Raw genomic sequence first — 227,743 nt, forward strand, 5'->3', positions numbered from 1 at the left:
GACTCGTTACGTTGCTGTTCGTCGTGCTCAGACCCGTCGACAGGCTACTGATGCCTGTCGAGGTGGACGTGGACAGCGAGTTCACACCCGTCGACAGCGAGCTGATGCCCGTGGATGCGGAGCTCGACAGGCTCGTCACATTGCTGTTCGTCGTGCTCAGACCCGTCGACANNCAGGCTGTTAATGCCAGTCGAAGTCGAAGTGGACAGCGACGAGATGCCGGTCGATGCGGACGTCGACAACGAATTCACACCGGTTGACAGCGAGCTGATGCCGGTGGACGTCGAGCTCGACAGGCTCGTCACATTGCTGTTAGTCGTGCTCAACCCCGTCGACAGGCTGTTAATGCCAGTCGAAGTCGAAGTGGACAGCGACGAGATGCCGGTCGATGTGGACGTCGACAACGAATTCACACCAGTTGACAGCGAGCTGATGCCGGTGGACGTCGAGCTCGACAGGCTCGTTACATTGCTGTTCGTCGTGCTCAAACCGGTCGACAGCGAAGTGATCCCCGTCGAAGCTGAAGTCGACAAACTCGTCACATTNNCCGTGCTATTGGTCGTACTGAGACCCGTCGACAGCGAGCTGATGCCGCTCGACGTCGAACTCGACAGACTCGTTACATTGCTGTTCGTCGTGCTCAGCCCAGTCGACAGCGAAGTGATCCCCGTCGAAGCTGAAGTCGACAAACTCGTCACATTGCTATTGGTCGTACTGAGACCCGTCGACAGCGAGCTGATGCCGCTCGACGTCGAGCTCGACAGACTCGTTACATTGCTGTTCGTCGTGCTCAAACCGGTCGACAGCGATGTAATGCCCGTCGAAGCCGAAGTCGACAAGCTCGAAATGCTGCTCGTCGTCGTGCTCATGCCGGTGCTCAGCTGCGACACGGTCACCGCATCCTGCGGCGCGGAGCCATCGGCCACATTGGTAATCCGGCGCAACGCCGTCGAGTTACCCACCGACACTTCCGACTGCGGCGCTGCCTGTCCGGTCAGATAGCCCGTACCCGTCGGCGCAGTCGCACTCGTGGTACTGCCCGCACCCAGCGCCACGCTGCCCGCGCTGCTGGCCACCGCGCCGTTGCCGATCGCGACGCCATTGGACGCCGATGCGCTCGCATTCGGGCCCAACGCCATCGCGTTCACCCCGGTCGCACCGTTGTTGTTGTAGTTGCCCTGCTGTACGCCGTTGTCGTTGACGCTGTAGTAGTGCGAGCGCGTGGCCGACACAACGGTGGACAAGCTCGACACGCTGCTGCCCGTCGTGCTCAGGCCCGTCGACAGCGACGTGATGCCCGTCGAAGTCGACGTGGACAACGTGTTCAGACCGGTCGACAACGAGCCGATACCGCTCGAAGTCGAGCTCGAGAGACTGACGATACCGCTGCTCGTCGTGCTCAGGCCGGTCGACAGACTGCTGACGTTGCTATTGGTCGTGCTCAAGCCAGTCGACAGGCTGGTGATACCGGTCGAAGCCGACGTGGAAAGCGAGCCGATACCCGTCGACGTGGAGCTCGACAGACTCGTCACATTGCTGTTGGTCGTACTCAAACCAGTCGACAGACTGGTGATACCGGTCGAAGCCGACGTCGACAGCGAGCCGATGCCCGTGGATGTCGAGCTCGACAGGCTCGTTACATTGCTGTTAGTCGTGCTCAGCCCGGTCGACAGGCTGTTGATACCCGTCGAAGTCGAGGTAGACAACGACGCGATGCCGGTCGAAGCGGACGTCGACAGCGAACCGATACCCGTGGACGTGGAGCTCGACAGGCTCGTTACATTGCTGTTGGTCGTGCTCAGCCCGGTCGACAGGCTGGTGATGCCCGTCGACGTCGAGGTGGACNCAACGACGCGATGCCGGTCGAAGCGGACGTCGACAGCGAGCCAATGCCCGTGGACGTGGAGCTCGACAGGCTCGTCACATTGCTGTTGGTCGTGCTCAGCCCGGTCGACAGGCTGGTGATGCCCGTCGAGGTCGAGGTAGACAACGACGCGATGCCGGTCGAAGCGGACGTCGACAGCGAGCCAATGCCCGTGGACGCGGAGCTCGACAGGCTCGTTACATTGCTGTTCGTCGTGCTCAGGCCAGTCGACAGGCTGGTGATGCCCGTCGAAGTCGACGTGGACAAGGAACTGATACCCGTCGACAGACTCGCCACGCTGGCGCCGGCCGTGCTCAGACCGGTAGACAGCGAGCTAATGCCCGTGGACGCCGAGCTCGACAGGCTCGTCACATTGCTGTTGGTGGTGCTCAGACCGGTAGACAGACTCGCGTCGCGACTCACCGCGGTGCTCAGCCCCGTCGACGTCGAGCTCGACAGGCTCGTCACGTTACTGTTGGTCGTGCTCAGGCCAGTCGACAACGAAGTGATGCCACTCGACGTCGAACTCGACAGGCTCGTGAGATTGCTGTTCGTCGTGCTGAGACCGGTCGACAGCGAATTCACGCCGGTCGACAACGAAGTGATCCCCGTCGAAGCCGAAGTCGACAAGCTCGAAAGGCTGCTCGTCGTCGTGCTCATGCCGGTGCTCAACTGCGACACGGTCACGGCATCCTGCGGCGCGGAGCCGTCGGCCACATTGGTAATCCGGCGCAACGCCGTCGAGCTGCCCACCGACACTTCCGACAGCGGCGCCGTCTGTCCGGTCAGGTAACCGGTGCCTGTCGGCGGAGCCGCGCCGGTGACGCTGTTGGCCCCAAGCGCCACGCTGTTCGTGTACGCCGCAGTGGACGAGGTACCCAACGCCAGCGAATTCGTCCCAGCAGCATTCGCGTTAACGCCGACCGCCATAGCCTGGAAGTTGGACGCTGTCGCACCAACACCGATCGCGGCCGCGCTGCTGCCGCTCGCGGTCGAGAAAGTGCCTACGGCAATCCCTGCGTTCCCCGACGCTATCGCAATCGGCCCCATGGCAACCGAACTGGCACCGCTCGCAGTAGCGCTCGAACCAAACGCGGTCGCAGCACTCGCCGAGGCCGTCGCAAGAGTACCGAACGCCGAAGCCTGCTGAGCGGTACCGCTGGCGTTGCCCGCTACACTCCCTTGTCCTACCGCAGTGGCCGTCAACGTCGACGCCGTAGAATTGCTGCCAATGGCTATCGCTTGCTGCGCCGAGCTAGTGGCGCTTGGCCCTATCGCAATAGAACCGACTCCCGATGACGACGCCGATGTGCCAAACCCAAGTGAGTTCGTCCCGCTAGCCGTCGACGTACCAAGCGCGACTGCCGAGGCCCCGCTCGCCGTGGACGACACGCCCAGCGCAACCGCGTTCGACGCACTCGACGTCGCGCCTACGCCAACGGCAAGCCCGTTCGTCGCCGCCAGCACCACGCTCGAGGAGCGGCCGATCGCGATGCCCTGGGCAGCAAGCGCCGCCGCACCGCCGGTGCCCGTGCTATTGCCGCCGCCAATCGCAATCGCGCTCGAACCCGACGCCGTCGTATCGTTACCGATCGCCGTTGCGCCAGTGCCGGTCGCCTTCGAGCCCGAACCCATCCCGATGGCGCTGGCTGCGTTTGCCGTGCTGTTCTGACCGAAAGCCTGCGAGTAATTGCCGCTCGCCGTTGCGTTGGCACCGATGGCAATCGAGGTGGTGCCGGACGCCGTCGTCGCGCTCGATGCAAATGTGCCGCTAACACCGCCGATCGAAATCGCCTGCGAGCCCGACGCCGTACCGCCGCCCGCCGAGTACTGCGCAAAGGCGACGTTGCTGTGAACCCCCGCGCCCGCGACAACCAGTGCTGCAATCGCCTTCGCTACCGCCGATTTACTCGGTTTGCCACGCGCAGACGCAAGCTCCGAAGCCGCAACCCAGGCACCCAGAGCTTCATTCCAGATAGATCTATATGTTTTATTCATTTCGAATCCCCTCTCCGGTAGCGCCTGTGCGCGGCAGCAGAATTTTCAAACGCTTGATGGAAATCAATCTGTCGACAAATGCAAAGGGCTGCGCGCTCAGATTTAAGTGAGCGGATTGTATCTTCGTGTATTTTTTTCAATTGTCAAATAATGAAAGATCGTCATGTACGAAACGTAAAGAAATGTCAAATCTACATATTGCACATCCTACGAAGCCCCTTTTTACCTGGCAGAGCGGGCGGCCACACAGTTTTGCATTTGTCTAGACAATAAACTAACTTCAAGCGCTGAGGATTTTAAATTAAATATTCATCAGTAAAATTATTGACATTATTCACGCAGAATAAAATATCTCTTTCATGAGAAATTCTCCGCAATCGACCGTCGAAAATGTTCTGTTTAGTTCACGTAACCCTGGTGGAAACCCAGGCTAACCGCTGGCGTTTGTCGGCTACCGGACGGTCGGTAATCCGACGCGCCGGCTAATATCGCTGCGTTTGACCTTTCTTAACGGTTGGATCCGTCAAACGGCGTTATCTTGTTATTTGGCCGGACGGACCGGGCACCACGCGCCCGCGTGCGCGCGGCGACAACCGCTTCAAACATACATTCGACCGATCGCCGTCGGCCGTGCCCGCCTCGACAGGCTGCAGCCTTGCAAACGGCAGCGCCTTTTCCGTTCACTTGTGGAACGCAAAGATGTCCGACCGCAGCGGGACTCCCAGAGGAATGCAACGTGAAGAACATCGGTAGTGGATTGAGCGCACCACCCAGCCGTGCGATGGATGCCGGCGAAACGTCCCGGCGAAGCGACGGTGCGCTCGCCGCGCGCGTGCGCAGAGGTCTGCACGACGGCGAGTTCCGCGTCGCGTTCCAACCGATCATCCATGCGCAGACGTCCCGGCTGTCCAGTATCGAATGTCTGCTGCGCTGGCAGCATCCCGATTACGGTCTGCTGCTGCCAGGCAGTTTCGTCGAGGCGTTCGAGGATGCACGCGCCGCGCGCGAAGCGAGCTACTTCGTTCTCGAATCGGCCTGCGAGCAACTGCGTACGATGCAGCGCGAAGGTCATCCGTTGCCGCGCGTATCGATCAACATCCAGCCGTCGCAACTCGCCGACGATGAACTGATCACGACCATTCAGGCAACGACGAAGCGCTACGGCATCGATCCGTCGCACCTGGAACTCGAGCTCGTCGAAACCGCCGACGCCTCGAAGCTGCTGGCCATCAGCGAGATCACCGACTCGCTGCGGCAACTCGGCGTACGCATCGCGATCGACGGTTTCGGATCTGGCTACGCGTCGCTCGCCATCCTGAGCTCCACGCAGATCGATACGATCAAACTTGCACGCGAATTCATGGCCAGAGTGCCGACCTCGCACCGGGCCTGCACCGTAATGTCGTGCGTACTCGACATGCTCGATAAGCTCGCGGTCACGGTGGTGATCGAAGGTGTGGAAACCGAGGCGCAGCTGCGCTGGCTGAGCCGGCGTGCCGAAGTGTATGCGCAGGGCTACCACATCGCACGGCCACAGACGAAGTTCGCCGCCGCAATCGCGATCGGCTAATCGCGATGTACGGGGTCAACGCCCCGAAGCGTCATTAAAATGCATAAAAGCCGTGGATGGCACCCCAAAATGCCATAGACTCTCCGGAGCTTCAGCCGTGGAACGAGGGCACCATGAGAATTGCAATACTTGACGACGATGCGGACCAGGCAGCACTGACGAACGACACGTTAACAACCGCCGGCCACACCTGCCATACGTTCGAGCAAGGTCAACTGCTTCTGCGTCAATTGCGGCGCGAGAGCTTCGACTTGCTGGTGCTCGACTGGAACGTCCCTGATCTGTCGGGCGCGGAGATCCTCGAATGGGTCAGACAGAATCTGTCCGAGCGCTTGCCGGTGCTGTTCGTCAGCAGCCGCGCGCGCGAGTCCGACATCGTGACGATGCTCAATGCCGGCGCCGACGACTACGTTGTCAAACCCGTCTCGCCCGGTGTGCTTACTGCGCGCGTTGCGTCGCTGTTGCGCCGTTCGTATCCGATGAACCCGGCCTCCACGAAAGAAACCTTCGGCAACCTCGAATTCGATCTGAAGGTTCGGCAGGTATCGGTCGACGGCAATCCGGTCAGCGTCACGCAAAAGGAATTCGATCTTGCGTTGCTGCTGTTCCAGCATCTGAGCCGGCCGCTGTCGCGCGCGCACATTCTCGACGCCGTGTGGAAACAGACCACCGATATTCCGTCGCGTACGCTGGATACTCACATCGCGATGGTTCGCACGAAGCTCGGCCTGCGTCCTGAAAACGGCTTTCGGCTTACGCCGATCTATGGCTATGGATATCGTCTCGAAGCGGTCGGTCAGGACGATGCGAACGCAGCGACGGACGCGACGGCGAATCCGTAACGTCTCGGGCTGCCTCGACAGGGTCGCGCTCCAACTGTTCCAGGTCGCTGTTCAGGGTTGACTCATCGGACAATCCGCTCATCTATGCCACAACCCCGCGAACAGCGATCGATAGACGATGATGCCGTCGCATCCATCAGGGAGTGCTACGCTCAAGGACAATACGAAACCGCTATCCAGAAAGCGCGCGTGCTGCTCGAGCAAGCTTGCGATCACGCTGAGTTGCTAAATATTGTGGGCGTGTGTCATCTGAAGTTGGGCAACTTCGACGCCTCTGAAGCGTGTTTAGAGCAAGCGGCGCAGGCTGCGCCGCAATCGGCTGACGTAGACAACAATCTCGGCGTGTTGCATCAAATGACCGGACGGCGGGACAACGCTGAGCGATCGTTTCGACGCGCCATTTCAAAGACATCCAGTCACGGCGAGGCGCTGCTGAATCTGAGCATGCTGCTCCGCTCACAGCATCGCCTGAAAGAGGCGGATCAGGTCATTCGCAGTGCCATCGCGCATGCGCCTCGCAACCATGAGGCGCTGAACGCACTCGGGCTCGTGCTGAAAGACCTGTGCCGCTACGACGAAGCAGATGCGGCTTATCGGCATGCGCTTGCGCTTCGGCCACAGAGTGCTGCCTACAGACTCAATCTAGGGATTCTTTTACTGCACCAGGGCAACTGGATCGAAGGTTTGCCGCTCTTCGAGGCACGCTATGAAGCCGATCTGAAGAACGTCTTCTCCAGTCCTCCACCCGTTTCCTGGCCACAGTGGCGCGGCGAAACGCTCGAAGGTGCATCGTTGCTTGTCTGGCCAGAACAGGGGCACGGCGATCAGATACAGCTCGTTCGTTATGTGCGCAAAATCAAGGATCTCGGCGCCAAGCGGGTTACGCTCGTCTGCTCCGCAGCGACCCGTTCGTTGTTTGCAACGCTACCCGAAGCGGATGCGGTGATTGCCCGCGAGGCGTTCGATGCATCGACCTATCCACCTCATGATTTCTGGACGTACTTCTGGAGTATCCCTTTCAACCTGAGAGAAACGCCCGCTTCGATCCCGGCGAATTTGCCCTATCTGCATGCGCCTCGCAACGCAGCGTCGAAATGGGAACGTCTCATGCCCAAAGGTCGCATGCGAGTCGGCCTGGTGTGGAAGGGGAATGCAAACAATGCCAACGACTTTGCACGGTCTTTACCAGGCCTGAAGACACTCGAACCGTTGTGGCAAATCAAAGGAATCACCTTTGTTAGCCTTCAGAAGGAAGCGAGCGGCGCAGACCTGCAACGCGAGATGGGTGATCGCTTCATCGTGAATCTGGGAAATCGGATCTCTGATTTCTCCGATGTCGCCGCCATCGTGTCGCGGCTCGATCTCGTCATCGGCGTAGACACTGCGGCGATGCACCTGAGCGCAGCGCTTGGCAAGCCCACATGGATCCTGCTTTCAAACGTGGCAACCGACTGGCGTTGGACCTGCGCGGGCTCGACGTCCGCGTGGTACCCCGGTGTCGTGACGCTCTTCAGGCAGGACGCGGAAGAAACGGATTGGTCGGGTGTGGTCGCACGCGTTGTTGATGCGCTGTCCGTAATTCGGGGAAGGTAATCCAATTTTCCCCAAAGTCGAAAAGAATGGTGCCAACCCGATCTTGTAAACGCAAGTCCTCGGATAAACTTAATTACAGGAGGCAGAGTTTCAAGACCCGGGGCTGCATGACAATAGGACGGTAGCTGAAGCAAGAGTCGTCGGAACAGAGTCCGTATTAATAGCATTAACGGTCACTGAGCTAATTGTTTGGTTAGTATTAGGTATACCGGCCCAGCACTGGTAAGAAACTTGTGTACCGCTAGTTATTTGCATATTCACATTTTGCCCAACCCATGCGACCTTCTGGAGATTGCCAAGAGGCGTTCCCGTTACCTGACAGGTACCACCTGTTCCAGTTGAGTCCGACTGGCATGATAGAGAAATTGACTGTACACCACCAATAGCCATCAGCGGTACGAAACAGGACACTATAAACAGTGACGCCTTTTGATATGTCGATCTCATGAAATTTCTCCAATGATTATATCAATTTATCGCCAATAGCGTTGCCTAGAGATTAGGATGGCGACAGTTGCAAAGAGTAGACAGACTCCAAGTCATCGTCAAGAATTTTTCGGAGATTTTAAAAATAACTTCTATCATGAAATATGAAAATGATAAGAATTGTGAAAACAACTTTCATCTCAAAATGCAAATATGGTTCATCACGTCGTCGGGTCAAGTTCATTCCATCAACATCGCAACCACGCAGGTCATGCCGGTCTTTCTACCCGCGATCGCCGTGCGACCCTACCCCCACACAAGTCCTCCCTTATAATGTGATCAAGTTATAACAACTTGTGCACACGCACCCACCCGTCTCTTCCGCACCCTCAAGCATGTCGACCACGCCCTCCGCGATGCCCACGCTCCCCCGTTCCCGCGGTACTGCGCTGCATCGGCAGATCTTCGTCGTGTTGCGCGAACGGATCGTCACGGGCCGCTATGCGGCCGGCGCCGTCCTGCCACGCGAAGAGGATCTGTGCGAGCACTTCGGCGTCTCGCGCATCACCGCGCGGCGCGCCCTCGCCGATCTCGAGGCACAGGGCTTCGTGCAGCGCCGCCAGGGCATCGGCACGTTCGTGCGCGAAGACCTGCCGGTCGCGCGCGCGGCCGCAACGCTCAGTTTTGTCGACGCCCTGCACAAGAGCGCCACCGACACGAAAGTCGAAGTGCTCGGCGTCCATATCGAGAACGTGCCGGCCTCGATTGCCGCACAACTACAACTGGCGCCGGACGAACCTGCTGTCCACGCGCTGCGTTTGCGCAAGACCGGCAATGTCACGCTCATGGTGTCGGACGCGTGGGTTCCAGCGCGCTTCAGCAAACAGGTAACCGCCAGCCGGCTCAAGAAAGAAGCGTTGTACGAAATCCTGATGAACCAGGGTGTCGAATTCGGTCGTGTCATTCAGGAAGTCACCGCGGTGGCCGCCGATCCGACGTTCGCACACTGGCTCGGTACCGACGTCGGTATGCCGTTGCTGAGAGTCACGCGGATCGTCTACGACGTCTCGCTCGAACCGGTACAGCATCTGACGTTGACTGTTTCGCCGGAACATAGCCGGATCGTCACCGACCTGCCGGTCGACAAGATCAATACGCTCGGCACCGGTCAGATCGTTCACGACGTGCAGCCGGAAGAACCGAAACGGAGCAAGCGTCGCGGCGTTTAGCCGCAAGCGCAGTAACAACCACCGCTAGCCAGTCAGCGACTCCAGCGAGCGCCCATTGGTGCGCGGTCCGAGCGTTGCAATCGACAGCGCGACGATGCCCATGCTCGCAGCGATCAGCAGGAGCGCCCCTGAGACTCCCGCCCGGCTCAATGCCCAGGACACGAGAAAGCCGCTGAACACGCCCGACAAACGGCTCCACGCATAGACGAATCCGACCGCGCGGGCACGGATGCGCGTCGGATAAAGCTCTGCTTGATAGGCGTGAAAGTTGTACGACAGAGTGGTCGCACCCAGTGTGACGAGCCCGCCGGTCAGCACGATCCACACTGGTTGACGCACCTGGGCAAACGCGAGACCTGCCGCTGCGACCAGCAGCGCCGACGCGACGATCTGCCACTTCCGCTCGAAGCGATCCGCGTACAGCATCGCAACCAGCGGCCCACAAGGCATCACGAGCGTAATGCCGAGCGTGTAGCCGAGACTCGCGGTCACGTCGATGCCCTGTCGGACGAGAAACGTCGGCACCCAGTTCGAGAAGCCGTACAGGCCGATGGTCTGGAACACGTGAAACGTACACAGCATCACGGTGCGCGACAGATACCGGCGGCTGAACACCTCGCGCAGCTGCCCGGTTTCGGCGCTGTCGGCAACGCGTGGCTCGGGCGATTGAAGCAGTTCGAGCGGCGGTAGCGCCCTGCCGGTATCTCTTTCGACACGCGCCTCGAGCGCAGCAACAACCGCTTCGGCGCGTGCCTGCTCACCGTGCGAAGCCAACCAGCGCGGACTCTCCGGAATCCGCGTGCGAATCACCCAGATCAACACCGCCGCCACCGATCCCACCAGGACGACCCAGCGCCATCCGTCGAAACCAAGCGGTGCGAGCGGCACCAATTGCCACGCGAGCAGCGCGATGGTCGGCACTGACAGATACGTAATCACCTGATTGAGCGCGAACGCGCGACCTCGAACGTGGCGCGGCACCAGTTCGCTCAGGTAGGTGTCGATCGTGACGAGCTCAACGCCGAGACCGACACCCACCATGAAGCGCCAGAAGTTCAGTCCGCCCGCGTCTGTCTGGAACGCCATCACCGCAGCCGACACGGTGTACCACAGCAACGCGAACGTAAACACCGAACGGCGGCCCAGCCGGTCTGCGACGACGCCGAACATCAGCGTACCGACCAGCAACCCCGCGAATGCCGCCGCGATGAAACTCGCGAGACCCGTCATGCCGAAAAACGTCTTCGTCGTCTCGGTGAGAATGCCCGAACGGATGATGCCCGGCGCAAGATACGCGGTCGAGAACAGCTCGTAAAACTCGAAGAAGCCGCCGAGCGAAATCAGGAGCACAAGCATCCACACCGTACGGCTCGCGGGTAACCGGTCGAGCCGCGCACCGATGGTGCCGGTCACGGCATAAGTGCTAACAGCCTCGGTCGTACGCACTTCAGCAGCACCGATAACCTTGCCTGGCGATGACATAACGCTCCCCACGAAAGTCGTTCACGCTACGTGTCAGGCAAACGGATTGGCGACAACCGGCGCCAGCGCCTCGATCAACTCCCCGACGTCGTCGAGCCGTTCGATGTGCAGCACCAGTTCTTCGATGCGCCGCTGCCGGGCCGTATCGATCACGTCACCTGTCAGCGAACGGAACTTTGCAACGATCTCGTCATTCGTCATCTGCACGAGCGGCCTTCCCCGCGGATGGCGCAACAGCATGTCTTCGCAACGGCCATCGGTGAAGAACATCCGCAGGCGCGTCGCGCCGCGCGCGAGCGGGCCGTCCTCGTCGTACGAGGTTTCGTGACGCACGGTGATGCGTTGCATCAGTGTCCACACGTCGTCCGCATCGATGCGTGCGGGGCTGAACTGCTTCATGCGCGCTTCGCCGTCTATCGCGGTGACCGCCACTGCATAGGCGAGATTCATCTGTGCGCCGATCGGCGTGAGCGGCCGCGCAGCCTGCCAGCCGCCGTGATGAAACGCAGCGCTTGCGAGATCGAGTTCGATGCGTTCTATGTCGTCCACATTGAACGGTCGCTGCGCGCGTATCTCGAGCACCGCCTCGATCGGTGCAAGCAGCGCCCCCATCGCCGGGTACGGCTTGATGATGTTCTTCTCGACCTCCCACACGCTACCGAGATTCGCCGCGATCTGTGTGGCGTCGGGCGCGTGTCCTTCGCCGAAGGTCGATAGAAAGCCGCCGTATTCGCGTTCGAACACGCGCTTGATGCCCGTGTAGCCACCCGCCGCAAGCACCGCGGCGTAGAGACCGCTGCGCGACGCGAAGCCGTGATGCATGCGCTTCGACATCGCTTCGAATTGCGCCGCCATCAAGCCGCCCGATTGCGTACCCGCGAGTCCCAGCGCGTCTTCGAATTGCGCGGCATCGAGCCCGTGCAGCTTGCCCGCGGCTGCCGCACTCGCATGCGTGCCGAATACCGCGCCCGAGTGCCAGCCGCGCGACAGCATCTGCGAGCCGTGTAGCGCCAGCCCGACGCGCGGGCCAACTTCGTAGCCGCACATCGCGGCGAGCAGGAAACGTTCGCCGTTCACGCGGCCTAGCAGTTCAGCGCTCGCCAGCAGCGAAGGCAGCACCACCGATGCGCTGTGCAGCGGCGCAAGCGGATGAAAATCGTCGAGTTCGAAGCTCTGGATGAATGTGCTGTTCAGCAACGCCGCTGCCGGCACGCTGGTTTTTCTACCCGAACCGATCAAGGTCGCGCGTTCTCCGCTTTCTAGCGCGCAGACCAGTTCGGTGGCCTTGCTCGACCACGGCAAGCGTGCGCCGACCAGTGCACAGCCGAGACCGTCGAGCGTCAGATACTTGCCGCGCTCCAAAGCACGCTCCGCGATATCGCCGATCTGCAATTCGGCGAGCCAGCTCGCGAGCCGGCCGGTTGGGCCGTCGGGATCGGTGGGCACCGCACCCGATGCCCCGCGTCGGTCCGTCGTAGGTACCGCAGTGATGCTGCTCATGGATGCTCCCTCATGAAAATCCGCGCACGCCGGCGGCGCACGCGATCGATCGCAATGGCTAACTACCGCTCTGGGCGGGTTGCCGTTCGAGCGGAACCCAGATCCACGGACGTCGTTCGCGATCGGCGGTCTGCCACTCGGCGATCTGCGCGCGGTACGCGAAGGTCTGCGTGATCTCGTCGAGACCTGCCATCAACGCATCGCGCCGAAGCGCATCGATCTCGAACGAGAAACGCACGCTCCCGGCGCTAATCGTGCAGTCGACCAGACTCACCGTCACCGGCTCGCCAGCTTCCGACAAAGCAGCAAGCTCCGCGATCCGGTGCGCGTCGAGACGCACGGGCAACATGCCGTTCTGGAAACAGTTGCCATAGAAAATCTCGCCGAAGCTCTCCGCAATCACGCAGCGGATGCCCGCTTCGAACAGCGCCCACACAGCTCCTTCACGCGACGAGCCACAGCCGAAGTTCGCACCGGTCAACAGGATCGGCGCGGCACGATACGCTTGCCGGTTCAACACGAAGTCGGGGTCTTCGCTGCCGTCCGCGCGACGCCGCAACGCTTCGAACGCGTACTGGCCCAGCGCGTGGCGCGGCTGCTGCGTCAAACGCTCGATGCGAATCACCGTATCGGTATCGAGATTCGCGCGCAGTAGCGGCGCAGCGGCACCCGTGACAATGTCGACTTTATTCATGTGCAAGCCTCCGGCTGTCGGCGATGACTCCGGTGACCGCGGCCGCCACCGCGCTTTGCGGACTCGCCAGATGTGTGCGCGCGCCCGGCCCCTGGCGGCCGACGAAGTTGCGGTTCGACGTCGACACGGCCCGGGCGCCGCTCGGTACGGTCTCGCCGTTCGCCGCCACGCACATGCTGCAACCCGGCTCGCGCCATTCGAAACCTGCTTCGAGAAAGATGCGGTCGAGCCCTTCGGCCTGCGCATCGCGCCGCACCTGCTCCGAACCCGGCACGACCCACGCCTGCACACCGGGTGCAACGTGCCGTCCGCGTGCGAGGCGCGCCGCTTCGCGCAGATCCGAGAGCCGCGAGTTCGTGCACGAGCCGATAAACACCCATTCGACCGGCGTCCCTTCGAGCGCGTCGCCGGGCTTCAGGCCCATGTAGTCGAGTGCGTTGCGCCACGCGTCGCGGTGCGCGGCATCGGGCGCGGTGTCGGGATCGGGAATGCGTCCGTCGACGGCGATGACCTGTTCGGGGCTCGTGCCCCAGGTCATCATCGGCGGTACGGTGCCTGCGTCGAACGATACTTCGCGGTCGAAGCGCGCAAGCTCGTCGGATGGCAACGTGCGCCAGTAGTCGACGGCACGTGCGAACAGTTCGCCGCGCGGCGCGTATGCGCGGCCTTCGAGGTACGCATACGTCGTGTCGTCGGGAGCGACCATGCCGATCTTCGCGCCGAATTCGATCGACAGATTGCATAACGTCAGGCGCGCTTCGACGTCGAGCGCGCGGATCGCTTCGCCCGCGTATTCGACCGCATGACCCGTCGCGGCGTGCGCGCCGAGACGGCCGATCAGATACAGCACCAGGTCCTTCGCGAACACACCGTCCTGCAACCGGCCGTCGAAACGGATGCGCAGCGTCTTCGGCTTGCGTTGCCACAGTGTCTGCGTTGCGAGCACGTGCGTGACTTCGGACGAACCGATGCCAAACGCAAGCGCACCGACCCCGCCGTTCGTACAGGTGTGGCTATCGCCGCAGACGAGCGTCGCACCCGGTTGCACGAGGCCGAGTTCGGGTGCCATCACGTGAACAATCCCCTGGCCCGGTTCGCCGAGATCGAAGAAGCGGACCCTGCCTTGCGACGACAGCGCCCTGAGCCCGGCCCACAAGCGCGCGCCGCCTGCGAACGTCGTGCCGGTACGGCCCGGCATCGTGGACACCGCGTGATCCGGCGTCGCGAACGCGAGATCGGGGCTGTGTATGGCCAGTCCCCGTTCGTGGAGTGCGTGCAGCGCGGCCGTGCCCGACAGGTCGTGCAGCAACAACCGGTCGATGTGCAGCAGCGCGATGTCGTCGCCAGCCTGCGCGACGACATGGCTGTCCCATACCTTGTCGAACATGACGGACGGTTTCATCGCGCGTTCCCTTGCATCGCCGGTTCGCCATCTACTTCGGGCTCAGGATCACGAAAGCGCGTGCGGATCGCATCCCATTCGTCGGAACCAAGGCGCCTGAAACGCTCGCCCACCGTTGCATGTCCCGCCGACGCGGGCGGCACGCGCGTTTCGCGCAATGCGCTCAACGTGCGGTCGCAACTCTCGATCACCGCCCCAAGTAGCAGGCTCGGCAGGATTGCGATCCGGTAACCCATTTCGGCAACGTCACGCAAGCCGATGTCCGGCGTTTTGCCACCACGCACGATATTGAGCAGACACGGCCCGTGTACGGCGCGCGGCACCGCCGCTACTTCGTCCAGCCCTTGCGCCGCCTCGACGAATGCGATGTCGGCGCCGGCATCGAGCGCCGCGTTCGCGCGCCATATGGCTTCGTCGAACCCGAGCACGGCACGGGCATCGGTCCGCGCAATCAGCACGAAGTCCGGGTTCGTGCGCGCTGCCACTGCGGCGCGGATCTTCGCGATGAATTCCGCGCGTGACACCAGTTCCTTGCCGTCCAGATGACCACATTTTTTCGGCGCGAGCTGATCTTCGATATGAATGCCCGCGACGCCGCGTAGTTCGTATTCGCGCACCGTACGCGTCACGTTCAGTTCGTTACCGAAACCGGTATCCGCGTCGGCAATCACCGGCACACTCGCGCTGCGTGCAATCACGCCGGCGTTCTCGACCATCTCGGTCATCGTCAGCAAACCGTAGTCGGGGTAGCCGCGCGCCGCCGCCGTACCTGCGCCAGTCATGTACAGCGTGCCGAAACCGGCCTGCTCGGCGATGCGTGCGGTCAGCCCGTCGTATACACCGGGTGCGACCAGCAGTTCGCCAGTGGCAAGCTGCTCGCGCAATTTCATTGCTTGTTTCATGGGGTTTTCTCCTTCAATGCGTCGGTGATTCGAAAGCGTTGAACAGGTCGCGTGTGCGCAGCGACCGCAGGTCGAGCGCGAGACTAAAAAGTCGTTGTGGATCGATGTGGCTGCCCGCCCAGTCGAGACAATCGGCAAGCTTGGCCGTCAGTTCGTCATCGGTTAATGGGTCCTGCGTCGAGCCGTGCAAGGTCTCGATAGAGCGTCGTTCGCAGGTTCCGTCGCGCAGTGCGAGCGTGATGTCCGCGCGGCGTGGCAGCATGGGGGTGTCACCGTCGGATGCATCGACGCACTCGAAAAACTGCTGGATATGCAGGCGGTTGACGGCTTCATCAGTGAACGTGGCGAGACGGATGTGTCCATCGGCCAGTGCCGCGGCCACCGCATATTCGAGGCTGAACTTGCCTTCGAGCCCGGTTTTCGGTCGGTGGTGCGTGAGCGGTATCAGCGCAGCGCGACTCGTGCGGATCGACACGCGTTCGACGTCGGCGAGCGTGACGCCACGCTCGCGTCGAAACGCGAGCAGCCCGTCGAGCACACGATGAGTCGCGTAGCACATCGGATACTGTTTGACGTCGAGACCGCTGCGCTCCAGTTCCCGCGCATCGGGGCCGAGCGCATGCAACGCGGCGCCGATGTCTTCGCCGTGCGCATACAGATTCGCGTAGCCGTGTGGGCCATCCAGCGCATCGGCCGAAGCACAAAAGCCTGCCTGCGCGAGGAGCGCCGCGCGCACTGCCGCTGCGCTCGCCTGGCCGGCCTGAAACGACTTCGCATCGGAACCGACGTTCGCGCGCACACCCGACGACTGCGCAACGGCGAGTCCGATCGCGTGCACGATCTGCGCCTCGTCCAGACGCAGCAGATGCCCGCACGCCACCGTGGTTGCAACGGCGCCCAGCGTCGCGGTGCAATGCCAACCCTTCTCGTACTGTGCGGCGGCAATAACACGCGCCAGCTTGCACAGTGTCTCGAAGCCGACCGCGTAGGCGGACGCGAGGCGTTCGCCCGACAGATCCTCTGCTTCGGCAAGTGCCATCAGTGCGGGCCAGAGCACGACGCTCGGGTGTCCACGCAGTGGCACGGTCACATCGTCGTAGTCGAGCACGTGGCCAGCGACGCCGTTGTAGAACGCCGCCGCTTCCGCGCTCGCGGTTGCTGGCTGTCCCCATAGGTGCGCACGACTGCCTTGCATCGATGCCACCTCGAGATCGACAAGCCCGGCGTGCTCCAGATAGCGCAACGCGGCACGTGAGGCAGGTTCGTTGCGTCCGGCCACGGCGCACGCGAAGGTGTCGGCAAACGAGCGCGCACAGAGCCGATAGTGGTCGCCGTCGATACGTGCCGGGTCGAACCCGTTGGCGAACGTAGCGATCTTCATGCTTGCGGTTCGGCGGAATGGGCTCATAGGTGAGCCTCTACGGGAGCCGCTGTAACAGCACTCGCAATGGCGGCGCGAGGCACATACACGACGCCCTCCATCAGACGACGCGCGGTGCGACTGAAACCAAGCCGTGTGTACACGATGTCGTTCACGGAACCGGTGCTGCGCGCTTCGACGGCGACCGTCATCACGCCAAGCGGATGACCGATACGCAACGTGCCTCCCGTTGCGTCAGGCACGGCCTGATGCACGATCGACCCCGGTACGCGCGACATCGCGGCGGTGCACATCGAACCGGTACCCGCCATGCTCTCGTGGCAGCGGTTGTAGAAGATCAGACGCGCGCGCAGATCCATCGTCGCTGCGTCAACCGTTTCACCTTTCGCATCGGCATAGGTGGCCGGGGGCGCAATCAGCACCACCAGCGGCAATGCCGGCGAATCGCGTTCGGCCTGCGTCCAGTGCTCGCACAGGCCAATCCGCTGGGCGGCCTTGCCGCGCGCTTCGCGCAGCGTGTCGAGCAACGCGCGCATGGAGTCGATCTGATCGGGAAGCTCGCTGCCGCTCGCACCGACGTCGCTCGCGCGCAGGAACACGCAGGGATTCGCGACATCGCCGATCGTGACCTCGAGTGTGCGGCCGTCTTCTAGTGCGATCGTGTCGACCGCGCGACCCGTCGGCAGTGCGTGGCCGGTTTTCGCGCCGATCGTTTGCGTGTAGTCCATGAAGATTTCCGCGCCCGTGCCCGGTACTCCGGGAATCGCAAAGTCGCCGGTCACGCCTGCTACGCCATCGCTGACCGGAACGTGCGCCACCAGGATCTTCTTCGTGTTGGTGTTGAAAATGCGCACCGTGGCGATCGGCCCCGTTGCATCGACGAGGCCCGCATCGATTGCAAACGGTCCGACACCCGACGAGATGTTGCCGCAGTTGCTCGTGTAGACGACGATGCCGCGCGCCGGCGGCACGATCGCATAGGTGTAGTCGACGTCGGCGTCGGGTCGCGTCGACGGCTTGACGATGGCGATCTTCGATGTGACGAGACGCGAACCACCAAGCCCATCGATCTGCAGCAGATCGCTGCTACCCAGCGCAGCCATCAGGACAGCGTCGCGCTGCGCGCCTGGCTCGGGAAGATCGCGATCGTGAAAGAACAGACCCTTGCTCGTACCCGCGCGCATGATCGTGCACGGCACGGCAAGCAGTTCGGGATGTTTCGTGACCAGCATGACGTACTCCTTCAAATAGCGGTTGGCGTCGCCGCTTATGAACCGCTCGCGTTGGCGGTGCTACGTGGACCACCCGCCGCGCCGAGCGCAATCGAATCGGCCTGGCTATCGAGCGGCCGGTTACGCGTCTCGATACCGAACAACCCGACCACCACGCCTTGCACAACCAGCAGCGCGGCAAGAATCGCGGTCACACCGTTGATCCCACTGCCGCTCTGGAAAATCGCCACGACAACCTGCGGTGCGAGCATGGAAGCGGCCCGCCCCGCCACGTTCGACATCGCCGTGCCGCGCAGACGCAACTCAGTGGGAAACAGTTCGGGTACGTAGGTCGAAAAGGCCAGCGTGCCGCAGAAGTACAGCGCGGCGAACAGCAGCAATCCGAGCACGGTCGCCACGACCAGCGAATGCGCATGCGGATAAAGCAGGCCCAGCGCAGCCGCGACGAACGACATGCCGGCGATGCCTCGCTTCCTGCCCCACCGATCCGAGAGCAACGCCGCCAGCCCCGCGCCGAGCAGCGCACCGGTCGCCATCAGCGATGCATAACCAAGCGACGACGACAGCGTCAGCCCTTTGTCGACGAGAAACGTCGGCATCCAGATGATGAAACCGAACAGCGCGCTAAAACCCACGATGTTGACCGTCATGCCGAGCAACGTTGCACGCACCAGCCGGCGGCTGAACAGATCGGACACGCGAAAATCGCGCCGCGGAGTTTCGATAGCTACGGCCGGTTCCGGAAGCACCGCCCCGCGCGCCACTTCGACTTCGATCTGCGCCACGATCGCATCGGCCTCGTCGTATCGACCAACCGACTCGAGCCAGCGCGGCGATTCCGGCAGCTTCTTGCGCGCGAACCACGTAGCGAGCGCGCCGACACCGACAATCACGAACATCCAGCGCCAGCCGAACGCGGGAATGATCAGATAACCGGCGACCGTCGCCACGAGCAGGGACGAGTTCGCGGCAAGCGTGAGTATCGCGGCCCACTTGCCACGCCACGCGGGCGGAATGAATTCGCCGAGCATGCCGTAGCCGACGATCACTTCGGCGCCAAGTCCAAGACCCATCAGAAAGCGCAGGCCGATCAGCCAGTGAATGTCGGGCGCGGCCGCCGCCGCCAGCGACGCGAGACCGAACAGCAGCAGGTTGAACTGGAAACTAAAGCGCCGCCCGAACCGGTCGCCCGTCACGCCGGCCACGATCGCGCCGATCAGCATGCCGAGAAAGCCCGCCGAGACGAAGTGCGCGTTCTGCGCCATCGTCGACCAGCCGCTGCGCACCATCGCGACCATCACACCGCCGGCCAGATAGAGATCGAAGGTGTCGAAGAAGATGCCTGCGGCGATCATCGCCGCGAGCCGGCGGTGAAACGCGCATTCAGGCAGTCTGTCGAGCCGCTGGGCAGCGGTGTAGCGCATGGCATGTCTCCGGGCCTGGGCGTACGCAAGCGTCGCACACCCAATCTCATCTGTGATGATATTGTTATATTACTAGTACATCTTAGACGAAAGCACGCTATGGTTTACGTGGACGCGCACAGTTTTGGAGGGGCAGTACAGCGCTCCCGAAAAGACTCACCTTATGGTTGTAAATTTCCGTCAGGCTTATGCAAGCCACGATTGCCGTGACGTTTTATTAAACCCGCCGCATGCATCGAGAAGACAGGTAAACTCCGCCGTTGAATAACAAACACCTGCGCGTGCATTCGCCGGTTCCTGCCTGGACGCACGCCTTTTCGGGGTCCCCGCCGCCGATGCTCCATTCACTCGATCGTCGTTCTGGCCAGACACGGCGACCGGCCCGCGCCGCGATGCTCGCGGGCGCTGTGTCGGCGCTGACGGTGGGGGTGCTGGTAGCCGCGCTGGTATCGAGCGCGTACGCGGATGCCGATACCGGCACCGACACATCGGCGGGCAGCACGCCGCTCGTGCCGACCGATGCCGCCCGCGCACTGCTCGCGAAGCCAGATGGATCGCCCGTCGCCGCGCTCGCGGTGTTGTCGCTCGATTGTCCGATAGGTAACGGGCCGGTGCGCCCCGCATGCACGGACAGCTATCTGTTGAGCCTGCAGGCAAACTCCCGCATCAACGGTTATCGCGATGCAGACCAGTTGCCGCCGGAGTGGTATCACGATGCCGCGCCTGCCCGCGTCGCAATGCGCAACGCGCAGTGGCTGACATGGCTCGGCCCGCTCGCCGCAACCGCGCCATTCGATCCCTACCGGATCGCGGCGCAATTCTATTTCGAACAGACCGGCAATCTCGTTGCCGCACAGGACATGCTCGCGCCGCTTCAGCAGCGGCACGACAGCCTGACGCCAGCCGAGCAGGCCCGCTTGCGCTATCTGAACGTGCGTCTGTGGCTCGCGATGAACCGCGACCGCGATGCATCGAATGGTCTGCGCACGATCGAGCAGGCGGACGGCACACTCGACCCGACTGTGCTCGATTACGCGTGTCGTTTGTGGTTTGTTCGCGCGCCCGCTGAAATCGAACCGTGGCGCACGCAGTTGCCGCAGCCCTGGCCGGCGCTGCTCGACCGCCGCGCGGCGCCGGCCGCACCTGGCTCGACAGACAGCGAGTTGAGTGGCCTGCTGTCCACTCACCCAGCGTCGCCTTATGTCACCGATGAAGAATTCCGCAATGCCGACCTGAAGCTCAGGCTCTTTGTCGGCGAACGGATGTCGGACTGGCCGTTTGCAACGGACGCCGCCTCGCAGTTGCTGGCGGCGTTGCCGCAAGCGGGTATCGGCGTCGAGCAGTGGTGGGATGTGCAGAATCGTGCGTGGCACGCAACGCACACTGCGCTGCCCACGCTACCCGACGATCCGGCCGCGCTCGCCGGCATCGCCGGCGATACGCAGGCGCTCGACGCTTTACTGCTGCCGAAGCCCGTCGATAATCGCGCCTTTACATCCAGTGCGCTGGACGGCGCATCGGGAGAAGCCGCCCTGCAACGCCAGATCGAACTGCAACTCGCACAACGCGCACCCACCGGTGCCGCACGCGCTCAGGCATTGCTCGCCGCGGAACGCAGCGCCGGCAATCCGACGCGGATCTATCGACTCGTCGAGCACGACCCCGCGATGCTCGACGGCGTACTAACCACCGACTGGCCATCGCCGTTACTGCTCGTCGCCGTGCAGTCATACGAGACCAGCAACGACGATACGCAGCGCGCGCACCACCGGATGCTCGGGCGCAAATACTCCGATGCGATACCCGATCTCTCGATCGACGACCCATCGCAGTCGAGTGTTCCGCATACGCAGATCGATACGCAGGAGAACCGGATTCACGCGCTGCTACAACTCGACGAACCGCGCGAAGCGGGTCGCGTCGCGTTGCATGATCTGCAGCAGGTTCACGGGCGTCCCGATCTGAACAATGGCTTGATGGAGAACGCGCTCGCGCAGGTCGTGGAGGTAATCCGGTATCAGGACCGCTATGGCCGCACCGACAATGCGCGGGCGCTCGCCTGCGCGGCGCGGCCGGTCGCGGGTACGCTCGTGACCGACAAGACCGCATCGGGACGCGCGGTGCTGGACCACACGCACGGGTGTGCTGCGCAGTAGCAGGAATGTCCGCCGCTCAGAACGCGCGGCACACCACGTTAGAAAGGCGCGTCGCGCAGCGGCGCCGGCACCTAACGCACTTCGGCTACACCGTTGCGCACGCGCTTGATCGTCGTGATCGCAGCCAGCACGACGAGCGCCCACCAGATCCATCCCGCGACCGGTGCGAGCGGCAACCCGAGGCCGATCCACAGACCGAACGCACCAACTGCCACGGCCCGGTCGCTCTTGCCGAGCGGCCCGTCGTAGCGTCGGCTCGCCCCGGCGAGCGGCCCGACCAGCCCTGCGCATTCGACGACCGCAGCCGCGAGCGCAAACGCCCAGATCTGGGCAGGAAGGAAAACGGGAACGGCCAGAAAAGGCAGTGCGAGCGCGATGTCCGACACCACGTCGCCCAGTTCGTTGAAGTACGCGCCGAGCGCGCTTTTCTGGCCGAATTCGCGGGCCAGCATGCCGTCGATCGCGTTGAGCGCCATCCGCAAGAACAGCCACACGGGGATCAGCAGAAACCAGGCGCGATGTGTGCCCAGCCCCGCAATCAGGCCGACCAGAATCGAGCCCGCCGCCGCGAAAACCGTGACCTGATTAGCAGTTACCCCGGACTTCGCCAGCACGCGCACCAGCGGGCGCAACAGGTTCTGAAATTTCGGCTTCAGTGCGTATACGCTCATGGTCTATTTTTCACCCGGTTTGACGCGATCGCCGCGTTATCGGCCGGTTATACGCTTTACGCGGATGGCGCGTCGGAATCATATATAGCCGGCACGGAAACGGATTTTATCGATTATTCAAAGTGGCGTTATCGTCATTTAATCCTGGGAAAAGGTCAAGGACCGTATCGGTTAACCCTTTTTACAGAACCGGCAGTATCGGATTGTGCATCTGCGTCACAATTTATCGATCGCCGGCCGATGTATGGTGCGCGCCAGCGAAAATCGTCATAATCCGTCGAGCGAAACACGCGATCCCGACGGACGCGGTTTAACGGGTTCGCCTCGATATATTCAGGCAGCGCTTCTGGCGTCGCGATAAACGGGAATATGAAGAAAAAATGTTAACCCTCCCCGATATGAACAACGCTGCGACCGGCGGCGTCGAGAGGCGAATCCGATGAGTATCTGGCACGAATGGCAACGCGATGGCTTGCTGGGAATCGTCCATCTCGTGGCGGGCGCCTATCCGGTGTGGCACAAGGGCGCTCCGAGCGCGGCGCAGCGCATCTATTTTTCGAATCACACGAGTCACGTCGACACGCTCGCCATTCTCACCGCGCTGCCGCGCGAGCTGCGCTCGCAGATCCGGCCGGTGGCCGCGCGCGATTACTGGCAGACCAGCAAGACCAAGATTCACATCGCGCGCAATCTGCTGAACGTGGTGCTGATCGATCGCAAGCACGAAAGCGACAGCGATCCGCTCGACCCGGTGCGCGAAGCGCTGCGCCTCGGCCACTCGATCATCATCTTTCCCGAAGGCACGCGCAGTGCCGAGACGCTGCCGCAAGCGTTCAAGAGCGGCCTGTACCGGCTCGCCACTGAATTCCCCGATATCGAGCTGTGCCCCGTCTACCTCGAGAACCTGCAGCGCATCATGCCGAAGGGCGCGATCTGGCCCGTGCCGCTGATCTGCAAGGTGCACTTCGGCGCGCCGCTGTCGCTCGCCGCCGATGAAGCGAAGGCAGATTTCCTGCAGCGTGCCCGCGACGCCGTCGTCGAACTCGCGCCGGCCCACTGACGGACCGGCACCCCGCTTCCCTTAAACCACCAAGAACCACCAAGACAAATCATGCGAACCGTGTTCTGGGAACTCGTAGCCGGCGTAACCGGCTTTCTGGCGATCGCGTCGGTCATCGGTGCGATTCTCGCGTGGCGCGACGGCGGCAAGAGCACGACGATCGCCAACCTGAATCAGCGCATCCGTGCATGGTGGGGAATGATCGCGATCATGGCGATCGCGATCGGCCTCGGCTCGGGCGCGACCTATATCGTGTTCGCGATCGCCTCGTACCTGACGTTGCGCGAGTTCATCACGTTGACGCCGACGTCGCCGAGCGATCACACCACGTTGTTCATCGCGTTCTTCATCGCGATTCCCGTGCAGTACATCCTGCTATGGGTGAACTGGTACGGGATGTTCTCGATCTTCGTGCCGGTGCATCTGTTCATCACACTCTCGCTGGTATCCGCGCTGACGCAGGACACGAAGGAGTTTTTAAACCGCAGTGCGAAGATCCACTGGGCGCTGATGGTTTGCGTCTACGGGCTTAGCTACGCACCCGCACTGCTGATTCTCGACATCGAACACTACCAGGGCGAAAACGCACTGCTGCTGTTCTTCTTCCTGCTCGTCGTGCAGATCAGCGATGTGTTCCAGTATGTCGTCGGCAAGCTGTTCGGCAAGCGCAAGATCGCGCCGCAGTTGAGTCCGTCGAAAACGGTTGAAGGTTTTATCGGCGGTGGGCTGCTCGCGACGCTATGCGGTGCGTTGCTCTATCGCGTGACGCCGTTCAGTTTTGGTGCGGCGTTTTTTATGTCACTGGCGATCGTGTTGTCGGGTTTTGTCGGCGGTCTCGTGCTGTCGGCTGTCAAGCGCTCGCTCGGTGCGAAGGATTGGGGGTCGATGATCTCGGGTCACGGTGGCGCGCTTGATCGGGTCGACTCGATCTGTTTTGCGGCGCCGGTGTTCTTTCATCTTGTGCGTTATCTGTACGTAAAGTGAGTCCGCGTGGCGTTGGCAGTCATCGGACTGGCCTGCCGAAGCAGGCCAGTCCCAGCAGGAGGCAGTTTCTATAGCTTCGAACCGTGCGGAGCCGACCAGATCTGATTAACCTGCGGCGATGCATCCGCCGCACATTGATAGATGTCGACCGGCGTTCCCGCAGTCGAAACAGTGCCTTCGAAAACATCGAGACACCCCTGGCTGTTCTTCAGATTGCCCGTGAGCGTGTAGGAGAAAACCTGCTTCGTGTCGCGTGCGTTGCACGAATTCAGCGTGGCCCACAGCCCGGAAGCAGGATTGATCGAACCGGGCGCCGCCGTTGCGTTGGCGGAGAGACACAGCGATGTACCAGCCAGCGCGATCGTGCCGTTAGCCTCGCGCTGCCATTGTTGAACCGCCGAGTTCGAGCAGGTATCGACGACAACGTTCGAACCGCTCTTCGCCGCTCCACCAGAAACCGACAGGCAGAGTGCAGGCGTCGCGAACCCCGGTTGAGTCGTTTGAATCTGACCGGTCGGAACGAGCTTGCCACCGCCCTCAATCCGCAACATCAGGTTGTCGTGCGAACCGATCGTCTGGGTTACGGACGTCACCGACGGTTGCGTCGTACCGTTCCACAAGTCGCGTACCGAATAGCGACCGTTTGCCGCCGGGGAAAGACCCAATGACGCAAGCCGCAGCGTGTAGGCTTGCTCGCTGCTGCCCTTGTTCAGGACCAGTGCGGCCAGACTCCCATCCTTGAGCGGTTTGACGATCACATCGAACCCCGCGTTCGCAGCCGGGTTGTCGCGCATCACACGATAGCCGCCTGCGCCGAGCGGATCCTGATCGATGGCGACCACGTTCTTGTTGCTCAGGATCTCCAGCGAATTCCGCAGATGCGTCGTCGTGGGATTGACCAGTTTGCGGACGTCGGTACTGAGGATCAGCGGTGCGCCCATGATCGACCAGAGGCCAAGCTGGCTTCTTTCTTCCGCTGTCGACAGGCCATTGTCGCCAATCACGAGCTGATCGGCATCGTTCCAGCTACCCGGCGCCATGTAACGCGACAACGCAATCGTGTCGTCATAGGACTGATAAACCCCTTCTTCGTATGCATTGGCGTTGTAGAAATCCCAGGGGTCGACGAGATTCGACGGATTCGTCGTCATGATGTCCGCCGACACCCGCCACATTTGCCCAAGCTGTTTCGCCAGCGCCAAAGCCGGGTATTTTTCGGGCTGGTCAGGCGAGTATCCGGCCGGCAGCGACGGATCGAAGAGGATCGGGCGTTGCTCGGTTTTCAGGGCTGCCTGCATCTGCTTGTCGAGCGTCCCTACGTCGACGTTGCCTGTCGCGCCGCAGTTATCGAGCTTGAGAAAATCGACACCCCAGTACGCGTAGGAATTCGCATCGACCTGCTGATGCCCTTGCGCACCCGCTTGCGCGCCCTGACACGTCGTCGCGCCCGCCGTGTTGTACACGCCGCCCAGTAGCCCGAGGTTGTGCAACGTGCTCATGTACGAAGTCAGTTCGTAATCGAAACCAGGTTGCGACGACCCGGCCCATTTGGGATCGCCGTGCAGGTAGCCCGCCGCATTGCGCACCATCCAGCAGTCGTCCACCACGACGGTCCGGTAGCCGACCGCACTCAAGCCGGAGTCATACAGCGCCTGCCCCTGGTCTTCCATAAACTGCTGGAAGGAATACGTGGCCTGATTCCCGCCATTGAGCGGTGCCTGCGGTGTGCATTGAAAACGGGCCCAATCGTTGAATCCCATGGGCGGTACCTGAGCGAGCGGCACAGGTTGCTGCTGCGCATGCGCATCCAGACAAAGCAGTCGGAGCACCATCGCTAACACCAGACCGAATCTAACCAGAGCTATTCTCGACATCGCGACACCTCTGAATGGTTCAATATTTGAGAAGTCCGCTATATCAAGGACGGCGGACCGCTTTTTTTGTTCGGGTTACATACCGATACGAGCAGGTGGGAGACGGAAATCAGACAGATCAGGCGTGGCTTCCGGCGGGTTCGTCGCTTGCCGGTTGCCGGTCGGTATGTGTAAATACATTACATCGTTAAATTTTGACTGTCATCCGTGCCAAGCCTTGTTGGTGGCAAATTATGCGTAAACAGCGCCAATTCCAGGGTTTGTACTGTATGACCTGCATGTGATCTTTGAGTTTGAATTGATCATTGACGTATATTATTTACATCGACAACACCGATCATTCGACCATGGCAAAACAGGAACCGGACTCCGATCTCTTTGCGCTTATCCGCGCACGCCTTCCCGAGCTCGCCGATGCACAGCGCAGTGTCGCCCAGGTGTTTCTCGACGATCCCGAATGGGCCATGCAGGCCCACGTTTCCGATATCGCGGCGCGCGCCGGCGTAAGCGATCCGACAGTCGGACGCTTCTGCCGCGCTGTCGGATACGAGGGTTTGCGGGAGTTCAAATTGCAGGTCGCGCAGCAGATCGCGCGCGGTAGCGCCGCGCTGCATCGCACGGTGACGGCTAAAGATTCGGTAGGCAAGATCGTTTCGAAGGTGTTGCGCAGCTCGGCCGACAGTCTGCTCGATGTAGAACGGCAGCTGCCGCTCGAACGCATCGAACGTGCCGTTGCCGCGCTTGTGAATACGGCGCGAGTCGACTGCTATGGTGTAGGCACCACCTCCGGCTTCATCGCGACGGATGCGCAATCGCGGCTATTCCGTATGGGTCTGCATGCGCAGGCTTATACGGACGCCAACATGCAGCTCTTTTCGGCGGCTACGCTCGGTCCCGGCGACGTCGTTATCGCGATCTCGCACTTTGGCCGCATGCCGTTTCTTCTGGAAGCCGTCGCGGTGGCCAAAGAGCGCGGTGCGATCGTGATCGGTATCTGCGAGCCCGGCACGCCGCTCGCGGACGCGTCCGACATCGCGCTGACCTTTTCACTGCCGCCGTCGGTGAACGTCTATGTCGGCAGCGACGCGTGTCTCGCGCATCTTGCGATCATCGACATCCTGATCGTCGGCGTGACATTACGGCGCGGTGCGACGAGCCTCGGTCAACTGCGTCGTTTGCAGGACATTCTGTCGCCGCATGGGCTTGAGTTCTTTCCCACAACTAAGGCAAAGAAACGGAAGAACTAGAAGCACAGGTATGAGACAACCTGGCCGGTTCCAGCAAGAAACATCAGTTTTCACCCCATACAGTTCGACCCACAATGAGCCACCCATCGCCAAGAAGACCGATGGTTCCGCACACAGCGATGTGGTGGCCTCACTAGCGTTTCCCAGCTGTCACATCGACTCCCGCTCTGCCTGGCCGTCGGAGATACGATGAAAGATCAAAGCAAGAGAACACTGAATGCGGTGGCTTCTGGCCACGCGCAGGTGACGCGTCGCAGTTTTATCAAAGGATCGGCGACGCTGTTTGGACTGTCGCTTGTGGGCACCCTGTCTGCCTGCGGCGGAGGCGATTCTCCCGGTAATTCCGCAGTGGCTCGCGCAACCCCGCGTCCACTTGCGAATCAATCGTCGTATCTGCTTCCGGGCGAAGATGCACCACACGCAGCGACCTATATGGCCTTTGCCTCGGGCGCTGAAGGTATCTGGACACCCGTTACCCCACAGAGCACCGATGCCGGTATCGACCGAATCCGTGCCGATCTGATCGATGTCGCTAAGGCCATTGGCACCTATGAACCGGTCACCATGCTGGTTCTACCTGTCGATCTAAACGTCGCTCAGAGCTTGCTGAGCGCGCCAAGCGGTGCGAATCCGGATATTCATGCCGGCTACGTCGCCCGGCCCACCGGTGTGGGCGGTGTCACGTTGACGGCTGTAGTCGACGGGTTCGACGATATCTGGACCCGCGATATGGGTTGCCTGTTCGTGAAGGACACGGCGAATGGCAATGCGCAGTGCGCCGTGAATTTCAACTTCAACGGCTGGGGCAATGCCAATACGGATGGTCTCAATCTCAACGCGGGGATGACCGTGCCGCCATCGGTGGCGGCAAGCAGCAACAAGTCGAAGGCCGGCAGATTCTTCCAGCCGTTCTCGCACGATCACACGGTAGCCGGCTGGATGGCGAATGCGAATCACGCAAGCGTCGTTCAGAGCTCGCTGACACTTGAAGGCGGAGCTATCGAATTCGACGGAGTGAGCACGGCCATCCTGACTGAATCGTCCGTGCTGCACGTCAACCGCAACCCGCAGTTGTTCAACATTCCCGGCGGCGCAATTGCAAACGCAACGTTGCTGCCTGGCGCGAAAAGCACCGTACTCGCGGAATTGCAGCGCACGCTTGGCGTGCAAAAGATCATCTGGATTCCCGGGACCGCTATCTACCCCGCAAACAGCGGATCGGGTGGAGGCCACGGTGCTGCCAGGCCAGCGGACGAAACCGACATCACGAATGGACACGTCGATTTTTATGCGAGATTCCTGGCGCCTGGCGTCGTGGCCTACGCATACGACGCATCGAATTCGACCGGTGAGCGAGCGTTGACCGAAGCGAACTGGCAGCACCTGCACAATCAAACGGATGCAACCGGAAGAACGCTGCAACTGGTCGAACTGACGACACCCGAATACTACGGAACCTCCAACGGCACGACATTGAACAACAGTCAGTTAAGTAATTTTGCAGCCGGCTACGTCAACTTCTACACCTGCAACAACGCCATCATCGTGCCGAAATTCAACGACTCAGTGGCGGACGCTGCTGCAATCGCGGCGATTCAACCTTACGCCGGCTCGCGTGCGATTGTTCAGGTCGATATTCTGGGTATTGCAGCAGGCGGTGGCGGGATACATTGCGTCACCCGGGAAGTCCCCGCTTAAGCAGTGAATCAGCCGGGTTGCTGCTGGGTCGTACAGTGGATTCCTCCACCGCCGGCAGCAACACCGTCGATATTCAACTGAATGACATCGCGTCCAGGGAACAGGTCCACGAGCACATCGCGCGTATTGCGATCCGTCTTCCTGTCGCCGAACTGCGGCGCGATGACCGCGCGATTGCATACGTAGAAGTTGATGTACCCGGCCGCAAAGTCATCGCTCTCATACTCCTTGCGTACCGTCGACGGTCCCTCCAGCACCACGACTTTCAGCTTGCGACCTTTGGCGTCGGTGGCCTTGCGCAAGATGTCCAGATGACGTCTCGTCACCGCATAGTCATAAGACAAGGGATCCTGATCCAGCCCGGCAACGACGACACCGGGGCTCGCGAAGCGCGCGTAAAAATCGGTGTGTCCGTCGGTGATGTCCTTGCCCTTGATGCCTGGCAACCAGATGATTTTCTGTACCCCGAGCAGGCGGCGCAATTCCGCTTCGCACTGCGCTTTGCCAACGCCAGGATTGCGATTCGCGTTTAGTACACAGCTCTCGGTGATGATCGCCGTGCCTTCGCCGTCTACTTCGATACCACCGCCCTCAAGCACCAGATGCGTTTCGATAAATTGCGCACCGGCTTTACGCGCGATAAACCCTGCGACCTCCGCGTCCTGTGCGTGCTCCTGCTTGTTGCCCCAACCGTTGAAATTGAAGCCCACCGCCCCGAGCTGGCCCGACTGCCCTTTAACGAAGACAGCTCCGGTATCGCGCATCCACAGATCGTCGATCGGTTGAACCACGAGGTTGACCGACGGGCCGCACAGTCGCGCCGCAACATCATGATCCTCTTCGCGCACCAGCATGTTGAGCGGCTCGTGGGCCGCAATTGCCTTGGCGATGCTGGCCAGATTCTCTCTGACCACCGGCACCATGTCGTCGCCCCAGATGTCTTCGCTCACGCCGAATGCCATCCAGGTCGCGGTGTGAGCCGCGCCTTCGTCCGGCATATGCCATGCGTCGCCATCCGCCCGAGCCACATTGCTAAAACCACTGCCCAGTACGCCCATCATCAAGGTTCCTCCCGAGGCCGCCAGCCCTCGCTTCAGAAAATTACGTCGTGTTGTCATGCCAATACCTCATATGTCTTGACGGGCGCGTGCCCACTAACCGATCAGGGCTTGCCTACCTTGAAGCTTAGCCACGTCCTGCCTTCCAGACGACTGGTCGCCGGCGATTCGACTACCGGGGTAAACAACGTCTGCCTCTTCTGCTCCCCGGGATAGATGCCCGGATTGTTCACCAGCGTCGGGTCCATCAGCTTCAATGCCGCCTGATTCGCATTCGCGTAGCGCGTTGCATTGGAGATCTTTGCGATCACGTCCGGTCTGAGGATGTAGTTGATAAACGCATGAGCATTGTCTGGATGCTTTGCGGTCTTGGGAATCACCATACCGTCGAACCACATTAGCGTGCCTACACTAGGTATGTCATAGGCGATGTCGCGTTTCTTGTCCAATTCTCTGGCTTTCTGCGACGCCAGGTTGATCGCTCCCGAGTACCCGACCATCACGCATAGTTCGCCGTCCATCAATTCGTTCGCGTTGGACGAATTGACGAACACGCTGATATACGGCCTGATCTTCATCAACATGACTTGAGTGGCGGCGTAGTCGTCGGCAGTGGGATGCACCGGGTCGCGGCCGATATAGCGCAGCGCGAGCGGCAACACCGTACTCGCGGAATCCTGCAATCCCAGCCCGCAGTGCGCCGCCGCGAGGCGCGAAGCAATCGCCGGGTTGAACAGCAGTTCCATGCTGTTCGTGGGCATATCCTTGCCGAGGATCGCGCCGACCTTCGTTCGATCGTAGCCGACGCCCACGGTGCCCCACATATACGGCACACCATACTCGTTACCCGGATCGGACTTCGCCACGAGCTTCAGCAACGCCGGATCGAGATACTTGAGGTTGGGCAGTTTGCTCTTGTCGAGCTTGCGAAATGCGCCAGCCTGGATCTGCTTTGCCATGAAGTCGTTGGTAGGCCAGACCAGGTCGTAGCCGCTGTCTCCCGTCATCAGCTTCGACTGCAATGTCTCGTCGCTGTCGTAGGAATCGTAGCGAACCTTGATGCCGGTTTCCTTTTGAAACTCCGACAGCGTGTCGGGCGCGAAGTATTCGCTCCAGTTGTATAGATTGAGTACCTTCTCTTCGTCCGCCCATGTGCGGGCTGCACACAGACACAAGCTGAGTCCTAACCCGGTAGCAACGGCGAGCCAATGCTTTTTCATCGTGATCTCCCTAGCGATAGCACGACGAAGCACCATCGCTCGTCAGCAAGGTGCGATACATCTCCGGACGACGATCGCGGAAGAAACCCCACGACTGCCGGTCCGCCTGGATCGCATTCAGGTCGAACGTATGCAGCAGGATGGTTTCGTCGGTGCGATTGGCTTCCGCCAGTTTCGCGCCCGTGTGATCGGCGATGAAACTCGATCCATAGAACACACCGGTTAGCGCGCTCTGTTGCGGATTGCCGTTGCCGAATCCCACTTCACGACCGATACGATTCGCCGCAACGACCGGCACCATGTTGGCCGCAGCGTGACCCTGCATCGTGCGTTGCCAATGGCCCGCGGAATCGAAGTCGGCGCTAAACGGCTCGGAACCGATGATGGTGGGAAAGCACAGAATCTCCGCGCCCATCAACGCGAGGCTGCGTGCAGTCTCCGGGTACCACTGGTCCCAGCAGATGCCGATACCGATCTTGCCGAAGCGCGTATTCCATACCTTGAAGCCGGTATCCCCGGGCGTGAAATAGAACTTCTCCGTATAACCCGGGCCATCTGGAATGTGAGTCTTGCGATAGATGCCAAGCACCTTGCCGTCGGCATCGGCGACGGCAACCGAGTTGTACGCGGCGTTGCCCGCGCGTTCGAAAAAACCGATTGGCAGCACGATGCCGAGTTCGCCAGCCAGCCTGGCAAAATGTGCTATGCGCGGATTGCCTTCGAACGGCTCGGCCAGCTCCAGGTGACGCACGTTCTGGTCCAGACAGAAGTACGGCATCATGAAAAGCTCCGGGCACAGCACGAGATTGGCTCCTTGCGCCGCAGCGTCGCGGATCAACCGCTCGGCAGTCGCCATGTTCTCTTCGAAAGACCAACTGCCCGATGCCATCTGCACGGATGCGACGGTGATGTTTCGCGACGACATATGAAGTTTCCTTTGACCGGGTTAGAACCGGCTTAAACAGAAGGAGCGGTAACGGCAGGCTGCTGTTGCGTCGAGCAATGGATACTGCCGCCACCGATCGACAGCGTCGGGATCGGCAGCAATTCGACACGGCGCCCCGGAAAAGCCTGGGCGAATACGTCCGATGCGGCTCGATCCTGTTCAACGCCAAACGCAGTCGAGATCACCGCGCCGTTGACCAGGATGTAGTTCGCGTAGCAATCGCAGTAGCGCTCGGAGCCATAGCGTTCGGTCACGATTGGAGACGGTAGATCCAGCAGATCGAAGCGACGGCCCGTGACATCGGTGGCCAGTTCCAGCGCGCGGCGGTTCTCGCGCATCACATGGAAGTACTCGCCCTGGTCCGGGCTAGCCGTCTGACACAGCATCTTGCCTGGCGCGATGAACGAGGCAATACCGTCGACGTGTCCGTTGGTTTCCACTTCGTCCGGATTGCCCGGTAGCCAGATGATCTTCTCCACCCCCAGCATGCGCCTGAGTTCAGCTTCGATTTCCGCCCGGTTCATATGCGGATTGCGGTTTGGATGCAGCAGGCAACTCTCGGTCGTGACGAGCGTGCCCTGTCCATCGACATAGAAGGCGCCGCCTTCCAGCACCATGTGCGAATTGAAGATCTGCGCGCCTGCCGCGCGAGCGATGTCCTGACCGAGCTGCTGGCAGCCGTCGTAGGGCTGGTACTTCTCGCCCCAGCTGTTAAAGCGGAATACCGCCGCACCGAGCTGACCTTGATCGCCCTGCAGGAAGATCGGCCCGCAATCGCGCACCCAGTTGTCTTCCGCCGCGACGGCGAGGACTTCGACCGTATCCCCGACGAGCGCGCGCGCCGTATCCGCCTGGCGGTGGTGAGCCGTCACGATGCAACGCTGGTAGCGGGCAATCGTCCGGGCAACCAGAGCGAATTCCTCGCAAACCCGTTGATAGTGTTCGCCCCACAGCATCTCGCGGTCCTTCAGGACCGGCCAGCCGAGCCACGTGGCCGCCATGGTTTCCCATTCCGCGGGCATGCGGTAGCGCTGTTTGCGGGCGTCAAAGCGACTCATCTCTCGATCTCCTCGTGGATAGGGTTGCCGCAGTAGGCACAACACGTAGAGCATTCTGACGCGGGTTATACTTGATGAAAAATGATGTTTATTAGTCTAATTGATCAATTTTCCTCATATCTTCATGCCACGCATCCCTTCCTTGAAGCTGTTGATGGGTTTTGAAGCCGCCGCCCGACTCGGCAATTTCTCGCGCGCAGCCAGCGAGCTGAACCTCTCGCAGTCGGCAATCAGTCATCAGATCCAGCAACTGGAAGAGCAACTCGGGCAGCCGCTGTTCCGCAGAATCGGGCGCGGTGTCGAGCTGACCGTGGCAGGCAAGGTTCTGCAGCGCAGCGTGCTGCGTTCAATGGAAACGTTGCGCAGCGGGCTCGGGCGCATCGCGACTTATCTGGACCCGGGGCTCGTGGTGCTGGTCTGCCCGGCGTCGTTGCTGCACGGCTGGTTGCAACCGCGTCTCGAGCAGCTGCAACAGGCGCTTCCCGATCTCTGTCCGTTGCTGTCCACCGACGAAAGCGCGCGCTACGTCGATGAAATCGACGTCGACATGACCATCGGCGCGCGACCGCTGCAGCAGCCCGGGCTATTCGAGGTGCCGTTCCTGCAGGATGAGTGGGTAACTGTCTGCAGCCCGGCGCTGGCTGCGCAACTGGACGGTGTGCCGCAGGCGAAGCGGCATCTGCACACCGGCGTGATCTACCTCGAAGAGAATCTGACCAGCGAGAGCAACGCACCGATATTCCGCGAGCAACTGTCGTCGTATCGCACGAACGCGATTTACGACGATCAACGGTTGGTGCTCGATGCGGCGTTACGCGGGCGCGGTATTGCCTGTCTCTCCAGTCTGGTCGCGCAAGGCAGCATCGATCAAGGGGCGCTGGTCACGTTAGCCGACTATCCTCGCTTGCCAGGCACGACATGGTGGTTGTCACGCGTTGCCGGTCCGTCGCGTTCGCCGATCGTGACGCAGATGTTCGAATGGCTGCTTTCGCAGGGGAATCATTCCGCGGCGGGGTGAAGGCGGGTCATTCGCCGAAGTTCGCGTTCGCGCATCCCGTACTCGTACATTCGCGCTCGCGTTGCTGCAAGTACGTGAGTCGCTGCTGCGTCATGTCGGCCGCACATTGCAAGTTCACGAAGTAGCCGCTCTGCTTTTCATCGCTGCAGGTCGTATCGCGCTGCCTGATCCACGCAAGCTGCCCGTGCCGGAGCGCATCCTGCTGGGCAGGCGGCAGCGCGTTTCTGAGCCGCGTGTATTCGGCGTTCAGGTCGCGATCCGTTTGCACGAACTGGGTGCTCATGCAGTAAACCTGATCGAACGCGTTACGCGGCTTCGCACAGCCGGCCGCATGCGCACCGAACGGCAACGACACGGCGACGAGCGCCAAAGCGAGTTTCTTCATGACAAGGTCTCCCTGGTGATAAGGCTCTGCGCACCGCTACCCATACGGTACCTGTGCATTCAATGCGCCTGACACGCATCGACACCGTCGGCAATCGCGTGCGCGAGGTGTGCAATGGTATCGGGTTGCGCAAGACGCGCTTCTTCATCGGGATTGACGATCACACCGGCTTCGACCAGCACGGCCGGCATCGGCGCGGTCTTCAGCACGACGAGATCGTCGAAGCGATGAATACCGAGCCGCTCGTCGATCAACGGCCGGTTCTCGCCATGAATCGGCGTCGCGTGATACAGCGACGGTTTTTCGCCGGCGGCCAGCATCCGCTCGCCGATCGCTTTTGCACAACGCAAGCTCTGCTCGTAGTGCGGATTGCGTTGTGAAACGAAAATCGAATACCCGCGGAATTCACGCTGACGTCCCGCGTCGATCCATGCCTGCTGGATCGAATCGTGATGAATCGAGATGAAGAAGTTCGCATCGGGCGCGGCCGTGGAGCGGTCCTGCAGCGCGATCTCCCTGCCGTCCGCGGATGTGCGCAGCACGCGGTCGCCGTGATCTTGCAGATCCTTCGTTAGCGCAGCGCTCAGATCGAGGTTGTAGCGATACTCGACGCGGCCGCTCGCACCGGTTGCGCCCGGATGCTGCGGCGTGTGACCGGTGTCGACGATGATGTAGGCGGCGCTGCACGGCAATGCGATGCACAGCGCGAGCGCAGCGCACAGGCGGTGGGGAAAACGTGTGCGCGGTGTGTTCAAGGCTGGGCTCCTGCGAAGGCTGTCAATCGACGGACGATGCACGACCTGCAGTTTAATACGCGCAGGCAGGACGACCAGCCGGCTACTAGCGTGCGCGCTTCATCGTCAGCCGTGCTTCGAGCCCGCCTTCGGGACGGTTCTGCAACGTGAGCGTCGCATCCAGCGCAAGAGCGAGCTGCCGGGCGATCGCAAGCCCAAGTCCGGTCCCACCGGTGTGACGGTTGCGCGATGTCTCGACACGATAGAACGGCTCGAACACCGATTCGAGCGATTCGGGCGGAATACCCGGGCCGTTATCGAGTACCGCGATCGTCACCGCCCCTTCCTGCTGCGTCGTAACGCGAAGCGCGGCTGACCCGCCGAACTTCAGCGCGTTGTCGACGAGGTTGCCGACAATACGTCGCAACGCCTGTGGCCGCGTAACCAGCGCCGCGTCGATGCGCCCTTCCAGCGACACATCCTTGCCCGCGTCGACGTAGTCGAACACCATGCTGTCGAGCAGCGCGTCGAGATCGGTACGGCACGGTACTTCCGCCGAACCGTGCAGCGTGCGCGCATACGTGACGCCCTCCTTCACGAGGTTTTCCATTTCCTGCAGATCCTGCCGCAGTTTTGCGTGCTGCTCGCGATCGTCCATTACGTCGATGCGCAAACGCATGCGTGTGATCGGGGTCTGTAGATCGTGCGAGATCGACGCGAGAATCTGGATGCGCTCGGTCATGTAAGTTGCAATACGGTCCTGCATGGCGTTGAACGCTCGCGCGGCGCGCGCCACTTCGGATGGTCCGTTCTCCGCGAGACGGGCCGCTTTCAGGTCGGGGCCGAGCGCGTCGGCGGCTTCCGCCAGATCGTGCAGCGGTCGCGTCGCGAGCCGCACGGCCAGCCAGCAGCAGGCCGCCAGCACGATCAGCTCAAGGATCAGCACGAGGGGCAGCCAGTGCGACAGCGGGACACCGGACATCGGATGCATGTCGATGGTAAGCGGCGTGCCGTCGCTCAAGCGCAGATGCACCTGCAAATGCTCACTGTCGCCGGGTACGGCGTTAGCACTCACCTGATAGTGCTTGCCGATGCCGTCCTCAATCGACGCCGCCACGCGGGCCGACAGACGTGCGTCCGGCGGTGCTCCGGTGGCACCGGGTTCAAGCATGAACTGGTAGCTGCGTCGCGCGAGACGCGGCAGCCATGCAGCGCGTTCGGATGGCGGCAGATGATCGAGCAGCGCCACCGAGCTCGTCACCTCGCGCTCGATGTATCCCATCATCATGTTGGTGGTCGCCTGATCGCGCTCGGTCATCGTGAGCCAGAACGACAAGGTCTGCGCCAGCGCGAGTCCGACGCAGAGAATCAGCGCCAGCCTTGCAAACAACGTACGCGGTCCACGCCAGACCGCCCGCAGCGACTGCCAGTTCATTGCGGACCTTCAGTCGTCGTCACCGCTGCGCAGAAGACGTAGCCTTCGCTGCGCAGCGTCTTGATGTAACGCGGCTCGCGCGCAACATCGCGCAGGCGCTGACGCAGCCGGCTCACCATCAGATCGATCGAACGGTCGAACGGATCGGACTGGCGGCCCTGGGTCAGATTGAGCAACTGGTCGCGCGTCAACACGCGCTGCGCATTGTCGAGAAACACGCGCAGCAGGCGGTATTCCGCACCGCTCAGTGCAACCATCGTGTCTTCTGCATCGAGCAGATGGCGGGCCGTGGTGTCGAGCCGCCACTCGCCGAAGCTCAGCATCTGCACGGTCTCGCTGACCTCCATGCCGGGCGGCAGCATGCGCGCGCGGCGCAGCACCGAGCGAATCCGCGCGAACAGCTCACGTACCGCGAATGGCTTGGCCAGGTAGTCGTCGGCGCCCATCTCGAGGCCAACGATACGATCGGTTTCTTCGCCGCGAGCCGTCAGCATCAGCACCGGCACCGAGCGAAACTTGCCTGCGCGCAGTTCCCTGCACAGCACCAGGCCGTCGTCGCCCGGCAGCATCAGGTCGAGCACGATCAGGTCGGGGGCGCCGTACTCGAGCGCGGCGCGCATTTCGCGGCCGTTTGCAGCCAGCGACACGCGCATGCCATTTTTCTCGAGGTAGCCAGCGAGTAGTTCGCGGATACCGCGATCGTCATCGACGATCAGGACGTGGTCGGTCTTTTCCATCGGTCAATCATACCCTTCGCCGTTTGACCTGCACCCGCGCAGCGTCGATCAGCGTGCAGTTGAGCGGGTACACCGCCTCGGTCGCTAAACCGCCCGCGATCAGGGCCAGCATGGCAAGCAGGCGTTTCATGCGTCCTCCACGACGGACAGGCTCGCACCGTCGGCGACAGTCGCTTCGAGCGCGTAGGGATCGACGCCTTCAAGACAACCGAGGTTGATCCGCCACTGATGTGGCGACTTGCGGGTCTGGTGGAACGGATAGATGCCGCAGTGGCGGCAGAAGTAGTGTCTCGCTACGTGTGTATTGAACTGATAGAGCGTGAGTGCTTCGCTGCCGCTCAGTACGCTCAGGTGATCCGCGTCGACGAGCGGTGACATCATGGCGCCCTTGCGGCGGCACAGGCTGCAATTGCAGCGCGTCGCTGGCGTGACGGCCGTGCGCACCTCGAATTTGACCGCGCCGCAGTGGCACGATCCCAGCAGTAGTCCAGCACTCATTTCATCCTCCGCATCGGGCAATGGCTGCTTTATAGCGCAAGCCATGCGGGGTTTTGTGTCGTAATGTATCCGGTCGTACGGGGGATACAAAACATTGCACCGGGTGCTGTTTATATCCGGTGGGCCGCCGGTTGTGGCTAGCGTTGTTCGTTCGACAGATGCCCGTTATTTGCTTCAGCGGACGACCAGTTCTGTGACTTGAAGTACTTGCCCAGTTCGTTGCCGATGTGCTCGATGCTATCGTTCGCTTCCGCGGCGAGACCTTGTCGCAGGCCTGCGGGAATACTTAGCGCAGCGCCGCCGGCGGCCACGGCGTTACTCGACGCGAGGCCAAAACCCGCGCCTGGGAGCTTGCCTGTGGTGCTCTCCGTTTCGAAGATGACCAGGGGCTGCGCGGTGACAGCCGAACCGAACAGCGTGACGCGCGTTCGCAGCGCCGCACGACCCGCGCCGTAGCCGATCAGGATGCGCAGCCACTCTGTACCGCCTCGAACCTCGAGTACGTTGCAGTGAAGCGTGAGATCGGGATGTGCGGCAGGCGAGACAATCGTCAGGTTTCGCGACTTGAGGAACGCTATCAAGCCCTCGTTCAGGCGGTTGATTACCTGGTTTGCGTCATTGAGCTGCTGCTTTTGAGCGGAGGCGTCCTGCAGCGGCGGCGCGACGTTTTCCACGATCACGGCAACGGTTCGCGGCGCGGGGATTTGCGTGGCTAGAGGCGTGGTCTGCACACTTTTTACGTGTGTACCGGCGCAACCGGCAAGGACAAAGAGCGCTGCAAGGACGAGCAGTCGCGCGGCGTGCGATTCGATCCGGTTCATGGTGACGTGATGCGGTAATGCGAGATGTCTGGCGTTGTTCAGCGCCCGATTATGCAGAACCAACATTGTCGGAACATTGCCGCCAGCAGAAAAACGCAATCGAGGTGCCGGGCGAACTCGCCCGGCACCGGCTCTCGACACCGTCACGCAAAGACTACGTCCCGCTCTTCCGCTGCTGACGGTTTGCCACCGATGCCGGACATCCGCTGCCGGCTGGCGCCGACGGTGTGCCTAGCACACCATCCAGATTCACGCCGACGACGCGATAGCACGGCGCAGCCGTTGCGCTTGTATCGACCCAGCCGCCCGTCGCATCGGTTGTGCAGTTCGTACATGGCGTGGACCAGCTGCCGTTGGGTTGCTGCATCTGGACAGAGTAGGTGGGAGAACCCGCCGCGCCCTGAAATACGACGTGCCCACCGGCGGTCGAAGTAATCACCGGTGCGCCAACGAGTTCGTGCGCAGGTGCCGCAGACAATCCATCCACGGTATAGCTGGAATTGCGCAGCATCTGGGCTCGTTGAGCCATGTCCGCGGCGGTGTTGGAAAGCGTGGTGATACCCGTGTAGTAGAGCGCCCACCAGTTGCCGTCTTCGGTCGTTTCGCAATTCGGCTGGCATCCTTCGTTCGCTGGAATCGGCAGCCATCCCTGCCCACTCGCATGACCGACGAGTGCCCAGAAATTGTTTCCCGCTATGTTTTGATCGGAGACAACGCCGCCCAGGAATGTCTGGAGCGCCGTCGTGGTTTGATAATCGGTATTGTCCCAACCGTATTCGATCAGCGCATAGACCTTGCCTGCGGCTACAACCTGTGCCGCGATGGAATGAATTTCTGGCGAATTGCCCGTAGTCTTTTCGTTGAATGCCGGCACCGAAAACCAGTGGGGATACCATTCCTGACCATACATATCGACACCAGGCACAGTGAGTATCGACGACGCCGGAAGATTGAACAGGTCCGCGCTGTTGTCGATGAACAGCTGCTTGCTATCGATCGACTTGAAATAGCCCGACACGTTGCCCAGCCATGCCGTAAATTGCTGATCGGATACCGCTGGCGTAAGTGCCAGACCGGTGCTGGACGCCGTAGCCCCACCGACATTGATCACATTGCCATCCACCCATCCGAGGAAGGTCGGGTCGTCCTTATAGGCGAGACCCGTCAGCGGATTGACGTGGTTCAGTATCGCCTGCATGTGCCGCTCGAAATCGCCGATTACGTCCGCGTTGGTAAAGAACGCGGCTGCGCAACTGGCGGCGGAGATGTTGCGCCAGGTGCACCACCAGTTATGACTCTGATTGCCCGATCCGCTTCCGTTTGCATCGCCATCGAACTCGCCAATCATCTTGATGCCGTATTTTCGCGCTTCGGCAACCACCATATCCATTTGTGCGAATGCAGCGTTGTTGAACACGCCTAGTGCCGGCTCGATGCACAGCGGACATCCAACCGTATCGCCAAGCGTCTGCGCACGGACCACAGTGGCGCCCATTTCATGGATGGTGGCGAGCGCATCGTCCACCTCGTATTGCGTCGGATAGCTATAGCTACCGACGGGTATCGACGTCGATGGTAAGGGGCCGTAGTTCTTCAATCCGAGGTACTCGATGTTTCCGCCCGAGAATCGAAAAGGATGTCCGGCGACCATCAACTGCGAGCCTTGCCGCGTGACGAAGGCGTTTGCATACTGCGCAGCACTGAGGCCGGCAACATTCGACCGTTGAGCGGCGGTACCGGCGATATCGGGCGGGGATGAATCTACGGAAGAGCCGCTACACGCAGCAAGAAAAACGAAAACCACTCCGGACATCACGTACTTGATTGCCTGCATCACACTGTTCTTCACAGAACCACGCACAATCGTTGTCATAGTGTGTCTCCGTCAGAATTTCTTTCGAATATTTGATAGATTTTCTAGAGCATTTTCTGATATCTGATTCTGCACGCAGCAGCCGGCCAGACAGATCTGGCTGCCACTCGTGGTCGGTGCTTGTCTGCTTGCCCGCAGAAGTTTTTACTAACTGGATTTGAGAATAAACGGCAATACAAGAGTGTATTAATGAAGGTGTATTTTCAATGCGTAGTTTCGCGCATTTTTTGTTTGTTTACCTAAACATACGAAACTCTGATGTCGTGTCGGTTCGACAAAAGGAAAACCTCAACCTGGCCGGCAAGACCAGGTTGAGGTTCCGAATTGTCCGCGGCGATTGACCGACGCAAAACCTAAAACTTGTAGCTCGCAATCGTCGCCAGATTCGCCGACACACGGCCCTGCACAATCGGACTATCCGCGGAATCGCCGACGAAACGCGTCAGTACGCCCGATGTCGAGACCGACCAATGTTTGTTGAACATGTGCGTCCAGGTCAGGCCGACATCGACCGCATTGAAACCGCCGCCAACGCTATATTTCCGGATGCCGGAGGCCGCGCTTTGCGACCCGGTTACGCCAAACATCGTCTGGTTGTAATCCGACGAGCCGATATGCGCGACCGCCTTCGTCGTCAGCACATCCGACGCCGTCACCATCAACGGTACCTCGACAGCGACGCGATACGAATCGCCGATGCTGCGATTGCTGAGCGGTATGTCAGCGCCAACGCTTACCGAGCCCACATTCGCGAAACGGTAACCCGCCGTCAGGGACGTAATCAGCGCATTCGGTACATCGCCCATGCCGCGCAGCGTGTCCGAACCGCTTCCGAACGACTCGTTGCTGTCCTTGCGGCCGATGGCATAGTTCAACGAAGCGTCGATATAGAAGTTGTGCGGCAGGTTCAGCGTGTACCCGACGCCGCGCGTCGTGTCGATGTAGATGCCTACCGGCGTCACCACATTGAGGTACGGGATCGGCGTGAAGTGATACTCGTTGCTGCCGAGATACCGCGGAGCGAGGTCGACGCCGGCGCCTACCGTGACGTCGTAACCGTCGGCGAAAGCAGCCGACGAAACAGCAAAACCGGCCAACGCCAGGACAAGGTAAAAAGCAGAACGTAACTTCATCAGAGGTATCCGGAGACAGTAGAACTACCCGGCACGCATGAACGCACGGGCGTGTAACGACGAGGCGCACAGCCATAACGGCCGGCGTCCGAGAGTGATGGTGCGACGACGCTGCGGATTCTACCGACCCAACATTGTGGGAACATTACCTGTCCTCGCGCCTTGCGGAAGGTGCGAATGCGCGGTTGCCAGCGGCTCGCCGACGACTCACAATGCAACCGACATTTCGCTGTAACCCACCCATCACCCATGCGTATCCTGCTCATCGAAGACGAACTCGAACTGGCCTCCGCGATCGAGAATGCGCTGGACAAGCGCAACATCGCCGTCGATTGCGTGTCGACGCTGAGCCAGGCACGCTATGCGATTCGTGAGTGTCAGTACAAGGTGGTACTCCTCGACCGGGGTCTGCCCGATGGCGATGGGCTGACCGTCATTCCCGATCTGCGCGCAGCGGTTCCGGGCATTCCAGTCATCGTTTTAACGGCGGCAAGCGAAATCACTGCACGCGTCGAAGGGCTCGATGCGGGCGCCGACGACTATCTGGCCAAACCCTTTTCGATGGACGAACTGACCGCGCGCCTGCGTGCACTTGCGCGACGTTCACCGGTCATGCAGACGCATAAGATCACCGTGGGCGAGCTTGAAATCGACCTTGTTTCACTCGTCGCTACCATTCATGGCGAGCCACTCGATCTACCGAGGCGCGAATTGCTCGCACTACAGGCACTCGTCGAAAGCGCAGGCAAAACGGTACGGCGCGATCAGCTCGTCGCACGTGTCTATGGCCTGAACGAAGACATTCATTCGAACGCGCTGGACACGCACATCTCCCGTCTGCGCAGCAAACTTGCGCAGCGCGGCGCCGGTGTCGAGATCCGGCCGGTTCGCGGCATCGGTTATCTACTGTCCACGACAGAATGAAATATCTGCGGAACCTGTCCATCACCCAGCGCATTTCGGTGACGCTGATCGGAACGTTGCTGACTGTCGCGATCGCATCGGGACTGCTGACGCTGACGAATTTTCTGCAGTGGGATCTTTCCGGCTATGTGATGGATGGGCGTATCGACAGCACCATCCTCGCGGCAGTGTCGCGCACATCCGGTGGTCGTCTCGTTCTGAAGTCCACCGCGGAGCTCGAAGCGCTCAAGCGTGAAGCGCCTGGACTGTGGTTCATCGTGCGTGACCAGAGCGGCGATCAGGTCAGCATGGGGCAGGTTTCTGCTCCATGCGCATCCATAGTCGCCACGTTGCCTCGTCTTTTCAGCGGAGACGTCACGGATATCAGCGAGCACGACAACCTCTCGTGCAAATTCAAAACGATGCGTACGCATCTTGGCGAGGCACAGATCGTCTACGGCGGCGGTCCGCTGATGCCGATCTGGAAAGGCGCCGGCATCGCCGTGCTGCAGTATCTGGAAGCGCCGTTTTTTCTGCCCCTACTGCTCGTCAATATCGTGGCCATTCCGGTTGTGGTTGCATTGGCGCTGCGCAGGCTGAAGGACGTCGTGCAACTTGCACGTTACGTCGACATCAATCGTCAGGGTCTGCGTCTACCCGAAGAGGGTCTACCGCGTGAGATTGCGCCGCTGGTGCGCGCATTCAATGCCGCGCTCGAGCGCCTCGACGCCGGACGCGCACAGCAGGATCGCTTCATTGCAAACGCCGCCCACGAATTGCGCACACCGGTCGCCATCATCCGCGCGCGTCTCGACGCACTGGAGAGCGGACCGCTGAAGGTGAAGCTCGAGCAGGATGTCGAGCGTCTCGGCGAGTTGACCGACGCGCTGCTCGATCTCCAGGCGCTCAAAAGCACCATACCGCGCATGGAACCGCTGAACCTCGTCGCGCTGGTCAGCGAAACACTGGCCGATCTCGCGCCCGTTGTCCTGGCCGCGGGTCACGACGTCGAATTTGTCTGCGACACCGAGCGACTCGATGTGTCCGGCGATGCCGCTTCGCTAAGACGGGTCATCGTCAATCTCGTGCAAAACACGATCAAACATGGCGGCGATGCGATTACGCTCACGGTGACGGTCAGGGCAGAAGCCACTCAGGTTCTGATGGAATTCGTCGACACCGGCCCAGGCATTCCGCCTGCATGGCGGGACCAGATGTTCGAGTCTTTCTCACGCTATACGCGCCATGGCTCGGGGGCCGGCCTCGGCCTCAGTATCGTGCGGGAGATCGCCGTAATGCACGGTGGCCGCGCCACTTATTTCGAACCGCCCACGCATGGCACGGGGATTCGCGTGAGTCTGCCGCGTATCGAAGCCGGCAAGGACTTCTCAATCCTGAACGTTAACGTTTGACTTATCGTTTCGTTCAAGAAGTTTGACTGTCGTAACGCCACGCACCTCACTAGTATTTCCTCAAGGATGCCGCTCGATACAGCCGCATCCGAACCGACGATTCCGCCTTCGAGATCTGGGTACCACACCCTCAGTTCCGGCCATCGTCATCCAGACACTGCCGCGCTAACAAGCTCTTGATCAGTTCAATCAGGACGATGTCGATTGCCATCGCCTGGCGACACGACTCGTGCGCAGTTTCTTTTTAAAACTTGAATCCCGAGAGGTAACAAATCATGACGGACCTGTCACGACGCAAAATACTCGTGGGCGCGGCCGCTTCCGCTGCGGCGCTCGGCGTGGCCGCTTCGGCCAAAGCTGCTTCGTTCGGCAATCCGGACCGGCCGCCCGAAGGGCAGATCAACGCAAAGAGCCCGACGAGCCTGAACGATCCTGGCCCGCAAAATCCGGCACTAGCCGGTCAGTTTCCTTCGTTTCAGAATCCGCCTGCGACGGACATCAATGGCATGCCGCTGTTCTGGGCCTCGTTCAACAATGCGCACACGCGCTTTCAGAATGGCGGCTGGGCGCGCGAAGTGACGCAAGACGACTTCGCGATTTCCGAAGACATCTCCGGCGTGAACATGCGCCTCGCCGCTAACGGCATCCGCGAGATGCACTGGCACCAGCAAGCCGAGTGGGCGATCATGCTCGACGGCAAGTGCCGCATCACGATCCTCGACGAACAAGGCCGCCCGCAGGTAGCCGACGTGAAGACCGGCGACCTGTGGTACTTCCCGCCGGGCCTGCCGCATTCGCTGCAGGGCCTGGGGCCTACAGGTGCGGAATTTCTGCTCGCGTTCGATAACGGCCACGCCTCCGAATTCAACACGCTGCTGCTGACAGACTGGATCGCGCATACGCCACCCGATGTGCTCGCCGCCAACTTCAACGTCACCGCGGACGCGTTCAAAAACATCCCCGTCGACAATCTATGGATCTTCCAGGGCGATGACCCCGGACCGTTGAATGCTGCCCAACGCGCGGTGCAGACACCGCTCGGCCAGCCGGCCCATCCGTTCATCTTCTCGCTCAGCGATCTGCCGCCGACAAAACGCACCAAAGGCGGCATGGTGCAGATCGCCGACAGCCGGAATTTCACGGCGTCCGCCAACGTCGCCGCCGCACTGGTCACGATCCACCCGGGTGGCATGCGCGAGCTGCACTGGCATCCGAACGCCGACGAATGGCAGTACTACATCAAGGGCGAAGCACGCATGACGGTGTTCGACACAGGTCCGAAAGCGGCGACCGCCGACTTCCGCGCCGGCGACATCGGCTATGTGAAGAAGAGTCTTGGTCACTACGTGCAAAACACGGGCAACACCGACCTCGTCTTCCTCGAGATATTCAAGGCCGACCACTTCGCCGAAGTGTCGTTGTCGGACTGGTTGACCCATACGCCGCCGAAGATGGTCATGGAGCACCTGAACATCACGGCCGAAACACTCGCGAAGTTCCCTGACAGTCGGCCCGACGTCCTGCCGGTTTGACGGGTTCGAGCCGCGTTTTATTGCGTCGCCGCCCGGGGCACTGCCTGCTCCGGGTTCCCTTTCGATGAGTCCAGGGTCACACGATGTTTCCACTCAAACTATTTCAAGCGAGCGCCGCGTCAATATCGGCCGCGACACAACAGACCGAACTCGCTGTGCGCGACGTGCTGACGGGACGCCGCAAAGGTCTACTCGCCTTTCTGCCGTTCGTCGGCCCTGCGGTGATTGCCTCGGTCGGTTATATGGACCCGGGCAACTTTGCGACGAACATTCAGGCGGGTTCGTCTTGCGGGTATGAACTGCTGTGGGTCGTCGTCATTGCGAACGTCGTCGCCATGCTGTTTCAGGCCATGTCCGCGAAGCTCGGCATCGTCACGGGCCGCAACCTGGCGGAGCTGTGTCGCGAGCAATTCCCGAAGCCCATCGTGCTGGCAATGTGGTGCGGCTCGGAGATCGCCGCAATGGCGACCGATATCGCGGAGTTTCTGGGCGGCGCCTTAGGCATATCGCTGCTGTTTCACGTGTCCCTGCTCTGCGGTCTGATAGTCACCGGTGTCGTAACGATGATCATCCTGCTACTCGACCGTGGGGGTTTTCGTCCGCTCGAGCTCGTCATCGCGGCGCTCGTCGCGGTGATCGGATTGAGCTACGTGTGCGAACTCTTCATTGCGCCGCCCGACTGGCACGCCACGCTGATCGGTAGCATCGTGCCGCGTTTGCACGGAAGCAATGCGATTACGCTCGCCGTCGGCATCATCGGCGCCACGATCATGCCGCACACGCTGTTCCTTCATTCGGGGCTCACGCAAAACCGTACCCCTGCGCGCAATGACGCGGAACGTACGCGGCTCCTGTGGTTTTCGAACCGCGAAGTCCTGATCGCGCTCGGCATGGCCGGCTTCGTGAATCTCGCGATGGTGATGATGTCGGCGGCTGTATTTCCACGCTCCGCGGACGGCATTTCGGATATCAGCGTGGCGTATCACTCGCTGATTCCGCTGCTTGGCGTGGGCGCCGCTACCGTTTTCCTGATCTCGCTCATGGCATCGGGCATGTCGAGCTCGGTGGTCGGCACGATGGCTGGTCAGGTCATCATGCAAGGCTTCGTCGACTTCAGGATTCCGGTCTGGGCGCGCCGCATCATGACCATGGCACCGGCTTTCGTGATCGGCCTGCATTTCAATGTGGTCAATGCGATGGTGATCAGCCAGGTCGCGCTCAGCTTCTTTCTACCGATCCCGCTGGTCGCCCTCGTCGTGCTCTCGTCACGTCGCGGTGTCATGGGCACATTCGCGGCCGGCAAAACGACGATCGTGATTGCGACGCTCGCCACGATCCTGATCGTCGCGCTGAACCTGGACCTGCTCAAGCAGGTGCTGTCCTGAGTGGAATCCCAGCCGATGGGTGACCGGCGGTACTTCATCAACTGGCATACGTCGCACCTTCTGCGAGCAAAAACGCCTTGAAGGCCTGAGCGACGGGTGCCAGTTGCTTGTCCGCCCGGTGGACGACATGCCACTTTCGCAGCACCGGAAAACCCGCGACATCGAGCACGGCAAGCACACCGGCCTGCAATTCCAGCGCGACCGTGTGTGCAGACAGGAAACTGATGCCCATTCCGGCGATCACGGCTTGCTTGATGGCCTCGGTATTGCTGATTTCGAGTGGATCATTCAATGCGAGCCGACCGTTGAAGCACTGCTGCATCGCATACCACGTGTCCGAACCTTCCTCTCGCACGATGAATCGTTCGTTCCTGAGTTCCGAGAGATCGATGTGTTGCTTGCCAACCTGCGGATGCTGCGGCGACGCAACGATAAAGAATGCATGCGGCGCGAATGGCGTGCTGATGAATTTCGATTCCGCTGGCGCGTCCACCATGATCGCGAGATCGATCCGGTTCTCTTCCAGGCGGTACAGCAGACCGTCGTGGTTTTCCACGGTCAGGTTCAGTTCGACGGCTTCGTTCCGGTTTGAAAACCCGGCCAGCAGATGCGGCAAATGGTAGCCCCCTGTGCTGATCACACCGACGCTCAGGCTACCTCCAGCGAGGCTCCTTATCTTCGCCAGAGTCTCTTCGGCTTCGCGGAAGCAGTGAATGATCGCGCGACTGTGGTGGAGCATCTCCTGCCCTGCGGGTGTGAGGTAGATTTTCTTTCCGAGCTGCTCGAAGAGCGCAACGCCGGCATGCTCTTCCAGATGCTTGATCTGCGTCGACACTGCTGGCGGCGATAGATGCAACTCGTTTGCCGCGCGGGCAAAACTCAGGCGACGTGCAACGGTTTCGAAAGTCTTGAGTTGACGCAAAGTAGCGTTCTTCACAGTGGTCTGCGCGAGGTTGGGGGCTAACCGGAGTTCCGGCCGAAGCGATTGAAACGGCCCTAGAATAAACCGCTCATGACATCGACAGGCGTGTCATGAACATTGCAAGTTTTTCATCTTCAGTGCGATGACCTGGCAATGCAATGTCGACACCGTTTCGCTAAACGAAAGTATCGCCGTATATCGACTAATCCCCATGCGACGCAGATCGATCCGGTTGATTGGCAACCAGCGGCGCGTAATTTTCGTAAATTTCTGGATCTGGAAATTGATATTTGCGGCTTCGCAAATAATGGAATCATGTGACTGGCATCGGTCGCGTGATTCATGCCTTTATGGTGCGTTCCGGTGCGTCACCGTCTTCAGTTGCCCGATACAGTGCTCCCGAAAAATCTCACCTTCAGTCACGGGCTGACGCTAACGCTTCGCGCAATGCGTCAAGCGCAGGTGTTTCATAGCCATTGCGCCAGATCATCCACGTATCGGCGTTGCCGATTGGCTTCTGGCGTAGCCGGGTTGTTTCGGGCGCCAGTTCGATCACGCTGCGTGGGATAAAACTGATGCACGAGCCCGAAGCGACACAAGCCAGCATGGCGTGATACGAACCGACCTCCTGGACATCGATAACGGCATCGCTCTGTTGCGAACGCAACCAGTCTTCCGCGATCGATCGATAGGTGCAGCCCTGTTTGAACGCCGCGAGAGAATGGATTCTCAAGTCGGACGCCTCTCGTACCGTCGGGTGGTCCGGCGGCAACACCAGCACCAGTTGCTCGGTGTAGACCCGAACTCCCGTCAGCCCCAGTTCGGCCAGGTCCTGCGGCGTCTCACCTGTCGAGAGCGGAAGCGCCGCGAATGCGCAGTCGAGCGTGCGATCTTTCAACGCATCGACGAGTTGCCGGGAAGGCGCGGTGCTCAACCGAAGCTGCACGCCGGGCCACGCCCGGTGATATCGAGCGAGCGGCTCGGGCAGACGGCTCGCGACCGTGCTTTCCATGGCACCTACGCGCAGCAGCCCTTCGGGGCGTCCGGGTTGAAGAATCTGACGCGCTTCCTCTGCCAGCGCCAGCATCCCTTTTGCGTAGCCGAGAAATTTTTCACCCTGCGGGGACAACTGCATTCTCTTGTTTTCCCGCACGAACAGCGTCACCCCGAGTTCTTCTTCGAGCTGTTGAACGCGCGTCGTGACGTTGGACTGCACCCGGCCGAGCCGCTGGGCGGCCCGAGTGATGCTGAGCTCCTCCGCAACGACGCAAAAGATTTCCAGAGTCGAGTGATCCATGTATTTCTCAAATTAAGAACAAGTTAACTTTGTTATTCTCTAATCGAGATGCTAAGCTCAGTACGTCGATTCTGCAAGTGCTGGTTGCGTATCGGACGCGATCGAAGATCAAACAAAGGATATGGATCATGACGATGACAGAAAAACCGGAAGCATTCCGCGAACTGATGGCGATCCGCGCGGGCAAGGACATTTCACAAAACGAAGTCGCGATCACGGGTGCGGACCCGATGTTTGCCTCGCCTTTCCGGATCGGCGAGACATTGGCGAGTGCCCTCGCCGCACGAGCGGTTGCGGCAAATGACCTGTGGGAATTGCGAACCGGGCGTCGACAGTCTATCGGTGTCGACATCATGGCAGCGGCGGCAACGTCCCTGGGTGGGGAAGATATGACGCTCGTCAGAGGAACTGACGGGGAATATCGGCCGGCGCCGATCGCGGACTCGCTTGAACAGATGGTGGCGCTTACCCAGCCCTGGCAGACCGCCGACGGACGCTGGTTCCTGCCACATTTCAACCTGCCGCATCTCGAGCGTCGCGTCCTCGACGTCCTGCAATGCGAGAAAACGCCGGAGTCGGTGGCTGCAGCGGTGCGCCGCTGGCGAGCCGACGATCTGGAAGAAGCGATCGCTGCGGCCAATGCCTGCGGCGGAATCGTACGCACACCCGAGGAATGGCTCGAGCATCCACACGGCGCCTATCTCGCGTCCCGTCCTGTCGTCGAAATTACCAGGGTGGCCGACAGCGAGCCGTTGCCGCTACCGGCTGGCGGTACGCAGCCGGCTTCCGGTATTCGTGTACTCGACTTGACCCGCATCCTCGCGGGGCCGACGACCGGCATCGGTCTGGCGGAGCACGGTGCCGATGTCCTGATGGTGACGGCGCCGCAACTGCCTCAGGTGCCGCCCTTCGTACGCGATACGAGCCACGGGAAGCGAAGCTGCTTCCTGGACATCAATGTTCCGACCGATGCTGCCCGGTTAAGAAAGCTTGTCGGCGACGCCGATGTGTTCATCGACGGTTACCGGCCGCATCGTCTCGCCTCACACGGTCTGGGTATCGATGATCTGGTGAAGCTACGTCCGGGTCTCGTCCACGTCAGCGTGAACTGTTACGGCTCTGGCGGCCCGCTCGCGGACCGGGCCGGCTGGGATCAGGTGGCTCAGGCCGTGACGGGCGTGTGCGAAATTCAGGGTACGGCGACGAAAGCGGGGCGGCCGAAGCTGACGCCCGTGTATCTGTGCGATTTTCTCACCGGCTTCCTGGCGGCTTTTGGCACGATGCTGGCGCTTGCCCGTCGGGCACGGGAAGGCGGCAGTTATCACGTGCAGGTGTCGCTATGCCAGTCCGCCATGCTGTTGCAACGGCAGGGATTGATCGACCGTTTTGAAAACGCGCCTGGACGTTTATCGCCGGAGGCGTTCAACCAGTACGCCGTGGACGACTACGGCACGCCGTTCGGCGATCTGCGCAGCCTGGGGCCGGTCATCCGTATGTCTGAAACGCCGCCTCGCTGGGACAAAACGATTCCGGTGCTCGGAGGCAATCGCGCGGAGTGGCTGCCTCGCGAGTCGTCAGGCACGCATGCAGGCTAGAACCGCACCTTCACCTGAAAGCCGATCGTGAACGGAAGATCGTCGGAAGGAATCGGCGGAATGACGATGAAGTTTGCCCCCACGCGCTTGTATTCCACCATCACGATCGGCGCTGCAACAGGGCCGATCGTGTGATTTCGACCGAGGCCCCAGTTGCCGTAGTTGTAGCCGGAGATGATGCCGCCCATCGCGGCGAGCCGGACGTAGCCCCAATGCAGAAACTCCGGTGCCCAGACACCGCCGCCGTACCACGACGGACGACGCAGCGAATTGCGAAAGCCGCCGCCTGTTACCGCCCATTCGTTACCGAGCCAGCATTCGACGCCGAGACCAGGATTGAACTGCTCGAAATGCTTACCGGGATCGGGGTCGATGTGATACGAGCCGAGCATCGCGTCGACCCAGACGCCGCCGCTGCACCAGTCGGCTGCATGAGCGAGGGAGGTCGTCGCCAGACCGGCGACGAATGCGGCAAGCGCAACCACGCGCCTTGTTCTGTTTCTCGTATGCCAAAAGCGCATGTCTTCTCCGTCACCGGTCGAGCGCCGGTGTCACGATGGTGATGTCGATTGAGTCGGGCTGTGCCCGTCGCACTGTACCTCACAACGCGCTGCGGCACGGTGGAGGGCTTACTCTGGACGACGGGTACGGGACCTGCGACGGCAAGCGCATCGCCGTCAGCAATCAGGAGGAAGAACGATAGCGGAGCCTGATGGCAGGCCGGTGAATGCCGCTCGGGCATTCACGGCAAGATGGGTCCGCGTCTGACGGCACAGCGTGTTTCAGAGACCGAGGTCCGACAATCCCGGATGATCGTCGGGACGGCGCCCGAGCGGCCAGCGGTACAGGCGATCGGCTTCGCGGATCGGCAGATCGTTGATGCTCGCATGGCGACGCGCCATCAAGCCATGCTCGTCGAACTCCCAGTTCTCGTTGCCGTACGAGCGAAACCAGCTGCCGGAATCGTCGTGCCATTCGTAGGCGAAGCGCACCGCGATGCGATTGTCGGTGAACGCCCACAGCTCCTTGATCAACCGGTAGTCCAGCTCCTTCGCCCACTTACGGCGCAACAGCCCGACGATTTCCGCGCGCCCGGTGACGAATTCCGCGCGATTGCGCCACACGCTCTGCGGCGTATAGGCAAGCGATACGCGCTCGGGGTCGCGGGTGTTCCAGCCGTCTTCGGCAGCTCGCACTTTCTGGATCGCGGTTTCGCGTGTGAACGGCGGAACGGGGGGACGGGTTTCGATCGGTTCGCTCATGGTGGGTCCTTGGGTTGTTGCTAAGGTGGGTACAGATCAGGTTGATTCGCGTCGCGTGTGCGAGCGCGTTGCCACCGATGCAGACGCGGCATCGAGCAGTTGTTCGGCCGCGGCGCGGGCATCGAGCGCCGCATCGGGGTCGCCGCTGACGAGTGCTACCCCGATCGCCCCGTCGATCAGGATCAACCACTGACGCGACAGGCGCGCGGCACCTCTAACGCTTATGCCGCCCGACGCCGCGTATTCGTCGCACACCGTGCGCACGAAATCGAGCAGGCGCTCCTTGTGCTCGCGCGCGACGATACGGATCGGGTCGTCTGCCTCGGCGATTTCACCGGATGCGTTCAGGAAGGCGCAGCCATGAAAGTTGTCGGAGGCGAACCACTCGCGCAACACGTCGAACATGCCGAGCAGACGGGTGCGCGGAGTACGCCCACGTTGCTCGGTACCGGCGATGAACCAGTTCATCCAGCGTTCGTCGCGCCGTTCCAGCGCGGCGGCAACGAGCGCGTCCTTCGATTCGAAGTGCGTATAGAAGCTTTTACGCGCGGTGCCGGACAACCGGACGATCGCATCCACACCAGTGGCATGGATGCCGTCTGCGTAGATCAGCGCTTCGGCTGCGTCGAGCAGTCGTTCGCGTGCACCGGCGGTAGTTTGCGGGTCAGTGGAGGTCGTCATGTGCGAACGGTAGAACGATCATTCCACCGTGTCAAGCGATCCATGTTCGATGTAGTGTCTTGCTGCCGTGTGCAGCCGCAAATGAGCGATGGCGTCACGATTACGCCAGATCGGTTATCGTGGTATCGCTCCCTTCACCGGATACCCCGTTCATGAACCAGCTTTCAGTCCGCGCTGTTTTCACACGTACATTTTCAGCGGTCGCGATGGCAGCTGTAGCCGCTGTGGCTGTGCTCACAGCGTGCACGCCGCTCCAGGTCGTGACGCATTCGGTCAGCCAGACGGAAGCCCGCGTGCCTGCCGGGCAATACACGCTCGATCCGCACCACTGGAGCGTGATTTTCGACGTCGATCATTTGAAATATTCGCGCTTCACGATGCGCTTCGATCGTGTGGATGCGCAACTCGACTGGAATCAGGGCGGACTGGACAAGAGCCAGGTGACGGTTACGATCGACGCGAATAGCGTCGACACGAATGTGCCGATTCTCGACCGGCTCGTCAAAGGCGCGGATATGTTCGATGCCGCGAATCATCCGCAAATCCGCTTTGTCAGCACGCGGTTCGAGCGCACCGGCGACGCGCGCGGCACACTCACCGGCAATCTGACGATTCGCGATGTGACGCAGCCCATCACGCTCGATGTCACGTTCAACGGTTTCTCACCCGATCCGTTGACGAAGCAGGACACGGTGGGCTTTTCGGCGGAAGGCCGTTTTAGCCGCTCAAAGTTCGGATTGGGGACCTGGTACCCCGCGGTCGGCGACGATGTGCACGTGCGGATTCAGGCGGAGTTCGTGCGACCGCCGGCTGGCAACTAAACCAGCCCGCGGCCAAACGACTATTACGCTGCAGTCCAGTCGAGAATCACCTTGCCGCTTTCGCCCGAAAGCATCGTGGCGAACGCTTGCTGATAGTCATCGACGGGGAAGCGGTGCGTGAGGATCGGCGAGAGGTCAAGCCCGCTTTGCAGCATCGCGACCATCTTGTACCAGGTCTCGAACATCTCCCGGCCATAGACGCCCTTGATTTCGAGGCCCTTGAAGATCACCTGGGTCCAGTCGATCGCGGTCTGCGAGGGCAGAATACCAAGCAGCGCGATCTTGCCGCCGTGATTCATCGCTTCGAGCATGCTCGTGAACGCGCTCGGCACACCGGACATTTCGAGGCCCACATCGAAGCCCTCGGTCATGTGCAGATCGTCCATCACATCGCGCAGCGATTCGCGCAGTACGTTCACCACGCGGGTCGCACCCATCTTGCGCGCGAGTTCGAGTCGATAGTCGTTGACGTCGGTGATCACGACGTTGCGTGCACCGACATGCTTCGCGATCGCCACGGCCATGATGCCGATCGGTCCAGCACCGGTAATCAACACATCTTCGCCGACCAGATTGAACGACAGCGCCGTGTGCGTCGCGTTACCGAACGGATCGAAAATCGCGGCGAGATCGTCGGAGATATCGGCGGGAATCTTGAACGCGTTGAACGCGGGGATCACCAGAAATTCGGCGAATGCGCCTTCACGATTCACACCGACGCCGACCGTATTGCGGCACAGATGGCGTCGACCCGCGCGACAGTTGCGGCAGAAGCCGCACGTGATGTGTCCTTCGCCGGACACCCGGTCGCCGATCGAAAAACCGCGTACTTCCTGGCCCATCTCGACGATTTCGCCGACGTATTCGTGGCCGACGTGCATCGGCACAGGAATCGTTTTCTGTGCCCAGTCGTCCCACTTCCAGATATGAATATCGGTGCCGCAGATCGCCGTGCGCGTGATGCGGATCATCACGTCGTTGTGGCCGACTTCGGGTTTTTTTACGCGCGTAAGCGTCAGACCTGGCCCGCGTTCGAGTTTTGCAAGTGCTTTCATATGCGCCTCTGATTCTTCAAATGATGCCGAGCGAGCGGCCGACACGGGCGAATGCATCGACAGCCTGGTCGATCTGTGCGGGCGTATGCGCCGCGCTCATCTGCGTGCGGATGCGCGCGCGGCCTTTCGGCACGACCGGGTACGAGAAGCCGATCACGTAGACGCCTTCCTGCAGCAGCGCATCGGCCATGCGCGACGCGAGTTGCGCGTCGCCGAGCATCACGGGAATGATCGGGTGTTCGCCGGGTACGAGCGTGAAACCGAGTGCGCTCATCGCCGCGCGAAAGCGTGCGCCGTTCGCCCGTACGCGCTCGCGCAGTTGCGCGCCTTCGTCGCTGGCAAGCAGTTCGAGCACTTTCAGCGACGCAGCCGCAATGCTCGGCGTGAGCGTATTGGAGAACAGATAAGGACGCGAGCGCTGGCGCAACAGGTCGATGACTTCGCTGCGTGCAGCGACGTAGCCACCCGACGCTCCGCCGAGCGCCTTGCCGAGCGTACCGGTGATGATGTCGACGCGCGACAGCACGCCGCAATATTCGGGTGTGCCGCGACCGTGTTCGCCGATAAAGCCGACTGCATGCGAATCGTCGACCATCACAAGCGCACCGTAACGATCGGCGAGATCGCAGATGCCAGCGAGGTCCGCGATGATGCCGTCCATCGAAAATACGCCGTCGGTGGCGATCAGCTTGAAGCGTGCGCCCGCCGCATCGGCTTCGCGCAGCTTCGCTTCGAGATCGGCGAGATCGTTGTTCTTGTAGCGAAAGCGCTTCGCTTTCGACAGACGCACGCCGTCGATGATGCTCGCGTGATTCAGTTCGTCGCTGATGATCGCGTCGGATTCATCGAGCAGCGTTTCGAACAGGCCGCCGTTCGCATCGAAGCAGCTCGAATACAGAATGCAGTCGTCGGTGTGGAGAAAATCTGCGAGTGCGCGTTCCAGTTGCTTGTGCACGGTCTGCGTGCCGCAGATAAACCGCACCGACGCCATGCCGAAACCGTCGTTGTCGAGACCGGCTTTGGCGGCTTCGATCAGGCGTGCGTCGTTGGCAAGACCCAGGTAGTTGTTCGCGCAGAAATTCAGTACGCCGTTGCCGGCGGTCAGGCGGATCTCCGCCGACTGCGGGCTGTCGATCACGCGCTCGGTCTTGTGAAAGCCGTCTGCGCGGATCTGTTCGAGTGTCCCGCGCAAATGGGAAAGATAGGCGTCACGCATGAATCGGGCTCCTGAAAGAGTGGGCCGGCGGCACGACAGATTGATTCTGCGATCGCGCGAGCGCGGGTAAACGTACTCGCCCGCGTCGTGTCCTGCTATAGTCGGCTGTCAGTTTTATCGAAAATTTTCGCTTTTCCGAACTAGAATTCGGTATATCGAACAACTCTAAACGATAGGTCAGTAAATGGCAAGTTCGACAAGCCGGCGTCCCGCACCACTCGCCGCTCCCGCTTCGTCGCCGCTCGCGGCGCCGCCGCGCGTCGGCGAGCAGATCCAGCGCCTGCGCAGCGAGCGACGCATGACGCTCGACGATCTGTCGCGCGCGGCGGGCGTGTCGAAATCGATGCTGTCGGAAATCGAGCGCGACAAGGCCAATCCGACCATTGCCGTCGCCTGGCGCCTGACCCATGCGCTCGGCGTCAGCCTCGATTCGCTGTTCGCCGTGCAGAAGGCGCCCGAAGCGATTGCCGTGTCCGGCCCGCACGAAATCCCGACCTTGAGCGGTCACGATGCCGGCTACCAGTTGCGCGTGTGGGGGCCGATCGAACTGGCAGGGAAGTTCGAATGGTACGAGTTGACGCTGCAGGCCGGGGGCGCTCTGGTGTCGAACGCACACGAACCTGGCACCCGCGAGCATCTCACGGTCCTGCACGGCACGATCGAGGTGGAAGCGGCCGGCGCGACGAAGCGCCTGAAAACCGCGGACACCGCCCGTTATGTCGCGGACGAACCGCACGCGATCCGCAATGCCGGCAAGGGGGAAGCCAGGGCGTTGCTGATCGTGATCCATGGGTAAACATCTCCAGTGAGCAGAGCCGGTCACGCATCATGCGTTAGCCAATAAGCCGAGGTTGCAGCAATCACTGTATGTTTGTACAGTAGATGCCCGACGACCGGAGCCGAACATGAACGACCCCACCGATCACGACCTGGCCGCCCGGCGCTTCCAGACCGCGGCGCGCGACCTCGAACATATCGTCCGAAACATCTCCGCACGCTACATTGTGCGCGGCGTGCCGCTCACGTGGCGGCTGCTGCACGCAATCGAAGCCGAAGCGCTGGCCGATCTCGGCCTGGCAAGCCGGCATGACGAAATCATGTTGAGCCTGTTTCAGCGGCCAAGCGGCCTGTCTTACCCCGAAACGGACGATCCGGTCAGCTTCGGCGCGTCGAATGCGCTGCCCGCGGTGTTTGCATTTGCGGTCACAGCCTATGAAGAGGCGGAGCGCCGCGCGGCAACGCAACTCGCGTCGTCACAAACGCGCCGTCGTGCACAACCGAGGCGCGGGCGACCCTGGGGCGGCTAGCGTACGGCGGGCTCGGCCGACTCCGGGCACTGCGTGTGGGCGATCTCCTGGAAAGTCTCACCGGTCAGGTTCTTTCGATGGCGATGTCCCCTGAGTGCCCTGGTTGACGACCTGTAGATCTCCTACTATTACGCAACTAACTGAAATAGAGATCATGTCCTCGCCGACCACCCCGAACACCGGGCATCCTCGTCCGCACGCCACCGATCTCTTCGATCAGGAACGTGAGGCATGGCGTCGCGATCCACACACCGCATTCGATACATGGCTCGCGAGCCAGCGTCTGCGCCGTTCGTCCGCCGATGTGTATCGTGCTCAATGGGGCTTCTTCCTCGACTGGCTCGACCTTCGGCACAAGCACCTGATCACGGTCGATATGCCGACCATCGCGGAATTCGTCGCGCAACTGCCAGTACGAAAACCACAGCGTGTCCGCTATTTACGACTGATCGAACGGGTTCTCGATCACGTGCGTTCGATCGAACTGGCATCGACCAATCCCGCGCGCTTCATCGCGCAGGACGGCGAGGCCGCGTGGCGCGACGCACGCGATAATGAACCCACCGGTTTTCTGAATGCCGCTGAACGGGCAACGCTGATCGCCCAGTTGTTCTCACCGGTCGTGACCTTGTCGAGCTCTCAACGCTGGCGAGAGCGTCGCGACCGCGCGCTCACCGCGCTCTTTCTCGGTGGTGGACTCAAGACGGGTGAGGCGGCAATGCTCTCGGTTAGTTGCGTGAGTGCCGGCTCCCCGTGGGTTACGGTCGACGCGCCCGATCCATCGTTGACGCGGCGTACCCGGCTGTCGCCGTTTGCTGTAGCCATCCTCGATGCGTGGCTGGCAGAGCGTCGACTTTCCGGGCAGACGGGAGATCTGGTCTTTCCGGCGTCGCCCGCCGGTCGGCCGATGCACAAGGCGACCGTGCTTCGCGCAGTGGACGCGCAAGTCGAAGCGTCTGGAATCGCGGAGGCACGAGCCGCGCGGGCAAGCCCGCATACGCTGCGCAACACTTTCGCGGCCGATCTGTTCGAAAGCGGGGTTGCGCCGGAACTGGTCGGGCAGTGGCTGGGGTTCGCGCAGGCGGTTTCCGCGAACCGGCTACATCGGGCGTGGAAAGCGTGGGCGGAAAAGCAGGAATCGGTGGCGGGCGGCGGTAGCGAACCAGACCCAGGCGCTCCCGCCGATGCCCCGTCAGTCAAACCACCCGCCTGATTCGCGTCCCGAACTGCCTCACCTTCTAGGTCCCGAATTCCCTCACCTTTAGAGGTTTCGGCCATTCGAGCCCGGCAAAAGTCACGCCGCGGAGGTGTCGATAGCAGCGGAAATGAAGCGGGTAACCGCCTCCAGCCGGGAATCGCCCGGCCCGGAGGTGTGGTCGCACTCCGGGCAGAAGAGTTCGTACCGGTGATCGACCTGCGAGAGCTCCGGCTCACCCTCCGAACACTTTGGGCAATGCTGTGGAAGCGCAACGTGTCCATCGGCCGCGGTGCCAATCCGGGTAAGCTCCCCGGCGCTCAAGCGTCCCGTCGACGCAAGCGACCACAACAGTCCGCCGACATTCGCGTCGATCCCTTGCTGGGCATGCAACTGTGCGGTCTCCTGGGTCAGGCGGTCGATTTCATCCGACTGCTCGCGCAACTGGGCGTCGAGCCGATCGCCGCGCGCCTTCGCCGCCGCGAGCTGCTGGATGAAATCGAATTCTTTCCGGCTGTTGTCCCTGACGCCCGCCTGATAGGTCGCGGCCATGCTGCGCAACGAATCCAGCTCGACCAGCATCGGTTTGACGCGGCGCTCTGCTTCGGCAATCGCGTCCTTGATCTGTTGCGCATAATGCTCGGTACTTTGGCGCATTTCGACGTGCAAAGCGTCGATTCGGTCGCGTAAAGCAGCATTTGTCGATTGCTCGGTATCCACACGCTTTTGCAGCGTTTCGTTTTCGGCTTCCAGCCGGCGCACCGCGGTCTGCAGCCCTTCGTGATGGACTGCGCCGTGCGTATTGGCGGTAGCGATATCGGCCTCGAGCATCCGGATTCGTTCGCCGGCGGCCTGTGCCCGGTCTTCGCTGCGCTGCACCGCTTCATCCGACGCTTCGCGGCGAATCTCCGCCTCGCGTACAGCCTGTTTCGCGGCGGAAAGCTCGGCGTGCATTTCGCTGCGCTCGGCATCGAGCGTCGAACGGGCCTGATTGAGCGCTTCGTCGAACAGTGCGCCGAGCAGTTCGCCGGCACGCGTCTCGAGCGCTTCGGGAATCGCGCCGGCTCCGACGCGGGTCTGTGAGGTCGAACGAATGCGTTCCCAGAAGCTGTCGATGTCTTTGGGAATATCGCTGGCACTGCCTGTTTGGGTGAGATCTCTTACCGCCGCCATGGACGGGCGGATGCCCAGATCGAAGAAGAGGCGCTTGCACGCGTGCAGGGAAAGATCCTGTCGCCGGGCACCGCTTTCGCGTAGTAATTTGAGCTCTTCGCGGATTGCCTGACGTTCCTGATCTAGATTCATATGCCGTTCCAGTGTTTGGCTACGACGAATCATAACAAATTACGTAGTGAATGCTACTTTTTGCTGTAACAGAGCTATCTACGCGAGATACATGTCATGCAATGGGCCTGCTCTTCACGTTATACCTCTGTGATCTAAGGTTTTCCGTGAAACAAAGCGAAGTATGGCAGTTAAGTCATTGTTTTGTTTTGATTTTTACAACTTCCCAATGATTTGGCACTGTTCCACGCCGGAGGGGAGATGTTTTTTTACTGAAGCACGGGTTCCGACTGCTTGAGAGTAATAAAAGTAAACACCCTTGAACCTAGTTAAAAACGTTAACGCCATGGCAAATCCTTACCTGGTAAGGGTCCCAGCGGTATGAGGTGAGGCTTTGCGGGACAGATGGTGAGTCCATCCGGGACGCGCGGGTGATGGGGTTCAGGAGCGTGGGTGAGTCACTGCGGGACACCAAGTGAGTGGGTTCAGGGGCGGTCCGGATAATCCAGATCTCCAAAGGTGAGGTTTTGCGGGACCTGGTTCCCGCTCTCCCTTGATGTGTCCGATCCTTGCTTCGATGCCGGGAATCCTGACGGTGAGGTTTTTCGGGAGGTGTTTCTGATTCGGTTTTGGGCGTGAATGGGAGGGTCCGGATAGCCAAGGTGAGCCTTACCGGGACAAAACGGGGCACGGACGTGAGGCTATTCGGGAGTCGAAGGGCTGAAAGCCCCGAAAAACAAGGGTTTCCGGGGTTCAGGTGAGGTTTTTCGGGAGTGTAGGCCCGTGGACGGACTCTGATTCGACCAGGGGTAGTTCATCGATGGTCATGCTGAAATGCCAAAGGTGAGGGATTTCGGGAGCGTCGTTGAGGCAATCCGGTTGCATCAAAATAACGGCTCATGGGTGATGGGTGAGGCTTTTCGGGAGGCATTTTTGTTCTCTGGAGGCTCAAGGGTGAGCGAATACGGGAACAAGTTTGCGGTCACTTACGGCGAAAGCACACCGGAGACTGAATGGTGAAGGCCAGCTACGAACACATGAATCCGCTGAGGTGAGGCTTTGCGGGGGCAGCGAAACGATGGTTTCTGCGCGCCTGAATGTTCTTAAGGTGAGGCTTTTCGGGATCAGTGGGCTCATGTTGGATGTTGCGTTTCCTTCATAAGTCCCGGAAATGACTGGATATTTTCCCAGGGATCTCGAATGGTGAGTGTTTCCGGGAGCGCTGGTTCCGGGTAGCGGTTCTCCGGCAGGATCGTTCGATCACGCGTTAGGTGAGGGTTTTCGGGACCCCTGGATGGTCTATCCGTTGTGAACACGGGGTCGTCCTTTTGCTTCGTGTGACACGCCCGGATAGCTAAGGTGAGGGTTTGCGGGAGCGATGCCTTGTTCCTGCGATTGGCTGGGGTTCGGTGATCGAGGTTTCTTGCTGCGGACACCGGGGAGGCGCGACCTCTGAAGCGTCTCGACTGCTATGGGCACGGGTGGCGGCGAGCGCCCTGAATTTCCGGGAGACGGTCGGACAGTGATGACAGCCGCTCTCCGTGGCTGCTGCGCCTATCCTGAGTGAGCCTTTGCCAGAGGCGGTCGAGCCGTTATCGGGTCGCACGTCCCGGCGGCCTCGAGATAGCGCCCGGTTTTGTTTTCCATGGTTGCCGTCAGGGACGCCGCCAGGAAAACGCCTCAAGTTTCGTGCGCATTTTCCGTCGCAGAATTACGACAAATTGATTGGTGAGCCGATACGGGATGGGCGCGAAGCGGTCGGATGCATCGGTAATCGATGCGGAATTTGTGGAATGTCCGGGGCACAACGGTGTCGGCGGATCGCCCAAAATCCTGAAGGTGAGGATCTTCGGGAGGCGGTCGAGGTGAGTGACGATCCGTAAACCCGCTTCACCCGAAATGGTGAGATCGGCCCTATAGACGCACATCACCCCAGCCGGTATTCTCTGCAAAAATCTCTCCTCGACCCGACGGTATGGCTACGAAGCGCGCGAAGAAAACCGATGTGGTGAGTCCGAGTTCGGCGGAACTGCGTAAAGCCGTCGAGGCGATCGCGATCCAGCCGAAAAGCGGCAAGATCACACTGCTGACCCGAAAGCTGTTCAATGTGCTGCTGGCCGTTGCCCAGCAGGCCGACGAGTCCGGCGATACCTACCGGGCGCTGCTGTCGGACATCGTGGCCAATTCGGCGTTCGATTCGAACGACACGGCGCTCGTCAAGGAACACCTGCGGCGCATGGTGTCGGTGCAGGTCGAATGGAGCACGGGGACGTCGAGCCAGAAACCGGGCCGCAAGTGGGGCATCTCCACGCTGATCGCCGACGCGGAAATTCTGGAAGATCCCGCTACGCGCCGGGTCTGGGTCGAATTCTCGTTTGCGCCGAAGATCAAGAAGAAGCTGCTCGACCCGGTTCAGTACGCGCGTCTGAGCCTGCAGTTCCAGAGCCAGTTGCGCAGCAGCGCGGGTCTCGCACTCTATGAGATCTGTGTTCGCTACCTGACCAATCCCAGCCATCTGACGATGCGCGAGTCGTGGGAATGGTGGCGCCCCATCCTGTCCGGTACGCCCGATACGGAAGCCGGCGACGAAGCCAAGCGCGAGTACAAATACTTCAAGCGTGACTACCTGAGGCCGGCCATCGCGGAAGTGAACGCGGTGACCAACATCTTCGTCGAGCTGATCGAGCACCGCGAAGGCCGACGGGTGGCCGAGATCCAGTTCCGCGTTACCGAGCGCAAACAGCCGATGCTCGCGCTCGACGAGCACCCCAATGTCTTCGACAGCACGCTCGTCGACCGGATGGTCAAGATCGGTATTCCGTTGAAGGAAGCGCAGACCCTGTACGCCGACAGCGAGGAAAACCGGATTCGGGCTGCCCTGCAGATGACCGAGCAGCGCATGCGCAGTACCGCGCTGCCGCCGGTCCGCAGCGCCCCGGCGCTCTTCAAGGACGCGCTGAAGAAGGGCTATGCGCCGCCGGTCGAGGAACTGCAGGTGGTGAGCAGCGGCGGTGGTGCCAAGGCGCTGCCGGGTGCGCCTGCCGACGATCTGAAGGCGCGTCTGCTCGGCGAATACTCGGCCTATCGCCGCAAGGAAGCGCGAGCGCTGTACGACGAACAGGGTGAGACGGAGCGGGACGTGGCCCGGCAGTCGTTCGAAGAGGACGAACTGCCGACACTAGGCGGCCACATGCGCGACGACTGGCGCCGACGCGGTCTGGATTCTAAGCTCGGCGAGACTGCGTTCTTCGACTGGCTGGCGCGCCGCACGTGGGGTGAGCCGACCGACGGCGATCTGCTCGCGTTCACCCTGAGCCAATCCCGGGCGGCCTGATTCCGCAGTTGAGCGCGAGACCGAGGTTGCCGCTGACGGCTGCGGCAACCGCGTCTATTTGAGCAGCAGAATCTGTTCGATCTGCTTCAGGATGTCATCCCGCTTCTCTCTCGACAGACCCCGCAGCCGGAGTTCGAGGCGGTCGTCGCCATACGACTTCAGATCCCCGACCGACACCCCTTCCAGCTTGATTTCGAGTCGCTGAGCGTAGCGCTGGCGGCCGGCCGGTTTGGTGCTTTCCTGCGGACTCGCCCTGCCCTTCACGATATCGGCGACTTGGCGGGTGCTCAGATCGTCCGAGAGGATCTTGTTGATCAGACGAAGCGTCGAGTCGGCGCCGCGTGCCGAGTGGTAGCGGCCGACCTGATAGGCCATGTTCGAGCCGAACCGGTCCGTTCGCACAACCATTTCGTGCATGACGACTTCGGGTAACTTGGCGATCGACAGTGCGACCGCGACCGTCGATTCATCGAGACCCAGATGTTCGGCCAGCTCTTTCTGGCTTTGAAAATGGCCGTCATCGAGAAAGCGTTTCCAGACTACGGCGTTATCGAAAACCGTTTGCGAGTCGCGCTGGACGTTGAGGTCGTAGCCGAGTTTGTAGCTTTCGATGCCGATGGGCAGATCTACGACGATCGCCTTCACCGTCTCCTTGTTGGCTTCCTTGAGCGCGCGTACCCGGCGCCCGCCGTCGCTGACGAAATAGCTTCCGGGATTGTCGTAGTCGGGGATGACATGGATGGCCTGTTGCTGTCCCTGTTTGGCGAGATTGACCGCCAGTTCCGCGATAGACGATTTCAAATAAAAATGCCGCGGATTAAACGGACTCGGTTTGATTGCCTTTAGTGCAAGCTCGATAACCTGTCCCGGACGATAGCCGTGTTCGAGGCGCCATGCCCGATAAGCGGGGGACTCATTGACGTGTTCTGCGGACTCGGCTGCTTCGCTGGATATAGCGACAACAGCCGGGACGCTGGCGGGCTGGCTCGAGCGACCTGCGATTTCATTGTTTTTTGTCGAACCTGGCTGCACGAGACCGTCGATTGCATTCAGACGATCGAGTGCGGTCCGTTTCTCGCTGCTGGTCGTGTCCGGACGCGCTTGAAAGCCTTTGGCGAACTGGGAGGGTTTCATTCAGGGTCCTTTATGCGCATAAATTCAGGGGAGCAAGGCGGCGATCTCGTCGGCGCATGCCCGGATTTCAAGGCTCGCGAGTTTTGCGCCACGGTCGTTCATTTGCAGAACGGTCTGGCCGAGCGCCATCGCCTGTTTGTAGGCTTCACGGGTGGGGATCTGTGTTTTGAGTAGAGGGAAGCCCAATTCTTCGAGCGCGCGCTTCAGTTCGCGCGTCAACATCCGCTTTTCTTCGGTCTTGTTCAGCAGGAAAACGGCCTTCAGATCTTCGTTCATCACCTGAGCCTGCTGGATCAGTTTGACGAGACCTACGCTCGACCAGTAATCCGCGGGAGATGAAGAGGTGGGAATAACTGCGATGGTGGCGGCGAGGAGAACGACGCCAGAGACCTTTTCCGTGATGGACGGAGGACAGTCGACGACGATCAGATCGTAATCGCCGACAAACTTCTTGATCTCGCGATGAATCTGGCCGCCGGCTTCAGAGAGGTTGACGACCGGGAATGGGATGCCGGATTCGCCGTCAGACGACGCGCTAGCCCAATGGATGAGGGTATTTTGCCCGTCGGCATCTACTACAAGGACTCGCTTACCTTTTTCATGGAAAGCAGCGCCAAGGTGCATCGCGATTGTGCTTTTCCCGACCCCGCCCTTCTGCTGAGTTACCGCGATGATTTCTGCAGCCAACGTTCACCTCCGTTTTTAGAAGCTGATGGATTTTACCGTGATGAATTTCAATATCAATCTTTTTGTCGTTAGGACACGACGAACTGGCCGTTCGGGGGAGGTTTTATGCGCATAAAGTGCCCCGGCTCAGAGGCTACGCAGTCTCTATGAAGGCAATTTGGTTGTGCAGTGAGGTGTGTGTCTCACGCCGGTAGCGACAGGTGCTCGTCCGAGGACCGGGTTTTATGCGCATAAAGTCACATCCGCCTCTGGCTAACGGAGGGTGCTAGCGGGAAAGTGGGAAAATAGCTGCCGGGCTGGAGCAATACCTGATTCGAAGTGAGCGGACGATGGGAAGCGCAATCAATTGGCGCAACGATCGCGCGTGCCTGATCAAAAGGGCCTACTCATCGGCCGGCCGGCCACTCCGACTCCACTGAGCGAAGGTCCCGCGCGGCCCAACTACCCACTAACTCACGCTTTCGCACGAACGGCAGCGCCCACCGCCAAAAACCCGACAAAAGAACCACCGATGATCACGATCTATCACAACCCCCGCTGCTCGAAATCCAGGGAAGCCTGCCAGCTGGTCGAGCAGACGTATAACGCGACGAACGAACCGGTCGAAATCGTCGAGTACCTGAAGCATCCATTGACGGCCGCCCAGTTGAAGAAGCTCGTCGGGATGTTGAACTGCTCGCCACGTGATCTACTAAGGCAGACCGAGGCCGAATACAAGACACTGAACCTTGGAGATCCGGATATCACAGACGACCAGCTATATCAGGCGATCGAAGCCCATCCGATCCTGCTGCAACGTCCAATCGTCGTGAGAGACGGCCGCGCCGTGATCGGCCGATCACCGGAAAACATAAAAACCTTATTCGACTAGGAAATCGAAAAGATCTCCGAAATCTTCAAATCCGAAGGCCCAATCGCCGTTCAGTCGCCTCGCCAACTGCCCGAGACTTCCCGTGAAGCGCCGCGCCAACAGACCCTCGTTCGCCCCCGCTTTTCCCGCAGCCAACGCGCCGCCAAAGCGAGTACGACGCCACACGGAGCATCCTTAACCGCCGCCGGGTTCGCCGCCGCAACGACACGGCGTGCCGCTACAATCTGCGCCAGCCACGCACCTGCATGAACCACCGTGGACCGCCGCATACCGCAATTCGCAACACAATCGAATTCACAACAAGATCGACCCGAAAACCAGAAAGGGACGCTGTGCATCTGACGACAACACTCACTCCGTGGTCCCCCCACGACACCCGGCTGATCCTTTCGTGCGCACTCGGGCTCGTGCTGATCATCGTTTTCATCAGCGCGTTGAAGCTGGCGCCGTTCCTGTCGATCCTCGTCGGCACGTTCGCCGCCGGCTTCAGCGCGGGACTACCGCTTGAAGCCATTGCCAGCGCGTTCAGCAAAGGGGCGGGCGCCTTGCTCGGCGACGTCGGCCTCATCATCGCGCTGGGTGCGATGCTGGGCGCACTGATGGCCGAATCGGGCGCGGCGGACCGACTCGTATCGACGATCCTCGATCACTCCACGCCGCGTCGTTTGCCGTGGATGATGGCGCTCGTCGCAATCATCATCGGTTTGCCGCTTTTCTTCGAAGTCGGTCTCGTGATGATGGTGCCGATCATCTTCGTGATGGCGCGCCGTTCGCAACAGCCTGTCCTGCGTATCGCGATTCCCGCGCTGGCCGGCCTGACGACGTTGCATGCGCTGCTACCGCCGCATCCAGGTCCGCTGATCGCGATCAGCGCCTTGCACGCCGATCTTGGCGTCACGCTCGGCCTCGGTCTGATCGTCGCGGTGCCGGCCGTCATTCTGGCCGGTCCGCTGTACGGTATGTGGCTGTCGAAGCGGATGCATGTCGTCGAGCCGGAGGAGATGGGCAAGCTGTTCGCGGCGAAAGCGCCAGACGGCGAATTGCCCGGCTTCCCGATCTCGTTGATCACGATCCTGCTGCCCGTCGTGCTGATGCTCGGCCGCACGGTGGCGAAGCTATGGCTCGCACCCGATACCTTCCTCTCCAATGCGCTCGATTTTCTCGGCGAACCGCTCGTTGCACTCGGCTTGACCGTGCTCTTCGCCATTGTCGCGCTGGGCTGGTCGCGCGGCATGCCGCGTGAGCGCGTCGGCGGCATCCTGCGCAAGAGCCTGCCGCCGATAGCCGCGCTGCTGCTGACGATCGGCGCCGGCGGCGGCCTGAAGCAGGCACTCGTCATCGCCGGCATCAGCACGACGATCGGCAAGATCGCGATCGGCGCACATCTACCGCTGATCCTGCTCGCCTGGCTGATCGCCGTCGCACTGCGCCAGGCCACCGGGTCGGCAACGGTCGCGACCACGACGACGGCGGGCATCGTGGCGCCCGTCGTCGCCGGTCTCAGCGTCACGCACAACTCCCTGATGGCGCTCGCGATCGGTGCCGGCTCGGTGTTCTTCTGTCACGTGAACGATGCGGGCTTCTGGATGGTGCGCGAGTACTTCGGTCTGCAACTGAAGCAGACCGTGTTCGTCTGGTCGATCCTGCAAACCATCGTCTCGGTGGTCGGACTCGTGTTGACGCTCGCGCTGTGGGGGCTATTGACCTGACGCAGCCAGGGGCGCGGCAACTGGCAGCAATTGATGGTGCGATGGCGCAGCGGTCACACGTGGACCGCGTAAGCTAGGCAGGCGCGTCACATTGCCATCGATAAAACAAACCCACACGGAGCCCACGATGCTCGAACTGAGACCGTCCTGTGAAGGATGCGGCAAATCGCTATCGGCGGATGCGCCCGACGCGATGATCTGCAGCTACGAGTGCACGTTTTGCGAGGTCTGTGCGTTGAGCACGTTACGCAACGTGTGTCCGAATTGTGGGGGCAATTTCCAGCATCGGCCGATCCGCCCACGCGCAATGCTCGCGAAGCACCCTGCGGCTACGCAGCGGCATCCGGCGTCGATCAATCAGGAAAGCCACGCAGCGTTCTTCGAGCGCTATCGCGCGACACCGCCCGGCGAACGCTGACATCGTGAGGCTTGCCCCCGGCGGGCGACAACTCAACGCAACGCAGCACACCGCGCATCATTCGTCGGCCTGCACACCACCAGCACCGCCAAGGCCCCCCGCTTCCCGCGCCGCCGCACGCAGCAACGCGATGTGTTTGCGGTAATTGCGGCAGCCGCTGCAGGTCGGCAGATGAACCTTGATCGCGAGCCATTCGCCGACCCCCAACGGTCGATCCAGCGCATCGGACAGCAGCCGCGTGATGTTCTTACACTTCCCCATTCGCATCCTCGCTGGAAAGACCTTTCTCGGTGAGACAGGTGCGCAATCGTAGACGCGCACGGTAAATCAGCACGCTGCAGTGGTTGGCCGACATCTGCAGTTCCTTGCAGATATCGGCGGTCTCGAGATCGAGGAACTCGCGCATCATGAACACGCGCCCGATCTGTTCCGGCAGATGATCGAGACACATCTCGAACAGCGTCCAGAACTGCTGCTGCCGCAACGCGTGCTCGGGCGTCGGCCACGGACGGGGCTTCGCTTCGCGCGACCAGTGGCCGTTGTCCTTGAAGAGCTCACGATCCAGCAACGACTCGCCATCGAGTTCCGCTTCCAGCGACGACAGGTTGACCGTCCGTTGACGGGCCCGCAGCGTGTCGACCAGCTTGTGACGCAGGATGCCGAATACCCATGTCTTGTGCTCCGATTGCGCGGCGAACCGGTCGGCCTGCGTCCACGCGGCGGCCAGCGCTTCCTGGACCGCATCCTCGGCCGCGGCCGCGTCGCGTAGCTGCAAGCGTGCAAAACGCAGCAGATCGCGCCGCAACTGCGCCAGATAGACGGGGTCGTCGAACGCCGGACCCGCAGCGGCGGTCATGCCGACTCCAGCGAAAAGAGTCGGCGTGACGACGACGCACCGGTGTCGCGGTCTCCAGACAGATGCTGCGGGTGATCAATCGTGTTCATGGCGAAGTGGGTGAGGTACCTGTTTCCGGTTCGTCACCCATTTTCCCGCACGTTGCCGCTTTCGACCATCCGCGTTCAGGCTGTTTTCCCGAAAGCTTCTGCGATTGGTCGCGCTTCGGGCGCCGAGATGACAGCGCCGGCCGTTTTTCTTTCAATTTCCCTTAGCCGGCCCCATGCGCGCCCGGTTTTCACGGGATTGTCACGCCATCGCCACGAATCAATCCCCGTGCTGCAAACCCGTGAGGGCCGGAGCCTGGCTTGATGGACAAGGTCGGGCGCTAACTTATCCACAAGGTTATTCAGCGAAATTGTGGATATCTTCAGTGGCATCCAGGTTATCCACTGAAGCTGCCCAAACCGCATCGTCGGCAGTCCGGTTCGGGTTGTCTTTGCCTATGATTACACTTGGCCTTCCCGCGCTTCGAGCGCTCCACCCTCAAGGAAAAGAAGATGGCTCACCACATCGCGATCATTGTCGGCAGCCTGCGCCGCGACTCGACCAACCGGCAGCTCGCGCACGCGCTGACTTCGCTGGCCCCCGCCGATCTGTCGTTCGAATTCCTCGACATCGGTTCGCTGCCGCTCTACAGCCAGGACTACGACGCCGAGTTTCCCGAAGTGGCGCAACACTTCAAGCGGCGCATCGAAGCCGCCGACGGCCTGCTGTTCGTTACCCCCGAATACAACCGCTCGATCCCGGGCGTGCTGAAGAACGCGCTCGACTGGGGTTCGCGCCCGTGGGGCAAGAGCGTGTGGGCGGGCAAGCCCGGCGCGGTCATCGGTACGTCGCCGGGGGCGATCGGCACGGCGCTGGCGCAGCAGCATCTGCGCAATGTGCTTGCCTATCTCGACGTGCCCATGCTCGGGCAACCGGAAATGTTCATCAAGCACGATGTCTCGCGAATCGACGAGAGCGGCGCCATCCTCAACGACGATACGCGGGCGTACCTGCAGTCGTTCGTGGATCGCTATGTCGCGTGGGTCGTGCATCATCACGCAGGCTGAAGCCGGCTTTCAAAGCGCTACGGAGGCAAAGCGAGCGGGCGGCATCCGCCCGCTCCCGCGCGTCCGCCGTCACACGTGGTGATGACCCGTCACGCGCTCCCAGCCGTGGCGTACGGCCGCCTTGACGCGTTCCCATGTCTCGCCGGGTTCGTCGGTTGCGCTGGGCGTGCCGTTCGTTTCCCAATCGTGCTGGGCCTCAAGTTCCAGCTCGTCCCATGAGCGGTCGTGAAAACGCGCATCGCGCGCAAGCGTTGCGCCGTACCGGTACGCGGGTACGTAGTCTTCGTAGCGCGCATTCTCGCTGGCGTACTGCTCGTCGTAGTGACTGCGAAAGTCCTCTTCGTACTCCATGAACTCGTCGGGCGTATCGGCTATCGGCGCGGTCGACGGTATGGGACTGCGTGCCGCCGATGGCCGGGCAGCGGCCACCGGTTCGCTGTCACGCGGGTCGGGCCGCAGCACGGCGCCTGAACCCGGCGCGGCCCCGGCGGCGATGACACCGAAGGCGGTATCGTCGGTGGGAAGCGGGCGCGTAACTGGCCCAACGGCGGGCGCGACGGCGGCCGCGCCACCGATCCCCAGTTCGTCGAGTATCGAATGCTCGCGACCCGCATCCGGATCGGCCAGTGCCGCTTCCCAACCCGGTGCGCGTTCGCCGACATCGGTGGCGCCGAGCTTCGTCAGTAGCCGGCTGGCGAGTTCCGCATGGGCTTCGCTGGCGGCGTTCACGCAGACGAGCACTGCTCCGCGCTGCACGGCATCCCTGTAGCGCTCCGCTTCCACCGTGCGTGGCTCCGAGGCGAACAGGTTGGCCAGAAAGCGTTCGATGTTCGCGAGCACGCCCGCGCCGCTACCGGACGTAGCGGTTGCGTCGGGCGTGGATTCGGGGTTCGCCTGCAACTCGATGTCGGCTTGCGCGAAGCCGGTCCGCACGAGGGTATCGCGTGCGCCTTCGGCGTCGGCATACCTGTCGAACAGGCCGATCACGACATGTTTCATGGCTGCCTCCCGGCAATGGAACGAAGCGCGAGGCGCGCTTCTTCGGGTAGCAGGCTGCAATCATCGTGCCGGTTCTGCGGCGCTTCGGCCGCCGGCCCGGCAAGCCTTGCGCAGCAAGGCCGCGCGACGCCGCCGCGAAAGAGCATAGGGTGCGGTAGACGTATTTTCTACAATCGACAGCCCGTGTTGCACGGGGCCGTCACACCCAGACACAAGCTCAGGTTTCAGGCTGCGCGTGCGCCAGATCCCGCTGGATCGCCTGCAGGATCTGCTCGAGCAGCGCGATATCGAACGGCTTCGACAACACCTTCACATCCACGTGACGAGCCCGGTCGAGCTCCTCCGCGTAGCCCGTGACGAGAATCACCGGCAGCTTCGTTTCGAACGCCTGAACCGCTTCGGCGAGATCGATGCCGTTCATGGCGCCGGGCATATGGATGTCGGAAATCACCAGATCGAACGGCAGCGGCTCGCCGGTGCGTGCCTGCTTCGCGTGTGCATCGTCGAACAGGCGCAGTGCGGTGTCGGCGTTGAACACCCACGTCACCTGGTGACCCATCATCTGTAGCAGCGCTTCGGTGCCAGCGGCGACCTCGTCGTTGTCCTCGACCAGCAGGATCCGCAAACCGTGCGGCGTGCCGGTGTGTTCGAGCGGGGCTTCGCGCGGCCGCTCGAATTCCGGCGCGGCGGCTGCCCGCGGCAGGTACAGTCGCACCGACGTGCCTGCGCCAATCGCGCTGTCGATTGCCGCGAGGCCGCCCGAGCGTTCGCAGAACGCGAACACCTGCGGCAGCCCGAGGCCGGTGCCCATGCCCTTCGGCTTGGTCGTGAAGAGCGGTTCGAAGGCACGCGCGAGCACATCCGGCGGCATGCCCACACCGGTATCCTCAAGCGAGAACTGAACGAACTCGCCGATCAGTGGGAAGCCGTCTTCATGGCGGAAACTGATGTTGGCCGCGCGCACCGTGAAGCGGCCGCCGTTCGGCATCGCATCGCGTGCATTGACGGCGATATTGATCAGCGCGAGCTCGAGTTCGGCGACGTCGACGCGCATCGGCCATACGTCGATACCGATGTCCATCACCAGCGAAACCTTCGCGCCCAGCGACGCCCGCAGCAACTCGCGGCACGACGGCAGCCAGCGTTCGACGGCGAGCGTCTCGTTGTGTAGCGGCTGCTTGCGCGCGACGCCGAGCAACTGCCGCGTGAGCGACTGGCCGCTCTTGAGCGCTCGCTCGACCGCCGACAGCTCGCGCTCGAGCCCCGGCACGCCGCGCCGCCGGACGATCTGCACGTTCGCCGAGACGATCATCAGCAGGTTGTTGAAGTCGTGCGCGACGCTGCCGACCAGGTTGCCGAGCGCCTCCATCTTGCGCGACTGACGGTACGCGGATTCGATCGAGCGGCGCATCGACGCTTCGGCCTGCCAGCGCTCCCACGCTTCCTCTTCGGCGCCGAGGCGCTTGAGCGACAGCCAGATCACGCACCACAGCACGATGGACGGCGTGAACATCGACAGGATCAGCACACTCAGATGCCGGTACCACTCGGCCCAGATCGCGGAGGTGCGATAACCGCACGATACGTACACGGGGTAGGCACCGACGCGCCGGAACGCGAGAATCAGGTTGTCGCCGTCGGTGCTCGAGCGGGTCCGTACCACGCCGTCGCGACGACCTTCCGCGAGCGCCGCGGCGAACGGCGACCGCGGGTCGACCGTGGCGGATCCCGATACCCGTGCCGGGTAGTGCGCGAGAATTGCGCCGTCGCTACGCAGCAGGGACATGGTCATCGGTGCGTCGCGGCCGCCCAGCAGCTCGCGATAGAACGCACTGAAGTAGCCGGGCCGCAGCGCCACCGATACGACGCCTTCAAAGGTGCCGTTGTCGTCGCGTCGCGCCACTCCGGTGTTGAACACCTGTTCGCCGGCGACCTGGCCGATCATCACGCGCGAGACATGGTCGAGGACCCGGCCGTCACGAATCCCGGTGAAATCCTCGCGATTGAGGATCGATGCCGGCGGCGCCGGGAAATAGCGGCTGCTCGCGAGCAACGCGCCGTCGCTGCCGAAGATCGAGACCGCCGAAACCTGCGGATAGCCGCCGCCCATCACGCGCAGTTTTTCGTGAATGACCCCTTCGGCTTCGCGAATGCCGTGGTCGTCGAGGTCCTGTACGAGATCGACGACACGCGCATCGAGTGCCTCGTTCATGTCGAACACCTTCAGCGCGTGCTCTTCGGCGACGCGCACGGTACGCAGCGTGACGTCGGTGGCATCGGCTTCGCGTGCCCGCAGATCGTTGAAGGCCATGATCGAGACGTAGATGCATGGCAACACGATCGCGGCGACGAGCAGCGCGATCAGCGTGGCGCGCCGGACGGCGAAGTTGTGTTCGGGCACCGTCGGAAACGGCGCGTCCTCCTGCCTGGCAGAAGCAAGACGGCTCGCGGGCGACGGTTCGGGCCGGTCAGGTGTCATCGTGAGTAGCGCTTAAATGCACAGGAAGTATGGCCGGTTTTCATCTTACGACAAGGATCGGGACGAATCCGGAAGCGCAAACGTACACAAAAGTATAAACGGCGTATTTAGCGGGCAGATTAATTTGAAAATTCCATGAAGAGACTGGATAAAGGGCAATTCTATTCGTAGAAGGTGAGCAGCGAGTCCGCGAGAGCACTCTTGCTGGCTAAAGAAATGCTATTGCGCCGCCGTTAACGTGCACGACCCGGTGCGCGCCCCGGCGCATGCCTCGCCCAGACCCCGCCGCACGCCCCGGCGCGCCAACCCATCTGGTATTCCGATCCGCCGCCATGCCTTTGCCCATCGTGATCGCCGACGATTCGCTGCTTGCCCGCAGGGTGCTCACGAGAGCACTGCCGCCGGAGTGGGACGTCGACATCAACTACGCGACCAATGGTCGCGAGGCGCTGGCGTTATACCGCGCTGGCAAGGCGTCGGTGATGTTTCTCGATCTGACGATGCCGGATATGACCGGTTATCAGGTGCTCGAAGCGTTGCAGCACGAAGATCTGAATACGTTCGTGATCGTCGTCTCCGCCGATGTCCAGCCGATGGCCCAGGCACGCGTGCGCGCGCTCGGCGCAGCGGCGTTCATCGCGAAGCCGGTGAGCCCCGAGGCGGTACTGCCCGTCCTCAAGGAGTACGGGTTGTATGTCTGAGCCAGTCCTCACCGAAGATCAGCGCGACGCGCTGCAGGAGGTCGCCAATCTGGCGATGGGGCAGGCCGCGACGCGTCTCGCGCGGCTGCTCGATGCGTTCATCGAGCTGTCGGTGCCGCGCGTGCGGGTCGTGGCCGTGAGCGACGCGGCCGACACGCTGCGCGAGATGACCGGTATCGACGAGCCGGTCACGGCCGTGCGCCAGGGCTTTCGTTCGGATATCAAGGGCGAGGCACTGGTGCTGTGCCGCAGCGGCAGCATCGCGCAGCTTTGCGCGCTCGTGAACGATCCCTATCCGCGTTCGGCCTACGAGGCGACGAACGAGGAAGAACTGACGTTCGACGTCGCGAACGCGCTGACCGGCGCGTGCGTGTCGTGCATCCTCGACCAGCTCGGCCGGACCCCGGTGTTCTCGCCGCCAGGCATGCTGGGTGCGTCGCTGTCGCTCGACGAGGTGTTTCAGCCCGGCGTGCTCGCGTGGGAAGTTGCGCTGCTGATCGAAGTGAACTTCGCGCTCGAGGACCACAGTTTTCGCGCGCACTTCGTGATGCTGATGGCCGAAGATTCGATCCGCCATATGAACCTCGCGCTCGACGCGCTGCTGTCCAGCTTATGAATGCGCCGGCCCTTTCCCTCAGCGATCTGGTTGTCGAACGGGTCGGTTTCGGCATCTTCGTACTCGACCGCGACATGAACGTGCTGATGTGGAATCGCTTCATGCAGGATCACAGTGGCCTCGCCGCAGAGAAAGTAGTCGGGCGCCCGATCTTCGACAATTTTCCTGAGCTGCCGCGCGCGTGGTTGAGCCGCAAGCTCGAGAGCGTGTTCCAGCTGGGCAGCTTCGCGTTCAGTTCGTGGGAGCAGCGCCCTTATCTGTTCAGGTTCGACCACGACCGGCCGATTACCGGCGGCGTCGACTTCATGCAGCAGGACTGCACCTTCATGCCGCTCACGCGCGAGCGCGAAGTGGTGGCGGTGTGCGTCACGGTATCCGACGTGACGCACGTGAGCATCGTGCAGCGCGAACGCGAAGAGGCGGTAGCGAAGCTGCAGGAATACGCGGACCGCGACGGCCTGACCGGCATCGCGAACCGGCGTTTCTTCGAATCGAAGCTCAGCGACGAATACACGCGCTGGCAGCGGTACGGCGGCGATCTGTCGGTGCTGCTGTTCGATCTCGACCACTTCAAGACGATCAACGACCAGTTCGGCCACGTTGTCGGCGATGGCGTATTGCGCGAGATGGCGCAGCGGGTCGCGGACGTGGTGCGCGTGGAAGATACGTTCGGCCGTTTCGGCGGCGAGGAATTCGCGCTGCTGCTGCCGTGCACGCCGCTCGGCGTGGCGATGCAGGTCGCCGAGAAGATCCGCCACACGATCGGCGATGCGCCGGTCGACGTGCAGGGCGTGAGCGTGCCGGTCACGGCCAGCGTCGGAGGGGCGGCGGCGCGCGCGGGCGTGCCGACCTACGAGGTGCTGATCAACGAAGCCGACGCCGCGCTGTACAGCGCGAAACGGCAGGGACGTAACCGCTCGATCGCATTTGCCTGAACGCGGGTCGACCGCGCGAAAACCGTCGATAGCCCCCCAAACTGCGGGTCAGGGCAAAGATTGGTATACTTTTCGCCGCTTCCGGTGTCCCAGCCGGTTTCGCGCGTGTCCGCGCGCGCGGGCGGCTTGCCCTGCGGGTAGGCATGACTTCTTCACCGCCTTTGGGCGCTTCAGCGGAGATTGTCTTGGCCGTTTCCAATCTCGTCGTGGACGATACTCAAACAACCGATGCCGCTGCCGTTACGTCAGGCAGCTCGTTTTATCTGGCCATGCGCATCTTGCCGGCCGCGCAGCGCGACGCGATGTATCAGGTGTACGCGTTCTGCCGCGCCGTCGACGACATCGCCGATGGCGACCTGCCGCGCGCCGAACGCGCTGCTGCGCTCGAGCGCTGGCGGGCCGACATCGACGCCTGCTATGCCGGTGCGCCGCCCGCGCCGCTGGCCGCGCTGACGCGGCACATCCACACGTTCCAGCTCCAGCGCGAAGACTTTCACGCGATGATCGACGGCATGGCGATGGACGCCGCCGAAGACATCTGCGCACCCGACGAAGCCACCCTCGATCTCTACTGCGACCGCGTCGCGAGTTCGGCGGGACGGCTATCGGTGAGGATATTCGGGATGCAGGAGCAACCGGGGCGCGACCTCGCGCATCACCTGGGACGCGCACTGCAGCTCACGAACATCCTGCGCGATATCGACGAAGACGCCGGCATCAATCGTTGCTACCTGCCGCGCGAACTGCTGGCGAGCGAAGGCATCGCGGCCGCGAGCCCGACTTCGATTGCCGACGATCCCGCGATCCCGCGTGTCTGCGCGCCGCTCGTCGAACGCGCGAAGCAGCATTTCGCAGCCGCCGACGCGATCATGGACGCCGCCTCGCGCAACCACGTGCGCGCGCCGCGCATCATGTCCGGTGTGTATCGCTGTCTGCTCGAGCGCACGGTCGACCGTGGCTTCGACATTCCGCGTACGAAGGTCAGCAAGCCGCGCATGCGGCTACTGTGGATCGTCGCCCGCTACGCGTTCTTCTGATGGTGAAACTCGTTCACGTGATCGGCGCAGGTCTTGCCGGTCTCGCCGCCGCCGTCCAGTTGCAGCGGCGCGGTGCACGGGTGGTGCTGCACGAAGCGACGGCCCAGGCGGGCGGGCGCTGTCGCTCGTATTACGACCGCACACTTGGCGCGACGATCGATAACGGCAATCATCTCGTGCTGTCCGGCAATCACGCGACGCTCAACTACACGCGTGCGATCGGCGCCGCCGACGAACTCGTCGGCCCCGCACAGCCCGAGTATGCGTTCATGGATCTGGCGAGCGGGGCACGCTGGACCGTACGACTTTCGCCGGGACGCGTGCCGCTGTGGATCTTCGACGGCGCCGCGCGCGTGCCCGGCACGCATGCGGCCGATTATCTGTCGCTCGTGCCGCTGCTGTTCGCGAAACCGGGCCGCACGATGGCGCAAACGATGCGCTGTAACGGCGCGTTGTGGGATCGCCTGCTGCGGCCGCTGTTTCTCGCGGTGCTGAATGTCGAGCCGCGCGACGGTACCGCTGAGCTGGCGGGCGCGGTGCTCCGCGAAACGCTGGCCGCGGGCGGTCAGGCATGCCGGCCGCTGGTGGCACGCAACGGCCTCGCGAGCGCCTTCGTCGATCCCGCGCTACGCCTGCTGCAGCATGGCGGTGCGGAGATCCGGCTTGGCTCGCAGCTAAAATCGATTGAATTTGCCGAGACTGGGCGAGCCGCCGCGCTCGGCTTCGGCGACCTGAACGTCGAACTCGCGAACGGCGATGCGGTGGTGCTCGCGGTCCCGCCCAACGTTGCGCAGACGCTGGTGCCCGGCGTGCAGACGCCGGGCCGCTTCACGGCGATCGTCAACGTGCATTTCGCTGTCGATCCCCCCATCGGCCACCCGTCGATGCTCGGCTTGCTGAATTCGACGGCCGAATGGCTGTTTGCCTTCGACGGCCGCCTGTCGGTCACGATCAGCGGCGCGGACCGGCTGATCGACATGCCGCGCGAAGAGCTCGCGCGGATCGTGTGGGCCGAAGTGGCCCATGCGGCGAGCCTGCCGGTCGAGCCGATGCCGACCTGGCAGATCGTCAGCGAAAAGCGCGCGACGTTTGCCGCGTTGCCCGAAGAAGAGATGCGCCGCCCCGGCACGCGCACTCGCTGGAATAACCTGATGCTCGCGGGCGACTGGACGGCTACCGGCCTGCCCGCGACGATCGAAGGGGCGATCCGTTCCGGCCAGAAGGCCGCGGATGCGCTCCTGAACGAACCGATGGAACGCCGATGAACGACCTGTCTCTTGCCCACTCGACCGACGCGACCGCGCCGCTGCCTGATGCTGCCCACGGCGGCGGCGTACCGGATGCTGCGCTCAATGCCGCTGTCGAGCACGCAACCACGGCGATTCTCGACGCGCAGCGTCCGGACGGCCACTGGGTCTACGAACTCGAAGCCGACGCGACGATTCCCGCCGAATACGTGCTGCTCGTCCACTATCTCGGCGAAACACCGAACCTCGAACTCGAACAGAAGATCGCGCGTTATCTGCGCCGTATCCAGTTGCCGGACGGCGGCTGGCCGCTCTTCACCGACGGCGCGCTCGACGTCAGCGCGAGCGTGAAGGCGTACTTCGCGCTGAAGATGATCGGCGATCCGGAAGACGCCGAACACATGCGCCGTGCCCGCGAGGCGATTCTCGCGCACGGCGGCGCGGAGGCATCGAACGTCTTCACGCGCATCATGCTCGCGCTGTTCGGCGTGGTGTCGTGGTACGCGGTACCGATGATGCCGGTCGAGATCATGCTGCTGCCGAAGTGGTTTCCGTTCCACCTGTCGAAGGTGTCGTACTGGGCGCGCACGGTGATCGTGCCGCTGCTGGTGCTGAACGCGAAGCGGCCGGTCGCGCGCAATCCGCTTGGCGTGCGTATCGACGAGCTGTTTCGCGGCGCGCCGGTTACGACCGGGCTGCTGTCGAAGGCGGGGCATCAGAGCCAGAGCTGGTTCGTGTTCTTCCGCGCAGTGGATGGCGTGCTGCGCCTCGTCGACGGACTGTTTCCGCGGCACACGCGGCGCCGCTCGGTCGATGCCGCGGTCGCGTTCGTCGATGAACGGCTGAACGGCGAGGACGGCCTCGGCGCGATTTTCCCGGCGATGGCGAACGCCGTCATGATGTACGACGTGCTCGGCTATCCGGCCGACCATCCGCAGCGTGCGACCGCGCGTCACGCGCTCGACAAGCTGCTGGTGATCCACGATGACGAGGCGTATTGCCAGCCTTGTCTGTCGCCGGTGTGGGATACGTCGCTGGTGGCGCACGCGCTACTCGAAACCGGTGACGCGCGCGCCGAGGAAGCGGCGCTGCGCGGGCTGCAATGGCTGCGCCCGCTGCAGATCCTCGATGTGCGCGGCGACTGGATCTCGCGTCGCCCCAACATCCGTCCCGGCGGCTGGGCGTTCCAGTACGCGAATCCGCACTACCCGGACGTCGACGATACGGCCGTGGTCGCGATGGCGATGCATCGCGCGGCCGCGCTCACGCATTCGAATGTCGATCGCGAAGCCATTGCGCGTGCGCGCGAATGGGTGGTCGGCATGCAGAGCAGCGACGGTGGCTGGGGCGCATTCGAGCCGGAAAACACCCAGTACTACCTGAACAACATTCCATTCTCCGATCACGGTGCGCTGCTCGATCCGCCCACCGCCGACGTATCGGGCCGCTGCCTGTCGATGCTCGCGCAGCTCGGCGAACTGCCGGCCGCGAGCGAGCCGGCGCAACGCGCGCTCGACTACGTGCTCAAGGAACAGTTGCCGGACGGCAGCTGGTACGGCCGCTGGGGCATGAACTACGTGTACGGCACGTGGACCGCGCTGTGCTCGCTGAACGCGGCCGGCATTGCCCACGACGACCCGCGCATGCGCCGCGCCGCGCAATGGCTGATCTCGATCCAGAACGACGACGGCGGCTGGGGCGAGGACGGCACGAGCTACAAGCTCGACTACCGCGGCTACGAACGGGCGCCGAGCACCGCGTCGCAGACCGCATGGGGGTTGCTCGGCCTGCTGGCGACCGGCGATGTCGACCATCCTGCGGTCGCGCGCGGCATCGCTTACCTGGTGCGCGAGCAGCGCGAACATGGCCTGTGGGACGAGACGCGCTTCACCGCAACGGGCTTTCCGCGCGTGTTCTATCTGCGCTATCACGGGTATCGCAAGTTCTTCCCGCTGTGGGCACTGGCGCGCTATCGACAGTTGAAACGCGACGGCGAGACGCGCGTCGCGGTCGGGATGTGATGACGACGACGTTCGATCTACCGGTCATCGTCGTGACCGGCATGGCGTTCGAGGCGCGTATCGCGCGTGGCGCAGGCGTTGAAACAGTATTCGCGGCGCGTGCCGATCTGCTCGAACGCGCATTGAACGAGGCAGTGGCGCGCGGTTGCTCGGGCATCGTCAGTTTCGGTACGGCTGGTGGCCTGGCGCCGGAGCTTGCTGCGGGCACGCTGATCGTGGCCGATGCTGTCGATGGGCCACTCGGCCGTATTGCCACCGATCGATCGTGGAGCGACCTGATTGCTGCCGCGCTGGCCGCTACGCCGCTCGGTGCGCGTTTGCACCGTGGCTTGCAGGCCGCGGTGACCGCGCCGCTTACCGGTGCCGCCGCGAAGGCCGCACTGCACCAGGAGACGGGCGCGCTCGCAGTCGATATGGAATCGCATGTCGCGGGCGCAACGGCTGCGGCGCACGGGTTGCCGTTCGCGGTATGTCGCGCGATCGTCGATCCGGCATGGCGCACGTTGCCGCCCGCCGCGACCGCCGGGTTGCGCGACGACGGCCGGACCGCGCTCGCGCCGATCCTGCGCGAGCTGATCCGCCAGCCGTCGCAACTGGGCGCGTTGCTCCAGCTTGCCGGCGATGCGCGTGCGGCGCGGAAGTCGCTGGTCGAGGCGCGTCGGGCGCTTGGTGAAGCCGGTGCGCTGCATCCGCGCACGACGCGCTGAGCGCGGAGCAGTCTCAGGCAGCATTTCCGTCGATCACAACGAAACAGCCCGGCATGCGTGAGCATGTCGGGCTGTTTTGCGTTGAGGCGCAGCGGCGGACGACCGCCAGGCGACGCTTTACGGCGCAGCGGGTGTCGACGCTGCTGTAGCAGGTGCTGCTGCGCCGTTTGCCGAAGGTTGAGCCACTTTCGTGGATGCGCCGGGGGCGGTGGCGGGCGCGTTGACCGGTGCTTGTGCTGCGCTATTGCCTGACGCGGATTGAGCGGGTTTGGCAGATGCGCCGGGGTCGCTGTAGTTGGGTACATCGACCGGCGGTTGCGCGGCGCCTGCGCCCAACGCTGATTGAGCGGGTTTGGCCGATTCGCCAGGATCGCTGTAATTGGGAGCGTTGACCGCCGGTTGTCCCGTGCCACTACCCGATGCAGGCGCCGCGGATTCACCAGGGTCCGCATAGTTCGGCAAGCCACCGGCAGCACCCGCCGCCGCGCCCGAAGCTGGCGCATCCGGATCGCCATAATCCGGCAGCGGCGCCGCAGGGGAGCCGTTGCGATGCACGCGCGATTGCCGCTGCTGCGTGTACGCGTCGCGCACGAACGTGTACTTGTCGAGCGCGGCCTGTTGCAACAGATCCGTCGCGCCGAGCAGATCGGAGCGCTTGCTCACGAACTGCGCCACATACAGCGGATTGCGCAGCGCCGGTTCCGCGTAGTTCAGCGGATTGAAGCGCACATCGACCGCGAGGCCGATACCGTCGCGGACCGAACTCGGGCCGAACAGCGGTAGCACCAGATACGGGCCCGCCGGCACGCCCCAGCGGCCCATCGTCAGGCCGAAGTCCTGGTTGTGCTTCGGCAGACCGGCCGGTGTCGCGAAATCGATCAGGCCGCCGATACCGAACACCGAATTCATCGCGAAGCGCATTACGTCTTCGGTAGCGTCGGTGATGTTCAGTTGCAGCAGGTTGTTGGCCGCATTGCCGAGGTCACCGAGATTCGCAAAGAAGTTGGTGAGCGCCGTGCGGATCGGCTCCGGCGTCACTTTCTCGTAACCCTTGGCGATCGGTACGGCGATGTGCGTGTCGATCGCGTCGTTGGCCTTGAAGATCACGCGATTCACCGGCTCGAAGGGGTCGCCTGGCTTCCGGTCGGGGCCTGTCGCACAGCCCGTGACGAGGCCTGCTGCGAGCAGCGCCAGTGCGGGGTTTCGCATCTTCATCCGTCAATCCCTTGCAATTTTTTCCTGGCGCGCTTCGGGCGCGGCTTACCCATCAATACCGGCTGGAAAACGACCGCGCCGATCAGCGTACAGAGCAGCGACAGCGCCAGCAGCCGTCCCATGCTCGCCGTACCCGGATGGTGCGACAGCCACAGGCTGCCGAACGCGGTCGCCGTCGTGGCGGCGCTGAACATGACTGCATGCGTGAGGCTCGACTGCAACAGCCCGGTCTGGCCGTTGCGCCATGCCATCACGAAGTAAATCTTGAAAGCTACGCCGACGCCGAGCATCAGCGGCAGCGCGATGATATTCGCGAAGTTGAGCGGCATGTCGAAAACCACGCACAGCTCCAGCGTCACGACCGCCGACACCAGCAGCGGAATCAGCGTGCGCAGCACGTCGCCGAAACGGCGCAGCGTCAACCACAGCAGGATCGTGATCGACAGCACCGACCAGCCGGCGGCCTGCAGGAACGCCTTGATGATCGTGTTGGCGGAATGCAGGATCGAGATCGGCCCACCGATCGCACCGGGCTCGGCGGCCTTCACCGCGTTCGCGAAGCGCCGCAGTACGGTGTCGTCGCCGGGATCGGCGCCTGCGGCGATCTTCGGCGAGATGTCGACGAGCGCGCGGCCGTCGGGTGCGAGCCAGTCGCGCACGATCTGCGGCGGCAGCGTGGCTTGCGTGATCAACGTCGGCTGCAGCAGTGCTGCGAGCTGCTGCAGCGCGAGTTTAAGCGGATCCGACATCGCGTGCTCGGCGCGGTCTCGCGTGGCGGCGTCGGCGGCCGCGAGTTTCATCAGCGTAGCCGACAGATGCTGCGCTTCGGCGGCGCCGGGGCCGGGATGGTCGTCGGCGGCGAGCGACAACTGGTTCGCCGCGCGTTTGAGCGCGGCCACGCGCACCGCGTCGGTGGCGGGCGGCGCGGGAGTCTGCGTAAGCGCGGGCAACAGCTGCTGCGCGGCGGCATCGATCAGCGCGATTTTTTGCGGCTGATCAGGCGGTATAAAAGTGGCGAGCGTCGTGATGCGGCCGACTTCGGGTAGCGTCGACAGATGCGCGACGATGCGTTCCGCGTCCGCCTGCGACGACGCGAGCACATGCACGTCGTTAACCGCAGCCTCGGGCGAGTCTTTCAACGACAGCAGCGTCGCCATCGATTCCGTATGCGGGTCCTTCAGATGCAGCGGGTTGAAATCGAAGCGCAGATGCGTGAGTAGCGGCAGCGCACCGATCACGACGATGAGCGTGCCGATCAGCACGGGCTTGCGATGACGGTCGAGAAAATCGTCGACCGGCGCGAGCTGCCGGAACCCCGGCGAACTCGCTTCGCCCGGTGGATTCAGCACCTTGATCAGGGCCGGCAGCAGCGTCATGTTGGTCAGATATGCGACGAACATCCCGACGCCGGCGATCTTTCCAAGCTCGGACACGCCGCGATACGCGGTGGGCAGGAACGAGAAGAAGCTTTCGGCGACGGCGATGGCCGCGAGCGTCAACGGTACGCCGATGCTATGCGCCGTCTGCACCAGCGCGGCAGGAAGCCGGTCGTCGCGATGGCGCTCCTCGCGATACTTGACGCCGAACTGCACGCCGAAATCGACGCCGAGCCCGACGAACAGCACCATGAACGCCACCGAGATCATGTTCAGTGCGTCGACCATCATGAGCCCGAGCGCCGCGGTGATCGCGAGTCCGACGAACAGCGTGACGAACACGGCGAGGATCAGACGGCCCGAGCGTAGCGCGAGCCAGAGAATCACGAGCACGACGATGAAGGTCGCGATGCCATTCAGCGCGGCACCGTCCTGCACCGAGGCGAACTCTTCGTCGGCGAGCGGTTGCTCGCCGGTGAGCCGGACCCGCGCGCCGTAGCGCGTGTCGAGATTGAGTGATGCAGCCGCGGCGCGGATCGCCTTCGACGCCCGCGCGCCCGGTTCGAGCGCGCCGAAGTCGACGACCGGCTGCACGGTGATGAACGCGCGCGCCGGGTTCGTCGCGACATCCTTGTCGACCAGCGCGCGCCACGAGAACGCCGCCGGCTGGCCCGCCAGCACGCGGTCGAGCGTGATCGCGCTCTGCGACAGCAGATGACTCATATCGGGCAGCTTCACCTGGCCGATCTGCAGCGGCAGCAGCAACGTGGTGTTCAGCGTACCGGCGAGTCCGGTCAGGCTCGGATCGTGCGCCAGCGTATTGACGAGCGGCCGCGCCTGGACGAGCTGCGAGGTCGTCGATTCGACGTCTTTCAGCGACGGGAACAGCATGCCGTTACGTTCGAAGAACGGTCCGCCAGAAGGCTGCGAGACCGCGACGAATTCGCTGGTTTCCTTGCGCAGTGCGTCAGTCAGCGCATTGGCCGCGGCATCGGCGAATTCCGGTGCCTGGGCCTCGACGACGACGAGCAGCGTCGTGCCGCGCTGCGGAAAAGCCTGATCCATCGAGTCGCTGAGCGCCGACCATTGCTTGTCCGTTTCGACGAGACGGCTGATGTCCGTGTTGATCTTGAAGTGATGGGCGACGTAATACCCGCTTGCGACAGCGAGGACCAGCGACAGCGCGATGATCTGCAGCGGATAGCGTACCGAGACGGCGACGAGACGGACGATGGAAGACTTGAGCATGAGGCGAAAAGGCCTGTCACGGAATGCTGGGTTCACAGGAAGGTCACAAGTATACCGATGCGGCGACTTGTCCCTCGCTTAGGGCTGCAAGGCTGTGCGGGGCAAAGCCGGTATACTGGTTCGCGCCGGTAACCTTGGGTTGTCCGGCGCTCTTTTTTCCTGTTCTGGCGAGCGTATGAAACGTTATTTCTCTGCTTTTCTGGCTGCTGCCGTGGTGTCGACCGCGGCCTTCGCGCAAAATGCGCCCGATGCTATCGTCAAGAACGCCGTCGAAGGCACGGTCAACGCAATGAAGGCCGACCCGCAGGCGCGCGGCGGCGACATGGCGAAAATTACCCAACTCGTTGAAACGCGCTTCGTGCCCGCCACCGACTTCCAGCGCACCACGCGCATCGCGGTCGGCAAGGCATGGACCACGGCGACGCCCGATCAGCAGAAGCAGTTGTACGAGCAATTCCAGTTGCTGCTCGTGCGCACTTATGCGACTTCGCTTGCCCAACTGCGCGATCAGGACGTGACGTTCCGCTTTCTGCCTGTCAACGTGGCGGCATCTGCGCAGGACACCGTCGTCCAGTCGCATGTGATCAGCAAGGGCGGCGACGATGCGATCGACTACCGGATGGAAAAGACACCGTCCGGCTGGAAGGTCTACGACATCAACATGATGGGCGCATGGCTCATTCAGGTGTATCAGACGCAATTTGCAGACCAGCTCGCGAAAGGCGGGATCGACGGTCTGATCAAGTTCCTCACGAACCACAACGCGCGTAACGCGGGCTGAAATTCGCGGGCTGAAATTTTCAGGCGGCAGGAAATGAAAAGAGCGCGACGGTCGATGCCGTTGCGCTCTTTCAGTCGTAGGCAGGCAACCTGACCTGATCGCCGCTTACGTTTGCGTTTCGCCTGTGGCCACCGGCTGGGCAAGCTTGGCCGGCAGTTTGAACTCGACCTTCTCTTCGCGACCAGCCATCGTCGTGACGTCGACGGGACCGAGTGCGCGCAGCGCGTCGATGACGTGCCTGACCATTTCTTCCGGGGCCGACGCGCCTGCGGTGATGCCGACGGTCTGCGCATTCGCGAACCACTCGGGCTTCACTTCCGAGCCGTCCGCAACCAGATAGCTCGGCACACCGGTTTCGCTGCCAATCTCGCGCAGGCGGTTCGAATTCGAGCTGTTCGTCGCGCCGACCACCAGCAGCACATCGACCTGGGTGCTCAGTTCGCGTACCGCGGCCTGGCGGTTCTGCGTCGCATAGCAGATGTCGCGCGTGTCCGGACCGACGATGTCGCTGAAACGGGCCATCAGCGCATCGATGATGCCGCGCGTGTCGTCGACGGACAGCGTCGTCTGCGTCACGTAGGCGAGCGGCGTGTCGAGCGGCAGCTCGAGCGTCGCGACTTCGGCTTCGCTTTGCACGAGGATGACCGTGCCGGGAATCTGTCCGATCGTGCCTTCCACCTCAGGATGGCCCGCATGGCCGATCAGGATCAACGTGCGTCCCGCCGACACATATTGCCGCCCCTGCACGTGGACCTTGGTGACGAGCGGGCAGGTCGCGTCGAGCACGTCGAGACGGCGCTGTTCGGCGGCGCGCTCGACCGTTTGCGCGACACCGTGCGCGCTGAAAATCGCGACTGCGCCCTCGGGCACTTCATCGAGTTCTTCGACGAAGCGCGCGCCTTTCTGGCGCAGGTTATCGACGACGTGCCGGTTATGGACGATTTCGTGGCGCACATAAACCGGTGCGCCATGTTGCAGCAATGCGCGATCGACGATTTCGATGGCGCGGACCACGCCCGCACAAAAGCCGCGGGGTTGGGCAAGGATGACTCGCATAGGCTGGCGAACTCCGACTGACGCGGGTTTCGAAGAAGTCGGCAAGCCGGCTTTATCGCCGCGATCATCATTAATATTGGCGTCCTGATACCGACGCAAAAGCCGGTACGCAAAACTAAACGCGCATTCTAACGCTATCGGGGCCGGTTTGCTTCCGTGGAACAGGTCTCCACACAGGCGGTAACGGACTATTTCGACACATGCATCGCCGGGGCGGAACCCTTAAACTAGACGATCCTGCAGTTTTTCTTACAACTGCATTACCGTATGGATTGATTTGAGGCTCGCTGGATGGAAGTCGATCACTACGAAAACCTTCCGGTCGCAAGCATATTGCTGCCGAAGGTGCTGCGCGCTCCGATCGACGTGATCTACAACGTGGCGCGCACCGCCGACGACATCGCCGACGAAGGCGACTGGTCTCCCGTTGAGCGCCATACGCGCCTCGCCGACTTTCGCGCCGGGCTCGATGCCTTGGCGGACGGCCGCTCCGCGCCGGTTCACCCGCAGCTGTTCGCCGAGCTGGCGAAGGTGGTCGCGCAATACAAATTACCGATGCAGCCGTTCTACGATCTGGTCTCCGCGTTCGATCAGGATATCGACGCCAGCCGCTATGCCGATTGGCCTTCGCTACTCGACTATTGCCGGCGTTCGGCAAATCCGGTCGGGCATCTGATGCTGCATCTGTTCGATGCGGCGACACCGGACAATCTCGCCGATTCGGATTCGATCTGCACGGCGCTGCAACTGATCAACTTCTGGCAGGACGTCGCCATAGACTGGCAAAAGGGCCGTATTTACATGCCGCAAACCGACCTCGCGCGCTTCGGCGTAACCGAAGCGCAAATCGCCCAGGGCGTAACCGACAACGCGTGGCGCGCACTGATGGCGCACGAAGTCGCCTATGCCCGCGCGATGATCGTGCGCGGCGCGCCGCTCGCGTTGCGTATGCCGGGGCGCTTCGGCCTCGAACTATGCGGCGTCGTGCATGGCGCACTGCGCATACTCGAACGGATCGAAAAGACGAACTACGATGTGTTTCGCCATCGCCCGGCGCTTGGCGCTTTCGACTGGTGTGTCGTCGGCGTGCGTTCGCTCGCAATGTGGCTGTCGCGGCGCGTCGGCGTGCGCACGCCGTCTATCGAGGGCAGTGCATGATGGCGATCCTGTTTGTACTGTCGTGCGTTTCGCTGCTGATCTGGTGTGTGTTGCTGTTCGCGCGCGGCGGTTTCTGGCGTGCGCGGCCGGCGCCGTCGCTTACCGTGCAGCCGCGCGAGACGTGGCCGGCGGTCGCCGCCGTCGTCCCGGCGCGCAATGAGGCCGACGTAATCGCCGAGGCGGTTTCGTCGCTGCTCACGCAGGAATATGCGGGCGCGTTCCATGTGATCGTCGTCGACGACCACAGCACCGACGGCACCGCCGATGCCGCCCGCGCTGCGGCGCTGCAACTGCAATGCCCCGATCGCCTCACCGTGATTGCCGCGAAACCGCTGCCCGCCGGCTGGTCCGGCAAGGTATGGGCGCAGTCGCAGGGCATCGAGGCGATCCGTACGCTCGGCGTGCCCGCCGATTTCCTGCTGCTCACCGATGCCGATATCGGCCATCCCACCGATGCCGTCGCGCAACTGGTCGAGCGCGCCGACGCCGAACAGCGCGATCTCGTCTCGCTAATGGTCCGGCTGCGTTGCGACTCGTTCTGGGAAAAGGCGCTGATTCCGGCGTTCGTGTTTTTCTTCGCGAAGCTGTATCCGTTCGCGTGGGTCAACAATCCGCGCAACCGGACGGCGGCAGCCGCCGGCGGTTGCATGCTGGTGCGGCGCACGGCGCTCGAAGAAGCGGGTGGGATCGAATCGATCCGCGCCGAGCTCATCGACGATTGCAGCCTCGCAGCGCGTATCAAGCATCGCGGTGCCGGCCGTCATCCGATCCGCCTCGACGTGGCGGCGCGCAGCGTCTCGCTGCGTCCTTACGATAGCTGGCGCGATATCTGGAACATGATCGCGCGCACCGCGTTTACCCAGCTGCGCTATTCGCCGTGGCTGCTTGCGGGTACGCTGGCGGGCATGGCCATCATCTATCTGCTGCCGCCGTTGGCGGCGCTTGCACTCGGTCCGACCGGGCTGCCCGCCTGGCTCGCGTGGGCGGCGATGTGCTGCGCCTATGCGCCGATGCTGCGCTATTACGGCCGCTCGCCGCTGTGGGCGCCGTTCCTGCCGCTCATCGCGCTGTTCTATGTCGGCGCGACGTTCGCGTCGGCGGTACGTTACTGGCGCGGCAAGGGCGGCCAGTGGAAGGCGCGCGTGCAGGCGCCGGTCCAGGAACGCTAACCGGTCCCGCGAAAATGAACCGCCTGCTCTGCGCACTCGCCCTCACGCTCGGTTTGATCCAGGGCGGTCTGGCCAGCGAGAGCGCGCAGGGCACGCCGCCCGCCGGTCAATCCCCCGCCGGTCGATCCGATACGCAGCAGGCCAGCGATAGCGTGACGGGCCACGGCGCCGCGCAAGACAATAGCGAGCACCTTCGTCAGCGCATGACCGACTATCTGACGCGCAAGTTCGGCGTGGCGAGAGACAAGGCGGAGCAGATTGCGAAGGCCGTGAATGCGTCTTCGGAAAAGTACGCGCTACCGCCGGCGTTGTTGCTCGCCATCATTTCGATCGAGTCGCACTTCAAGGAAAAGGCCAAAGGCACGAACGGCGCGACCGGGCTGATGCAGGTCGTGCCGGGCGCGCATCGCGATCTTTTGCGACACGTGAAGGATCTGACGCAGCCCGATACCAACATCGAAGTCGGCTCCGCGATTCTCTACGGATACCGCCGTTCGGCGGGCGGCGATCTGAATGCGGCGCTCAAATCGTATGGCGGATCGAAGGCGTATGCGCAGATGGTGAGTCAGCGTACGAAGGCGTTTGCGGGGGTGGTCGGAGACGACGGTGACGACCGTGCGATGTTGCCTGCCGTCTTTCGCACCACATCCGGCACCGCATTCCGGTCCGACCAGGGCGGCGCATGCGATACCCGCTGGACCACCTTCTGTATCGGCCCGGTCGTCTGGCTGGGCAACGTTTCTTCGGCGTCGGGCAGCGGCCTGCCCGCCGCGCCTGCTACCGTGAGTGGACTGAGTGGCGGGCTGTTTCCGCCGCCGTTGCCGGTTTCACCGTGAGCAGCGCTTCGGCTTCACGCTGAGCGACGCGCATCAGCGCTGCGTGAGCAGCATATACAGCTGAATCACCATATCCGGCGAGAACGTGAACGGCACCCAGCCATGACCGGTATGACGCATCACTAGCAGACGGTCGCCGTTCGATTGCTTCTGCACGGCCATTACCGGGTTTTTCGTCGAGACGAAGCGCCAGCCAGGCGGCAGGTTTGCCGGTGGTTCGGGTTGCATCGATGCGCGCGCGTTCGCGAGTTCTTCGATCAACTGGCCGACCTGTGTGGGATGCAGCGATACGGTCTGGTCGCCGATCGTCATCGTGATTTCGTCGCGATTCGGGCGGTTGATTTTCAGCGTGGGCTGGTCGGCTGAATCGGTCGCGTTGGCTGCGTCGGCTGCGTCAGATTCGGCGGGGGCGACCGCAGGCAGCTGCGCTTCTGCTGTCGCTTTAGCGTTGCCAGGTTGCGTGGCGCTCGCGGGCGTTGTCTCGGCCTGCGGTGTAGCGGCGGCCTCGATAAGCTGGTTGATCTGATCGACGCCCGCTTCGAGCGCGCCGATCTGTTCGTCAAGATTCATGCGATGGTTCTCTCATAGGACCCGCGATTTTACTCGCTGCGGGTCAGCCGACGCTGTAACAAAATGCTCACGCGTGCGGCCCGGCACGCCGGCTCAGCGGTTTAGATACCCCGCCTGCCTGAACCAGTCGATCGCATCGCTCAACCCTTCGCGGTATGGCCGCGCGCGGTAACCGAGTTCGCGCTCCGCCTTCGCCGACGTGAAATACATCTTGTTCTTCGACATCCGCAAACCGTCGACGGTCACGAACGGCTCGCGCTTCGTGAACTTCGCGACCATCTCGGCGCCGACCGCGAGCGGGTAGAGCGGCCAGCGCGGCAGGGCGATGGTTGGCGGCTTGCGGCCGGTGAGCGTGGCGATATCCGCGAGCATCGTCTGCAGCGGCAGATTTTCTCCGCCCAGGATGTAGCGCTCGCCGATCTTGCCGCGTTCGAGCGCGAGAAAGTGTCCGGCGGCGACATCGTCGACGTGCACGAGATTCAGGCCGGTATCGACGAACGCGGGCAGCTTGCCGAGCGCCGCTTCGACGATGATGCGGCCGGTCGGCGTGGGTTTGACGTCGCGTGGGCCGATTGGCGTCGACGGGTTGACGATCACGGCCGGCAGACCGTCCTGCGCGATCATCCGTTCCACGGCGCGCTCGGCGAGCACCTTGCTGCGCTTGTAGACACCGATTGCGCGTTCGGGCGTGAGCGGCGAGGTTTCGTCGGCGGAAGCACCCGAACTCGTTACCTTGAGCGTCGCGACGCTGCTCGTATACACGATGCGCTCGACACCTTCCTTCAGCGCCGCACGCATCGTCGCCTCCGCGCCTTCAAGGTTCGCGCGTTCGATCTCGAGCGGATCGGGCGCCCACAGCCGGTAGTCGGCGGCGACGTGCAGCAGATAGCGCACGCCGCGCAGCGCAGTGCGCATCGACGCTTCGTCGCGCATGTCGCCCACGACGACTTCCGCGTCGAGCGCCTCGACGTTGCGTCTCGGGCTGGTGGCGCGTACGAGGACGCGCACCGCAAAACCTTTTTCCTGCGCGATGCGCGCGACCGCCGAGCCGACAAAGCCCGAGGCGCCGGTGATGAGCACGAGATCGCGGGTCTGATCGGTCATTCTGGTTCCGGTGATGGCAAATAAGTCGTCGGATTGTACGTGGCGCGGCGCTGGCGTGTCGCGTGGCGCGAGAGGGTAATGCGCGCAACACGCCCAATACGCAAACGCCGCGACGCGACTAGAATGCCGGCTTGAAAGTTTTTGCGAGGAGCTGAAGTCATGACGGGTCCCGATCTGGATGCGCGGATCGAAACGTATTACGTACGCGTGCGTGGTGTCGTGCAGGGCGTCGGTTTTCGCCATGCGACCGTGCGTCAGGCGCACGCGCTCGGTATTCGGGGGTGGGTTGCGAACCTCGAAGACGGTTCAGTCGAAGCGATGCTGCAGGGCACGGCCAACCAGGTGGACCGGATGCTGTCGTGGCTGCGCCACGGGCCGCCGGCCGCCCGCGTGAGCGAAGTGACCGGCGAAGAACGCGTCACTGAAAAACGCTTCGAACGTTTCGAGCAGCATTGATCGATCGCGGCGCACGCCGCGATCGGGAACATCTGCTGGCTCTATCAGCTCAGCGCGCGACGAGCAGGCTCTCCGCGAACCCCCAGTCCCGCTCGAGCCACTGATGCTCGCACGCAAAGCCCGCGTCGTGCGCCATCGCGTCGACCTCTTCCGCAAGGTATTTGTGGCTGCTCTCGGTCCAGATCGTTTCGCCTTCCTCGAGCGTAACCGTCAGCTGCGCGGCGCGAACATGGGCGCTCACGCGGCGGGTGGCGCGCAGATGCATCTCGATGCTGCGCGCGTCGCGGTTAAAGCGCGCGACATGTTCGAACGCCTCGAGCGGGAAATCGCCACCCAGCTCTCGATTGATGCGCGCGAGCAGGTTCAGGTTGAACGCAGCAGTGACACCGATCGGATCGTCGTAGGCGGCGAGCAGCACGGGCACCGGTTTGTCGAGGTCGGTGCCGAGCAGCAGGGCATCGCCGGGGGCGAGCATGGCGCGGATCTCGCGCAGAAAGCGCGTCGCCGCGAGCCGTGCGAAGTTGCCGATCGTGCTGCCGAGAAACAGCACCAGTAGCCGCTCGCCGGCCGCACGCTGGCGGCTCACTTCCGCGAGCCCGGCAAGATAATCGCGCTCGTAACCGACAATCGAAATCCGTTCGATATCGCCGAGTTCGCGCCGACACAACTGCAGCGCGGCGCGCGAAATTTCAATCGGGCAGTAAGAAGTGGGGCGTTTTTTACAGAGTGCTTCCAGAATGCGGCGCGTTTTGCGTCCGCTGCCGCTGCCGAGTTCGGCGACGGTCACGTCGTGCGGCAGGTGCGCGACGATGTCTGCGGCGTGCTGCGCCATCAGACGTTCTTCGGCGCGCGTCACGCCGTACTCGGGCAACACGGTGATGACTTCGAACAGCGCAGAGCCGACTTCGTCGTACAGGTATTTCGACGGCAATTCCTTTTGCGGGGCGTGGGTCAGGCCAGCGCGGACTTCGGCGGCGAAGGCGGGCGATACGTCGGGCGAGAGGGCAGGCTGAGTCATGCGTTCTCCAGTGATCGGTGTTTCGCCGGGCCGCGGGGGCGGTGTCAGTCCGGCGTTGAGGTGCCGCGTGTGCGGCCATGATGCGGGGCAAATGCGCGGTGTGCAGTGAGGGGCGCAGACGCCACGGGAAGCGCGGGCTCGTAGCAAAGGTTCGGGGCCAGCCGTGGGTCGGGGCCTCCGGGCGAGCCCGATGGTGAAAAAACGATGTAGCAAGAAACGCGCTTGCTTCGCGGCTGGATCGATGCGACCGATAGGGCCGATATCGCCGATCCAGGTCGCGCCGGCGCGACATGAAGTTATGTTCTAGTCCATTTGCCGCCGATTCGCACGGACTGAATGTGCGGCGCATAACGCTACCGCGGCGCTGACAACGGCGAATCCGTCTAGAATGCCGCGTTGAATTGAAACTGAAATGACAGCGTGCGCCTTGATCGTGCGAGATGCTGCGCGCCGGGATAAACCTCTGATGAAACACCGCAGCATCGCGCCGCTCTGTACAGCGACGAACCGCCCTGTGCAGAACCCGCAGGACCGCCGATGAGCGCTGCAAGCTCCAAAAATCCGCCCTATCACGAGGAACCCGGCCGCGGCATCGCGTTTTCGGTGGGGGCATCGACGTTGTTTGCGCTGCTGTCGGCGTATGCGACATTGCTCGCACCGCTTACCGGCCTCGATATCTTCGCGTGGCGTGTCGTCTGGACCGTGCCCGGTGCGCTGCTCCTGCTCGCGTTGCGCGGCCGCCTTCCGCAATTGCTTGCTCTCGCGGTGCGCGCGGCGGGCAGACCGTACGTTGCGCTCGCTTTGCTCGTCAGCGCGGCATTGCTCGGCGCGCAACTGTGGCTATTCCTCTGGGCGCCGCTACACGGGCGGATGCTCGAAGTATCGCTGGGTTATTTCCTGCTGCCGCTGACGATGGTGCTGGTCGGCCGCTTCTATTTTCGCGAGCGACTCGATGGGCTGCAGTGGCTGGCGGTCGCCTGCGCAGCCGTCGGCGTTGCACACGAGCTATGGGTGACCGCTGCGTTCTCGTGGCCGACGCTGCTGGTCGCGCTCGGCTATCCGCCGTACTTCGTGTTGCGCCGCAAGATCAACGCGGACTCGCTGACCGCGTTCGCGTTCGAGATGCTTCTGCTGTTGCCGGTCGCGGTCGTGCTGATCGTCACCGGCGGTTCGCTCGCGCGAATCGCCGGCCGAATCGACATGTGGTGTTTGCTGCTACCCGGACTGGGCATGCTGAGTGCGTGCGCGCTCGCGTCGAATCTGAAGGCGAGCCGCCTGCTGCCGATGGCGCTGTTCGGTATTCTCGGTTACGTCGAACCGGTACTGCTGGTGCTCGTTTCCGTGACGCTGCTCGGCGAGACGCTGTCCGCGCAGCAACTCGCCACTTATATACCGATCTGGATTGCAGTCGCACTGACCGCACTGCATGGCGTGCGGCTCGTGCGCTTTGCGCCCCGTTGAGCTTGAGTGGGGTCTCAGTGCCCCGTTCAGTGTCCCGAATGCGCCGCGGTGCGGCCCGGGTTGATGCGGGTCGGTCCTACCTGCGCTTCGATCGCTTCGCGCAGCGACGGCCGCCAGCCGAAACCGAACAGCGCTTCGGCGAGCACGAACAGCGGGCCGACCAGCAGGCCCATCACGTCGTCGACGAAGGCCGGCTTGCGACCTTCGTAGGCGTGACCGACAAACTGAAAGACCCAGCCGACCACGAACAGGCCGATGCCGGCAACGAGCCACGTTACCGTGGCTTGCGTGGCGAGCCAGCGGCCCACTGCGAGACACAGCGCGGAGAAAACCGCCATCATCACGCCGAGCGGCACGTCGAGCACGAGGTAATAGACGGTTGCCCCGACGAACAGCACCCATGCCGGCGACAGCATGAACGGCAGCCCGCCGATCGCCCACGACGGCCGGCTGAGTAGCACGGCCAGCGCGAGTACGATCATCGGAATGCCGACGAAGTGCGTGGCGATATTGCGCCGGTCCCGGTGATAGGCGGCGTACTGGGTGAGTTGTTCGGTTAGCGTTCTCATGAGTGACGCTCCTGATGCAAAGCCCTCATAATCGCGGGCAACCGGTAAAAAAACCTTCAGCTAGCCGACAATCCGGCATAACTGCCCACCCAGGAGACAGGTCCCCATGGCCTCGCGTGCCTCGCCGTCCGAGCCGTTTGCAGGCGCCGCACTGATCGCGACGCTCGAGCGCAGCGCGTGGTTTCGCGCTGCACCGGAGGCGTTGCGCGCGCAACTGGTGGAATCGGGCCGCCTGCAGCGGCTCGCGGCCGGCGAGCGGCTCTTCATGCGTAACGATCCCGACGATGGCCTCTATTGTGTGCTCGATGGCCTGATGCGCATCGGCGCGGCCAGTTTCGCGGGCAAAGAAGCGCTGCTCGCCGTGATCGAACCGGTCAACTGGTTCGGCGAGATTACGCTGTTCGACGGCCGTGAGCGTACGCACGACGCGTACGCCGAGCGCGATTCGGTGCTGTTTCATGTGCGGCGCGCGGCGCTTGCGGCGATGCTCGAAGGCACGCCCGAATGGTGGCATGCGTTCGGCCTGTTACTCACGCAAAAGCTGCGCTTCGCTTTCGATGCGATCGAGGAAGCCGCGCTGCTGCCGGCCGCACAACGTGTGGCGCGCCGTCTGCTGCTGATGGCCGGCGGCTATGGAGAGTCGGGCACGCTGCGGCGCGTACTCAAGGTGCCGCAGGAAGACCTCGCGATGATGCTCGCGCTGTCGCGACAAACGACGAACCAGATCTTGCGGCAGTTCGAAATGCAGGGCGCATTGCAGCTGCGTTATGCGGAGATCGAAATCGTCGATGCGCAGAAGCTGGCTGAGCTTGCGAGTCTGGCGCCGCGTTGAAACTACTGCGGCAAAAAAAACGGGCCGCCTCTCGGCGACCCCAATGCGTGGATTTCCCACTCTAGGGATCGACTCTTAAGCACGGCTTAAATCCGCGTGCCTCAGCGCGACTCGCACTTCCGGTTCTAATTACGCGACCTTACTGATTCACGTCGCAGCCAGCGGCTTGCAGTGCCTGGTCTGCTGCTTTCGCCGCATCGCGGAACGCCGCGGAGTCGGGTGCAAAGCGCTGTTTTTCCTGCGCGGCGAATGCGTCGCGGGTTAATACGCGGCAACGCATCCGCTTCGCCCACGGACTGTCGTCGTCGCTGACGATCACGAAATCGCCTGGAAAGCCTGCTACATAGCGCACCGTAAATTCATCGCCCTCATGTGGATAAAACGCTGAGTTGTGCGGCGCATAGATGTTCAGGTCGTCGTCTTCGAACGTGGTTTCGACAACCTTGCCATCGGCGGTGCGCAGCAGCACGTTGTAACCGATGACACGGTGATTGTTATATCTCGTGCTGGTCCCGTAAGTACTGGTAACAGCTGCCTGACCCTGCTCGCCCATGCGATAAATGAGCAGCACACCGAGGTACGGGCCGAAGATGATGTTCACGACGGTCAGTACCACGGCCAGTGGGATTAACCAGCCAAAGTGGCGACGCAGACCTTTCAGAAATACGGCAGAGGCGAGTATCAGTGCAATGAGAACGGGCGGCATCAAGAAGCGCCAGCGGATCAGCGCCCATAGCACGTGCAGGGGTAGCGCCAGTGTGACGCCGACAGCAGGCGCGGCGTGTGCTGCGGGATGCCATGCGGTGGTTTCGCCGGTACTTGCGCCTACGCCTGCATTTGAGTTTGCGTTGGCCGACGCATGCACATGCGCCCCGGCCGCGCCCAGTGCCAGCGCCTCCAGACGCGCGCTCCAGCTCGGATGATTCGAAATCGTCGCGGGCGTTTCTGCGTGCACTACCGCAACGTCGGAACCGTGCAGCGCGGCGATCTCGTTGCCGGATATACGGAAGATCCGGTCGGCGGAATCGTCGGTGGTGATGAACAGTGGCGGGATCGGGGGTACGCCGAGATCGCGGGTGTTCGCCTGCGCGTGGGCGGCATCGACGAAGTGATAGAAGTCGAGCGAGAGCGTAGCGTCCGGCGGCGTATTGCTCGCGGCGCCGCTTTTATGCGTCTGCCAGAAGCAGTTGGACTTGCCCGGCGCCGGATGACTCGACGACCGGTCGATCACGGTGTCCGTGTCGGTCTCATTGTCGGCCGGCACGATCAGTTGCTCGGCATTGGCTTCCTGCACGAGCTTGCAGGCATCGGCGTCCGGAGCGTTTGCATCCGATGCGGCGGCGTGGGCCGTAAGCGAAAACGTGGCGAGGATAGCTAACGCAGCCAGGGCCAGCACACTGATCGCATGCGTGAGCCATCGGCTGCGTCGTGCAAGCAGGTCTTCTGCAGGATGCCGCATCCATTCCCCCGGATTTCGACGTGTCACGCGGCATGCTGCTTGCAGTGGACACGGCGAAAAGATCGAATAGCCCGGAGTATCGAGAGGAGGCTCAGCGTCTGTCAAGGCAGGCGTACGCCGCCGACGTTGCTGACGGATACCTGCAACACAAGAGCGGTGCTGCGCAGCGAGAGCGGTTCAGCGGCTGAACACGCTGTGTTCAGCATGCACGGTCTGTCGATCGACTGCCTGCAGACGCCAGTAGCCGGTAGCAGGCGTATGTGCCTGCACGCACGACCACGCAGCCGGACCTTGCGCAGAGCTGACGCGCTGCCTGCGGTCGACCGACAGACCGCGCAGCGTGCACAGCGGTGCATCGGTGCTCGGCGCGCACAGCGTCGTGACGCCGTCGACATCGCGCACTTCGCCCCACGGGGGCAGATCGATTCCGTCATGCGCTTCGCGCGACCACCGATGTTCATCGGTATCGAGCCAGAGCACGGCGTAATCGTGGTTGACGGTGGGATCGGAACCGTTGATCAGGATGGTGAGTCGCATGGCAATTTCACCGAGGGTATAGCTATACGAGTGTAGACGGGGGTGCGCATTATGCAAGGTGCGCGGCTATCGGTGGGATTGAAAAACACAATTGGGGAACCCCTTGCCCAGCTTCTAGATTTAGATACACGCTGGCGGACCGCGTGCCCCGCTGTCGTTGCATCGCTTACGTGGACATCGGACAGACGATCGTTCGCTTTACCCCCCTCGCGCACCCCACATACACGGCTTTCCAGGAGGTTTAGATGTCGCAACTCAAGGGAACGAAGACAGAGGACAACCTTAAGGCAGCGTTTGCCGGCGAATCGCAGGCAAACCGTCGCTATCTGTACTTCGCCGCCAAGGCGGATGTGGAGGGCCAGAATGACGTCGCCGCGTTGTTCCGTTCCACCGCCGAAGGTGAAACCGGTCATGCGCACGGCCACCTCGAATATCTCGAAGCATCGGGCGACCCCGCCACCGGCCTGCCGTTCGGTTCGTCGCGTCTGAATCTCGAGGCGGCGATCGCGGGCGAAACGCACGAATACACGGACATGTACCCGGGTATGGCGAAGGAGGCGCGCGAAGAAGGCTTCGATGAAATTGCCAACTGGTTCGAAACGCTCGCGAAAGCCGAACGTAGTCACGCGAACCGCTACACGAAAGCACTCGACGCCCTGGTGGATTGACGTGCCGGCGCGCGCCGGAAGGGTCTAGCGGCGCGCGTTGGTTACGCTATGGATGCGTGCGGCAAGGTCCGCACGCACGGGCACGACCGTGTGCGGTGCGTGCGCGACAAAACCACAATCCCCAGGAGACTGACGATATGCCCCACAAGGAAGGCAGTCTCGAAGCGCCCATCCGGCATCCGCTCGACTGGCTCTCGGACGGTTTCTACGATCAGGACGCGCTCGACAAGGAACTGGCACGCGTCTTCGATATCTGCGCCGGTTGTCGACGTTGCGTGTCGCTCTGTGGCGCGTTTCCGCAGCTCTTCGATCTCGTCGATGCAACCGACGGCGGCGAAGTCGAAGAAGTCGACAAGCGCGAATTCGGCAAGGTCGTCGATCAGTGCTATCTGTGCGACCTGTGCTACATGACGAAATGCCCGTACGTGCCGCCGCATCAGTGGAATGTCGATTTTCCGCACCTGATGCTGCGCGCGAAAGCGGTCGATTATCAGCGCGGCGACGTGAGCATGCGCGACCGCTTTCTGTCGAATACCGATGCGCTCGGGCATCTCGCCGGTATTCCGATCGTCACGCAGACGGTCAACGCGGTGAACCATACGGGCGCCGCGCGCGGGTTGATGGAAAAGGCGCTCGGTGTCGACAAGGACGCATGGTTGCCCGATTTCGCCACACGCAAATTCCGTAGTGCGGCGAAGAAGTCGCCGGCTACACCCGTGAACGACGGCGAGCGCACGCCCGGCAAGGTTGCGATCTACGCGACCTGCTACGTGAATTTCAACGAACCCGGTATCGGCCACGATCTGCTCGCCGTGCTTGCTCACAACGGCATTCCGTATGAACTGGTCAAAAGCGAAGCCTGTTGCGGCATGCCGTTGCTCGAACAGGGCGACCTGAAGGGCGTCGCGCAGAAGAAAGAGAAGAACCTGCCGGTGCTCGCGAAATACGCGCGCGAAGGCTATGCACTGATCGGTGCGATTCCGAGCTGCGTGCTGATGTACAAGCACGAACTACCGCTGATGTTTCCCGACGACGCCGACGTGCGCGCCGTCAGCGAAGCGTTCTGGGACCCGTTCGAATACTTCGTGGCGCGCCATCGCGACGGTCTGCTGAACACCGACTTCAAAACCGCGCTCGGCAAGGTTTCATACCACGTGCCGTGTCATGGTCGCGTGCAGAACATCGGTCGCAAGACCTTCGAAACGCTGACGCTCGTGCCCGATACGAAGGTGACGGTGGTCGAGCGCTGTTCGGGGCACGCGGGCACGTTCGGTGTGAAGAAGGAATTTCACCGCATGTCGATGCAGATCGGCACGCCGGTATTCAAGGCGATGGCGCAGCCGCAGCCCGACTATATTTCGTCGGATTGCCAGCTCGCGGGCCATCATATCGAACAGGGTATCGAGGAGAACGGCCTGCCGAAAGCGCAGCTCGCTCACCCGTTGACGCTGCTGCGCAAGGCGTACGGTATTTGACGTTGATGCTGAAACCGAATCAAGAGGATCTCCGATGAGCATTGCCAGGAATTCGTTGCTGTCGCTCGAAAACTATTCGAAGGCGCGCAAGACGATGCGCGCGCAGGTCATCGAGCACAAGAAGCTGCGCACCGTGCCGCTCGGCAATCACGTCACGTTTCTGTTCGAGGATGAGCTGACCATCCGCTATCAGATTCAGGAGATGCTGCACATCGAGAAGATCTTCGATGAGGACGGCATTCAAGGCGAACTCGACGCGTACTTGCCGCTCGTGCCCGACGGCAGCAACCTGAAGGCGACGATGCAGATCGAGTACGCGAACGAAGTGGAGCGGGCCGCCGCGCTCGCGCGGTTGATCGGTATCGAAGATCGCGTATTCGTTGAAGTGGACGGCGAGCCGCCGGCCTACGCGATCGCTGACGAGGATCTCGAACGCGACAACGCGCAGAAAACGTCCGCGGTGCACTTCGTGCGGTTCGAGTTCACGCCGGCGATGAAGACGCGGCTACGCGACGGGGCGTCGTTGAAGATCGGTTGCGATCATCCGCACTATCCGGTGCCGGTGCAGACGGTTGAACCGCAGGTGCGGACTGCGCTGCTCGCGGACTTCAAGTAGCCGCAAGCAGCGCTTCGGTACGGTTCACGCGAAAATCACGCGAGATCCAGCGAACCCGTCATATCGCCGGGCGGCACCTGGCCGTTCTGCGCGAAAGCTCGATCGCGCGCAAGCACCCCATCGAGCGGCGCGAGGCCGTGCACGCGCGTGATCAACCGAAGAATCGAATTCGTGTCGTAGAGCGTGTGATCGACGTAGCCCTTCTTCGCGAGCGGTGAGATCACGAGCGCCGGAATGCGCGAGCCCGGGCCCCAGCGGTCGCCCTTTGGTGGCGCGACCGGGTCCCACCAGCCGCCGTTTTCATCGTGTGTGACGATCACCACCGTGTTGGCCCACTGGGGACCGCGTTGCAGATGATCGATCACATTGGCGATGTGGCGGTCGCCCGATTCGACATCCGCGTATCCCGCGTGCATGTTCAGGTTCCCCTGCGGTTTGTAGAACGTGACAGCCGGCAGGCGGCCCGCGTCGATATCGGCGATCAGCCGGTTGGTCGACGCGTCCTCACCGACGCCGCCGTCGCGCAGATAGCGGCGGCGCGCATCGGTGCCCGGCGCGTAGTTCGCGAAGTAGTTGAACGGCTGGTGGTGATACTGGAAGTCGGGCACGGCGCCCATATCGCGATGATCGAGTGCGTACTGCCATGCACCGCTGTACCACGCCCAGTCGACGCCTTTTGCCGACAGGCGGTCGCCGATGGTCGCGTACGTTTGCGGCGGCAGCACTTTCGGATCGGCTGGGTTCGCCAGCAACGGATTGCCGCCCGCGGCGGGTCGCACGAAGCTCGGTTGATACGGCGGCGCCATCGTGTTGACCGCGTAGCCGTCGGGCGTGAAGAGACCGTCATTGATGAACTTCGGCGGGCCGTCGAGTGCGGAGGCCGGCGAATCTGTTGCAACCTTCAGGCGCGTGCCGGTCGGATCGTCGCCTTCCACCACCGAGACGAAACGCTTTGCCGGGCTGTTCAACAGATCCGGATAGAGCGGCGCCTGCGCGGAGATCAGGAAGATGTGATTCAGCCACGAACCGCCGAACGCCGCCATGAAGAAGTGATCGCAAAGCGTGTATTGCCGCGCGAGATTCCAGAGCCGGAGTGTTTCGGCGGAATTGCGGTAGTGGCCCATCACGAGGCCGCCCGAATCGGCCCACGCGACGAACTGATCGTTGCGCCCGGCGTTGATCTGCATCTGGTTCTGATAGAAGCGATGCCACAGGTCGCGCGTAATCACGCCGTTCGGTAGCGGTGCCCCTTGTGCGTCGGTGAGATGAAACGGGCCGTTGCGCAAGCCCGTGATATCGCCTTCGGCGATCGCGTAGCGCTTGCCGTCCACTTCCTGTGCCTGCGGCACGAGTCCGCCCCAGAATTTCGGTAGCTGCGCGAGCGGTGTCTTGCCGTCGCGATCGAGTTGCGTGGATCGTGCGGCTGGCACTGTGTCGAGCGGATGCAGTGTGCCGGGGAAGTTGCCGTACAGATTCGCGAAGCTGCGATTCTCCGCGTAGATCACGACAATGTTGCGCACCTGGTCGCGCAACGCTGCATCGAGCCGCAGATCGGCCGCGCTGCGCGGGCCGCCGCCGTTTGTCGAAGTCTGGTCCTCCGTCTGGCAACCGGCGAGGATCAGCCCCATACCGACGGCGGCTATCCCCGTGAGGACACGGCGGCGCTCGGGATCGTCCGGCGTATCGTCGCTGGCGGCGGGCAGGTTCGGATCGTTGAGATCGTTCTCGTTCATCGGCGTGGCTCCTGAATCCGTGGGCGGAAGTGGCAGCATCGGCTACGCATGGCGGCGAGCCGCGGCAATGTGCGGCAGCGTGCACGCGCTGAGCAACGCGCATCGTGACATGCGGTGGGTGCGGACCGCAACCTGGGCCGGATGGGAGGGTGCTGCTTCGCTTCAGCGGATCGGCAGGACGCGCCATGCGATGAAAGGGGAATGCAGGGCCGCGCTGTGCCGTGACGCGGCGCGCACTCACGACGTACTTACAGCTCCTTGCGATAAACGACGAACCCCGGACGACTGGCCACGTCGTCGTAAAGCCGCATCGCGGTTGTGTTGGTTTCCTGCGTGATCCAATAAACGCGCGATGAACCGCTAGCCTTTGCACGCGTATAAACCTCTTCGATCAGCGCACGACCGACACCCTTGCCGCGTTCGCTGGCGAGCGTAAACAGATCCTGCAAGTAGCAGGTCGGCCCCACGAGTGTCGTGCTGCGATGAAACAGGTAATGCACGAGCCCGACCAGTTGCCCGTCGCGTTCGGCGACCAGCGCATGCATCGGCTCGTAGCCATCGAAAAAACGGCTCCATGTGAGGTCGGTGATCGCGCGCGGCAGCGCGGTTGCGCCGGTGCGCCCATAGAACGCGTTGTAGCCGTCCCAGAGCGGTAGCCACGCGTCGAAATCGGTGGGCGTTACGGGGCGGATCTGCAGTGTGTCGGTCACGGGTCGGGTTCCTTGGTGCATGGCTTCGATTGTTCGATAGGAAGCAGGATAGAAAATTTGTGGCACCATTGTTAGCTCCACCTCGAAAGCAAAATCTGGAGCCACGCACCTTGGACTACGCGCTGCTGATGTCGAACTTCGCGAAGCGGACAAACGGCCGCAAGCTGACCCAGCAGAATCTGCTGTACGAGAGCCTGCGTCAGGCGATACTCGACGGCGATCTGCGCTACGGCACTCAGCTCGTGCCGACGCGCGCGCTGGCCGAGCAGCTCGGCATTGCGCGCAATTCCGCGTTGTACGCATACGAGCGGCTGACCGAGGAAGGCTTCATCACGACGAGCCGGCATGGGTCGGTGGTGAGCCGCGTGGCGTTTTCCGCATCCGCCGATCTGCACGGCACCGGCGGCACGGCGAGCCGTCTGTCGCGACGGGTGGCCGACTTGCCGCGCGAGCGCGGCGGGCCCGACAATCCGACGCCGTTTCGCCCGGGCGTGCCTGCGCTCGATGAGTTTCCGGTGGCGCAGTGGCGTGCGTCGGTGGAGCGCGCATGGCGCACGATCGATCCGCACGAGCTCGGCTATGGCAACAGTGCCGGGCACCCTGCGCTCAGACGTGCGATTACAGAGTACGTGCGCGTTTCGCGCGGCGTGCGCTGTTCGATGGATCAGGTCTTCATCACGCAGGGCACCCAGGCGAGCCTCGATCTATGCGCCCGCCTGCTCGCCGATCCTGGCGAAACCGCGTGGGTCGAGAATCCCGGCTATCACGGCGCGAAGGCCGCGTTTCAGACGGCGGGATTGCGGCTCGAACCGATTCCGGTGGACGCATCCGGTATCGCGCCGACGCCGCGCCACTGGCGCGAGACACCGCCGCGGCTCGTCTATACGACGCCGTCGCACCAGTATCCGCTCGGCTGCGTGCTGAGCCTCGAGCGGCGCCGCTCGATCATCGAGAACGCCATGGCCTGCGGCGCGTGGATCATCGAGGACGATTACGACAGCGAGTTGCGGCACAACGGACCGCCGTTACCGGCAATCCAGGGGCTCGCGGCGCATGCGCCCGTGGTCTATCTGGGCACCTACAGCAAGACGATGTTTCCGGCACTGCGGATGAGCTTCATGATCGTGCCGGCGCATCTCGTGCAGCAGATCGATGAAGCGTTGGGCGAGATCGCGCGTCAGGGGCGCGTGGCGGAACAGATCGCACTGGCGCACTTCATCGACAGCGGCAAGTACGCGCGTCATCTGCGACGGATGCGGCGGCTCTATCAACAACGCCGGGTCGCGCTCGTCGCCGCGATCGACCGGCAGATGGGCGATCTCGTCACGCTTTCCGCGGATGGCGGCGGCATGCATTTAACCGTGCGTCTCGATGCGCCGTTGCAGGATCGCGAGGTCAGCGACGCAATGCGCGACCACGGGCTCTACATCGCGCCGCTCAGCACGTATTGCCTGCCCGGCACCGATGCCAGCGATTACAACGGCTTCATTCTCGGCTACGCGGGCGTGCCGGCGGAGAAAGCCGATGCGCTGGTCGCGCGGCTCGCGCGCGTGATCCGCTCGCTTGGCGAGCGCAAGCCAACGCAGCGGCTCGAGGCTGTACGCCTGCCGAGTACGGAACTGGTGTGAAATCCCGGCCGCGCGAGCGCGCAGCCGGTTGCGCGTTTCAGTGCCGCGATTGCCGCAGCGTTTCGCGAACTTTCTTCGCGACGAGAACCGACATGTAATCGAGGATCCGGGCATCCGCCTTGTAGTCGGCCAGCGTGTCGGCGTAGATCTTCGAGACTGTCTCCGCAGGGGTATTCGTTTCAGCGGCGATGGCCTTTACTACTTCGTCAACGTTCGGCTGAGGCTGAGCCATGGGATTCTCCGGGGGGAAGGGCAGTCGGACGACAGACAACGGGGGTTTTCATTAGAGGGCATCGAAAATCACGATGCCAATTAAATCAATCTATCGCGTGTGACACCCGTGACCCGGCACTTTTTCTGTCGCAATGCCGGCGGCCCTGAGCCGTCGTTACAAAAAATTGCTCAACCGTTTGGTTGAATAAAGAGTGGGATATACCTATACTCCGGCACATGGCGAATCCCGAATCTTCCCTCGACGATGTCTTTCACGCGCTGTCCGATCCGACCCGGCGCGCGATGCTCGCCAGCCTCGCTGACGGCGAGCGCAACATCGGCGAACTGGCCGAGCCGTTCGAGATCTCGTTCGCGGCGGCGTCGAAACACGTGAAGGTGCTCGAAGGCGCGGGGTTGATCCGGCGTCGTATCGAAGGTCGCTCGCATATCTGCCGGATGGAGGCGGGGCCGCTTGCCGCGGCCGATCAGTGGCTGTGTTTCTACGAACGCTTCTGGAGCGCGCGGCTCGACACGCTCGAACAGCTTCTGCAGCAGGACGATGCCACATCCGATGGCATGCCTTTACCCAATCGTAAGGAGGCACCCAGATGAGCGACGAAAGCGATTTCGGCGTCGCAAGAGGCACGCAGACGGTGCGTTTCGAGCGCCTGCTGCCGGGGCCGATCGAGCGCGTGTGGCGCTATCTCGTGGAGTCGGACAAACGCGGGCAGTGGCTCGCAAGTGGCGACGATGTGCCGGCGCAGGTCGGCGGCGAGTTTCAGATGTTCTTTCACCATGGAAATCTGTCGCCGGAGAAGACGCCGACGCCCGAGCGCTTCAAAAAATACGAAGACGGTGTTTCGTCGATGCATCGGGTGACGCGCTATGAACCGCCGCATACGCTCGGCTTTACGTGGGGCGATGGTGCGGATGGCGGCGATTCGGATGTGCTGATCGAGCTGATGGCGCTCGGCGACAAGGTGCGCTTTGTGCTGACGCATCGCAAGCTGTCGGGTCGTCACGCGCAGGTCAATGTGTCGGGCGGCTGGCATACCCATCTGGCCGTGCTGGTCGAGCGGCTGAACGGGCGTGTGCCGGTGTCGTTCTGGACGTTGTTCGAAGGTGTTGAGGAACAGTACGAGCGGCGCTATCCCAAGGCATGAGGCACGCGCACCTCGCTTCGGAGGCGATGGACGTCATACGGCATCGCCCCGGTCATTGAGAAACTGGGTAATCAAACCGCGAGCGCGATGCCTTCGCGTTGCAGCACACGCTGTACCGCTGGGCGCGCCAGCGACCGCTGCATATGCCCACTCCACGCAAGGTAGTTCGCGCGTATGTCGATACCGATCCGCATGCCCCAGGCGTACAACACCAACAGAAACGGATCGACAATCGTATAGCTACCCGGCACGGCCCATTCGCGGCCGTCGGCGAGCGCTGCTTCGATCTTCGCGTACGCATCGAACACGACCTGTTTGCCGTTCGCACGAATCTCATCATGGTTGGCTTCGATGCCGGTGAAGCGCGCGGGTCGCCAGATTTCGCCGTAACCAATCGCGTGTATCCAGCCGACCAGCCACGCGAGCCATTCGTGGCAGCGGGCCTCGGCGGCGGCGTCATTCACAGGCAGCAGGTCGCCCGCCGGATGCTGGCGCGCGAGATACGTGAGGATGGCCGGTAACTCGGTGAGCACGCGGGTCTCGCCGGGCAACCGTAGCGCAGGCACGCGCCCTTTTGGATTGATCGACAGATACGCTTGCTGTTGCGTCGCACCTTGCGCAATCGGTACGGCTTCGAGTTCGTACGCAACGCCGAGCTCTTCGAGCGCGATATGGACCGCCATCGAACAGGCGCCGGGGGAGTAGTAGAGGGTGTAGTTCATGCAGCGAGTTTATGAGCCGACCCGCCCGTCTTCAAACGATGATTTGTACGGCCACGGCATTAGTGATACTAATGTGGTCATGACTTTTTCTTCCCGCATCCCACCGCTGCAAACGCTGCGCGTTTTCGAAGCCGCCGTGCGGCTGCGCAGCTTCACGCGTGCCGCCGACGAACTCGCGCTGACGCAGGGCGCGGTCAGCCAGCATGTGCGCGCACTCGAGTCGCAACTGGATGTGTCGCTATTCGAACGCACGCCGGGCGGCGCCATACCGACACCGCGCGCGCATGATCTTGCGCTCCAGGTGCGTCAGGGCCTGCGCGTGCTGGAGCGTGCATTCGGCGAGACGACGCATGGGCGTGCGCCTGTTCGCGCGCCGGACAACGCACCTGCCCGGCTGACGATCAGCGTGCTGCCCGTTTTCGCCGAGCGCTGGCTTGCTCCACGCCTGCCGCGGTTCTGTGCCGCGCATCCGGAGATCGCGGTGGACATCCGCCCGGGTGTTGCACTGGCGAAACTCGATCACCGCGATCGCGTGGACGTGGCACTGCGCTATGGTCCCGGCGAGTGGCCGGGACTGCACGCCGACAAGCTGATGGATGAGGAAGTCTTTCCCGTTGCGAGCCCGCATTATCGCGGCGGCAAACTGCCGCGCCGCTTCGCCGATCTCGCACACTGCACGCTGTTGCGGCACGCGGCGCAGCCATGGGAGCCGTGGTTTCAGGCCGCCGGTCTCGACATGACCGAACCGTCTGGCGCGGTGTCGTTCACCGATGGCGCGAAGTTGCTCGATGCGGCGTTGCGCGGCGACGGTATTGCGCTCGCGCGCCGCTCGGTGATCGAAACGGATCTCGCGTCCGGGCGGCTGGTGCAATTGTGGAAGCGCAGCGTGATCGATGTACATGCGCATTTCATCGTCTGGCGGCCGGACAGTGGGAAGCTGCCGGCGATCGACGCGCTGCGCGCGTGGCTGCATGCGGAAGTGGGCGCAGCAGCGTTGCGCTGAAACCGCCAGCCCGGGCGGCCGCGCAATCCGCGCCGATCCGATCGTTTTTCGGGCTCCCGTTTTATCTCACCTATTCGCCTTGTTGCGACTGCGGTCTTTCGTCATTCTAGTTGCATTAGAAAACTACATTTCCTACACTGCGTGAAAGTTTCAATTCGAAACTTGTTCTCACCTGGGATCGACATGCGTGCAGGAAAGGTCGAGTCGTTGCCGGAAGCTGCGGTCAGCGGTACGCCGTGCGCGGCATTGCCGATGAAGCAATCGATGGTGCTGTTGTTTGCCGTTGCCTGCGGTCTGAGTGTCGCAAACGTGTACTACGCGCAGCCGTTGCTCGACCTGCTGGCCCGCGACTTCAACGTGAGCCGTGCATCGATCGGTGGGGTGATCACGGCAACCCAGGCAGGTTGTGCGTTGGCGCTGGTATTGCTTGTGCCGCTCGGCGATCGTGCGAACCGACATCGGTTGATGGCTGTGCAACTGGTGTTGCTGGCCATCGCGCTGGTCGCGGTGGCGATGGCGCGGACCGCACCGTTGTTGCTGGCAGGCATGCTCGCGACGGGTCTGCTCGGTACCGCGATGACGCAGGGCTTGATCGCCTATGCGGCGACCGTTGCGGCGCCGCAGGAACGCGGACGCGTGGTCGGTGCGGCGCAGGGCGGTGTGGTGATCGGTCTGCTGCTGGCGCGCACGATGTCGGGACTCATCGCGGATGTTGCCGGCTGGCGTGCGGTCTACTTCACGTCGGCGGCGCTTGCGGTTGTCATGCTGCCAGTGCTCTGGCGCACGTTGCCCGCGCAACCGGCACCGCGCGTACGCATACCGTATCTGCGGCTGCTTGAATCGATGTTCACGCTACTCGCACACGACCGTGTGCTGCAGATTCGCGGCACGATCGGCATGCTGATGTTCGCAGCGTTCAGTGTGTTCTGGAGTGCGATGGCGTTGCCGCTCAGTGCGCCACCGTTCGCATTGCCGCATACGGCGATTGGTGCGTTTGGCCTAGCCGGCGCGGCCGGTGCATTGGCTGCGGCACGCGCCGGCTATTGGGCGGATCGCGGTAAAGGCGAATGGACGACCGGCGCTGCGTGGATCGTCCTGCTGCTGTCGTGGCTGCCCGCGGCGTTTCTGTCATCGGGCCTGTGGACACTCGTGATCGGCGTGCTGTTGCTCGACCTGAGTGGACAGGCGATACACGTGGTCAACCAGAGCATGATTTTTCGCACGCCTCCCGATGCGCACAGCCGCCTGGTGGGTTGCTACATGCTGTTCTATGCGACCGGTAGCGGCGCCGGCGCGCTTGCGTCGACGCACGTCTATGCGTGGGCGGGATGGACGGGCGTCTGTGTGCTCGGTGCGACGATCACACTTGCCGGGCTGCTGTTCTGGGCCATCACCCTGCGCGCGATGCCGCGACACGACGCATAAGACCATGCGTCGCGTGTTCCCAACATCGCACGATTACGCCAGCAGTGCGCAGAACCGCTCCATGTCGACGTTACCGCCACTGACGATCACCCCCACGCGCTTGCCCTGCAACTGCCCCTTCATCTGACGCGCCGCCGCGAAGCCGAGGCACCCGGTGGGTTCGACGACAAGCTTCATCCGCGATGCGAAGAAGCGCATACAGTCGACCAGTTGTGCATCGGTCGCGGTCAGCACATCGTCGACGTCGCGGCGAATGATCTCGAACGTATAAGCGCCGAGGTGCTGCGTCTGTGCGCCGTCGGCGATGGTCTTGGGCGTGTCGATATGCACGATCTTGCCAGTGCGGAACGATTGCTGCGCATCGTTGCCGGCTTCCGGTTCGACGCCGTACAGCTTGCAGTCGGGCGCGAGCACGCGGGTGGCGAGTGCCGAGCCCGACAGCAGGCCGCCACCGCCTAGACACACGAACAGCGCATCGAGCGGACCTGTTTCGTCGAACAGCTCTTTCGCCGCCGTGCCCTGGCCGGCGATCACATCGGGATGATCGTACGGTGGGATCTGCGTGAGGCCGCGTTCTTCGGCGAGCTTGCGGCTAATCTGTTCACGGTCTTCGGTGTAGCGGTCGTACATCACGACGTTGCCGCCGTAGCCCTTCGTCGCCGCGACCTTCGAGGCGGGTGCGTCGTGCGGCATGATGATCGTCGCGGGAATGTTCAGCAGCGCAGCCGACAGCGCGATGGCCTGCGCATGATTGCCCGACGAAAATGCAACGACACCCGCGCGTCGCTGCGCGTCGTCGAACTTCGACAACGCGTTGAAGGCACCGCGAAACTTGAACGCGCCCATGCGCTGCAGGTTCTCGCATTTGAAGAACACCTGCGCGCCCAGTTCGGCATCGATCGTGCGCGATTGCATGACGGGCGTGCGATGCGCGTGACCTTCGATGCGCCTGGCGGCAGCGGCGACGTCGTCATAAGTGGGCAGCGTAAGCATGTTCATTTCCTCGTGAGCGTGACTGGTTGAGCCCGGCGGCTTGCGCGCGCCAAGCGCCGTTCATGACTATTCTTTCGCATCGCCGTACACGGTTGCACGCGATACGCCGAGATACTGCGCAACGATCTCCATCGCGCGGCGCACCTCGAGGCAGCCGGATTGCTTCAGTTCCTGCATCAACAGGCGCCGGTCTTCGGCTTTCAACGAACGCGGCGCGGTGGAGAGGCTCGCCGCGAACCGGTCGATACGGCAGCGGATCGTATCGGCCCCCGCGGGGTCGAGTGATTCCTGCGGCGCCGCGTTCGGATCGGACGTGCCGAACTGCGTGAGCATGGCCTGCATGCCGCGGAACAGTGTGAGATCGACGTTGACGCATAGTGCCGCGACATAACGGCCGGTCGAGTCCTTGATACCGATCGACGTGCTCTTTGCCTGCCGCCCATCGACGAACTGATTCGGGTAATTCGCGAGCACCTGTGGATAGTCCGCGTCGCCAATACGCGCGAGGCCGAGTTCGGTAGCGGGTGCGCCGACCTGTCGGCCCGACAGGTTGTTGTGGATTGCAACGATGGCGTGTTTCGGATGCAACAGATCGTGCACGACCACTTCACAAAACGGCGCGAAGGTTTCGCCGAGTCCGTGCGCGACCTGCTTGAGCTGGTCGATCAACAGCGTCTGTTCGGGAGTTCGCTTGGTCTGCTTTACCATCTGGATATAATGTCTAAAGATGGATAATTCGTCAAGGCGCGGCTGGGTGGCCCGGTTGCACGACCTCTGCGCGGGTTTTGTCCTACCATATCGCGCGTACCGATCAGCGGCCAGTTGCCGACAGGAGAATGCGGTGTTGCGATCCAGATTCGTAGTGGCCGTTGCGGGAATGTGGGCGGTACTCGCACTCGGTATGGCCGGCAGCGCGGTGGCGTCGGACAGTGTGCCCGAGCGCTCCGTGGACTTCACGATCCACGACTTTCATTTCTCCGACGGCTCCACGCTGCCGGAAATTCATATCCATTACGCGACGCTCGGCACACCGCAGCGCGACACGCATGGCACGGTGACCAATGCGGTGCTGTTGATGCACGGCACGACAGGCACCGGCCGCGCTTTCCTGACACCGACGATGCGCCGCGAACTGTTTGCGCCGGGCGCACCGCTCGACGCACAGCGTTACTTCATCGTGATGCCCGACGGCCTGGGCCGCGGCGGTTCCAGCAAACCGAGCGACGGTTTGCGCACGAAATTTCCGCATTACGGGTACGGCGATGTGATCGAAGCGAATCACCGTCTGCTGGTGGACGGGCTGCACGTGGATCATCTGCGGCTCGTGCTCGGCACTTCGATGGGCGGCATGCAGACGTGGATGTGGGGCGAGCGCTACCCAGACATGGCCGATGCGCTGATGCCGATCGCGAGCCAGCCGATCGCAATGGCCGGTCGTAACTGGTTCTGGCGGCAGATGGTGGTCGGCGCGATCCGCAATGATCCTGGCTGGAACAACGGCGACTACACGACGCAACCCACGCAATGGGTGCGCACGATGCCGATCTTTGCGGTGATCACCGGTAACGCCGCGCGGATGCAGGCGGCAGCGCCCGATCGCGACTCTGCAACGCGCCTCTACGACGCGACCGTTGCGGATGCACAGAAGGTCGACGCAAACGATGCGCTGTACTGGTTCGAATCGTCGTGGGATTACGACCCCGCGCCGCAACTGTCGCGGATTCGCGCGCCGCTCTACGCCGTCAACTTTGCCGACGACCTGATCAATGCCGCCGATCTCGGCGTCATGCAGCGCGCGATCACCGCGGTCCCGCACGGGCGCTTCGTCGAGATTCCGGAGACCGCGCAGTCGTACGGCCACCAGACGCTCGCGCACCCGGAGGTATGGAAGCCGTACTTGGTCCAACTGCTCGACGACAGTGCGGCCTTACGTGCTCAGTGAAGCGCGCAGCGAAACGCTTAGTGAAGTTTGTCGGGTTTGTGACTGACCGGCTTGAGCGGCTCCTGCCCCGCGGCCGGGAAAAACGCATTCCACGCGGCGCGGACGCCTTCGGCGGCGGCCGCTTCCGCAGCGATCGTTTCATTTGAGTCGGACCGCGCAGGATCTGCACTGAGTCCGCGCCAGTGCGTAAAAACGAGCAACGGCTGCTCGCTCCATATGCCGGCATCGAACCGGGCGAACGCCGTCTCACCACTCACGAGCTGAACCTCGTACCACCCGTCGCGAACCGGCGCGTGGTGATTCAGCGGAAACCATCCAGTCGGCTGGATTTGCATCATGACCTCCTAAGAAAAACGCCGGGCCGCCCCAAGTTTTTCTTACCCCCTCGGGGGGCTGGCGCGAAGCGACAGGTTGGGGGGCACTCATTTATTGATCAGTAGGACCTGAACCTCGTGCAGGGTTCGTGCCTGGGATCGACCGTGAAGATCAGACAGACTGGGCGGTGCGGTGCAACACGATCGACGGCGCGTTCTTATACGTCGCGCGACCATGTTCGACGAACCCGCATCGGGCGGCCACACGCAGCGATGCAACATTTTCCGGCACGATGAGGCAAACACTGTCGGTAGCCGGCCAGTGCGCATTGGCCCAGCGCAGCGCGGCTTGCACGGCTTCGGTGGCGTATCCCTTGCCGTGCATCGATGGCGTTAGCACCCAGCCCATCTCGGGATAATCCCCTAGCGGTGGCTCGAGATCGCGCTTGAAATCGGCGAAGCCCACTTCACCGACAAAGCGCCCGCTGGCTTTTTCGCGCACCACCCAGAAGCCATAGCCGAGCAGCGTCCAGTGCCCGATATAGCGCAGCAACCGTGCCCACATTTCTTCGCGCGTCGACGGCTTCCCGCCGATAAAACGGGTAACGGTCGGGTCGGACCACATCGCGAGGCAGTCGTCGAGATCGTCGCGAACGTGCGGCCGCATGATCAAGCGGTCGGTTTCGAGGTGCAGGGCAGAGGACATAGGCGGGCATCGCTTCGTCAAAACGGACCGCAGATGATCGCAGATTTGCGGGCCATGCGGACAGGAAGGGTTATGCTTTCGCGGCGTGACGTGGCGCACGCTGCAATCCAGCGTGACAAGCCTCATCCGCACATGGAGCAAGGAGGCCCGATGAAACGCAAGACACTCAACGCATCCCGGCTACAGGACGAAGTCAGCCGGCGCATCCACCGCCTTCATACGGTCGTCGAAGATGGTGTGAAGATTCGTGTGCCGCGCCCGCAGTTGCAGGAGCCCGATAAGACCGGCTGCAACTGGACGATGAAGCACTTCGGGAATATTGCTGGCTTTGAGCGCGATGTGGCGGCTGTGCTCGATGAGGTGCAGGCCGAGTACAACCTGTCTGAGGAAACGACATCGGCAGCGGCAGACGATCCGTTTGGGGATTTTCCGGGCCGCTAGATGGGGATTTTCAGGGGGGGGCGGCAGGTGTGCCGCGGCGGTCCGGGCCCAGAAGGCCCAGCCGCCCGGCGGTGCATCAGTTCAATTGGCCAGCAATTCGATCGCGCTAACGATCAGCGTGAACGCGCCAATACAGCCGCCCAGTGTTACCGCGCCTCGCATGAAGTCCGACATGGATGTCTCCCCGCAGTCATTGAAAGCGCTATTTAAGCTTTAATGAAAGGAAAAAGAAAGGTTTTCAAAAAAGAACCGGCATCGCGGCGCTGGGTTCGCCGGGATGCCGGTTGCATGTACAGCAGTCGACCGGGTTAGTGCTTACTCCCGTCGCAACCCTCAGTGAGTCGGTGCCGGGTCGTCGTTCAGCGTGTGCACGAAGGCGATGATGTCGCGCATCTCCTGATCGGTCATCGCCGGTTTGTCGCCGAAGTTGCGATCGAACGGCGCATCCGTCACGTCCACGTTCTTCTGGTACTTCGCCGGAATGTCGTCGTACTTGTCGACCTTGCCGTCGGCCCCTTTCGGATAGAACTTGCCCGGGTTCGTATTGCGGTCGTTATAGAACGACATCACCTGATCGAGCGTGTGATAGACGCCGTTGTGGAAAAACACCTGGCGCGTCGCCGAATTGCGCAGAGTCGGCGTGAGGAACATCGCGCAGTACTGCGTCTGGTCCTTCAGGTCCTGGCGGAACGGCCCGCAGACCCCAAGATCGAAGAACTTCGGATCGCGGTTCTGCGCGAGCGCACGATTGCGCGGCACGCCGAGCGCTTCGTACTGGTAGTCGGTGAACATCGGCGGCAGGCCGTCGCTGCCGGGCTTCGAGAGGTGGCAGCCGGCACAGTTCGCCTTGTTCGGATCGTTGAACAGGTGCAGACCGCGTAGTTCGGCCTGCGACAGACGTTCCTTGCCTTCGAGCCAGCGATCGTACTTGCTGTTATACGGGTGGAACGACGGGTCTTCGACCTCATAACGCGCAATCGCGAACATCGCCTCGGAAACGGTCAGTTGTTTGTCGCTGAAGATGCGCGGTCCGAACAGTTGCGTGAACTGCTTGCTGTACGGCGCGTTCTCGAGTTTTTGCGCGACGGTGTCGATACTCGTGTTCGCCATCTCTACCGGGTTGAGCAGCGGGCCAAACGCCTGCTGCTGCAGCGTGTCCACGCGACCGTCCCAGAACAGGCCGCCCTGCGGGACCATCTGCGGTGCGGCGGGCGGTGCGGCGCCCGCGGTTTTCTGCGCCTTGACGACTCCCGCCGACGAAGCCGCCAGCTGCGCGACACTCGGCGCGTCGTCGTTCTCGCCCTGATCCGGACCGATCATGAAATTCGGCTGACGATACAGATACATCAGCGAAGGCGGCGGACGATAACCCTGCAACGTCAACGACGTGCCGCCAAGCTGCGCATCGAGATCGTTAGGCGGTCCATATGCATGTGCGGGGCTATGACACGACGCGCACGACTGCTGCCCCGAAGCAGACAGCTTCGGATCGAAGAAGAGCTGCTTGCCGAGCAACGCGACCGCGCTGAGCGGCGCGACCGGCAGCCGCGTCAACGTCACCGGATGAGGGTTGGCGCCGGTCAGATTGCCGACTGCCTCGCCGATCGGGTCCGGCACCTGGGCCGGAAACGCGAGCGCGAACGCGCCGAAGCCGAGCCCGGCCACGACGACGACGGCAACGAGGGAAAGCAGCAGCCGACGTCCGCGGCGAACGGGCTGCACGGCGGACCCGGTCGGTGCCGAAGATCCGGAAGACGGGGCAGGCGAAGTAGAAAGCTCGGTCATGTGGCGTTTTCTATGCGGAACTGACAAGCAAAAGAGCCGTGTGGCAACCGATGATCCGGCTGCAACACGGCGGGAGACCTATTTGGCGGCCGACGTCTTGGCGTCGGCCGCTACTGCGGTGAACAACTGTGCTGCTTGCCGGAATCAGAGTGCCGGCGGCGTGCTGACCTGCGTGCCGAGCGTCGGATCGAGGTACAGCGGTGTCGTGTTCGCGCTGCCGCTCAGGTTGAGCAAGCCGCGGATGTCGCCTGAGGTTGCGTCGAACGCACCACCACCGAGTCGCGTGCCGCCCAGCCAGTTGTCCTCGATGAAACGCACCACCGATGCCTGGTCGATGAGCGTGTGATCGACATAGTTCGTCTTCGCCCACGGCGAGATCACGAGGAACGGAATCCGCACACCGGGACCGCAGCGACCGTTGACCGGACCGGTGCCAGCAACGCCCGAGAGCGGCGAGCCGGTACCGCATACAGCGTTGCCGTTCAACTGGTCGATGGCGCTGAACGAGGGGTTCGTCGGCGTCGTGTACTGATGGTCGTACCAGCCGTCCGAGTCGTCATACGTGACAACGACCGCGGTGCTGTTCCAGTCCGGCTGCTGCTGCAGGAAGTTGATCACCTTGGTGACGAAAGCCTGTTCGTCGAGCGGATCCGAGTAGCCAGCATGCCCGTCCTGCGCGGCCGGTGCCTTCAGGAAGCTGACCGACGGATAGTTGCCGGCCTGCACCGCTGCGAAGAAATCGTCGGTGTCGTACTCGTGGTTCGCCGGTTCCGGCGTCTTGCCGTCGGCTTCGAGGCTCTGGCCGATGGCCGCAGTTGCGCTCGGGCGCGTGTGCTGCGGGTTAGCCGTCGATGCGAAGTACTGGAACCAGTTGTGGTGCGGAACGTAGTCGGCCGTTGCAGCGTTCACGGCGGTCGCGATCGTGCTGCGCTTGCAGCCGGTCGTGCCATTGCCGTTGGTCGTGCCCAGGTTGAAGCCGCCCATGAAGCCGCCCCACGTGATCTTCTGCGCGTTCAGCAGGTCACCGATGTTCTTGCCGGTCATCAGCGCGGTATCGGTCGTGCTGGAACACGTGTCGTTGGCCGGATCGACGTCGTTGATCATCGTCAGGCCGCCCTGGCCGTCATTGATGTAGTACGAGGTGGCGGCGAGCGTCGACGGCTGCTTCGTCGTCTTGACGATCTGCATGCCGTTGGTCTGGCCCGACACGACTTCGAGTGCGCCCGGTGTCGACGGACCGTAGGTCGACGTATACGCGTTGTCGCTCATCGCGAATTTCTGCGCGTAATTCCACAGCGCGGTGACCGTGTTGCCGTCGAAGTAGCCCATGACCTGGCCCTTCGTGCCGAATGCGCCTGCACCACCGCTCGTGCCGTTGCCGGTGTATTTCGGGAACAGGTCGGCGGCGCCGTTGTCCTCAGCCTGCTGTTCCGGCGTGTACGAGTGGTTCTGGTCGGCGGTCGCGGCCTGCGTGCGATCGAGACGGAACGGGTTCGCAGCGTTTGCGCCGTTGGCGGTGTTCGTCGAGTTCGGGTTCGCGGTCAGCAGCGAGCCGGTCAGACCGTTGACGGTCGGCGTGCCGGACGCGGCGTTGAAGACCGGCTCACCGCTCGGGTTCGTCGCGTTCGGGTAAGTCCCGAAGTAGTGGTCGAACGAGATGTTTTCGTTGTAGATCACAACGAGGTGCTTGATGGGGGTGGCCGTCTTCAGCGCGTTCTGCGCGGTGACGCTTTTAATGTCGTTGTTGCTGCCGCAGGCATACATCGCGAGCGCCAGTCCAGTGAGCGGGACAGCGATCAAGGCTCGACGAAACATATTGCGAGGCTCCACTTGGTTGGTTGATTTCATTGTTCGGGTCTCCGGTATCGGCGGACTGCGCGCCATGCGTGTGGGGTCGGCGCACTGCCAATGCGGAGCCGGTTGGGGCGTGCATCAGAGCGTTCGCATTGGAACATTCAGGTGTGAAGCTATAGAGACGGCTCGCTTTCGATGTTCTTACCAAAAGATGCAGTTTCGAAAGGAACCGTGAGAGGGGCTGCAAGATTTGGGAAAGAGCCCGGGTGGATGAACGGCCCGCGTCCGCGTTGCACGGAGCGGGCAGGTGCGGTCTTGCGCGGTGCGCAAGACGATGCGGCTACGACGCGACGGTCTGTCCCGCGAATGCGCGCAGCGCGTCGCCGGCGAGGCGATAGCGCACCCACTCGGACTGCGGGCTCGCGCCGACCGTTTCGTAAAAGCGGATGGCCGGCTCGTTCCAGTCGAGCACGCTCCATTCGAAGCGTCCACAACCATCGGCGATGGCCTGTTGCGCGAGATGATGCAGCAGGCGCTTGCCGGCGCCGGTACCGCGAAACCGCGGCGAGATGTACAGGTCTTCCAGGTACAGTCCCTTCTGCGCGAGCCACGTCGAGTACGAAAAGAAATACACCGCAAAGCCTGCGGGCTCTCCGTCGATTTCGCAGATCAGCGCGTGCGCCGGCGACCCGGTTGAGAAGAGGCTCGTGCGGATGGTGTCGGCGGTGGCCATCACTTCATGCTCGGCTTTCTCGTAGATGGCGAGTTCGGTGATGAATTGCAGGATCAGCGGTGCGTCGTGTTCGACGGCTGGACGGATGTGAATCGGCAACGGTGAATCCTCCTTGGTGCGCTCGTAGGAGCGCGACGTGTGGTTTATACAATCGCTACGCACTATCCTACGACGACTTTCCGCAATCACGTGCAAATTGACAACCACGTCACGCCGCCATTACAGTCATCGCATGAACGCACACTTCATCACCACCACGACCACCACCACGACCGCCATGGGCGGGTCGCGGGGAGATCGCATGCGCTGATGTAGACGCGTCGCAAGACACCCAAAGCCCCGCCCGCAGAGGACGGGGCTTTTTTTATTCTCCGTCCGGCTCGCGTGCACAACCCGAAGGAGAATATCGTGGAAGACGTCGATCACCGGGCGCTCGGCAATGCGCTCGATCTGTTTCACCAGCAGGACGAAGGTCCCGGGATGATTTTCTGGCATCCGCGCGGGCTAGCGTTATATCGCGCGGTGGAAGGCTATATTCACGCGCGTATGCAGCAGGCCGGCTTTCGCGAGATCCGTACGCCGCAACTGCTTGCGCGCTCGTTGTGGGAACAGAGCGGTCATTGGGACAAGTTCGGCGCGAACATGTACGCACTCGATAACGACGGTCATGTCGCGTGCCTGAAGCCGATGAGTTGCCCATGCCACGTGCAGATCTTCAACAAGCGCGTGCGTTCGTGGCGCGAGTTGCCGGTTCGCTACGCGGAGTTCGGTGCAGTGCATCGTGCGGAGCCTTCCGGCTCGCTGCATGGCTTGATGCGTGCACGGGCCTTCACGCAAGACGACGCACATGTCTTCTGCGCGGAAGAACAGGTAGTCAGCGAACTCGTGCGGTTTTGCGTGCTGCTGCGTCACGTGTATGCGGATTTCGGTTTTGCGGGCTTCGATGTCGCGCTATCGACGCGGCCTGCGCAGCGCGCCGGCGACGATACGATGTGGGACCGCGCCGAAGCGCTGCTCGCGCAGGCGGCTGTGGCGGCGGATCTTGCGGTGCGGATTCAGCCGGGCGAAGGGGCGTTCTATGGTCCGAAGCTTGAGTTTTTATTGACGGACCGCTACGGACGAAGCTGGCAATGCGGAACGGCGCAGCTCGATTACGTGCTGCCCGAGCGGCTCGACGCGAACTACATCGGTCGCGACGGAGCGAAGGCACGGCCGGTGATGATTCATCACGCGGTGCTGGGTAGCCTCGAGCGTTTCATCGGCGTTCTGCTAGAACATCACGACGGCTGGCTGCCGGGATGGCTCGCGCCCGACCAGATTGTCGTGGCCAATGTCGGCGAGCGGGAATGCGCATATGCGGACGAACTGGCGATGCGTTTCGCCGATGCGGGCCTACGGGTGCTGCCCGACCTCCGGTCGGAGCGGTTGCCACGCAAGATCGTCGATGCGCGCGCGTATCGCGTACCGGTGCTGGCGATTGCCGGCGCACGCGAGGCGGACAGCAACAGCGTCACGTTGCGCAGGCGCGATGGCGCGCAGAGCACGCTGCCCGTCGACGAAGCGCTCGCGCAGTTGCAGCGTGAATTCGCGTCGCCGTCGGGGGACAGCGCTGCGCTGCGTGAGGCGTTGCGCGCACACTCTGCGCCGTCGAATGCAGCGTTCATTGCGTCGTGACAGTGCTCTTGTTGCGCGGCAATAGCGCTGCGGTATGCTACGACGCATCGACTGCCGCGCACCCCTTCCCACCACGGTTTCACATGCCCAGAGCGCTTCCTCCCGATCTGCACACCGGCCCCGAACACGGTCGCTCGCTTGCGCGGCACTACCCGCGCGGCACGCGCATCGATGCGCATCAGCACGACTGGGCGCAGGTGCTGTATGCGGTTGCCGGCGTGATGTGGGTGGAGATCGGCAGGGAGGCGCTCATCGTACCGCCGCAACGCGCAGTCTGGTTGCCGCCCGGCACCGACCACGCCATCTCGATGATGAGCAGCGTCGACATGCGCAACGTCTATTTGCACAAACGTTACGTGCAGCATCTGAGCAGGCGGCCCGATGTATTCGAAGTAAACGGCCTGTTGCGCGAACTGATCACGACGCTCGCCGAGCGTGAAGCCGAACGCGACGAAAAATATCTGCAGACGGCCTATCGGCTCGCCGCGATGGAACTTGCGCATGCACGCCGTCACGTGCAGCGTATTCCGCTGCCGGGCACTTCCGACCGAAGGCTCGCGATGTTGTGCGATGCAGTCGTCGCGAACCCGTCGCTCGATATCGGATTCGATGAACATGCAACTTCGGTCGGGGCGAGTTCGCGCACGTTGTCGCGGCTGTTTCAGCGCGAACTCGGGATGGGCTTCGCCGAATGGCGCCGCCAGGTACAGCTTGCCGTAGCGATCTCGTGGCTTGCCGAAGGCCAGGCGGTCAGCAGCGTCGCGCGTGCGCTCGGCTATCTGCCAAGCAGTTTCAGCGACATGTTCCGCCGCGAACTCGGCGCACCGCCAACCGGCTTTCACCCGCATCAGACACTCGATGCATCGACCGAAGATCTCGCTTCAAACGGTGCCGCTTAAACCAGCCACGGGCCGGAACAACCCATAAACACGACCCTCGCCGCTTGTCCGAAATTCGAAAGTCTTTGTCCAGACAACCGCGAATCGGCAATCTAGACTTCGTCCTGAAGCTGCTCGATGCAGCACCCGGTCAACCCAGGAGTCGTGTGATGAAAGCCATTCAGTTCAAAACCTTCGGTGCCCCTGACGTTCTCGAATACGTCGAACGTGCAACGCCGCAACCAGTCGCCGGCAATGCGCTGGTGCAAGTAAAAAGCGCATCGGTCAATCCGAGCGATGTGAAGAACGTCGGCGGTCATTTCGCGCATACGAAACCACCGCGCGTTCCAGGCCGCGACTTCAGCGGTGTCGTCGTGGCAGGTCCGGCCGAATGGCTCGGCGCAGAAGTCTGGGGCACTGGCGGCGACATCGGTTTCACGCGCGACGGCACGCACGCGGAGCTGATCGAAATTCCCGTCGCAGCACTGAGCCGCAAACCGTCTACGCTGAGCCACGAACAGGCCGCAGCGATCGGTGTGAACTTCGTCGTTGCATGGCTCGGTACCGTCGATTACGCGCAACTCGCCGCCGGCGAAACGATCGCGGTGATCGGTGCATCCGGTGGAGTGGGGGGAGCCGTCACGCAGATCGCGAAGGCACGCGGCGCGCGCGTGATCGCCGTCGATCGTCAACCACCCGTGGCGGATTCGCCGGCGGCGCGCCGGATCGATGCATACGTGCCGTTCGACGAGCACGCGGTGGAACGCGTCAAGGCGTTGACGAACGGCGCCGGTGCCGATGTCGTCTACGACGCGGTGGGTGGCGTCGCGTTCGAGATCGCACTCGGGCTCGCGAAGCAGCGCGGTCGGGTCGTCGAAATCAGCGCAACCGGAAAACGTCGCGTCGAATTCGATCTGATCGATTTCTATCACAACGAGACACAACTCTTCGGCACGGACAGTGCGAAGCTCGGCGTGACCGAATCCGCGCGACTGATGACCGCGCTTGCCGAAGGCTTCGAAAGCGGTAGCTTCGAAGCACCGGTGATCGCGCAGCGCTTCACGCTCGCACAAGCTCGCGAAGCGTATGAAGCGGTGGCGGCCGGAACGCGCGGCCGCGTCGTGATCAACATGCAATGACTGGCGCGAGGAACCCGAGATGAAACCCTATCTGATTTCACTTGCCGTCGGCGTTGCGGTTGGCTTGCTGTACAGCGTGGTCAACGTCAAATCGCCTGCGCCGCCGACGATTGCGCTGGTCGGCCTGCTCGGTATGCTGGGTGGCGAAAACCTGATACCGGTGGCGCGCAGCCTGATTGCGCACTTTGCGGGCTGATTGCGCGAGCGGGTCGTACATGTGTCCACCGAGCGGGGGCCGCGTTTGGAAGTCCGCCACTAGTGCGTGCCTTGCACCCCGAGCCTGCATCGGCCTATCTTTACATCAGTCAATGTAAAGATAGGTGGCTCAAGCCGCATTCGCGCAAGGTGTTCGAGCCTGCGCAGGTGCCCGGAGCAGGAGACATGGATGAACGACACAACCCCCTCATCGAACCCAACGTTCGTGATGCCCGTGCGTCGCGACGTGCATTTCAATCTGCCGGTCGAACGCGCGAAAAACTGGCACGGACAAGGCACACAGGTCTCGCACTTTTTTAACGCGCTGTCGCTGCTGTTCCCGGCCGGCGAACGCTTCTTCATGGATTCGGTGCGTAACTACCGCGACCAGATCGACGATCCGGTGCTCAAGAAGCAGGTGCTTGCCTTCATCGGCCAGGAGGCGATGCATAGCCGCGAACACGTGGAATACAACGAAATGCTGCAGGCTAACCGCCTGCCTGCGCGCAAGATCGACCAGCAGAACTGGGCGGTGACAGGCTGGATGAAACGGGTGATGCCCCACTGGATGCAGCTTGCCCATACCGTCGCAGTCGAACACTACACGGCGATGCTCGCCGGCCTGATGCTCGACGACCCGACTCGCATGGAAGGATCGGAGGAAGGCTATCGGCAGATGTGGCTCTGGCATGCACTTGAGGAAACCGAACACAAGGCCGTAGCGTTCGACGTCTGGAATACCGTGATCAAGCCGGGTCCGATACGCTATCTGAAGCGCGTCAGCGTCTTTCTGCTAGCGACGGTGACGTTCTGGCCCGTCGTGTTCCTGATTCATACCGCGCTGATCCGCTCCGACCGGTATGCGGATCAGCGCGTGCGCGGCATGGGGCGGGTGATCAAGTTTCTCTACGGTCCGCGGCACGGGGTGTTTCCGCGCATTGCAGGGGAATGGCTGAGTTTCTTCCGACCGGGCTTTCATCCGTGGGATCACGACAATCGGCATCATCTGTCGCGCGTCGATGGGATCATGGCTGCGAATGCCGGGCGGCAAGTCTCGCCGAGTGCCGCAATCGCGAGTTTCGACGCGGGTTAAGTCAAAGCGGCACCACCTGACGACAGACTCTGAGAACCAGCTGCCGCAGCCAGCGATGAACCGGGTCATTCTCCAGACGGGGATGCCACATCTGGGAAACCGTAATGCCATCGATCGCCACGGGAAGCTCGAAGGTATAGACGGTGTTGGATGTAGCGGCGTGCTGCGTGTCGATAAAAGAAGCAGGCAGTAGCGCAATCAGATCGGATGCTCGAGCCACCGCGAGCGCGGCCGGAAAACTCGGCACGATCGCAACGGTCGTTCGTTCCAGACCTAACCGTGCAATCTCAGCATCAAGCGCATCGACTGTCTGGCGACTGTACGGAGCGACGACATGGCCGAATGCCGCGTATTGCTTCGTCGTCACTTTCTTCGCCAGATCGAGCGGATGCTCCTTTCTGACCACACCCAGGTAGCGGTCCCGAAACAATGCCTGAATGCGTACTTCAGGCCCCATCCCTTCCAGAACGCCAATCTCGAGATCGGCGGAGCCATTTCGCAGCGATTCCGCGTTCTTCTCCGGCTTTGACGTGAAGTGCAAACGCACGTGCGGCGCAAGCGCGGTTGCTTCGGCGATCAACGGCGCACCAAAGGCTTCCACGAAAGCTTCATTGACACGAATCGTGAGGGTTCTATGCAACGTCGAAAGATCAAGCGTGGCCGGCGAGGGGCGCAGCAACGAACGCGCTTCCTGAACGACATTGCGTGTCTGCTCGCGAATCTGCTCGGCGTAGGGAGTCAGCACCATCTCGCGCCCGGCGCGGACCAGTAGTGGGTCGCCGGTTGCAGTGCGAAGGCGGGTCAGCGTGCGGCTCATGGCCGAGGCACTCAAATGCAACGACCTGGCCGCGCGCGTCACGTTTTTCTCGGTGAGCAGCGCATCGAGCGCGAAAAGAAGATTGAGATCCGGTTCAGACATCTTTTGACCTGTAACAGGCGGAGATGAGGTATGGCGTCCGATGCATAGTTTAGTTGTATTCGGTGCGGCTTCCGCCATTCCTTTGCGGCGTCTATATTCGCTGCACGATTGATTGAAGAGGATCGCTTTCGCGACTTTGGCGTTCGAAAGCGGCTTCGTATACAAAGGATTTCGATGCAAAACACACCTTCGCAGAAAACCATTCTCCTGGTCGGCGCCTCGCGCGGCCTCGGATTTGCCATGGTTGAGGAGTATTTGAAGCGCGGTTACCGGGTTATCGCCACGGGACGCGCGACTTCTACAGAAAAGCTTCAACGTCTCGCGGAAGCCTCCGCCGGCGCGCTCGAAGTAGAAGCGGCCGATATCACGATTCCGGAGCAGGTCGCAGCGCTGCGCGCTCGCCTTGCAGATCGGCGCATCGACGTGCTGTTCGTGAACGCAGGCGTCAAGAACGACGACCGTGAAACGATAGCGGACGTATCGACGGAAGAATTCGTCCGGGTGATGGTGACGAACTCGCTAAGTCCGATGCGCGTCATCAACGCGTTTCAGGACCTCGTCCCGCCGACCGGAACGATCGGTGTCATGTCGTCGGGGCAGGGCAGCATCGCCAATGCCACCAATGCGAACTACCAGGTCTATCGAGGCAGCAAGGCCGCGCTCAACATGTTCATGCGTACCTACGCGGTACAAAGCGCCGAGCATCCGCGCAGCCTTCTGCTGATGGCGCCCGGATGGGTTCAGACCGACATGGGCGGTCCCGAGGCGCGCCTGACTATCGAAGAAAGCATTCCGAACCTGGTCGATACGATCGAGGCACATGAAGGGCGCGCCGGCTTGCATTACGTCGACTATCTCGGCAGAACCGTTCCCTGGTAATACCTGGCTTGCATAAGTTGTGGGTCGCAACTATATTGGTTGCGATGCGCAACTTATATGAGCATGTTCATGGATCTCGTCGATTCACCCGCTAAACCCAGAGAAACGACCATTCTCGAGCTTCGGGACTTCTCCCGCAGGCTCGTGCGCGAACTCGGCTTCATGCGAACGACGCTCGCCGATAGCGATCTCGCGCCGTCGGCGGTGCACGCAATCATCGAAATCGGCGCGGCCCCGGGGATAAGCGCAAAGGACCTCGGCAACATCCTGCGTCTCGACAAATCGAACACGAGCCGGCAGGTCGCGCGGCTCGAGGCGAGCGGTCTGGTCACGCGCACGGTTGCAGACGAAGATGCCCGCACGTCCGAGCTGTATCTGACGGATACAGGCAAGAAGCTGCGGAAAAAGATCGACCGGTTTGCGACAGACCAGGTGTCCAACGCGCTGCGACGGATGGTGCCCGCCGACCAGCAAACTCTGGTCCGTTCGCTCGCGTTGTATGCCGACGCACTCGCGCAAGACAATGCCGTCAAACCGACTCCATCGGATGCCGTTGCAGCGCGAATTGTGGAGGGCTACCAACCCGGTTGCATCGGTGACATCGCGAGCTTGCACGCGCGGTTCTATTCGGAGCACTGGGGCTTCGGTGCGTTCTTCGAGCAGAAGGTGGCAAGCGGGCTGGCCGAGTTTACCGGTGCGTTGCCGGCCGATGGCAAGGCGTTATGGCTGTACGTTGAAAATGGCCGGTCGCTGGCTTCGTTGGCAATCGATGGAAATGATGAAACAGGTGTCGCTCATTTGCGCTGGTTCATCGTGGACGATTCGTTGCGTGGTTCCGGTGTTGGGCGACAACTGATGTCACGCGCGATGAAATTCGTCGACGAGCGATTCAGCGAAACCTATCTCTGGACGTTCAAGGGCCTCGATGCTGCGCGGCATCTATACGAATCGTTTGGCTTTCAGCTGACCGAGGAATCAGAAGGCACGCAGTGGGGCACCACGGTTGTCGAGCAACGGTTCAGTCGTCGTTCTGCCTGAGTTCCGCGCTATGACGAACCCGGTTGTGGCGGCCACGCCGGCACTGCCGATCGCACATGATCGACGAGCGCGCGCAGTTTTGCCGGTATCTTTTGACCCGACGGAAAGTACAGATAAAAACCGGGAATAAGCGGGCAAAACGCTTCGAGTAACACCCGCAGTTCACCACGCGCGACATAAGGGTGGAACGTCTCTTCCATGCCGAAGGTGATGCCTGCGCCCGCGAGCGCCAGGTTGATCATCAGGCGCATGTCGTTCGTGGTGGCGCGCGGGTTCACGGCGACATCGAACGACCGGCCGTCGTCCGCAAACTCCCAGCGATACGGTGCCGTTCCCGGTGCCGGCCGCCAGCCGATGCAGTTATAGTCGATCAACTCGCCCGGACTCGCAGGCACACCGCACCGCGCGATAAAACCTGGCGATGCAACCACCACCTGCCTCTGCGGCGCGGAAACCGGCACGGCAATCATGTCGGCTTCGATCACTTCGCCAAGCCGCACGCCCGCATCGAAACCGGCACCGACGATATCGAACTCGTCATCGGTGACCCATACATCCAGTTCGATTTGAGGAAACGCTTCGAGAAACGTCGCGAACAAACGACCTTCGAGGATGCGTTCCGCAATCGAGGACACCGCGATGCGAATCACGCCTGCCGGTGCCCCATGCGCGTCGCCGATCGTTTCCAGCGCGGCTTCGAGGGTTCTGCGGGCCGGTTGCAACACCGTGAGCAGGCGCTCGCCGGCTTCTGTGAGACGCACGCTGCGGGTCGTGCGCTGAAACAACGGCACACCGATGCGCAACTCCAGCCTCGCGATGGTTTGACTGACCGCCGAGCGCGTCACACCCAGCCGCTCGCTTGCCTGACGAAAGCTGCTGGTCTCCGCCACGGCGAGGAATGTGGTCATGCCATCGAATGGATCGGTCATTGGTTAATTGGACTTAATGGCCCATGTAATTGCAGCTACTCGATCTTTGCACGCCTTCCGCGTACTGTCCAGTCACTCGAACCAACGACCTGAACCAGTCATGAACACTTCCATTTCGACCTTGCAAAAAATCATTCTGATCACCGGGGCTTCGGCAGGTATCGGTGAAGGCGTTGCCCGCGTTGCTGCGGCGGCTGGCGCAAAGCTCGTCCTCGGCGCACGCCGCGGCGATCGGCTGCAAATACTGGCTGAAGAAATTCGCCGCACCGGCGGCACGGTGGAATACATGCCGCTGGATGTCACCAGCCGCGAGGAGATGCAGGGCTTCGCAGCATTCGCACTCGAGCGCTTCGGCAGAATCGATGTGCTCGTGAATAACGCCGGCGTTATGCCGCTATCGCCGATGCGTTCGCTGAAGGTGGACGAATGGGACCGTATGATCGATGTGAACATTCGCGGCGTGCTGTACGGCATCGCCGCGGTGCTGCCGATCATGGAAGCGCAGGAGAGCGGCCACATCATCAATGTTTCGTCAGTGGGCGGCTTGAGTGTGTCGCCGACCGCAGCCGTGTATTGCGCGACGAAGTACGCGGTTCGCGCGATCTCCGACGGCTTGCGGCAGGAGAACGACAAGCTGCGTGTCACCTGTGTCTATCCAGGCGTGGTCGAGTCCGAACTGGCGAGCACGATCACCGATCCCGAAGCGATCGAATTGATGCGTACGTACAGGCAGATTGCGATCAAACCGGAGGCAATTGGACGGGCGATCCTGCACGCGATCACGCAGCCCGAAGATGTGGATACGAATGAAATCGTGGTCAGGCCGACTGCTACGCGGTGATTTTGGGGCTTCCAGGTTCGGCGAGGAACCGCCGCTCGACAATGCGCCATACATCATCGAGAATCCGACCATCGCCGCTCCCTTTGATCAGGGTTCGCGAAAAGTTCTCATTCGGAAATAGAGGGCACCGATGGCGAATTTCCTGAAGAAGCTGTTTGGCGGCAACGACAAGGGCGCGGATAGGGACGGCGGCGATCGCAATGGCGACGAGCCAACGCTTGCCGAACCGGACCTCACTATCGCGCGTGCGAATAACGAAATGCAGATGCGCACGCAAACCGCGATCAATATGTGGGGACTCGACACGGCCGCATGGAATGCCGATCTCGACGCAGGGACGATCACCTTCACGAACGACGAAAAGGGACTGGTGGTGACCGCACCGGTGCAGGTGGTCGGCACCTACAACACCGAAGACGGCACGTGGCTGTGGGGCTGGGATCATCCTTCCGTGTCCGAACCGCTCGGTGAGCACGCCCGGCGCGTGCGCGATTTCGGCGAGCGGTATGGGTTGAACGCTTTGACCACGCGCAAGATCGAGGTGTCGACGGCTGATGCCTGGGGGTTTACTGCGCTCGCGTGTCACCTGGGTGGTGGGCAAGGTGGTTATAGCGGTCCGGATGGACCGGCGCTGGTGTTCATGACTTATGGTGCGGTGACGATTAGCAAGAAGGGGTAGAGGTCTGGGAAGAATTGACGCGGTTGATGCCATGTCGTCGAGCGCGGTGCTCGAGCCACCAGCCGTTTTACCAATCCTCGCAACCCATCAACGTTCCCTCCAGACGCTCATACAAGGACACGCTCATGTCGATCGAAGATCGGGGATTATCCAGTCGAACTACCGCGCTTAACGCCAGCGACAATGCGAGCGTGAGCAGCCAATCGCTCGTGCGAGGCAAGACGCCTTTCGTCCTTGTCCACGGCGCATGGCACGGTGCGTGGACCTACGAACGCATCATTCCGCTGCTCGCCAGTCGAGGCCATGCGGCTGTGGCCCGCGATTTGCCCGCACATGGGCTCAACGCCAGGATTCCACAGTCTTACTTGCGCAGGCCGCTCGACAATACAGCGTTCGCCACCGAAAGATCTCCGGTAGCCGACACGACACTCGACGACTATGTCGACTCAATCGTTCGAACTATCGAGGAAGTGCGCTCGCTGGGTCACGACAAGGTCGTCCTGGTGGGTCACAGCATGGGAGGCGTGCCGATTACCGCTGTCGCCGAACGCGTTCCGCAATATATCGCCCACCTCGTGTACCTGGCGGCCTTCATGCCGCGATCGGGGGTCCCCGGCATCGCATACATCACAGAGCCTGAGAACGCGGGCCAACTCGTCGGCTCCCAGCTAAAGGCGGACCCGGTGACCATCGGCGCGCTGCGTATGGATCATCGCAGCGAGGACGCGAGCTATCGGGCAAATGGCAAGCAGACCTTTTACGGTGATGTCAGCGAAGAGGAATACCTCGCGGTTGCCAATCTCTTGACGCCGGATGTTCCCGTCGCACCGTTTGCGACACCTATTGTCACGACGCGGGAGCGGTGGGGAAGCCTGCGCCGTCATTACATCATGTGCCTCCAGGACTGGGCCATTCGTCCGGCGCTGCAAAAGCGTTTCATCGAAGAAGCAGATGCTTTCGTGCCTGGTTCTCCAACCGCTGTGTACGAGATGAACGCGAGTCACTCGCCGTTTATGTCGCAACCGGAAGCGCTTGCGGAATTGTTGTCGAGGATAGCTGCGAGTTGAACCAGACCATGTTCGTATTTCCTCTCGATCCTCGCGAACTGTTCGACGAACGCAGAATTCAGTTCGCTGCGTGGGGCATTCCGCGCGTGGTGATTGAACGCGTTGAGCGACGCGTGACAGATAACTGGAGTGAAGGGCCAGGCGGTTGGGCCTACGAATGGTCGCAGGAAGCCGTGGCGGCGGAGGCCGATAAACGTTGGCTGTTAGCTTCCACTCTCTATGGGGCCGCACGTTTTCCAGTGGTTTGCACGCCGCTGCGGCACGAGGCATTGCGCAAACAGGTCGACTGTTTCGTGCGTGCTTCGGTCGGTTTTCCGACGCATTTCGAGCGCACCGAAGTCCAGGTTGCTAATAATGCGGCTGTACGTTTTCCAGTGCACATATATAGACCAAAGCGACGCGGTGATTTTCCACTGGTGTGCCTCACCGGTGGAGTCGATACAGGAAAGATGGAGTTACATCGTCTCGCACTCGCGTTTGCGCTATACGGAGGCTTTACTGTGGTGGCGATGGACATGCCCGGAACAGGTGAGACAGACGTGCCGTTGCAGTCCGAAAGCGACTTGGTGTACCGCGCCGTAATGGCTCAACTTGGTGGTGCAGGTAAAAAGGCAATTGTCGGTATCAGCTTTGGCGGGCACTGGGCGGCCAAGCTGGCGCTGCGGGGTGACGTAGATGCCGCCATCAATTGGGGAGGGCCAATTGGTGCGGCTCGTATGGACGCGAATCGGGCATCACGCTTACCGAACGGCATGACTGGCATTGTTGCGAATGCCGCACGCCTGCAGGCCGTGCCAGATATTGCAGATACAGAGCGGCTGCTGCAGATGTTTTCCCTGAAGAACCAGGGTTTGCTCGACCGCGCTGATTGCGCACCGCTGCTGGCGGTGAATGGAGACTGCGACCCGTACATTCCGTCTGACGATGTGCGGGTGTTCGGTCGTTATCCATCGGCAGAGGTGTGGTTGTTTCCAGGATTGGGTCATTGTGCTGCGGAAGCTGCGCGCCGTGTGGTGCCGGGAATGATCGCGTGGCTGCGCGCGTCCATGTACGGTGATGGAGTACGCAATCGCCTTGCGTTAACGCTGGCTCAATGGATGTTGCCACCGCGCGTACGCGGAATGATTACGCCCACGGATTCACCAGTAGTCGGCGCGAACAAAAAGCCATCCAGCTAGACATCACAAGGACACTGTTGAATGAGAGAGAACATTCGATCGGCCATCTTTTGCGTGTTCGGGCTAGTGGCCGCTCCGCTGCTCAACATCACGACTGCGCACGCCGGTGACAACGAAAACGAAGCCCACGCGGTCCCATTTCTACAGGTCGCGGCATCTGCTGCGCCCGACCGCGAATGGCAACAGAAAGTGTGTCAACTGGCGTCTGCGGCGTGCAGTCCCGCGGGCGATCAGAACAGCGAGAACCCAGCGCCCGCTCTTTATCGCGCCAAAGGCGACGTGCCTGGAAACTACTACGCGATTCTTCCGGGCCCGCAACTACTGAAAGTCTCGTTCACATCGACCAAAGGCTGGAGTGTGTTGCAGCAGTGGGATTTCTCCGACTACATGCCCGCGAATCGCGTCGAGGGAGACGGCGACGCGCCTCCGCTCGAAATTTATCCAGCGTTATATCCGCTAGGTAGCGGGCACTTCGCAGTCGCGGTTCTGGCCGGATGGCACGAAATGTATTCGGGCGGCGGCGGGAGTTGGGAAAATGCCGACTTCGTCGAACTTGGCCAGAACGATCAGCACGCGAGCGCTCCCCGCGTCTCGAAGTTGCCATTCAGCTGTAACAAATCAATTCGGGCGTGCTTCTCCGATAGCGATTACAAGCACTCAGTGCACTGCACTGAAGACTTCGACGGTTCACTGCGACTGAAGTTTGTGCAAGGGGCGAGCGCGGGTAAGCTCGACTGGATCGCTACATGGAAAGAAAGCAGGTGGCCCGGAATGAAACCGCAAAATCAGACCAAGTACACGTCGGTTTCGGTGACTTTGCCCGCGAACCAAAATCCCGTTGATGCCGGTGAATCATTGCAAAAGAAAGTGCCGTTTTGCGAGCCGGCGAATTGAGCTGCGATTTAGTCGGCCGTCGCTCGGTATAGCAAACTGTCGGCCTCGTTCAACCGATCCGGCAAGGTAAAAGGACAGACGTGATGAGCGATAAAAGCGCGTTTGAAGGTTTCGATTTCGCGGGGTTCTGGGACGATCACGAGTACTCGCTAAAGAGCTATGTGGAACCGGCACCCAGCGATGAATTAATCGCGTCAATCGAGGAGGCGCTAGGCGGATTCCGGTTGCCCGCGGCCTATATCGAACTCGCGCGGATGCATAACGGCGGGGCACTCAAGCGACATTGCTATCCGACGCAAGAGCCAACAGGCTGGGCGGAGGATCACATCGCAATCACCGGCTTGTATGCGATCGGCCGCACGTCGAGGTATTCGCTGTGCGGCGACGCGGGATCAAGATTCTGGGAAGAAGCGTGGGAGTATCCGCCCATCGGCGTTTACTTCGCGGACACGCCGACCGCGGGGCATGAAATGATCGCACTCGATTATCGCGAATGCGGCAAGCAGGGTGAGCCCCAAGTCGTGTATGTCGACCAGGAAGACGACTACAGCATCACTCACGTCGCGCCTGATTTCGCCACCTTCGTTCGAGGGTTGGTCAGCGAAGAGCAATACGACACTTCCGAAGAAGACCGAAAAAAAGCGGTCGAGAAAGTCGAGCACGGCACGCTTTCCCCGATCGTACAGCGCGCATTGAAGGCGGCCGGCACGCGTTTGCCGGATGGCGAGCGCATGCTGCGAATACTCGCACGGCAGATCGTGGATGAGAAAGGCCACTTCTCGTTGCACGCCGACGAGCGTTCTCATCTGATGTACGGCCTGATGTTCTGGCTTTATTCGCAGTTGCGCACAGCGAACTCATTCGAGGAATTCGCGCATTATCCGAAGGGTGAGGCGTCTTACGACAGGCCTTGCTACGAATTGATGATCGTCTTCGACCTTGTCGCCGATCCCTACGGTTTTTGTACCGGTGGATATGCACCAGGTTTTGTCCGCGACTGGTGGAATGCACAGGTCAGTTCTGGAGAGATTGTCGCGACACCCGAGGGCTATCGTTTCACACTCGAAGCGGAGGCAACCCTGCTACGTCGGCTTTTGCATTTCGTTCGCTCTGTCTGACGAGGGCGGCTTCAGTCATGGATTTTCCGTGTGCGGTACATGCATGTGCCCGCACTCTTACACCCCATTCGCCGCCGCCTGTTCTTCTCGCGCATATTGCGTCGGCGGCCGGCCCACGTGCCGCGTAAAGGCCACACTAAACGTACTCGCAGAGCTATAACCCACACGCTCAGCAATCTCCGCGATACGACCTTCGTTACGGCGCAGTAGATCCTTCGCAAGCGCCATACGCCACGTGAGCAGATATTCCATCGGCGCAATGCCGACCGCGCGGTTGAAACGCTCGAAGAACGTCGAGCGCGAAAGCGCGGCCTCTTTCGCGAGTTCGACAACGGTCCATGCGCGCGTCGGCTGTTCGTGCATCCCGCGGATCGCGGCTGCAAGGCGACTGTCGGCGAGCCCGCTCACGAGACCTGGTGACGCGTTCGTTCCCGCTGCCGTCGAGCGCAGCGCCTCGATAAGCAGCACTTCCAGCAGCCGTGAAAGCACGACCTCGCGTGCGGGTCGCTGCTCGCGCGTTTCGTCGCGCACCAGTTGCACGAGCGTAGCGAGTCGCTGTTCGCCGCGTACATGCACGATTTGCGGCAGCAGCGAAACCAGCAGCGACGCATCCGGCGAACCGAACGTGCAGTGGCCCGCCATCATGCGCGCATCGATCGGATTGTCCGGCGCGCCGATTCTGAATTCGCCGTTGCCCAACTTAACGGGCGCCTCCGTCTCGACGCCCGCCGGCGGTGGCTTGAGGCTGGACATTGCGACACCGTATGCCGCGGGGATCAGGACGAAGTCGCCTGCCAGGAGCTCGATGGGTTCATGTCCGTCGATGGCCATGCGGCATCCGCCCTCGAGGACCGCGCAATAGAACGGCTGGCCCGCATCCGAGCGACTGACGCGCCACGGACTCGCGCCGTGGATGAGTTTGGAGAACCGCGCACCTGGCTGCAGCAGCGTGACCACTTCGGCCAATGGATCGATCATAGCCGGACTCTCGCAAATGAAATTCGGATTGTTGATTGTAGCAAGTACGGCCCTGGCAATCTATCGTATGGGCACACACCAACCCTTTCGCAGGAGTCCCCATGCAAACCGTCCTGATCACAGGCTGCTCTTCCGGCTTCGGTCTCGAGACCGCCCGCTACTTCCTCGCGCGCGACTGGCGCGTCGTCGCAACGATGCGCACGCCGCGTACCGACGTGCTCCCGGCTTCAGATCGTCTGCAGGTGCTGGCGCTCGATGTCACGAGCCCCGAGAGCATTCGCCAGGCAGTCGAGGCCGCGGGCCCGATCGACGTCCTCGTCAACAACGCCGGCTTCGGTGCGGCTGCGCCCGCCGAAATCGTCCCGCCCGCTACGGTGCGCGAACTGTTCGAGACCAACACCTTCGGCACGATCGCCGTGACGCAAGCAGTACTGCCTCAGTTTCGGCAGCGTAAGGCGGGCGTCGTCATCAATGTCACTTCGAGCGTGACGCTAAAGGCACTCCCGTTGATTGCGGCGTACAGCGCGAGCAAGGCTGCGGTTAACGCATTCACCGAGTCGTTGGCCGCGGAGGTCGAACAGTTCGGTGTGCGTGTGCGCCTCGTGCTGCCGGGTCGTTCGTCTGAAACACGCTTTGGCGATAACGCGCGCGCTCATATGCACGGCTTCGACCACGAGGCCTACGCCGATCTCGTCAAGGAAGTTATGGCGCGACTCGGCGATACGTCGTCTCCGCTTACCCACGCTCCAGACGTCGCCGAGGCCGTATGGCGCGCCGCAACCGATCCGTCATCGCCGATGCGTATTCCCGCCGGCGCTGACGCCGAAGCATGGGCAGCCGAGGTTCGCTGACACACCGGCGCTTTTGCGCCGAATTCAAGCGTCACGCTAAAGCTATAGCTGCAACGTAATGCCACAAGGAGCTTGTTATGAATGACAAACGCATCGCTCTCGTTACTGGAGCTAATCAAGGAATCGGTCTTCAGATCGCTAAGGATCTGGTCACGCACGGCTTCACGGTGCTGGTCGGGTCGCGCAATCTGGAGCGCGGCGAGGTTGCGGCCAAAGAGGTCGGGCCGGACGCACTCGCACTTCAGCTCGACGTCACGGATCAGGCTTCGATTGCTGCCGCGGCGGAGCGCATCGGCAGAGAGCTGGGTCGTCTCGACCTGCTCATCAACAACGCGGCGATTTCGAATACGAAAAAACGACCCAACCAGTCCGTCGAGGAGTACTCGAACACGACCCGTCCGAGTAACGTGTCGTTCGACGAAATGCGTGCCGTGTGGGATACCAACGTGTTTGGTGTTCTCGCTGTGTATCAGGCAATGTTGCCGCTTCTACGCAAGGCGCCGGCCGCCCGCATTATCAATGTGTCGAGCGGTGTGGGATCGCTGACGACGAATCTGGATCCGGCCTTCCACTACCGCGGGATTTTCGGGCCCGTTTATCCGGCGTCCAAGACGGCGCTTAACGCTTTGACCGTTGCTATGGCACTCGAGCTGGAGCCGGAAGGGATCAAGGTCCACGCCATTTCTCCTGGCTTTACGAAAACGAACCTCAACGGATATGCCGGCACCGATACTGTCGAGCAAGGTGCGCGCGAAGCAGTGCGTGTTGCGTTGCTTGGTCCGGACAGCCCGACAGGGACGTTCACGCGCTGGGAGGATCAAACGATTCCGTGGTGATGTAGTCGTGAACGTGCGACATAAGGAATCGATTCTTCATGGAGTTTTCCTTGCGTCAAAGATCAAGGAAAACTCAATTCCCAATTACTGAACGTGTCGATTCGATGCAGTGAGACCCGCCTAACTATCAACATGAATAGGTCGTGAAAGTATCATACGTGGACTAAGCTGATTTGGCCACATAGATCGAATCCGGATCGATCGACCTCAAAGTTCATTTAGCACAGCCTCTTAGTAAATCTCGGTGAAGTGCCGCAACGCAGTTGCGGCTTCCCTATGGTCTTCCTAAAACAAGACAGGAGCGTGAGTGTGATGAAAAAATTCATGATGAATGTTATGCGGCGTAATAGCGCATGGGCAGTTGCCTCGCTATTAATGTTGACGACTGTTGCCGGGTTGTCTGAAGCAAGAGCACAAAGCGTCGCTTCTGCCGATGTGAAATTGACGTCGGTTGGTATGCTCAAGGAGAACCTTCGTCCGCAAGGGGTACCCAGTAATTTCGTAGTTACCCCCAACGGATATTTTTCACCCGAGTGCGTGCAGACCGTGCACTCCGGAGAAACGCTGAACGTGGACGGCACGATCGCCCAGAGCAAAGGGACGCTTCGCAAACCGGCGCTGTGTACGCAAGCGCATTACGCCATGAATGGCGCGAAGGTCGAGGTGGATGGCAAGACCAGCGCGCAGGTGAAGAGCGCGAATCCGAGCATCAGTGGCTGGGTTGAGTCCACGAACTACGAGAGCGGGACGAATATCGGTCGCATCGTAGCGAGTTGGACTGTGCCGTCGAATCCTAGCAACGTCGGGAATCAGATCGTGTACTTCTTCCCGGGCCTGGAGCAGCTTCCTAACGTCGTATCGATTCTTCAGCCGGTGCTTGGGTGGAATGGCTACAACGATCACGCGTGGACCATGGCAAGCTGGAACTGCTGCGTGAGCGGCACGACTTACCACAGCGATCCGATCAATGTTTCTGCCGGTGATGGGATTGTTGGCGACACGCACTCGACTTGCGCGGCAGGCACCCAGAATTGCGGCACCTGGGCGATCGTGTCTAAAGACCTTCATACAGGCCAAAGCACTACGCTCAATACCAACCCGCAAGGTTCGTTGACATGGGTGTTTGGCAGCGTGCTGGAAGCCTATGGCATAGATACCTGTGACCAGTACCCTCAGAACGGATTGATTAATTCCTACGACATTGGGGTCTACGACATCAATCAGACACAGATCGCTTCGCCGCCGTGGAATTCGGCAAATGCGAGTGGATCGCTTACGCCGCAGTGTAGCTATAGCATCTACTCGGCACCGTATGGCGCTACGCTGTATTTCTAACTGAGGAGATTGTTGTTAGTTGTTTTGCTGGCGGGGTAGGTCGTCAGTTGGAGGCGACCTACCGGCTAGGGGTTTCTCTAGTGTGTCGCGTACAGTGCACGTCACCATGTCCATGCTTTCCGATCGAATCGATTGCCACTATATTGGCGATCACAACACCCACGATCACGCCGAGACATGAAAAAACCATCCACAAAGAAACCCGCACCGCCCGTTGTCGTGAACGTCAACGACGTCAAGGAAATTGAGCAGATGGAGGGCAAGCACTGGGGTAGCGCCTGGAAGCCGCTCACGCCTGCGCTCGATGCGATACCCGGGCGACTTGGGGCCAACCTGTCACGTGTGCCACCCGGCCGAACTGCCTGTCCGTTTCACACGCACGCACGCGAGGACGAGGTGTTCTTTGTGCTCTCGGGACGCGGCGTGCTTCGCTACGGTGACACACTCCAGGAGATCGGTGCAGGCGATTGCATCTCTTGTCCCGCAGGTACGGGCATCGCTCATCAACTTGCCAATCCGTTCGACGAAGAACTGATTTACTTCGCCGTGGGCTTGAACGATCCGCACGAGGTTTGCACCTATCCGGATAGCGGCAAGGTGATGGTCCGCAGCCTGAAGACAGTTGGCCGACTGGAAAAAACGCTCTACCTGGACGGCGAGTCTGAACTGCCCCATGTGTTTGATCTGGCGCAACGGTTCACGACTACGGGCAAGGAAAAATCGGCGACTCGCCGCAAAAAGCTCAAACGCTGATTGGTGAGAACGGTTCGGGTAAGTCGACGCTGATGATTTATCCCGACTAACGTTCACATGATCGAGTCCGGCTGTGCATTCGTTTCAGCTAACCGACATGGTGCCGTAGGACCGGTTCAACGACGAACCCGTCAGTAACCCGGTCGCCTCGTTTGTATCATTGCGCGCAAGCTGCAACTCAGCCTGAACATTCTGCGCTTGTGCGCCAGGTACTGGCGCCGGCGCCGGTTCACCACGCCGTGAGTTGCCAAAGCGATCAGAGATCGCATCCGAAATTTCCGAACTGTCGTTAACCAGGATGTCACCCAGGCCGAACGGTGCCCCGCCCGCGGCACCGACCCACGTCGCCTGCGCAAGCCCCTTGCTCCATGGCTGGTGCTCGATTGCGTTGGTCGCGATCTGGGTCAGATCGTTCGCTGTGATGCCCTCACCCACGTTGATGATCATTTTCAGCGTCCCGCGCAGCAACAGGTTGCTGACTCCCTTCAGTGCCGGACCCGCAGTCAGACTGGCGCCAAAAGACATCACGCCGAATATTGCCCCGCTAACAGCGCCCCCGGCGAGCGCTTCATCGAAACCCTTGCGCGTGAATTCGTGCCCCGGCCTGCAATCGTACTGAAAACCTGCCGTACCGACGCCAAACATCGTGTTGGTGGTGATCTGCGTGGCGAAGTTGGCCACTGTGGTTCCCGCTTTGGCGAGCCCAAGAAACTCTTGCGGCACACGCAGGGTGACATTGAATATCGACGATGAAGTGGACGTCGCGGCGGGCTCCGCTGCAGTTGTTGCGGCAACGGTCGTGTCGGTTGTTTCGGTGGTTAGCTCGGCGGTCAAATCCGCTGTTACCAGGGTGTCGGCGATCCCTTCTTCAGCCGTTGCCGTGACTACTGCTGCAGCGCCGAACGTGAAGAAACTCAGCACGAGGCCGGCGACGGCGAGCGCCGCCATGCCCACACCAATGCCGATCTGCGCACCGACGGTCATCTTGTTGCCGCTCGGATCGCCAAATACGAGCGGGTTGTTGCCGACAAATAAATAGGGACTCGCGAATTGCCGCGCGGTATCGGCCGCGAGAAAGCGCCGCAGATCGGGTGAGTAGAGGCGCGCACCGAAGTTATAGAGTCCGGTCTCGTCGTCGTATTCCTTACCCATGAAACGGAACGGCACGGCGTCCTGACTCGAACCTGTCGCCGAAGCGAGTGAGCCGAATGCCCGATAGGCGAATTGCGCGACAAGCTGGTTCTGACTGTTGACCGTCGCGAACACCGTATGCGCGGAATCGTTGAGCGGGAAATAGCACTGGTCGCTGACCGCGGCGATCAGTCCGGTCGGGCCGTAGACGAGCGCCGACCAGGTGCCGTCGCGCTGCACGGTCAGTGGGTTGCGGCTCAGTCCACTGAACGTGATGTCAGCCTGCGCAGCGCCGCTCACCACCTTGAGTACGCGCTGGCCGAAGCTGTTATAGGCAAAGCGCACGGCCATACTACCGTCGCCCGCCGCGATGCCTTGCACGAGGTTCAGCGCGGGATCGTAGTCGATGCTTTCGCTACCGGTGTTGATCAGATTGCCGCGTGCGTTATAGACAAACGAAGTGGGTGTTCCGCCGTCGACAGTAAGCGTGCTCAATTGATCGGTACCGGCGGTATTCTCGAACGCATAAGCCGCACTACCGTCCTGCGTTAACGACCAGATATTGCCGTTCGCATCGTACTGGTCGATCTGCTCGCTGCCGATAGACGAGTCGCCGACGAGTGCTGCGACGACACGTCCCTGGGCGTCGTATGTGTAGGTGGTTTGCGTCGTTTGTGGCGTGTCGAACGCCAGCGCTAGAGTACGGCTTTGTGGATAGCCATTCGCGAAGTACTCATAGCCGAGCGTAAATGCAGCGTCACTCGCGCCTTGCACGGTGACGCTTTGCGAGGCCGGCCATCCCGGCGATGCGTATTCGAATGCACCTGTTAGTGCGCCGTTATTGCGGACCTCCAGTTCGACATCACCATCTGCTGTGTACGTGTACGACGCGATGTCCGTTGGCGTCGTGATCGACGAACCTATGCTCACGACCCGGGCGGCAGCATCGTAGCCATAGAACGCATTGCGCAGCGGCGACGAGGCCGGATAGGTGATCTGCAGTACCTGGTCGAGATTGTTGTACGCATACGCTATCGTGCCGCTCGCCGACGGTTGTCCGTCCACGGCGAGCGTGACAGCAATCACGCGGCCGTCGAAGTCGTATGTGAACCGTTCGTGGACCGTAACCGGCTGTGCGCCACTGACATTCGCTGGTGCCTGATTGAACGTCAATGCAACGGTCTTGCGACCGATTTGCGTCGGGTCATTGCCGTCGCCGTCGTAGTGGTAGCTGCGAACGACAGTAAACGGTACGTCGCCATGTGGCCATGACGCGTCATTGGCTTTTTTCTGCAGGGTGGTCACGTCCCACGTTTGCGCGACGGTGCCTTCCTCGACTGTGCGGCCGAGCGCGTCGTACCGGTAGTAGATGAAGCCGACATCGTTTGGATCGAGTGACGGTTGTACAAAGCGTAGCCGGCACGCGGCATCGCAAATGATCGACGTCAAACCGCTGTTCGGATCGGTGATCTGCGTGGTTCTACCCGCGCCATCGCGCTGTAGTTGAGACGCAAAAGCGGAGGAGTCCGATTGCGGCGAGGTCGTGAAGCTGTTGGGTTCGCTGATCGACGTGTTGCTCGACGATGCAGTGAAATCCACACTGGCGAGACTCTGTCCTGAGACAGCACCCGTTTCGTCACTGATGCTCGCAGCGACATTGCGTCCCTTTGTGTCGCGCAGGGACATCAACTGGTTTTTAACGGGGCTGGTCACCGTTTGCGTGGCGTAGTTTTCGGGTAACCCGAATGCATCGCTGGTGTTCGCGCCAAAACCGATCTGCGTCGTCTGACGCGTTGCCGGTGTGGTTTCCTGCACATCGTGCACCGCATAGTCTTTACCGGGCACACCCTGTTCGAGGCGGCGCTTGCGGGGCGATGCTTCGAAGCGGTAACCGTAGTAGGGATAGCCTTCGTCGTTGGAGCGGCTAACGGGACCGTCGCTTTGCCCGGCGTAGTAATCGGCGATATCGCCTGTCATGACCCAACTGTCCTGCATCGATGCGAGGAAAGCATTCACGTCGACGAAGCCAGCATGGAAGCTCAGGAGCGGCAGCGTCGCACCGCTGCCGAAGCTCGCCGGCGCAAGCCGCGTAATGGCCACCGTGCGCCCGATTGCGTCGGAGATCACAGCGGAGATGACCGCATCGCTGCCGAGCCATTGGTGCGTCTGGCACTTCTGTCCGGAGGCGTCGCGGAAGCCCACACTCATGCGTGGGCCGGCCAGCATCGCCAGATTCGACAGCGCAAATGTATTGGGGCCGGTCGACAGCGAAACGACACTGAGTTTGCCGCAAGCAAGCGATGCACTGAACAGCAGTTGCCCATCGCCGAAGAACAGCACGTTGCTGTTGCCCATGACGAGCAGCCATTGCGCAGGCACGTTGGGTGGCGTGCCAAGCGGGCTTTGCACGGTGCTGCCATCTGGCGCGGCGAATGAGAACCCACTGGAAGGATCGAAGGCGATCGTGTACCCGGAACCGAACGTGATACCGAGCGGCCCGGCAAGCGTGCCGTTGGTCACCAGATCGAAGTAGAGCGCGGTGCTCGTCGCGTCGCCGACATGACCGCTATTGCCGCCTTGCCAGCTCAGCGTATCGGAAGTCGTGGCGGTGTGTTGCAGTGTGCCGCCCGTGCGGTTCCAGTTGCCAGGATAGTTGCTCGCCGACCAGTGCTGTTGCCATTGGTCGCCATTCAGAAACGTTTCGAGTACGCCACCGTCCGCGGGGCTTAGCGACAGATCCGCATTCGGTGCGCCGGCGTCAAAGGTATTGCTGGCATTTCCTTCACGCGACAGAAACGCTACCGACATCGTCTTTACCTGCTCGTCTGCGCCGGTCGTTGCTGTCAGACGCTGGAACCCGTTGTAAAGACGGCGCATCGTGGTGCCCGACGCGTCGACCGTTGCGGTGAGCAGGCGATACGACGGATCGTAGATGCGCGCCGACATCTTGCCGAGTAATGGCGTGACGAAGATGTCGTCGAGCAGTACGGCATCGCTACTGTTGTTGGCCGCCGCGACATTCAACGCGACGCTCTGCTGTCCGGCCTTGATCGGAATGCCGAGCGTCTGGTAGGTCCATATGCCGTCTGTGTCGGAGAATGCCGCACTTAGCGGCGCGCCCGCGACGCCATCGACGGTGACTGTCACGCTGAAGCCGGTGCCAGTAGTCGGTGTGAAGCCGGACGGCGTCTTGTACCAGAAGCCAAGCAGATAGGTCGTATCGATGTTCGGCGGCGTGATTCCAACCGATAGCGATCCCTCCCCTGCGGCGCCAAGACTCAGGCTGGCCGTACCAGTATGCGCATCGTCGCTCACCGGCGTGCAGCCGTTGATGCTCCAGCCGTTAGTCGACTCGTAACTTTCGAAGCCCAGATACGCACATTCGCCATCCGCCAGCGACGCGTTGGTGAACAGCGCAATCGCAAACGTCGAGCCGATGCTGTACTGCGTCGATTGCACGACGCCGGTCGGATCCCGCGTCTGCGCAGGTTGACCGTATGGCGTGTAGGCGAGCACGAAATTCGACGGCAGCCAGCCTTTGGGTATCTCGCCGGTCTGGTAGTCCCCGAATGGAAACGGCACGTGACCGGTGCCGTCCCATACGAAATTACCGGACTTGGACGGTACCTGTACATCGCCGCCGTACGCAGAGGCAAAGCTCGCGAACGTGCTCGCCGTGGCTTGCGAGACCACGCGGCTACCGCCTTCGCGTTCCCAGTACGTGACGGCTTGCGCAACGTCGCTCAAACGATGCGTTGCGAGCATGGCCGCCGACACGTTGGTCTCATCGACCTGATAGGCGAAGAGTGTGTCGGCCGTGAACGTTTCGAGCTGACCTGTGCCGCCATATGTCGTGCTACGGCTCGATACGACCTGGCCCGAGAACGGTGCGGAAAATCCATTGTCGACATAGCGCGAGTGCTGCGTGCTTGTCACACCATCCTCGATGCTGGTCTGAGCGGTCTGGCACAGGAAGCCGCCATTCAGGTTCAAAACCGGTGCCTGTGGATCGTCCGCGGAGGACGCGCGGGCCGGATAGACTTGCCATTTGGTGGTCGACTGGGCGAGCAGATTGCCGCTCGCGTCATAGGTTTGTTGCTGATGCAACTGCCCGTCGAGCATGTTGTAGAAGTCGGCACCGTCGAGCACCTTCAAGCCGTTCAGATACCGGTTCACCGTCCAGCCAAACGCCGGTTGAGATGGATCACTGGTACCGGGGTAGACGGTCGACTCGTAGTACTTGAAGACCTCGCCGGTCGGATCGCACGCTGCAGAATGCGCATCCGGTACGAAGCTGTATGCGCTGGTTTGTCCGAGGCCGTTGTCGACGGCGAGACCTGTGACGGCGTAGTGAATCAGATTGCCTTCGACAGCGTCGCCCGCATAGGCGTGCAGGATGATTTGCGAGGCGTTGTCGAAATCTCCGTCTGCGCCTGGATAGGCGACGAACATGTTCATTCCGCCGGGACTGGTTCCTGCACCGGTGTCACCCTCTTCGCTCGTATAGATGCGCTGTCCGGCAAACGGTTGTGCTTTGACCGATACCCGACCGTTGCGCAGCATGGTGGCCGCAACCTGATCGCTGCTATCGGCTGCGGAATCGAAGACGTAATACGCGAGAAAATCAGGCGCTTCGTCGATCACCGCTTCCGAGTTCAGGACATAAACACCGTCGCCATCAAGCACCTGATTAACGAGCGCCTGAACATCGGCGCGCGGATTGCGTTGCATGACGTTGTCCCAACTGCACGCTGTGTTCCGGTAGTACAGATACTGTCCGAGTGTCAGCCAGTCTGTACCGCCGCTCGAAGGCCAGTTGGCAGTGGCATAAAACGTCGTCGGATTCGTCAAGGTCTGCGTGGGTGTGACCGGTGCACGTGTCCACGTCGTGCAATCGGTGTCCGGATCGAATGACAGTACCTGTGCCGCTGGGTCGCCTCCACCGTTCGGGTACGCAAGAATCTGGGCAACGTAATCCGGTCCATACGTATAGCGCTGCTGCAGGCCAGATGGAGCATATGACACGTTCAGGCTGTCATTCTCGAGCCACGTGGCGCCATTGAAGCGCAGCACATGCCCGGAGACGGCGACGAGCTCATTGCCGACCACGCTGGGAATCCAGCTAATCGGGAAGTTGCTGTCCATCACGTCGGTAAAGTCGAACGACGGTACGGGCAGCAATGGGCGATACAACTCATCCCATTGGACGATGGCCAGCGTGTAGGAGATCTCCGTTGCGCCCGCAAAAGTCAGACTGCTGACAAGCACCAGAGAGTCGGAGGGTGTCAGTGCAATATCGCTCGGATCGGATGCGGAAAAGTTCGGTATCTGTAGCGTCGCTGCGGCGTTCCAGTTGAGACAGGCGTCGAGTGCAAAGATCGAGATGTTGCCCTGTAGATCGAGTAGCAGGTAGTACTCGTTGCAGGCAGTTACCGTCAGTTGCTGCGGCTGCGGCGGACAACTTTCGCACGTCCAGGCCGCATCGCTCCAGCGCCAGGTCACGCGATCATAGGACGTCGATCCGTTCACGGCGTTCGTGGTGGCGGCGATCAGGAACGTGCTGCCGCCTTCCAGTGCCACGCTGCCGCTGGCTCCGGAGTAGGTAAGGCTCGGTGTGTTCAGACCGGTCTGCGTGCCATTGATGGTTGCCGCTACCCACTGCGAAGGACGTGCATTGTCTTTCTGAAAGACATACACGGTGGTGTTGTTCTGGCCGTCGCCCGGCACGAACGAAAGCGCGAAGAAATCTTCGCATGCGATCACATCGAGCGTGTCCAGCGTGAGCCCGGCGCCCGCGTTGCTGTAGATCACGCTGTCGCTGGTGGGTTGCCACAGTTGCCAGTTGCCGAGCCAGCTGTATACCTGCAGTGACAACGCGCCGTTCGCCGGCGAGTACCACGTGACCACGGCATAGCCATCGCCGAAAAACACGCGAGGTGTGGCGCCGGTGAATGTTCCGCCTGAAGGCGGCGAAACTGTGTACGAGCGATTGCAGATATCGAGCGATTGCTTCGTGTAACTGTACGTTGCTATCGCACCCTGGCTGTACGTGATGGATTTGAGCGCACCCGGGCTCGCACCGTCCCCGGTCGCGTCGAAGTAGTAGTCGAACGCGAGCCCGGGAAGACTGTCGCCGCTCGCATTGGTGAGTGTGATGCCGGTGAGAAAACGTTTGCAGGTGTCGCCGAACAATTCGCCTTGCGAAGACGTCACATTGGCAACGGGACTACCCGCGCCGCCCGCCGGACTGGAGGGTTGGTACGCCAGGGTAAAGCTGAACAGCGTTGCGCCGCTCGTGTCCAGGACGGTGACGCCTTGCAGGTACAGCGTTTCGTACTGGTCCTGGTAAGCGTTCGCGTTGGTGTTCGGCACGGCCTTGTGCGGGTCTGCATATTCGCGCGGGCTCTCCGGCGTGGCGTTGCTCCATTCCTTGTCGTCGTAAGTGAGCTGGACGGTTCGCCCGAATACGTCAGTCATGCCGGTCAGGTAACACGCTTTCGTATAGGGCAAGCCGTCGGGGCCGACGCGCTGTTCGACGGTCGGTAGCAAACCATCGGACAATCGCGGCCAGTCGTTGTAGCGATAGCTGACCGAGTCGCCCCATACATTGGTGACCTGGCAAAGGTGCCAGGCGCACGCGTACTGGACCTGTCCTTCGGTTCGCGCGCTGTCACCCTGCCACAGCGCAACAGGTGCACCCGATGAGTCGGTGCCCGACGACCAGCGCACCCCCCACTCGACACTGTTGCCTGCCGCGGTTGCGTAGCCCTGTTGCGTATTTGCCGTCACGCCGCCAAACGACTGCCTCAAGCCGCCATTGTTGACGATGACCCAGCGCTCGTAGCAGGGATAGTAAAGGATCTTCCAGAACTGATAGTTGACGAGCTGGTACGACTCTCCACCGTCGAACACATCGAGATCGTCGCCGTTGAGCGCGAGATTGAATAGCTGCTGGTTGTCGCCGTCGGCCAGCAGCCATGCCGATGAACCCGTAAGCGTGACGAGTGTGTTTGCCGACAATGGCAGGCCGAGTGCACCGAATGCCGCGACGATCGCGGCCGGGACCGCGTCACCGTTGCCGAGCAACGCCGCTAGCGAGCCGTCCAGCGAGAGGACAAACGGATTGTCGGGCTCGCGTGCGAGATCGGTGGAGATGCTCTGGCTGACGTAGCTGTAGCTACGCGTGGCAGCGACGAGGGAACCCGTATCGTTGAGCACGATCGTCGGTATCGGCATGCTCCACCCGAGGCCGAGTGTGCTGGTCGGCGCGTCAAGGTTCCAGGTGGTGGCATCCTGAAGGACATTGCTCTGATACAGCAGCGCGATGCTCAGATCGAGGTTGTCGCCGGTGCGGCGTCCGGGCATCGACAGCAAGGTCTGCGTGAAATTGATGTCGCCACGAAACAGATTGACGCTGCTGCGCAGGTCCCCGACGCTACTTGAATCGAACTGAAACGAGCGAATAGCGGGGATCTGCGAATTGTCGGAATCCGCAGCCATGATGGGCTCCTTCGATGTGACAGCTCGAGCAGGGGTGTTTCTTCTTCGGGTTCTGCTTCAGGCCTGAATGCCGATCACGACGATGGAGGCGTAGCTATTGCTGTTGTCCTGATTGTTACCTGAATCGTCATACATCCATGCCCAGACGCCGTTCGTCTGCGCGTAACTCGAACTGCTCGGGTCGACCCAGGTTCTGTTGTTGCCCGCACCGATTGCCTTAACGTGGTGGTCGTCGGAGTCGGGATATTGCACCTGGAAACCGGTCAGGAAGCTGACCGCGGCGCTGATCGGCGTACCCATTTGAATAACCGGCTCGTTCGACGATGACTGCGCTTGATACGGAACAATGACGAAGCCGGGGGCGGACATCGATGTAGCGATCAACGATCCGGTCGCGGTCGGGTTAACAGCCTGGTTGCCTGATGCATCGTTCATGCCCGCAGTGACGGCGATGTAGCCGACATTGCTCGATTGCGACGCACTGACCGAGGCTTCAACCAGGTTGACGTGATGATCCGTGGTGCCGTAGCTCAGGAAGAACCCGTCAAGGACGGACTGCAAGATATTGTTCCCGTTAGGCAGCGTGATTCCGTTACTCTGCTGACCGTTTCCCACCGTAACCGGCGAACTCAGCACGATCTGGTTCGATGAGCCACCCGCCCATGCGATGACTGTGACCGTGACATACGACGAGCTGAGATCGATGTTGTGGCCCGACGCGTCCTGCAACACGACGTTGGCCCCCACGTTCACCTGTGCGCCGCCTGGCCAGTTCGTCGTCAGTTGGATACTCATTTGTTCGACGTGGTGGTCGTCGCTTCCGTATGACAACTGGAACGAGGCGACACCCGCGAGAAATTGAGTAAAAGAATTGTCGAAAGTGAATGTCGTGGAGCCGCCGTTCATCACGACGTTTTGACTTTGTATTTCAAGGGCCATTTCGTTTTCCCCCGTCGCCGACTGTGTCGTAGCGCTGGGTATATTGTCTTATGAAATAACGAAAATCAAGGTCGACTTGCTGCTTCCTTTTGCATCGGGGGTGAGACAAATTCAGTATGGAGGCGGTTACATAACTCGCGTAAAAACGCGCACCATATCGGCGAATATGACGAAGAATTTCTATGGGGAGATTTACGCTTTGTACCCTGATTGCAATTGCGTACGGACGCAATTGTTCAGGCAGCGCTGATCTCCCGTTAAGCCTTCTCCGATCAATGCGCAGTGTTGTCTCGACCGATCGCATCCAGCTCGGCGAGAACCTCGTCCGTCAGCGCGCACTGCGCTGCCTGCATGTTTTCACGCAGATGCCCAACCGATGACGTCCCCGGGATCAGCAAGATGTTCGGTGCACGATAAAGAAGCCACGCGAGCGCAACCTGCATCGGCGTCGCACCGATCGTCTGGGCAATCTTCGACAGTGCCGACGACTGTATCGGTGAGAACCCACCAAGTGGGAAGAACGGCACATAAGCGATGCCTTTGGCAGCCAGTTCATCGACCAGCGCGTCATCGTCGCGTTGAACCAGGTTGTACTGGTTCTGAACGCAAACAATCTCGACAATGCGTTGCGCTTCGGCGACCTGAGTCGACGTTGCGTTGCTCAGACCGATGTGACGAACGAGTCCTTTGCGCTGCAGTTCGGCAAGCGCGGTGACCTGTTTTTCAATCGAGCCTTCCGCAGGCGCGTGGACGTTGCCCATGATCCGCAGATTGACGACGTCGAGCGCGTCGAGGCCGAGATTGCGCAGATTGTCGTGAACGCCGCGCGCGATCTCTTCCGGCTCCTGCGCCGGAATCCACGCGGCGTCTTCGCCGCGGCGCGCGCCGATCTTGGTGACGATCAGCAGATCGTCCCGGTAGGGATGGAGCGCTTCGCGAATGATCTGATTGGTGACGTGCGGCCCGTAGAAGTCGCTCGTATCGATGTGATCGACACCGAGCGCGATCGCTTCGCGCAGCACGGCGACGGCTGCGTCGCGGTCCTTCGGCGGGCCGAATACGCCGGGGCCGGCGAGCTGCATGGCACCGTAGCCGACGCGGGACACGGAGCGACCGGCGAACTGGAATGTGTTGTTGGGGATGAACTTCGACATGGCGCTACTCCTTGGTAAGTGTTGAGCCGGAGTATGGGCAGGCTTGCGTTGTTTGATAATCCGATCTAGATTGAACGGGTCGTTCAAAAAAGTGAACAATAGCCATGGAGTTCAACGATCTTGCCGCGTTCGTTTCGGTTGCTCGCGCGGGTGGCTTTCGCGATGCCGCCCGAACTGGCGGTGTCTCCGCGTCGAGCCTCAGCATTGCGGTGCGTCGCCTCGAATCGAAGCTCGGTTTGCGGTTGCTCAACCGGACCACACGAAGTGTGGTTCCGACGGAAGCGGGATTGCGTCTCATCGAAAGACTGACTCCGCTATTCAGCGAGATGGAAGCGGCGCTCGATGTCCTGAATACGTTCCGGGACAAACCGAGTGGGACGCTCAAACTCAACGTGCCATCGAGCGCCGCGCGCATCGTGTTGCCATCCGTCATTGCCGCGTTTCTGAAAACCTATCCGGACATTCGCGTGGAAGTCGTGGTTGAGGATGGATTTGTCGATGTGCTGTCGATTGGTTGCGATGCGGGCATTCGTTACGACGAACGACTCGAGCAGGACATGATTGCGGTTCCGATCGGGCCGCGCGTGCAGCGCTTTGCTACGGCGGCGGCGCCGTCTTATCTGGATGCGAACGGAAGACCAGATCATCCGGGCGAACTGCTTGCGCATGCATGTTTGCGCGGCCAGTTTGCGGGCGGCGCGAAGCCAACCTGGGATTTCGAACAGAACGGCGAAGTGGTACGGCTGGATCCTACGGGTCCGCTGCTCGTCAGACCGGGTGCAGCAGTCGATCTTGCGATCAGTGCGGCTGTTGCCGGCGTCGGTGTGATCCACCTGTTTGAGGACATGTTGCGTCCGCATCTGGATAGCGGCGCGCTTGAGCCGATTCTGGAGCCCTGGTGGCAGCGATTTTCGGGGCCGTTTCTCTACTATCCGGGACGTCGTCATCTGCCTGCGCCGTTGCGTGCCTTTGTCGATTTCTTGAAGGCTGACGTCGAGGTTGCGGGTGTGGTGCGTTAAACCGCGAGTGCTCTCGTTGGTTGTCGCTTGCTAAAGGGCCAGCGTTTTGTGCATGACTAGAAGCAGAAGAGCGCCTGACGAATCAGGCGCTCTTCCAGCGTGTCCGCTCCTTAAAGCGGTTTGCTTACGACATGCTTAAAGCACACGAAAATAAACGAGCCCGCGTATTGCCCAGCCCCGTAACCAGCTAGCGATGGCTACGGGAGGGGCCGTGGGCCAGCCACTCTTCGGCGGATCGGGCTCGGAGGCCGACGATACATATGCGTCGTTCTCCGCTTCGTCACGCGCTGTGTGCTGCCAGTATTCGTAAGGTTGAAAGATCCTCGTGAGCGGGAGGTGTACTGCGTTCCTTCCGCTGGCGTGGTGCTGTTCGGCTTCCCAACCTGTCGACCGCGCCGGACCTTTGGTCGGGTAGATCGCCTCATTCAAGTGGTTGGTGTGGTCGTGTGACGACTTGCTGTTTTCCATTTTTCATCTCCGTTGGTGATGCAGTGATGCCGGTAACGGAGACGCCATAAAAACAAAAGGCCTCGTCCGTATTCCCGGCGAGGCCCGTTGACTCCAATGCTGCAAATCTAACGCAAGCAGGCCTCCAGTGGCACGCCCAGACGGGCGCCCATGCGGTTGTACTTGGCGAAGGAGGAGGCGATTGGTGTCAACATTCGAGCAGTTTCGATGTGATTGCGTGCGTTGTCAACTGATGCGCTGTCGTTTGTTGACGACATTCGTGTGGATGGAAGTGTGGTTGATCGATATCGATCAAAGCCGCTTACGAAAGAAATAGCGCTCATACTCCCCCGCCATTTCAGTGAGACGCCCCCACTCGGCGTAACCGAGCTTTCGATAAAGCTCGGGCGCTTGAAAGCTGAGAGTATCGACGATCGCATGCTTGCAGCCACGCCGCTTTGCTTCCGTCTCAGCAGCGGACATCAATGCCGTTGCATGGCCGGACTTTCGATGTTGTTCATCGACCCACAGGAACGAAATGTCCAGATACTGCCAGTAGGTTTTGGCGGTCAGTCCGCCTATGATCTTGCCGTCGTCGTCCCGGACGAACACGCAAAGCGGTTGTACGTCACGTGGAGTGAAGCGTCTGTTATACGTTCGGGTTTGCTCGATGACGAAAGCCTCGTCGTCGACATCGGGGTGGTCTGTCAGATCAAGGTGCATGGTATTTTCTTCGTCGAAGACGAGGTCATTGTCACAGATTTTTTCGGCGCATTGAACATGTCATTCGACGTCACGGCATGAATCGCCGACAATCGACAGACGCGTGGAGCGTCAGGACGAGTGCTCCGAAAATCAAAAAACAATGCACACCTCCGAGAGTCTATCGCCGTGAATTCCGCGCAGTCGTTCTTCGACAACCTCAATCAAGACTATCTGACCATCCATCGCAGGGAAGGCGAACTGTACTGGTTAACTCACACGGGGCAGAGCGATGATCATGCGGGGCTTGCGGCTGCGTCACTGGAGCGCAAGCTGTTTACCGGCGACGCGTCGCGCCTCGCTCAGTGCAAGCATCATCTTGCTACGCTCGGCGCTAGCGCATCGCCATCGTCCGATGATGCGTTGATTAACGGATTGAAAGGTTGGGTTCGCGTTTTCGAAAGCAACGCGACGGGGAGCCAGCATGCGGAAGCTTTACTGAAGGAATTGACCGAACTGGATGCCGACCTGTATGCACGGCGGCAGACCTATGAGCTAAAACATATCGATGGATCAGGTGCGCGCGTATCGGCATCTCCCGCCGCGCTTCGTACCAACCTGGCGACGAATCACGACGAGGACGCGCGCAAGAGCTCACACGAGGCGCTGCATGGTCTCGAACGCTGGGTGCTTGAAAGCGGCTTCCTTGACATTGTGTCGAAGCGCAACGCGCTTGCCCGAGAGCTGGGTTTCGACGACTTCTTTGAATACCGTTTGCACGCGCGTAGCGGCATAACGTCAAAGCAACTATTCGCGGTCTTCGATCAGTTCGAGAAAATGACGCGCGAGTCGCATCGCGAATCGCAGCGGCGGCTCGTACAACAACATGGACCGCACGCGCTGTTGCCACACAATCTTATGTACCGGCTCCGCGGTCAGATGGCAGGCGGCGACGATCAGTATTTCCCGTTTGCCAAGGCGCTCGAGCGTTGGGCAGAGTCGTTCCGACGGATGGGTGTGTCGTATCGGGGCGCGCGCATCGAGATCGATATGCTCGACCGGCCAGGCAAGTTTCCAACGGGATTTTGCGTGGTACCCGGACCCAGCTATGTCGATGACGCGTCAGGCTGGATGCCGGCGGACATACGCTTCACGTCGACTGCACGCCCGGCACAGCCGGGTGCGGGATTGCAGGGTGTCAAGGTGCTCTTCCATGAGGCAGGGCACGCTGCGCATCTCGCGAACGTTGCCGGCAACTCGCCGTGTTTCGCGCAGGAGTTTGCTCCGACTACGCCGGCCTTTCTCGAGACGCAGGCTAAATTCTTCGACGCGTTGCCCGCCGATCCATGCTGGTTAAAACGCTATGCGACGGATCGCGACGGAAACTCAATGCCTGACTCGATGATTCAAGCGCGGCTGGAGACGCAGCAGGCGGCGCTTGCACATACGGAGCGTCGCGATCTGATTCCAACCTATCTCGAGGCAGCGTTGTATCGCATGAGCGATGAGGAGCGCACGCCCGAGCGGGTCATTGCTGTTGCTTGTGCGATCACCAACGATATCCTCGGCGTCGCGGATCATACGGACTATGTTCTTGCGATGCCCCACCTCGTGTTTCACGACATTGCGGTCTACTATCACGGCTATTTGCTAGCCAAGATGGCGGCGGCGCAAATGCGTGCCCATATGACGCGCAGGTTTGGATATATCGTGGACAACCCGGCTGTGGGCGCGCTGTTAGCGGAACACTGCTGGAAGGCAGGCAACAGCATTACGCTTGATGATGCGCTTGTCAGTCTGACTGGGGAATCGCTGTCAGCGGATTATCTAGCTGCGGAATGCAATCGCACTTCGACCGATGCATGGCGTCTTGCGGAGCAGGCGATGCGTGAGTTCGACTTGCGAGGTCAGGCGTCGTCAGCTAACGAACTTGATGCACGCATCTCTGTTGTTCATGGAAAGCAATGTGTTGCGACGAATGCGGTGTCGACTCAGTCGATGTTTGAGGATTTTGAGGCGTGGATTGGAAGACAATTGAATACCGATTGAGCTGTGCTCCAAAGACTGAAAACCAGATTCAACGCAGCGCGCTCTTTCGATGTTGGCGAAACGCGCATTGACGAAGGCCGCGCTTGGAGAGAATGAGCGGACTATCTGCAGATCACACGATTCGTATTCTTTGCTGCCTTGGGTGCAGTTATAGAGTGTGGCACGCATCGTCGCGATGTTTTCTGGAAGGTGATCGAAGCGCAGGTCACCTTTGAAGGAGACCGTGCAAGTTGAATTGCCACGTTGGTTTATCGAAAATTTCCCGGGTCTTGATCTATGAAATCCAGATACATATCCGTCATCTCATTGCTCGCGCTGGGGCTTGCCGGATACGTTCCTACAGGTCATTGCGCAAGCGATGTTTCCTCATTCGCCGGTCTCTACAGTTCGGCGCACACAGTCACGATCAACGGCGTCCGGACGCCGACCAATGGCTACATCGAGATCGATCGCGATGGTCGCATCGCGGCCTTTGAACAAGACGGCGAAGGCCCGATATCCGTTGGCAGTGGATGCTATAGGCCGGCAGTTGGAACAGCGACCAACGCGGGCCTGCAGGGGCGCATTCTGACGCCTGGCGTTTCGCCGCGTGGCGATGCCGTCTATCAAACACTCGCCGGTGACGGCGATACGTTCGGGATTCTGGTTGAGCCTGCCGCTAGTGGGGAGATGCGATGGTTCTTTCATTCCGGTAGGGGGAACAGTACGGTCACCATCAACGGAAAAAAGAATGTTGTTAATTCTGAAAACCAGTCGTCCTATTCCATTAGCGGGCCTGCGTTAGCTTCACCGACACCAGAGCAGTTGCGCAACATGCTTTGCCACGCAGATGCGGTAGACCCCGTACACGTTAAACCAGACCTCGTTTTCCATGCCCCGCAGCCGGGAGCCGATGCAATTCAGACCAGGCAGGATGCCACGGTCACTGCGGGCAATCCAGTTGCAGCAAGCAGCGTCCGCCAGGCGACTCCTATGGCGAACGGTGTCAATCCGTCACCTCTGGCAGCAACTCGACCGACTGCCACGTCAACGGTGTCCGATTATGCGGCGAGGGTTCAACTACGCGTGCGTCCAAACATCGTCTGGGATGGAACGGCTGTTCATGGCGAAACGGTGATCGAAGTGCATTGCACGTCTTCGGGCAAACTCGAGTCGGTGAAAATTGTTCGCTCAAGCGGTGACGGACGCTGGGACAGCGCAGCCCTCAGAGCGGTCAGCCAGTCTGATCCGATGCCGCTGGATGAAAACGGCAAGGCTCCCCAGTCATTTTCGATAACAATGAGGCCTGGTATTTGATTGGCTTTAGGCCCTCAGGTCACGAAGATCTGGAAAGCGAACCTTCACAGAAGCAAACATGCAGAAACGAATTCCTTGTCCGTTTCCCGAGAAGGTTGTGCACGTCGGAGAATTCGTCCGGCTAGCCGATCATTCGACGCATTGGCCCGGCCCGCCACTACAGAACTGTATCTGTCCCAGCCGCAACCCATAGCGATAATGATCCACACCATTAGAGAACCGTCGATCGAGCAAGGAGCCCAATGAACCGCCGCTACATCACCGCCGACGTCTTCACTGACGAAAAATTCAAAGGCAACCCGGTAGCGATCGTCCTTGATGCTGCCGGCTTGTCGACCAGTCAAATGCAGGCAATCGCGAACGAGTTTGCCTACTCCGAAACGACGTTCGTATTGCCTCCCCGCGATGCCGCCCACACGGCCTGGGTCAGAATTTTTACGCCGAGCCGCGAGATACCGTTCGCGGGACACCCGAACATCGGCACGGCATTTGTGCTTGCCGAAAAGGCGGCATCCAACCGGAACCCGTTGCCGGATCTGCTCGTCTTCGAGGAGTTAGCCGGTCTCGTTCCCGTCAATCAGTTGAAAGAGGGAGCGGTGGTGGTTGGCGCGGAACTCACTGCGCCAGAACCGTTAGCCCGACTGTCACACGTGTCCGCAAGCCGGGTGGCCGCGTGTCTCTCACTCGCCCCCGAAGATATTCAAACCGACGCGCATTCTCCACAGGTCGCTTCGGTTGGTCTTCCATTCCTCGTCGTTGAACTTGCCTCACGCGATGCACTACGGCGGTGTGTGCCGAATCTCGTCGAGTTCAAGAGCTTGCTGCCGATCGACGGCGCCGTGTCCATCTACGCCTATACACGCGACATCGATCACACCAGAGTCGGAGCCGACTGCGATTTGGAGGCACGGATGTTCACGCCGCGTATGACAGAAGATCCCGCCACAGGCAGCGCGACCGCAGCCACTGCCGCGCTCATCGCTGAGGTTCGGGGTTCAAAGGAACTGTCGTTGCGCGTCGCCCAAGGCGTCGACATGGGGCGCCCAAGCATCCTGTTAGCGACAGTCGACACGCAGGATGGTCATGCAAGGGTTCGCGTCGGCGGCAAATGCGTCAGCGTGATGGAGGGATCGTTCCAGCTCGTCGGCGAAGACTAGTTTCGGTTGCCGATCCTGCCGCGGTCGAAGGCGTGGCTATTGCAATCACGCCTTTGCCCCGACACTCTCCTTAAGCCGCGTACCAAGAAAATCGATAAACGTCCGCAGCTTAGGCGACAACCGATGTCGCTCCAGATACACCGCATAAATATCGGCATTCGGCAGCGCCCATTCGCCAAGCAGCAATTCGAGCGTACCGTCGCGTAGCGCATCGCCAATCTCCCACTCCGAACGCACCACGACCCCACGACCTTCAAGCGCCCAGCGCAATACAGCACTCCCGTCGTTGCTGCTTAGCGCGCCACGCACCTTGACGATCTCCGATTTCTTCCCACGCAGAAAATGCCAGTTGCCGTATGCCGAGTCGTTTTCGCGCAGCACGATGCAGTCGTGGTGCGCGAGATCGCGCGGCGCTTTGGGTGTCCCGCATCGTTTCAGATACGCCGGCGATGCACACACCAGACGCCGGTTTTCTACGAGCAGCCGTGCATTGATTCGCGCGTCGGGCACATCACCGAAGCGGATGCCGATGTCGAATGCCTGTTCCTGCAAGCTCACGGGCCGGTCGGTCAGGTGCAACTGGATTTCCATCGTCGGATAGCGTTCGACGAAAGCGGAAATAGCCGGCGCGATATGCGCGCGCCCAAAGCCGAACGAGGCATTGACCCGCAGCAACCCCGACGGCTCCGCGCGGCTACTCGTGACAAGCTGTTCAAGTTCGGCCAGCTCGGAGAGGATGCGCGACCCGTTGGTCAGATAAAGATCGCCTTCGGTGGTCAGGCTGATGTTGCGCGTCGTGCGGTTCAGCAGACGCACGCCGAGCCGGCGTTCGATCTGCGCAAGCCGCTTGCTCACCGACGGTGTGGTGACACCGAGTTCGCGGGCCGCGGCGGTAAGGCTGCCCTGGCGCATCACGAGTTCGAAGAAAGCCAGATCCGACACGCCGTCCATTGTTTCTCCCCGGGTAACAACGGTTTGCTTTCATCGAAACCATAACCTGAAAGGAAGCAATTAGACTAGGGGCAAAGGAGTCAGCAATGTTCAACGATTTTCAACCGGTGGCCGTCGAAGTCGACGGCATCACGATTCGCGCGGTGCGCGGTGGTCATGGGCCCGCGTTGTTGCTGTTGCACGGTCATCCGCAAACGCACGCGATCTGGCACAAGGTCGCACCGACGCTCGCGAAGCAGTTCACCGTCATTGCCGCTGATCTGCGCGGCTACGGCGACAGTAGCAAACCGCCCGGTCTGTCCGATCACAGTAATTATTCGAAGCGACGCATGGCGCAGGATCAGGTCGATCTGATGCGCTCGCTCGGTTTCGACAGCTTCGCGGTGATCGGTCACGATCGCGGCGGGCGCGTTGCGGCGCGGATGGCGCTCGATCACCCGCATACCGTCGAGCGGCTCGTCACGCTCGACGTTGCACCGACGTTAGCGATGTACGAGCAGACTTCGCTGGAATTTGCGCGTGCCTACTGGCACTGGTTTTTCCTCGTGCGCCCCGCGCCGTTTCCCGAAACGCTGATCCGCGCTGATGCCGATCTCTATCTGAAGCAGACCATCGGTGCGCGCAGTGCGGGCCTCAAGCCGTTCACGGGCGAGGCGTATGCCGAGTATCTGCGGTGCCTGCAAGATCCGGCGACCGCGCACGGCATCTGCGAGGACTATCGTGCGTCGATTGGGATCGATCTCGAACACGATCGCGCCGATCTTGCCGCGGGCCGGGAGATCGAGTGCCCGTTCGTCGCGCTATGGGGCGCCGATGGCGTGGTCGGGCAATGTTTCGATCCGCTCGCCGAATGGCGGCGCTGGAGCCGCGACGTCAGCGGCGCTGCGCTGCCGTGCGGCCATTACATCCCTGAGGAAGCGCCCGAAGTGCTGCTCGAGCGCGTGCTGCCGTTTCTGCAAGGTTTGTGATTCGCGCTCGCTCCGGCTGGCTTAAACACTCCGGAGCGAACCTGGCGCGTAACCGCTAGCGCTTGCGCCGCGCCCGCACCGCAGCCGCGAGCGTATTCAGCACCGGTTCCGTTTGCGCCCAGCCAAGGCACGCATCGGTAATCGACACACCGCGCCGCAGCGGCACATCGGGCTTCAAGTCCTGCCGCCCTTCCTCGAGATGGCTTTCGATCATCACACCGATAATGCGTCGATCGCCGTCCGACAATTGCGCCGCAACGTCCTGCGCGACATCGACCTGGCGCAGATGCGACTTGCCCGAATTCGCATGCGAGCAATCCACCATCACCTGTTCGGGCAAGCCGAGCGCACGCAGCGCGGCACAGCTTTCCTCAACCGACGCGCGATCGTAGTTCGGCCCTTTCTTGCCGCCGCGCAAAATGACGTGTGTGTCTTCGTTGCCGCGGGTTTCGAAGATGGCCGCCATGCCCATTTTCGTCATCCCCATGAACGCATGGCTCGCGCGTGCAGCGACGATTGCATCCGCGGCGATCTGGATGCTGCCGTCGGTGCCGTTCTTGAAGCCGATCGGGCAGCTCAGACCCGAAGCCAGCTGCCGATGGCTCTGGCTTTCGGTCGTGCGCGCGCCGATCGCGCCCCACGCGATCAGGTCCGCGATGAACTGCGGGCTCAGCAGGTCGAGGAATTCGGTGGCGGTCGGCAGGCCGAGCGTGCCGACGTCGAGCAGCAGTTGCCGCGCCGCGCGCAGCCCTTCGTTGATACGGAAGCTGCCGTCCAGACGCGGGTCGTTGATGTAACCCTTCCAGCCGACCGTCGTGCGCGGCTTTTCGAAGTACACGCGCATGACGATCAGCAGATCGTCGCGCAACTCGTCGGCGGCGGTTTTCAGCAGTCGCGCGTAGTCGATCGCCTGGTCGTGATCGTGGATCGAACACGGGCCGACGACGGCCACCAGCCGGTCGTCGCGACCTTTCAGCACGTCCGCAATCTCCCGGCGGCTGTGCTCGACGAGCGTCTGCAAGCTTGCCGGGACGGGGAGTTCGTCCAGCAGCAAGGCGGGTGAAATCAGCGGACGGACGGCGCCAATACGGGTGTCGTCGATACGCGTGGTGTCTTGGGTAGCGTCGGCAACGCCGACCTCCTGGTCATGCAACGGATTGTCGATGCGGCTCAAGTCAGTCTCCGGAATCCGCGTGGGGAAGGCCGTAATGGTACTCGCATCGGGTTACCCGGGCTGCGGACCGATATATTCAGTGGTATATTTCGCGGAACTGGGACCGAGGCGGTGCGGCTTATGAAGAACGCGTCTGCGCCGCTGTAACCGGCCTCGTCCTTGCAACCGGAACCGGATTCGGGATCGTCATGCAGGCTCCTCCGTTTCGTCTTGCCCGCACGCCGGGCCTCGGTCAGCTCAACGACAGCGCCGGTAGCTACCCGCGCCACGGCGACGCATGCTGCGCGCCTTCTTCCCGCTCCCAGACTCATTCCCCGAAACGCCGTACGCGGCTGTCGGAGCTCGATTCGCACCTGCATTGCTCGGTGATCGGCACGTGCCTGAGCACGCACGAGCTGCGCAAGCTGGTGCCGCGTTTCAAGGCACTGGACCGGCAGCGCGCCACCGACCTCGAAATCCATCACGCGGCCGTCGAACTGGCTATCGAAGGCGGTGAAGGCGGCAAGGCGCTGCACAAGGCGCTCGACGAGCGCTATGCGACGACGATCCGTCGTTTCGACAAGGCGACCGATCCGCAGACCGTGCTGGCGCTATGGAACGAGGCGCTCGCCAGTGGCGATATTCCGCCTGCATATTGGGCGCTGATCACGCATCCGCAGGCGACGCTCGATATCCGTCAGTCGGCATTCGGTGAACTGCACATGCTGTCGCATCTGGTCGGCGCCGCCAATCGCGCGGACATCCGGCGGCTCGTGGCGCTGGAGGAAGAGAACGCCGAGCTACGCAGCAAGGTCGAGCGTCAGCAGAGTCGTCTGCACGAGATGAGCACGCGGCACGACACACAGACGCGCGAACTGACCGCGCAGATCGCTCAGCTAGAGACACAGGCGCGTCAACCGCGCCCCGCTGATGACACCGCGCGCGAAGCCGAAGTCGCCACGCTGCGCGACGCGCTCGCCGCCCGCGATGCGCGTCTCGCGCTGCATACGAGCCGCCGCGAAGCCGCCGAACAGCGCGCCGCCGACGAGCAGGAGCGCGTAACCGTATTGCGCGCCACACTCGACGAAACGCTCGCGTTGCTCAAGACCGTGCAGGCCGAAGCCCACGCAATGGAGCGCACGCTGCAGGCCAGCGCCGCCGAACCAACCGATGCCGCCGCATCCGGCCGGCCGCAGTTCACGGGGCTGGAGGGCAAGCGCATTGTCTATGTGGGCGGCCGGCCGGGATCGAATGCGGTGATCCGGCGCATCGTCGAAACGGCGGGGGCGGTGCTGACCGTGCACGACGGCGGCGTCGAGGATCGCAAGGGGTTGCTGGCCGCGGCGTTACCGGGCGCGGATCACGTCGTGTTTCCAGTCGATTGCATCGATCACGATTCGATGAACATGCTCAAGCGGGTGTGCGAGCGTCACCAGGTTGTGTACTTTCCGTTGCGTACCGCTAGCGTGGCGAGTTTCGTCGAATGGCTGACGCGGACGGCTGAGCGCGACACGACGGGCCAGCCGCCTGCGTCGCGATTCTGCCTGCGGCACGGCTGAGCGCAGTCCAGTCGTTCTCAATCTCAGCGTTTGATAAACCGCGTCAATGCGGCGATCTGCTCGGAGCAGACCGTATAAGCCTGGTTTTCGATGTCGCGATACAGGCGAATGATCTCTTCGCCGACCGGCGTCAGCACACTGCCGCCACCGCTCTGACCGCCATGCTCGGAGACGGTAGCCGGCGACTTCAACGAGCGGTTCAGCTCATCCATCAGCAGCCATGCGCGCCGGTACGACATCTTGAGACTGCGCGCCGCGGCGGAAATCGAGCCGTGTTCGCGCACGGCTTCGAGCAGCGCAACCTTGCCCGGACCGAGTGCGATCGTATCCGCCTGCTGGATACGCATGCGGAAGCGGACCTCGGGTTTTGCGGTGGCCGGAATCTTCGGATCGTTGGTAGGTTTAGCCATGCGAGCAAGCATACACGATGCGATTCGCGGCACCGCGCGATGCGAGCAGGTGAACTGGCAGGTTTAGCGACCATCGGGGAAGCAGTGCCGGAAATCCTCGCAGCCGGGGCAACCGGGCGCGGGTCCCGGCACTGCGCCGGTCGATAGCGCCAGTTCGCGTGCCAGAAATTTCTTCCAGCGCAGGTTCTCGACGTTGCGTGCGACCAGCGCCGGAAAGTAACGCGTCAGCATCGCCGTGACGTCGTCGCGACCGCTCAGGCCGAGGTCGCGCCAGAGATGATCGGGTCGCAGGCATGCATGCGCGACGATGGCGGCGATGCATTGGGCGTCGTTGGTATCGATTGATGGCGGGACGTGGGTGAGTAGCAGGCGCGTGAGTGCGTCGACAAACGTCGCGTGAGCGGGGTTACTAGCAAGTCCTCTATACGCTGGAGAAACGAGCGGTGCGGCATGAGGAAAGTGGCGCTGGAACAGTGCGTGCATGTCGGCCGGTGTAAGGCCGAGCAGCATCGATTCGCCGCGGACTTCGCGTGCCGCGACGAGACGCGCGAACAGATACGTGTCGTTAGCGTGGTTTGAATCCGCGTGTGCCGAGAGTTCCGCGGCACGCGCAATACACGCACGCTCGATGTCGTGCGGTAGCGCGTGGCGATCGAGAGGCGCGGAGTCGGTCATGGTGTAGGTGCCCGGGGCGTATGCATGCAACGTCGAACGGACTGAGCCCGCACGATCTACAGCTGAACCGTCCGCGCGATGATGCGCGCAAGCCGCTTCACATGGCGCGGCGCCGGCAACGTATCTGCACCAGAGAACAGGATCGGTGCACCGTCCTCGACGGCGAGCGGCTGGCCGCCACACTCGTGTGCGATCAACGCCTGCTCGCCGATCGGCGTATTAAAGAGTTCATGCCACGAGAACGTGACCGCATAACCATCGTGCGCAACCGCGATGACGATCATCCGTTTGAAATCGCCAGGCTCGTCGCAGCGCAGACCGGCCTGGGCGATCAGATCTTTCAGCAGCACGCCCCGATAACGGTCGACGGGGCGGATAAAGCGGTTGGTCGTGAAGCAGCGTAGATCGAATGGTTGGGCGAGCACGCTGGGCAGTTGCCGCAACTGCTCGAGCGAGAACGACTGTGCGGAAACGACGTCGCCCGTCAGCGACACGGCGCTGCCGGTCGTGTCGGTTGCTGGGGCGGCCGTGCCGGTCGCCGTGTCTGCTGGACTCATCGTCGTCATCGTCGTTCCTCACGGGCCGGAGCAGCCGGCCGGTTGGTCGCTGTATGCGTCGATATATTACGCGCGGACGCGGAAGATCGCCGTGCGGCGACATGCGATACCCGTCATAGCGGTTTGCGTATCGCGCACGGCGGGTGTGAAGCGCAGCCCGCACCCGCTTACGTCGTCAGCGCACCTGACGCATGCAGCAGATCGGACCGCTTCCCGAAGCCGGCACATCGATGTCGCTGGGGCGCGTCATCCACGCAATCCAGGCAACCCACAAGGCGACCGCAAGGAAAGCGCCGATGTTCAGGTGCGTTTTGTAGCGAAGGATCAGTTGAAGAATCGAACGAGGTTCTTGTTTCATATGCGCCTCCAGGTCAGGCAACTTGTCGCGTGAAGCGACCAAAGATCATCCGGTCGGTGATCCACACGGCCAGCAGCGTTGCGCCCATCAATGGAAAAACGATGCCGAGCACAACGAGGCCGGTTTTCCAGCCGAACATCGGCGGCGCGGCACGTTCGCGTGAAGGCGCGCCGAGCGAGCGTTGCGGCCGGCGTTTCCACCACATCACGCAGCCGGTAACGGCCATACCCGCCAGCCCTAGCGAGATCGCGGCGCAGAGAATCTGGTTGGCAACGCCGAAATAGCGGCCCATATGCAACGACGTGCCGTAGGACACGGCTTTCGATACCGCACCGTAATCGCTGTAGCGGATATCTCTCAACACGGCGCCGCTGTACTGATCGATGTATAACGTGCGCTCATTTTGCGGATCGCCGGGAAAGTACGAGACGGTGTAGACGCCGGTTGCGGAGTCGGGCAACACGATGTTGTAGCCACTCGACACACCTAGCGAAGCCGCCAGCGCGACAATGCTGCCAAGCGACACTGTTTGTGCCGGGCGTGCATCGGCGGAGGCCGGCACGGGAGTGTTGCCGACCGCCCAGGGCGTCTGCGGCAAGGGCAGGTCGTCCATCACCATGCCCGGCATCGAAGCCATTTTCCCGTCCTGGGTGTCGTGTCCTGCGTGCGCTTCAGTCGTGCCGCCGGCGGTGGGCTCGCGCCCTGCAGGAACGCCAGGCATGACGGAGCGCAGCGCCAGGCCGCCCCACGTGCCCGGTGGCGAGCCGAGATTTGCGGCGTTCGCGAGCGCCTTGAACTGCTTGCCCCACGATCCCGTCCAGGGCAGGCCGCTCAGCACGAACACGACCGCACCGAGCGCGAGCCAGATGCCCATCACGGCGTGAACGTTCTTCCACAGTGGGCGCCCTTTGAGCGTAAAGCGCGGCACCAGTGCCGCGCGCGCCGTCGTTTTTTCGCGTGGCCACCAGAGGGCGATACCGGTGCCGATCATCACCAGCGTCCAGCAGGCGGCCAGTTCCATCAGCAGCTCGCCCGGTTTGCCGAGCAGCAGTTTGCGGTGAAGCATCCGGTCGACCTGCATGAAACGATGCTCGACGCTCAGCGTGCCCAATACTTCGCCGCTATAGGGGTTCAGATAGACGCTTTGTTTCTCTCCATCGGCGAGACGGAAGATGAACTCGCTGCTGCGATCAGGTGCACCCGCAATCACGGCGGTGACCGCGCGAGCGTCTGCCGGCATCGCTTTGCGTGCCTGCGCGAGCAGCGCGTCTTCGGTTAGGCGCGGCGTGGTTTGCGGTGCGACGATCAGACGCTGCGGATAAAGCAGCGGCTCGATCTGCGGCTGGAAACAGTACAACGTGCCGGTGATCGCAAGCACCACGAGAAAGGGCATCACAAAGAGGCCCGCGTAAAAGTGCCAGCGCCAGAGCGTCCGGTAGCCGGCATTTGCCGCGCCTGTCGCTGAGGTCGCGGGTTGAGCGATGATGGTGGACATTCAATCCTCCTGAAACATTGAACAGCCGATCGCGCGCTCCCTTTAGCGGGTGCGACGAAATACGCGATCAGAAACAATGACGGTCAGGAAACGGCAGGCGGGTCTCTGGGACGTCCGGACGGGAACGCACCGAGTGGCGTGAAGCGGGTGGAGAGGGCGGGCGGCGCAGTGCCGGCAATCGCGAAGGCGGCCGGCGGCGTGGTGGCCGCCAGCGTCGGCATGGCGACGTGATGTGCGAGCAGATGACAATAGCCACATGCACCGAAGGCATCGTCGTGGCTCAAATGAACCGGTGCCGGGTCGTTGTCACCGATATTACCGGTGTGACTGATTGCCGCACTGAGGTTGCGCGGCTGCAGGGCGGAACAGAGTGCGGCGATGGGTTCGTTCGCGCGTTGCGAAACCAGCAACTGACTCACGACCGGCGCGAACACGATGAGCCACATGGCGACGAGGCCAAGCCATGCGGTCATGCGGTTGCGGGAGTGTGGAGTCGTCATGATGGGCGGATGAACGCGGCGATTCTAGCACTCCAGAGCGACGTTCTCCGCCGCGTGCTTACTGATCGACGCCGATGATCACGCTCGACGCCTTGAAGATCGCTGCCGCCGGTTTGCCGCTTGCGAGTCCGAGCCGGTCGACGCTGTCGTTCGTGACGATCGCTGCAATCTGGGCACCACCCGGTGCGGCGATGATGACTTCGGCGTTAACGGCGCCCTTCGTCACCGACGCCACCGTCCCGGCGATGTAATTGCGTGCCGACACGCTGCTGCTGGTGGCGTCGACCATCACGATTACCGACGAAGCCTTGACGAGCGCGAAGGCCGGTTTGCCGGCCGCCAGCCCAAGCGACGTCGCGCTGCCGTGCGTGATGACGGCGACGATTTCGAGGCCGTCCTGGGTGCGCAGCGCGATTTCGTCGTTGACTGCGCCGGTCTTGACCTCGGTCACCTGACCGACAAAATGGTTACGGGCACTGGTTCGCATGGTGGTCTCCACAGATAAGGCCGCTGTCGAAAGCGAGCGGGCCTCGGTTAAAGATAGGCCACGAGTGTACCGGGAACCTGAAAGCTTGCGCACAGGCAGCCGTGATATGGTCCCTCGCGTGGCGCGTATAGCGGTGTATAGGCGCGCATCGAACACGCACAACGGGCGCAACGGGCCGATCGGCCCACGAACACGCAGGCAGAGCAACCATGATCGACATCGCACAGCAAATTGCAGCATTCAACACCGGGCGCGACCCCGAACGGCTCGCCATGAAATACAAGCTCATGCGCACGTCGCCGTTCGTCTTTCTGCGCGGCACGTGCCATCTATTCTATGCACGCCTGCCAGCCGGCAGCGTGCTCGATACCTCGCCCACCGTGTGGATCTGCGGCGACATGCATCTGGAGAATTTCGGCAGCTACAAGGGCGACAACGGGCTGATCTACTTCGACATCAACGATTTCGACGAGGCATGTCTTGCACCGAGCCTGTTCGAACTGATTCGTCTGCTTACTAGCGTGCTGGTCGGCGCCAGCGATCTGAACGTGAGCCGGGCTGAAGCGCTTGCGCTTTGCCATACCGCGGTCGATGCCTATGCGGCGGCGCTTTCCGTCGGCAAGGCGCGCTGGATCGAAGAGGAAACCTCGACGGGTATGGTCCGCGATCTGTTCGATGCGCTGCACGCGCGCACACGCGTCGATTACCTGAACCGGCGTTGCGAGTTGAAGGGCAAGCGCCGCGTGTTGCGTATCGACGGCAAGAAGGCTTTGCCCGTCGACGACAGCACGCGCGAAAAAGTCACGGCCTTCATGGACGATTTCGCGAGTCATCTGGAAACGCCGGGGTTCTACCGCGTGCTCGATGTTGCACGGCGCATTGCGGGTACGGGCAGTCTCGGTGTCGATCGCTACGTGATGCTGGTGGAAGGCAAGGGCTCGCCCGACGGCAACTATCTGCTCGATCTGAAGCAGGCGCTGCCTTCGTCGGTGGTGCCGCATGTGAAGACGAAGCAACCGAAATGGGCGAGCGAAGCGCAGCGCGTGGTTGCGGTTCAGCACCGCGTGCAGGCGGTATCGCAGGCGTTTCTGCACGCCGTCGAGCACGAAAAGCGGCCCTATGTGCTGCGCGGTTTGCAGCCGTCGGAAGATCGCGTTGCGCTGAGCAGTTGGGACGGCAAGCTGCCGCGTCTCGAAGCGGTGGTCAACAGCATGGCGGAACTGTGCGCATGGGCACAGCTACGCAGCGGCGGACGCGAAGGATCGGCGATTGCCGACGAACTGATCGCCTTCGGTAGCCGCAAGGACTGGCAGTTGCCGCTCATCGAGCTGGCCACGCAGTGCGAAGCGCAGATTGCCGCCGACTGGAAGACCTATTGCGATGCGTTCGATGGCGGTGCGTTTAAGGTCGACGTGAAGGCCTGATCAAGCGCTGCGTGCGCCCCTTGCGCTTTTTCAGCGGAGTTTCGACGCTCCACGCAAAGCGTCGCACCGTACCTACGCGCCCAGCAGCACACCGGTGCGGATCGGCCGCGTTCCCGTCACGCGTCCAAGCGGCGCACCTGCCGTCGCAAAGCGGATTGCGCGACGCATGTAGAACACGCCATCGGTGTGACTATGCAGCGTGGTCGTTGCATCGGTAAGCGGATCGACAATGTCGAATAACGGATCGCCCGCGCGGATCGTGGCGCCGATCGGCGCGCGATGCACGACGATCCCGCTCGTCGGCGCATAGAATTGCTCGCTGCCTGCGAGCGGCGTCGCGAGGGTCAGCAACGGCGGCAGCGGTTTAGCCGTGCCGCGGATAGCACCACGCGCGCGCAGAAATTCGATGATTGCGTCAGCGTCCTGTTGCGCGATCTCGTAGGTCACATCGCGCTGACCACGACACTCGATCGTCGTCGCGATCGCCCCGGTGGCGAGCGGCGTGCCCTCCGGCAGATGCTGCTGCAAGGTCCACCAGCACAGGCTGTGTGCTTCGTCGAAGGCCTGGCCGCCGGAGTCGGTGGCGAGCAGCGATGCTTCTGCGCCCAGATAGCGCGCGAGCGGTTCGAACTCCGGCCACGCCACTTCGCTCGTATAGAGATGCATCGCGGCTTCGAGCGAGCAATGCAGATCGATGACGACGTCCGCATCCACCGACAACGCAAGCAGCGTGCGCTGCAGCGATTCGTATTCCGTTAGCGGTTGAAGCGCGGCGAGCGCATCGCGCAGCACGCTGCGGATGAGCGCCTTATTGCGTTGCGCGTCGTCGCCGAACTGCTCACGCGCATTGCCGGCGAGTTTCGCCAGATCGACGAAGTGTCGATTGAAGTTCTTGCCGCTCGCCAGATCGAAGCGACCGATAAATTGTCCGAGCACGTACTGCGCGAGTCCAACCGGATTCGCGACCGGCACGAGCACGATTTCAGAAGCAAGCGCGCCGTCGGCTTCGAGCTGCTCAAGACGGCGGCGCAGCAGGACGCTGACGAGCATCGCCGGCGTTTCGTCCGCGTGCAGCGACGACTGGATGTAGATCTTCTCGCCGTCGCCGGGCGTGCCGAAATGGAAGCTCGTGATTTCGCGCCGCGTGCCGACGGCAGGCGACAGAAGCGGAGTGGTGTGCTGGCGCATAAGGTGTGAGGAATGGAGTGAAGATGAACGGTGACTTAATCGCCGTACGGATCGAAATCGAAGTAACGCTGCGCGATCTGCTTATAGGTACCGTCTTTGCGTATCGCCGCGATGGCGTCGTCGAGCGAGGCCTTCAACGCGGTGTCGTCCTTGCGCAGACCGATGCCGGTGCCGTGGTCGCCCATCGATAGCTGCGGTCCGACGAACGCAAAACCCTTGCCGGCCGGCGTGCGCAGAAAGCCGATATCGGCTTCGACCCAACCGAGCAGCGCGCCGTCGAGCCGGCCGTTGCGCAGATCTTCGAACACCTGGTCCTGGCTCTTGTACGCGATCACCTGAGCGCCACCCGGCGCCCAGTGCGCGAGCCCGTAGGTTTCGAACTGCGTACCTGTCTGCACGCCGATGCGCTTGCCCGCGAGCGCGGCCGGATTGGCGGCGAGCGGCGAGCCTTGCGCCGCAATCAGACGCGACTTGAACTGGAACAGCTTCGACGAAAACGCAATAGTCTGCATGCGCTTGTCGGTGATCGCCATCGACGACAGGATCGCGTCGATCTTGCGTGCCTGCAACGCGGGGATCATCCCCGAGAACTCCATCTCGACCCACGTGCATTTCGCGTGCATCCGGCGGCACAGCTCGTTGCCGAGATCGACGTCGAAACCTTTGAGGCTGCCGTCAGGCGCCTTGAAATCCATCGGCGGGTAAGTCGGATCGATGCCGAGACGGATTTCGCCGGGGTCGCGCGCGAACGCCGCGGGACTGACGCCGCCGCAAAGCGCGACCACGATGGCCGCGAGCGCAAGCAGATTTTTTCTCATGGGGTCTCCGGAGCAAAACGGGGCACGGGGGGTACGAGGCGAGTGGTTGCGCTGCGCACATGGTAAAGCGGCGCGGCGCCGGGTCGAAGACCTCTTCGGACTATCGTGTTCACTTTTTTCGATCGCGGGTCGGCGGTGTCGCTCATGCCTTCCCGGTGCGCGGGCGCCTTATTGCTATCGATTTTGCTATCGGTTGAGCGCGAGCGACAGCGATAACGCCAGCCGCCCGGTCTCGACATCCATCGTGTTGCGCAGCGGCGGCGCGCGAAAGGTCTCGAGCGCTGCACGTTGCCCGGGCGTACCGATGTCCAGTTGCGCAAGCAGTTCGGCGACGAGCGCATACAGAACTGTCTTGTTACCGTCTTCGACTTTCACCGCGATTCCGAGCGCACCGCTTGCACCGTGCCGCGCCGTCTGCGCCGACGCGCGCACGCCGACCGCGTAGCTCGCTTCAGCGCCGACCTTGCCAACCAGCGCACCGCCGAACGACTGCATCAGCAGCGTGCAGAAGCGGCCTTCGCCGGCGACCAGTTCCGGGTAAGTCGTCATCGCGCGGTAGATGCGCGCGAGCGCGGCGGTGCGCGCGTCGCGCTCTGTCCGATCGGTTGCGTCCGCAAGCTTCGCGTAAAGCCGCGCAAGCCGGTCGAGCGGAAAAGCCGGCGTAGGCAGATTGCAACCATCGATGCTCCACTGCACCGCCGTGTCGGGCAGATCGCATAGCTCGGCCATCGTGTGCCGCACGCGAACCTGCAGCGGATGCGCGGGAAGGTGATAATCGACCATCGATACACCGAGCGCCTGCGCCGCCGCGAGCATGCCGACATGCTTGCCCGAGCAGTTGCTGCATACAGCGCCCGGTTCGAAATCGCGCTTGATCCACGCGCGGTAGACGTCGTCGGATAGCGGCGGATGGCCGCCGCAGCGCAGATCGGTTTCGCTTGCGTGCGCCTTGGCTAGCATTTGCTGCGCGCGTTCGATGTGCCGGTCCTCGCTGTTGTGCGACGCGCACATCAGCGCGAGATCGGCGTCGTCGAAGCCGTAGCGCTCCAGCGCGCCGGTTTCGACGACGGCGAGCGCCTGCGCGGGCTTGGCCGCCGAACGCGCCAGCGTGACTCGTGCCGGATCGCCGAAGCTGTAGAGCAGACGGCCGGCGGCATCGGTCACGGCAACATGGGCGACGTGGGTGTTTTCGACTGCGTCGCCGCGGTAGACGGTGGCGGCGACGGGCGCGGCGGTGCGAGCGGTCATCGGCGGTGTTCCGGAAATGTGAATGGCATACGCATTGTACGGACTCGGCGCATTGCGCTCGTGCGTGTGGATCTTGACCAGAACGCAACCGACGCGGAATAAAACCGGCCCGCATTGCGTTCTGCAAGGACTGCGGCACATCGCAGACGCTTTCACGCGACAAGAATTTCCGCCCAACCTTACATTTCGACAGCGAAGCGCCATGATTTCTCAAACCAGTCCCGAACTTTCCGCGCAGCAGCTCGATGCCGACGCGCCGTCGCGTTATACGCGCACGGCGATGGCGCTGCACTGGATCATCGCGGTCCTGATTCTCTGCAACGTGGCGCTGGGTCTGAGCGCAGACTGGTTGCCCGACGACTGGGTGCGTCCAGTCATCGATACGCACAAATCGATCGGCATCACGGTGCTCGGCCTCGCGCTGCTGCGCATTCTGTGGCGCATCCGGCACCGGCCGCCCGCGCTGCCGCTGTCGTTCCCGCGCTGGGAGCGCGGCGCTGCACACGGCGCGCACATCCTGCTGTATGTGCTGATGATCGGCTTACCGCTATCGGGATGGCTGCACGATTCCGCGTGGAAAGACGCGGCTGCCCATCCGATGCATCTCTTCAACCTGGTGCCGTGGCCGCGTATCGGCTACATCACGCATCTCGATCCCGTGCTGAAGGAAACGCTGCACGACCGCTTTGGCGCGCTGCACGTGTGGCTCGGTTATGGGCTTTATGCGCTGCTGGCGTTGCATATCGGCGGTGCGCTGAAGCATCAATGGATCGACCGGCATTCGGTTCTCAAACGCATGGTTCCCTGACGGCAAGACGCACCGCCCGATCGAACATCACCCCCATCGACGTAACGAGTGAGCAACTTGAAGACTTCTCTGGAACAGGCGCTGGCAGCCGCCTCGCCGCGCATCGTGCCGCGCCCCGTCACTCTGACGGGGCTGCTGATACACGGCAGCGTAGGAGCGTTGTGGCTGATCCTGTTTGCCCGGGCGTTTTTTCTGCATGGCGTCGTGGCCTGGTCCACGGGGCTGGCGTATGTGATCTACGACACGCTGCTGCTGATCTTCGTCACGCTAAAGACGTTGCCGCTTGCGCGCGGCGATGTGAAGCCGCCGGTCGCTGCCTTTAGCGAAGACGAGTTGCCTTCGATGGGCGTGCTCGTCGCCGCACACAACGAAGCGTCCGTGTTGCCGAGCACGCTCGCGGCGCTGTTAAGACAGACGCAAGGCCCCGCGCAGATCGTGATAGCCGATGACGGTTCGAGCGATGGCACGCAGGAGCTGCTCGTGCGCGAATTCGGCTTGATCGCGCCGCGCGAGGGCGAACTGAGCGCACCGAGTACGCGCTATCCGAATCTCTACTGGTTACGCGTCCCACACGGCGGCAAGGCGCGTGCGCTGAATGCAGCGATCACGCTGGTGTCGACCGACACGGTGATGACCGTCGACGCAGACACGCTGCTAGCCGACGACGCAACCTTGGCGATGCGGCGCGCGTTTGCGCAGTATCCGCGTGTCGTCGCGGCGGCGGGCGTGATCGTGCCGGTGTGCGGCAAGACCGTATCGGGGCGTTTGTTCCAGTGGTTCCAGACCTACGAGTACATGCGCAACTTCATCGCGCGTTTTGCGTGGATGCGTGCCGATAGTCTGCTGCTGGTGTCGGGTGCGTTTGCCGCGTTTCGTCGCGATGCGCTGTTGACGGTCGGCGGGTTCGATCCGCAGTGCCTCGTCGAAGACTATGAGTTGATCCATCGGTTGCGTCGCTACTCGGTGGATCACGGGCTCGACTGGGATGTGCATGTCGTGGGCGACGCGCACGCGCGCACCGACGCGCCGGCCACACTCGGCACGTTTTTACGGCAACGTCGCCGCTGGTTTGCGGGCTTTCTGCAGACGCAATACTGGAATCGCGACATGACCGGCAATCCGCGCTACGGCACGCTTGGCATGTTGATGCTGCCGGTCAAGGCGTTCGATACGATGCAGCCGGTTTACGGGCTGACCGCGGTCGCGTTGCTGTTCGGTTTTGTGTTCGGCGGACACGGTGGGATCGTGCTGTCGATCTTCAGCGTGATCGGTCTCAAGACCGCGCTCGATCTCGCGTTCTATCTATGGTGCGTGCATCTGTATCGTCGCTGGACCGGCGATCGCGCGAACTCGAGTTTGTGGGCGGCGACTGCCGCTGCGATCACCGAGCCGTTCACGTTCCAGTTACTGCGCCACACTGGAGCGGTGCTCGGCTGGTTGCATTTTTTGCGCGGCGGACGCTCGTGGGGCAAGCAGCATCGCTCGGGGTTGGTCGCGGGCGGCGATTGATCTGATCGACGCGAATTTTTACGCGTCGCCGCAGCGACGGATCGACGCTGCCGGCGTTGCCGCTACTTACCCAGTTCGTGCCCGATAATGCCGCCCGCCACGGCGCCGCCCACGGTGCCGACCGCGCTGTGATTCGTTGCTTCGTTGCCGATCACACCGCCCGCTGCTGCGCCACCTAGCGTGCAGCCTGCCACGAGCGGCGTCAGAACGGCGGCGGCCGTCACACTGATCCATCTGATTCGATTCCACATAGCGAACTCCGTAGGAAAAGCGGGTACCAAAGGGAGTAGCAAGCGGTGTGCCGTGCCGATCTCCGGCGTCGAACCCCGTTTGCCTGGCTCCGTTCCGCTTGCTAGACTCCGATCGCAATCCACCCAACCGCATTTGCCCGACGCGTCGGATCCTGGACTAATCACGGAGACTTCATGACTTACATGCTGCTCATCGTCGAACCCGCCGACCAGCGCAACGATCGCACCGAAGCGGAAGGGCGCGTGCTGTACGACCGCATGCTTGCCTATGGCGCCGATCTCCAGTCACGCGGGCTTTTGCTTGAAGCGCAGTCGCTGGCGTCGACGAAGCAGGCCGCGCGGTTGCAGGTGCGTAACGGCGAACGAAGACTGGTGGATGGTCCGTTTGCCGAGGCGAAGGAAATGGTCGGCGGATTCTTCCTGCTCGATTGCGCGACCCGCGCCGAAGCGCTCGAAATCGCCGCCACCTGCCCAGCCGCCGAGTGGGCGACCATCGAGGTCCGCGAAGTCGCTCCCTGCTACAAATAAACGTCGTATCGCGTCGCGACCAGGTATTTACCCTGATCTCGTCGTTCCATGTCGATCTCGCAGTTCGCCGTTCGTCGTGTCGGTAAGGAGCCAGCAAACGGTTCCTCCCACTGACAACCCAACGGAGAGATTGCGATGCGTTTCATGATGATGATCAAAGCGAGTGCAACGAGCGAAGCCGGCGTCATGCCGTCCGAAGAGTTGATCGCTGCCATGACGACCTATCACGAAGAACTCGCGAAGGCCGGTGTGCTGCTCGATGCCACTGGCCTTCAGCCGAGTTCCACGGGCTGGCGCATCCAGTATTCGAATGGACAGCGCCGGGTGGTCGACGGACCGTTCGCCGAAACGAAGGAACTGATTGCCGGTTACACGCTGATCCAGGTGCGCTCGCGCGAGGAAGCGATGGAATGGGCGCGGCGTTTTCCCGCGCCGTTCGGCGAACTGGCCGACGGCGAAATCGAAGTGCGTCAGATTTTCGAACTCGATGACTTCGGACCGAGCGATGCGGTAGATCGTTTTCGCAAGCTCGACACCGTTCATCATCAGGCGGCAGCGAACTGAGGAGACGCGTCATGTTCAAGAACCTGCTCATCGCTGTCGTTGCTATCGTCGGTCTGGTGCTGATCTATGCGGCGACCCGGCCCGATACGTTTCACATCGCGCGTACCGTGCGCATCCAGGCGCCGCCCGAGCGCATTTATGCGCTGATCGACAGTCTGCGCAACTTCAATAGATGGAACCCGTTCGAGAAGAAAGATCCGAATCTGAAGGGCACCTACGGTGGGCCCGATGTCGGTCCCGGTGCGAGCTACGCGTGGACAGGCGAGAAGATCGGCGTTGGACAGATGACTATCGTCGATAACACTGCACCTACACGCGTGACGATGCAGCTCGATTTCATCAAGCCGTTCGAGGCGCACAACATGGCCGATTTCACGCTCACGCCTGCCGCCGATACCCCCGGTGCCACCGACGTCACCTGGACAATGCACGGACCCTCGCCGTATGTGTCGAAGCTGATGGAGGTGTTCGTCAGCATGGACAAGATGGTCGGCAACGATTTCGAAAGCGGACTGAACAACCTGAAGACGCTGGCCGAAGCGAGTTAAGCGCACACCATACACATCGGCCGGCTACGTCGTGCGTTGCCGGCCTCACGGTACAAAGGACTGTTTGATCATGCACAAGCAAATCTACGTCAATCTGGCCGTCGGCGATCTGGGTCGCTCGAAGGCGTTCTTTTCCCACCTCGGCTTCGAGTTCGATCCGAAGTTCACCAACGATCAGGCAGCTTGCATGATCGTTGGCGAGAACATCTACACGATGCTGCTCGTCAAGCCGTTCTTCCAGAGCTTCACACACAAGACGCTATGCGATCCGGCGCAGAGCACTGAAGCACTCGTATGCCTGTCGTGCGATAGCCGCGAAGAAGTCGATCGTCTCGTGGCGAAAGCGGTGGCGGCGGGCGGGAAGGTGCCGCGTGCGCCGCAGGACTACGGCTTTATGTACGAACGCAGTTTCGAGGATGTCGATGGGCACATGTGGGAGTTGATCCACATGGACCCTAACGCCGAATGCGTTTCCTGAGGTCGAACGTGACTACGGCAGCGACGCATCGTGCGATCGAAGCGGTCTGGCGGATCGAAGCGGCGAAGGTCATTGCTTACGTCGCGCGCGTGGTGCGCGACGTCGGTGTGGCTGAGGAACTTGCGCAGGACGCGCTCGTGGCCGCGCTCGAGCATTGGCCCGAAGCGGGCGTGCCCGATAACCCGGGGGCCTGGCTAATGGCGACGGCGAAAAATCGCGCGCTCGACCGGTTGCGACTCGATGCATTGCATGCGCGCAAGCATGAGGAACTCGGCCTCGATCTGGATGCGCTCGAAGCGCATGTCGTGCCCGACTTCGTCGACGCACTCGACGCCGCGCGCGCAGACGACATCGGCGACGACCTGCTGCGGCTCGTGTTCACCGCGTGCCACCCGGTGCTATCGACCGATGCGCGCGTCGCGTTGACGCTGCGCCTGCTAGGCGGCCTCACCACGGACGAAATCGCGCGCGGCTTTCTCGTGCCGGAACCGACGATTGCACAGCGCATCGTGCGGGCGAAACGCACGCTGTCGGCGGCGAAAGTGCCGTTCGATGTGCCGCAGGCCGATGCGCGCGCGGTGCGCCTCGCGTCGGTGCTCGAAGTGATCTATCTGATCTTCAACGAAGGCTATTCGGCGACCGCCGGCGACGACTGGATGCGTCCCGCGCTCTGCGAAGAAGCGGTGCGGCTCGGGCGCGTGCTCGCCGGGCTCGCGCCCGGCGAGAGCGAAGTGCATGGTCTGGTCGCGCTGATGGAGATCCAGGCGTCGCGCACGCATGCGCGTGTCGATGCGCAAGGGCGTCCGGTGTTGTTGCTCGATCAGGATCGCAGCCGTTGGGACCCGCTGCTGATCCGCCGCGGACTCGTCGCGCTGGAGCGGGCCGAGACGCTCGGCGGCGCGAGCGGACCGTACGCACTGCAGGCTGCGCTGGCCGCCTGTCACGCGCGCGCTCATCGCGCGGATGACACCGACTGGGAGCAGATCGTCGCGCTTTACGATGCGCTCGTGCAGGTCACACCGTCGCCGGTGGTCGAGCTGAATCGCGCGGTGGCGGTGGGGATGGCGTTCGGTCCTGCTGCTGGGCTCGAACTCGTCGATGCACTCGCGGCCGAACCTGCGCTCGCGAACTACCACTGGCTACCGAGCGTACGTGGCGACCTGCTCGCGAAGCTCGGTCGTATCGACGAGGCGCGCGTCGAATTCGCGCGGGCAGCATCGATGACACGCAATGCCCGCGAGCGCGAATTGTTGCTGGAACGGGCTCGCACAGCGGGCAACTGAACGCGTTCGTGACGAGTGGTGACGATGCGGCTCAGCCCTGCTGCCGCTTGCGATAATTCGCAACCTTGTGGCGGTTGCCGCAGGTCGCCATGCTGCACCAGCGGCGTCGATGCGATTTCGTCCGGTCGTAGAAACATCTTGTGCAATCGGGCTGTTCGCACTTGCGCACGAGGTCGAATTTGCCGTTAGCAAGTAGTTCCGCCGCCGCTTCGGCAAGTGGCATCAACAGATGTTCGACGCAGCGCTGCTCAGTGCGCCGCTCGACACGCCAACTCCCTTCATCCGCTACCACCTGCACGGCATAGCGACCGCGCGCGAGAAACGCATTCAGCGCGGCCACGTCCACGTTTTCCCCTGCCTTGCGCTGCGCCACGAGTGTTCGCACGGTCTCGCGCAACGCGCGTGTCGCGTCGAGCAGCGCGTGCGGCGCGTGCAACACGAAGGCCGGTGCGTTTGCGGGCAGCCCCATTCGTTCGAGCCAGCGCAATACATCGGCGTCGCTTTGCAGGAAATCGCGCGGCGCGCCGTCTACTTGCGCGACGGTATTCAGCAGATCGAGCGCGACGTGGTCGGCTATCAGCATCGGTTCGATCAGGACGTCCGGGGGCCGGGGCGAGTTCATGGCAGAAGCGTCTGGCTGCAGAGCACAAGGGATAGTGAATCAACTGTAACCGTCAAAATTGTTCTTGACAAGTTACATTGCGTCGTCAATGATGTAACCGTACTGAATGTGTTTTAAAGGTTTCATCATCCACCTTCTCCAGGAGAACATCATCATGTCGACGTCGTTGCTGTCCGAAGCCGGGTTGCCTGCTATTCCCCATGTGTCGCTCAAGCGCGTCGATGCCGACGGTGTCAACGTGTTCTATCGCGAAGCCGGTCCGGCCGATGCGCCGGTGCTGTTGCTGCTGCACGGTTTCCCCACGTCGTCGCATATGTTTCGCGAGCTGATGCCGCGGCTGGCGGCGCGTTACCGCGTGATCGCGCCTGACTTGCCGGGGTTTGGTTTTACGACGGTGCCGGATGCGCGCGGTTATACCTATTCGTTCGATGGGCTTGCGAGGACTGCGCTCGCTTTTGTCGATGCACTTGGGCTTAGTCGCTATGCGTTGTATGTGTTCGATTACGGCGCGCCGGTTGGCTTTCGGCTGGCGCTTGCGCATCCGGAGCGGGTGACGGCGCTCGTGTCGCAGAACGGCAATGCGTATGAAGAGGGGCTTGGCGATGCGTGGGCTCCGATCCGTGCGTACTGGTCGAGCCCGACGGAGGCGAACCGCAAAACGATCGCCGATGAAGTGTTGACGCTTGCGGGCACGCAGTGGCAGTACGAGCACGGCGTGGCCGATCCGCAGAGTGTTGCGCCAGAAACGTACACGCTCGATACGGCGTTATTCGAGCGGCCCGGTAATCGCGATATCCAGCTCGATCTGTTTCTCGACTATCGGTCGAACCTTGGGCTGTATCCGAAGTTTCAGGCTTACTTCCGTGAATTCCGGCCGCCGACTCTTGCGATCTGGGGCAAGCATGATCCGTTCTTCATTCCGCCGGGTGCGCATGCTTACCGACGCGATAACCCGGATGCAATCGTTGAATTGCTCGACACGGGGCATTTCGCGCTGGAGACGCATGTCGATGAGATTGCGGTTGCGATTGATCGGTTGTTGAGGTCAGTGTAGAAGGTGGATGGGGGTCGACCTGAAAGTTCGCAAGCAACCCGCCCAGAAGGCGGGTTTTTGCTTTCTGGGTTCTCCCTACCAAAGGACTTGGACATGATGAGCGATAGCAAGACCAGGTTGAGCAATGCAGCCGTTCTTCACATGCTTTGCGGAAAGATCGCGTCGGGGAAATCGACGCTGACGAAACACCTGGCGCGCACCGAGAATGCCGTGGTGATCAGCGAAGATGTCTGGCTTACGCATCTCTATCCGGGCGAGATCCGCACGCTTGATGATTACGTGCGGTGTCCGGTGCGGATCAGGCGGGTGCTCTCGGAGCATGTGCAGGCACTTCTATCGGCCGGGGTGTCCGTTGTTCTGGACTTTCCCTTCAACACCCGAAACAGGAAGAGTCGTCCCGCCACTATGCGTGTCGCTTGGGATTCCACGCTTTGTGTACGAACTCGATCCGGTTGCCATCGAAGTCGGCGACATTGGCAGCGTAGTAGCCATGGGCGAAGTAAGCGCGGTCGGCTGGTTTCCCCTCGTCGGTGCCACCGGCTTTGATTGCGGCAGCGTAGGCCGCGTCAACCAGTTCATTGGTGTCGCAGACGATCCCGAGGTACAGCCCGGTCTCGCCAGGGTTGCGTCGACGTAACCAGATGCTTGAGCCGACCGCATCGCCCTTGCCGTACACGTCGTCACCAATGCCGTAAAGATCAGGGACGCCCTCGGGGCCCGAAGCGGCGTCGTAGTTGCCGAATACGCGCCAGCCGAGCGGCTTCAAGGCTTCGGAATAGAAAACCAGTGACCTGTCGATGTCGATGACGGAAATGTAGACGTGGTCGATCATTTGAGTGCCTTTAGTCTGGGTGGATATTGCTTGTCTGACTACATCTAACGATATCAAACCTAAGGATGCCCTGCGCTCCGGTAGCGCGAGGAATGACGTGACGGCAGCCCCAGAGCAACGAATGCATATGCACCGCTTCGTCGATCATCAGCCGAACGTGAATACATACGCTTCGACGCCCGGGTCCAGAAACTCGATCGAGAACGTGTGGTCCTGGATGTGGCCGGTTTGCCGCACCAGTTGATAGAGTCGCTGCTCAGTCACGGTTCCACTTCCATCAGCGCTGACGTCGACGCCGTGTGCCTCGCCAGGCGCAGCGTCATCGATGCTGACGCGAAACCGCACCGGCTTTCCGTCATTGCCGGGCCCAAGCACCAGATGCAGATCGCGTGCATGGAAACGAAAGATGATGCGCCCGGACGCGGCCGCAAGCACCGCATGCTCGGCGCCGACCTTCCACGTGCCCGCAAGTCCCCAGTCATTCAGGGCTAGCTGCGAGGGGGCGACATACGTACGCGGCTGGTCCTGCGTTTCGCCGCCGCGTGAAACGAAATTGTCTGCGCGCGCGTAGCCGATGTAGGTTTCGGGAGACTGGATATCGGCGACGTCAGCGGCCATCTGCACGCCTTGCGCAGGTATCTCGGCCAGCCCCAGTGCGATCTTTGCCGCGTCTGCGTGCCCCGCGTCGATCAGCAGTTGCTGAATGACCTTTTCCGATTGTACGTAGTCGCCCTCGCCGAAATAGTGATAGCGGATCCGTCCCTGCGCATCGACTACATACAAAGCGGGCCAGTATTCATTGCCGAGTGCGCGCCAGATCGCGTTGTTATTGTCGATTGCGACCGGGTAGGTGATGCCGAGGTCATGCGTGGCTTTCTTCACATTGCTGACGTTGTGCTCGAAAGCGAATTCGGGCGCCTGCACGCCTATTACAACCAGCCCTTGGGCCTTGTACTTTTGCGCCCACGCTTTCAGATATGGCAGCGAACGTAAGCTGTTGATGCACGAATAGGTCCAGAAGTCGACCAGCACGACCTTGCCGCGCAGGTTCTGAGCGGTCAGCGGCGGGGAGTTCAACCACGCCACTGCGCCGCCAAGCGTCGGCAGTACGCCTTCCACGGGCAGCGCCGCAGCGCTGCGCGGAAGCGGGTCGACTGGTTTCTCCTCGTGTCCGGAGTCGACAACCGTCGGCACACGAGCCAGCGCTAAAGTGTTGGCGCCAAGTGCAATGGCCGCCGTGAGGCAAAACATGACGAAGCGTCGTGGAGGCCGGATGTACATACCGAGGATCGTGAAGATACCGGGCAGACTGGAGAAAATAATGGATAGCATGGTTACTGGACCGTACAGGTTGAGAGACGGGATTCAGGCAGCGTCTGGCGTTGATGCATTTGAACGCGCCGAAGTATCTGGCTTGTGTCTGAGAGGCGGGTCGATTGCAATGTCGTGTATCACGGCGATTCGCAGATACACTGCGACACAAAAAGCGCTTTGGCCTTCACGGCTGCACACATCGCGCCACCGAAACGTTGGCCCACTGGAGGAGCCGCCATGCCCCCAATAGATCGCCGTTCAATGCTGCTTGCCTCCGCAACCATACCGCTGACTCTTGCCGGCTTTCGCACCACGGATGTCGCCCAGGCGGCAGAGAGTGCGTCATCGGCTAAGCCACCAGTAACACTAGAGCCTCAAGACGTCACACGCACACTCGCGCACTACATCGTCGCAGCGAAATACGACGATCTCCCACCCAAGGTCCGCAAGGAAGGCGTCCGCACGCTGTTCAACTGGGTCGGTGTGGCGATAGGCGGTTCCCATCACGAGACCGTCGACATCGCCGTGTCGGCGCTCGCACCATTTTCGGGGCCACCGCAGGCGAATCTGCTCGGTCGTCGCGAGCGATTCGATGTGATGAACGCCGCGTTCCTGAATGGTGTATCGAGTCACATCTTCGACTACGACGATACGCATCTAAAGACGATCATCCATCCGGCCGGACCGGTCGCCTCGGCCATTCTGGCGCTGGCGGAAATGCAACCGGTGAGCGGCAAGGACTTCCTGAATGCGTTGGTGCTCGGTGTCGAAACGGAATGCCGGATCGGCAATGCGGTGTATCCAAATCACTATGACGTGGGCTGGCATATCACCGGCACCGCTGGCGTATTCGGCGCAGCTGCGGCCGTCGGCAAGCTGATGGGGTTGAATGAGCAGCAGATGATCTGGGCTCTCGGCCTTGCAGCCTCTCAACCGGTCGGTCTACGCGAATCGTTCGGTTCGATGAACAAGAGTTTCAATCCTGGTCGCGCGGCGAGCAACGGTTTGTTCGCGGCGATTCTCGCTTCGAAGAACTTCACGAGTTCCGACAAGATGATCGAAGCGAAGCGTGGTTGGGCAAACACGCTCAGCACCAAACAGGACTACACGCAGATTACCGACGGGCTCGGCCAGCATTACGAAGCGGCGCTCAACACCTACAAACCGTTTGCCTGCGGCATCGTCATGCATCCGGCCATCGATGCTGCAATCCAGTTGCGCAACGAGAACCGGTTGACACCGGACCAGATCGCTCGGGTTGAACTCAAGGTGAATCCGCTGGTACTCGAACTCACAGGAAAGAAGACACCGCGCGATGGGCTCGAAGGCAAGTTCAGCATCTATCACGCGACCGCGGTGGCGCTTGTCGAAGGAGCCGGCGGCGAGAAGCAGTTCAGCGATCGGGCTGTGCGCGACCCGGTCATCGTCGACCTGCGTGGCAGGGTCGTGCCGATAGTCGATCCCATGATCAAACCCGAGCAGGTCGATATGACCATCGTGCTAAAGGACGGGCGATCGCTGCACAAATATATCGAACACGCCATCGGCAGTCTCGAAGTGCCGATGAGCGATCAGGCGCTCGAGAAGAAATTTGCGGATCTCGCAGACGGGATCATCCCGGCTCAACAGGCCCGTCGCGTTATGGACCTGTGCTGGGGAGTGGAAGACCTGACAAGCGCTGGCGATATCGCGAAGAATGCAGCGGCCGCCTGATGGCGCATTCGCGAAGACGGTTCTTAAGTCGCGGGCTTTAGCGACGCATTATGCCGCTCCCTTAAGAGCGTCAATAATGCCGCAAGCGCAGAGGAAACCTGCTTGCGCGATGGGTAATAAAGGAAGAATCCGGGAAAGGGCGGCGTCCACTCTTCCAGCAACCTGACAAGGCGACCCGATTCGATCCACGCCGCTGCCTCGTGCTCCAGGACGTAAGCGACACCGAGTCCATCCACGGCGGCTTGAAGCATGGGCTCGGGTTCGTTGAACGTCAGCGGACCGGACAGTTTTAGCTTCAGGTGACGGCCGTCCTTTTCAAACTCCCAGGCATAAAGCGTGTGCGCGCTAACCATCCGGTAGTTGATGCAAAGATGCGCTTGAAGGTCCTCCGGCGTCCGCGGCGCGGGATAGCGCGCCAGGTACGCCGGCGACGCCACGACTGCCATACGAAGCTCCGGTCCTACGCGAAGCGCAACCATGTCCTGCTCCAGTTTCTCGCCGAGTCGAATACCCGCGTCGAAGCGATCGGCCACGATGTCGCGAAACCCATAATCGATGATGACTTCGAGCGTGGCTTGCGGATGCGCCGCGCAGAAATCGGCGAGCACGGGCCGGATGACGGCCTCATAAGCCTGGCGCGTCGCCGTGATGCGAAGCGTGCCGGAAACGCGATCGTGCTCCCGCCCTAACGTGCCTAAGGTGTCATGGATTGCGGCAAGCGCGGGCTCCAGTGCGAGCAACAGCTTTTCTCCCGCTTCCGTCGGCGCGACGCTGCGGCTGGTTCGTCGCAACAACGCGATGCCGAGACGTTGCTCCAGCCGCTTGATCGTGTAACTGAGCATTGAGTTCGATACGCCGAGATCGGCAGCTGCGCGCGTGAAGCTGCGGGTTCGCGCAACCATGGCAAACGCCGACAGATCGTCAAGGCTGCCTCTCGGTATCGTGCGATCTGATGGCATGACTCATTCGAATTATCCAGGATGATTGCAAGGATAAGCGTCTCTACCATAGCGTCAAGGTGCGATTTCGATTCGTTCACAAGATGAAAGGTAAAGACATGATCAAGAAAAATGCTGTCTGGCTAATTACAGGCTGCTCGAAAGGTTTAGGCCGGGCGCTGGCTCTGGAGGCTCTCAAGTCGGGTTATCGCGTCGTCATGAGTGCACGGGATGTGTCGACGCTCGCGGACATCGTGAAGGAATACGGCGAGGCCGCCGCTGCCGTGGAGCTCGACGTTACCCGGGTCGATCAGGTGCGCGCGGCAGTGGCTGCGGCCGAAGCGCGCTTTGGGGCCATCGATGTGCTCGTGAACAATGCCGGCTACGGGTACCTCGCAGCGATCGAGGAAGGTGAAGACGATGACGTCCGGGCAATGTTCGAGACCAACGTCTTCGGCTCCTGGAACATGATCAAGGCGGCGCTGCCCGGTATGCGCGAGCGTGGCCGCGGACACGTCGTCAACATCAGTTCGGTCGGCGGGCTGACGACTTTTCCGGCGGTCGGTTTCTACCATATGGCGAAGTTCGCCGTAGAGGGGTTATCCGAAACACTGGCCAAAGAGATTGCGCCTTTTGGGCTCGGTGTGACGGCCGTCGAGCCGGGCGCTTTTCGAACCGACTTCCGCGGCGGGTCCTTGAAGCAGTCGAAGACAAGACTGCCGGCCTATGCGGAGACCGCCGGCAAGGCGCGCGACAATGTATCCGCTGCGCATGGGGCGCAGCAGGGCGATCCGGTGTTGGGCAGCAAGGCGATCATTGCCGCTGTGGAGTCGGATCGACCGCCGATGCATCTGGTGATCGGTGGAGATGCACTCGATCTGATCCGCAAAAAACTCGCGGACCTCAATCACGATCTCGACACGTGGGAAACCGTGACGAGAAGCACCAGTTTCAAAGAGCCCGAGAAGACCTGACACGCGTGTAAAGCAGATCCTTCCTTCTGGTCCGTCTCCGCTTGACCTATAGTGGTCTTCGCGCGGTCGCGCATGAAATGCGTTATCGCGTGCGATGAACGTCCACGAAATAGAGAAGGAGAGTCGTGATGGCAGGAGACAGCGTCAGCCGACGCCAGATGCTAGCGATGTTAGGAGGCATAGCCCCCTTGCTGTTGACCGGAGGCGCGGAGGCGAGTCCGATCGACACCAGCGAGACCATGTATACGCTGCCTCCGGATATCAAGTTCGTCCCGCAGACCGACGCGCCGCCGAAGAGCATCGAGAGCGCGTACCTGTATAGCAATCCGGTGAAGGAAGGCATCTATTACACGCTGATACGCTGGTACCCGGGCTATATGAGCGCGCCTCACAGCTACGCCTCGGATCGGTTATGCGTCGTGCTGTCCGGCACCTGGTGGATCAATAGCGGCCAGGACTTCGATCCTGGGCACACGGTACCGGTGCCGGCCGGCACCTTCGTGCGGCGCATCGCGCGAACCTGGCATTACGACGGTGTTCGTCGCGGCGAACCAGAGCCGGTCGTGATTGCCATCTGTGGAATCGGTCCGGTGGATATCCGGCTGGCGGAGACGGACAAGCCGCTGGTTCGGGCTGTATAAAGCGGCATCGTTTCCTGTGTGGTGTCGGAAACCCCGCGGGGCTTCCGACGCTTCATTGCTGACGCAACGATCTCAACCCTGCACGAACTTCTTCCGCAAACAACTGCGGTTGTTCCCACGCCGCAAAGTGTCCGCCTTTCTCAACCCTGTTGTAATAGATCAGATTGTGATATGCCCGCTCTGTCCAGCTTCGCGGGGCCTGGTAGTTTTCGCGCGGAAAGACGCTGACGGCAGCCGGGATGGACACATCGGCGGCGGCCAGGAAGTTGAAGTGCGACTCCCAATAGAAGCGCGCGGCGGAAATCCCCGTGTTCGTCAGCCAGTAGAGTGTGATGTCGTCGAGGACATCGTTACGTGTCAGGCTGCCGGCCGATTCGCCATTGACGTCGCGCCCAAACACCGCCGATGTCAATGCCGCGGCCGGTTGAACATAACCGTCACCGTGATCGAGAAGCCAGCTTGCCAGTGCAACGGGTGAGTCCGCTAATCCGTACAGCGTTTGTGGGCGTGTTCCCATCTCCAGTGCGTAGGCGCGTCGTTTCTTGAAGGCCGAGTTGAGCTGCTCGTAAGCGTGCTTTTCGTCATCGGAGAGGCTGGAGGGTGGAGCATCGCCAGCCTGAAGCGCCTTGGCAATTTCCGGCGGAACCGTAGCGGGAAAGCTGACGTGTATGCCCAGCAATTCCGGCGGCGCCTGCTTACCCATTACATTGCAGACTACGCCACCAAGGTCGCCGCCTTGCGCGGCAAATTTCTCATACCCAAGGCGCTTCATGAGTACGACCCAGGCACGCGCGGTTTTCTCCGGTCCCCAGCCTGTCGTAGTCGGTTTGCCTGAAAAACCGTAACCCGGTAGAGACGGAATGACCAGATGGAAGGCATCCGACGCGCTCGCGCCATAGGCGGTGGGATTGGTTAGCGGATCGATGATCTTGAGCTGCTCGATGATCGAACCGGGCCACCCGTGCGTGACGATGAGCGGCATGGCATTTTCATGTTTCGAACGAACGTGGATGAAATGAATATCCAGCCCATCGATCTCGGTGATGAATTGCGGCAGCGCGTTCAGCTTCGCTTCACATGCGCGCCAGTCGTAGTCTGTCGACCAATGGCGTGCGAATTCCTGCACCATCGCGAGCGGCACGCCTTGCGAGTCGTCGGTGACCGTCTCGCGCTCGGGCCACCTCGTTGTCTTGATGCGTCGTCGCAAATCGATCAGTTGCGATTCGGGAACGTGCACACGAAGCGGACGAATCGCGGTCGTGTCGCCGCTTGCCGGTTGCGTAATTTGCGTGATCGACGAATTCGTTTCTGCGAACGCGAGCTGGCTCAATGAGCCGGCAGCAACAGTCGCCGCGGCTACATTCACGAAACGACGGCGCGACGGCGATTGGGGAGAGGTGTTGTCGGACATAGGGTCTCCGGGTGGCAATGAAGCCGGGTTCCTGAGGCAGTGAAAGGTGCACTGCATCTCGAGCCCAACGCTCGAAGACCGTATTCGAGCGCACGGAGTTATCCCGCATGTGTCGGAGAATGTGGCTTTTGTATAGGCGTGTTTCAACACGTGCTGCGGATACATTACGGTACAAATGCGGACTTCATCGAGCGTACGCAAAGGTGCGTTGTTCGCTTGCAGGTAGTGCCTGCTCAGGCGTAAGCCGTACCTTCCATTGCAGCTTTAACGCCGACGGTTCCTTGCTCGACCATAGCGAGAAACACCGCTTTCGCTTCCCCGATATCTTGCCGCTGTCGGAAGGTTTGGTGAGCCTGGATGAGTGCCACGGTCCACACGGCAAAGAACAAACTCGCCGCCAGATGGGCGAGAGGATCGGCAGGTTCTTCTTCTACGCATTCGGATAGTGCCACCGCCAGTACTTGCGTGAGTTCGTCGCGTATCGCTCTGGCGCGTGCCTTGAGCGTCTCACTACCCTCGATCGTCTCGATGAAACCCTGACTTGCCGCAGAGAATTCAACGAACGGACTCTGTTCCTCGGCAAGCCGGTGAGCGAGCAGACGCAACGTTTCGATCGGCGCCACGCGCGCATCGCTCTGTCGCAGTGCCTCACGCAGGATCTCGCGGAATTCCTCGTCCCGATCGAAGAACATGTCCTCCTTGCGCGGAAAGTGATTGAACACCGTCATCCGCCCGACGTCGGCGGCTTCCGCGATCTCGTCCACGGTCACTTCATCGAAGCCCCGTTCGAGGAAGAGGCGCGTGGCGATATTGGAGATGCCCTGGCGCGTGGCGAGGCGTTTGCGGGATCGACGGTCGGATGGCGTTGACATGGCGCAGATGATATCTCAAAATATGTACTGAGTACATATTGGAATCAAGTACATGAAATTCATGGTGGATGTCGTCATTGTGGGCGCCGGCCCAGTCGGACTTCTGAGCGCAATCGAGCTGACTCTGGGCGGTGCGCGCGTCCTCGTGCTCGAACGCCTCGCGGCCCCGAGCATGGCCAGCAAGGCACTCGGTATCGGACCGCTGGGAAGCGAAGCGTTGCAGCGTCGCGGCATGGCCGCGGCGATCGTCGCCGCGGAAGAGCACACCTTCGCGACGATAAGGAAGTTCACGGAGCAGAACGGCCCGAACACGCGTGGAAAAGGGTCGAAGTTCAGCGGTCATTTTGCTGGCCTGTCTCTTATCCGCAAGGATGCGCAGAAGGAGCCGCAACGGCATGCACACCCCGTGGATCAACAGGCTGTCGAAGCGATGCTGGCCGAACGCGTACGCGCGCTTGGCATCGAGGTGCGTCGCGAGTGCGATGTCACGAACTTCGCGCAGCAGGTGGACGGCGTCGATGTGGAGTGGGCATCTCCGGCAGGTAAAGGCCGTATCCGTTGCGCCTACCTCGTCGGTTGCGACGGCGGGCGTAGCCAGATCCGCAAGATGGCTGGCTTCGCGTTCCCCGGCACGGCGCCGTCGATGACGATGTATCAGGCGACTGCCGAGATCGATCATCCCGAGCGCCTGTTGCCTACCGGTTGGCGTCGCACATCGGGCGGCGTGTTTTCTTATGGACCGTTTCCCGGTCGATTCTTCATGCTGGACTTTAGCGGTCCGCCGGAAGATCGCGAGGCTCCGGTCACGCGTGAGGAGATCGAAGCGGTTCTACGCAGGATTAGCGGAGAGGATGTGCGTGTGAAGGCGCTCGAAAGCGCGAGCCGGTGGACCGATAACACGCGGCTTGTCGATACCTACCGTCAAGGCAGAGTGCTGCTTGCTGGCGATGCCGCACATGTCCATTCGCCGTTCGGCGGTCAGGGCCTGAGTCTCGGGCTAGTGGACGCTGCGAATCTTGGGTGGAAGCTTGCCGCGGTGGTTCGCGGCGAGATGCCCGACTGCCTGCTCGATACCTACACGGCCGAGCGTCGACCTGTCGCCGAAGCCGTCATGGCAAACACGCTTGCGCAGATCGCCATCATGCGACCCGATCCACAAGCGGGTGCGATGCGGAACATCGTCGCAAACCTGATGCAGTTCGATAACGTCAATCGCTTCATTGGCGAGATCATGAGCGGGCTTTCCATTCGTTACGACCTCGGCTCGGACCTTGACGATGTCGGACGGTTGATCGGCGACAAGCCGATCGACCTTAGCGATGCACATGTCTCGCTCTACGATGTCATGCAGGATGGCATGGCCGTTTTTCTCGATGCCTCAACCGACGGGAAAGCTTCAACGCTTGTGGCGAGCTGCACGCGACGAGTACGTTGCGTCGCTGTGGCTACCGGGCCTTCGATGCTGATTCGTCCCGATGCCTGCATCGCCTGGACCGGTGAGGGGAACAGCGCAGACGGCCTGGAAGAAGCGCTGCATCGCTGGTGTATTCCGGCACTCGATGTGCCGGTTGATAAGCGAGCAGCAGACGCCTAGCCGAAAATTTTCAGGTGCTCGGCGAGTATGGTGCTGCCGATTCCGATCAGCACTACGCCGCCCGCCATCTCCGCACGCCTGCCCGCGACGCGACCGATGACACGACCGAGCATGACCCCGATCGTAACCATCGCCATGGTGGCGAGTCCGATCGCCGCAGCCGTCGAGTAGATGTTGACGTCGACAAAGGCGAGGCCCGCACCGACTGCCATCGCATCGATACTCGTAGCAAAGCCCGTTAAGGCAAGCAACCAGAACGAATGCGTCGCGGGCTTTGTCTCTTCGACTTCTTTAGCGCTGAAGCTGTTGAAAACCATGCGAGCGCCAAGGACGAACAGCAACGTAAATGCGATCCAGTGATCCCATGCGGAGACGTATTGCGCTGCTGCTTTGCCAAGAAACCACCCGGCCAAAGGGGTTAGCGCTTCGATAACGCCGAAGATCAGTCCCGTCCTGACAGCCTCGCTCCAGCGAGGACGATGGAGCGTGGCGCCTTTGCCGATTGCGGCTGCAAACGCATCGGTGGACATGGCGAAGGCGAGGAACAAGGTTGCGACAGGATTCATGAGAGCGAGCACTCAAGGTCGGGCAGAGAACCATGACACATCGCCGCGCCCGACCGGTCGCGTGATGTGTCGATGGTCTTGCCAACCTGACGGCTGCCTGCACCACGGTCTGTGCGACCGAGTATGTTGATGCAGGCGCTTCCGGGCGGAAGCCGGCTACTCCCCAAAGACAGGGGCGAGCATAGCATTGGTGAAAGTATTTTGTAATTGAATTTGCGCGCCACGGTGGCCTGTGGCGCAAATGTTGGTATACCCCCCTACCCTATTTTGACTATACTCCTCCACCGTACACCGGAGGCCATCGATGAGCCACACCATTCGTGAGAAACAGAAGTTGCTTAACCGCGTGCGCCGTATCAAGGGGCAGGTGGAAGCGATCGAGCGTGCGCTCGAGGAAGAACAGGGATGTCTCGACGTACTGCAGCAGATCACGAGCTGTCGCGGTGCAATGAATGGCCTGCTGGCCGTTGTACTCGAAGACCATATCCGTACCCATCTCGTCGATGCCGAAACTCATGATGAGCCGGCCGGCAGTGCGACTGACCAGCTCATCGAAGTTGTTCACAGCTATTTCAAGTAGAGCGCGATATGAGTGATTTCAAAGACGCTGCATTCGGTGCAGGACACGATCACATCTTCCTCGGCGCTGCCCACGAACAGAATGAGCGCCGCACGTGGGCGGTCATTGCGCTGTGCAGCGTGATGATGCTGATTGAAATCGTCGGCGGTAGCATGTTCGGATCGCTGGCGCTGGTTGCTGACGGTCTGCACATGTCGACGCACGCTGGAGCCATGCTGATTGCTGCTCTTGCCTACACATATGCGCGCAAGCACGCTGCCGATTCTCGCTTTGTGTTCGGCACCGGCAAGCTCGGCGACCTCGCGGGATTTACCAGTGCTATCGTGCTTGCCATGATTGCTGTGTTGATCGGGTACGAAGCGGTGTCGCGCTTCTTGTCGCCAGTACCGATCCATTTCGGGGAAGCGATTCCCATTGCGCTGGTCGGACTGCTCGTCAACCTTGCGAGCGTGTGGCTGTTGCGTGGCGACCATCACGGGCACAGCCACGGGCATCGCCATGGTCATGCGCACGATGAGCACGCTCACGAAGACGAAGCACGGACAGTTTCTGCTCCGTTCGGTGTGTTTTCTGTTTCCATTTTCGAGGATGGCGTACCGCCGGTGTTTCGTATTACGTCGGCCGCGGAGGTTTCACGACTGGACACATCCACAGTGTCCGTGACGACAGTACGGCCGGATGGGACGCAACAGGTATTCGCATTTAAGGATCGTGGCGGTTATCTGGAATCGAAAGAGGATATTCCCGAACCTCACGCATTCAGGGCCATCGTGCGAATCGCAGATGGCGAGTACGAGATCGGCTTCGAAGAGCACGACCACGACGCTCACGATGCCGCGACCCGCGACCACAACATCCGGTCGGCTTACATCCACGTCATGGCTGATGCGGCGGTCTCCGTACTGGCGATCATTGGCCTTGTACTTGCGCGCACGTTCGGTTGGCTCTGGATGGACCCGCTCGCGGGCGTCGTCGGTGCGCTGGTGATTGCAAGCTGGTCGTACGGGTTGATGCGCGATACAGGTGCGATCCTGCTCGACATGAACCCGGACCGGCGCATGGCTGAGAACGTTCGACACGCCATCGAGGATCGCGGGGACAAAGTGGTCGACCTGCATGTATGGCGAGTCGGTCCTGGCCACATGAGTGCAGTCTTATCGGTCTCGACCAGCGAGTCGCAGCGCGATTCACGCTTCTATCACGCCGTGCTCCAGCGCTTCAAGGGACTGTCGCATGTTACGGTCGAGGTCCAGCCTGCCTGAGCGGCGGCGTGATTATTGCACTTGACTTGCTTCTGTAACCCCCGGCGCGATAGAATCGCGCCAGCTCATTGGGGAGTAGCCGCCCTGGACGCGATGTTCGGGGGCGCACGTCAACATACTTGGGGAGTCGCAAGACCCTCCATGGCGTACGCAGCGATATGCCTGGCAAGACCGATGACACGCATTCCGACCTAACCGGGTCGCCGGAATGCGCGTCATCGCGTTTTATCAGCGCGGCCCGGGTACAACTCCACATGCAATCCTTTCTCGTTTCGACCAGCGTGGTGGGCCTCGCCGAAATCGGCGACAAGACACAGCTGCTGTCTCTCGTGCTGGCTGCGCGTTATCGCAAGCCAATTCCTATCGCTCTGGGCGTGTTTGCCGCGACGTTGATAAACCACGCGGCATCCGGTGCGTTAGGCGCATGGCTCGCGAGCGTTCTGAGCCCCGGCATTTTGAATTGGGCAGTCGTTGCATCGTTTGCGGTAATGGCCGTGTGGATTCTCGTTCCGGACAAGCTCGACGACGCCGATGCGGCGGTGACGAAAAATACGCTCGGCGTATTCGGCACGACGGCCGTGACGTTCTTTCTCGCGGAGATGGGCGACAAGACTCAAATCGTGACGATCGCGCTTGCCGCGCGGTTTCATGAGTTTTTCGGCGTGGTCGCGGGTACGACGTTGGGCATGATGCTGGCGAACGTACCGGTTATCTATCTTGGACACAAGTTCGCGGACCGCCTGCCGACTAAGGCAGTGCATATTCTTGCGGCCATTATCTTTGTTGTGCTCGGTGGACTTGCGTTGAGAACGGCGCTTTATCCGGCGGCGCATCCGATGTTCTAATGACGGCGGTCGATAAATGAGAGGGCGCGCGCGAATTGCACGTGAAGCGCGAGGGGGTTAAAACCGAGGAGCCAGACATGAACAACAAGGAATTGCAGGTCGAGGTAACCGAGATGCTGTCCGCCGGCAAAAAGAAGCAGGACGTTTTTGCTGTGCTATCCGGGAGGGGTGTCAAGGATCGGGTTGTTGCGTACTTTATCGCGGCGCATCTCGATCCACGACGCTACGCCGAGAACAAGGTCCATCGTGGAATCATCATCGCTATCATCTGCATCCAGGGGCTGCTCGGTATTCTCGCGGGGATCTCTATTGCTGCCAGTGACTCGCCGACTTTGGGGCTGGTGGTCGGGGCGATTGTGCTGCTTATCACCGGGCTGTTTGTGTGGGGATTCGCGAAAAACAAAGCCAGCGTATACAACGCATTTATCCTTCTCTCGATAGTAGCGATGCCGGGGCAGATCTCGAGTTTCGTGGAGGACCCTGTTTCGACCTCACTGGGGATGGCAATCGGCGTTGCGGTTATCGTTTACGTCTGGTACGTCCGTCAACGGCTGTTCCCGGATTTTGCTTTTTTGGGCGTCAGGAAGGTGAACGGCCAGTACGTTTTCTCGGACTGAGTCTTCAACAACTAGCGAGATGAACATCCTGAACACAACATCCTTTGATTCTTCAATTCTGTCGACACCTCGTATCAGACTTGAACCTCTTGATGCGAGCCACGCTGCAACGATGTTCGACGGGTTGAGCGATTCCGCTTGCTATCGCTACATTCCGGAAGAGCCGCCGGGGAACGTCGAGGATCTGGCTGCCAGATATCGCATGCTAGAAGGGCGTCGTTCCCCTGATGGTACTGAGGCATGGCTGAACTGGGCGTTGATTGGTCTCGATGGCAGGTCGCACGGCTATGTCCAGGCCACGGTAGACCTGAATGCGAAAGAGGCCTGGGTAGCGTATTTCGTTTTCTCGTCGAGTCAACGTCAGGGCTATGCGAGAGAAGCTTTAAGCGGGTTGCTTCCCGCGCTTCGCGCAGCGTACGGGATCACCAGGTTCAATGCCGCAATCGACACGCGCAATGTCGCATCGATCCGGCTCGTTGAGTCGCTTGGTTTTGTCCTTGACCGGCATGTGAAGAACGCTGACGAGTTTAAAGGATCCGTCAGCGACGAATTTCACTATTCGCTCTAACAGCCACAGTCACAGCAAAAGCTAACTTGTCGCGAGAGCAAACTCGGAGCGTAGATCCTGTAACGTGTCGCGGGCCTGCGACAAACGCTCCACCAGTTGCGCAGAAGCGCGCGTAATGGGCATGCGGGTTTCGTCTGTCATCGGGTGATCGAATGCCAGCATCGCCTTGATTGCGGAGGGATTCGGTGCAGCGAACAACAGCCGCAACACCGGCAGCAAGCTCGCAAATAGCGTGCGCGCCTCTACCTCGCGATCGGTCTGGACCAGTTCCTGCACTTCGACCAGCAGATCCGCACAGACATGTGCGCTTGCCAGAATGCCACCCGATCCACCGCCGCTTACGCAGTCGACAAATGCTTCGTCGGTGCCGCACAGCACGCTGATCGGCAGGCTGTGCAATGCGTCGAAGTGATCCTTCACGCATTCCTTGATCGCGAGGATGTTGTCGTGTTCGAGCAGGCGTTCGACCGTAGCCGGTGCGATTGCCACGCCGGTGCGATGCGGGACGTCGTAGAGCACGATCGAGTGATCGGTTGCGCGCGCCACCTGTTCGAAGTGCCACTGCACACCGGTTTGATCGGGGCAGATGTAGGAAGGCGGGGAGACCAGGTAGCCGGCACAGTCCCAGTGTTCGTAACGCTGGATCTCGCGCAGAACTTCGCGCGTATCGGCGCCGCCCACGCCTATCAGCACGGGCAGGCGCGTACCAACGACATCCGTTAGCGCTTGCAATACCTCAACGCGCTCACCCTCTGACAGCAGCGCGGCTTCGCCGGTGGTACCCAATGCGACGAAGCCACTGATCTCCGTGCGCAGATAGTAGTCGGCGAGACGTTGCAACGCGTCGATATCAACGGCGCCGTTGCGAAACGGCGTGACAATCGGCAACCAGACTCCTGAGTACATGACTAGCGTACCTCCGCGCTGGCGCCACGACGGCGCAGTTGCCCGATGATCGCCTCGGGCAATGTGGCAATCAGCGTGTGCATCGTGCAGTCGAGATCATCGGGTGCAATGTCGAAATGCACGCGAACGTTTCCGCGGACGATTTCCGTGCGGACCACGTAGACGCCTAGCGGGGAGTACAGAAGCGTTCGCAGCAGCTCGCGCGAAGCCGCTTCGGTACGGCCAGGAAGCGTTACGGGGAGCAGCACGCGTGGGGCGCGGAACGGGATGACATTGTTGCGGGAGATCGGTCGTGCGCGTTGGGGCACGGCGTCGAAAATCTGCAGCGGTTGTGTGAGAGCCATGAGATGTGGCCGAGCCACGGTGGTTGTTTCAGACAACTTCGAGGGTAGACTTCCCCGTGTAAACGCGGTGCAAAAATGCGGATGGTGGGCGTCAAGAAATCGTGGTGGCTTCGACGAATCTCCGGAGAAGCTCATTGAAAGGAAACGCATGGAAAATGCGATATCGCGTCAAGTTCTGGAGCGTCTATATGGTCGACCTTGAGAATGCCACTCGCAGGCCACTTCGAGCGGTGTATTCGACGATCGATGGAAACGAACTCCGCGATTTCATCGCCTCGACGTATCCTTTTGAACCGGCGTTTACCTGTGGCTTGTTACGCAGGGGTTTCAACGATGTTTACGACCTTCGCTTTGCAGATGGCCGCCGCAGCGTAGCTCGTCTAAGCTCACGTCGGGCTAGAGGAGAGTCAAATGTTAGTTACGAAACCTCGCTGCTTTTTCATCTTAAGACCTTAGGTGGTCATGTAGCCGCACCAATCCGCACGAATACCGGTGCTCTGAGTATCGAGGTTGACACAGCGGAAGGTCATCGCTCGCTCGTCATATTTGAATTTCTTGCAGGCGATCCGCCAGGTGTCGCGTTGCGTGACGTTAGAACGATGGCTGCGAGCCTCGCAAATCTTCATCGTTTAGCGCAGACCTATAGTGGACCAGCAAGCAAGTATGTTCTGAATGTCGATCATTTGATCAATCGACCGCTACAACGGCTTCTGGATCACTCGTCGATGGATGAGGTTCTTGAGGGACGTCTGAGATCCGTTGCCTCGGTCCTGGTCGAGAAGATCGAAGCGGCGACGCAATTGACCACGGTGGCTTGTCACGGTGACTGCCATGGTGGAAACACGTTTATGACCGATTCTTCGGACGGGAGTCGCATCGCATCGTTCTTTGATTTCGACGATGGTGGTCCGGGCTACCTCGCTTACGATCTCGCGGTTTATCTGTGGGCTAATTTGTTGAACACCAAGGAGTCGGAGCTGGACGCAGAACAGCTTGAGCGATGGAAGTCGTTTATCGAGGGATATCGCGAGTCGTCGCCATTGTCTTCGAGCGATTTCACAGCTATAGCGCCGTTTGTGTCTGCGCGGCACTTCTGGTTTCTGGGGGAGTATGCAAGCCGCAGCGACGAGTGGGGTTCCGCTGTGCTCCCGCCTAAATGGCTTCACAAACAGGTCGACAAACTTGAACGGTGGAAGACGCTTGAAACGCCCGAGGTATGACGGCGATATCCGCAGCGCTAATTCGTATCCGGATGGCGCCGAAGCACCATCCGAATCACCTGCTCACAAACTTCCAACCTGCACTTCGCTTACTTCCCCGTCGAACTTCCAGAGACTCCATTCCCCGACAAACCGGAATCTCCAGAAGGTCAACCAAAGCTTCAGCCCTACATCCCCAGGTTAGACACAATCGCAAGACCAGGACAGTAATGCGTAGCACTCAGATAAGCCGCTTGCTGTGAGCGAACTCCGCTAGCGCTAGACGTAGGCGGATCGATAAACACGGACGCATTGTTCGATCCCGCGGGAGCCGTAAGCGTCATCGTTACTTTCCACCAGTTGCCCGATTTCACCGCGCTTAGCGAAGTCGCCTGCCCCGCGCCCCATGTCCCACGCACTACAGCACCCGTATTCGTATTGATCACCCAACCAAATTCGGTGCCGTTTGCATCGTCGGTCTGAATCGATCCACCAGGAAAGACCGTTGCGTTGGTGGTAGCGAGTACATAGTCGGTGAAGCTATACGACTGCCCGCCCTGAACTCTAATGACCTCATGGATGTTGGAAACCGACGAGCCGTTTGTGCTGATAACCTCGGCGGCCCCTTTGTTGACTCTCGAGATATCCGTCGCAGGTTCGGCTGTGCCGCCATTTGACTGGGACCATGCGTCCGGTGCGGCAAGACCCAACGGCGAGTTGATCAGATTGTTTGCATAACAGGCAGCTGCCGACTTGTCGGCCGGCGGTCCGTAAAAGCCTGCGATGCTCGTTTGAATTGCGTTATCGGTCGTATTGGATGTTGCCTTGGTGATCACCGCGCCTTCGAAGAACTGGATCGGCGCAGCGCTACCATCGCCGCCTTCGCCTAGCGACAAACCGCCCTGCCATTGCCCGTTAAATGCGTGACCCGCAAGGCCGCCGAATTGATAGGCTTCCGGCGGCGCCTGCTCAAAGACCGCTGTGAGAACACTTTGCGAGGCGGAACCGCCTTTAACTGCGAAGACATTTGACGCGGTCAACGGAGAATATTTGGCAAGCACCGTGACGAACTTCTCTTTCGCGGGTTGTTGCGGGCCGTACAGATAAACGCCTGCTTCCGCGTCGACACCCGGCCAGTTCGTATCGAGTGCGTTGCATGCGGGATCTTTTACACCGGGTGCCTGGCTCGACTCACCGTCACAGTAGCCGTAGGGAGCCGAGGCGCCGTTTGCGAACGCCAGTCCAAACATTTCCCCTTCGACTTCCGTGCTTGGGTGCGTCGTGTTCTCCATATTTCCGTAGGTGCCGCAGCACGTCGAGGACTGGCTATAGTGTGCGCCCGCCACCATGTATTCGGCGATATCGCTGTCGCCAATCGACTGGTTCACTGTGCCGAACCTGTTGCGGTACGCCTGTCCCGCCAATGTTCCCAGAGCCGGAATCTGCGCGCCTTGTAGTGGCACGAAGCCTAGCGTGGCGGGTGTGCCGGCAAGCGCCGGCAAATCGTTACCGATCGTGAGCTGAAGAGTCGGCGACTGGGCCGTTAGCGCGGTCGGTGGACTGCTCAGTTGGACTGTCAATGCTCTTCCCGGCAGCGTGATCGTCGCAAAGCCGTTGAGGACCGGAACAGTCGTTGTCTTTTGCGATCCCGATCCACTGCCCGCAACGGTCAGTGATTCGGTTCCGTCCTGGTTGAGCGTGAGCGTGGCGGGCACATTGCCAAACGCTCCGCCTTTGAGGGGCGCAACGAGGTCGATCTGATCGTAGATGTACGTGACTGAACAGGTTGTGTTGCTGCAAAACGCGTTCACGCTCTTGACGTTGGCCGAGCCGATCAACGTACGGTCCGCACCGTGTGGCAAGGTGCCCGACGTATAGGGGTAGACGTTCTGCATCGCATGGTCAGATGCGCGTTGTATCTGGAACAAAGGGCCCCTGTAATTTCTCGTTAGCAGGCGCGTCACGCTGTGTGCCGCGGAGCACGGCGTATTGGCTGTTGCGGCGGTATCGCAAGGTAGAGACACCGCGTTGGCCTCGTCCGTCGATGTGCTGTCACTTGACGAGGCGGCAGCATTCGATTGCGTCGCCGCGTTTTGTGCCGACGCATTCGTATTCGCATTGGCGTTCGCGTTTGCCACGCCTGCCGCCTGAGAACCGGACGCACCGCTACTCGATCCATCACATGCAGCAAGCCCGACTGTCATCGCCAACAAAACGGAAATTAATCCAATTCCTCTGGACATCATGACTTCCTCCGATGAAACCACGCTTCTGATTGGGCCCGCACAACCTTGTTGTAGAGACTGAGTTGCCGGGAATCGTCACTGGTCAAGCAGGTATTCCATAGAACGGTCACTTACTCCTGCGGGTTAGAGCAGGCGCTACAGGGTGACGCGACACGCTGCTTCGTTCGTGCAGCGCCGGGAAAGGAGATCGGTGATGGGGTAAAGCGTGAAGATGCCGGCAAGCTGCGCTGCACTTGAGCGACACGTGGCGGTGTAGCAGGCTTGTCAGGTAATAATATTAATCAACAAGTTCACCCCTTCGCCCCAGGACAATCCCGTATTTTCGCGCGATAGAGCGGGAATCTATGCCTAGGTACGGGAGTTCGAGACACCAAAGGGTGAGGTGTTGAAAATATTATGCCTAATATTACTAATTGGAAGGCGACGAGATTGTGACCGAACACGCGTGGCGGCTGGGACATGCGAGCCGAATATTCGGGGCTACGCTGGGTTGTGCGGCACGCGTCGTCACGGAGGACGGACGGCGAAGTACGAGCGGCTACGAACATTAGCGGTCGCACCGGGTTCGTCGAACAAGCGTCGTTCGTCACTTGCGGCTACGAAAAACTCGACTACAAGGACGAGGCAATTGCTAAAGAAATTTCAAGGTCGCTTAGCGAGGGCCACTGAATTTTCCAAGCCAATTCGCATGACTTTCATCGTTTGCGAATTCAATTGCCTTTAGTAAATCGATACACCTAAGACTCAACTACCTAAGATAGTCTAAAGACGATCACACTGCATCCAGTTTCCTGGATTTTCCCCCGGATTTCCTGGATTTTTCTACGACTTTTCATTCGATTTTTCATAGTCCTCGATTGCATTGCGCACACTATGTTCCTTCTCTGACGCGCTCTCGCTTTTCACCTATACTGGACAGACCCGATTCTTTGAGTCGGGTCTTTTTGCTTCAATTCAGCTTTTCAATCTGGAATCGGAAGTCTTTGCGCACTTGCCTGTCGTAGAGAGAGGCGAGGGCACTTTGCGAATTCTAAAGAATGAGGTCATCACAGATGACATCATGGAGACAGGCCCATGCGGGCATACCGCATGGGCTGCTGATGGCTGAACCATTACCGGCGACCGGTGCCACCGAGCGTACCGTTTCGTCGCATTCCCCTACCGCCTGTTCCGTTTGTTCCGCTTGTTCAATTCGCTACCCGTCTTAGGGAGGCTACTTCAATGCGTGTTCCGTCTGCGTCAACCGTTGGTTTTCTCACCCGACTAGCCAGTGCAGCAGGCCTGGCAGCCGTGTCGCTGGCCCTTGTGCCGACAGTTCATCTGGTCAAACCGGTCGAGGCAGCCGAAAGCGCCGCGACCTGCAATAACGCGGCAACCGGCATCTCGTTGCCCGCGGGTTTCTGCGCGACAGTTTTTGCCGACAATCTTGGCCATGTGCGACAAATGGCGGTCGCTGCGGACGGCACGCTCTACGTCAACATGTGGAGCGGCACCTATTACCAGGAGAACACGCCACCTGACGGCGGCTACCTCGTCGCGCTAAAGGACACTAAAGGCGTGGGGCAGGCGGATGTGATCCAGCATTTCGGCGAGACCGCTGCAGAAGGCGGTCACGGCGGCACTGGCCTCAAGCTTTATAACAACGCGGTCTACGCCGAAAGCAACGATCGCATCATGCGTTATGCGCTCAAGAGCGGCGATGTCGCGCCAAGCGGTAAAGGCGAAGTCATCGTGTCCGGCATGCCGGTGACCGGCGATCATCCGATGCACCCGATTGCGATCACCCCCAAGGGTGATCTGCTGGTCGATCTCGGCTCGGCGACCAACGCGTGCGAGAAGCAGAACCGCACGCCGCATTCGCCAGGCAATCAGCCATGTACCGAGAAGGAAACGCGCGCCGGCATCTGGCGTTACGACGCGAACAAGACCGGTCAAACGTTCTCGGCCGCCGAACGCTATATCAGCGGTCTGCGCAACGGAGAAGGGATTGCGCTCGACGGCGCGGGTCGGGCTTTCTCGACGCAGCATGGTCGCGATCAGCTTCACGAAGACTGGCCGGAGCGCTTCACCGCGAAGGAAGGCCAGGAGCTGCCGGCTGAAGTCATCGTCGAGTTGAAGCAAGGTGCCGACTACGGCTGGCCCGAATGCTATTACGACGGCACGAAGAAGAAGCTGATGCTGGCACCGGAATACGGCGGCGATGGAAAGAAGATCGGACTGTGTGCGAATCGCACATGGCCGGTCGCTGCATTTCCAGGTCACTGGGCGCCGAACGACCTGACGTTCTATGAAGCGCAAAGCGGCTTCCCGAGCGCATACCGCGGCGGTGCATTTGTTGCCTTTCACGGCTCGTGGAATCGGGCACCGGCGCGTCAAGGCGGCTACAACGTGGTGTTTCAGCCGTTCCGCGACGGCAAGGGTGTCGGCAACTACGTGATCTTTGCCGATGGCTTCGCGGGGGCCGTAAAGGAGCCGGGGCAAGCGGCGTTTCGTCCGACCGGTCTCGCAGTGGCACCTGATGGCGCACTCTTCATCTCCGACGATGTCCACGGTCGCATCTGGCGCGTGACTTATAGCGGCGATGCGAATGCACCGATTGCTGCCGCACCGACGCCGACAGCCGCACAGTCGGCGTCCGGTTCGCAGTTGCCGCCTGAAGGCATCCATCCGGACGCGGGCAAACCGACCGCCGGTTTGCCTGTGCCGCCGGGCTCATCGAAAGCCGAAGTCGAACTCGGCGAGCGCGTGTTCCTCGGCCAGGTGGGCGGTGCGACCTGTGCCGGTTGCCATGGCTCGAACGGCAAAGGTTCGGGGATCGGTGCGGATCTGACGAAGGGCACATGGCTGTGGAGCGATGGCAGCCTGTCGGGTCTTGGCGAGACGATCGCCAAAGGTGTCGCGCATCCGAAGGAACACAGCGACCTGATGCCGCCGATGGGTGGCGTGCAACTGTCGCAGAAGGACCTTAAGGCCGTGACCGCCTATGTGTGGGCGATCGGGCACCAAGGGCAGTAATGCCTCTCGGTTCAGGCGCATCGTTCGACGATGTGCCTGAACCGAAGCAGTCGAACGTCGCTTGTTGAGTCTTAGGGCTGGCCAGTTGCAGGCGTAGCGGTCAGCCGACGCGAATTGGCATCGTTGCGAAACAGGATCGGTTGTTCGCGCGGTTGCATGGCGGCGTTTGAATCCGCCGTCGTTGCAGCGCGACGCACAACCTGCACCACCGTGTCGTGCGACGGCGACTTGTCGCACACCGGATCGGCATTCGCTGCGTCGCCGGTCAGCATGTACGCCTGGCAGCGGCAACCTCCCAGGTCGCGCTCTTTCTCGTCGCAACTGCGGCACGGCTCTTTCATCCAGTCGAGGCCGCGAAAGCGGTTGAACGCCGCGCTTTCATACCAGATCTCGCGCAGCGGCATCTGCGTCACGTTCGGAAAATCGAGTCCCGGCAGGCTGCGCGCGCTATGGCAAGGTAGCGCGGCGCCGTCGGGTGCAATGCCTAAGAACACCGCGCCCCAGCCATTCATGCAACGCTTCGGGCGACGCTCGAAATAATCCGGCACGACAAAGAAGATCTTGCAGCGGTCTCCGTGTGTGCGGCGATAACGCTCTACGACGGCCTCGGCTTCGTCGAGTTGCTCGCGCGTCGGCATCAGTTGCGCCTGGTTCGTGTGCGCCCAGCCGTAATACTGCGTGTTCGCCAGCTCGAGGTATTCGGCGCCCATCGCGAGCGCCATGTCGATAATCTTGTCGACGTGCGGAAGATTGAAGCGATGCAGCACGCAGTTCAGCACCATCGGAAAGCCGTGCTGCTTGATCGATGTGGCGACTCGCTGCTTGAGGTCGAAGGTGCGCGTGCTGCTCAGGAAATCGTTCAGTTCCTGCGTCGAATCCTGGAACGACAGCTGGATGTGATCGAGGCCCGCGGCCTTCAGGTCGCCAAGCCGTTTGTCGGTGAGGCCGACGCCGGAGGTGATCAGATTGGTGTAGAAGCCGAGTTCGCGCGCTTCTTTCACGAGCACTTCGAGATCATCGCGCACGAGTGGTTCGCCGCCAGAAAACCCGAGCTGCGCGGCGCCGAGTGCGCGAGCCTGGCGCAGTACGTCGATCCATTGCGCGGTGTCGAGTTCGCGGTTGTGCTCCGTATAGTTGACAGGGTTGTAGCAGAACGCGCAATGCAACGGACAGCGATAGGTGAGCTCGGCCAGCAGCCACAGCGGTGGTGCTATACCGGTGGTTGTAACAACGGGCGCTGAAGAATCGTTCATCGCTATTCCAGCCAGCCGTGCGCCTGTGCATCGACGAGAAACGCACGCACTTCGGTACCGAGCCCGGTCGTATTGAACGCGAGCTCCAGATCGGCGATCAGCGTGTCCACGTCGCGTGTGCCGTCGCAGCGCTTGAGGATTTCCGCAGCGCTCTGATTGAGCTTCACCATACCCTCGGGATACAGCAGCACATGCGCGTTCTGCGCCGGCTCCCATTGCAGACGAAACAGCGTCTTGATCTTCGGACGATGAAGCGTCGGCTCATCGCCGGCGGTGTGTGACAGATTGTTCATTGCGGAAAGGCCTTTTCGATCGAGTCCAGCATGGTCCACAGGATGTCGAGCTTGAACTGCAGGATCTCGAGTGCGCGTTCCTGCTGCTCGTGTCGCTTGAAATAATCGAGCGTGACTTCGAGCCCGTGCTGCACGTCGCGCTGTGCCAGCGAAATGCGCGAACGGAAATAGGCGAGACCCGCGGGATCGATCCACGGATAATGCTCCGGCCAGCTCGCAAGCCGGTCGCGATGCACCTGCGGCGCGAACATCTCGGTCAGCGACGAACAGACCGATTCCTGCCACGGAGCGCGGCGCGCGAAGTTCACGTAGGCATCGACGGCAAAACGCACGCCTGGCGTCACATGTTCGAGCGACCACAGTTCGTCGCGCGACAAACCGACCGCGTCGGCAAGACGCGCCCATGTTTCGATGCCGCCTTCCTCGTCGCCGTAGCCGTCGTGGTCGAGAATGCGCAGCACCCAGCGGCGGCGCGTCTCGCGATCCGTGCAGTTCGACAGGACCGCTGCGTCTTTCAGCGGAATGTTGATCTGATAGTAGAAACGGTTCGCAACCCAGCCGCGAATCTGTTCACGCGAACAGCCGCCGCTATTCATCTTCACGTTGAACGGATGATGGATGTGATAAGCGGTGCCCTTTGCACGCAACTGCGCTTCGAATTCGTCGCGCGTCCAGGCGGGTTGCGTAGCGTCCTCTGCGTTCATGCCGTCTCCGTTCATAGTTCGAAGGTCATCCCGTCATAGGCGACTTCGATCCCGTGTTCGGCCAGCACGCGCCGTTCGGGACCATCCTCGACGAGGATCGGGTTTGTGTTGTTGATATGAATCAGCACCTTGCGCGCGCGACCGGTGCCAAGCGAGTCGAGTACCTCGATCATGCCGCCCGGGCCCGACTGCGGCAGATGGCCCATGTCGGCGGCGCTCTTCTTCGACAGACCGAGACGGATCATTTCGTCGCCGGTCCATAGCGTACCGTCGACCAGCAGCAAGTCTGCTTCGCGCATTGCCGCAAGCACGTGTGACTCGATCGCGCCGAGGCCCGGCGCGTAGAACACGCGCTTGCCGGATTTCAAGTCGGTGATCATGAGGCCGATGTTGTCGCCACGTTCAGGCGCATTGCGGTGCGGTGAATACGGTGGCGCTTTACTCGACAGCGGCAGTGCGTCGATCTGCACGTCGGGCAATGGGGCGACCGCAAGGGGCGCATCGCCGAGTGCGATGCGGCGATGCTCGACGCCGCAGTAGTGCGACAGGATCGGGCCGACCGGGAAGCCGCTGGACAGGTCTTGCCATACCGCATCGGTGGCGTACAGCGGCAGCGGTGTGTCGCGTTCGCGCAGCATCAGCAGGCCGGTGACGTGGTCGATCTGTGCATCCATGACGAGCACGGCGGCAATGCCGCTGTCGCGTGCGCGGCGAGCCGGCTGCAATTCCGGATGAGCGGCGATCTGCGCGAGCAGATCGGGCGATGCGTTGACGAGCAGCCAGTCATCGCCATTCGTGCTGATGGCGATCGACGACTGGGTGCGGCGAGTCGCCTTCAGCGTACCGCGCCGCACGCCGTCGCAATTGCGGCAATTGCAGTTCCATTGCGGAAAACCGCCGCCCGCCGATGAGCCGAGTACCTTGATCTTCATGCTGCGCGGCGCACGGCGCGCCCCTCGTGAACGGATGGGATGAACATCGTTTCGAGCGCGCGGGCAACGCGTTCGTGCAGCGCCGGGTCGCTTGCCAGATGACCCGCGCCAGGCACGTATTCAATCTGCGCCGTGGGAACTGCATGCGCAAGGCGCCGCAGATTGTCTCGCGGACAGACCGGATCGCGCGTACCGTGTACGGCCGCAAGCGGTACGCCGGTCCTGGCGGCATTGCGCGCGAGTTCAAGCAGACGGGTTTCGCCGAGCCAGCAGCGATGCGCGAGGTAGTGTGCCTGGATGCGGTATTTGCCGATCAACCGGCGGGTTTCGCGCGGCGAGGCTGCCGCCGCTGAATGCATCTGACGCGCATCGCGACGACCCAGCACGGCCTCTTCATAGTGGCGCCACGCAAGCGCGACCGCGCGTTGCTGTGCCGGATTTGCGCCGTCTTGCAGCGCCGTATGACAGCGGGAGAGCAAAGCGGCGGGTCGATCACAACGCGCCGCAACGCACAGTCGGGACGACGCGCGCGGCGCGCGGCGGCGCGATCTGACGAAGAGACCGCGCACTTCGCGTGCAGAAGTCAGGAATAGTCCGCGCAGCACGACGCCTAGCACCGCTTGTGGATGCTGCCCTGCGTACGCAAGCGCAAGAGCGGCTCCCCACGATCCACCGAGCACGCCCCAGCGTTCGAAGCCAAGCCGCATGCGAATCGCTTCGAGATCGTCGATCAGGTGGTCAGTGCGGTTATGACGGATGCTGCCGTGCGGGGTCGAGGCGCCAGTGCCGCGCTGATCGATCAACACGACTCTGAAGCGCGCCAGATCGAAGAGCCGCAATGCGCCAGGCTGACTGCCGCTACCCGGGCCGCCGTGCAGAACGGCGATTGGCACACCATCGGCAGCGCCTGCTATCGCGAACGACACGCGATGGCCATCGCGTGTGCGCAGCGTGTCGATCTCAAGTGGGGGCTTTGCTTGCCGCGGGCTGGGCTTCGTCATGGAGACATCCTTGCGAGCGGCTTGTCGTGATCGGTTGATCGATGCACTAGTGTGTTTCCGCCATGCAAGCGCTGCGGTAACACGTTCCGCAGAAGGGCCGCATACCGCTGCGGCCCATACAGGCTTAACGCGTTGCGATATACATCGTGATTTCGAAGCCTAGACGGATATCGGTGTAGCTAGGAGTTGTCCATTGCATCGTTGCGTTCCTCCGTGTGACTAATACAGATTTGTCGCCGTCGGCCCGGCGCGATACCGGGCTTCATGGGCGCTCGACAGCACGCAAGCTCCATGCCCAACACTGCTTTGCACGGTACTTCCGTATGATTACACCGCGTAGCGCGGCGAAAACCTGGCAAGGTGTTCGATCGTTGTCGTGCGGTTTGCATCGTCGCGCGACGAACGTGATTCAACGATTGCTCTAGCGTACCCGAAAATGCGCTTGCCGATACGCGGTCAATCGTTCCACTTGGCGTGTCTGTTCGGAAACAATCGAATTGCGATCACACGAGAACCTTCTTCATGAATGCGACGAGGGCCAGTCATAGCCGCAGAAGATATCCGCTCGAAAAATTGATATTGTTGCACGGGGCTGCGTTAGAGACGTCCCTCAAAATCCTCCTTTGCGACCAACACCATGACTACCGCTTCCGACACCGCCGCTCATGTGGTTCAAGAGTTCTGGCGTCTCATGGCTACCAACAATTTCCCCAGCGTCGCAGCGGTTCTGGCCGACGACTTTGTCCTCGAGTACCCACAATCGAAAGAGCGCATTCGCGGCGCGGCTAATTTTGCCCAGTTCAATGCGCAATACCCGGCGCATGGCCCGTGGGTTTTCACGATCAACCGGATCGTGGGAAATGGGCAGGAGGCGGTGTCGGACGTACTCGTCACCGATGGCGTCCAGCGTGCTCGCGCAATCTCGTTCTTTACGGTCGAGTACGGCAAAATTGTCCGTATGGTGGAATTCTGGCCCGAGCCCTACGAGCCGCCACTCGATCGCCCACAGTTTGTCGAGCGCATCGAATAAGAAAGCCAAACCGCTTGACCCTCACGTAACGTAAGGTTCTAGCCTTCATCGTGCGCACTGAACGGAGGCTTGCATGCTCTTGAAAGTAGGGGAACTGGCGAAGAAGAGCGGACTGACCGTCCGCACGCTGCATCACTACGACGCCATTGGCCTGCTTGTCCCTTCGGCGCGCGCCGATAACGGCTACCGGCTGTACAACCGCGACGACATTGCCCGGCTCCATCGGATCCAGGCGTTGCGCGGCTTCGGTCTTTCGCTGGCCGACATCGGCGCTTATCTAGCCCAGCCCGACACACCGCTTGCCGACCTCGTCGCGCGTCAGATCGCGATGCTCGACGGGCAGATCGACGAGGCGGCGCGCCTGCGCGACCGTCTCCAGGAACTGCATCGCACGTTGATGGACGGCAAGGAGCCCGAGCTGGCCGACTGGCTCAATACGCTGGAGTTGATGACGATGTTCGACCGCTACTTTTCTCAAGAAGAACTGGACCGCCTGCCGATGTATCGCAAGACGCAGACGCAATCCCCCGAATGGACGGAGCTCGTCGCGCAGGTGCGCGCGCTGATGGATGCGGGCGTGCCGCCCGCCGATGAACGTCCACGCGCGCTCGCGGACCGCTGGATGACGCTGCTCGCGCACGACACCAACAACGATCCGCGCATGCTCGCCAAGCTTAATTACATGCACGACAACGAGCCTGCAATGCAGGCAAGCATCGGCATTTCGCCCGAGTTGCGCGATTACGTGGTGCGCGCTTTCGGCGAATCGAAGATGGCGGTCTATGAGCGCTATCTGTCGCCCGAGGAATTTGCGTTTCTGCGCGCGAACTACGGCAAGCGCGCGATGGAATGGCCGCAATTGATGGCCGATGTGCGCGACGCAATCGACGCAGGCGCCACCCCCGATTCGCCACAAGCACGCGAGCTGGCGCTGCGGTGGATGGAGCTGTTTCGCAGCTACGCTGGCGACGATCCGGCGACGCATGCGAAGTTTCGCCAGGCGCTGCAGAACGAGCCCGAGTTGACGAAAGGATCGTGGGCAGATGAGACGTTGCTTGGGTTTATGCGCGAGGCGATGAGGCGGCTCGCATAGCTATCGAGCGGGCACGACAGGGCGACACGATCGGGATTGCGTTATCGTGTTCGCTCGCTCGACTTTTCGAGTCTGCAACACGGTCATCCCGATGATGAACATGTCAACGCGATTGAGCTTCGACGACGGACCAGGACCATCGACGCCGGCATTGCTCGATGTATTGCGCGACGCCTCGTGTCAGGCGACGTTCTTTCTGCTCGGAAAAAATCTGGCCGGATCACTCGACGTTGCAGCGAGGATGGTTCGGGAAGGGCATGTGCTCGGCAATCATACTTACTCGCATGCCCGGCCCGGTGTGTTGCCGGACGTTGAGTTGATCGATGAGATCGAGCGGACCGATGCATTGATCCTTGAGGCTTATCGGCTTGCCGGTGTTCCCAAGCCTGCTTCCATTCCGTTACGTCTTCCCTACGGGACGGATTCGCAGGATGTTCGTCTTAACGTTCTTGCGCGTCTTGCGCGTAGTCATACGGGCTGGACGGCAATACTCGACGATTGGCGTCGGCCTGCGCCATCGCCAGATGCGTTGCTCGGCGCCATGCGTCGTCATATTGGCGAACGCGTTGCGCAAGGGCTTGATGTGCTTCTATGCCTGCACGACAGTTCACGGTATGCCGAAGCGCATCCCGCAACGGTAGAGGCAGTGCGATTGCTGCTAAACAAGCCCGACTGGCAACTCGGTCGGCGTCTCTAACGCTCCAGCGGGACGTCGCTCCGTAACTGCTGCCAGCATCCAAGGAACCCCATGCCGGGGCCGGGCGTCCACAGGTGGCGTTGCGCGGCCTCCAGATGGATCAACACCTGGTCCGCGCAGAACAGATACATGAGCGCATCGCGGTGCTCGTGCATCCGGTCCGATGCAGTTGTATCCGGCCAGCCCTCGGCGTAAGCACGCAATCCCATGTCCCAAAGCTTGACGTCGTAGACGAAGCGATCTTCGACGGTCGTGTCGCGTGAAAGCGCGAACAGTGCAAAGGCAGCTTCCAACCCATGTGCGCCTTGCCCGACATCGTCGAAATCGAGGATGCCGCGTACGTTTCCATCGATGAACAACAGGTTGCCCGCGTGATAGTCGCCGTGCAGCCAATGCGTCGGCTCGGTTGTCCAGGCGCCGCGCGCGGCAGCGGCCGCGAGATGTGCACCGATGCGTTGCAACAGCAAGTCGTACTGTTCGAGCAGGAGCACGGGCAAAGGTGGTGCTGGCCGCGCGGCAACGCGTGCATAGCGTGTGTTTAGCCAGGCGAGCGGGCTCGATTCGCTTGCGGGTATCGTTGCCATCGCGGCGTGCAGATGCGCAAGCGTACGCATGGCATCGACGACACCTCGCTGCGCATCGTCAGGTAGACCGGCGCTACCGGGAATGTGCTCGAAGAGATGTAGCCAGCTTCCATCGGCAGTCTGGATGTAGGGCTGTGCAGTGACGGTCGGTTGCGACCGGGGTAACGCGGGAAGGTGAGGCGCCGAAGCGACGTAGTCGAGTGCCGACTTCTCGCACCGAACCTGCTCGACGGATTTACCGGGCCACGAAACGCGCAACACCGCCACGCGCGAATCGCAATGGACGAGATACGATTTGTTAGTATGGCCCGACGATAGCAGTTGCAATCGTGCCTGCACGATGCCCCAGTGCCGGTGAAGAAGAGATTCGAGCGTTTCCACGACACTCATACTCATTGCCTTGATCATGTCTGATGAGCGAATTTCGGCCCGCATGCGGGACATCAATATCGAATGGCTGACGCGTGCAGCCGAATTCGATCACCTGTTTCAGACGCGCTGGCTCGGTGAGCGGTTCTTTCACCTGCCCGGCGACATGCTCGCCATCCAGGAACTGGTCTGGCGCGTACGCCCCGAATGTATCGTACAGACGGGCATCGCGGCAGGCGGTGGCGTGGTTTTCTCCGCCTCGATGCTCGAACTGGTGGGCGGCGACGGCCGCGTCGTCGCCGTCGAGCCGCGTCTGCGCGAAGAGGTCAGGCAACGTCTACAGGCGCATCGCCTTGCCCATCGCATGGTATTGATCGAAGGTGAATCGTGCTCGGCCGCGACGTTAGCGTCGGTTCGGGAACGGATCGAGGGTTGTTCGTCCGTGATGGTGATCCTCGATCTGACGCATACCCACGAGCATGTTTTGCGCGAACTCGATAGCTACGCCGGACTGGTCACGCCCGCCAGTTACGTCATCGTCATGGACACCATCATGGAATACCTGCCCGAGCGGGTGTTCGATGGCAAGCCCTACGGACGCGGCAACAATCCCGCCACCGCCGTGCAGGCATTCCTCGCCCGCGACGAGCGCTTCGAAGTCGATGGCGAGATCGAAGACCGCGTGCTCATGACGTTGTCGCCCGGCGGTTTCCTGAAGCGAGTTCGCTGATCAGGCTGGCGGCTTGCGCCGATCCGTCGCGTTGGTAGCTGGCCGCAATCTTTGCGGCGTGCTCGCGCAGCGGACCGGGACGCAGCAGATCGTCGATTGCATCGGCGATATCCCGCACGGTTGCGCGCTCCAGATCCAGACAGCGCCCAGCGCCCGCCTGTTCGACAAAATGAGCGGAATGGAACTGGTCGTTACAGAACGGCGAGAGCAACATGGGGACGCCGCATGCCAGCGCTTCCATCACGGAGTTGGCGCCGCCATGGTTGATGAATGCCTGCGTTTGTTGCAGCAGCGCCAGTTGCGGTGCATAACGTACCGCGATGACGCGATCGTCTACTGTAGGCAATAGATCGCTATCGATCAGTTCGCCAACGGAGAGCACCAGTTGCGCAGATGTTCCGCGCGTCGCTTCGATGACCTTGGCGAACAGCTCCGGCTGATAGTAAAGCTGGCTGCCCAGCGACATGTAGACGAGCGGCCTGGCAGAGTCGAGGCGTTCCCACGGAAACGGCGTCTCGTCGCCGCGCGGGCCTGTCGGTAACGCCGGACCGACCAGTTCGACACCTTGCGGCGCCGTGCCGACGAGGTCCTCGGTGGTGAAGGCAAGCGTCAGATGCGGGGAGAGAATGTCGCAGCCGCGAAAGCGCGCTTCGAGCCCATAGCGCGCGAACAGACGGTCGCGCTCCGGTGCGAGCCATCGCACTGTGCGCAGCAGGTCCGAGTCGAGATCGTCGGGTAGTACGGGGTTTAGAGAATTGGACATTGCGACCCACGGCAGTCCCTCCAGCTCCGCCGCGATCGCCGACGCGTAGAGCAGCGGATCGATCACCACCACATCGGGTTGCCACTCCCGCAGCACTGCGCGGATGCCGTCCACCTGTGCGGGTGTGTACTCGATCAGCAGCGTGTGGATCCAGCGTCGCAACCACGCGGCATCGCGAATGTTCGCCGCGAAGCTCGCGCCGCGCGACAGATCGTGGCGCTCGGGCGTTTCGCGCGGCCCGAGGAATGTGAACGTGCCGGCATGGTCGAGCTGCGCGCTGATATCGGCGGGCGCATAGAAGGCGACTTCGAAGCCCGCGGCCCGCAGATGCTGCGCGGGGCCGATGCAAGGGTTGACGTGGCCTTTCTCGGGCACCACGCAGAACAGGATCCGTTTCATAGTCGATTTATACCGGGCGAGACGTCGAGCCCAGGTGGTCCAGGATGAGTGTCAAGGTCGTCCACAGCACGCGTTCGGTGTCCGCTTGCAGCGTGGGAGCGGGGAGGTTCAGCGTTGCAGCGAGCGTGCGAATGCGTTCACGTTCGAGCAGCGGGTCGAGGTTCATCGCAGGTGCCAACCGGCCTCGCTTGGGGCCGTGTACGAGGCGATCGGGCAGGTTCAGGTGTGCGCCGAGATCGCGCAGACATTGCTTGTTCGGATCGGGGGCAAGGCTGATCAGATGTTCGACCACAGGTGTGTCTACGAACGGTGGATGCAGGCCCACAGAGGCGGCGCCGAACAACGCGTTGCACAGCGGCAGGTAGTTAGCCGACTGATCGCGGCGCAGCACCTGGTCGGCGCCGTCTCCGGAGATCACCAGCTCGATGCCGTCCTCGGCCATCGCTTCGGCCAGCAGCAGCTTGGCCACCGGATGCAGATTGAACATCGGCTCTTCGACAGCGTGCGTGGTTCTCGGCAGCGCGGCCACGAAGTCGGCTTCGCTGGCCTGGACGATTTTTACTTTGGCCTGCATGAGGTTCGCCAGCTCGAGCGCGGCGTCGCGCTCGCAATAGTCGGGCATGCCGGTGGCGAGGATGTACGAGGTCACGCGTTGCTGTGCCCCTAGCTCGCGCAGCAGTGCGAGCAGGAGTGCGGAATCGAGTCCGCCGCTTAGTGCGAGCGCTACTCGCTTGCCGCTGTCGAGTGCTCGTTGCAGGGATTCGCGCAGCACAGTTTCCAGATCGCCGCGCACTGGCTGAGAGGGTGCGTCTTGCACTTCCAGGCCATGTGCTGACTGGATCAGCGCATGGCCTGGAGGAACGGCCAGCACATCGCGCAACACGGTGCGTCCGACCAGGCGCTCGCCATTCAGGTAACCGGCGATGGCGGCAACGTCCGGTTCGCCGGCGCTTTCACCGGATTCCCGGAGCAGTTGCGAAATACCAGATGCCCATCTGCCGCTGCGCGGATGGTAGTGCAGGCGCTCAAAGCCGAAGAGGTCTCGCGTGCCGACGATCATGGGTAACGTGCCTTCAAGGCATCCAGTTCGATGCGCTTCATGATCCGATGTGGCGCTTGTGGCGCACTGCCGCCATGACAATGCAGACAGGCATCGAGTGGCGTTTCGCGCTGCAAATATGCCAGCAGCGCGTCGAGCATGTCGGCGTCGTCGCGCAGCGGTAAACCATCGGAACTGAAGTCCTGCGTGCCTTTATACAACGTCTGAAAATGCGCTGGACGCGTGCAGGTGTAGAACATGCCGTCGCGGATCATGTGGCAACGTTCGCGAATCCAGCAGTCGTGATAGATGCGCTGGACTTCGGCGATATCGGTGGCCGGCTGCGCGCGGTTCATCGTCGTGAACGAGTCTTGCACTTTCCAGTTCAGACGTACGTCGAAGCGCGCGGCCTGCGTTTCGATATGTGCGACCAGGTCGGGTGCGAGGCGTGGTTTGGGATAGCGCGAGATCGTCAGGGCATCGACTGCTTGCCAGAAAGTGTCGGGCATCTCGCCGAGTTGCAGGCCATTGGTGGTGACGGAAATGAGCGGTGCAATGCCCGTGTCGCGTACACATCCGATGATCTCGACAAGTTGCGGATGCAACAACGGCTCTCCGCCGACCAGCTTGAAGACACCGGGGTTCAGAACCTTGGCGGCTTTGCATAGATCGTCGGCGACCGAAGCCGGGCTCGCGTACCAGGCGGGCAGCAACGGCGACAGCGAGCAGCATTCGGCGCAGGTCAGGTTGCAATGGTCGACGATATGCGCTTCCAGCGAACGTGTCTGCACGCGTCCGGCGTGCACGCGATAGTTGCGTTCCATCGGCGGCGGAAAGACATGCTTTCGGCCGCCGGACGGTGTGGAGCTCGAGGGATCGTTTTCGTTTGCGTTCACGTTAGCTTCCCGGTTCGAGGCAACTGGAAAAGAAATTGACGAGGCGCTCGCGTGCGCCATCCATCGTCGACACCATCGTCATCGCGCCTTGCAGATGCGAGGCAAAGCGCGGTGGATCGTCCAACCAGCCTTGCAGTACCCAGAGTTTGAGCGCGTGTTGCAGGCAGGCGGCGTCGACGGCCCAGACCATGCGTTTGGGGTCCAGTGTCCGGACGCTCAGGTAGGCGCGCACGAATACCTCGGCCGACGCTGACGCCTCCAGCGGCAGATGGTTGAGACAACGGACGACCTCGAATTCGCGTGGTGCACCGATGGTTGCTTCCCAGTCGAGGATAACCGGCGGTAGCTTACCGTCGAACACATAGTTGAACTGGTTGTAGTCGTTGTGGATCGGGTGCTGGGGATCGTCGGCGGGAAAGGTTTCGATGCTGCCGGGGTAGTGCTGGTCGATCATGCGCAGGCAGGCATCGACGTAGCTGCGCACGCTTAAGGCGGTGCTTTCCGGCGGCACACGGTCAAGCGCTTCGATCAGGCTGCGGCGCACGTTGTCTGCGTCGATGGCGGTGAGGCGTGCGCCGATCGTGTCGAGTGTCGGCAGGTTCACGCTATCCAGACTCAGGTGCAACGCCGCCAGGCTCGCGCCGAGCGCGCCCCATTCGGCAGCGGTAAACGTTTCGTAGGTCCGGAATTGCCCTGCTTCCCAGCGCGTCAGCATCGCGTGTGCGTCGTGGCCCGTCCACACGGGTTCGCCGTCAGCCGTGCGTTGCAATGCTTGAATACGGAAGAGGGAATCGGCGTGTGTTTGCAGATGTGCGAGTACGGCGGCTTCTTTCTGCGCTCTTGCGTGTTGCTCGTTGGTGTAGAGCTTGACGGCCATGCTGCCGGCGTCGGTCGGTAGATGCCATACGCGCTCGCTGACCTGGCGCGCGGGTCCTTCGCGCTTCAGTGCGTAGGCGGCGCAGATTGCATCGAAGGTGGCAGTCCGCTCGCTCATTCAGATCTGCTCGGCAGGACCGTGGCGATACGGATGACCGCTCAGGAATGTGTTGTGGCCGACGTAGCGCAGCTTGTACATCGCGGGCCGGAACAACACCGAGGGGTCGTTGCTGGCGATGCCGAGCAGCGGGTATAGATCGCCTCTCACGAAGAAAGCGTTGTTGCCCATGTCGTCGCAACAGACGAGCTCATAGCCTTTGTTCTTGCCGAGGTGATAGAGCGATTCGAGGCTCGCGCCGTAGTAGGTCGAGCCATCCCACTCGTGATCCGGGTTGAAACACATGACCCAACGTTCGGGTGGCGTGTAGTACGGGTTGTATTCGATAACCACGATGCGCGGCTGGAAGGCATCGAGACCACGCCAGATCCAGTAATCGTTGCCGTCGATATCGATTGAGAGCAGATCGAAATCTTCAGGTACACCGGCCGTGGCGAGTAGCTCGTTTACCCCGTCAGGCTGGATGCGTTCGTGGCGTAGCTGGACGCTCTGTATGTCGCCGTAGTTGGCTTTGAGTTTTTCGTAACGGTAGCTGCTGCCTTCGACCAGCAAACCCTGCCACCCGGATTCGCGCAGCAGTAGCGCGGTGTTGCTGTTGCGCAGGCCGTCGCTTGCGCCGATGTCGACGCAAAAGCGGTTCGTCGGTGCGATCCGCTCCATCAGGCGAGACAGGATGCGCTCTTCGCATCCCTGCGCGTACAGGCTGGGTGCGAGGCCGGACAGGTCGACTGGAATAGGAGAGCCATGCATGGATGTTTGCGCGGCGCGGCGGTTGCTTGATCGGAAGGTAATGTACCTGAAATCGGGTGGGGCGGGACGCGGCGAGGATTCGGATTGTGACTGGCGAATCTGGATTGGGCCTCGTCTAATGCATAGGCCGCGGTGACTGACGTACGAACTGACCGGTTTCAGTTATTCGACAAGGACTTCGGGATCATCGACAATCGATGGATGAACGCGTCGGCATGTGTGCCCTGAAATCACGGAGTGAGTTTTGCCAATTCCATTGAATAGGTTCGTTCAGGCTGCGGCCAAAGAGGTCTTGCAACGGTTAGCTGAACACATAACACCCGAGTCGACGGAGGCCTCGATTGCAATAGCAGCGGCGGCTATGCTTGCCGATCGTGGGTACCCGGACACGTGGTACTACAGTTGCCCTGCGCTTGTTTTGCTGGGCTCTCGCAGTAAGGTTTCATTGTCGGGGCGCATCTACGAGCCCGGCAGCGAACCAGTCGGCTTGTGGAACCTGGTGACCGTTGATCTTAGTCCTCGAAGCGGGGATGTCTGGGGCGACTGTGCGCGATCGTTCTACGTCGAGGAAAGTGTCGCGCGCATAGAGCCGGTCTCCCCGGAGTTTGTGTCCGGATATGAGACGGAACGCCGTTTGCATCAGAAGATGCGTCTGTTCGTTCGTCCCGACACTTCTTTTCACGATCTGTATGAATTCGCCAATGAACAGATTCGTGTGGAAGGATTCGAGAACCTCGACTTCCTCGGTAATGTTGGCCACAGCATCTGCGCACGCAGGGACGACCGTCTATACATCGAAGCAGGGAACCATCGACGTCTGGGTGAGGTGGGATGCTTCACCTTTGAACCTCATATAAGTCAACCGGGTGGCCGTTGGGGTTTCAAGCACGAGAACATCTATTACTTTGATGATTCGGGTGCTGTGGTGGAACTGTGAGAACCGGCGAACGCGAATGAACGGCTGTCACTGTCCATAGATCGCAGCCTGACACCGTACGTGCCCGATAGTGCCCGCGAGACGGAGCCGTGGAGAAATGCTGCACGATGAAACGAATCCAGTCACCGAGCTCCCGCTAAGCGGAGGCCGATATACCGCAGGTGTCGTCCGCGTCGGAGATACCGTTCGCCGACCAGCCAGCTCGTCTTCGCCCTTTGTTCGAAGCCTCCTCCTGCACATGGAAACCGTCGGATGCCAATGCGTGCCTCGACATTTCGGTCAGGACGAATCTGGCCGCGACGTGCTCAGCTTTTTGCCAGGATGGGTGCCGCAGAAATTCCAGTACTTCGAAGACGAACAGATCGCTGCGGCAGGCGCGATGCTCCGATCGTTTCATGACGCCACCCGCGGGAGCGATCTAGCGGATGCGCAAGCAGCCGTGTGTCACCACGATCCCGGGCCGAACAACACCGTCTTTCAGAACGGGTTACCGATGGCCTTCATAGACTTCGACTTCGCCAAGCCCGGAGCGATTCTCGAGGATGTGGGTTATATGGCCTGGACGTGGTGCGTCTCATCCAAACCAGAGCGAGGGCCTGTCGAGCGACAGGCCGCGCAGTTGCGAGTACTTGCCAACGCGTATGGATTAGCGTCTCAGGATCGCCCCGGGCTCGTGACTGCAATGCTTCAGCGTCAGGCCCAAAACATTGCGTTCTGGAGCGAGCGAATCGATGCCTTCGAAGGAATTCCGACAAGCTCTGCGGAAATCCGCGAGCGTGTCGATTGGTCCCGACGTGAAATGGAATTCACCGGCGCCAATAGAGGGCTGTTCTTGAGCGCGATCGGGGCTTAACCACTCACTCGCGTGCGATCGCTCAGCCAGGCAGATGACAAACCGCCTCAATATTGTGCCCATCCGGATCCAGCACATAAGCGCCATAGTAGTCGGGGTGATAGTAAGCACGGATTCCCGGCGCCCCGTTATCACGTGCACCCACGGCGATAGCCGCCTGGTAGAACGCATCGACTGCCGCCCGGCTATCCACCCGAAACGCAATGTGAATGGGCGGGTGGTTCGGCGTGCCCCTGCCAATCCAGAATTCCGCCTTCCCCGGCGGCCCGAAACCCGCCACATCGGTGTCGCCGGTCACGCTCGCAGGGATTTCCATGATCTTGACGATACCGATGGCGCCGAGCGCCGCCGTATAGAACGCGAGACTCTTCGAATAGTCGCTGACTGTCACACCGGTGTGATCGATCATCTTTTCTCCGCTGATTGTGTGTTGTCCGGAATGGCAAGAATACCCAAGAATCCCTGCAAAAATGAACCAGAAATTCAATGAAACGCTGCATACATTTTTATCACGCTCAATTAATCATTTGACGATAACAACGAGCACTTGTTTACGTTTTCCGTCTCGGCATATTACAGATTTCATACTCACTAAAACAGGTCGTTTCCGCTAAAAAAAATGCTACTCTCGCGCTGAACGACCGACCGCGACTGACCGCGTTTAAGACGCAGTCCGATCGTTCTAATATTCGAAAAAGAATGCATTAAATCGTCGACCAGAACGATTGCGACAAGAACTATAAAGCCAGCCTGCGAGGCGAGAGAGCGTCCCATGCAAAAAGGGGACCTCATGACGATGACAAAGGCGAAGGCGCACCCGCTTGCGGGCCGCTTTGGAGGGCAGTCGCATGAACAGGATCAGGGGCGTTGTACATCAACGACGGGTTCGGCATTTTCGACTGAATCGCCTCGCTAAAAGCGTCTTGCTTACCTTTGCGCCGACCATGGCGTTGTCATGGATCAGTCACGCTGCGTACGCTCAATGCGTCACAGCCGGCACGACGATTACCTGCGCTACCGGTTCCAACACCAATAGCTTTTCCAGTTCCATCAGCGATGTGACCGTGAATGTGCAAAGCGGCGCGGTACTGAGCGTTCCGCCGATCGTCGGCGGTTCGTCGCTGACCTTGAACGGCAATGGCATCACCCTGACCAACCAGGGGTCGATCGATCCCACCACTAATGGCGGCTTAAGCCTTGCGGCTAGTGGCGCGGTGCTCGGCAACAGCGCTGCCAATACGATCAACGTCAACAACCTGAGCGGCGGCGCTATCAAAGGCCTCGTCAACATTGCGTCATTGATGGGTTTTGGCGGACAGGCATTGGTGTTGCAGAACGGCAGCGGCGGTGTGACGACGATCCAGAACAGCGGCACCATCGGCATGTCGATCTTCGGTGTCGGCACTTTCACCACCGCCGATGCACCCGCCGTCCTGAGTTACGGCGGTGGTCAGGTGAATTTCACCAACTCCGGCACGATCACCGGGCGTATCGGTCTTGCGACACCCACCGCACACGGTGCAAGTAACACCTTCGTCAACGCCGGCACGATCAACGGCAGTGTTTATCTTGGCGACACTGCCACGGGAAATACGTTTACTGCGGTATCGGGATCGAGCGTCAACGATGCTGGCGTTGCCACCGCCGGCACGATCACAGTCGGTGCTAACACTGTCCAGTTTGCCGCTGCGGGCAAAGTCGACGGCGGTATCGGCAGCGGCAACACGCTGATTCTGCAAAACTCGGCGACCGGTACAGGCTCCGGCACGAGCGGACCGGTTACGACCATCAGCGCCGCCTCCTACCTGGATTTCCCGAATCTCATTGTCAATAGCGGGACGTGGAACCTGCAGGGTGCGATCCTCAGCGCAGGCGCGACGCTCAACGGCGGGTTGGTCAATATCAACGATGGAGGTGTGTTTGGCGCCGGTACGCTGATCGCCAACGGTGGAGCGCTTGGGTCCAGCGTGGCGGGCCTGACGCTGGCCAACGCCGTATCGTTGAATGCGGGAGGTCTTGCGCTTGGAGGTTCCAATCCCTTTACGCTGAGCGGCGCGATTGCCGGCAGCGGTGTATTGACCGATGCCGCCACAGGGACGGTGACCTTGTCGGGAAGCAACACTTTTACCGGGGGCGTCGTCCTCAGTGCGGGCGGACTGCTGCTTGGAAATAATGCCGCGCTGGGTACGGGTGCGCTCAACGTTACCGGCAACGCAACGCTGGATGGCACAGGCGCAATAACGCTGGCCAATCAGGTGGTCCTCGGGGCGGGCGCCGCATTGACGTTGCCGAGCAATCAGACGCTGGTACTGAATGGCGTGCTTTCGGGCAGCGGGAGCCTGATCAAGAACGGTGCGGCCACCGTGACACTCAATGGTGCCAACACGTTTACCGGCGCCGTCGACATCAACGCAGGCACGTTGGCGCTGGGCAGCGGTGGCAGTCTTGGGGGAGACAACGCGGTGACCCTGGGAGGGCCCGGCGCCGGCTTCGATATCTCGGTGACGGGAAATCAGGCCATCGGTTCGCTGGCGGGTACCGTGGGCACTACCGTGATGCTCGGCGCCAACACGCTGACGCTCGATGGCACTAGCGATGCCACGTTTGCCGGCACGATCAACGGAACCGGCGGGCTGATCAAGAACGGCCCCAGTACGCAAACCTTCAATGGCCCCAACGTTTTCAACGGAGATGTCACGCTGAACGCGGGTGGCCTGCAGGTGGGGGACAACGGTGCGCTCGGATTGGGTCCCCTCGATGTGAATGGCGCAGCTACGCTTGCCGCCAGCGCGAACAACGTCAATTTGAACAACAACGTAATACTGGGCGCGGGGGTGGGACTCACCGTGCAGGGAGCGAATGCGTTCACGCTCCTTGGCGTGATTTCCGGCGCCGGCAATCTCATCATCAATGGCACGTCGACGCCTACCGTGACCTTGTCAGGCATCAATACGTTCACTGGGGGCGTCGTCCTCAGTGCGGGCGGTCTGCTGGTCGGCAGCAATTCGGCACTGGGGACGGGCACGCTCAGTGTTACCGGTGACGCAACGCTCGGTGGCGCGAATGCCACGACGCTGGGCAATCAGGTGGTCCTCGGGGCTGGTGTTGCATTGACGTTGTCCGGTACCCAGAGCCTGGTACTCAGCGGCGTGATTTCGGGCGCCGGGAGCTTGATCAAGAGCGGCACAGCGACCGTGACCCTCGACGGTACCAACACGTTTACCGGCGGCGTCGAGATCGACGCAGGTACGTTGGCGCTGGGCAACGGTGGGAGTCTTGCGGCAGACAGTGCAGTAACCCTGGGAGGAACCGGCACACTGGATATCTCCGGGGGTGGCAATCAGACCATCGGATCGCTTGCTGGCGCATCCGGCGCGGTCAATCTTGGCGGCAATAATCTGACCTTGGGCGGCGTTGCGAATTCCACGTTTGCCGGCACGATCGGCGGAACCGGTGGGCTGATCAAGAGCGGCTCCGGTACGCAAACCATCAACGGCGCCAACACTTTCAGCGGAGGTGTCGCGCTGAACGCCGGTGGTTTGCAGGTGGGCAACAACAGCGCGTTGGGAACGGGCGCGCTGAGCGTGAATGGTGCGGCTACGCTTGCCGCCAGCGCGAACATCAATCTGGGCAACAACGTAGTGCTGGGTGCGAGTGCCGGGCTCACCGTGCAGGGCGGTAACGCCCTCACGCTAGGCGGCGTGATCTCCGGCGCCGGCAGCCTCACCATGAACGGCACGTCGACGCTTACCGTGATAGGCGCAAACACTTATACCGGCGGCACCAACATCCTGTCGGGTACGTTGGCCATTGGCGCAGGCGGAAGCCTGTCGGCGACGGGCGCGGTGACGCTGGCAGGAAGCGGCACACTGGATATTTCCGGCGGCGGCAATCAGACCATTGGATCGCTCGCGGGCACATCTGGCGCGGTCAATCTCGGCGGCAATAGCCTGACGCTGAACGGTGTGGGCGATAGCAATTTCGGCGGTGCGATCAGCGGTGCGGGCGGTCTGGTCAAGGATGGCGCGGGCGTGCAAACGCTGTCCGGGCCCAATACGTTTAGTGGCGGTGTGACGCTCAATGCCGGTGGATTGATCGTCGGTAACGACAGTGCGCTTGGCACGGGTGCCCTGACGGTGGGCGGCAATTCGACACTCGATTCCAATAGCGCGATTACCCTCGGTAACAACATCGTTCTCAATGCGGGGCTCACGGTGGAGGGCACTAACGCGCTGACACTCAACGGTGCGCTGTCGGGCACAGGGAGCCTCGTCAAGGACGGCTCGGCGACGTTGACGCTCAATGGCAACAACACCTACACAGGCGGCACGTTCGTCAATTCCGGCACGCTGGCTTTGGGCGCCGGAGCGAGCCTGGCGAGTACCGGTACCGTCGATCTGGCGTCCGGAACGACGCTCGATCTTTCCGCAGGTAACGGCACGCAGATAGTCGGTACCTTGGTTGGCTCCGGCGAAGTCAACCTCGGTGCCGATCAACTGGTGGTGGGAAGCGCGACTGACGGGGTGTTCGGTGGGTCGATTGCCGGTACCGGCAGTTTGATCAAGCAAGGTACGGGCACCGAAACGTTGACTGGCAACAGCGTCTTCACCGGAGGCACCACCATCGATGCCGGCACGCTGGCGATCGGCGCGGGCGGCAGTCTCTACGCAAGCGGTACGGTCGATCTTGCGGCTGCAGGCGCCGCCTTTGATATTTCCGCGGGCGGCAGTCAGTCGATCGGTGCCTTGAGTGGCGTTGCCGGCAGCAGCGTGGCGCTCGGCGCCAACACGCTGACGCTCAACGACACCAGCAACGGGAACTATGGCGGTGCGATCACGGGCACCGGTGGGCTGATCAAGACCGGGGCGGGTGTGCAGACGCTGGGCGGTGCAAGCACGTTCTCGGGTGGCGTGACGCTCGAGGCCGGTGGTCTGATGCTCGGCAACAATGCTGCGCTCGGCACGGGCGTGCTCAACGTCACCGGTGGCGCGACCCTGGATGACAGTGCCGCATTGACCGTGAACAACAATGTCACGCTTGCCAACGGTGTAGCGCTAAACGTGCTCGGCTCGAATGCGACGACGCTTGGTGGTGTGATCGGCGGTGCGGGTAGCCTGATCAAGAGCGGTGCGGCGACGCTGACGCTGACTGGCGCCGATACGTTCACCGGCGGCACGTCCATCACGGCCGGTACGCTGGCGCTTGGTGCGGGCGGCAGCCTGTCTGCCACCGGCGCGGTGGCATTGAGCGGTACAGCTACATTCGATATCTCCGCGGCCGGCAACCAGGCCATTGGTTCGCTGGCGGGCACAACCGGCAGCGTGAATCTCGGTACCAACACGCTGACGCTCGGTGGTGTGGGTAACACGAGTTTTGGCGGTCTGATTGACGGTGCCGGTGGGCTCGTAAAGGTCGGTAGCGGTGTGCAGACCTTGAGCGGCGCGAATACGTTTACCGGCGGTGTGGCGCTCAATGCGGGCGGTCTGGTGCTGGGTAACAGTGCGGCATTGGGCAGCGGTGCGCTGAGTGTCGGCGGCGCGGCCTCGCTGGATGCGAGCGTCGCTACCGCGCTTCCGAACAATGTGAAGCTCGCTTCGGGTAGCGCGCTCGATGTACTGGGCAGCCAGGCGCTGACACTCAACGGCCAGATATCGGGCGGTGGAGCCCTGACCAAAGACGGCAACGCCACGCTGACCTTGAACGGCGCCAACACCTACACCGGCGCCACGACGATCGATGCCGGTACGCTGGCCTTGACTGGCACCGGCACCATCGGCAGTGCGAGCGGCGTGGTCGATAACGGCGCGTTCGATATTTCCGGCACGACGAGCGGTGCATCCATTGCGAATCTGGCGGGCAACGGCGCGGTTGCGGTGGGCAAACAAACCCTGACGCTGACTAACGCAAGCGGCACCTTCAACGGTACGTTCAACGGTAGCGGCAACATCGTGAAGCAAGGTGCGGGGACGATGGTGTTCGACGGGGCGAGCACGTCCTTTACTGGCACGACCGCGATCGATGCCGGCACGCTCGAAGTCGGCGATATCAACACGCCCGGTGCGGTGCTGGGCGGCAACGTCACCGTCGATGCGAACGGCACGCTGCGCGGCCATGGCACCGTGAGCGGCGATGTGACCAGCAATGGCGGCACGGTTGCGCCCGGCGGCACGATCGGCACGCTTACCGTTAATGGCAACTACAGCCAGGCGAGTAACTCGACGCTCTCCATCGAAGTCAGTCCCACTGCCGCCTCGCTACTGAAGGTTGGCGGCGCAGCGACGCTCAACGGTGTGCTGGCGCTCACCTACGACCCGGGCACCTATAGCGCGACGCAGTACACCATCGTCTCGGCTGCGAACGGAGTCAGCGGGCGCTTTACCAGCACGACGGCTACCGGCGCGAATCTCGGCACGCTGCAACAGTCCGTGACCTACGGTGCCAACAACGTCCAGCTCGTGCTCGCGAATGCGAGCGGTCCGGGTAACACGGGGCCGGGCAATACCGGGCCCGGTGGTTCGACGAATCCGGTCGTCGTCGCACCGGTAGATACCAGCATCTACACCGCGGTGGGATCGATCGCCTCGCTCGATGCCCAGGCGCTGAACGCGGCACTGCTGGACCGGATGGGTCGGGTGTCGGCTGCAACTGCGGCTGCGCCGGATGGCTGGGTCAATGTCGCGGGCACGCACACGAATGTCGGTGGCGCGAACGGCGAGCCCGGCTTCCAGGCCAACCAGTACGGTTTCCTTGCAGGACTCGACCAGCGCCTCGGGGACTACACCGTGGGTGTCGCCGCAGGCTACACCCACACCGATATCGACGAGCAGAACACCAGCGATTCAGGCGCCATCGACACGCTGCGCGCGGCGCTGTACGGCAACCGCTGGCTCGGTCCGGTAGGCGTGTCGGCTACGTTGGGCTACGGGCTCGACTTCCTGTCGCAGAAGCGGCCGTTCGGCACGCCCGGTACCGCGCAGGGCGACCATACCGGTCAGGAACTGACGGCAGGTGGACAGGCTAGCTTGCCGCTGACGCTCGGTAGTTTCGTGATCACGCCGCGCGTCGGGCTGCGTTATGCGTACTTCCATGGCAATGGGTTTGGCGAGAGCGGGGCAGGCGGGCAGGATCTGAACGTCGGTACGGACAACGTGCATAGCTTGCAGCCCTATGCCGAGGTGACGATCGACAAGGCGTTTGGCGATGCGATGCGGCCGGTGAATGTGCAACTGCGACTCGGATACGCGCATGAAGTACTCGACGCGGGTCGCTCTGTTACGGTGACGTCGCAGGATGGGACGCTGTTTACCGCGCCGGGTACGAGTTTGCCACGTGGGTATCTGACTACGGGCGTGAGTGTGAGTATGCAGCCGACTAAAGCGCTGACGGTGTCGCTCGGTTATGACGCGCTGATTAACACGACTCATGCGTCTGCGCAGGCGGGGAGTGTGAAGGTGGGGTATCGGTTCTGAGGGGGTACACGCTTTACGATTCCACCACATCGTTCGCAAATGCACGGCCAACCACCTCAGCGAAAAATTCGATGACGGGTCGAAGCAGCGGCGAATGCCTCATATCGGGATGAACGACCAGCCAGATATCCCTGAAAAAGGCCTCACCATCGAATGGCAGACGTTGCAGCGTAGGATCTTCGTCACCGATAAACGTCGGCAAGCCTGCCACTCCGATTCCCGTGCGAGCCGCAACATGCTGAGTTGTGATGTCGCTGACCTCGCAGACGATCTTGCGGTCCTCCGCTGCCGCGAGCAGCCATTTCTGATGAGGCATGTCGGCGAGCTGCGCCTCGTATGCGATGAACTCCCAACTCTCCGGTTTTGCCACATGTTCATAGTGCCGACTCGCATAGAGTGCGAACGGCATCCTGCCGAGTTTGCGAGTGACATTGCCCGGCTCGGTTGGTCGAAACAGGCGCACTGCGAGGTCCGCTTCGCGACGGCCTAGCGAAACGCTTTGCGGTTGACTGGCCATCGACAATCGAATGTCCGGATGCAACTGTCTGAACTCGAACAAGTGTTTCGCGAAGAAATTGGTGGCCAGAACCGGCGGCACACTTATCGTCACTGTGCCGGTCATCGGTGACTGCTCAGCACGTACAGTCCTCTCTACCGCGAACGCACTGACCTCCATCTCCGTAGCAAGCGTGAGTACCTGCCGCCCAAGCGCGGTCAATTGACACGAGCGTGGCAATCTGTCGATCAGGCGTGCCTGAAGCTCTTCTTCCAGTGCGCTTAAACGGCGGCCGACCGTCGCGTGATCGACCTTCAACGCGCGCGCGGCTCCAGACAGGCTTCCAGCTTGCGCGATGGCGAGAAAGAAACGAAAGTTTTCCCAGTCGAACATCGGTGCATTATCTCCAGTTTGCTGTGCGATTCTACGGAATATGCGCACAGACCGGGAATCCCTATGCTGTGACCTTTCATTCGGAAGGGTCCACGATGCCCAGTTCGTCCCGCCATCATCCAGGCTTCGTCCAGATAGCAACCTGCCTCGGTTTCGTCGTTGTATTGATCGACGTCAGTGTGGTCAACGTCGCACTTGAAACGCTGCGTGCCGTTCTTCATGCAGAGGTCACTGGTTTGCAGTGGGTGATCAATGCGTATGCGCTGGCGTTTGCTTCGCTGCTGCTGATGGCAGGCGCACTCGGTGACCGTCTCGGTGCAAAGAACGTGTTCATGACAGGTTTTGCGATCTTCACACTTTCCTCAGTCGGCTGTGGCTTCGCACAAAATCTCCATGCCTTGATCATCTGGCGCCTCGTTCAGGGCGTTGGCGCAGCGCTTCTGGTTCCGACTTCGCTGTCGCTGCTACGGCAAGCGTTCCAGGACGACACTGCGCGAAATCGGGCCGTTGGCTGGTGGAGTGCGGGCGGAGGAATTGCATTGGCCGCTGGGCCGGTGATAGGCGGTTTGCTGATTGCCGCATTCGGGTGGCGTAGTATTTTTCTGATCAACGTGCCGGTCGGACTCATCGGCTTATGGATGACCTTTCGCTATGCGCCGAGATCGCCTACGCAAGTTGGCCGAAGTCTGGATCTTCCTGGACAGGTTACCGGCGCGCTCACCCTGGTCACTCTTACCTTCGCATTGACGGAAGCAAGCGGCCTCGGCTGGCGGAATCCCGCTATCCTCGGTGCAGTCTTCCTGTTCATCGTCTTCGGTGCCTTGTTCTTGTGGTTTGAAGCGCGCAATCCGTCGGCGATGCTGCCACTGGTGCTATTCCGCGACCCTATCGTCAGTAGCTCGACCGCAATTGGAATGATTGCGAACCTGGTGTTTTACGGCATGGTGTTTACGTTCAGTCTGTTCTTCCAGTCGGTACAGCACTTAACGCCTCAACGAACCGGTCTTGCCTTTCTGCCGATGATGGCAATCCTGATGGTGATGAACATCGTTGCCGGCAGGCTTATGGGTCGAATCGGCAAGCGCGTCCTGACAACCGTCGGTCTGCTGATTTCTGCTACAGGATATATGTCGATGGTGCCCGCGCTTGCTGCCCACTCCTACGGGTTACTCGTGCTGCCGATGCTGCTTGCGGGGAGTGGCATTGCACTGACGATCCCGACTATTACAAATGCAACGCTGGCAGCAGTTTCAGCTACGCAAGCGGGTATTGCATCTGGGCTTCTTAGTGCGGCTCGGCAAGTCGGTGGTGTTGTCGGAGTGGCGTTGTTCGGTTTTTTCATCCGACATACAGAAACAGCGTTGTTCATGCATGGTATGTATCAGGCACTGCTCGTCTCAGTGGGATTGCTGCTTGTTGGTGCTGCGTGGGGGTATATCGGGTTGAAGACTCCTTCGAACCTACCTGCAACCTTGTGCGCCTCAAACACTCCAATGTCGTAACGCCGCGTCGTCAGGGCAGTGCCCTTAAAACAACTGCGGCGTGCCAACCCAAAGCGCAAGTGCCTCAATACGTTGACTATTCATCCACGCACGAGGCAGCGTAGATGGATAGTGTGCGCTGTCTCCGGCTTGCAATACGTACGCCTCATGTCCCAACGTGAGCGAGACCTCGCCGGATATAACGTACAGAAACTCTTCGCTCGCCCTGGTGAGCATCTCGCCAGGTTGCATTTGCCCGGGTGGGAACCTGACGAGAACAGCCTCGAGTTGTTGAGAGCTCGATTCACGTGTGAGCTGCGCGAACAGGTTCGCCGATTCCGCAAACTTAAAAAATTTCAGCTCAGCGCTGGAACGCACCGGCTGCCGTTCGGCGGGCGCATTCACAAAGTACTGCACGGCGACACCGAGCGCACTCGCAATGCCATTCAGCGACCTGATGGACGGCGTGGCAAGTCCTCGTTCAACCTGAGAAAGAAACGGCTTCGAAATACCGGCTGCGGTTGCGGTGTGGTCGAGTGTGCGTTTTAGCCGTTGCCTCAACGCGCGAATTTTTCCGCCGAGCAGGATTGCCGGCGTCGCTTCTTCAAGTTTCGAGAGCATAAAGTAAAGGTGCGTGCAACGACTAGTGCCAGAGATGCCGGATCAATCGCTGCAATCGAGCGGCCTGATCAAGGCGTTCCTGGACCGATTCTTCCGGTGTCGCGTAATCCTGGTTCGAGCATGGTTGCTGCTGGTTCATGATGTGTTTTCCTGTTTTCGATCGGCTTCGTGGTCTAGACATTCTGCGTAACGGCGATATCGGGCGATAGCGGCAGGCACAACAATCTGGACCGTCGCACCGCATCCTTTTTTCCCTCTGTATCCCTCGATCGATCAGTACAGTTAAGACGCCCGCCGGAGTGCGGTGATTGGCGTGGGGCACTGTTAGAATTGACTCGGTTGCTGCTACGCCATAGATCCCGCCGTCGTATTGACCGATCCGGCGTCAAGCCGTCTTTGATATTCGTTGATGTAAGCCGACACCGGAAACCGTGTGGCGGTGTTCCGAAAACAGGTGGATTACGGATGTGGGATCGAACGACCCGTTACGGCGAGCTTGCCAGTCAACTGCACGAAGAAATCTGCGCAGGGACGTTTCGTCCCGGCGACAAGTTGCCGTCAATCCGCGCCTTATGTTCGCGCTTCAAAGGAAGCAGTGCCACGGTTACGCACGCACTGTACTTGCTGGAAGACGCGGGTCTGATCGCGGCACGCCCGCGTTCTGGCTTCTATGTTCGAGAACGGCGGACAATCGCAGGCTTGCCGCAACAGTCCCGCCGCGAAGTGGTCACGCAGCCTTCATTGCCGGCGCAGCGCGCCTTGCTTCGCGAACTCGACCGGCTGGAAGTTAAGGATCAGCCCATGCTGTTTGCCATGATCGATCCGGAATTGTATCCGGTCGTAGCACTGCAACGCATCATGACCGCTCAGGCGCGCCGCAATCCTTCCTTTTTTACGTTGGGAGACATGTGCGCGCAATCGCCGCTCGCGGAACAGCTGGCACGCCGCGGACGTTTAATGGGTTGCAACTGGCGTGCTGAAGACATCACGATCACGCCCGGTGGGAAATTCACCCATCGGGCGCTGCTGCGACTGCTGACCAAACCGGGCGACACAGTTGCAATCGCATCGCCGGCCTCGATGAGACTGTTGCGAGACCTGGATGCGATGGAGCTGAAAGTGCTCGAAATACCCGCTCATCCGGAACACGGCCTGTCCACCGATACGCTCGATTTCGTACTGAAAAGGGAGCGCGTGGCGGCATGCGTATTCTCGGCGAACTTTTCGCATCCGACCGGCGGACTGATGAGCGACGAAGCCAAGCGTTCCACTGTCGAGCTGCTGGCAAAGCATGGTGTGCCGCTTATCGAGGACGATCAGAACGGAGAGCTGTATTTTGGCAAGAGCCGTCCGTTGCCTTTCAAGGCGTTTGATCAAACCGGGCAGGTGCACTACATCACGAATCTAAGCGACTTGGTCAGCCCTGGTATGTCTATGGGTTTTGCAGTAACCAACCTGCACAGACAGCTCGACTTTATGCCGGAGCCTGCGCCGCTCTTTCAGCACACGTTAGCCGCGTTTATGGCGAGCGGCCTGTTTGAGCCACACTTACGTCGTTTGCGTCAGACGCTCGCAGGCTATGCCAAAGCGTACCGGGCAGCCGTGCAACGCCACTTTCCTGTGGAAGCGCGTAGTTATGCGGTTTTGGGCGGCCATTGGCTATGGGTGGAATTGCCGCGCGGCTTCGATTCCGAGGCCTTGTTGCGCAGGACGCTCCCAAATGGAATCGCGTTTGCGCCAGGTCAGCTATTTTGTATCGACGGCAGCTTGAATCATTGTTTTCGGCTCAACATGGGTATGCCGCTCGACGAGCGTATCGAACACAATATCGCGGCGCTAGGGCAACTGATATCGGAAGAGCTGGCGCAACTGCGCATCGCCTAGCTGCGTTTACCTTCCTGCTGAAGTTCGAATTTCATGAGCGTACAAACAAAAACTGAAATGAACCGACGACACTTCCTGGCTCGCACGAGTGCGCTGTCCATCTCAAGTGCAGCCGTTAGCGGATGTGCTTCACTCTCTTCTGGCGCGGGGTCGCCTTCTACTGGGTTTGCTATCACGCCCGTCCCGGCGTTAAAGCCAGGTGGAGGGGTGGCTATCGTGGCGCCTGCATCAACCGCACCGGACAAGGTCGATGAAGCGGCGCGCTGGCTGACTTCACGCGGGTTCGCGGCGCGCGTGATGCCGGCAACGCGTGCTTCGCTAGAAGCGCCGTTCGAGTACCTGGGCGGCACCGACGATGCACGGCGGGACGATTTGCATGCGGCATTCACCGCACCCGATATCGGCGCGGTGTGGTGCCTGCGGGGCGGTTTCGGCTCAACACAACTGGTCGACAAGATCAACTACGAGCTGTTGCGCGCGAACCCGAAACCTTTCATAGGCTACAGCGACATCACTGCGCTGCATGTGGCGATCCAACGGCACTCGCGCTTCGTTACGTTCCACGGGCCGATGCTGTCGTCAGACCTGCTGATCGACAAGCGGGCACCCACCGAGTCGAGTGTGTTTGCGATGATTCAGGGAGGCGTCGTACCAGGAGAATGGATTGAGCCTCCAGCGGATTTCACCCTGACCGTACTCGCACCAGGCGTCGCAACCGGACGACTCGTCGGCGGCAACCTCGCCTTGCTTTGCAGTATGCTCGCCACGTCTTACGAGCTCGATACTAAAGACGCGATTCTCTTTATCGAAGATATCGGCGAAACACCTTCGAGAGTCGACCGCTTACTGACGCAACTGCGATTAGCCGGCAAGCTGGTTACCCTTAAGGGTGTGCTGGTAGGGAGCTTTACCGAGCTCGGCGAACAGCCGAATGACGCTGTCGATCCTGCGGTACTTCATCCGCTGCTACGCAGGACATTCGAATCGCTCGGCATTCCCGTCCTGACCGGTTGGCCGAGCGGTCATTGCGATCCGAATCTGACACTGCCGCTAGGCGCGCAGGTGCGGCTCGATACCGCGCGGCGCGCGTTGCGACTCGAACAACCAGTCGCGATCTGAGACCCGCCCGAGCGCTAACACCTCGTCCCGCAAGACTATGCAGCTGTGCGACTCGCGTCAGCAAATATTCCTGCGCGCTCCTTGATGAACTCCAGAAAAGCTTGCGCCGCTCGCGGCAATGGGCGGTTCTCCTTGATCAGGATTTTCATTTGCGCCTGTTCGAATAGCGGGTTGGCCAACGGCAGAGCAACCAGCTTGCCGGAGTTGGCTTCCTCCGTGATTGCCGTGCGAGGAAGGAACGCGCAACCTGTTCCGGATAAAGCAAACGCCTTCGTGATAGCAACAGAATTCGTTGTGAGAAAGGGCGCGAGACGAACACCTTCACTCAACGCGACGGCTTGTATAAGTTGTCCGAGCCCGTAGGGTTCCGGCATGATCGCGAAGCGATGAGGCAGAACGTCGCGCAATGAAATCGGCGAGGTCAACGATGCAAGCGGATGATGCGGTGAAACGCATAGCATGACTGGTCGGGAAGCGCTGGCGCAAATCTGCAGATCGGGCAGATCGGGCGGGTTGTACGACAATCCAATATGCGCGCGTTCACCCTGTATTTCGCTAATGACGCTGTTGGCTGTGAGCACGAACAGTTGCAGATCGACACCGGGATGCGCTGCCGAGAATGCCGGAATCACCTTTGCGGCTAGCGGCGTGACATA

General features: G+C 61.4%; 206 protein-coding genes, 4 pseudogenes and 2 riboswitches (1 of these 212 cut by a window edge). Of the genes and pseudogenes, 104 read left to right on the top strand and 106 right to left on the bottom strand.

Translation table 11 applies throughout. The features are described 5' to 3' along the window. Positions 1-44: 44 nt before the first annotated feature. Positions 45-1,076 (bottom strand): hypothetical protein, encoded by a 1,032-nt coding sequence (locus M0D65_RS17450; RefSeq protein ID WP_266253807.1) that lies wholly within the window; start codon positions 1,074-1,076, stop codon positions 45-47. Here M0D65_RS17450 and M0D65_RS17455 point away from each other — a divergent pair. Next, on the top strand, positions 1,030-1,173 hold the full coding sequence (locus M0D65_RS17455) for a hypothetical protein (protein WP_266253808.1): 144 nt from the start codon (positions 1,030-1,032) through the stop codon (positions 1,171-1,173). The genes M0D65_RS17450 and M0D65_RS17455 overlap by 47 nt on opposite strands. Positions 1,174-2,530: 1,357 nt before the next feature. Here M0D65_RS17455 and M0D65_RS33135 read toward each other — a convergent pair. Next, positions 2,531-3,589, bottom strand: a pseudogene (locus M0D65_RS33135) (YadA family autotransporter adhesin); the annotation flags it as partial. On the opposite strand from M0D65_RS33135, the gene M0D65_RS17475 reads away from it, so the two are divergent. Continuing rightward, positions 3,582-3,719 (top strand): hypothetical protein, encoded by a 138-nt coding sequence (locus M0D65_RS17475; RefSeq protein ID WP_266254177.1) that lies wholly within the window; start codon positions 3,582-3,584, stop codon positions 3,717-3,719. The pseudogene M0D65_RS33135 and the gene M0D65_RS17475 sit on opposite strands and share 8 nt — an antisense overlap. A 62-nt stretch (positions 3,720-3,781) precedes the next feature. On the opposite strand, the pseudogene M0D65_RS17480 reads toward M0D65_RS17475, so the two are convergent. Further along, positions 3,782-3,862, bottom strand: a pseudogene (locus M0D65_RS17480) (ESPR domain-containing protein); the annotation flags it as partial. Positions 3,863-4,598: 736 nt separating this feature from the next. Here M0D65_RS17480 and M0D65_RS17485 point away from each other — a divergent pair. The 4 genes from M0D65_RS17485 (at position 4,599) to M0D65_RS17500 (ending at position 9,522) form a co-directional block, all read left to right on the top strand. Next, complete coding sequence (locus tag M0D65_RS17485; RefSeq protein ID WP_266253809.1) at positions 4,599-5,432, top strand: EAL domain-containing protein; 834 nt, start codon at positions 4,599-4,601, stop codon at positions 5,430-5,432. Positions 5,433-5,545: 113 nt separating this feature from the next. Next, positions 5,546-6,274, top strand: coding sequence for a response regulator transcription factor (locus tag M0D65_RS17490; protein WP_266253810.1), 729 nt, complete (start codon positions 5,546-5,548; stop codon positions 6,272-6,274). An 84-nt stretch (positions 6,275-6,358) separates the two neighbouring features. Next, positions 6,359-7,867 (top strand): tetratricopeptide repeat protein, encoded by a 1,509-nt coding sequence (locus M0D65_RS17495; RefSeq protein ID WP_266253811.1) that lies wholly within the window; start codon positions 6,359-6,361, stop codon positions 7,865-7,867. An 821-nt stretch (positions 7,868-8,688) separates the two neighbouring features. Continuing rightward, the gene (locus M0D65_RS17500) at positions 8,689-9,522 is read left to right on the top strand and encodes a GntR family transcriptional regulator (protein ID WP_266253812.1); all 834 of its coding nucleotides are present in this window, start codon (positions 8,689-8,691) and stop codon (positions 9,520-9,522) included. Between the two features lie 24 nt (positions 9,523-9,546). Here M0D65_RS17500 and M0D65_RS17505 read toward each other — a convergent pair whose 3' ends face one another. From M0D65_RS17505 to M0D65_RS17540, 8 genes are read right to left on the bottom strand one after another with little or no spacing between them, the layout of a single operon-like run. Then, positions 9,547-11,004, bottom strand: a complete 1,458-nt coding sequence (locus M0D65_RS17505; RefSeq protein WP_266253813.1) for an MFS transporter — start codon at positions 11,002-11,004, stop codon at positions 9,547-9,549. 33 nt (positions 11,005-11,037) lie between these two features. Further along, positions 11,038-12,504, bottom strand: coding sequence for an MmgE/PrpD family protein (locus tag M0D65_RS17510; RefSeq protein ID WP_266253814.1), 1,467 nt, complete (start codon positions 12,502-12,504; stop codon positions 11,038-11,040). Between the two features lie 58 nt (positions 12,505-12,562). Further along, entirely contained in the window at positions 12,563-13,198 is a 636-nt protein-coding gene (leuD, locus tag M0D65_RS17515) for a 3-isopropylmalate dehydratase small subunit (RefSeq protein ID WP_266253815.1), read from the bottom strand. Further along, positions 13,191-14,600, bottom strand: a complete 1,410-nt coding sequence (leuC, locus tag M0D65_RS17520) for a 3-isopropylmalate dehydratase large subunit (protein WP_266253816.1) — start codon at positions 14,598-14,600, stop codon at positions 13,191-13,193. The genes leuD and leuC overlap by 8 nt, the downstream gene beginning before the upstream one ends. Next, a complete protein-coding gene (locus tag M0D65_RS17525) occupies positions 14,597-15,502 on the bottom strand; it encodes an oxaloacetate decarboxylase (protein WP_266253817.1) in 906 nt (301 codons plus the stop codon). Before M0D65_RS17525 ends, leuC begins: the two co-directional genes overlap by 4 nt. Before the next feature lie 13 nt (positions 15,503-15,515). After that, the gene (locus M0D65_RS17530) at positions 15,516-16,883 is read right to left on the bottom strand and encodes an MmgE/PrpD family protein (RefSeq protein ID WP_266253818.1); all 1,368 of its coding nucleotides are present in this window, start codon (positions 16,881-16,883) and stop codon (positions 15,516-15,518) included. 23 nt (positions 16,884-16,906) lie between these two features. Continuing rightward, on the bottom strand, positions 16,907-18,115 hold the full coding sequence (locus tag M0D65_RS17535) for a 2-methylaconitate cis-trans isomerase PrpF family protein (RefSeq protein WP_266253819.1): 1,209 nt from the start codon (positions 18,113-18,115) through the stop codon (positions 16,907-16,909). Between the two features lie 35 nt (positions 18,116-18,150). Further along, on the bottom strand, positions 18,151-19,539 hold the full coding sequence (locus M0D65_RS17540; protein WP_266253820.1) for an MFS transporter: 1,389 nt from the start codon (positions 19,537-19,539) through the stop codon (positions 18,151-18,153). Between the two features lie 335 nt (positions 19,540-19,874). Here M0D65_RS17540 and M0D65_RS17545 point away from each other — a divergent pair, with 335 nt between their 5' ends. After that, positions 19,875-21,695 (top strand): hypothetical protein, encoded by a 1,821-nt coding sequence (locus M0D65_RS17545; protein WP_266253821.1) that lies wholly within the window; start codon positions 19,875-19,877, stop codon positions 21,693-21,695. A 71-nt stretch (positions 21,696-21,766) separates the two neighbouring features. On the opposite strand, the gene M0D65_RS17550 is transcribed toward M0D65_RS17545, so the two are convergent. Beyond that, on the bottom strand, positions 21,767-22,366 hold the full coding sequence (locus M0D65_RS17550) for a CDP-alcohol phosphatidyltransferase family protein (RefSeq protein WP_266253822.1): 600 nt from the start codon (positions 22,364-22,366) through the stop codon (positions 21,767-21,769). A 439-nt stretch (positions 22,367-22,805) separates the two neighbouring features. Here M0D65_RS17550 and M0D65_RS17555 point away from each other — a divergent pair, with 439 nt between their 5' ends. After that, positions 22,806-23,426, top strand: coding sequence for a lysophospholipid acyltransferase family protein (locus tag M0D65_RS17555; RefSeq protein WP_091012071.1), 621 nt, complete (start codon positions 22,806-22,808; stop codon positions 23,424-23,426). 51 nt (positions 23,427-23,477) lie between these two features. Then, the gene (locus tag M0D65_RS17560; protein WP_091012069.1) at positions 23,478-24,410 is read left to right on the top strand and encodes a phosphatidate cytidylyltransferase; all 933 of its coding nucleotides are present in this window, start codon (positions 23,478-23,480) and stop codon (positions 24,408-24,410) included. 68 nt (positions 24,411-24,478) lie between these two features. On the opposite strand, the gene M0D65_RS17565 is transcribed toward M0D65_RS17560, so the two are convergent. Beyond that, on the bottom strand, positions 24,479-26,242 hold the full coding sequence (locus tag M0D65_RS17565; RefSeq protein ID WP_266253823.1) for a ricin-type beta-trefoil lectin domain protein: 1,764 nt from the start codon (positions 26,240-26,242) through the stop codon (positions 24,479-24,481). A 389-nt stretch (positions 26,243-26,631) separates the two neighbouring features. Here M0D65_RS17565 and M0D65_RS17570 point away from each other — a divergent pair, with 389 nt between their 5' ends. Both M0D65_RS17570 and M0D65_RS17575 read left to right on the top strand, forming a co-directional pair. Further along, positions 26,632-27,531: a MurR/RpiR family transcriptional regulator gene (locus M0D65_RS17570; RefSeq protein WP_266253824.1), complete on the top strand. Its 900-nt coding sequence runs from the start codon at positions 26,632-26,634 to the stop codon at positions 27,529-27,531. Between the two features lie 189 nt (positions 27,532-27,720). Then, positions 27,721-29,229, top strand: a complete 1,509-nt coding sequence (locus M0D65_RS17575; protein WP_266253825.1) for an agmatine/peptidylarginine deiminase — start codon at positions 27,721-27,723, stop codon at positions 29,227-29,229. 8 nt (positions 29,230-29,237) lie between these two features. Here M0D65_RS17575 and M0D65_RS17580 read toward each other — a convergent pair whose 3' ends face one another. Genes M0D65_RS17580 through M0D65_RS17595 form a run of 4 tightly spaced genes read right to left on the bottom strand, consistent with a single transcriptional unit; the run spans position 29,238 to position 33,511 of the window. Next, the gene (locus M0D65_RS17580; protein ID WP_266253826.1) at positions 29,238-30,347 is read right to left on the bottom strand and encodes an agmatine/peptidylarginine deiminase; all 1,110 of its coding nucleotides are present in this window, start codon (positions 30,345-30,347) and stop codon (positions 29,238-29,240) included. A 44-nt stretch (positions 30,348-30,391) separates the two neighbouring features. Beyond that, a complete protein-coding gene (locus M0D65_RS17585) occupies positions 30,392-31,507 on the bottom strand; it encodes a polyamine ABC transporter substrate-binding protein (RefSeq protein ID WP_266253827.1) in 1,116 nt (371 codons plus the stop codon). 10 nt (positions 31,508-31,517) lie between these two features. After that, entirely contained in the window at positions 31,518-32,432 is a 915-nt protein-coding gene (gene aguB / locus M0D65_RS17590) for an N-carbamoylputrescine amidase (protein ID WP_266253828.1), read from the bottom strand. Positions 32,433-32,464: 32 nt separating this feature from the next. Continuing rightward, complete coding sequence (locus tag M0D65_RS17595) at positions 32,465-33,511, bottom strand: agmatine/peptidylarginine deiminase (protein WP_266253829.1); 1,047 nt, start codon at positions 33,509-33,511, stop codon at positions 32,465-32,467. Positions 33,512-33,653: 142 nt separating this feature from the next. On the opposite strand from M0D65_RS17595, the gene M0D65_RS17600 reads away from it, so the two are divergent. Next, entirely contained in the window at positions 33,654-34,529 is an 876-nt protein-coding gene (locus M0D65_RS17600; protein WP_308076682.1) for a LysR family transcriptional regulator, read from the top strand. A 7-nt stretch (positions 34,530-34,536) separates the two neighbouring features. Here M0D65_RS17600 and M0D65_RS17605 read toward each other — a convergent pair whose 3' ends face one another. From M0D65_RS17605 to M0D65_RS17645, 9 genes are all read right to left on the bottom strand, one after another. Then, positions 34,537-34,914 (bottom strand): lysozyme inhibitor LprI family protein, encoded by a 378-nt coding sequence (locus M0D65_RS17605; protein ID WP_266253831.1) that lies wholly within the window; start codon positions 34,912-34,914, stop codon positions 34,537-34,539. 59 nt (positions 34,915-34,973) lie between these two features. Beyond that, positions 34,974-35,636, bottom strand: a complete 663-nt coding sequence (locus M0D65_RS17610; RefSeq protein ID WP_266254153.1) for an N-acetylmuramoyl-L-alanine amidase — start codon at positions 35,634-35,636, stop codon at positions 34,974-34,976. A 118-nt stretch (positions 35,637-35,754) separates the two neighbouring features. Further along, positions 35,755-37,083, bottom strand: a complete 1,329-nt coding sequence (locus M0D65_RS17615) for an ATP-binding protein (protein WP_266253832.1) — start codon at positions 37,081-37,083, stop codon at positions 35,755-35,757. Beyond that, on the bottom strand, positions 37,080-37,820 hold the full coding sequence (locus tag M0D65_RS17620) for a response regulator (RefSeq protein WP_091012038.1): 741 nt from the start codon (positions 37,818-37,820) through the stop codon (positions 37,080-37,082). Before M0D65_RS17620 ends, M0D65_RS17615 begins: the two co-directional genes overlap by 4 nt. A 7-nt stretch (positions 37,821-37,827) precedes the next feature. Further along, positions 37,828-37,950 (bottom strand): hypothetical protein, encoded by a 123-nt coding sequence (locus M0D65_RS17625; protein WP_266253833.1) that lies wholly within the window; start codon positions 37,948-37,950, stop codon positions 37,828-37,830. After that, positions 37,947-38,318, bottom strand: coding sequence for a GFA family protein (locus tag M0D65_RS17630; protein ID WP_091012036.1), 372 nt, complete (start codon positions 38,316-38,318; stop codon positions 37,947-37,949). The genes M0D65_RS17625 and M0D65_RS17630 overlap by 4 nt, the downstream gene beginning before the upstream one ends. Before the next feature lie 137 nt (positions 38,319-38,455). Beyond that, on the bottom strand, positions 38,456-39,139 hold the full coding sequence (locus M0D65_RS17635) for a DUF4410 domain-containing protein (RefSeq protein WP_266253834.1): 684 nt from the start codon (positions 39,137-39,139) through the stop codon (positions 38,456-38,458). A gap of 154 nt (positions 39,140-39,293) precedes the next feature. Continuing rightward, on the bottom strand, positions 39,294-41,012 hold the full coding sequence (locus M0D65_RS17640) for a hypothetical protein (RefSeq protein WP_266253835.1): 1,719 nt from the start codon (positions 41,010-41,012) through the stop codon (positions 39,294-39,296). Positions 41,013-41,365: 353 nt separating this feature from the next. After that, positions 41,366-42,145: a MipA/OmpV family protein gene (locus M0D65_RS17645; protein ID WP_091012029.1), complete on the bottom strand. Its 780-nt coding sequence runs from the start codon at positions 42,143-42,145 to the stop codon at positions 41,366-41,368. 249 nt (positions 42,146-42,394) lie between these two features. On the opposite strand from M0D65_RS17645, the gene M0D65_RS17650 reads away from it, so the two are divergent. The 4 genes from M0D65_RS17650 to M0D65_RS17665 all read left to right on the top strand — a co-directional run bounded on the left by M0D65_RS17650 (position 42,395) and on the right by M0D65_RS17665 (position 47,377). After that, positions 42,395-43,069: a response regulator transcription factor gene (locus M0D65_RS17650; protein WP_091012027.1), complete on the top strand. Its 675-nt coding sequence runs from the start codon at positions 42,395-42,397 to the stop codon at positions 43,067-43,069. Beyond that, complete coding sequence (locus M0D65_RS17655) at positions 43,066-44,460, top strand: sensor histidine kinase KdpD (RefSeq protein ID WP_266253836.1); 1,395 nt, start codon at positions 43,066-43,068, stop codon at positions 44,458-44,460. The genes M0D65_RS17650 and M0D65_RS17655 overlap by 4 nt, the downstream gene beginning before the upstream one ends. 275 nt (positions 44,461-44,735) lie before the next feature. Next, positions 44,736-45,992, top strand: coding sequence for an oxalate decarboxylase family bicupin (locus M0D65_RS17660; protein ID WP_266253837.1), 1,257 nt, complete (start codon positions 44,736-44,738; stop codon positions 45,990-45,992). Positions 45,993-46,075: 83 nt separating this feature from the next. Next, on the top strand, positions 46,076-47,377 hold the full coding sequence (locus tag M0D65_RS17665; RefSeq protein WP_266253838.1) for an Nramp family divalent metal transporter: 1,302 nt from the start codon (positions 46,076-46,078) through the stop codon (positions 47,375-47,377). A gap of 37 nt (positions 47,378-47,414) precedes the next feature. On the opposite strand, the gene M0D65_RS17670 is transcribed toward M0D65_RS17665, so the two are convergent. Continuing rightward, entirely contained in the window at positions 47,415-48,314 is a 900-nt protein-coding gene (locus tag M0D65_RS17670) for a LysR family transcriptional regulator (RefSeq protein WP_266253839.1), read from the bottom strand. A gap of 400 nt (positions 48,315-48,714) precedes the next feature. After that, positions 48,715-49,596: a LysR family transcriptional regulator gene (locus M0D65_RS17675; protein ID WP_266253840.1), complete on the bottom strand. Its 882-nt coding sequence runs from the start codon at positions 49,594-49,596 to the stop codon at positions 48,715-48,717. Between the two features lie 128 nt (positions 49,597-49,724). On the opposite strand from M0D65_RS17675, the gene M0D65_RS17680 reads away from it, so the two are divergent. Then, a complete protein-coding gene (locus M0D65_RS17680; protein ID WP_266253841.1) occupies positions 49,725-51,191 on the top strand; it encodes a CoA transferase in 1,467 nt (488 codons plus the stop codon). On the opposite strand, the gene M0D65_RS17685 is transcribed toward M0D65_RS17680, so the two are convergent. The 3 genes from M0D65_RS17685 to M0D65_RS17695 form a co-directional block, all read right to left on the bottom strand. Beyond that, positions 51,188-51,712, bottom strand: coding sequence for a hypothetical protein (locus M0D65_RS17685; protein ID WP_091012009.1), 525 nt, complete (start codon positions 51,710-51,712; stop codon positions 51,188-51,190). The genes M0D65_RS17680 and M0D65_RS17685 overlap by 4 nt on opposite strands. Before the next feature lie 261 nt (positions 51,713-51,973). Continuing rightward, positions 51,974-52,453, bottom strand: a complete 480-nt coding sequence (locus M0D65_RS17690) for a nuclear transport factor 2 family protein (protein ID WP_266253842.1) — start codon at positions 52,451-52,453, stop codon at positions 51,974-51,976. Between the two features lie 36 nt (positions 52,454-52,489). Then, on the bottom strand, positions 52,490-53,134 hold the full coding sequence (locus M0D65_RS17695) for a TetR/AcrR family transcriptional regulator (protein WP_266253843.1): 645 nt from the start codon (positions 53,132-53,134) through the stop codon (positions 52,490-52,492). A 206-nt stretch (positions 53,135-53,340) separates the two neighbouring features. Here M0D65_RS17695 and M0D65_RS17700 point away from each other — a divergent pair, with 206 nt between their 5' ends. After that, on the top strand, positions 53,341-53,955 hold the full coding sequence (locus M0D65_RS17700) for a YceI family protein (RefSeq protein WP_266253844.1): 615 nt from the start codon (positions 53,341-53,343) through the stop codon (positions 53,953-53,955). Positions 53,956-53,978: 23 nt separating this feature from the next. Here M0D65_RS17700 and tdh read toward each other — a convergent pair whose 3' ends face one another. Both tdh and M0D65_RS17710 read right to left on the bottom strand, forming a co-directional pair. Further along, positions 53,979-55,010, bottom strand: coding sequence for an L-threonine 3-dehydrogenase (gene tdh / locus M0D65_RS17705; protein ID WP_266253845.1), 1,032 nt, complete (start codon positions 55,008-55,010; stop codon positions 53,979-53,981). Between the two features lie 16 nt (positions 55,011-55,026). Next, complete coding sequence (locus tag M0D65_RS17710) at positions 55,027-56,226, bottom strand: glycine C-acetyltransferase (protein WP_266253846.1); 1,200 nt, start codon at positions 56,224-56,226, stop codon at positions 55,027-55,029. Positions 56,227-56,410: 184 nt separating this feature from the next. Between M0D65_RS17710 and M0D65_RS17715 the strand changes: the two genes are divergently transcribed. The 3 genes from M0D65_RS17715 to M0D65_RS17725 all read left to right on the top strand — a co-directional run bounded on the left by M0D65_RS17715 (position 56,411) and on the right by M0D65_RS17725 (position 58,746). Next, positions 56,411-57,022, top strand: coding sequence for a helix-turn-helix domain-containing protein (locus M0D65_RS17715; RefSeq protein WP_266253847.1), 612 nt, complete (start codon positions 56,411-56,413; stop codon positions 57,020-57,022). Between the two features lie 109 nt (positions 57,023-57,131). Next, positions 57,132-57,533 (top strand): DUF2471 family protein, encoded by a 402-nt coding sequence (locus M0D65_RS17720; RefSeq protein WP_091011989.1) that lies wholly within the window; start codon positions 57,132-57,134, stop codon positions 57,531-57,533. A gap of 154 nt (positions 57,534-57,687) precedes the next feature. Then, a complete protein-coding gene (locus tag M0D65_RS17725) occupies positions 57,688-58,746 on the top strand; it encodes a tyrosine-type recombinase/integrase (RefSeq protein WP_266253848.1) in 1,059 nt (352 codons plus the stop codon). Between the two features lie 81 nt (positions 58,747-58,827). Here the strand turns inward: M0D65_RS17725 and M0D65_RS17730 are convergent, their stop codons facing one another. Next, the gene (locus tag M0D65_RS17730) at positions 58,828-60,033 is read right to left on the bottom strand and encodes a DNA-binding protein (protein WP_266254154.1); all 1,206 of its coding nucleotides are present in this window, start codon (positions 60,031-60,033) and stop codon (positions 58,828-58,830) included. Between the two features lie 1,954 nt (positions 60,034-61,987). On the opposite strand from M0D65_RS17730, the gene M0D65_RS17735 reads away from it, so the two are divergent. Beyond that, complete coding sequence (locus tag M0D65_RS17735; RefSeq protein ID WP_091011976.1) at positions 61,988-63,346, top strand: replication initiation protein; 1,359 nt, start codon at positions 61,988-61,990, stop codon at positions 63,344-63,346. Positions 63,347-63,400: 54 nt separating this feature from the next. On the opposite strand, the gene M0D65_RS17740 is transcribed toward M0D65_RS17735, so the two are convergent. Then, the gene (locus tag M0D65_RS17740; protein ID WP_266253849.1) at positions 63,401-64,480 is read right to left on the bottom strand and encodes a ParB/RepB/Spo0J family partition protein; all 1,080 of its coding nucleotides are present in this window, start codon (positions 64,478-64,480) and stop codon (positions 63,401-63,403) included. Positions 64,481-64,504: 24 nt separating this feature from the next. Then, on the bottom strand, positions 64,505-65,167 hold the full coding sequence (parA, locus tag M0D65_RS17745) for a ParA family partition ATPase (RefSeq protein ID WP_096725337.1): 663 nt from the start codon (positions 65,165-65,167) through the stop codon (positions 64,505-64,507). Between the two features lie 511 nt (positions 65,168-65,678). On the opposite strand from parA, the gene arsC reads away from it, so the two are divergent. The 3 genes from arsC (at position 65,679) to M0D65_RS17760 (ending at position 68,165) form a co-directional block, all read left to right on the top strand. After that, on the top strand, positions 65,679-66,038 hold the full coding sequence (arsC, locus tag M0D65_RS17750; protein WP_266253850.1) for an arsenate reductase (glutaredoxin): 360 nt from the start codon (positions 65,679-65,681) through the stop codon (positions 66,036-66,038). Positions 66,039-66,370: 332 nt separating this feature from the next. Next, positions 66,371-67,747, top strand: a complete 1,377-nt coding sequence (locus tag M0D65_RS17755) for a gluconate:H+ symporter (RefSeq protein ID WP_091011964.1) — start codon at positions 66,371-66,373, stop codon at positions 67,745-67,747. 127 nt (positions 67,748-67,874) lie between these two features. Then, a complete protein-coding gene (locus M0D65_RS17760; RefSeq protein WP_266253851.1) occupies positions 67,875-68,165 on the top strand; it encodes a DUF1272 domain-containing protein in 291 nt (96 codons plus the stop codon). A 57-nt stretch (positions 68,166-68,222) separates the two neighbouring features. Here M0D65_RS17760 and M0D65_RS17765 read toward each other — a convergent pair whose 3' ends face one another. Then, positions 68,223-68,432 carry a zf-HC2 domain-containing protein gene (locus M0D65_RS17765; RefSeq protein ID WP_266253852.1) on the bottom strand — a complete coding sequence of 70 codons (210 nt, stop codon included), beginning with the start codon at positions 68,430-68,432 and terminating at the stop codon, positions 68,223-68,225. Further along, positions 68,413-69,021 carry an RNA polymerase factor sigma-70 gene (locus M0D65_RS17770; protein ID WP_266253853.1) on the bottom strand — a complete coding sequence of 203 codons (609 nt, stop codon included), beginning with the start codon at positions 69,019-69,021 and terminating at the stop codon, positions 68,413-68,415. Before M0D65_RS17770 ends, M0D65_RS17765 begins: the two co-directional genes overlap by 20 nt. Before the next feature lie 539 nt (positions 69,022-69,560). Between M0D65_RS17770 and M0D65_RS17775 the strand changes: the two genes are divergently transcribed. Continuing rightward, positions 69,561-70,115 (top strand): NADPH-dependent FMN reductase, encoded by a 555-nt coding sequence (locus tag M0D65_RS17775; protein WP_266253854.1) that lies wholly within the window; start codon positions 69,561-69,563, stop codon positions 70,113-70,115. Positions 70,116-70,184: 69 nt separating this feature from the next. Here the strand turns inward: M0D65_RS17775 and M0D65_RS17780 are convergent, their stop codons facing one another. Both M0D65_RS17780 and M0D65_RS17785 read right to left on the bottom strand, forming a co-directional pair. Further along, positions 70,185-71,114, bottom strand: coding sequence for a hypothetical protein (locus M0D65_RS17780; RefSeq protein ID WP_266253855.1), 930 nt, complete (start codon positions 71,112-71,114; stop codon positions 70,185-70,187). A 217-nt stretch (positions 71,115-71,331) separates the two neighbouring features. After that, entirely contained in the window at positions 71,332-73,593 is a 2,262-nt protein-coding gene (locus M0D65_RS17785) for a hybrid sensor histidine kinase/response regulator (RefSeq protein WP_266253856.1), read from the bottom strand. A 332-nt stretch (positions 73,594-73,925) separates the two neighbouring features. On the opposite strand from M0D65_RS17785, the gene M0D65_RS17790 reads away from it, so the two are divergent. The 7 genes from M0D65_RS17790 to M0D65_RS17820 all read left to right on the top strand — a co-directional run bounded on the left by M0D65_RS17790 (position 73,926) and on the right by M0D65_RS17820 (position 80,857). Continuing rightward, positions 73,926-74,294 (top strand): response regulator, encoded by a 369-nt coding sequence (locus tag M0D65_RS17790; protein WP_266253857.1) that lies wholly within the window; start codon positions 73,926-73,928, stop codon positions 74,292-74,294. Continuing rightward, positions 74,287-74,910 carry a chemotaxis protein CheC gene (locus M0D65_RS17795; RefSeq protein ID WP_266253858.1) on the top strand — a complete coding sequence of 208 codons (624 nt, stop codon included), beginning with the start codon at positions 74,287-74,289 and terminating at the stop codon, positions 74,908-74,910. Before M0D65_RS17790 ends, M0D65_RS17795 begins: the two co-directional genes overlap by 8 nt. Continuing rightward, positions 74,907-75,845, top strand: coding sequence for a sensor domain-containing diguanylate cyclase (locus M0D65_RS17800; protein WP_266253859.1), 939 nt, complete (start codon positions 74,907-74,909; stop codon positions 75,843-75,845). The genes M0D65_RS17795 and M0D65_RS17800 overlap by 4 nt, the downstream gene beginning before the upstream one ends. Positions 75,846-76,030: 185 nt before the next feature. Beyond that, the gene (hpnD, locus tag M0D65_RS17805; RefSeq protein ID WP_091011937.1) at positions 76,031-76,882 is read left to right on the top strand and encodes a presqualene diphosphate synthase HpnD; all 852 of its coding nucleotides are present in this window, start codon (positions 76,031-76,033) and stop codon (positions 76,880-76,882) included. Further along, the gene (hpnE, locus tag M0D65_RS17810) at positions 76,882-78,147 is read left to right on the top strand and encodes a hydroxysqualene dehydroxylase HpnE (RefSeq protein ID WP_266253860.1); all 1,266 of its coding nucleotides are present in this window, start codon (positions 76,882-76,884) and stop codon (positions 78,145-78,147) included. Before hpnD ends, hpnE begins: the two co-directional genes overlap by 1 nt. Further along, positions 78,144-80,150: a squalene--hopene cyclase gene (gene shc, locus M0D65_RS17815; protein ID WP_266253861.1), complete on the top strand. Its 2,007-nt coding sequence runs from the start codon at positions 78,144-78,146 to the stop codon at positions 80,148-80,150. The genes hpnE and shc overlap by 4 nt, the downstream gene beginning before the upstream one ends. Next, on the top strand, positions 80,150-80,857 hold the full coding sequence (locus M0D65_RS17820; RefSeq protein ID WP_266253862.1) for a phosphorylase: 708 nt from the start codon (positions 80,150-80,152) through the stop codon (positions 80,855-80,857). Before shc ends, M0D65_RS17820 begins: the two co-directional genes overlap by 1 nt. 117 nt (positions 80,858-80,974) lie before the next feature. Here M0D65_RS17820 and M0D65_RS17825 read toward each other — a convergent pair whose 3' ends face one another. Beyond that, positions 80,975-82,072 carry a VacJ family lipoprotein gene (locus tag M0D65_RS17825; protein WP_266253863.1) on the bottom strand — a complete coding sequence of 366 codons (1,098 nt, stop codon included), beginning with the start codon at positions 82,070-82,072 and terminating at the stop codon, positions 80,975-80,977. Continuing rightward, a complete protein-coding gene (locus tag M0D65_RS17830; protein ID WP_266253864.1) occupies positions 82,069-84,696 on the bottom strand; it encodes an MMPL family transporter in 2,628 nt (875 codons plus the stop codon). Before M0D65_RS17830 ends, M0D65_RS17825 begins: the two co-directional genes overlap by 4 nt. A 175-nt stretch (positions 84,697-84,871) precedes the next feature. Here M0D65_RS17830 and M0D65_RS17835 point away from each other — a divergent pair, with 175 nt between their 5' ends. Further along, positions 84,872-85,477 (top strand): phospholipid-binding protein MlaC, encoded by a 606-nt coding sequence (locus tag M0D65_RS17835; RefSeq protein WP_266253865.1) that lies wholly within the window; start codon positions 84,872-84,874, stop codon positions 85,475-85,477. A gap of 105 nt (positions 85,478-85,582) precedes the next feature. Here the strand turns inward: M0D65_RS17835 and ispH are convergent, their stop codons facing one another. Then, a complete protein-coding gene (gene ispH, locus M0D65_RS17840) occupies positions 85,583-86,533 on the bottom strand; it encodes a 4-hydroxy-3-methylbut-2-enyl diphosphate reductase (protein ID WP_266253866.1) in 951 nt (316 codons plus the stop codon). A 291-nt stretch (positions 86,534-86,824) separates the two neighbouring features. On the opposite strand from ispH, the gene hpnC reads away from it, so the two are divergent. Genes hpnC through M0D65_RS17855 form a run of 3 tightly spaced genes read left to right on the top strand, consistent with a single transcriptional unit; the run spans position 86,825 to position 89,696 of the window. Next, entirely contained in the window at positions 86,825-87,691 is an 867-nt protein-coding gene (hpnC, locus tag M0D65_RS17845; protein WP_266253867.1) for a squalene synthase HpnC, read from the top strand. After that, on the top strand, positions 87,688-88,860 hold the full coding sequence (locus M0D65_RS17850; protein ID WP_266253868.1) for a glycosyltransferase: 1,173 nt from the start codon (positions 87,688-87,690) through the stop codon (positions 88,858-88,860). Before hpnC ends, M0D65_RS17850 begins: the two co-directional genes overlap by 4 nt. Positions 88,861-88,874: 14 nt before the next feature. Further along, positions 88,875-89,696 carry a lytic transglycosylase domain-containing protein gene (locus tag M0D65_RS17855; protein ID WP_266253869.1) on the top strand — a complete coding sequence of 274 codons (822 nt, stop codon included), beginning with the start codon at positions 88,875-88,877 and terminating at the stop codon, positions 89,694-89,696. Positions 89,697-89,729: 33 nt separating this feature from the next. Here M0D65_RS17855 and M0D65_RS17860 read toward each other — a convergent pair whose 3' ends face one another. Then, complete coding sequence (locus M0D65_RS17860) at positions 89,730-90,266, bottom strand: hypothetical protein (RefSeq protein WP_266253870.1); 537 nt, start codon at positions 90,264-90,266, stop codon at positions 89,730-89,732. A gap of 93 nt (positions 90,267-90,359) precedes the next feature. Further along, positions 90,360-91,370, bottom strand: coding sequence for a hopanoid-associated sugar epimerase (hpnA, locus tag M0D65_RS17865; RefSeq protein ID WP_266253871.1), 1,011 nt, complete (start codon positions 91,368-91,370; stop codon positions 90,360-90,362). Between the two features lie 159 nt (positions 91,371-91,529). Here hpnA and M0D65_RS17870 point away from each other — a divergent pair, with 159 nt between their 5' ends. Continuing rightward, positions 91,530-91,826: an acylphosphatase gene (locus tag M0D65_RS17870; protein WP_091011904.1), complete on the top strand. Its 297-nt coding sequence runs from the start codon at positions 91,530-91,532 to the stop codon at positions 91,824-91,826. Positions 91,827-91,875: 49 nt separating this feature from the next. Here M0D65_RS17870 and egtD read toward each other — a convergent pair whose 3' ends face one another. Continuing rightward, entirely contained in the window at positions 91,876-92,844 is a 969-nt protein-coding gene (gene egtD / locus M0D65_RS17875) for an L-histidine N(alpha)-methyltransferase (protein WP_266253872.1), read from the bottom strand. Between the two features lie 537 nt (positions 92,845-93,381). Between egtD and rarD the strand changes: the two genes are divergently transcribed. Beyond that, positions 93,382-94,305: an EamA family transporter RarD gene (gene rarD / locus M0D65_RS17880; RefSeq protein ID WP_266253873.1), complete on the top strand. Its 924-nt coding sequence runs from the start codon at positions 93,382-93,384 to the stop codon at positions 94,303-94,305. A 26-nt stretch (positions 94,306-94,331) separates the two neighbouring features. Here rarD and M0D65_RS17885 read toward each other — a convergent pair whose 3' ends face one another. Continuing rightward, complete coding sequence (locus M0D65_RS17885) at positions 94,332-94,874, bottom strand: DUF962 domain-containing protein (RefSeq protein WP_266253874.1); 543 nt, start codon at positions 94,872-94,874, stop codon at positions 94,332-94,334. Between the two features lie 106 nt (positions 94,875-94,980). On the opposite strand from M0D65_RS17885, the gene M0D65_RS17890 reads away from it, so the two are divergent. Beyond that, positions 94,981-95,706, top strand: coding sequence for a Crp/Fnr family transcriptional regulator (locus tag M0D65_RS17890; RefSeq protein ID WP_091011895.1), 726 nt, complete (start codon positions 94,981-94,983; stop codon positions 95,704-95,706). Positions 95,707-95,845: 139 nt separating this feature from the next. On the opposite strand, the gene M0D65_RS17895 is transcribed toward M0D65_RS17890, so the two are convergent. Then, positions 95,846-97,192, bottom strand: coding sequence for a hypothetical protein (locus M0D65_RS17895; RefSeq protein WP_266253875.1), 1,347 nt, complete (start codon positions 97,190-97,192; stop codon positions 95,846-95,848). Positions 97,193-97,342: 150 nt separating this feature from the next. Beyond that, positions 97,343-97,702, bottom strand: a complete 360-nt coding sequence (locus M0D65_RS17900) for a DUF3564 domain-containing protein (protein WP_091011891.1) — start codon at positions 97,700-97,702, stop codon at positions 97,343-97,345. Positions 97,703-97,947: 245 nt separating this feature from the next. Here M0D65_RS17900 and M0D65_RS17905 point away from each other — a divergent pair, with 245 nt between their 5' ends. From M0D65_RS17905 to M0D65_RS17915, 3 genes are all read left to right on the top strand, one after another. Beyond that, entirely contained in the window at positions 97,948-98,370 is a 423-nt protein-coding gene (locus tag M0D65_RS17905) for a rubrerythrin family protein (RefSeq protein WP_091011889.1), read from the top strand. Between the two features lie 137 nt (positions 98,371-98,507). Then, on the top strand, positions 98,508-99,845 hold the full coding sequence (locus tag M0D65_RS17910) for a heterodisulfide reductase-related iron-sulfur binding cluster (RefSeq protein ID WP_266253876.1): 1,338 nt from the start codon (positions 98,508-98,510) through the stop codon (positions 99,843-99,845). Between the two features lie 34 nt (positions 99,846-99,879). Next, positions 99,880-100,461 carry a DUF3501 family protein gene (locus M0D65_RS17915; RefSeq protein ID WP_091011885.1) on the top strand — a complete coding sequence of 194 codons (582 nt, stop codon included), beginning with the start codon at positions 99,880-99,882 and terminating at the stop codon, positions 100,459-100,461. Positions 100,462-100,496: 35 nt separating this feature from the next. Here the strand turns inward: M0D65_RS17915 and M0D65_RS17920 are convergent, their stop codons facing one another. Together M0D65_RS17920 and M0D65_RS17925 are read right to left on the bottom strand one after the other, a co-directional pair. Continuing rightward, the gene (locus tag M0D65_RS17920) at positions 100,497-102,194 is read right to left on the bottom strand and encodes an acid phosphatase (RefSeq protein WP_266253877.1); all 1,698 of its coding nucleotides are present in this window, start codon (positions 102,192-102,194) and stop codon (positions 100,497-100,499) included. A 248-nt stretch (positions 102,195-102,442) separates the two neighbouring features. Continuing rightward, positions 102,443-102,904 carry a GNAT family N-acetyltransferase gene (locus M0D65_RS17925; RefSeq protein ID WP_266253878.1) on the bottom strand — a complete coding sequence of 154 codons (462 nt, stop codon included), beginning with the start codon at positions 102,902-102,904 and terminating at the stop codon, positions 102,443-102,445. Between the two features lie 110 nt (positions 102,905-103,014). Here M0D65_RS17925 and M0D65_RS17930 point away from each other — a divergent pair, with 110 nt between their 5' ends. Beyond that, entirely contained in the window at positions 103,015-104,532 is a 1,518-nt protein-coding gene (locus M0D65_RS17930) for a PLP-dependent aminotransferase family protein (RefSeq protein WP_266253879.1), read from the top strand. Positions 104,533-104,569: 37 nt separating this feature from the next. Here the strand turns inward: M0D65_RS17930 and M0D65_RS17935 are convergent, their stop codons facing one another. Then, the gene (locus tag M0D65_RS17935) at positions 104,570-104,764 is read right to left on the bottom strand and encodes a DUF3562 domain-containing protein (protein WP_091011876.1); all 195 of its coding nucleotides are present in this window, start codon (positions 104,762-104,764) and stop codon (positions 104,570-104,572) included. Between the two features lie 218 nt (positions 104,765-104,982). On the opposite strand from M0D65_RS17935, the gene M0D65_RS17940 reads away from it, so the two are divergent. Both M0D65_RS17940 and M0D65_RS17945 read left to right on the top strand, forming a co-directional pair. Beyond that, complete coding sequence (locus M0D65_RS17940; RefSeq protein WP_266253880.1) at positions 104,983-105,357, top strand: helix-turn-helix transcriptional regulator; 375 nt, start codon at positions 104,983-104,985, stop codon at positions 105,355-105,357. Further along, positions 105,354-105,908 carry an SRPBCC family protein gene (locus M0D65_RS17945; RefSeq protein ID WP_266253881.1) on the top strand — a complete coding sequence of 185 codons (555 nt, stop codon included), beginning with the start codon at positions 105,354-105,356 and terminating at the stop codon, positions 105,906-105,908. Before M0D65_RS17940 ends, M0D65_RS17945 begins: the two co-directional genes overlap by 4 nt. Before the next feature lie 71 nt (positions 105,909-105,979). Here M0D65_RS17945 and M0D65_RS17950 read toward each other — a convergent pair whose 3' ends face one another. Next, positions 105,980-106,630: a glutathione S-transferase family protein gene (locus tag M0D65_RS17950; protein ID WP_266253882.1), complete on the bottom strand. Its 651-nt coding sequence runs from the start codon at positions 106,628-106,630 to the stop codon at positions 105,980-105,982. A gap of 79 nt (positions 106,631-106,709) precedes the next feature. On the opposite strand from M0D65_RS17950, the gene M0D65_RS17955 reads away from it, so the two are divergent. After that, positions 106,710-107,633: a LysR substrate-binding domain-containing protein gene (locus M0D65_RS17955; RefSeq protein WP_266253883.1), complete on the top strand. Its 924-nt coding sequence runs from the start codon at positions 106,710-106,712 to the stop codon at positions 107,631-107,633. A 252-nt stretch (positions 107,634-107,885) separates the two neighbouring features. Beyond that, positions 107,886-109,058, top strand: a complete 1,173-nt coding sequence (locus M0D65_RS17960; protein WP_266254155.1) for an MFS transporter — start codon at positions 107,886-107,888, stop codon at positions 109,056-109,058. Between the two features lie 33 nt (positions 109,059-109,091). On the opposite strand, the gene M0D65_RS17965 is transcribed toward M0D65_RS17960, so the two are convergent. Both M0D65_RS17965 and M0D65_RS17970 read right to left on the bottom strand, forming a co-directional pair. After that, a complete protein-coding gene (locus M0D65_RS17965) occupies positions 109,092-110,057 on the bottom strand; it encodes a threo-3-hydroxy-L-aspartate ammonia-lyase (RefSeq protein WP_266253884.1) in 966 nt (321 codons plus the stop codon). A 60-nt stretch (positions 110,058-110,117) separates the two neighbouring features. Beyond that, the gene (locus M0D65_RS17970; RefSeq protein WP_266253885.1) at positions 110,118-110,759 is read right to left on the bottom strand and encodes a transcriptional regulator; all 642 of its coding nucleotides are present in this window, start codon (positions 110,757-110,759) and stop codon (positions 110,118-110,120) included. A 169-nt stretch (positions 110,760-110,928) separates the two neighbouring features. On the opposite strand from M0D65_RS17970, the gene M0D65_RS17975 reads away from it, so the two are divergent. Next, complete coding sequence (locus M0D65_RS17975) at positions 110,929-111,993, top strand: alpha/beta fold hydrolase (protein WP_266254156.1); 1,065 nt, start codon at positions 110,929-110,931, stop codon at positions 111,991-111,993. 17 nt (positions 111,994-112,010) lie between these two features. Here M0D65_RS17975 and M0D65_RS17980 read toward each other — a convergent pair whose 3' ends face one another. Next, complete coding sequence (locus M0D65_RS17980; protein ID WP_266253886.1) at positions 112,011-112,331, bottom strand: hypothetical protein; 321 nt, start codon at positions 112,329-112,331, stop codon at positions 112,011-112,013. A gap of 148 nt (positions 112,332-112,479) precedes the next feature. Continuing rightward, on the bottom strand, positions 112,480-113,013 hold the full coding sequence (locus M0D65_RS17985) for a GNAT family N-acetyltransferase (RefSeq protein WP_266253887.1): 534 nt from the start codon (positions 113,011-113,013) through the stop codon (positions 112,480-112,482). Between the two features lie 150 nt (positions 113,014-113,163). On the opposite strand from M0D65_RS17985, the gene M0D65_RS17990 reads away from it, so the two are divergent. Continuing rightward, complete coding sequence (locus tag M0D65_RS17990; RefSeq protein ID WP_091011856.1) at positions 113,164-113,454, top strand: hypothetical protein; 291 nt, start codon at positions 113,164-113,166, stop codon at positions 113,452-113,454. 333 nt (positions 113,455-113,787) lie between these two features. Here M0D65_RS17990 and M0D65_RS17995 read toward each other — a convergent pair whose 3' ends face one another. The 3 genes from M0D65_RS17995 to M0D65_RS18005 form a co-directional block, all read right to left on the bottom strand. Further along, on the bottom strand, positions 113,788-115,239 hold the full coding sequence (locus M0D65_RS17995; RefSeq protein ID WP_266253888.1) for a cytochrome-c peroxidase: 1,452 nt from the start codon (positions 115,237-115,239) through the stop codon (positions 113,788-113,790). A 144-nt stretch (positions 115,240-115,383) separates the two neighbouring features. Then, positions 115,384-117,054, bottom strand: coding sequence for a phospholipase C (locus M0D65_RS18000; protein ID WP_266253889.1), 1,671 nt, complete (start codon positions 117,052-117,054; stop codon positions 115,384-115,386). A 319-nt stretch (positions 117,055-117,373) separates the two neighbouring features. Further along, positions 117,374-117,865 (bottom strand): GNAT family N-acetyltransferase, encoded by a 492-nt coding sequence (locus M0D65_RS18005; protein ID WP_266253890.1) that lies wholly within the window; start codon positions 117,863-117,865, stop codon positions 117,374-117,376. 309 nt (positions 117,866-118,174) lie between these two features. Between M0D65_RS18005 and thrS the strand changes: the two genes are divergently transcribed. The 5 genes from thrS (at position 118,175) to M0D65_RS18030 (ending at position 122,745) form a co-directional block, all read left to right on the top strand. Further along, positions 118,175-119,440, top strand: coding sequence for a threonine--tRNA ligase (gene thrS / locus M0D65_RS18010; protein WP_266253891.1), 1,266 nt, complete (start codon positions 118,175-118,177; stop codon positions 119,438-119,440). Positions 119,441-119,523: 83 nt separating this feature from the next. Further along, the gene (locus M0D65_RS18015) at positions 119,524-120,339 is read left to right on the top strand and encodes a helix-turn-helix domain-containing protein (RefSeq protein ID WP_266253892.1); all 816 of its coding nucleotides are present in this window, start codon (positions 119,524-119,526) and stop codon (positions 120,337-120,339) included. A 149-nt stretch (positions 120,340-120,488) separates the two neighbouring features. After that, entirely contained in the window at positions 120,489-121,457 is a 969-nt protein-coding gene (locus M0D65_RS18020; RefSeq protein ID WP_266253893.1) for a zinc-binding alcohol dehydrogenase family protein, read from the top strand. A gap of 19 nt (positions 121,458-121,476) precedes the next feature. Further along, positions 121,477-121,653 carry a DUF1427 family protein gene (locus tag M0D65_RS18025; RefSeq protein ID WP_091011838.1) on the top strand — a complete coding sequence of 59 codons (177 nt, stop codon included), beginning with the start codon at positions 121,477-121,479 and terminating at the stop codon, positions 121,651-121,653. A 189-nt stretch (positions 121,654-121,842) separates the two neighbouring features. Further along, on the top strand, positions 121,843-122,745 hold the full coding sequence (locus M0D65_RS18030; RefSeq protein ID WP_266253894.1) for a metal-dependent hydrolase: 903 nt from the start codon (positions 121,843-121,845) through the stop codon (positions 122,743-122,745). A gap of 1 nt (position 122,746) precedes the next feature. Here M0D65_RS18030 and M0D65_RS18035 read toward each other — a convergent pair whose 3' ends face one another. Beyond that, positions 122,747-123,664, bottom strand: a complete 918-nt coding sequence (locus M0D65_RS18035; RefSeq protein WP_266254157.1) for a LysR family transcriptional regulator — start codon at positions 123,662-123,664, stop codon at positions 122,747-122,749. Positions 123,665-123,838: 174 nt separating this feature from the next. Between M0D65_RS18035 and M0D65_RS18040 the strand changes: the two genes are divergently transcribed. Next, positions 123,839-124,543, top strand: a complete 705-nt coding sequence (locus tag M0D65_RS18040; protein ID WP_266253895.1) for an SDR family NAD(P)-dependent oxidoreductase — start codon at positions 123,839-123,841, stop codon at positions 124,541-124,543. A 69-nt stretch (positions 124,544-124,612) separates the two neighbouring features. Continuing rightward, on the top strand, positions 124,613-125,581 hold the full coding sequence (locus tag M0D65_RS18045; protein ID WP_266254158.1) for a helix-turn-helix domain-containing GNAT family N-acetyltransferase: 969 nt from the start codon (positions 124,613-124,615) through the stop codon (positions 125,579-125,581). A gap of 8 nt (positions 125,582-125,589) precedes the next feature. Here the strand turns inward: M0D65_RS18045 and M0D65_RS18050 are convergent, their stop codons facing one another. Next, entirely contained in the window at positions 125,590-126,489 is a 900-nt protein-coding gene (locus M0D65_RS18050) for a LysR family transcriptional regulator (protein ID WP_266253896.1), read from the bottom strand. A gap of 121 nt (positions 126,490-126,610) precedes the next feature. Between M0D65_RS18050 and M0D65_RS18055 the strand changes: the two genes are divergently transcribed. From M0D65_RS18055 to M0D65_RS18080, 6 genes are all read left to right on the top strand, one after another. After that, positions 126,611-127,351 carry an SDR family oxidoreductase gene (locus tag M0D65_RS18055; RefSeq protein WP_266253897.1) on the top strand — a complete coding sequence of 247 codons (741 nt, stop codon included), beginning with the start codon at positions 126,611-126,613 and terminating at the stop codon, positions 127,349-127,351. A 130-nt stretch (positions 127,352-127,481) separates the two neighbouring features. After that, positions 127,482-128,030, top strand: coding sequence for a DUF6882 domain-containing protein (locus tag M0D65_RS18060; RefSeq protein ID WP_266253898.1), 549 nt, complete (start codon positions 127,482-127,484; stop codon positions 128,028-128,030). 125 nt (positions 128,031-128,155) lie between these two features. Continuing rightward, entirely contained in the window at positions 128,156-129,097 is a 942-nt protein-coding gene (locus M0D65_RS18065) for an alpha/beta fold hydrolase (protein WP_266253899.1), read from the top strand. Then, a complete protein-coding gene (locus M0D65_RS18070) occupies positions 129,094-130,275 on the top strand; it encodes an alpha/beta fold hydrolase (RefSeq protein ID WP_266253900.1) in 1,182 nt (393 codons plus the stop codon). The genes M0D65_RS18065 and M0D65_RS18070 overlap by 4 nt, the downstream gene beginning before the upstream one ends. A 21-nt stretch (positions 130,276-130,296) precedes the next feature. Then, on the top strand, positions 130,297-131,169 hold the full coding sequence (locus M0D65_RS18075; protein ID WP_266253901.1) for a hypothetical protein: 873 nt from the start codon (positions 130,297-130,299) through the stop codon (positions 131,167-131,169). 83 nt (positions 131,170-131,252) lie between these two features. After that, positions 131,253-132,287, top strand: coding sequence for an SMI1/KNR4 family protein (locus tag M0D65_RS18080; RefSeq protein WP_266253902.1), 1,035 nt, complete (start codon positions 131,253-131,255; stop codon positions 132,285-132,287). A gap of 57 nt (positions 132,288-132,344) precedes the next feature. On the opposite strand, the gene M0D65_RS18085 is transcribed toward M0D65_RS18080, so the two are convergent. Then, positions 132,345-133,265, bottom strand: a complete 921-nt coding sequence (locus M0D65_RS18085; protein WP_266253903.1) for an AraC family transcriptional regulator — start codon at positions 133,263-133,265, stop codon at positions 132,345-132,347. A gap of 101 nt (positions 133,266-133,366) precedes the next feature. Between M0D65_RS18085 and M0D65_RS18090 the strand changes: the two genes are divergently transcribed. From M0D65_RS18090 to M0D65_RS18105, 4 genes are all read left to right on the top strand, one after another. Next, positions 133,367-134,116 (top strand): SDR family oxidoreductase, encoded by a 750-nt coding sequence (locus tag M0D65_RS18090; RefSeq protein ID WP_266253904.1) that lies wholly within the window; start codon positions 133,367-133,369, stop codon positions 134,114-134,116. A gap of 77 nt (positions 134,117-134,193) precedes the next feature. Beyond that, the gene (locus tag M0D65_RS18095) at positions 134,194-134,952 is read left to right on the top strand and encodes an SDR family oxidoreductase (RefSeq protein ID WP_266253905.1); all 759 of its coding nucleotides are present in this window, start codon (positions 134,194-134,196) and stop codon (positions 134,950-134,952) included. Positions 134,953-135,264: 312 nt separating this feature from the next. After that, positions 135,265-136,287: a hypothetical protein gene (locus M0D65_RS18100; RefSeq protein WP_266253906.1), complete on the top strand. Its 1,023-nt coding sequence runs from the start codon at positions 135,265-135,267 to the stop codon at positions 136,285-136,287. A 177-nt stretch (positions 136,288-136,464) separates the two neighbouring features. Then, positions 136,465-137,040, top strand: coding sequence for a cupin domain-containing protein (locus tag M0D65_RS18105; protein WP_266253907.1), 576 nt, complete (start codon positions 136,465-136,467; stop codon positions 137,038-137,040). Between the two features lie 84 nt (positions 137,041-137,124). On the opposite strand, the gene M0D65_RS18110 is transcribed toward M0D65_RS18105, so the two are convergent. From M0D65_RS18110 to M0D65_RS18120, 3 genes are all read right to left on the bottom strand, one after another. Further along, positions 137,125-145,671, bottom strand: coding sequence for an RHS repeat-associated core domain-containing protein (locus M0D65_RS18110; RefSeq protein ID WP_266253908.1), 8,547 nt, complete (start codon positions 145,669-145,671; stop codon positions 137,125-137,127). Between the two features lie 57 nt (positions 145,672-145,728). Beyond that, positions 145,729-146,580: a hypothetical protein gene (locus M0D65_RS18115; protein ID WP_266253909.1), complete on the bottom strand. Its 852-nt coding sequence runs from the start codon at positions 146,578-146,580 to the stop codon at positions 145,729-145,731. Positions 146,581-146,882: 302 nt separating this feature from the next. After that, positions 146,883-147,764 carry an aldo/keto reductase family oxidoreductase gene (locus M0D65_RS18120; RefSeq protein WP_301718687.1) on the bottom strand — a complete coding sequence of 294 codons (882 nt, stop codon included), beginning with the start codon at positions 147,762-147,764 and terminating at the stop codon, positions 146,883-146,885. A 104-nt stretch (positions 147,765-147,868) separates the two neighbouring features. Between M0D65_RS18120 and M0D65_RS18125 the strand changes: the two genes are divergently transcribed. After that, a complete protein-coding gene (locus M0D65_RS18125) occupies positions 147,869-148,783 on the top strand; it encodes a LysR family transcriptional regulator (RefSeq protein ID WP_266253910.1) in 915 nt (304 codons plus the stop codon). A 759-nt stretch (positions 148,784-149,542) separates the two neighbouring features. Here the strand turns inward: M0D65_RS18125 and M0D65_RS18130 are convergent. Further along, positions 149,543-149,953, bottom strand: coding sequence for a GNAT family N-acetyltransferase (locus tag M0D65_RS18130; protein WP_266253911.1), 411 nt, complete (start codon positions 149,951-149,953; stop codon positions 149,543-149,545). A 168-nt stretch (positions 149,954-150,121) separates the two neighbouring features. Between M0D65_RS18130 and M0D65_RS18135 the strand changes: the two genes are divergently transcribed. The 3 genes from M0D65_RS18135 to M0D65_RS18145 all read left to right on the top strand — a co-directional run bounded on the left by M0D65_RS18135 (position 150,122) and on the right by M0D65_RS18145 (position 154,434). Beyond that, positions 150,122-151,981, top strand: coding sequence for a M3 family metallopeptidase (locus tag M0D65_RS18135; RefSeq protein ID WP_266253912.1), 1,860 nt, complete (start codon positions 150,122-150,124; stop codon positions 151,979-151,981). A 276-nt stretch (positions 151,982-152,257) separates the two neighbouring features. Further along, complete coding sequence (locus M0D65_RS18140; protein WP_266253913.1) at positions 152,258-153,277, top strand: energy transducer TonB; 1,020 nt, start codon at positions 152,258-152,260, stop codon at positions 153,275-153,277. A 242-nt stretch (positions 153,278-153,519) separates the two neighbouring features. Beyond that, entirely contained in the window at positions 153,520-154,434 is a 915-nt protein-coding gene (locus M0D65_RS18145) for a PhzF family phenazine biosynthesis protein (protein ID WP_266253914.1), read from the top strand. A gap of 45 nt (positions 154,435-154,479) precedes the next feature. On the opposite strand, the gene M0D65_RS18150 is transcribed toward M0D65_RS18145, so the two are convergent. After that, the gene (locus M0D65_RS18150) at positions 154,480-155,385 is read right to left on the bottom strand and encodes a LysR family transcriptional regulator (RefSeq protein WP_266253915.1); all 906 of its coding nucleotides are present in this window, start codon (positions 155,383-155,385) and stop codon (positions 154,480-154,482) included. Positions 155,386-155,471: 86 nt separating this feature from the next. Between M0D65_RS18150 and M0D65_RS18155 the strand changes: the two genes are divergently transcribed. Next, entirely contained in the window at positions 155,472-156,353 is an 882-nt protein-coding gene (locus M0D65_RS18155; RefSeq protein WP_266253916.1) for an alpha/beta fold hydrolase, read from the top strand. A gap of 55 nt (positions 156,354-156,408) precedes the next feature. Here the strand turns inward: M0D65_RS18155 and M0D65_RS18160 are convergent, their stop codons facing one another. Further along, positions 156,409-157,527, bottom strand: coding sequence for a 3-deoxy-7-phosphoheptulonate synthase (locus M0D65_RS18160; protein WP_091011778.1), 1,119 nt, complete (start codon positions 157,525-157,527; stop codon positions 156,409-156,411). A 188-nt stretch (positions 157,528-157,715) separates the two neighbouring features. On the opposite strand from M0D65_RS18160, the gene M0D65_RS18165 reads away from it, so the two are divergent. Further along, the gene (locus tag M0D65_RS18165; protein ID WP_266253917.1) at positions 157,716-159,065 is read left to right on the top strand and encodes a DUF2325 domain-containing protein; all 1,350 of its coding nucleotides are present in this window, start codon (positions 157,716-157,718) and stop codon (positions 159,063-159,065) included. 23 nt (positions 159,066-159,088) lie between these two features. On the opposite strand, the gene M0D65_RS18170 is transcribed toward M0D65_RS18165, so the two are convergent. The 7 genes from M0D65_RS18170 to M0D65_RS18200 form a co-directional block, all read right to left on the bottom strand. Further along, positions 159,089-159,475 (bottom strand): winged helix-turn-helix domain-containing protein, encoded by a 387-nt coding sequence (locus tag M0D65_RS18170; protein ID WP_245811480.1) that lies wholly within the window; start codon positions 159,473-159,475, stop codon positions 159,089-159,091. Between the two features lie 63 nt (positions 159,476-159,538). Beyond that, positions 159,539-160,150 (bottom strand): nitrogen fixation protein NifQ, encoded by a 612-nt coding sequence (locus M0D65_RS18175; RefSeq protein WP_266253918.1) that lies wholly within the window; start codon positions 160,148-160,150, stop codon positions 159,539-159,541. Between the two features lie 56 nt (positions 160,151-160,206). After that, a complete protein-coding gene (locus M0D65_RS18180; RefSeq protein ID WP_266253919.1) occupies positions 160,207-160,707 on the bottom strand; it encodes a molybdopterin-dependent oxidoreductase in 501 nt (166 codons plus the stop codon). A 175-nt stretch (positions 160,708-160,882) separates the two neighbouring features. Beyond that, a complete protein-coding gene (locus M0D65_RS18185; RefSeq protein WP_266253920.1) occupies positions 160,883-161,065 on the bottom strand; it encodes a hypothetical protein in 183 nt (60 codons plus the stop codon). Between the two features lie 13 nt (positions 161,066-161,078). After that, positions 161,079-162,560, bottom strand: a complete 1,482-nt coding sequence (locus M0D65_RS18190) for a PepSY domain-containing protein (protein WP_266253921.1) — start codon at positions 162,558-162,560, stop codon at positions 161,079-161,081. An 83-nt stretch (positions 162,561-162,643) separates the two neighbouring features. Then, positions 162,644-163,060, bottom strand: coding sequence for a DUF2946 domain-containing protein (locus M0D65_RS18195; protein WP_266253922.1), 417 nt, complete (start codon positions 163,058-163,060; stop codon positions 162,644-162,646). Positions 163,061-163,118: 58 nt separating this feature from the next. Further along, the gene (locus tag M0D65_RS18200; protein WP_091011771.1) at positions 163,119-163,547 is read right to left on the bottom strand and encodes a molybdopterin-binding protein; all 429 of its coding nucleotides are present in this window, start codon (positions 163,545-163,547) and stop codon (positions 163,119-163,121) included. Positions 163,548-163,756: 209 nt separating this feature from the next. On the opposite strand from M0D65_RS18200, the gene M0D65_RS18205 reads away from it, so the two are divergent. Continuing rightward, entirely contained in the window at positions 163,757-164,971 is a 1,215-nt protein-coding gene (locus tag M0D65_RS18205) for a DUF2252 domain-containing protein (RefSeq protein WP_266253923.1), read from the top strand. A gap of 72 nt (positions 164,972-165,043) precedes the next feature. Here M0D65_RS18205 and M0D65_RS18210 read toward each other — a convergent pair whose 3' ends face one another. The 3 genes from M0D65_RS18210 to M0D65_RS18220 form a co-directional block, all read right to left on the bottom strand. Next, positions 165,044-166,159, bottom strand: coding sequence for a succinylglutamate desuccinylase/aspartoacylase family protein (locus M0D65_RS18210; protein ID WP_266253924.1), 1,116 nt, complete (start codon positions 166,157-166,159; stop codon positions 165,044-165,046). 35 nt (positions 166,160-166,194) lie between these two features. Next, positions 166,195-166,977: a transporter substrate-binding domain-containing protein gene (locus M0D65_RS18215; protein ID WP_266253925.1), complete on the bottom strand. Its 783-nt coding sequence runs from the start codon at positions 166,975-166,977 to the stop codon at positions 166,195-166,197. Between the two features lie 186 nt (positions 166,978-167,163). Beyond that, the gene (locus M0D65_RS18220) at positions 167,164-168,225 is read right to left on the bottom strand and encodes an asparaginase (RefSeq protein ID WP_266253926.1); all 1,062 of its coding nucleotides are present in this window, start codon (positions 168,223-168,225) and stop codon (positions 167,164-167,166) included. Positions 168,226-168,427: 202 nt separating this feature from the next. Between M0D65_RS18220 and M0D65_RS18225 the strand changes: the two genes are divergently transcribed. Together M0D65_RS18225 and M0D65_RS18230 are read left to right on the top strand one after the other, a co-directional pair. Continuing rightward, a complete protein-coding gene (locus M0D65_RS18225; protein WP_266253927.1) occupies positions 168,428-169,033 on the top strand; it encodes a cytochrome b in 606 nt (201 codons plus the stop codon). A gap of 57 nt (positions 169,034-169,090) precedes the next feature. Further along, a complete protein-coding gene (locus M0D65_RS18230) occupies positions 169,091-170,542 on the top strand; it encodes a glycosyltransferase family 2 protein (protein ID WP_266253928.1) in 1,452 nt (483 codons plus the stop codon). Positions 170,543-170,604: 62 nt separating this feature from the next. Here M0D65_RS18230 and M0D65_RS18235 read toward each other — a convergent pair whose 3' ends face one another. After that, the gene (locus tag M0D65_RS18235; protein ID WP_266253929.1) at positions 170,605-170,793 is read right to left on the bottom strand and encodes a glycine zipper 2TM domain-containing protein; all 189 of its coding nucleotides are present in this window, start codon (positions 170,791-170,793) and stop codon (positions 170,605-170,607) included. A gap of 174 nt (positions 170,794-170,967) precedes the next feature. On the opposite strand from M0D65_RS18235, the gene M0D65_RS18240 reads away from it, so the two are divergent. From M0D65_RS18240 to M0D65_RS18260, 5 genes are all read left to right on the top strand, one after another. Next, positions 170,968-171,321 (top strand): YciI family protein, encoded by a 354-nt coding sequence (locus M0D65_RS18240; protein ID WP_091011765.1) that lies wholly within the window; start codon positions 170,968-170,970, stop codon positions 171,319-171,321. Between the two features lie 135 nt (positions 171,322-171,456). After that, positions 171,457-171,885: a YciI family protein gene (locus M0D65_RS18245; RefSeq protein ID WP_266253930.1), complete on the top strand. Its 429-nt coding sequence runs from the start codon at positions 171,457-171,459 to the stop codon at positions 171,883-171,885. Between the two features lie 11 nt (positions 171,886-171,896). Next, positions 171,897-172,433, top strand: a complete 537-nt coding sequence (locus M0D65_RS18250; protein ID WP_266253931.1) for an SRPBCC family protein — start codon at positions 171,897-171,899, stop codon at positions 172,431-172,433. A gap of 70 nt (positions 172,434-172,503) precedes the next feature. Next, the gene (locus M0D65_RS18255) at positions 172,504-172,911 is read left to right on the top strand and encodes a VOC family protein (RefSeq protein ID WP_091011762.1); all 408 of its coding nucleotides are present in this window, start codon (positions 172,504-172,506) and stop codon (positions 172,909-172,911) included. Positions 172,912-172,919: 8 nt separating this feature from the next. Then, the gene (locus M0D65_RS18260; protein WP_266253932.1) at positions 172,920-174,194 is read left to right on the top strand and encodes an RNA polymerase sigma factor; all 1,275 of its coding nucleotides are present in this window, start codon (positions 172,920-172,922) and stop codon (positions 174,192-174,194) included. A 31-nt stretch (positions 174,195-174,225) separates the two neighbouring features. Here M0D65_RS18260 and M0D65_RS18265 read toward each other — a convergent pair whose 3' ends face one another. After that, positions 174,226-174,816, bottom strand: coding sequence for an ABATE domain-containing protein (locus tag M0D65_RS18265; RefSeq protein ID WP_266253933.1), 591 nt, complete (start codon positions 174,814-174,816; stop codon positions 174,226-174,228). A 154-nt stretch (positions 174,817-174,970) separates the two neighbouring features. Here M0D65_RS18265 and M0D65_RS18270 point away from each other — a divergent pair, with 154 nt between their 5' ends. Continuing rightward, on the top strand, positions 174,971-175,870 hold the full coding sequence (locus M0D65_RS18270) for an alpha/beta fold hydrolase (RefSeq protein WP_266253934.1): 900 nt from the start codon (positions 174,971-174,973) through the stop codon (positions 175,868-175,870). 141 nt (positions 175,871-176,011) lie between these two features. Continuing rightward, positions 176,012-176,233, top strand: a pseudogene (locus M0D65_RS18275) (AAA family ATPase); the annotation flags it as partial. 40 nt (positions 176,234-176,273) lie between these two features. Here M0D65_RS18275 and M0D65_RS18280 read toward each other — a convergent pair. Beyond that, positions 176,274-176,702: a VOC family protein gene (locus M0D65_RS18280; RefSeq protein WP_266253935.1), complete on the bottom strand. Its 429-nt coding sequence runs from the start codon at positions 176,700-176,702 to the stop codon at positions 176,274-176,276. A 147-nt stretch (positions 176,703-176,849) separates the two neighbouring features. Further along, positions 176,850-177,935, bottom strand: a pseudogene (locus M0D65_RS18285) (thioredoxin family protein); the annotation flags it as partial. 318 nt (positions 177,936-178,253) lie between these two features. On the opposite strand from M0D65_RS18285, the gene M0D65_RS18290 reads away from it, so the two are divergent. After that, positions 178,254-179,729 carry an MmgE/PrpD family protein gene (locus tag M0D65_RS18290; protein WP_266253936.1) on the top strand — a complete coding sequence of 492 codons (1,476 nt, stop codon included), beginning with the start codon at positions 178,254-178,256 and terminating at the stop codon, positions 179,727-179,729. A gap of 23 nt (positions 179,730-179,752) precedes the next feature. On the opposite strand, the gene M0D65_RS18295 is transcribed toward M0D65_RS18290, so the two are convergent. Further along, on the bottom strand, positions 179,753-180,688 hold the full coding sequence (locus tag M0D65_RS18295) for a LysR family transcriptional regulator (RefSeq protein ID WP_308076683.1): 936 nt from the start codon (positions 180,686-180,688) through the stop codon (positions 179,753-179,755). 98 nt (positions 180,689-180,786) lie between these two features. Between M0D65_RS18295 and M0D65_RS18300 the strand changes: the two genes are divergently transcribed. Continuing rightward, positions 180,787-181,641: an oxidoreductase gene (locus tag M0D65_RS18300; protein WP_266253937.1), complete on the top strand. Its 855-nt coding sequence runs from the start codon at positions 180,787-180,789 to the stop codon at positions 181,639-181,641. A gap of 239 nt (positions 181,642-181,880) precedes the next feature. Further along, positions 181,881-182,282 carry a cupin domain-containing protein gene (locus M0D65_RS18305; protein ID WP_266253938.1) on the top strand — a complete coding sequence of 134 codons (402 nt, stop codon included), beginning with the start codon at positions 181,881-181,883 and terminating at the stop codon, positions 182,280-182,282. A 52-nt stretch (positions 182,283-182,334) separates the two neighbouring features. Here M0D65_RS18305 and M0D65_RS18310 read toward each other — a convergent pair whose 3' ends face one another. Continuing rightward, the gene (locus M0D65_RS18310; RefSeq protein ID WP_266254161.1) at positions 182,335-183,693 is read right to left on the bottom strand and encodes an epoxide hydrolase family protein; all 1,359 of its coding nucleotides are present in this window, start codon (positions 183,691-183,693) and stop codon (positions 182,335-182,337) included. Positions 183,694-183,926: 233 nt separating this feature from the next. Continuing rightward, a complete protein-coding gene (locus M0D65_RS18315) occupies positions 183,927-184,565 on the bottom strand; it encodes a TetR/AcrR family transcriptional regulator (protein ID WP_266253939.1) in 639 nt (212 codons plus the stop codon). A gap of 52 nt (positions 184,566-184,617) precedes the next feature. On the opposite strand from M0D65_RS18315, the gene M0D65_RS18320 reads away from it, so the two are divergent. Then, on the top strand, positions 184,618-186,159 hold the full coding sequence (locus M0D65_RS18320) for an FAD-dependent monooxygenase (protein ID WP_266253940.1): 1,542 nt from the start codon (positions 184,618-184,620) through the stop codon (positions 186,157-186,159). Here M0D65_RS18320 and mntP read toward each other — a convergent pair. Further along, positions 186,156-186,725 (bottom strand): manganese efflux pump MntP, encoded by a 570-nt coding sequence (gene mntP / locus M0D65_RS18325; protein ID WP_266253941.1) that lies wholly within the window; start codon positions 186,723-186,725, stop codon positions 186,156-186,158. The genes M0D65_RS18320 and mntP overlap by 4 nt on opposite strands. A 7-nt stretch (positions 186,726-186,732) precedes the next feature. Continuing rightward, a riboswitch (yybP-ykoY riboswitch) is annotated at positions 186,733-186,902 on the bottom strand. Between the two features lie 127 nt (positions 186,903-187,029). Here mntP and M0D65_RS18330 point away from each other — a divergent pair. The 5 genes from M0D65_RS18330 (at position 187,030) to M0D65_RS18350 (ending at position 190,597) form a co-directional block, all read left to right on the top strand. Continuing rightward, on the top strand, positions 187,030-187,305 hold the full coding sequence (locus M0D65_RS18330) for a metal/formaldehyde-sensitive transcriptional repressor (RefSeq protein ID WP_266253942.1): 276 nt from the start codon (positions 187,030-187,032) through the stop codon (positions 187,303-187,305). Positions 187,306-187,313: 8 nt separating this feature from the next. Next, positions 187,314-188,567, top strand: a complete 1,254-nt coding sequence (gene dmeF, locus M0D65_RS18335) for a CDF family Co(II)/Ni(II) efflux transporter DmeF (RefSeq protein ID WP_266253943.1) — start codon at positions 187,314-187,316, stop codon at positions 188,565-188,567. Between the two features lie 58 nt (positions 188,568-188,625). Next, positions 188,626-188,807, top strand: a riboswitch (yybP-ykoY riboswitch). A 14-nt stretch (positions 188,808-188,821) separates the two neighbouring features. After that, positions 188,822-189,412, top strand: coding sequence for a TMEM165/GDT1 family protein (locus M0D65_RS18340; RefSeq protein WP_091012803.1), 591 nt, complete (start codon positions 188,822-188,824; stop codon positions 189,410-189,412). Positions 189,413-189,489: 77 nt separating this feature from the next. Then, the gene (locus M0D65_RS18345; RefSeq protein WP_266253944.1) at positions 189,490-190,029 is read left to right on the top strand and encodes a hypothetical protein; all 540 of its coding nucleotides are present in this window, start codon (positions 189,490-189,492) and stop codon (positions 190,027-190,029) included. A 19-nt stretch (positions 190,030-190,048) separates the two neighbouring features. Then, on the top strand, positions 190,049-190,597 hold the full coding sequence (locus M0D65_RS18350) for a GNAT family N-acetyltransferase (protein ID WP_266253945.1): 549 nt from the start codon (positions 190,049-190,051) through the stop codon (positions 190,595-190,597). Between the two features lie 21 nt (positions 190,598-190,618). Here the strand turns inward: M0D65_RS18350 and M0D65_RS18355 are convergent, their stop codons facing one another. Further along, complete coding sequence (locus tag M0D65_RS18355; RefSeq protein ID WP_266253946.1) at positions 190,619-191,503, bottom strand: 4-hydroxy-tetrahydrodipicolinate synthase; 885 nt, start codon at positions 191,501-191,503, stop codon at positions 190,619-190,621. 2 nt (positions 191,504-191,505) lie between these two features. Then, positions 191,506-191,847, bottom strand: coding sequence for a hypothetical protein (locus M0D65_RS18360; RefSeq protein WP_266253947.1), 342 nt, complete (start codon positions 191,845-191,847; stop codon positions 191,506-191,508). Between the two features lie 188 nt (positions 191,848-192,035). Here M0D65_RS18360 and M0D65_RS18365 point away from each other — a divergent pair, with 188 nt between their 5' ends. Further along, the gene (locus tag M0D65_RS18365) at positions 192,036-193,067 is read left to right on the top strand and encodes a phosphotransferase enzyme family protein (RefSeq protein ID WP_266253948.1); all 1,032 of its coding nucleotides are present in this window, start codon (positions 192,036-192,038) and stop codon (positions 193,065-193,067) included. A 167-nt stretch (positions 193,068-193,234) separates the two neighbouring features. Here the strand turns inward: M0D65_RS18365 and M0D65_RS18370 are convergent, their stop codons facing one another. Next, a complete protein-coding gene (locus tag M0D65_RS18370; RefSeq protein WP_266253949.1) occupies positions 193,235-195,292 on the bottom strand; it encodes an arabinofuranosidase catalytic domain-containing protein in 2,058 nt (685 codons plus the stop codon). Positions 195,293-196,582: 1,290 nt separating this feature from the next. Between M0D65_RS18370 and M0D65_RS18375 the strand changes: the two genes are divergently transcribed. After that, on the top strand, positions 196,583-198,307 hold the full coding sequence (locus M0D65_RS18375) for a c-type cytochrome (RefSeq protein ID WP_266253950.1): 1,725 nt from the start codon (positions 196,583-196,585) through the stop codon (positions 198,305-198,307). Between the two features lie 71 nt (positions 198,308-198,378). Here M0D65_RS18375 and pqqE read toward each other — a convergent pair whose 3' ends face one another. The 6 genes from pqqE to pqqA form a co-directional block, all read right to left on the bottom strand. Continuing rightward, positions 198,379-199,560 (bottom strand): pyrroloquinoline quinone biosynthesis protein PqqE, encoded by a 1,182-nt coding sequence (gene pqqE / locus M0D65_RS18380; RefSeq protein WP_266253951.1) that lies wholly within the window; start codon positions 199,558-199,560, stop codon positions 198,379-198,381. 2 nt (positions 199,561-199,562) lie between these two features. Further along, complete coding sequence (pqqD, locus tag M0D65_RS18385; RefSeq protein WP_266253952.1) at positions 199,563-199,853, bottom strand: pyrroloquinoline quinone biosynthesis peptide chaperone PqqD; 291 nt, start codon at positions 199,851-199,853, stop codon at positions 199,563-199,565. Next, complete coding sequence (pqqC, locus tag M0D65_RS18390; RefSeq protein WP_266253953.1) at positions 199,850-200,557, bottom strand: pyrroloquinoline-quinone synthase PqqC; 708 nt, start codon at positions 200,555-200,557, stop codon at positions 199,850-199,852. The genes pqqD and pqqC overlap by 4 nt, the downstream gene beginning before the upstream one ends. 11 nt (positions 200,558-200,568) lie before the next feature. Beyond that, the gene (gene pqqB, locus M0D65_RS18395; protein ID WP_266253954.1) at positions 200,569-201,489 is read right to left on the bottom strand and encodes a pyrroloquinoline quinone biosynthesis protein PqqB; all 921 of its coding nucleotides are present in this window, start codon (positions 201,487-201,489) and stop codon (positions 200,569-200,571) included. Continuing rightward, positions 201,486-202,490: an alpha/beta fold hydrolase gene (locus M0D65_RS18400; RefSeq protein WP_266253955.1), complete on the bottom strand. Its 1,005-nt coding sequence runs from the start codon at positions 202,488-202,490 to the stop codon at positions 201,486-201,488. The genes pqqB and M0D65_RS18400 overlap by 4 nt, the downstream gene beginning before the upstream one ends. 124 nt (positions 202,491-202,614) lie before the next feature. Beyond that, entirely contained in the window at positions 202,615-202,689 is a 75-nt protein-coding gene (gene pqqA, locus M0D65_RS18405; RefSeq protein WP_091012800.1) for a pyrroloquinoline quinone precursor peptide PqqA, read from the bottom strand. Positions 202,690-203,127: 438 nt separating this feature from the next. On the opposite strand from pqqA, the gene M0D65_RS18410 reads away from it, so the two are divergent. The 3 genes from M0D65_RS18410 to M0D65_RS18420 all read left to right on the top strand — a co-directional run bounded on the left by M0D65_RS18410 (position 203,128) and on the right by M0D65_RS18420 (position 205,310). Then, entirely contained in the window at positions 203,128-203,520 is a 393-nt protein-coding gene (locus M0D65_RS18410; RefSeq protein WP_266253956.1) for a nuclear transport factor 2 family protein, read from the top strand. Positions 203,521-203,593: 73 nt separating this feature from the next. Next, positions 203,594-204,613 (top strand): MerR family transcriptional regulator, encoded by a 1,020-nt coding sequence (locus tag M0D65_RS18415; RefSeq protein ID WP_266253957.1) that lies wholly within the window; start codon positions 203,594-203,596, stop codon positions 204,611-204,613. 100 nt (positions 204,614-204,713) lie between these two features. Continuing rightward, positions 204,714-205,310: a polysaccharide deacetylase family protein gene (locus M0D65_RS18420; protein ID WP_266253958.1), complete on the top strand. Its 597-nt coding sequence runs from the start codon at positions 204,714-204,716 to the stop codon at positions 205,308-205,310. Here M0D65_RS18420 and M0D65_RS18425 read toward each other — a convergent pair. Continuing rightward, positions 205,307-206,275: a phosphotransferase enzyme family protein gene (locus tag M0D65_RS18425; protein WP_266254162.1), complete on the bottom strand. Its 969-nt coding sequence runs from the start codon at positions 206,273-206,275 to the stop codon at positions 205,307-205,309. The two genes, M0D65_RS18420 and M0D65_RS18425, sit on opposite strands and share 4 nt — an antisense overlap. A 52-nt stretch (positions 206,276-206,327) precedes the next feature. Here M0D65_RS18425 and M0D65_RS18430 point away from each other — a divergent pair, with 52 nt between their 5' ends. Continuing rightward, entirely contained in the window at positions 206,328-206,993 is a 666-nt protein-coding gene (locus tag M0D65_RS18430; protein WP_266253959.1) for a cephalosporin hydroxylase family protein, read from the top strand. Here M0D65_RS18430 and M0D65_RS18435 read toward each other — a convergent pair. Genes M0D65_RS18435 through M0D65_RS18455 form a run of 5 tightly spaced genes read right to left on the bottom strand, consistent with a single transcriptional unit; the run spans position 206,950 to position 211,834 of the window. Further along, positions 206,950-208,155 (bottom strand): glycosyltransferase, encoded by a 1,206-nt coding sequence (locus M0D65_RS18435; protein ID WP_266253960.1) that lies wholly within the window; start codon positions 208,153-208,155, stop codon positions 206,950-206,952. The two genes, M0D65_RS18430 and M0D65_RS18435, sit on opposite strands and share 44 nt — an antisense overlap. A gap of 7 nt (positions 208,156-208,162) precedes the next feature. Then, a complete protein-coding gene (locus tag M0D65_RS18440; protein ID WP_266253961.1) occupies positions 208,163-209,215 on the bottom strand; it encodes an asparagine synthase-related protein in 1,053 nt (350 codons plus the stop codon). Further along, positions 209,212-210,090 (bottom strand): radical SAM protein, encoded by an 879-nt coding sequence (locus tag M0D65_RS18445; protein WP_266253962.1) that lies wholly within the window; start codon positions 210,088-210,090, stop codon positions 209,212-209,214. The genes M0D65_RS18440 and M0D65_RS18445 overlap by 4 nt, the downstream gene beginning before the upstream one ends. A 1-nt stretch (position 210,091) precedes the next feature. Then, positions 210,092-211,084, bottom strand: a complete 993-nt coding sequence (locus tag M0D65_RS18450; RefSeq protein ID WP_266253963.1) for a phosphotransferase enzyme family protein — start codon at positions 211,082-211,084, stop codon at positions 210,092-210,094. Beyond that, entirely contained in the window at positions 211,085-211,834 is a 750-nt protein-coding gene (locus M0D65_RS18455; RefSeq protein WP_266253964.1) for a hypothetical protein, read from the bottom strand. Between the two features lie 256 nt (positions 211,835-212,090). Here M0D65_RS18455 and M0D65_RS18460 point away from each other — a divergent pair, with 256 nt between their 5' ends. After that, positions 212,091-212,771 (top strand): M24 family metallopeptidase, encoded by a 681-nt coding sequence (locus tag M0D65_RS18460; protein WP_266254163.1) that lies wholly within the window; start codon positions 212,091-212,093, stop codon positions 212,769-212,771. A 238-nt stretch (positions 212,772-213,009) separates the two neighbouring features. After that, entirely contained in the window at positions 213,010-213,624 is a 615-nt protein-coding gene (locus M0D65_RS18465) for a phosphotransferase (protein ID WP_266253965.1), read from the top strand. Between the two features lie 22 nt (positions 213,625-213,646). On the opposite strand, the gene M0D65_RS18470 is transcribed toward M0D65_RS18465, so the two are convergent. Beyond that, positions 213,647-214,033 carry a VOC family protein gene (locus M0D65_RS18470; RefSeq protein ID WP_266253966.1) on the bottom strand — a complete coding sequence of 129 codons (387 nt, stop codon included), beginning with the start codon at positions 214,031-214,033 and terminating at the stop codon, positions 213,647-213,649. Positions 214,034-214,688: 655 nt separating this feature from the next. Between M0D65_RS18470 and M0D65_RS18475 the strand changes: the two genes are divergently transcribed. Then, positions 214,689-221,093 carry an autotransporter-associated beta strand repeat-containing protein gene (locus M0D65_RS18475; protein ID WP_266253967.1) on the top strand — a complete coding sequence of 2,135 codons (6,405 nt, stop codon included), beginning with the start codon at positions 214,689-214,691 and terminating at the stop codon, positions 221,091-221,093. A 13-nt stretch (positions 221,094-221,106) separates the two neighbouring features. Here the strand turns inward: M0D65_RS18475 and M0D65_RS18480 are convergent, their stop codons facing one another. Further along, complete coding sequence (locus M0D65_RS18480) at positions 221,107-221,982, bottom strand: LysR family transcriptional regulator (protein WP_266253968.1); 876 nt, start codon at positions 221,980-221,982, stop codon at positions 221,107-221,109. Positions 221,983-222,077: 95 nt separating this feature from the next. Between M0D65_RS18480 and M0D65_RS18485 the strand changes: the two genes are divergently transcribed. Then, positions 222,078-223,484, top strand: a complete 1,407-nt coding sequence (locus M0D65_RS18485; RefSeq protein ID WP_266253969.1) for an MFS transporter — start codon at positions 222,078-222,080, stop codon at positions 223,482-223,484. A gap of 24 nt (positions 223,485-223,508) precedes the next feature. Here the strand turns inward: M0D65_RS18485 and M0D65_RS18490 are convergent, their stop codons facing one another. Then, the gene (locus M0D65_RS18490; RefSeq protein ID WP_266253970.1) at positions 223,509-224,084 is read right to left on the bottom strand and encodes a helix-turn-helix domain-containing protein; all 576 of its coding nucleotides are present in this window, start codon (positions 224,082-224,084) and stop codon (positions 223,509-223,511) included. Positions 224,085-224,549: 465 nt separating this feature from the next. On the opposite strand from M0D65_RS18490, the gene M0D65_RS18495 reads away from it, so the two are divergent. Both M0D65_RS18495 and M0D65_RS18500 read left to right on the top strand, forming a co-directional pair. Next, positions 224,550-225,968 carry a PLP-dependent aminotransferase family protein gene (locus M0D65_RS18495; RefSeq protein WP_266253971.1) on the top strand — a complete coding sequence of 473 codons (1,419 nt, stop codon included), beginning with the start codon at positions 224,550-224,552 and terminating at the stop codon, positions 225,966-225,968. A gap of 216 nt (positions 225,969-226,184) precedes the next feature. Next, on the top strand, positions 226,185-227,087 hold the full coding sequence (locus M0D65_RS18500) for an LD-carboxypeptidase (RefSeq protein WP_266253972.1): 903 nt from the start codon (positions 226,185-226,187) through the stop codon (positions 227,085-227,087). Between the two features lie 35 nt (positions 227,088-227,122). Here M0D65_RS18500 and M0D65_RS18505 read toward each other — a convergent pair whose 3' ends face one another. Then, positions 227,123-227,743, bottom strand: the 3' portion of a protein-coding gene (locus M0D65_RS18505) for a LysR family transcriptional regulator (protein WP_266253973.1). Its footprint extends 291 nt past the window's final position; only the last 621 of its 912 coding nucleotides appear in the window; its start codon lies off the right edge, out of view; it ends in the stop codon at positions 227,123-227,125.

Source organism: Paraburkholderia sp. CHISQ3 (genome assembly GCF_030464945.1).
GTDB classification, from domain to species: Bacteria; Pseudomonadota; Gammaproteobacteria; order Burkholderiales; family Burkholderiaceae; genus Paraburkholderia; species Paraburkholderia megapolitana.

What these genes read in the sequence shown, in the direction of transcription:
- M0D65_RS17475 (WP_266254177.1), top strand. Translation starts at nt 3,582, where the DNA reads ATGGCAATCGAGGTGGTGCCGGACGCCGTCGTCGCGCTCGATGCAAAT.
- M0D65_RS17490 (WP_266253810.1), top strand. Translation starts at nt 5,546, where the DNA reads ATGAGAATTGCAATACTTGACGACGATGCGGACCAGGCAGCACTGACG.
- M0D65_RS17495 (WP_266253811.1), top strand. Translation starts at nt 6,359, where the DNA reads ATGCCACAACCCCGCGAACAGCGATCGATAGACGATGATGCCGTCGCA.
- M0D65_RS17500 (WP_266253812.1), top strand. Translation starts at nt 8,689, where the DNA reads ATGTCGACCACGCCCTCCGCGATGCCCACGCTCCCCCGTTCCCGCGGT.
- M0D65_RS17505 (WP_266253813.1), bottom strand. Translation starts at nt 11,004, where the DNA reads ATGTCATCGCCAGGCAAGGTTATCGGTGCTGCTGAAGTGCGTACGACC.
- M0D65_RS17510 (WP_266253814.1), bottom strand. Translation starts at nt 12,504, where the DNA reads ATGAGCAGCATCACTGCGGTACCTACGACGGACCGACGCGGGGCATCG.
- leuD (WP_266253815.1), bottom strand. Translation starts at nt 13,198, where the DNA reads ATGAATAAAGTCGACATTGTCACGGGTGCCGCTGCGCCGCTACTGCGC.
- leuC (WP_266253816.1), bottom strand. Translation starts at nt 14,600, where the DNA reads ATGAAACCGTCCGTCATGTTCGACAAGGTATGGGACAGCCATGTCGTC.
- M0D65_RS17525 (WP_266253817.1), bottom strand. Translation starts at nt 15,502, where the DNA reads ATGAAACAAGCAATGAAATTGCGCGAGCAGCTTGCCACTGGCGAACTG.
- M0D65_RS17530 (WP_266253818.1), bottom strand. Translation starts at nt 16,883, where the DNA reads ATGAAGATCGCTACGTTCGCCAACGGGTTCGACCCGGCACGTATCGAC.
- M0D65_RS17535 (WP_266253819.1), bottom strand. Translation starts at nt 18,115, where the DNA reads ATGCTGGTCACGAAACATCCCGAACTGCTTGCCGTGCCGTGCACGATC.
- M0D65_RS17540 (WP_266253820.1), bottom strand. Translation starts at nt 19,539, where the DNA reads ATGCGCTACACCGCTGCCCAGCGGCTCGACAGACTGCCTGAATGCGCG.
- M0D65_RS17545 (WP_266253821.1), top strand. Translation starts at nt 19,875, where the DNA reads ATGCTCCATTCACTCGATCGTCGTTCTGGCCAGACACGGCGACCGGCC.
- M0D65_RS17550 (WP_266253822.1), bottom strand. Translation starts at nt 22,366, where the DNA reads ATGAGCGTATACGCACTGAAGCCGAAATTTCAGAACCTGTTGCGCCCG.
- M0D65_RS17555 (WP_091012071.1), top strand. Translation starts at nt 22,806, where the DNA reads ATGAGTATCTGGCACGAATGGCAACGCGATGGCTTGCTGGGAATCGTC.
- M0D65_RS17560 (WP_091012069.1), top strand. Translation starts at nt 23,478, where the DNA reads ATGCGAACCGTGTTCTGGGAACTCGTAGCCGGCGTAACCGGCTTTCTG.
- M0D65_RS17565 (WP_266253823.1), bottom strand. Translation starts at nt 26,242, where the DNA reads ATGGTGCTCCGACTGCTTTGTCTGGATGCGCATGCGCAGCAGCAACCT.
- M0D65_RS17570 (WP_266253824.1), top strand. Translation starts at nt 26,632, where the DNA reads ATGGCAAAACAGGAACCGGACTCCGATCTCTTTGCGCTTATCCGCGCA.
- M0D65_RS17575 (WP_266253825.1), top strand. Translation starts at nt 27,721, where the DNA reads ATGAAAGATCAAAGCAAGAGAACACTGAATGCGGTGGCTTCTGGCCAC.
- M0D65_RS17580 (WP_266253826.1), bottom strand. Translation starts at nt 30,347, where the DNA reads ATGACAACACGACGTAATTTTCTGAAGCGAGGGCTGGCGGCCTCGGGA.
- M0D65_RS17585 (WP_266253827.1), bottom strand. Translation starts at nt 31,507, where the DNA reads ATGAAAAAGCATTGGCTCGCCGTTGCTACCGGGTTAGGACTCAGCTTG.
- aguB (WP_266253828.1), bottom strand. Translation starts at nt 32,432, where the DNA reads ATGTCGTCGCGAAACATCACCGTCGCATCCGTGCAGATGGCATCGGGC.
- M0D65_RS17595 (WP_266253829.1), bottom strand. Translation starts at nt 33,511, where the DNA reads ATGAGTCGCTTTGACGCCCGCAAACAGCGCTACCGCATGCCCGCGGAA.
- M0D65_RS17605 (WP_266253831.1), bottom strand. Translation starts at nt 34,914, where the DNA reads ATGAAGAAACTCGCTTTGGCGCTCGTCGCCGTGTCGTTGCCGTTCGGT.
- M0D65_RS17615 (WP_266253832.1), bottom strand. Translation starts at nt 37,083, where the DNA reads ATGAACTGGCAGTCGCTGCGGGCGGTCTGGCGTGGACCGCGTACGTTG.
- M0D65_RS17620 (WP_091012038.1), bottom strand. Translation starts at nt 37,820, where the DNA reads ATGGAAAAGACCGACCACGTCCTGATCGTCGATGACGATCGCGGTATC.
- M0D65_RS17625 (WP_266253833.1), bottom strand. Translation starts at nt 37,950, where the DNA reads ATGAAACGCCTGCTTGCCATGCTGGCCCTGATCGCGGGCGGTTTAGCG.
- M0D65_RS17630 (WP_091012036.1), bottom strand. Translation starts at nt 38,318, where the DNA reads ATGAGTGCTGGACTACTGCTGGGATCGTGCCACTGCGGCGCGGTCAAA.
- M0D65_RS17635 (WP_266253834.1), bottom strand. Translation starts at nt 39,139, where the DNA reads ATGAACCGGATCGAATCGCACGCCGCGCGACTGCTCGTCCTTGCAGCG.
- M0D65_RS17640 (WP_266253835.1), bottom strand. Translation starts at nt 41,012, where the DNA reads ATGACAACGATTGTGCGTGGTTCTGTGAAGAACAGTGTGATGCAGGCA.
- M0D65_RS17645 (WP_091012029.1), bottom strand. Translation starts at nt 42,145, where the DNA reads ATGAAGTTACGTTCTGCTTTTTACCTTGTCCTGGCGTTGGCCGGTTTT.
- M0D65_RS17650 (WP_091012027.1), top strand. Translation starts at nt 42,395, where the DNA reads ATGCGTATCCTGCTCATCGAAGACGAACTCGAACTGGCCTCCGCGATC.
- M0D65_RS17655 (WP_266253836.1), top strand. Translation starts at nt 43,066, where the DNA reads ATGAAATATCTGCGGAACCTGTCCATCACCCAGCGCATTTCGGTGACG.
- M0D65_RS17660 (WP_266253837.1), top strand. Translation starts at nt 44,736, where the DNA reads ATGACGGACCTGTCACGACGCAAAATACTCGTGGGCGCGGCCGCTTCC.
- M0D65_RS17665 (WP_266253838.1), top strand. Translation starts at nt 46,076, where the DNA reads ATGTTTCCACTCAAACTATTTCAAGCGAGCGCCGCGTCAATATCGGCC.
- M0D65_RS17675 (WP_266253840.1), bottom strand. Translation starts at nt 49,596, where the DNA reads ATGGATCACTCGACTCTGGAAATCTTTTGCGTCGTTGCGGAGGAGCTC.
- M0D65_RS17680 (WP_266253841.1), top strand. Translation starts at nt 49,725, where the DNA reads ATGACGATGACAGAAAAACCGGAAGCATTCCGCGAACTGATGGCGATC.
- M0D65_RS17685 (WP_091012009.1), bottom strand. Translation starts at nt 51,712, where the DNA reads ATGCGCTTTTGGCATACGAGAAACAGAACAAGGCGCGTGGTTGCGCTT.
- M0D65_RS17690 (WP_266253842.1), bottom strand. Translation starts at nt 52,453, where the DNA reads ATGAGCGAACCGATCGAAACCCGTCCCCCCGTTCCGCCGTTCACACGC.
- M0D65_RS17695 (WP_266253843.1), bottom strand. Translation starts at nt 53,134, where the DNA reads ATGACGACCTCCACTGACCCGCAAACTACCGCCGGTGCACGCGAACGA.
- M0D65_RS17700 (WP_266253844.1), top strand. Translation starts at nt 53,341, where the DNA reads ATGGCAGCTGTAGCCGCTGTGGCTGTGCTCACAGCGTGCACGCCGCTC.
- tdh (WP_266253845.1), bottom strand. Translation starts at nt 55,010, where the DNA reads ATGAAAGCACTTGCAAAACTCGAACGCGGGCCAGGTCTGACGCTTACG.
- M0D65_RS17710 (WP_266253846.1), bottom strand. Translation starts at nt 56,226, where the DNA reads ATGCGTGACGCCTATCTTTCCCATTTGCGCGGGACACTCGAACAGATC.
- M0D65_RS17715 (WP_266253847.1), top strand. Translation starts at nt 56,411, where the DNA reads ATGGCAAGTTCGACAAGCCGGCGTCCCGCACCACTCGCCGCTCCCGCT.
- M0D65_RS17720 (WP_091011989.1), top strand. Translation starts at nt 57,132, where the DNA reads ATGAACGACCCCACCGATCACGACCTGGCCGCCCGGCGCTTCCAGACC.
- M0D65_RS17725 (WP_266253848.1), top strand. Translation starts at nt 57,688, where the DNA reads ATGTCCTCGCCGACCACCCCGAACACCGGGCATCCTCGTCCGCACGCC.
- M0D65_RS17730 (WP_266254154.1), bottom strand. Translation starts at nt 60,033, where the DNA reads ATGAATCTAGATCAGGAACGTCAGGCAATCCGCGAAGAGCTCAAATTA.
- M0D65_RS17735 (WP_091011976.1), top strand. Translation starts at nt 61,988, where the DNA reads ATGGCTACGAAGCGCGCGAAGAAAACCGATGTGGTGAGTCCGAGTTCG.
- M0D65_RS17740 (WP_266253849.1), bottom strand. Translation starts at nt 64,480, where the DNA reads ATGAAACCCTCCCAGTTCGCCAAAGGCTTTCAAGCGCGTCCGGACACG.
- arsC (WP_266253850.1), top strand. Translation starts at nt 65,679, where the DNA reads ATGATCACGATCTATCACAACCCCCGCTGCTCGAAATCCAGGGAAGCC.
- M0D65_RS17760 (WP_266253851.1), top strand. Translation starts at nt 67,875, where the DNA reads ATGCTCGAACTGAGACCGTCCTGTGAAGGATGCGGCAAATCGCTATCG.
- M0D65_RS17765 (WP_266253852.1), bottom strand. Translation starts at nt 68,432, where the DNA reads ATGCGAATGGGGAAGTGTAAGAACATCACGCGGCTGCTGTCCGATGCG.
- M0D65_RS17770 (WP_266253853.1), bottom strand. Translation starts at nt 69,021, where the DNA reads ATGACCGCCGCTGCGGGTCCGGCGTTCGACGACCCCGTCTATCTGGCG.
- M0D65_RS17775 (WP_266253854.1), top strand. Translation starts at nt 69,561, where the DNA reads ATGGCTCACCACATCGCGATCATTGTCGGCAGCCTGCGCCGCGACTCG.
- M0D65_RS17780 (WP_266253855.1), bottom strand. Translation starts at nt 71,114, where the DNA reads ATGAAACATGTCGTGATCGGCCTGTTCGACAGGTATGCCGACGCCGAA.
- M0D65_RS17785 (WP_266253856.1), bottom strand. Translation starts at nt 73,593, where the DNA reads ATGACACCTGACCGGCCCGAACCGTCGCCCGCGAGCCGTCTTGCTTCT.
- M0D65_RS17790 (WP_266253857.1), top strand. Translation starts at nt 73,926, where the DNA reads ATGCCTTTGCCCATCGTGATCGCCGACGATTCGCTGCTTGCCCGCAGG.
- M0D65_RS17795 (WP_266253858.1), top strand. Translation starts at nt 74,287, where the DNA reads ATGTCTGAGCCAGTCCTCACCGAAGATCAGCGCGACGCGCTGCAGGAG.
- M0D65_RS17800 (WP_266253859.1), top strand. Translation starts at nt 74,907, where the DNA reads ATGAATGCGCCGGCCCTTTCCCTCAGCGATCTGGTTGTCGAACGGGTC.
- hpnE (WP_266253860.1), top strand. Translation starts at nt 76,882, where the DNA reads ATGGTGAAACTCGTTCACGTGATCGGCGCAGGTCTTGCCGGTCTCGCC.
- shc (WP_266253861.1), top strand. Translation starts at nt 78,144, where the DNA reads ATGAACGACCTGTCTCTTGCCCACTCGACCGACGCGACCGCGCCGCTG.
- M0D65_RS17820 (WP_266253862.1), top strand. Translation starts at nt 80,150, where the DNA reads ATGACGACGACGTTCGATCTACCGGTCATCGTCGTGACCGGCATGGCG.
- M0D65_RS17825 (WP_266253863.1), bottom strand. Translation starts at nt 82,072, where the DNA reads ATGAAGATGCGAAACCCCGCACTGGCGCTGCTCGCAGCAGGCCTCGTC.
- M0D65_RS17830 (WP_266253864.1), bottom strand. Translation starts at nt 84,696, where the DNA reads ATGCTCAAGTCTTCCATCGTCCGTCTCGTCGCCGTCTCGGTACGCTAT.
- M0D65_RS17835 (WP_266253865.1), top strand. Translation starts at nt 84,872, where the DNA reads ATGAAACGTTATTTCTCTGCTTTTCTGGCTGCTGCCGTGGTGTCGACC.
- ispH (WP_266253866.1), bottom strand. Translation starts at nt 86,533, where the DNA reads ATGCGAGTCATCCTTGCCCAACCCCGCGGCTTTTGTGCGGGCGTGGTC.
- hpnC (WP_266253867.1), top strand. Translation starts at nt 86,825, where the DNA reads ATGGAAGTCGATCACTACGAAAACCTTCCGGTCGCAAGCATATTGCTG.
- M0D65_RS17850 (WP_266253868.1), top strand. Translation starts at nt 87,688, where the DNA reads ATGATGGCGATCCTGTTTGTACTGTCGTGCGTTTCGCTGCTGATCTGG.
- M0D65_RS17855 (WP_266253869.1), top strand. Translation starts at nt 88,875, where the DNA reads ATGAACCGCCTGCTCTGCGCACTCGCCCTCACGCTCGGTTTGATCCAG.
- M0D65_RS17860 (WP_266253870.1), bottom strand. Translation starts at nt 90,266, where the DNA reads ATGAATCTTGACGAACAGATCGGCGCGCTCGAAGCGGGCGTCGATCAG.
- hpnA (WP_266253871.1), bottom strand. Translation starts at nt 91,370, where the DNA reads ATGACCGATCAGACCCGCGATCTCGTGCTCATCACCGGCGCCTCGGGC.
- M0D65_RS17870 (WP_091011904.1), top strand. Translation starts at nt 91,530, where the DNA reads ATGACGGGTCCCGATCTGGATGCGCGGATCGAAACGTATTACGTACGC.
- egtD (WP_266253872.1), bottom strand. Translation starts at nt 92,844, where the DNA reads ATGACTCAGCCTGCCCTCTCGCCCGACGTATCGCCCGCCTTCGCCGCC.
- rarD (WP_266253873.1), top strand. Translation starts at nt 93,382, where the DNA reads ATGAGCGCTGCAAGCTCCAAAAATCCGCCCTATCACGAGGAACCCGGC.
- M0D65_RS17885 (WP_266253874.1), bottom strand. Translation starts at nt 94,874, where the DNA reads ATGAGAACGCTAACCGAACAACTCACCCAGTACGCCGCCTATCACCGG.
- M0D65_RS17890 (WP_091011895.1), top strand. Translation starts at nt 94,981, where the DNA reads ATGGCCTCGCGTGCCTCGCCGTCCGAGCCGTTTGCAGGCGCCGCACTG.
- M0D65_RS17900 (WP_091011891.1), bottom strand. Translation starts at nt 97,702, where the DNA reads ATGCGACTCACCATCCTGATCAACGGTTCCGATCCCACCGTCAACCAC.
- M0D65_RS17905 (WP_091011889.1), top strand. Translation starts at nt 97,948, where the DNA reads ATGTCGCAACTCAAGGGAACGAAGACAGAGGACAACCTTAAGGCAGCG.
- M0D65_RS17910 (WP_266253876.1), top strand. Translation starts at nt 98,508, where the DNA reads ATGCCCCACAAGGAAGGCAGTCTCGAAGCGCCCATCCGGCATCCGCTC.
- M0D65_RS17915 (WP_091011885.1), top strand. Translation starts at nt 99,880, where the DNA reads ATGAGCATTGCCAGGAATTCGTTGCTGTCGCTCGAAAACTATTCGAAG.
- M0D65_RS17920 (WP_266253877.1), bottom strand. Translation starts at nt 102,194, where the DNA reads ATGAACGAGAACGATCTCAACGATCCGAACCTGCCCGCCGCCAGCGAC.
- M0D65_RS17935 (WP_091011876.1), bottom strand. Translation starts at nt 104,764, where the DNA reads ATGGCTCAGCCTCAGCCGAACGTTGACGAAGTAGTAAAGGCCATCGCC.
- M0D65_RS17940 (WP_266253880.1), top strand. Translation starts at nt 104,983, where the DNA reads ATGGCGAATCCCGAATCTTCCCTCGACGATGTCTTTCACGCGCTGTCC.
- M0D65_RS17945 (WP_266253881.1), top strand. Translation starts at nt 105,354, where the DNA reads ATGAGCGACGAAAGCGATTTCGGCGTCGCAAGAGGCACGCAGACGGTG.
- M0D65_RS17950 (WP_266253882.1), bottom strand. Translation starts at nt 106,630, where the DNA reads ATGAACTACACCCTCTACTACTCCCCCGGCGCCTGTTCGATGGCGGTC.
- M0D65_RS17955 (WP_266253883.1), top strand. Translation starts at nt 106,710, where the DNA reads ATGACTTTTTCTTCCCGCATCCCACCGCTGCAAACGCTGCGCGTTTTC.
- M0D65_RS17960 (WP_266254155.1), top strand. Translation starts at nt 107,886, where the DNA reads ATGAAGCAATCGATGGTGCTGTTGTTTGCCGTTGCCTGCGGTCTGAGT.
- M0D65_RS17965 (WP_266253884.1), bottom strand. Translation starts at nt 110,057, where the DNA reads ATGAACATGCTTACGCTGCCCACTTATGACGACGTCGCCGCTGCCGCC.
- M0D65_RS17970 (WP_266253885.1), bottom strand. Translation starts at nt 110,759, where the DNA reads ATGGTAAAGCAGACCAAGCGAACTCCCGAACAGACGCTGTTGATCGAC.
- M0D65_RS17975 (WP_266254156.1), top strand. Translation starts at nt 110,929, where the DNA reads ATGTGGGCGGTACTCGCACTCGGTATGGCCGGCAGCGCGGTGGCGTCG.
- M0D65_RS17980 (WP_266253886.1), bottom strand. Translation starts at nt 112,331, where the DNA reads ATGATGCAAATCCAGCCGACTGGATGGTTTCCGCTGAATCACCACGCG.
- M0D65_RS17985 (WP_266253887.1), bottom strand. Translation starts at nt 113,013, where the DNA reads ATGTCCTCTGCCCTGCACCTCGAAACCGACCGCTTGATCATGCGGCCG.
- M0D65_RS17990 (WP_091011856.1), top strand. Translation starts at nt 113,164, where the DNA reads ATGAAACGCAAGACACTCAACGCATCCCGGCTACAGGACGAAGTCAGC.
- M0D65_RS17995 (WP_266253888.1), bottom strand. Translation starts at nt 115,239, where the DNA reads ATGACCGAGCTTTCTACTTCGCCTGCCCCGTCTTCCGGATCTTCGGCA.
- M0D65_RS18000 (WP_266253889.1), bottom strand. Translation starts at nt 117,054, where the DNA reads ATGTTTCGTCGAGCCTTGATCGCTGTCCCGCTCACTGGACTGGCGCTC.
- M0D65_RS18015 (WP_266253892.1), top strand. Translation starts at nt 119,524, where the DNA reads ATGCCCAGAGCGCTTCCTCCCGATCTGCACACCGGCCCCGAACACGGT.
- M0D65_RS18020 (WP_266253893.1), top strand. Translation starts at nt 120,489, where the DNA reads ATGAAAGCCATTCAGTTCAAAACCTTCGGTGCCCCTGACGTTCTCGAA.
- M0D65_RS18025 (WP_091011838.1), top strand. Translation starts at nt 121,477, where the DNA reads ATGAAACCCTATCTGATTTCACTTGCCGTCGGCGTTGCGGTTGGCTTG.
- M0D65_RS18030 (WP_266253894.1), top strand. Translation starts at nt 121,843, where the DNA reads ATGAACGACACAACCCCCTCATCGAACCCAACGTTCGTGATGCCCGTG.
- M0D65_RS18035 (WP_266254157.1), bottom strand. Translation starts at nt 123,664, where the DNA reads ATGTCTGAACCGGATCTCAATCTTCTTTTCGCGCTCGATGCGCTGCTC.
- M0D65_RS18040 (WP_266253895.1), top strand. Translation starts at nt 123,839, where the DNA reads ATGCAAAACACACCTTCGCAGAAAACCATTCTCCTGGTCGGCGCCTCG.
- M0D65_RS18045 (WP_266254158.1), top strand. Translation starts at nt 124,613, where the DNA reads ATGGATCTCGTCGATTCACCCGCTAAACCCAGAGAAACGACCATTCTC.
- M0D65_RS18050 (WP_266253896.1), bottom strand. Translation starts at nt 126,489, where the DNA reads ATGACCACATTCCTCGCCGTGGCGGAGACCAGCAGCTTTCGTCAGGCA.
- M0D65_RS18055 (WP_266253897.1), top strand. Translation starts at nt 126,611, where the DNA reads ATGAACACTTCCATTTCGACCTTGCAAAAAATCATTCTGATCACCGGG.
- M0D65_RS18060 (WP_266253898.1), top strand. Translation starts at nt 127,482, where the DNA reads ATGGCGAATTTCCTGAAGAAGCTGTTTGGCGGCAACGACAAGGGCGCG.
- M0D65_RS18065 (WP_266253899.1), top strand. Translation starts at nt 128,156, where the DNA reads ATGTCGATCGAAGATCGGGGATTATCCAGTCGAACTACCGCGCTTAAC.
- M0D65_RS18075 (WP_266253901.1), top strand. Translation starts at nt 130,297, where the DNA reads ATGAGAGAGAACATTCGATCGGCCATCTTTTGCGTGTTCGGGCTAGTG.
- M0D65_RS18080 (WP_266253902.1), top strand. Translation starts at nt 131,253, where the DNA reads ATGAGCGATAAAAGCGCGTTTGAAGGTTTCGATTTCGCGGGGTTCTGG.
- M0D65_RS18085 (WP_266253903.1), bottom strand. Translation starts at nt 133,265, where the DNA reads ATGATCGATCCATTGGCCGAAGTGGTCACGCTGCTGCAGCCAGGTGCG.
- M0D65_RS18090 (WP_266253904.1), top strand. Translation starts at nt 133,367, where the DNA reads ATGCAAACCGTCCTGATCACAGGCTGCTCTTCCGGCTTCGGTCTCGAG.
- M0D65_RS18095 (WP_266253905.1), top strand. Translation starts at nt 134,194, where the DNA reads ATGAATGACAAACGCATCGCTCTCGTTACTGGAGCTAATCAAGGAATC.
- M0D65_RS18100 (WP_266253906.1), top strand. Translation starts at nt 135,265, where the DNA reads ATGAAAAAATTCATGATGAATGTTATGCGGCGTAATAGCGCATGGGCA.
- M0D65_RS18105 (WP_266253907.1), top strand. Translation starts at nt 136,465, where the DNA reads ATGAAAAAACCATCCACAAAGAAACCCGCACCGCCCGTTGTCGTGAAC.
- M0D65_RS18110 (WP_266253908.1), bottom strand. Translation starts at nt 145,671, where the DNA reads ATGGCTGCGGATTCCGACAATTCGCAGATCCCCGCTATTCGCTCGTTT.
- M0D65_RS18120 (WP_301718687.1), bottom strand. Translation starts at nt 147,764, where the DNA reads ATGTCGAAGTTCATCCCCAACAACACATTCCAGTTCGCCGGTCGCTCC.
- M0D65_RS18125 (WP_266253910.1), top strand. Translation starts at nt 147,869, where the DNA reads ATGGAGTTCAACGATCTTGCCGCGTTCGTTTCGGTTGCTCGCGCGGGT.
- M0D65_RS18130 (WP_266253911.1), bottom strand. Translation starts at nt 149,953, where the DNA reads ATGCACCTTGATCTGACAGACCACCCCGATGTCGACGACGAGGCTTTC.
- M0D65_RS18140 (WP_266253913.1), top strand. Translation starts at nt 152,258, where the DNA reads ATGAAATCCAGATACATATCCGTCATCTCATTGCTCGCGCTGGGGCTT.
- M0D65_RS18145 (WP_266253914.1), top strand. Translation starts at nt 153,520, where the DNA reads ATGAACCGCCGCTACATCACCGCCGACGTCTTCACTGACGAAAAATTC.
- M0D65_RS18150 (WP_266253915.1), bottom strand. Translation starts at nt 155,385, where the DNA reads ATGGACGGCGTGTCGGATCTGGCTTTCTTCGAACTCGTGATGCGCCAG.
- M0D65_RS18155 (WP_266253916.1), top strand. Translation starts at nt 155,472, where the DNA reads ATGTTCAACGATTTTCAACCGGTGGCCGTCGAAGTCGACGGCATCACG.
- M0D65_RS18165 (WP_266253917.1), top strand. Translation starts at nt 157,716, where the DNA reads ATGCAGGCTCCTCCGTTTCGTCTTGCCCGCACGCCGGGCCTCGGTCAG.
- M0D65_RS18170 (WP_245811480.1), bottom strand. Translation starts at nt 159,475, where the DNA reads ATGGCTAAACCTACCAACGATCCGAAGATTCCGGCCACCGCAAAACCC.
- M0D65_RS18175 (WP_266253918.1), bottom strand. Translation starts at nt 160,150, where the DNA reads ATGACCGACTCCGCGCCTCTCGATCGCCACGCGCTACCGCACGACATC.
- M0D65_RS18180 (WP_266253919.1), bottom strand. Translation starts at nt 160,707, where the DNA reads ATGAGTCCAGCAGACACGGCGACCGGCACGGCCGCCCCAGCAACCGAC.
- M0D65_RS18185 (WP_266253920.1), bottom strand. Translation starts at nt 161,065, where the DNA reads ATGAAACAAGAACCTCGTTCGATTCTTCAACTGATCCTTCGCTACAAA.
- M0D65_RS18190 (WP_266253921.1), bottom strand. Translation starts at nt 162,560, where the DNA reads ATGTCCACCATCATCGCTCAACCCGCGACCTCAGCGACAGGCGCGGCA.
- M0D65_RS18195 (WP_266253922.1), bottom strand. Translation starts at nt 163,060, where the DNA reads ATGACGACTCCACACTCCCGCAACCGCATGACCGCATGGCTTGGCCTC.
- M0D65_RS18200 (WP_091011771.1), bottom strand. Translation starts at nt 163,547, where the DNA reads ATGCGAACCAGTGCCCGTAACCATTTTGTCGGTCAGGTGACCGAGGTC.
- M0D65_RS18205 (WP_266253923.1), top strand. Translation starts at nt 163,757, where the DNA reads ATGATCGACATCGCACAGCAAATTGCAGCATTCAACACCGGGCGCGAC.
- M0D65_RS18210 (WP_266253924.1), bottom strand. Translation starts at nt 166,159, where the DNA reads ATGCGCCAGCACACCACTCCGCTTCTGTCGCCTGCCGTCGGCACGCGG.
- M0D65_RS18215 (WP_266253925.1), bottom strand. Translation starts at nt 166,977, where the DNA reads ATGAGAAAAAATCTGCTTGCGCTCGCGGCCATCGTGGTCGCGCTTTGC.
- M0D65_RS18220 (WP_266253926.1), bottom strand. Translation starts at nt 168,225, where the DNA reads ATGACCGCTCGCACCGCCGCGCCCGTCGCCGCCACCGTCTACCGCGGC.
- M0D65_RS18225 (WP_266253927.1), top strand. Translation starts at nt 168,428, where the DNA reads ATGATTTCTCAAACCAGTCCCGAACTTTCCGCGCAGCAGCTCGATGCC.
- M0D65_RS18235 (WP_266253929.1), bottom strand. Translation starts at nt 170,793, where the DNA reads ATGTGGAATCGAATCAGATGGATCAGTGTGACGGCCGCCGCCGTTCTG.
- M0D65_RS18240 (WP_091011765.1), top strand. Translation starts at nt 170,968, where the DNA reads ATGACTTACATGCTGCTCATCGTCGAACCCGCCGACCAGCGCAACGAT.
- M0D65_RS18245 (WP_266253930.1), top strand. Translation starts at nt 171,457, where the DNA reads ATGCGTTTCATGATGATGATCAAAGCGAGTGCAACGAGCGAAGCCGGC.
- M0D65_RS18250 (WP_266253931.1), top strand. Translation starts at nt 171,897, where the DNA reads ATGTTCAAGAACCTGCTCATCGCTGTCGTTGCTATCGTCGGTCTGGTG.
- M0D65_RS18255 (WP_091011762.1), top strand. Translation starts at nt 172,504, where the DNA reads ATGCACAAGCAAATCTACGTCAATCTGGCCGTCGGCGATCTGGGTCGC.
- M0D65_RS18265 (WP_266253933.1), bottom strand. Translation starts at nt 174,816, where the DNA reads ATGAACTCGCCCCGGCCCCCGGACGTCCTGATCGAACCGATGCTGATA.
- M0D65_RS18270 (WP_266253934.1), top strand. Translation starts at nt 174,971, where the DNA reads ATGTCGACGTCGTTGCTGTCCGAAGCCGGGTTGCCTGCTATTCCCCAT.
- M0D65_RS18280 (WP_266253935.1), bottom strand. Translation starts at nt 176,702, where the DNA reads ATGATCGACCACGTCTACATTTCCGTCATCGACATCGACAGGTCACTG.
- M0D65_RS18290 (WP_266253936.1), top strand. Translation starts at nt 178,254, where the DNA reads ATGCCCCCAATAGATCGCCGTTCAATGCTGCTTGCCTCCGCAACCATA.
- M0D65_RS18295 (WP_308076683.1), bottom strand. Translation starts at nt 180,688, where the DNA reads ATGCCATCAGATCGCACGATACCGAGAGGCAGCCTTGACGATCTGTCG.
- M0D65_RS18300 (WP_266253937.1), top strand. Translation starts at nt 180,787, where the DNA reads ATGATCAAGAAAAATGCTGTCTGGCTAATTACAGGCTGCTCGAAAGGT.
- M0D65_RS18305 (WP_266253938.1), top strand. Translation starts at nt 181,881, where the DNA reads ATGTATACGCTGCCTCCGGATATCAAGTTCGTCCCGCAGACCGACGCG.
- M0D65_RS18310 (WP_266254161.1), bottom strand. Translation starts at nt 183,693, where the DNA reads ATGTCCGACAACACCTCTCCCCAATCGCCGTCGCGCCGTCGTTTCGTG.
- M0D65_RS18315 (WP_266253939.1), bottom strand. Translation starts at nt 184,565, where the DNA reads ATGTCAACGCCATCCGACCGTCGATCCCGCAAACGCCTCGCCACGCGC.
- M0D65_RS18320 (WP_266253940.1), top strand. Translation starts at nt 184,618, where the DNA reads ATGAAATTCATGGTGGATGTCGTCATTGTGGGCGCCGGCCCAGTCGGA.
- mntP (WP_266253941.1), bottom strand. Translation starts at nt 186,725, where the DNA reads ATGAATCCTGTCGCAACCTTGTTCCTCGCCTTCGCCATGTCCACCGAT.
- M0D65_RS18330 (WP_266253942.1), top strand. Translation starts at nt 187,030, where the DNA reads ATGAGCCACACCATTCGTGAGAAACAGAAGTTGCTTAACCGCGTGCGC.
- dmeF (WP_266253943.1), top strand. Translation starts at nt 187,314, where the DNA reads ATGAGTGATTTCAAAGACGCTGCATTCGGTGCAGGACACGATCACATC.
- M0D65_RS18340 (WP_091012803.1), top strand. Translation starts at nt 188,822, where the DNA reads ATGCAATCCTTTCTCGTTTCGACCAGCGTGGTGGGCCTCGCCGAAATC.
- M0D65_RS18345 (WP_266253944.1), top strand. Translation starts at nt 189,490, where the DNA reads ATGAACAACAAGGAATTGCAGGTCGAGGTAACCGAGATGCTGTCCGCC.
- M0D65_RS18350 (WP_266253945.1), top strand. Translation starts at nt 190,049, where the DNA reads ATGAACATCCTGAACACAACATCCTTTGATTCTTCAATTCTGTCGACA.
- M0D65_RS18355 (WP_266253946.1), bottom strand. Translation starts at nt 191,503, where the DNA reads ATGTACTCAGGAGTCTGGTTGCCGATTGTCACGCCGTTTCGCAACGGC.
- M0D65_RS18360 (WP_266253947.1), bottom strand. Translation starts at nt 191,847, where the DNA reads ATGGCTCTCACACAACCGCTGCAGATTTTCGACGCCGTGCCCCAACGC.
- M0D65_RS18365 (WP_266253948.1), top strand. Translation starts at nt 192,036, where the DNA reads ATGGTCGACCTTGAGAATGCCACTCGCAGGCCACTTCGAGCGGTGTAT.
- M0D65_RS18370 (WP_266253949.1), bottom strand. Translation starts at nt 195,292, where the DNA reads ATGATGTCCAGAGGAATTGGATTAATTTCCGTTTTGTTGGCGATGACA.
- pqqE (WP_266253951.1), bottom strand. Translation starts at nt 199,560, where the DNA reads ATGAACGATTCTTCAGCGCCCGTTGTTACAACCACCGGTATAGCACCA.
- pqqD (WP_266253952.1), bottom strand. Translation starts at nt 199,853, where the DNA reads ATGAACAATCTGTCACACACCGCCGGCGATGAGCCGACGCTTCATCGT.
- pqqC (WP_266253953.1), bottom strand. Translation starts at nt 200,557, where the DNA reads ATGAACGCAGAGGACGCTACGCAACCCGCCTGGACGCGCGACGAATTC.
- pqqB (WP_266253954.1), bottom strand. Translation starts at nt 201,489, where the DNA reads ATGAAGATCAAGGTACTCGGCTCATCGGCGGGCGGCGGTTTTCCGCAA.
- M0D65_RS18400 (WP_266253955.1), bottom strand. Translation starts at nt 202,490, where the DNA reads ATGACGAAGCCCAGCCCGCGGCAAGCAAAGCCCCCACTTGAGATCGAC.
- M0D65_RS18410 (WP_266253956.1), top strand. Translation starts at nt 203,128, where the DNA reads ATGACTACCGCTTCCGACACCGCCGCTCATGTGGTTCAAGAGTTCTGG.
- M0D65_RS18415 (WP_266253957.1), top strand. Translation starts at nt 203,594, where the DNA reads ATGCTCTTGAAAGTAGGGGAACTGGCGAAGAAGAGCGGACTGACCGTC.
- M0D65_RS18420 (WP_266253958.1), top strand. Translation starts at nt 204,714, where the DNA reads ATGTCAACGCGATTGAGCTTCGACGACGGACCAGGACCATCGACGCCG.
- M0D65_RS18430 (WP_266253959.1), top strand. Translation starts at nt 206,328, where the DNA reads ATGCGGGACATCAATATCGAATGGCTGACGCGTGCAGCCGAATTCGAT.
- M0D65_RS18435 (WP_266253960.1), bottom strand. Translation starts at nt 208,155, where the DNA reads ATGAAACGGATCCTGTTCTGCGTGGTGCCCGAGAAAGGCCACGTCAAC.
- M0D65_RS18440 (WP_266253961.1), bottom strand. Translation starts at nt 209,215, where the DNA reads ATGATCGTCGGCACGCGAGACCTCTTCGGCTTTGAGCGCCTGCACTAC.
- M0D65_RS18450 (WP_266253963.1), bottom strand. Translation starts at nt 211,084, where the DNA reads ATGAGCGAGCGGACTGCCACCTTCGATGCAATCTGCGCCGCCTACGCA.
- M0D65_RS18455 (WP_266253964.1), bottom strand. Translation starts at nt 211,834, where the DNA reads ATGCATGGCTCTCCTATTCCAGTCGACCTGTCCGGCCTCGCACCCAGC.
- M0D65_RS18465 (WP_266253965.1), top strand. Translation starts at nt 213,010, where the DNA reads ATGGAAACCGTCGGATGCCAATGCGTGCCTCGACATTTCGGTCAGGAC.
- M0D65_RS18470 (WP_266253966.1), bottom strand. Translation starts at nt 214,033, where the DNA reads ATGATCGATCACACCGGTGTGACAGTCAGCGACTATTCGAAGAGTCTC.
- M0D65_RS18480 (WP_266253968.1), bottom strand. Translation starts at nt 221,982, where the DNA reads ATGTTCGACTGGGAAAACTTTCGTTTCTTTCTCGCCATCGCGCAAGCT.
- M0D65_RS18485 (WP_266253969.1), top strand. Translation starts at nt 222,078, where the DNA reads ATGCCCAGTTCGTCCCGCCATCATCCAGGCTTCGTCCAGATAGCAACC.
- M0D65_RS18490 (WP_266253970.1), bottom strand. Translation starts at nt 224,084, where the DNA reads ATGCTCTCGAAACTTGAAGAAGCGACGCCGGCAATCCTGCTCGGCGGA.
- M0D65_RS18495 (WP_266253971.1), top strand. Translation starts at nt 224,550, where the DNA reads ATGTGGGATCGAACGACCCGTTACGGCGAGCTTGCCAGTCAACTGCAC.